215 protein-coding genes, 1 other RNA gene and 1 riboswitch (2 of these 217 only partly in view) are annotated in these 230,686 nt (G+C 39.9%); of the genes, 95 read left to right on the top strand and 121 right to left on the bottom strand.

Going from position 1 to position 230,686, the window contains the following annotated elements; translation table 11 throughout:
• The 4 genes from HW120_RS11365 to HW120_RS11350 all read right to left on the bottom strand — a co-directional run.
• Positions 1–1,080 carry the beginning of a cation:proton antiporter gene (locus HW120_RS11365; protein ID WP_177734216.1) on the bottom strand. Its footprint begins 1,191 nt before the window's first position, so the window shows 1,080 of its 2,271 coding nt (coding positions 1–1,080); it begins with the start codon at positions 1,078–1,080; the stop codon falls past the left edge of the window.
• Between the two features lie 124 nt (positions 1,081–1,204).
• A complete protein-coding gene (locus HW120_RS11360; protein WP_177734214.1) occupies positions 1,205–1,927 on the bottom strand; it encodes a LytR/AlgR family response regulator transcription factor in 723 nt (240 codons plus the stop codon).
• Entirely contained in the window at positions 1,896–2,633 is a 738-nt protein-coding gene (locus tag HW120_RS11355) for a sensor histidine kinase (RefSeq protein ID WP_246297062.1), read from the bottom strand. The genes HW120_RS11360 and HW120_RS11355 overlap by 32 nt, the downstream gene beginning before the upstream one ends.
• Before the next feature lie 15 nt (positions 2,634–2,648).
• The gene (locus tag HW120_RS11350; RefSeq protein WP_177734212.1) at positions 2,649–3,038 is read right to left on the bottom strand and encodes a rhodanese-like domain-containing protein; all 390 of its coding nucleotides are present in this window, start codon (positions 3,036–3,038) and stop codon (positions 2,649–2,651) included.
• A gap of 130 nt (positions 3,039–3,168) precedes the next feature.
• Here HW120_RS11350 and hemN point away from each other — a divergent pair, with 130 nt between their 5' ends.
• Positions 3,169–4,530 (top strand): oxygen-independent coproporphyrinogen III oxidase, encoded by a 1,362-nt coding sequence (hemN, locus tag HW120_RS11345; protein WP_177734210.1) that lies wholly within the window; start codon positions 3,169–3,171, stop codon positions 4,528–4,530.
• Here hemN and HW120_RS11340 read toward each other — a convergent pair whose 3' ends face one another.
• Entirely contained in the window at positions 4,531–4,980 is a 450-nt protein-coding gene (locus tag HW120_RS11340) for a hypothetical protein (RefSeq protein WP_177734208.1), read from the bottom strand.
• Between the two features lie 112 nt (positions 4,981–5,092).
• On the opposite strand from HW120_RS11340, the gene HW120_RS11335 reads away from it, so the two are divergent.
• Positions 5,093–5,386, top strand: a complete 294-nt coding sequence (locus tag HW120_RS11335) for a helix-turn-helix domain-containing protein (RefSeq protein ID WP_177734206.1) — start codon at positions 5,093–5,095, stop codon at positions 5,384–5,386.
• Positions 5,387–5,446: 60 nt separating this feature from the next.
• Positions 5,447–6,022: a uracil-DNA glycosylase family protein gene (locus HW120_RS11330; protein ID WP_177734204.1), complete on the top strand. Its 576-nt coding sequence runs from the start codon at positions 5,447–5,449 to the stop codon at positions 6,020–6,022.
• On the opposite strand, the gene HW120_RS11325 is transcribed toward HW120_RS11330, so the two are convergent.
• The 8 genes from HW120_RS11325 to HW120_RS11290 form a co-directional block, all read right to left on the bottom strand.
• The gene (locus HW120_RS11325; RefSeq protein ID WP_177734202.1) at positions 6,019–6,720 is read right to left on the bottom strand and encodes a sulfite exporter TauE/SafE family protein; all 702 of its coding nucleotides are present in this window, start codon (positions 6,718–6,720) and stop codon (positions 6,019–6,021) included. The two genes, HW120_RS11330 and HW120_RS11325, sit on opposite strands and share 4 nt — an antisense overlap.
• Before the next feature lie 93 nt (positions 6,721–6,813).
• The gene (locus tag HW120_RS11320) at positions 6,814–7,266 is read right to left on the bottom strand and encodes a FixH family protein (RefSeq protein WP_177734200.1); all 453 of its coding nucleotides are present in this window, start codon (positions 7,264–7,266) and stop codon (positions 6,814–6,816) included.
• A gap of 57 nt (positions 7,267–7,323) precedes the next feature.
• The gene (gene ccoG / locus HW120_RS11315) at positions 7,324–8,742 is read right to left on the bottom strand and encodes a cytochrome c oxidase accessory protein CcoG (protein WP_177734198.1); all 1,419 of its coding nucleotides are present in this window, start codon (positions 8,740–8,742) and stop codon (positions 7,324–7,326) included.
• A gap of 55 nt (positions 8,743–8,797) precedes the next feature.
• Positions 8,798–9,745 carry a cbb3-type cytochrome c oxidase N-terminal domain-containing protein gene (locus tag HW120_RS11310; RefSeq protein WP_177734196.1) on the bottom strand — a complete coding sequence of 316 codons (948 nt, stop codon included), beginning with the start codon at positions 9,743–9,745 and terminating at the stop codon, positions 8,798–8,800.
• Between the two features lie 11 nt (positions 9,746–9,756).
• Entirely contained in the window at positions 9,757–9,945 is a 189-nt protein-coding gene (locus tag HW120_RS11305) for a CcoQ/FixQ family Cbb3-type cytochrome c oxidase assembly chaperone (protein ID WP_177734194.1), read from the bottom strand.
• 6 nt (positions 9,946–9,951) lie between these two features.
• A complete protein-coding gene (ccoN, locus tag HW120_RS11300; RefSeq protein ID WP_177734192.1) occupies positions 9,952–12,147 on the bottom strand; it encodes a cytochrome-c oxidase, cbb3-type subunit I in 2,196 nt (731 codons plus the stop codon).
• Between the two features lie 2 nt (positions 12,148–12,149).
• Positions 12,150–12,341, bottom strand: coding sequence for a cbb3-type cytochrome oxidase assembly protein CcoS (ccoS, locus tag HW120_RS11295; RefSeq protein WP_177734190.1), 192 nt, complete (start codon positions 12,339–12,341; stop codon positions 12,150–12,152).
• Between the two features lie 131 nt (positions 12,342–12,472).
• Positions 12,473–14,848, bottom strand: coding sequence for a heavy metal translocating P-type ATPase (locus HW120_RS11290; protein ID WP_177734188.1), 2,376 nt, complete (start codon positions 14,846–14,848; stop codon positions 12,473–12,475).
• A 109-nt stretch (positions 14,849–14,957) separates the two neighbouring features.
• Here HW120_RS11290 and HW120_RS11285 point away from each other — a divergent pair, with 109 nt between their 5' ends.
• On the top strand, positions 14,958–15,638 hold the full coding sequence (locus HW120_RS11285) for a Crp/Fnr family transcriptional regulator (RefSeq protein ID WP_177734186.1): 681 nt from the start codon (positions 14,958–14,960) through the stop codon (positions 15,636–15,638).
• A gap of 55 nt (positions 15,639–15,693) precedes the next feature.
• Here HW120_RS11285 and HW120_RS11280 read toward each other — a convergent pair whose 3' ends face one another.
• The 13 genes from HW120_RS11280 to HW120_RS11220 form a co-directional block, all read right to left on the bottom strand.
• Entirely contained in the window at positions 15,694–16,632 is a 939-nt protein-coding gene (locus HW120_RS11280; protein ID WP_177734184.1) for an NAD(P)H-dependent flavin oxidoreductase, read from the bottom strand.
• Positions 16,633–16,645: 13 nt separating this feature from the next.
• Positions 16,646–18,256, bottom strand: a complete 1,611-nt coding sequence (locus HW120_RS11275) for a S8 family serine peptidase (protein ID WP_177734181.1) — start codon at positions 18,254–18,256, stop codon at positions 16,646–16,648.
• Positions 18,257–18,281: 25 nt separating this feature from the next.
• Positions 18,282–19,469 (bottom strand): tRNA 2-thiouridine(34) synthase MnmA, encoded by a 1,188-nt coding sequence (mnmA, locus tag HW120_RS11270; protein ID WP_177734179.1) that lies wholly within the window; start codon positions 19,467–19,469, stop codon positions 18,282–18,284.
• A gap of 55 nt (positions 19,470–19,524) precedes the next feature.
• The gene (locus tag HW120_RS11265) at positions 19,525–20,271 is read right to left on the bottom strand and encodes a toxin-antitoxin system YwqK family antitoxin (protein ID WP_177734177.1); all 747 of its coding nucleotides are present in this window, start codon (positions 20,269–20,271) and stop codon (positions 19,525–19,527) included.
• A 124-nt stretch (positions 20,272–20,395) separates the two neighbouring features.
• A complete protein-coding gene (gene yidC, locus HW120_RS11260) occupies positions 20,396–22,291 on the bottom strand; it encodes a membrane protein insertase YidC (protein WP_177734176.1) in 1,896 nt (631 codons plus the stop codon).
• Positions 22,292–22,329: 38 nt separating this feature from the next.
• The gene (locus HW120_RS11255; protein WP_177734174.1) at positions 22,330–23,946 is read right to left on the bottom strand and encodes a CTP synthase; all 1,617 of its coding nucleotides are present in this window, start codon (positions 23,944–23,946) and stop codon (positions 22,330–22,332) included.
• 102 nt (positions 23,947–24,048) lie between these two features.
• Positions 24,049–24,279 (bottom strand): DUF3820 family protein, encoded by a 231-nt coding sequence (locus HW120_RS11250; protein WP_177734172.1) that lies wholly within the window; start codon positions 24,277–24,279, stop codon positions 24,049–24,051.
• Between the two features lie 4 nt (positions 24,280–24,283).
• A complete protein-coding gene (locus tag HW120_RS11245) occupies positions 24,284–24,724 on the bottom strand; it encodes a DUF805 domain-containing protein (RefSeq protein WP_177734170.1) in 441 nt (146 codons plus the stop codon).
• 3 nt (positions 24,725–24,727) lie between these two features.
• On the bottom strand, positions 24,728–25,129 hold the full coding sequence (locus HW120_RS11240) for an OsmC family protein (RefSeq protein ID WP_177734168.1): 402 nt from the start codon (positions 25,127–25,129) through the stop codon (positions 24,728–24,730).
• Positions 25,129–27,153, bottom strand: a complete 2,025-nt coding sequence (locus tag HW120_RS11235; RefSeq protein WP_177734166.1) for a LysM peptidoglycan-binding domain-containing protein — start codon at positions 27,151–27,153, stop codon at positions 25,129–25,131. The genes HW120_RS11240 and HW120_RS11235 overlap by 1 nt, the downstream gene beginning before the upstream one ends.
• 76 nt (positions 27,154–27,229) lie before the next feature.
• On the bottom strand, positions 27,230–28,759 hold the full coding sequence (gene guaA, locus HW120_RS11230; RefSeq protein WP_177734164.1) for a glutamine-hydrolyzing GMP synthase: 1,530 nt from the start codon (positions 28,757–28,759) through the stop codon (positions 27,230–27,232).
• Between the two features lie 135 nt (positions 28,760–28,894).
• Positions 28,895–29,581 carry an SIMPL domain-containing protein gene (locus tag HW120_RS11225; protein ID WP_177734162.1) on the bottom strand — a complete coding sequence of 229 codons (687 nt, stop codon included), beginning with the start codon at positions 29,579–29,581 and terminating at the stop codon, positions 28,895–28,897.
• Positions 29,582–29,630: 49 nt separating this feature from the next.
• On the bottom strand, positions 29,631–30,269 hold the full coding sequence (locus tag HW120_RS11220; protein WP_177734160.1) for a rhomboid family intramembrane serine protease: 639 nt from the start codon (positions 30,267–30,269) through the stop codon (positions 29,631–29,633).
• Between the two features lie 105 nt (positions 30,270–30,374).
• Between HW120_RS11220 and HW120_RS11215 the strand changes: the two genes are divergently transcribed.
• Positions 30,375–31,286: a lysophospholipid acyltransferase family protein gene (locus tag HW120_RS11215; RefSeq protein WP_177734158.1), complete on the top strand. Its 912-nt coding sequence runs from the start codon at positions 30,375–30,377 to the stop codon at positions 31,284–31,286.
• A gap of 16 nt (positions 31,287–31,302) precedes the next feature.
• Here HW120_RS11215 and HW120_RS11210 read toward each other — a convergent pair whose 3' ends face one another.
• The 7 genes from HW120_RS11210 to def form a co-directional block, all read right to left on the bottom strand.
• On the bottom strand, positions 31,303–32,799 hold the full coding sequence (locus HW120_RS11210; protein WP_177734156.1) for an aminotransferase class V-fold PLP-dependent enzyme: 1,497 nt from the start codon (positions 32,797–32,799) through the stop codon (positions 31,303–31,305).
• 158 nt (positions 32,800–32,957) lie between these two features.
• Complete coding sequence (locus HW120_RS11205; RefSeq protein ID WP_177734154.1) at positions 32,958–33,704, bottom strand: succinate dehydrogenase/fumarate reductase iron-sulfur subunit; 747 nt, start codon at positions 33,702–33,704, stop codon at positions 32,958–32,960.
• A 16-nt stretch (positions 33,705–33,720) separates the two neighbouring features.
• The gene (locus HW120_RS11200; protein ID WP_177734152.1) at positions 33,721–35,637 is read right to left on the bottom strand and encodes a fumarate reductase/succinate dehydrogenase flavoprotein subunit; all 1,917 of its coding nucleotides are present in this window, start codon (positions 35,635–35,637) and stop codon (positions 33,721–33,723) included.
• A 37-nt stretch (positions 35,638–35,674) separates the two neighbouring features.
• Entirely contained in the window at positions 35,675–36,331 is a 657-nt protein-coding gene (locus HW120_RS11195) for a succinate dehydrogenase cytochrome b subunit (protein ID WP_177734150.1), read from the bottom strand.
• Positions 36,332–36,347: 16 nt separating this feature from the next.
• Positions 36,348–37,778, bottom strand: coding sequence for an anion permease (locus HW120_RS11190; RefSeq protein WP_177734148.1), 1,431 nt, complete (start codon positions 37,776–37,778; stop codon positions 36,348–36,350).
• A gap of 26 nt (positions 37,779–37,804) precedes the next feature.
• Positions 37,805–38,899, bottom strand: a complete 1,095-nt coding sequence (locus HW120_RS11185) for a porin (RefSeq protein WP_246297061.1) — start codon at positions 38,897–38,899, stop codon at positions 37,805–37,807.
• Positions 38,900–39,336: 437 nt separating this feature from the next.
• Positions 39,337–39,987: a peptide deformylase gene (gene def, locus HW120_RS11180; RefSeq protein ID WP_177734144.1), complete on the bottom strand. Its 651-nt coding sequence runs from the start codon at positions 39,985–39,987 to the stop codon at positions 39,337–39,339.
• Between def and HW120_RS11175 the strand changes: the two genes are divergently transcribed.
• The 8 genes from HW120_RS11175 to HW120_RS11140 all read left to right on the top strand — a co-directional run bounded on the left by HW120_RS11175 (position 39,970) and on the right by HW120_RS11140 (position 46,395).
• Positions 39,970–40,881 (top strand): AraC family transcriptional regulator, encoded by a 912-nt coding sequence (locus HW120_RS11175; protein ID WP_177734142.1) that lies wholly within the window; start codon positions 39,970–39,972, stop codon positions 40,879–40,881. The two genes, def and HW120_RS11175, sit on opposite strands and share 18 nt — an antisense overlap.
• A 76-nt stretch (positions 40,882–40,957) precedes the next feature.
• Positions 40,958–41,338, top strand: a complete 381-nt coding sequence (locus HW120_RS11170) for a VOC family protein (protein WP_177734140.1) — start codon at positions 40,958–40,960, stop codon at positions 41,336–41,338.
• A gap of 45 nt (positions 41,339–41,383) precedes the next feature.
• Positions 41,384–42,634, top strand: coding sequence for an agmatine deiminase family protein (locus tag HW120_RS11165; protein ID WP_177734138.1), 1,251 nt, complete (start codon positions 41,384–41,386; stop codon positions 42,632–42,634).
• Between the two features lie 183 nt (positions 42,635–42,817).
• Positions 42,818–43,249: a GNAT family N-acetyltransferase gene (locus HW120_RS11160; protein WP_177734136.1), complete on the top strand. Its 432-nt coding sequence runs from the start codon at positions 42,818–42,820 to the stop codon at positions 43,247–43,249.
• Entirely contained in the window at positions 43,246–43,764 is a 519-nt protein-coding gene (locus HW120_RS11155; RefSeq protein ID WP_177734134.1) for a 5' nucleotidase, NT5C type, read from the top strand. The genes HW120_RS11160 and HW120_RS11155 overlap by 4 nt, the downstream gene beginning before the upstream one ends.
• Positions 43,765–43,862: 98 nt before the next feature.
• On the top strand, positions 43,863–44,621 hold the full coding sequence (locus HW120_RS11150; RefSeq protein ID WP_177734132.1) for an SDR family NAD(P)-dependent oxidoreductase: 759 nt from the start codon (positions 43,863–43,865) through the stop codon (positions 44,619–44,621).
• 96 nt (positions 44,622–44,717) lie between these two features.
• Positions 44,718–45,245 (top strand): GNAT family N-acetyltransferase, encoded by a 528-nt coding sequence (locus HW120_RS11145; RefSeq protein ID WP_177734130.1) that lies wholly within the window; start codon positions 44,718–44,720, stop codon positions 45,243–45,245.
• 22 nt (positions 45,246–45,267) lie between these two features.
• Positions 45,268–46,395 carry a hypothetical protein gene (locus tag HW120_RS11140; protein ID WP_177734128.1) on the top strand — a complete coding sequence of 376 codons (1,128 nt, stop codon included), beginning with the start codon at positions 45,268–45,270 and terminating at the stop codon, positions 46,393–46,395.
• 56 nt (positions 46,396–46,451) lie between these two features.
• Here the strand turns inward: HW120_RS11140 and glmM are convergent, their stop codons facing one another.
• Positions 46,452–47,840: a phosphoglucosamine mutase gene (gene glmM / locus HW120_RS11135; RefSeq protein WP_177734126.1), complete on the bottom strand. Its 1,389-nt coding sequence runs from the start codon at positions 47,838–47,840 to the stop codon at positions 46,452–46,454.
• Between the two features lie 87 nt (positions 47,841–47,927).
• Positions 47,928–48,995: an acyltransferase family protein gene (locus HW120_RS11130; protein ID WP_177734124.1), complete on the bottom strand. Its 1,068-nt coding sequence runs from the start codon at positions 48,993–48,995 to the stop codon at positions 47,928–47,930.
• A gap of 54 nt (positions 48,996–49,049) precedes the next feature.
• Here HW120_RS11130 and HW120_RS11125 point away from each other — a divergent pair, with 54 nt between their 5' ends.
• The 4 genes from HW120_RS11125 (at position 49,050) to HW120_RS11110 (ending at position 53,214) form a co-directional block, all read left to right on the top strand.
• Positions 49,050–49,652, top strand: coding sequence for an acyl carrier protein phosphodiesterase (locus HW120_RS11125; RefSeq protein ID WP_177734122.1), 603 nt, complete (start codon positions 49,050–49,052; stop codon positions 49,650–49,652).
• Complete coding sequence (locus HW120_RS11120) at positions 49,636–50,301, top strand: DNA alkylation repair protein (RefSeq protein ID WP_218618717.1); 666 nt, start codon at positions 49,636–49,638, stop codon at positions 50,299–50,301. Before HW120_RS11125 ends, HW120_RS11120 begins: the two co-directional genes overlap by 17 nt.
• 83 nt (positions 50,302–50,384) lie before the next feature.
• Positions 50,385–52,205, top strand: coding sequence for a chloride channel protein (locus HW120_RS11115; RefSeq protein WP_177734120.1), 1,821 nt, complete (start codon positions 50,385–50,387; stop codon positions 52,203–52,205).
• A gap of 55 nt (positions 52,206–52,260) precedes the next feature.
• The gene (locus HW120_RS11110; RefSeq protein WP_177734118.1) at positions 52,261–53,214 is read left to right on the top strand and encodes a Fic family protein; all 954 of its coding nucleotides are present in this window, start codon (positions 52,261–52,263) and stop codon (positions 53,212–53,214) included.
• Between the two features lie 51 nt (positions 53,215–53,265).
• Here the strand turns inward: HW120_RS11110 and HW120_RS11105 are convergent, their stop codons facing one another.
• From HW120_RS11105 to HW120_RS11085, 5 genes are all read right to left on the bottom strand, one after another.
• Complete coding sequence (locus HW120_RS11105; protein ID WP_177734116.1) at positions 53,266–54,615, bottom strand: MATE family efflux transporter; 1,350 nt, start codon at positions 54,613–54,615, stop codon at positions 53,266–53,268.
• 11 nt (positions 54,616–54,626) lie between these two features.
• Positions 54,627–55,919, bottom strand: coding sequence for a lysine N(6)-hydroxylase/L-ornithine N(5)-oxygenase family protein (locus HW120_RS11100; protein ID WP_177734114.1), 1,293 nt, complete (start codon positions 55,917–55,919; stop codon positions 54,627–54,629).
• A gap of 11 nt (positions 55,920–55,930) precedes the next feature.
• A complete protein-coding gene (locus tag HW120_RS11095; RefSeq protein WP_177734112.1) occupies positions 55,931–58,366 on the bottom strand; it encodes a GNAT family N-acetyltransferase in 2,436 nt (811 codons plus the stop codon).
• Positions 58,344–59,858: a pyridoxal phosphate-dependent decarboxylase family protein gene (locus tag HW120_RS11090; RefSeq protein ID WP_177734111.1), complete on the bottom strand. Its 1,515-nt coding sequence runs from the start codon at positions 59,856–59,858 to the stop codon at positions 58,344–58,346. Before HW120_RS11090 ends, HW120_RS11095 begins: the two co-directional genes overlap by 23 nt.
• A 65-nt stretch (positions 59,859–59,923) precedes the next feature.
• The gene (locus HW120_RS11085) at positions 59,924–62,155 is read right to left on the bottom strand and encodes a TonB-dependent receptor (protein ID WP_177734109.1); all 2,232 of its coding nucleotides are present in this window, start codon (positions 62,153–62,155) and stop codon (positions 59,924–59,926) included.
• Positions 62,156–62,293: 138 nt separating this feature from the next.
• On the opposite strand from HW120_RS11085, the gene HW120_RS11080 reads away from it, so the two are divergent.
• From HW120_RS11080 to HW120_RS11045, 8 genes are all read left to right on the top strand, one after another.
• Entirely contained in the window at positions 62,294–63,271 is a 978-nt protein-coding gene (locus HW120_RS11080; protein WP_177734107.1) for a helix-turn-helix domain-containing protein, read from the top strand.
• 182 nt (positions 63,272–63,453) lie between these two features.
• Positions 63,454–66,288 (top strand): excinuclease ABC subunit UvrA, encoded by a 2,835-nt coding sequence (gene uvrA, locus HW120_RS11075; protein ID WP_177734105.1) that lies wholly within the window; start codon positions 63,454–63,456, stop codon positions 66,286–66,288.
• A gap of 116 nt (positions 66,289–66,404) precedes the next feature.
• The gene (locus HW120_RS11070; RefSeq protein WP_177734103.1) at positions 66,405–67,166 is read left to right on the top strand and encodes a DUF2185 domain-containing protein; all 762 of its coding nucleotides are present in this window, start codon (positions 66,405–66,407) and stop codon (positions 67,164–67,166) included.
• A 43-nt stretch (positions 67,167–67,209) separates the two neighbouring features.
• Entirely contained in the window at positions 67,210–67,788 is a 579-nt protein-coding gene (locus HW120_RS11065; protein WP_177734101.1) for a Crp/Fnr family transcriptional regulator, read from the top strand.
• A 143-nt stretch (positions 67,789–67,931) separates the two neighbouring features.
• On the top strand, positions 67,932–68,771 hold the full coding sequence (locus HW120_RS11060; protein ID WP_177734099.1) for an MBL fold metallo-hydrolase: 840 nt from the start codon (positions 67,932–67,934) through the stop codon (positions 68,769–68,771).
• Positions 68,772–68,794: 23 nt separating this feature from the next.
• A complete protein-coding gene (locus HW120_RS11055) occupies positions 68,795–69,214 on the top strand; it encodes a MoaF-related domain-containing protein (RefSeq protein ID WP_218618716.1) in 420 nt (139 codons plus the stop codon).
• 68 nt (positions 69,215–69,282) lie between these two features.
• The gene (locus HW120_RS11050) at positions 69,283–69,672 is read left to right on the top strand and encodes a nuclear transport factor 2 family protein (RefSeq protein WP_177734098.1); all 390 of its coding nucleotides are present in this window, start codon (positions 69,283–69,285) and stop codon (positions 69,670–69,672) included.
• Between the two features lie 433 nt (positions 69,673–70,105).
• The gene (locus tag HW120_RS11045; protein WP_394353044.1) at positions 70,106–70,828 is read left to right on the top strand and encodes an LOG family protein; all 723 of its coding nucleotides are present in this window, start codon (positions 70,106–70,108) and stop codon (positions 70,826–70,828) included.
• Positions 70,829–70,885: 57 nt separating this feature from the next.
• Here HW120_RS11045 and HW120_RS11040 read toward each other — a convergent pair whose 3' ends face one another.
• The 3 genes from HW120_RS11040 to HW120_RS11030 form a co-directional block, all read right to left on the bottom strand.
• The gene (locus HW120_RS11040; RefSeq protein WP_177734094.1) at positions 70,886–71,203 is read right to left on the bottom strand and encodes a rhodanese-like domain-containing protein; all 318 of its coding nucleotides are present in this window, start codon (positions 71,201–71,203) and stop codon (positions 70,886–70,888) included.
• 70 nt (positions 71,204–71,273) lie between these two features.
• Complete coding sequence (locus tag HW120_RS11035; RefSeq protein ID WP_177734092.1) at positions 71,274–71,885, bottom strand: thioredoxin family protein; 612 nt, start codon at positions 71,883–71,885, stop codon at positions 71,274–71,276.
• Between the two features lie 22 nt (positions 71,886–71,907).
• Positions 71,908–72,462 (bottom strand): TlpA family protein disulfide reductase, encoded by a 555-nt coding sequence (locus tag HW120_RS11030; protein ID WP_177734090.1) that lies wholly within the window; start codon positions 72,460–72,462, stop codon positions 71,908–71,910.
• 135 nt (positions 72,463–72,597) lie between these two features.
• On the opposite strand from HW120_RS11030, the gene HW120_RS11025 reads away from it, so the two are divergent.
• The 3 genes from HW120_RS11025 to HW120_RS11015 are packed head-to-tail and all read left to right on the top strand — an operon-like array spanning position 72,598 to position 74,299.
• A complete protein-coding gene (locus HW120_RS11025; RefSeq protein WP_177734088.1) occupies positions 72,598–73,059 on the top strand; it encodes a MarR family winged helix-turn-helix transcriptional regulator in 462 nt (153 codons plus the stop codon).
• 11 nt (positions 73,060–73,070) lie between these two features.
• A complete protein-coding gene (locus HW120_RS11020) occupies positions 73,071–73,703 on the top strand; it encodes an NAD(P)H-dependent oxidoreductase (protein WP_177734086.1) in 633 nt (210 codons plus the stop codon).
• A gap of 29 nt (positions 73,704–73,732) precedes the next feature.
• Positions 73,733–74,299 (top strand): YceI family protein, encoded by a 567-nt coding sequence (locus HW120_RS11015; RefSeq protein ID WP_177734084.1) that lies wholly within the window; start codon positions 73,733–73,735, stop codon positions 74,297–74,299.
• Between the two features lie 79 nt (positions 74,300–74,378).
• Here HW120_RS11015 and HW120_RS11010 read toward each other — a convergent pair whose 3' ends face one another.
• The 11 genes from HW120_RS11010 to HW120_RS10960 form a co-directional block, all read right to left on the bottom strand.
• Entirely contained in the window at positions 74,379–75,833 is a 1,455-nt protein-coding gene (locus HW120_RS11010) for a TSUP family transporter (RefSeq protein WP_177734082.1), read from the bottom strand.
• Positions 75,834–75,835: 2 nt separating this feature from the next.
• Positions 75,836–76,588 (bottom strand): DUF2490 domain-containing protein, encoded by a 753-nt coding sequence (locus HW120_RS11005; RefSeq protein WP_177734080.1) that lies wholly within the window; start codon positions 76,586–76,588, stop codon positions 75,836–75,838.
• Entirely contained in the window at positions 76,575–78,224 is a 1,650-nt protein-coding gene (locus tag HW120_RS11000) for an NADPH-dependent assimilatory sulfite reductase hemoprotein subunit (RefSeq protein WP_177734079.1), read from the bottom strand. Before HW120_RS11000 ends, HW120_RS11005 begins: the two co-directional genes overlap by 14 nt.
• A gap of 21 nt (positions 78,225–78,245) precedes the next feature.
• A complete protein-coding gene (locus HW120_RS10995) occupies positions 78,246–79,904 on the bottom strand; it encodes a diflavin oxidoreductase (RefSeq protein ID WP_177734077.1) in 1,659 nt (552 codons plus the stop codon).
• Positions 79,894–80,709: a uroporphyrinogen-III C-methyltransferase gene (cobA, locus tag HW120_RS10990; RefSeq protein WP_177734075.1), complete on the bottom strand. Its 816-nt coding sequence runs from the start codon at positions 80,707–80,709 to the stop codon at positions 79,894–79,896. The genes HW120_RS10995 and cobA overlap by 11 nt, the downstream gene beginning before the upstream one ends.
• 22 nt (positions 80,710–80,731) lie before the next feature.
• Positions 80,732–81,643: a cysteine synthase A gene (gene cysK / locus HW120_RS10985; RefSeq protein ID WP_177734073.1), complete on the bottom strand. Its 912-nt coding sequence runs from the start codon at positions 81,641–81,643 to the stop codon at positions 80,732–80,734.
• A gap of 21 nt (positions 81,644–81,664) precedes the next feature.
• A complete protein-coding gene (gene epsC, locus HW120_RS10980; protein ID WP_177734071.1) occupies positions 81,665–82,477 on the bottom strand; it encodes a serine O-acetyltransferase EpsC in 813 nt (270 codons plus the stop codon).
• A gap of 3 nt (positions 82,478–82,480) precedes the next feature.
• Complete coding sequence (locus HW120_RS10975) at positions 82,481–83,716, bottom strand: sulfate adenylyltransferase subunit 1 (RefSeq protein WP_177734069.1); 1,236 nt, start codon at positions 83,714–83,716, stop codon at positions 82,481–82,483.
• A gap of 69 nt (positions 83,717–83,785) precedes the next feature.
• Complete coding sequence (gene cysD, locus HW120_RS10970) at positions 83,786–84,691, bottom strand: sulfate adenylyltransferase subunit CysD (RefSeq protein WP_177734067.1); 906 nt, start codon at positions 84,689–84,691, stop codon at positions 83,786–83,788.
• Between the two features lie 25 nt (positions 84,692–84,716).
• Positions 84,717–85,412: a phosphoadenylyl-sulfate reductase gene (locus tag HW120_RS10965; RefSeq protein ID WP_177734065.1), complete on the bottom strand. Its 696-nt coding sequence runs from the start codon at positions 85,410–85,412 to the stop codon at positions 84,717–84,719.
• A 550-nt stretch (positions 85,413–85,962) separates the two neighbouring features.
• Positions 85,963–86,274: a hypothetical protein gene (locus HW120_RS10960; protein ID WP_177734063.1), complete on the bottom strand. Its 312-nt coding sequence runs from the start codon at positions 86,272–86,274 to the stop codon at positions 85,963–85,965.
• Between the two features lie 39 nt (positions 86,275–86,313).
• Positions 86,314–86,376, top strand: a riboswitch (Fluoride riboswitch).
• A gap of 37 nt (positions 86,377–86,413) precedes the next feature.
• On the opposite strand from HW120_RS10960, the gene HW120_RS10955 reads away from it, so the two are divergent.
• From HW120_RS10955 to HW120_RS10895, 13 genes are all read left to right on the top strand, one after another.
• Positions 86,414–87,709 carry a voltage-gated chloride channel family protein gene (locus HW120_RS10955; protein WP_177734061.1) on the top strand — a complete coding sequence of 432 codons (1,296 nt, stop codon included), beginning with the start codon at positions 86,414–86,416 and terminating at the stop codon, positions 87,707–87,709.
• 258 nt (positions 87,710–87,967) lie between these two features.
• Entirely contained in the window at positions 87,968–89,368 is a 1,401-nt protein-coding gene (locus HW120_RS10950) for an anthranilate synthase component I family protein (RefSeq protein WP_177734059.1), read from the top strand.
• Between the two features lie 54 nt (positions 89,369–89,422).
• Positions 89,423–89,992: an anthranilate synthase component II gene (locus tag HW120_RS10945; protein ID WP_177734057.1), complete on the top strand. Its 570-nt coding sequence runs from the start codon at positions 89,423–89,425 to the stop codon at positions 89,990–89,992.
• A gap of 82 nt (positions 89,993–90,074) precedes the next feature.
• Positions 90,075–91,070 (top strand): anthranilate phosphoribosyltransferase, encoded by a 996-nt coding sequence (gene trpD, locus HW120_RS10940; RefSeq protein WP_177734055.1) that lies wholly within the window; start codon positions 90,075–90,077, stop codon positions 91,068–91,070.
• A 7-nt stretch (positions 91,071–91,077) separates the two neighbouring features.
• Positions 91,078–91,869: an indole-3-glycerol phosphate synthase TrpC gene (gene trpC / locus HW120_RS10935; protein WP_177734053.1), complete on the top strand. Its 792-nt coding sequence runs from the start codon at positions 91,078–91,080 to the stop codon at positions 91,867–91,869.
• Positions 91,866–92,504: a phosphoribosylanthranilate isomerase gene (locus HW120_RS10930; protein WP_246296979.1), complete on the top strand. Its 639-nt coding sequence runs from the start codon at positions 91,866–91,868 to the stop codon at positions 92,502–92,504. The genes trpC and HW120_RS10930 overlap by 4 nt, the downstream gene beginning before the upstream one ends.
• Positions 92,501–93,688 (top strand): tryptophan synthase subunit beta, encoded by a 1,188-nt coding sequence (trpB, locus tag HW120_RS10925; RefSeq protein WP_177734051.1) that lies wholly within the window; start codon positions 92,501–92,503, stop codon positions 93,686–93,688. Before HW120_RS10930 ends, trpB begins: the two co-directional genes overlap by 4 nt.
• A 171-nt stretch (positions 93,689–93,859) precedes the next feature.
• Positions 93,860–94,621, top strand: a complete 762-nt coding sequence (gene trpA / locus HW120_RS10920; RefSeq protein WP_177734049.1) for a tryptophan synthase subunit alpha — start codon at positions 93,860–93,862, stop codon at positions 94,619–94,621.
• Between the two features lie 382 nt (positions 94,622–95,003).
• Positions 95,004–95,630, top strand: coding sequence for a TetR/AcrR family transcriptional regulator (locus tag HW120_RS10915; RefSeq protein ID WP_317168370.1), 627 nt, complete (start codon positions 95,004–95,006; stop codon positions 95,628–95,630).
• Positions 95,620–96,942, top strand: coding sequence for a TolC family protein (locus HW120_RS10910; RefSeq protein WP_177734047.1), 1,323 nt, complete (start codon positions 95,620–95,622; stop codon positions 96,940–96,942). Before HW120_RS10915 ends, HW120_RS10910 begins: the two co-directional genes overlap by 11 nt.
• 19 nt (positions 96,943–96,961) lie before the next feature.
• Positions 96,962–98,041 carry an HlyD family secretion protein gene (locus tag HW120_RS10905; protein ID WP_177734045.1) on the top strand — a complete coding sequence of 360 codons (1,080 nt, stop codon included), beginning with the start codon at positions 96,962–96,964 and terminating at the stop codon, positions 98,039–98,041.
• 1 nt (position 98,042) lies between these two features.
• Positions 98,043–99,623: an MDR family MFS transporter gene (locus HW120_RS10900; protein ID WP_177734043.1), complete on the top strand. Its 1,581-nt coding sequence runs from the start codon at positions 98,043–98,045 to the stop codon at positions 99,621–99,623.
• 185 nt (positions 99,624–99,808) lie between these two features.
• Positions 99,809–100,159 (top strand): hypothetical protein, encoded by a 351-nt coding sequence (locus HW120_RS10895; protein ID WP_177734041.1) that lies wholly within the window; start codon positions 99,809–99,811, stop codon positions 100,157–100,159.
• 51 nt (positions 100,160–100,210) lie between these two features.
• On the opposite strand, the gene HW120_RS10890 is transcribed toward HW120_RS10895, so the two are convergent.
• The 7 genes from HW120_RS10890 to HW120_RS10860 form a co-directional block, all read right to left on the bottom strand.
• Entirely contained in the window at positions 100,211–100,675 is a 465-nt protein-coding gene (locus tag HW120_RS10890) for a hypothetical protein (RefSeq protein ID WP_177734040.1), read from the bottom strand.
• 18 nt (positions 100,676–100,693) lie between these two features.
• A complete protein-coding gene (locus tag HW120_RS10885; protein WP_177734038.1) occupies positions 100,694–101,131 on the bottom strand; it encodes an META domain-containing protein in 438 nt (145 codons plus the stop codon).
• Positions 101,132–101,212: 81 nt separating this feature from the next.
• Complete coding sequence (gene yaaA, locus HW120_RS10880; protein WP_177734036.1) at positions 101,213–101,971, bottom strand: peroxide stress protein YaaA; 759 nt, start codon at positions 101,969–101,971, stop codon at positions 101,213–101,215.
• Between the two features lie 109 nt (positions 101,972–102,080).
• Positions 102,081–102,476, bottom strand: coding sequence for a hypothetical protein (locus tag HW120_RS10875; protein ID WP_177734034.1), 396 nt, complete (start codon positions 102,474–102,476; stop codon positions 102,081–102,083).
• 133 nt (positions 102,477–102,609) lie between these two features.
• Complete coding sequence (locus HW120_RS10870; protein ID WP_177734033.1) at positions 102,610–103,578, bottom strand: helix-turn-helix domain-containing protein; 969 nt, start codon at positions 103,576–103,578, stop codon at positions 102,610–102,612.
• Positions 103,575–104,561: a helix-turn-helix domain-containing protein gene (locus HW120_RS10865; RefSeq protein ID WP_177734031.1), complete on the bottom strand. Its 987-nt coding sequence runs from the start codon at positions 104,559–104,561 to the stop codon at positions 103,575–103,577. Before HW120_RS10865 ends, HW120_RS10870 begins: the two co-directional genes overlap by 4 nt.
• A gap of 57 nt (positions 104,562–104,618) precedes the next feature.
• Complete coding sequence (locus HW120_RS10860; RefSeq protein ID WP_177734029.1) at positions 104,619–105,620, bottom strand: metal-dependent hydrolase; 1,002 nt, start codon at positions 105,618–105,620, stop codon at positions 104,619–104,621.
• A 109-nt stretch (positions 105,621–105,729) separates the two neighbouring features.
• On the opposite strand from HW120_RS10860, the gene HW120_RS10855 reads away from it, so the two are divergent.
• A complete protein-coding gene (locus tag HW120_RS10855) occupies positions 105,730–106,758 on the top strand; it encodes a proline iminopeptidase-family hydrolase (RefSeq protein ID WP_177734027.1) in 1,029 nt (342 codons plus the stop codon).
• Between the two features lie 112 nt (positions 106,759–106,870).
• On the opposite strand, the gene HW120_RS10850 is transcribed toward HW120_RS10855, so the two are convergent.
• Positions 106,871–108,082: an NAD(P)-dependent oxidoreductase gene (locus tag HW120_RS10850; RefSeq protein WP_177734025.1), complete on the bottom strand. Its 1,212-nt coding sequence runs from the start codon at positions 108,080–108,082 to the stop codon at positions 106,871–106,873.
• 216 nt (positions 108,083–108,298) lie between these two features.
• Here HW120_RS10850 and ssrA point away from each other — a divergent pair.
• Positions 108,299–108,695, top strand: a transfer-messenger RNA (tmRNA) gene (gene ssrA / locus HW120_RS10845).
• Positions 108,696–109,041: 346 nt separating this feature from the next.
• On the opposite strand, the gene HW120_RS10840 is transcribed toward ssrA, so the two are convergent.
• Positions 109,042–110,520, bottom strand: a complete 1,479-nt coding sequence (locus HW120_RS10840) for a recombinase family protein (protein ID WP_177734023.1) — start codon at positions 110,518–110,520, stop codon at positions 109,042–109,044.
• 396 nt (positions 110,521–110,916) lie between these two features.
• On the opposite strand from HW120_RS10840, the gene HW120_RS10835 reads away from it, so the two are divergent.
• The 4 genes from HW120_RS10835 (at position 110,917) to HW120_RS10820 (ending at position 117,663) form a co-directional block, all read left to right on the top strand.
• Complete coding sequence (locus HW120_RS10835) at positions 110,917–112,509, top strand: DUF6119 family protein (RefSeq protein ID WP_177734021.1); 1,593 nt, start codon at positions 110,917–110,919, stop codon at positions 112,507–112,509.
• A gap of 222 nt (positions 112,510–112,731) precedes the next feature.
• Entirely contained in the window at positions 112,732–114,327 is a 1,596-nt protein-coding gene (locus tag HW120_RS10830) for a hypothetical protein (protein WP_177734019.1), read from the top strand.
• A gap of 520 nt (positions 114,328–114,847) precedes the next feature.
• Positions 114,848–116,698: an AAA family ATPase gene (locus HW120_RS10825; protein ID WP_177734017.1), complete on the top strand. Its 1,851-nt coding sequence runs from the start codon at positions 114,848–114,850 to the stop codon at positions 116,696–116,698.
• A gap of 17 nt (positions 116,699–116,715) precedes the next feature.
• Positions 116,716–117,663 carry a hypothetical protein gene (locus HW120_RS10820; protein ID WP_177734015.1) on the top strand — a complete coding sequence of 316 codons (948 nt, stop codon included), beginning with the start codon at positions 116,716–116,718 and terminating at the stop codon, positions 117,661–117,663.
• Positions 117,664–118,058: 395 nt separating this feature from the next.
• Here HW120_RS10820 and HW120_RS10815 read toward each other — a convergent pair whose 3' ends face one another.
• Genes HW120_RS10815 through HW120_RS10800 form a run of 4 tightly spaced genes read right to left on the bottom strand, consistent with a single transcriptional unit; the run spans position 118,059 to position 120,648 of the window.
• A complete protein-coding gene (locus HW120_RS10815; protein WP_177734013.1) occupies positions 118,059–118,802 on the bottom strand; it encodes a restriction endonuclease in 744 nt (247 codons plus the stop codon).
• 53 nt (positions 118,803–118,855) lie between these two features.
• The gene (locus tag HW120_RS10810) at positions 118,856–119,665 is read right to left on the bottom strand and encodes an ImmA/IrrE family metallo-endopeptidase (RefSeq protein WP_177734011.1); all 810 of its coding nucleotides are present in this window, start codon (positions 119,663–119,665) and stop codon (positions 118,856–118,858) included.
• Positions 119,652–120,056 carry a hypothetical protein gene (locus HW120_RS10805; RefSeq protein ID WP_177734009.1) on the bottom strand — a complete coding sequence of 135 codons (405 nt, stop codon included), beginning with the start codon at positions 120,054–120,056 and terminating at the stop codon, positions 119,652–119,654. Before HW120_RS10805 ends, HW120_RS10810 begins: the two co-directional genes overlap by 14 nt.
• Positions 120,046–120,648, bottom strand: a complete 603-nt coding sequence (locus tag HW120_RS10800; protein ID WP_177734007.1) for a hypothetical protein — start codon at positions 120,646–120,648, stop codon at positions 120,046–120,048. The genes HW120_RS10805 and HW120_RS10800 overlap by 11 nt, the downstream gene beginning before the upstream one ends.
• Positions 120,649–120,755: 107 nt before the next feature.
• Here HW120_RS10800 and HW120_RS10795 point away from each other — a divergent pair, with 107 nt between their 5' ends.
• From HW120_RS10795 to HW120_RS10775, 5 genes are read left to right on the top strand one after another with little or no spacing between them, the layout of a single operon-like run.
• Complete coding sequence (locus HW120_RS10795) at positions 120,756–121,070, top strand: DUF3892 domain-containing protein (protein ID WP_177734005.1); 315 nt, start codon at positions 120,756–120,758, stop codon at positions 121,068–121,070.
• A 7-nt stretch (positions 121,071–121,077) separates the two neighbouring features.
• Positions 121,078–122,058, top strand: a complete 981-nt coding sequence (locus tag HW120_RS10790; RefSeq protein ID WP_177734003.1) for a nucleotidyltransferase family protein — start codon at positions 121,078–121,080, stop codon at positions 122,056–122,058.
• A gap of 2 nt (positions 122,059–122,060) precedes the next feature.
• Positions 122,061–123,722 carry a ThiF family adenylyltransferase gene (locus tag HW120_RS10785; protein ID WP_177734001.1) on the top strand — a complete coding sequence of 554 codons (1,662 nt, stop codon included), beginning with the start codon at positions 122,061–122,063 and terminating at the stop codon, positions 123,720–123,722.
• A complete protein-coding gene (locus HW120_RS10780) occupies positions 123,722–124,183 on the top strand; it encodes a Mov34/MPN/PAD-1 family protein (protein ID WP_177733999.1) in 462 nt (153 codons plus the stop codon). The genes HW120_RS10785 and HW120_RS10780 overlap by 1 nt, the downstream gene beginning before the upstream one ends.
• Positions 124,176–125,006 (top strand): DUF6602 domain-containing protein, encoded by an 831-nt coding sequence (locus tag HW120_RS10775; RefSeq protein WP_177733997.1) that lies wholly within the window; start codon positions 124,176–124,178, stop codon positions 125,004–125,006. The genes HW120_RS10780 and HW120_RS10775 overlap by 8 nt, the downstream gene beginning before the upstream one ends.
• Before the next feature lie 493 nt (positions 125,007–125,499).
• Here HW120_RS10775 and HW120_RS10770 read toward each other — a convergent pair whose 3' ends face one another.
• The 3 genes from HW120_RS10770 to HW120_RS10760 all read right to left on the bottom strand — a co-directional run bounded on the left by HW120_RS10770 (position 125,500) and on the right by HW120_RS10760 (position 131,666).
• Positions 125,500–126,510: a tetratricopeptide repeat protein gene (locus HW120_RS10770; protein ID WP_177733995.1), complete on the bottom strand. Its 1,011-nt coding sequence runs from the start codon at positions 126,508–126,510 to the stop codon at positions 125,500–125,502.
• A gap of 70 nt (positions 126,511–126,580) precedes the next feature.
• Entirely contained in the window at positions 126,581–130,801 is a 4,221-nt protein-coding gene (locus tag HW120_RS10765; RefSeq protein ID WP_177733993.1) for a hypothetical protein, read from the bottom strand.
• Between the two features lie 64 nt (positions 130,802–130,865).
• Positions 130,866–131,666, bottom strand: a complete 801-nt coding sequence (locus HW120_RS10760; protein WP_177733991.1) for a hypothetical protein — start codon at positions 131,664–131,666, stop codon at positions 130,866–130,868.
• Between the two features lie 987 nt (positions 131,667–132,653).
• Here HW120_RS10760 and HW120_RS10755 point away from each other — a divergent pair.
• The 9 genes from HW120_RS10755 (at position 132,654) to HW120_RS10715 (ending at position 142,871) form a co-directional block, all read left to right on the top strand.
• The gene (locus tag HW120_RS10755; RefSeq protein ID WP_177733989.1) at positions 132,654–133,502 is read left to right on the top strand and encodes a DUF5694 domain-containing protein; all 849 of its coding nucleotides are present in this window, start codon (positions 132,654–132,656) and stop codon (positions 133,500–133,502) included.
• Between the two features lie 786 nt (positions 133,503–134,288).
• Positions 134,289–135,146: a tetratricopeptide repeat protein gene (locus HW120_RS10750; protein ID WP_177733988.1), complete on the top strand. Its 858-nt coding sequence runs from the start codon at positions 134,289–134,291 to the stop codon at positions 135,144–135,146.
• A gap of 173 nt (positions 135,147–135,319) precedes the next feature.
• Positions 135,320–135,973 carry a tetratricopeptide repeat protein gene (locus HW120_RS10745; protein WP_177733986.1) on the top strand — a complete coding sequence of 218 codons (654 nt, stop codon included), beginning with the start codon at positions 135,320–135,322 and terminating at the stop codon, positions 135,971–135,973.
• 98 nt (positions 135,974–136,071) lie between these two features.
• A complete protein-coding gene (locus tag HW120_RS17690; RefSeq protein WP_218618715.1) occupies positions 136,072–136,890 on the top strand; it encodes a WGR domain-containing protein in 819 nt (272 codons plus the stop codon).
• 16 nt (positions 136,891–136,906) lie between these two features.
• Complete coding sequence (locus HW120_RS10735; RefSeq protein ID WP_177733984.1) at positions 136,907–137,584, top strand: hypothetical protein; 678 nt, start codon at positions 136,907–136,909, stop codon at positions 137,582–137,584.
• A gap of 127 nt (positions 137,585–137,711) precedes the next feature.
• Entirely contained in the window at positions 137,712–139,481 is a 1,770-nt protein-coding gene (locus tag HW120_RS10730; protein ID WP_177733981.1) for a tetratricopeptide repeat-containing sensor histidine kinase, read from the top strand.
• Positions 139,478–141,250 carry a histidine kinase gene (locus HW120_RS10725; protein ID WP_177733979.1) on the top strand — a complete coding sequence of 591 codons (1,773 nt, stop codon included), beginning with the start codon at positions 139,478–139,480 and terminating at the stop codon, positions 141,248–141,250. The genes HW120_RS10730 and HW120_RS10725 overlap by 4 nt, the downstream gene beginning before the upstream one ends.
• A 371-nt stretch (positions 141,251–141,621) precedes the next feature.
• Positions 141,622–141,939, top strand: coding sequence for a hypothetical protein (locus HW120_RS10720; RefSeq protein ID WP_177733978.1), 318 nt, complete (start codon positions 141,622–141,624; stop codon positions 141,937–141,939).
• 2 nt (positions 141,940–141,941) lie between these two features.
• A complete protein-coding gene (locus tag HW120_RS10715) occupies positions 141,942–142,871 on the top strand; it encodes a hypothetical protein (RefSeq protein ID WP_177733976.1) in 930 nt (309 codons plus the stop codon).
• Positions 142,872–143,069: 198 nt separating this feature from the next.
• Here the strand turns inward: HW120_RS10715 and HW120_RS10710 are convergent, their stop codons facing one another.
• The 8 genes from HW120_RS10710 to HW120_RS17685 form a co-directional block, all read right to left on the bottom strand.
• Positions 143,070–144,578 carry a hypothetical protein gene (locus tag HW120_RS10710; protein WP_177733974.1) on the bottom strand — a complete coding sequence of 503 codons (1,509 nt, stop codon included), beginning with the start codon at positions 144,576–144,578 and terminating at the stop codon, positions 143,070–143,072.
• A gap of 19 nt (positions 144,579–144,597) precedes the next feature.
• Positions 144,598–145,224, bottom strand: a complete 627-nt coding sequence (locus HW120_RS10705) for a hypothetical protein (RefSeq protein WP_177733972.1) — start codon at positions 145,222–145,224, stop codon at positions 144,598–144,600.
• Positions 145,225–145,255: 31 nt separating this feature from the next.
• Complete coding sequence (locus HW120_RS10700; protein ID WP_177733970.1) at positions 145,256–145,618, bottom strand: hypothetical protein; 363 nt, start codon at positions 145,616–145,618, stop codon at positions 145,256–145,258.
• 27 nt (positions 145,619–145,645) lie between these two features.
• Positions 145,646–146,869: a hypothetical protein gene (locus HW120_RS10695; protein WP_177733969.1), complete on the bottom strand. Its 1,224-nt coding sequence runs from the start codon at positions 146,867–146,869 to the stop codon at positions 145,646–145,648.
• Between the two features lie 136 nt (positions 146,870–147,005).
• A complete protein-coding gene (locus tag HW120_RS10690) occupies positions 147,006–147,917 on the bottom strand; it encodes a hypothetical protein (protein ID WP_177733967.1) in 912 nt (303 codons plus the stop codon).
• A gap of 13 nt (positions 147,918–147,930) precedes the next feature.
• Complete coding sequence (locus HW120_RS10685; protein ID WP_177733965.1) at positions 147,931–148,338, bottom strand: 5-fold beta-flower protein; 408 nt, start codon at positions 148,336–148,338, stop codon at positions 147,931–147,933.
• Positions 148,339–148,376: 38 nt separating this feature from the next.
• Positions 148,377–149,483 (bottom strand): hypothetical protein, encoded by a 1,107-nt coding sequence (locus tag HW120_RS10680; protein ID WP_177733963.1) that lies wholly within the window; start codon positions 149,481–149,483, stop codon positions 148,377–148,379.
• Positions 149,484–149,614: 131 nt separating this feature from the next.
• Positions 149,615–149,806 carry a hypothetical protein gene (locus HW120_RS17685; protein ID WP_218618714.1) on the bottom strand — a complete coding sequence of 64 codons (192 nt, stop codon included), beginning with the start codon at positions 149,804–149,806 and terminating at the stop codon, positions 149,615–149,617.
• Positions 149,807–150,285: 479 nt separating this feature from the next.
• Here HW120_RS17685 and HW120_RS10675 point away from each other — a divergent pair, with 479 nt between their 5' ends.
• The 5 genes from HW120_RS10675 to HW120_RS10655 all read left to right on the top strand — a co-directional run bounded on the left by HW120_RS10675 (position 150,286) and on the right by HW120_RS10655 (position 156,571).
• A complete protein-coding gene (locus tag HW120_RS10675; protein WP_177733961.1) occupies positions 150,286–152,433 on the top strand; it encodes a tetratricopeptide repeat-containing sensor histidine kinase in 2,148 nt (715 codons plus the stop codon).
• Positions 152,434–152,439: 6 nt separating this feature from the next.
• On the top strand, positions 152,440–153,195 hold the full coding sequence (locus HW120_RS10670) for a LytR/AlgR family response regulator transcription factor (protein ID WP_177733959.1): 756 nt from the start codon (positions 152,440–152,442) through the stop codon (positions 153,193–153,195).
• 153 nt (positions 153,196–153,348) lie between these two features.
• On the top strand, positions 153,349–154,494 hold the full coding sequence (locus tag HW120_RS10665; protein ID WP_177733957.1) for a hypothetical protein: 1,146 nt from the start codon (positions 153,349–153,351) through the stop codon (positions 154,492–154,494).
• 123 nt (positions 154,495–154,617) lie between these two features.
• Positions 154,618–155,784: a right-handed parallel beta-helix repeat-containing protein gene (locus tag HW120_RS10660; RefSeq protein ID WP_177733955.1), complete on the top strand. Its 1,167-nt coding sequence runs from the start codon at positions 154,618–154,620 to the stop codon at positions 155,782–155,784.
• A 19-nt stretch (positions 155,785–155,803) separates the two neighbouring features.
• On the top strand, positions 155,804–156,571 hold the full coding sequence (locus HW120_RS10655; protein WP_177733953.1) for a T9SS type A sorting domain-containing protein: 768 nt from the start codon (positions 155,804–155,806) through the stop codon (positions 156,569–156,571).
• Between the two features lie 66 nt (positions 156,572–156,637).
• Here HW120_RS10655 and HW120_RS10650 read toward each other — a convergent pair whose 3' ends face one another.
• The 11 genes from HW120_RS10650 to HW120_RS10600 all read right to left on the bottom strand — a co-directional run bounded on the left by HW120_RS10650 (position 156,638) and on the right by HW120_RS10600 (position 170,752).
• Positions 156,638–157,027 (bottom strand): hypothetical protein, encoded by a 390-nt coding sequence (locus tag HW120_RS10650; RefSeq protein WP_177733952.1) that lies wholly within the window; start codon positions 157,025–157,027, stop codon positions 156,638–156,640.
• Between the two features lie 3 nt (positions 157,028–157,030).
• A complete protein-coding gene (locus tag HW120_RS10645) occupies positions 157,031–158,563 on the bottom strand; it encodes a hypothetical protein (RefSeq protein ID WP_177733950.1) in 1,533 nt (510 codons plus the stop codon).
• Positions 158,564–158,581: 18 nt separating this feature from the next.
• The gene (locus HW120_RS10640) at positions 158,582–161,026 is read right to left on the bottom strand and encodes an ankyrin repeat domain-containing protein (protein WP_177733948.1); all 2,445 of its coding nucleotides are present in this window, start codon (positions 161,024–161,026) and stop codon (positions 158,582–158,584) included.
• Positions 161,027–161,151: 125 nt separating this feature from the next.
• Positions 161,152–161,910: a hypothetical protein gene (locus HW120_RS10635; protein WP_177733946.1), complete on the bottom strand. Its 759-nt coding sequence runs from the start codon at positions 161,908–161,910 to the stop codon at positions 161,152–161,154.
• A 5-nt stretch (positions 161,911–161,915) separates the two neighbouring features.
• Positions 161,916–163,499, bottom strand: a complete 1,584-nt coding sequence (locus tag HW120_RS10630) for a hypothetical protein (protein ID WP_177733945.1) — start codon at positions 163,497–163,499, stop codon at positions 161,916–161,918.
• A gap of 6 nt (positions 163,500–163,505) precedes the next feature.
• Positions 163,506–165,092, bottom strand: a complete 1,587-nt coding sequence (locus HW120_RS10625) for a hypothetical protein (protein WP_177733943.1) — start codon at positions 165,090–165,092, stop codon at positions 163,506–163,508.
• 60 nt (positions 165,093–165,152) lie between these two features.
• Entirely contained in the window at positions 165,153–166,592 is a 1,440-nt protein-coding gene (locus HW120_RS10620; protein WP_177733941.1) for a hypothetical protein, read from the bottom strand.
• A gap of 736 nt (positions 166,593–167,328) precedes the next feature.
• Entirely contained in the window at positions 167,329–167,733 is a 405-nt protein-coding gene (locus HW120_RS10615) for a hypothetical protein (protein ID WP_177733939.1), read from the bottom strand.
• Between the two features lie 25 nt (positions 167,734–167,758).
• Positions 167,759–169,150, bottom strand: a complete 1,392-nt coding sequence (locus tag HW120_RS10610) for an HsdM family class I SAM-dependent methyltransferase (RefSeq protein WP_177733937.1) — start codon at positions 169,148–169,150, stop codon at positions 167,759–167,761.
• Between the two features lies 1 nt (position 169,151).
• Positions 169,152–169,724 (bottom strand): restriction endonuclease subunit S, encoded by a 573-nt coding sequence (locus HW120_RS10605; protein WP_177733935.1) that lies wholly within the window; start codon positions 169,722–169,724, stop codon positions 169,152–169,154.
• A 500-nt stretch (positions 169,725–170,224) separates the two neighbouring features.
• Positions 170,225–170,752: a GNAT family N-acetyltransferase gene (locus HW120_RS10600; RefSeq protein ID WP_177733933.1), complete on the bottom strand. Its 528-nt coding sequence runs from the start codon at positions 170,750–170,752 to the stop codon at positions 170,225–170,227.
• 239 nt (positions 170,753–170,991) lie between these two features.
• Between HW120_RS10600 and HW120_RS10595 the strand changes: the two genes are divergently transcribed.
• The 4 genes from HW120_RS10595 to HW120_RS10580 all read left to right on the top strand — a co-directional run bounded on the left by HW120_RS10595 (position 170,992) and on the right by HW120_RS10580 (position 173,423).
• On the top strand, positions 170,992–171,519 hold the full coding sequence (locus HW120_RS10595; RefSeq protein WP_177733931.1) for an ATP/GTP-binding protein: 528 nt from the start codon (positions 170,992–170,994) through the stop codon (positions 171,517–171,519).
• A 114-nt stretch (positions 171,520–171,633) separates the two neighbouring features.
• Positions 171,634–171,834 carry a hypothetical protein gene (locus tag HW120_RS10590; protein WP_177733929.1) on the top strand — a complete coding sequence of 67 codons (201 nt, stop codon included), beginning with the start codon at positions 171,634–171,636 and terminating at the stop codon, positions 171,832–171,834.
• Positions 171,835–172,024: 190 nt separating this feature from the next.
• Complete coding sequence (locus HW120_RS10585) at positions 172,025–172,750, top strand: CPBP family intramembrane glutamic endopeptidase (protein WP_177733927.1); 726 nt, start codon at positions 172,025–172,027, stop codon at positions 172,748–172,750.
• Between the two features lie 43 nt (positions 172,751–172,793).
• Complete coding sequence (locus HW120_RS10580) at positions 172,794–173,423, top strand: class I SAM-dependent methyltransferase (RefSeq protein WP_246296978.1); 630 nt, start codon at positions 172,794–172,796, stop codon at positions 173,421–173,423.
• 17 nt (positions 173,424–173,440) lie between these two features.
• Here HW120_RS10580 and HW120_RS10575 read toward each other — a convergent pair whose 3' ends face one another.
• The 4 genes from HW120_RS10575 to HW120_RS10560 form a co-directional block, all read right to left on the bottom strand.
• Positions 173,441–174,025: a 5'-methylthioadenosine/S-adenosylhomocysteine nucleosidase family protein gene (locus HW120_RS10575; RefSeq protein WP_177733925.1), complete on the bottom strand. Its 585-nt coding sequence runs from the start codon at positions 174,023–174,025 to the stop codon at positions 173,441–173,443.
• Positions 174,026–174,228: 203 nt separating this feature from the next.
• Complete coding sequence (locus tag HW120_RS10570; protein WP_177733923.1) at positions 174,229–175,548, bottom strand: serine hydrolase domain-containing protein; 1,320 nt, start codon at positions 175,546–175,548, stop codon at positions 174,229–174,231.
• A gap of 1 nt (position 175,549) precedes the next feature.
• Entirely contained in the window at positions 175,550–176,155 is a 606-nt protein-coding gene (locus tag HW120_RS10565) for an HAAS signaling domain-containing protein (protein ID WP_177733921.1), read from the bottom strand.
• A complete protein-coding gene (locus HW120_RS10560) occupies positions 176,152–176,484 on the bottom strand; it encodes a PadR family transcriptional regulator (protein ID WP_177733919.1) in 333 nt (110 codons plus the stop codon). Before HW120_RS10560 ends, HW120_RS10565 begins: the two co-directional genes overlap by 4 nt.
• Positions 176,485–176,876: 392 nt before the next feature.
• Here HW120_RS10560 and HW120_RS10555 point away from each other — a divergent pair, with 392 nt between their 5' ends.
• Positions 176,877–177,266: a DUF1398 domain-containing protein gene (locus HW120_RS10555; RefSeq protein WP_177733917.1), complete on the top strand. Its 390-nt coding sequence runs from the start codon at positions 176,877–176,879 to the stop codon at positions 177,264–177,266.
• A 76-nt stretch (positions 177,267–177,342) separates the two neighbouring features.
• Complete coding sequence (locus tag HW120_RS10550) at positions 177,343–179,031, top strand: RluA family pseudouridine synthase (RefSeq protein WP_177733915.1); 1,689 nt, start codon at positions 177,343–177,345, stop codon at positions 179,029–179,031.
• A gap of 15 nt (positions 179,032–179,046) precedes the next feature.
• Here HW120_RS10550 and HW120_RS10545 read toward each other — a convergent pair whose 3' ends face one another.
• From HW120_RS10545 to HW120_RS10525, 5 genes are all read right to left on the bottom strand, one after another.
• A complete protein-coding gene (locus HW120_RS10545; RefSeq protein WP_177733913.1) occupies positions 179,047–179,430 on the bottom strand; it encodes a VOC family protein in 384 nt (127 codons plus the stop codon).
• Between the two features lie 97 nt (positions 179,431–179,527).
• A complete protein-coding gene (locus tag HW120_RS10540) occupies positions 179,528–181,114 on the bottom strand; it encodes an ABC-F family ATP-binding cassette domain-containing protein (protein WP_177733911.1) in 1,587 nt (528 codons plus the stop codon).
• Between the two features lie 260 nt (positions 181,115–181,374).
• Positions 181,375–181,563: a cold-shock protein gene (locus tag HW120_RS10535; RefSeq protein WP_177733909.1), complete on the bottom strand. Its 189-nt coding sequence runs from the start codon at positions 181,561–181,563 to the stop codon at positions 181,375–181,377.
• A gap of 173 nt (positions 181,564–181,736) precedes the next feature.
• Positions 181,737–182,213, bottom strand: a complete 477-nt coding sequence (locus HW120_RS10530) for a hypothetical protein (RefSeq protein ID WP_246296977.1) — start codon at positions 182,211–182,213, stop codon at positions 181,737–181,739.
• A gap of 64 nt (positions 182,214–182,277) precedes the next feature.
• Positions 182,278–183,258, bottom strand: a complete 981-nt coding sequence (locus HW120_RS10525; protein ID WP_177733907.1) for a GlxA family transcriptional regulator — start codon at positions 183,256–183,258, stop codon at positions 182,278–182,280.
• A gap of 138 nt (positions 183,259–183,396) precedes the next feature.
• Between HW120_RS10525 and HW120_RS10520 the strand changes: the two genes are divergently transcribed.
• Genes HW120_RS10520 through HW120_RS10500 form a run of 5 tightly spaced genes read left to right on the top strand, consistent with a single transcriptional unit; the run spans position 183,397 to position 185,319 of the window.
• Complete coding sequence (locus HW120_RS10520) at positions 183,397–183,834, top strand: VOC family protein (protein WP_177733905.1); 438 nt, start codon at positions 183,397–183,399, stop codon at positions 183,832–183,834.
• Positions 183,835–183,842: 8 nt separating this feature from the next.
• Positions 183,843–184,262, top strand: coding sequence for a VOC family protein (locus HW120_RS10515; protein ID WP_177733903.1), 420 nt, complete (start codon positions 183,843–183,845; stop codon positions 184,260–184,262).
• A gap of 10 nt (positions 184,263–184,272) precedes the next feature.
• Positions 184,273–184,695 (top strand): VOC family protein, encoded by a 423-nt coding sequence (locus tag HW120_RS10510; protein WP_177733900.1) that lies wholly within the window; start codon positions 184,273–184,275, stop codon positions 184,693–184,695.
• A gap of 10 nt (positions 184,696–184,705) precedes the next feature.
• The gene (locus tag HW120_RS10505; protein WP_177733898.1) at positions 184,706–185,098 is read left to right on the top strand and encodes a DoxX family protein; all 393 of its coding nucleotides are present in this window, start codon (positions 184,706–184,708) and stop codon (positions 185,096–185,098) included.
• 2 nt (positions 185,099–185,100) lie between these two features.
• Positions 185,101–185,319, top strand: a complete 219-nt coding sequence (locus HW120_RS10500) for a DUF4287 domain-containing protein (RefSeq protein ID WP_177733896.1) — start codon at positions 185,101–185,103, stop codon at positions 185,317–185,319.
• Between the two features lie 46 nt (positions 185,320–185,365).
• Here the strand turns inward: HW120_RS10500 and HW120_RS10495 are convergent, their stop codons facing one another.
• From HW120_RS10495 to HW120_RS10485, 3 genes are all read right to left on the bottom strand, one after another.
• Positions 185,366–185,776, bottom strand: a complete 411-nt coding sequence (locus HW120_RS10495) for a hypothetical protein (protein WP_177733894.1) — start codon at positions 185,774–185,776, stop codon at positions 185,366–185,368.
• 141 nt (positions 185,777–185,917) lie between these two features.
• Complete coding sequence (locus HW120_RS10490; RefSeq protein ID WP_177733892.1) at positions 185,918–186,883, bottom strand: bifunctional helix-turn-helix transcriptional regulator/GNAT family N-acetyltransferase; 966 nt, start codon at positions 186,881–186,883, stop codon at positions 185,918–185,920.
• A 358-nt stretch (positions 186,884–187,241) separates the two neighbouring features.
• Entirely contained in the window at positions 187,242–187,787 is a 546-nt protein-coding gene (locus HW120_RS10485) for a sugar O-acetyltransferase (RefSeq protein ID WP_177733890.1), read from the bottom strand.
• Between the two features lie 356 nt (positions 187,788–188,143).
• On the opposite strand from HW120_RS10485, the gene HW120_RS10480 reads away from it, so the two are divergent.
• Positions 188,144–188,863 carry a YoaK family protein gene (locus tag HW120_RS10480; RefSeq protein ID WP_177733888.1) on the top strand — a complete coding sequence of 240 codons (720 nt, stop codon included), beginning with the start codon at positions 188,144–188,146 and terminating at the stop codon, positions 188,861–188,863.
• A 46-nt stretch (positions 188,864–188,909) separates the two neighbouring features.
• A complete protein-coding gene (locus tag HW120_RS10475) occupies positions 188,910–189,251 on the top strand; it encodes a zinc ribbon domain-containing protein YjdM (RefSeq protein ID WP_177733886.1) in 342 nt (113 codons plus the stop codon).
• Positions 189,252–189,531: 280 nt separating this feature from the next.
• Here the strand turns inward: HW120_RS10475 and HW120_RS10470 are convergent, their stop codons facing one another.
• Complete coding sequence (locus HW120_RS10470) at positions 189,532–191,106, bottom strand: Na+/H+ antiporter (protein ID WP_177733884.1); 1,575 nt, start codon at positions 191,104–191,106, stop codon at positions 189,532–189,534.
• 184 nt (positions 191,107–191,290) lie between these two features.
• On the bottom strand, positions 191,291–191,659 hold the full coding sequence (locus HW120_RS10465; RefSeq protein WP_177733882.1) for a winged helix-turn-helix transcriptional regulator: 369 nt from the start codon (positions 191,657–191,659) through the stop codon (positions 191,291–191,293).
• Between the two features lie 80 nt (positions 191,660–191,739).
• Here HW120_RS10465 and HW120_RS10460 point away from each other — a divergent pair, with 80 nt between their 5' ends.
• Positions 191,740–192,618, top strand: coding sequence for an NmrA family NAD(P)-binding protein (locus HW120_RS10460; protein WP_177733880.1), 879 nt, complete (start codon positions 191,740–191,742; stop codon positions 192,616–192,618).
• A 71-nt stretch (positions 192,619–192,689) separates the two neighbouring features.
• Here the strand turns inward: HW120_RS10460 and HW120_RS10455 are convergent, their stop codons facing one another.
• Positions 192,690–193,748 carry an NAD(P)-dependent alcohol dehydrogenase gene (locus HW120_RS10455; protein ID WP_177733879.1) on the bottom strand — a complete coding sequence of 353 codons (1,059 nt, stop codon included), beginning with the start codon at positions 193,746–193,748 and terminating at the stop codon, positions 192,690–192,692.
• Positions 193,749–193,784: 36 nt separating this feature from the next.
• Positions 193,785–194,198: a (R)-mandelonitrile lyase gene (locus HW120_RS10450; RefSeq protein ID WP_177733878.1), complete on the bottom strand. Its 414-nt coding sequence runs from the start codon at positions 194,196–194,198 to the stop codon at positions 193,785–193,787.
• A gap of 320 nt (positions 194,199–194,518) precedes the next feature.
• On the opposite strand from HW120_RS10450, the gene HW120_RS10445 reads away from it, so the two are divergent.
• Positions 194,519–195,418, top strand: a complete 900-nt coding sequence (locus HW120_RS10445; protein ID WP_177733877.1) for a helix-turn-helix domain-containing protein — start codon at positions 194,519–194,521, stop codon at positions 195,416–195,418.
• A gap of 432 nt (positions 195,419–195,850) precedes the next feature.
• On the opposite strand, the gene HW120_RS10440 is transcribed toward HW120_RS10445, so the two are convergent.
• Positions 195,851–196,762 (bottom strand): hypothetical protein, encoded by a 912-nt coding sequence (locus HW120_RS10440; RefSeq protein WP_177733876.1) that lies wholly within the window; start codon positions 196,760–196,762, stop codon positions 195,851–195,853.
• Between the two features lie 343 nt (positions 196,763–197,105).
• On the opposite strand from HW120_RS10440, the gene HW120_RS10435 reads away from it, so the two are divergent.
• From HW120_RS10435 to HW120_RS10425, 3 genes are all read left to right on the top strand, one after another.
• Entirely contained in the window at positions 197,106–197,675 is a 570-nt protein-coding gene (locus tag HW120_RS10435) for a hypothetical protein (RefSeq protein WP_177733875.1), read from the top strand.
• A 191-nt stretch (positions 197,676–197,866) separates the two neighbouring features.
• On the top strand, positions 197,867–198,634 hold the full coding sequence (locus HW120_RS10430; protein WP_177733874.1) for an MBL fold metallo-hydrolase: 768 nt from the start codon (positions 197,867–197,869) through the stop codon (positions 198,632–198,634).
• 24 nt (positions 198,635–198,658) lie between these two features.
• Positions 198,659–199,099 carry a DUF1801 domain-containing protein gene (locus tag HW120_RS10425; RefSeq protein WP_177733873.1) on the top strand — a complete coding sequence of 147 codons (441 nt, stop codon included), beginning with the start codon at positions 198,659–198,661 and terminating at the stop codon, positions 199,097–199,099.
• 9 nt (positions 199,100–199,108) lie between these two features.
• Here the strand turns inward: HW120_RS10425 and HW120_RS10420 are convergent, their stop codons facing one another.
• The 8 genes from HW120_RS10420 to HW120_RS10385 form a co-directional block, all read right to left on the bottom strand.
• Positions 199,109–199,558, bottom strand: a complete 450-nt coding sequence (locus HW120_RS10420) for a GNAT family N-acetyltransferase (RefSeq protein WP_177733872.1) — start codon at positions 199,556–199,558, stop codon at positions 199,109–199,111.
• A 122-nt stretch (positions 199,559–199,680) separates the two neighbouring features.
• Complete coding sequence (locus tag HW120_RS10415) at positions 199,681–201,090, bottom strand: TolC family protein (RefSeq protein WP_177733870.1); 1,410 nt, start codon at positions 201,088–201,090, stop codon at positions 199,681–199,683.
• The gene (locus HW120_RS10410) at positions 201,090–204,245 is read right to left on the bottom strand and encodes an efflux RND transporter permease subunit (RefSeq protein WP_177733868.1); all 3,156 of its coding nucleotides are present in this window, start codon (positions 204,243–204,245) and stop codon (positions 201,090–201,092) included. Before HW120_RS10410 ends, HW120_RS10415 begins: the two co-directional genes overlap by 1 nt.
• Positions 204,246–204,279: 34 nt before the next feature.
• Positions 204,280–205,380: an efflux RND transporter periplasmic adaptor subunit gene (locus tag HW120_RS10405; protein ID WP_246296976.1), complete on the bottom strand. Its 1,101-nt coding sequence runs from the start codon at positions 205,378–205,380 to the stop codon at positions 204,280–204,282.
• A 205-nt stretch (positions 205,381–205,585) separates the two neighbouring features.
• The gene (locus HW120_RS10400) at positions 205,586–206,335 is read right to left on the bottom strand and encodes a LytR/AlgR family response regulator transcription factor (RefSeq protein WP_218618713.1); all 750 of its coding nucleotides are present in this window, start codon (positions 206,333–206,335) and stop codon (positions 205,586–205,588) included.
• The gene (locus HW120_RS10395) at positions 206,310–207,434 is read right to left on the bottom strand and encodes a sensor histidine kinase (RefSeq protein ID WP_177733862.1); all 1,125 of its coding nucleotides are present in this window, start codon (positions 207,432–207,434) and stop codon (positions 206,310–206,312) included. The genes HW120_RS10400 and HW120_RS10395 overlap by 26 nt, the downstream gene beginning before the upstream one ends.
• Before the next feature lie 153 nt (positions 207,435–207,587).
• On the bottom strand, positions 207,588–208,430 hold the full coding sequence (locus tag HW120_RS10390) for a universal stress protein (RefSeq protein WP_246296975.1): 843 nt from the start codon (positions 208,428–208,430) through the stop codon (positions 207,588–207,590).
• Between the two features lie 350 nt (positions 208,431–208,780).
• Positions 208,781–209,398: a hypothetical protein gene (locus tag HW120_RS10385; protein WP_177733860.1), complete on the bottom strand. Its 618-nt coding sequence runs from the start codon at positions 209,396–209,398 to the stop codon at positions 208,781–208,783.
• A 400-nt stretch (positions 209,399–209,798) separates the two neighbouring features.
• Between HW120_RS10385 and HW120_RS10380 the strand changes: the two genes are divergently transcribed.
• The 5 genes from HW120_RS10380 (at position 209,799) to HW120_RS10360 (ending at position 217,597) form a co-directional block, all read left to right on the top strand.
• Positions 209,799–210,224 carry a hypothetical protein gene (locus HW120_RS10380; RefSeq protein WP_177733859.1) on the top strand — a complete coding sequence of 142 codons (426 nt, stop codon included), beginning with the start codon at positions 209,799–209,801 and terminating at the stop codon, positions 210,222–210,224.
• A 297-nt stretch (positions 210,225–210,521) separates the two neighbouring features.
• A complete protein-coding gene (locus HW120_RS10375) occupies positions 210,522–210,932 on the top strand; it encodes a hypothetical protein (RefSeq protein ID WP_177733857.1) in 411 nt (136 codons plus the stop codon).
• 54 nt (positions 210,933–210,986) lie between these two features.
• On the top strand, positions 210,987–212,402 hold the full coding sequence (locus HW120_RS10370) for an aminotransferase-like domain-containing protein (RefSeq protein ID WP_177733855.1): 1,416 nt from the start codon (positions 210,987–210,989) through the stop codon (positions 212,400–212,402).
• A gap of 217 nt (positions 212,403–212,619) precedes the next feature.
• Positions 212,620–213,858 carry an exonuclease SbcCD subunit D C-terminal domain-containing protein gene (locus HW120_RS10365; protein ID WP_177733853.1) on the top strand — a complete coding sequence of 413 codons (1,239 nt, stop codon included), beginning with the start codon at positions 212,620–212,622 and terminating at the stop codon, positions 213,856–213,858.
• A 1-nt stretch (position 213,859) separates the two neighbouring features.
• On the top strand, positions 213,860–217,597 hold the full coding sequence (locus HW120_RS10360) for an AAA family ATPase (RefSeq protein WP_177733851.1): 3,738 nt from the start codon (positions 213,860–213,862) through the stop codon (positions 217,595–217,597).
• A gap of 238 nt (positions 217,598–217,835) precedes the next feature.
• On the opposite strand, the gene HW120_RS10355 is transcribed toward HW120_RS10360, so the two are convergent.
• Positions 217,836–218,003 carry a hypothetical protein gene (locus HW120_RS10355; RefSeq protein WP_177733849.1) on the bottom strand — a complete coding sequence of 56 codons (168 nt, stop codon included), beginning with the start codon at positions 218,001–218,003 and terminating at the stop codon, positions 217,836–217,838.
• 300 nt (positions 218,004–218,303) lie between these two features.
• On the opposite strand from HW120_RS10355, the gene HW120_RS10350 reads away from it, so the two are divergent.
• Complete coding sequence (locus HW120_RS10350) at positions 218,304–218,666, top strand: DUF1622 domain-containing protein (RefSeq protein WP_177733847.1); 363 nt, start codon at positions 218,304–218,306, stop codon at positions 218,664–218,666.
• A 26-nt stretch (positions 218,667–218,692) separates the two neighbouring features.
• Positions 218,693–219,022: a hypothetical protein gene (locus tag HW120_RS10345; RefSeq protein WP_177733845.1), complete on the top strand. Its 330-nt coding sequence runs from the start codon at positions 218,693–218,695 to the stop codon at positions 219,020–219,022.
• Positions 219,023–219,129: 107 nt separating this feature from the next.
• On the opposite strand, the gene HW120_RS10340 is transcribed toward HW120_RS10345, so the two are convergent.
• Genes HW120_RS10340 through HW120_RS10330 form a run of 3 tightly spaced genes read right to left on the bottom strand, consistent with a single transcriptional unit; the run spans position 219,130 to position 220,506 of the window.
• Positions 219,130–219,501: a DoxX family membrane protein gene (locus HW120_RS10340; RefSeq protein WP_177733843.1), complete on the bottom strand. Its 372-nt coding sequence runs from the start codon at positions 219,499–219,501 to the stop codon at positions 219,130–219,132.
• A gap of 26 nt (positions 219,502–219,527) precedes the next feature.
• Positions 219,528–219,968 (bottom strand): SRPBCC family protein, encoded by a 441-nt coding sequence (locus HW120_RS10335; protein ID WP_177733841.1) that lies wholly within the window; start codon positions 219,966–219,968, stop codon positions 219,528–219,530.
• A gap of 34 nt (positions 219,969–220,002) precedes the next feature.
• A complete protein-coding gene (locus HW120_RS10330; RefSeq protein WP_177733839.1) occupies positions 220,003–220,506 on the bottom strand; it encodes a DUF4199 domain-containing protein in 504 nt (167 codons plus the stop codon).
• A 483-nt stretch (positions 220,507–220,989) separates the two neighbouring features.
• Between HW120_RS10330 and HW120_RS10325 the strand changes: the two genes are divergently transcribed.
• Entirely contained in the window at positions 220,990–221,325 is a 336-nt protein-coding gene (locus HW120_RS10325) for a hypothetical protein (protein WP_177733837.1), read from the top strand.
• A 170-nt stretch (positions 221,326–221,495) separates the two neighbouring features.
• On the opposite strand, the gene HW120_RS10320 is transcribed toward HW120_RS10325, so the two are convergent.
• Both HW120_RS10320 and HW120_RS10315 read right to left on the bottom strand, forming a co-directional pair.
• On the bottom strand, positions 221,496–222,020 hold the full coding sequence (locus HW120_RS10320) for a GNAT family N-acetyltransferase (protein WP_177733835.1): 525 nt from the start codon (positions 222,018–222,020) through the stop codon (positions 221,496–221,498).
• 4 nt (positions 222,021–222,024) lie between these two features.
• Positions 222,025–222,654: a chloramphenicol acetyltransferase gene (locus HW120_RS10315; RefSeq protein ID WP_177733833.1), complete on the bottom strand. Its 630-nt coding sequence runs from the start codon at positions 222,652–222,654 to the stop codon at positions 222,025–222,027.
• A gap of 277 nt (positions 222,655–222,931) precedes the next feature.
• On the opposite strand from HW120_RS10315, the gene HW120_RS10310 reads away from it, so the two are divergent.
• A complete protein-coding gene (locus HW120_RS10310; protein ID WP_177733831.1) occupies positions 222,932–223,492 on the top strand; it encodes a Crp/Fnr family transcriptional regulator in 561 nt (186 codons plus the stop codon).
• A 185-nt stretch (positions 223,493–223,677) separates the two neighbouring features.
• Here the strand turns inward: HW120_RS10310 and HW120_RS10305 are convergent, their stop codons facing one another.
• The gene (locus tag HW120_RS10305) at positions 223,678–224,100 is read right to left on the bottom strand and encodes a hypothetical protein (protein WP_177733828.1); all 423 of its coding nucleotides are present in this window, start codon (positions 224,098–224,100) and stop codon (positions 223,678–223,680) included.
• Positions 224,101–224,532: 432 nt separating this feature from the next.
• On the opposite strand from HW120_RS10305, the gene HW120_RS10300 reads away from it, so the two are divergent.
• The gene (locus HW120_RS10300; protein ID WP_177733826.1) at positions 224,533–228,939 is read left to right on the top strand and encodes a beta strand repeat-containing protein; all 4,407 of its coding nucleotides are present in this window, start codon (positions 224,533–224,535) and stop codon (positions 228,937–228,939) included.
• Between the two features lie 216 nt (positions 228,940–229,155).
• On the top strand, positions 229,156–230,686 hold the 5' portion of the coding sequence (locus HW120_RS10295) for a beta strand repeat-containing protein (protein WP_177733824.1). The gene runs 1,352 nt beyond the window's last position; the window shows 1,531 of its 2,883 coding nt (coding positions 1–1,531); its start codon is at positions 229,156–229,158; its stop codon lies off the right edge, out of view.

Raw genomic sequence — 230,686 nt, 5'->3', positions numbered from 1 at the left:
ACCGGTAAATACAAAGAACAGCGGCAATAACATTACCTGGGAAACATCTTCTACTTTTTCGATGAAAATGTTACGGAATCGCATGTTTTCCGGCATAATGGCTCCCGCCATAAAAGCGCCGAATAACGCGTGAATCCCGATTACTTCGGTAGCATAAGACGAAATCAGCAAGGTTAAAAAGAAAATTGCGACTACCGATTTGGTGATGCTTTCTTTACTGGTATATAAATCGCCGATTCTTTTCAGGAACGGGCGTACTACTTTTAACATCAGGATCACATACACGATGGCCAGCCCAATGATGTACAGGGAACTTAAAAAAGAACCTGCTTTTACAATCGCGATTACCGCTGCCAGGATACACCATGCCGTAATATCATCGGCTGCGGCACAGGTAATTACCATTGCACCCAGTTTGGTGCGGTGCAATCCTCTTTCCTGTACAATTCTGGCTAAAACCGGAAAGGCGGTAATACTCATTGCAATCCCGATAAACAGTCCGAAAGAAAGGAATTCAACACCGTCCGGTGCAAATTGTGTATAGATAAAATAGGCTAAAACCAGTCCTAAGGTAAACGGGATCACGATACTGGCGTGACTGATTACCACCGCTTCTTTAGCTTTGTTTTGCAGTACTTTCAGGTCCAGTTCCATCCCTACTACAAACATGAACAAGATTAGTCCTATCTGGCTCAGGAATTGTAAGTTCCCCAGCGAGGCTTCCGGGAACAAGGCGGCCGAAAATTCCGGGAAATAGGTTCCTACCAAAGAGGGACCAAGGACAATACCGGCGATGATTTCACCAATCACCATTGGCTGTCCTATTTTTTTGCACAGTTCCCCGAACAAGCGGGCAACAAATATAATGGTTACGATTTGTGCCAGTAATATAGCCAGCGGATGCGTTAAGTTATGCGTTAAAGAGCTGAGAAATTCCTGCCATTGGCTGTTTCCGGAATTAGCGACTACGATATGGCGGCCGGCTTCTAATCCTTTTCCGTTTTGTACAATCCAATACATCAAAGCTGATGTTACACCGATTATTCCAATGTAGAAGAAACTGTTTTTGAAGTTTTTCATGATGTTATCTTTTTGGCTTACACTTATTTTAGCGCAAAGGTGCTATATAATGAATTGAAAAAAAACAAATTGACACTATTTGAAACGCGACTTGTAACAAGACGGTAAAAAAATGTAATGAAATTTAAATCTTAACTTTTTCCAGAAACTCCGAACGGTAGCTTTCACTCAAACTAAAGCTGAACGGTTTTCCGTTTGATGCCGTCAGGGATGCCGTAATTTCATCGTGGGAATAGAACTGGATGTTTTTAATAGCCAGCGCTTCTTTTTTATTGACGCGGCAAAACTCTTCGGCCGGAAGCTGTTTCAGCAATTTATCGAACGAATAGTTCTTAGCAACCAGTTTGGTAAGATCCTGTAAATAAATGATTTTATCCCTGCTGTCGGTTTCTGCCGATTTGATAAAGAATATCTGTTCTATCGGTAATATGGCTTTGCCTTTATCGGTATTGAGCTGTAAGTGTTTTTTAACGGTTTTGGCAGAACTTTCCACGCGTTTGAGTACTTTTTGTACTGCCTGCTGCAAACGTTCTTTTTTAATGGGTTTCACGACATAGTCCACCGCATCAAGCTCGTAGGCTTCCACTGCAAAATCTTTATAGGCTGTTGTAAAAATGACTGCTTTGTCCTGCAGCAGATTCGCTACCTGCAGACCGTTCATTCCTGGCATTTCAATATCGGAAATCAACACGTCAAATTCATATTCCCGGCATTCCGCCAGAAAGGTTTCGGGATTATTAAAGGCGCGTACCACTTCCAGTTCCGGAATTTGCTCACAGAGCATTTTGAGATAGGTTAATCCCGGTAATTCGTCGTCAAGAAGCAAGCATTTGAGTTTTGTGCTCACGTAAGTTAATTTTTAAATGGGCAAAATAGACATCTCCTTCAACGAATTTGTCCAGTTTGTAATGGTTTTTATAAATAATTTTCAGACGTTGCTCCAGCGTTTCGGAACCCAAACCGCTGTTTTCTTTTTTAAACGTCATTTTATTGGAAATCTTATTGGAGACCGTCAGGGAAAAAACATTGGCTTTTAATTCGATCACAACGGTAATAAACGCATCCGAACTTTGCAGATCGGCATGTTTAAACGCATTTTCGATTAAATCGATCGAAATTAAAGGCGCCAGTAACCGCTGGTGGTACATGCTGTCGTTTTCGTCAATTTTCTTTTTGATTGTCAGCGCAAACAACGGACTGATTTTGATTTTATTGATTTCAATCAGGTTCAGGGCAAAGTCAATTTCTTCTTTCGGACTCACAAAACGCTGCCGGCTTTCATACAGTATGTAATCCAGTACGTTCGATAATTTATCCATTGCAAAATAGGTCTGGTAGGCATGCGACTGTATGGAATTCAGTATGTTTTTAAACAAATGCGGATTTAACTTGGATTCCAGTGTTTCCAGTTGCAGGTGATTAAAGCGTTCTTCAAAATCGACATACTTGACCTGCATGTATTTCTTTTCTTTTTCCAAACGTTTCAAACGGTACAGCAAATAGCCCACGAAACACAAGGTAAGCAGGCATAACAGTAACAATATGTAATCCAGTTTTGTCACGCTAGTTTATTTCTGAACCGGTTTTTTGCTGTCATTCCAGGCATCCATACCACCGTCCAGTTCTACGATTTTCTGAAATCCTTTCTGCTGTAAAATTTCAACAGCTTCGGCACTTCTGCCACCCGCTTTGCAATATACATATACCGGTTGTTTTTTGTCCAGTTTGTCAACACGCTGGCTAAAGTCCTGGTCGTAAAGGTGCAGGTTTTTTGCTCCTTTCAAATGTCCGGAATTGTATTCTTTAGGCGTACGCACATCGATTAGCTGTCCTTTGTTTTCCGTGATTGTTTTTTCAAAAGCATCCGGAGCAACCAGCTGCGTTCCTTTTTTTACCTGCGCCTGGCAAGCTGTTAAAAAGAAGACAAAGAATAGCAGACTAAAAATTTTTGTTTTCATGAGGGTAATTTTCAAGGTCTAAAAGTACAAAAAAAGTGAGTAGCCCTTTGTTAATGTTTTCGGTATGATAAATATCATTTTTTCGCGAAGCTGCCCGGCGTAATTTTGAATTTGAAAAATCACATCAACTATGGCAATCTCATTGGTTCAAAAATACAACGTCCCCGGACCCCGATATACCAGTTACCCGACCGTTCCTTACTGGGATGAGCAAAGTTTCAGTACAGCCAAATGGAAGGAAAGTTTTGTAAAATCGTTTACCGAAAGTAATGCAACAGAAGGAATCAGCCTGTACATTCATTTACCTTTTTGCGAGAGTTTGTGTACCTTTTGCGGCTGTCATAAGCGTATTACAAAACGTCATGATGTGGAAGACAAGTACATCCAGGCCGTTTTAAAGGAATGGGATCTGTATTGTGATGCCTTGCCGGAAACACCGCTCATCAAGGAAATTCACCTGGGTGGCGGTACGCCTACTTTTTTCTCACCGGCCAACTTAGAATTGTTATTGCTGGGTATTTTTAAAAGAGCCCAAAGAGCCGATAATTACGAATTCAGCTTTGAAGGACATCCTAACAATACCACACGGGCACATTTGCAAAAGTTATACGATCTGGGTTTCCGCAGAGTAAGTTTCGGCGTTCAGGATTATAACGAACGGGTTCAGAAAGCCATCCACAGGGAACAGCCTTTCCACAATGTGGCCAAAGTTACTTTCTGGGCAAAAGAGATCGGTTATACTTCTATCTCGCACGACCTGGTTTTCGGTTTACCGTTCCAAAGACTGAAAGATGTGGTTGATACTATTGAAAAAACAAAATCGCTGGCGCCACACCGGCTTGCTTTTTACAGCTATGCACACGTGCCGTGGATTAAAGGAAACGGACAGCGGGGATTTAAGGACGAAGATGTTCCGAAAGATCAGAAAAAACGCCAGTTGTATGAAGTGGGGAAAATGATCCTGCAAAAAAACGGTTTCCACGAAATCGGGATGGATCATTTTGCTATTGAAAGCGACAGCATGTACGAGTCTTTTAAACAGGGAAAACTGCATCGCAATTTTATGGGCTATACGTCTTCTAAAACGCAGCTGATGATCGGGCTTGGTGTTTCTTCCATCAGCGACAGCTGGTATGCTTTTGCGCAGAATGAAAAAACACTGGAGGATTATTATGCCCGCCTGGACAATAACGAGCTTCCGGTATTTAAAGGGCATCTTTTAACCGAAGAAGATCTTATTATCCGCCGCCATATCCTGAACCTAATGTGCCGTTTTGAAACGTCATGGACGCCGGAAACCAATTTTCCGGAAATCGAACAGGTAATTGACCAGTTACAGGAAATGGAAAATGATGATTTGGTAAAAATTGAGAACAATACCATTTTTGTAACCGAAAAAGGAAAACCCTTTGTCCGCAATATCTGTATGGCTTTCGATTTGCGTCTAAAAAGAAAAGCACCGCAAACGCAGTTGTTTTCCATGACCATATAATTATTCTATTATTTCGGCATCAATGATAACAATACTGTTAAAAAGGTATTGTTTGTAGGTTCCGCAAACCGTTACAACATCACCAACCGATGCCGGTTTTTCTGCCGGATGGGTGCGACTGATCAGATAGCACCCTATATTTTCTATTTTACCTGCCTTTAATACGATATAGGAAGTGTTGTCGATGTCGCGGCCTTCCTCCAGTATCGTACCGCTCACAATAACTTTTCTATTGCGGAAACGGCAGTCCCCTATTATCGAATCATTACAAATGAGCCATAATAATTCCGGTGTGAGCCGAAAGCCTACATCGGATCCACCGGCATGAGCCGTCCCGTTATCAAGCTTCTTTTTTATACCGCTTTTGCTGATGGTACCGGTATGTTCCGAATACAGCAGCCAAATATTGGTTATGATAAACAAGGTCACTACCGCTATAAAAGATGCCATTCCGATATATTTTATTTTCTTTTTGAGCATACCTGTTTTCTTAGCAATTTAACAAATTACTACTTATAAGTAGTGAATATTGTAATATTTATTTAGTAAAATTTGTTGACCTATGAAGCAACAAATCAAACATCCTACTTTACTAAAAGCGCTTGCGAAAAGACTGAAATACATTCGTAACATCAGGAATATCCGGCAGGAAGACGTCGATATGGATACCGGGATCAATATCTCCAGAATTGAGATGGGTATTCAAAACTTAACGCTCTCTACCCTTTACACTTTGTGTGAATATTATTCTGTTTCCTTAGCCGATTTTTTTTCGGAAGGTTTTGTTCCGGAAGATCTTGTTTTTCCGGCTGAAGATCCAAAACCGGATTCTTTATCCAGGAACGATCCGGAGTAAACAGGCAATAGTATTGCAATCCCGATTCGTTATCTTTGTGTAGGTCAAAACGATTTCAACATGGATATTTTACTGGAAAAGATAAGTGCCTGCACGATATGCAGCGATTTTTTGCCGTATGCCCCCAAGCCGATACTTTCGTTCAGCAAACAGTCTAAAATACTGATTGTGGGTCAGGCTCCGGGGCAGAAAGCGCACGACAGCGGAATTCCGTGGAATGATGCCAGCGGCGATGAATTGCGGCGATGGCTGAATGTGGACAAAGCACAGTTTTATGATACGGAGATTTTCGGGATTGTTCCGATGGGATTTTGTTTTCCGGGACGTGGAAAATCGGGCGATTTACCACCAAGACCGGAATGTGCGCCGAAATGGCATGCGGAAATTATCACGGCATTGCCGGATATAAGACTTATATTACTGATCGGGGCGTATGCACAGCAGTATTACCTGAAAGAGCGTTCTTTCGCTACGCTAACGGAGAATGTGTCGCATTACCAGACGTTTTTACCGAAGTTTCTGCCGCTGGTACATCCGTCACCAAGAAACAGGATATGGCAGAAAAAGAATCCCTGGTTTGAAGCAGAAATCATACCCGAATTACGGGCAATTGTCCGTAAAGCGCTTGCCGGTTAGCCGCAATGTGCCTCTCCGCGTACAAACAGGCTCATATTGCTCGGGGAAACAAAAGGAATATCCAATCCTAATCCTCTCATGATAAACAGCATTCCGATACAAACGGCTACATAAGGTATGGCTTTTTGAATTTTATTGCGAACGGGCATACTCACCAGGTTGGAAAGATAAACTACCGCACTCATCATCGGGATGGTTCCCAGTCCGTACAGAAGCATATAGGTAACGCTCAGTACTTCATGCTGCATGGCAATCGCACCAAAAAGTGCTACATAGACCAAACCACATGGCAGGAATCCGTTTAAGAGGCCTATTGTAAATAAGGCTTTATAGCTTTTTTTTCGGAACTGGCTGCCCAGACTTGTTTTTACTTTGGAGATGACCCGGTACACGGGTTTTGAAAAATTGTAACGGGCGAAGATTTTTTCCGGTATGAGTACGACTGTAATCATTAAAATACCGGCAATAATAGATATTTGCTGTTGTATTCCGGCAAGAAAAAGACCCTTACCGACAATTCCGAATAGTAGTCCGAGTGTTCCGTAGGCCGTTAAGCGTCCGATATGATAGAGCATAATCTGAAGCACTTTTTTAGCCTGATTATTTCGATCCACCGGCAGCATCATGGCAATCGGACCGCACATTCCAATGCAGTGCAGACTACTGATCAATCCGAAAATGAAAGCTGAAAACAACATAACTAATTCTTAGTTTTATCATTTTTAAGCTTGTAGCCAAGAGGAGACAACCTAAAAACCTATTTAAAAACCTCCTGACTACAAGCGCAAAAACTACAAATTGACATTGACTACTTGCTTGTTCAAATATGCTTTTCCGTCATATTCCCAATCGATTGTAATGTCCCAGCGACCGTCTACCAAATTTGTTTTAGGTATGAGCAAATTTGAAGAAGACAACGAAATCGGAGTTTCGAAATCTAATTTCTGGTTAGACGGTCTGTACAGGGACACTTTCCCTTTAATATTGGCACTATTAAAGCTTTTCGGAAAAGTAACTACAATACCTTCCTGCTCCACATTAACCGATAATTTATCGGCTAATCCGGCTGCGTTCTGTTCTTTATCCAGCTGCTGCTGAAAGATCATTTCTTTTTTATAATATTCTTCCGTAACCATTTCATGGTCATAATCCTTATCTGACTGTACTTTGAAAACAAAGTATAAAATAAAGGTCATGAACAATCCGAATGCAATTACGATACTTGTTCCCCAGTTTATTTTCATAATAGTTCTTTTAAATAAAAATCCGTTATTTGAAACTCCTGCTATAGCCGCTTTTGATTAATTGAAACTTCTAGGTCCTAAAAAGTTGGTTGTAGTGGTTTCAATCAGCAAATCACCATCATATACTTCAATTATTGCTTTTGTTTTATCGTCTTTTAAAAAGGCCGGATTTATTTCAATAAATAAAGTTCCCTGAGCCAGTCCTTCTTTTTTAATGGTGAAATTTTGTTTTCCCACCATGATGATTTTTCCTTTCGGACTTACCAGTTTAAAATGGACATCTTTAAAATCCCGGACCGTTTTGTTAACTATTTTAAAAGTAAACACATTACTGATGTTTTCTCCTTTGCGTTCATAGAGCTGTCCCGGTAAACGTAAAACGGTTGCTTCCACATCGTTTCGCAGGAACAGCATTCCTACCAAAGCAGTGATCAGGATAACCAATACGGACACATATCCTTTCATTCTTGCGGTAAAGACGAATTTTTCTTTTTTGACGATCTCATCTTCGGAAGCATATCGGATCAGGCCTTTTGGCAGGTTCACGCTTTCCATGATGTGGTCGCATTCGTCAATACAGGCGGTACAGTTAATACATTCCAGCTGGGTTCCGTTACGGATGTCAATTCCGGTAGGACATACATTTACACATTGCCGGCAATCAATACAGTCCCCTTTTCCCTGTTGCAAACGGTCTTCATTTTTTTTGAATTTGGCCCGCCCGGTTTCGCGTTCTCCTCTAACGTGGTCGTAAGCCACTACTATCGATTTGTTATCCAGTAATACGCCCTGTAATCGTCCGTACGGACAGGCAATGATACAAACCTGTTCTCTGAAAGAGGCAAAAACGAAATAGAAAACCGCGGTAAAAACCAATAAGGCAATCAGCGTACTGGTATTGTGAAACGGTCCTTCTTTTACCATTCCCAATACATGCTCACTTCCCACCAGATAGGCTAAAAACACATTGGCAATTAAAAACGAAAAGATAAAGAACACCAGCCACTTGAGGACTCTTTTTCTTATTTTTTCGGCATTCCACTCCTGTTTGGCCAGTCGCATCTGCGCTCCTCTGTCGCCTTCAATCCAGAATTCTATTCTGCGGAATACCATTTCCATGAATATGGTCTGCGGACAGATCCACCCACAGAAAATACGCCCGAAGGCTACTGTAAAAAGTGTTACGAAAACAACTCCTACAATCATTGAGATTACCACTAAGTGGAAATCCTGGGGCCAGAAAGGGAATCCGAAAAAGTTGAATTTTCTTTCCAGTACATTGAACAGCAAAAACTGGTTGCCGTTAATTTTTATAAAGGGTGCTGAAAACAGGAAGGCTAACAGAAAGTAACTGACCCATTTTCTTTTTTCATAGAATTTTCCTTTCGGTATTTTTGGGAAAACCCAAGCTCTTTTTCCTTCTTTATCAATAGTTCCTATACTATCTCTAAAACTCTCATCAGGGATATTAGACATGGTCTTTCTTTTTTAATTGCAGGATCCGGATGCGAATCCTGCAATATTTTGTTTTTTATTTTAAAGCAACTGTCGCCACTTTTGCGCTGTCTGCCGGTTTTGCAGCAGCATCCGAAGCCGGAGCACTATCGTCTTTCCATACATCTCCTTCGGCTGCTTTACCGTCTTTAGGATTTGTACCCTGCAGACTCAGTACATAACTCGCTACTTTCTGGATATCGGAAGGTTTGATTATCGGTTTCCAGGAAACCATTCCTTTTCCGTCACGTCCACCTTCCATAATGGTATTGAAAACGTTTTTGATGCCGCCTCCTAAAATCCAGTGGTCATCGGTTAAATTCGGTCCGATTCCTCCACCTCCGTCAGCACGGTGGCACGCTACACAGTTGGTTTCAAAAATTGCTTTCCCTGCGGCTAAAGAAGCACCATCTGTTAATAAGGTCACTTTTTCTTTATCCATTAAATCCGGAGCTGTTTTTTTGTATTCTTCAACTGCAATTTTTGCTTCTGCCATTTCTTTTTCATATTCCGCTTTCTGATCGTCGTGTCCTAAAACATGGAACTTGATAAGGTAAATAAAGGCAAAGGCAATACAGGCATAGAAAAGATACACCCACCATGGCGGTAAAACGTTGTCCAATTCTTTGATTCCGTCATAATCATGATCCATCATTAACTCACCTTCTTCTTCCATTTTTCGGGAGCGGGTTAATTTTTGCATTATCCCTTTGTAAAATGCGGATTCTGTAAATGGCTGATTTTCTTCAATTTCTTTTTGCTTACGTTGTTCTTCCGTCAGCAAAGTGTTTAATATATTATTTGTCGCTTTTAAAACCATTTCCATTGCAATCAATACAAATAAGAACAGTAATAAAATCACCGATACCATAGGGTACTTTATAAAGGCAGGTCTGTCGCCGGAGTCGATACAGAATTCCACAGCCATAAAAAAGATGGCAAACAAAACCGGAACTCTAACATATACTGGAAAAAATTTTTTCATACTTCTTACAATTATTGATTGTTTGCTGTGTTTTGGTCCTCAAAAGGGAGATTACTCATTTCTGTAATTTTCTCTTTTTTATAGGTTAATACCCAAATATATAATCCTACGAAAAACAGGAAGAAAATAAGTAATGAGATTATCGGATAAATTTCAATTCCTGAAATAGTCTCCATATTGTGTTTAATAAACTTTAGCATAACAAATTATTTTTGATTTTCAGCTACGTTTTTTACTTTGATATCCGTACCCAAACGTTGCAAATAAGCAATCAAGGCTACAATTTCTCTATCGTGCATCGGTACAAATGTTTCCCCTCTTGTAGCAGCATTTTTCTTACTTTCCTCATAACTTTTCACGAAGTCAGGGTCCGCATGTAAGTTCTTCTCAATTTTCTGGGTTTGTTCTTTGATACTTTTTGAAGCATTTGTTATTTCTTCTTGCGTATACGGAACGCCCAGTTTAACCATTGCACGCATTTTGTCCTGCGTTTTAGAGTAATCCATCGGTTTGTTGTCAAACAGCCATTTATAGCCCGGCATGATTGATCCTGACGATGTACTTTGCGGATCCCACATGTGGTTAAAATGCCAGTTATCTGAATATTTACCACCAACACGCATCAAATCGGGTCCTGTTCTTTTTGATCCCCATAAGAACGGGTGATCGTATACATATTCACCGGATTTGGAATATTCTCCGTAACGTTCCACTTCAGAACGGAATGGTCTTACCATTTGGGAGTGACATCCCACACAACCTTCTCTGATATATAGATCACGTCCTTCCAGTTCAAGCGGTGAATATGGTTTCACACTGCTGATGGTCGGGATATTCGATTTTACAACCAGGGTCGGGATAATCTGTACGATACCACCAATCAGGATGGCAACGGTTGCCAGAATGGTTAATTGGATCGGTTTTCTTTCCAGCCAGCCGTGGAATTTTTCTCCTTTTAATCGGCTGCTTGCTATTTTTTGTAAAGCCGGAGCTTCTGCTAATTCGTCTTCAATTTTCTGACCTACTTTGATGGTCATGATGATGTTGTATACCAATACCAGAGTTCCGATTACAAACAGGGTTCCTCCTATGGCTCTCATGGCATACATTGGCATGATTTCTTTTACTGTTTCCAGGAAGTTACCATAAACCAGGGAACCGTCCGGATTAAATTGTTTCCACATTTGTGCCTGAACAAATCCGGCTACATAAAGCGGTAAAGCATACAATATGATTCCCAATGTACCAATCCAGAAGTGGAAATTAGCCAGTTTTGTAGAGTATAATTGTGTTTTGGTCATTCTCGGGATCAACCAGTAAATCATACCGAATGTCAGGAATCCGTTCCAGGCTAAAGCTCCCACGTGAACGTGTGCTACGATCCAGTCGGTAAAGTGTGCAATTGCATTTACATTTTTTAAGGATAGCATTGGTCCTTCAAAAGTTGCCATACCATATCCGGTAATCGCTACTACGAAGAATTTCAATACCGGTTCTGTTCGCACTTTATCCCAAACACCTCTAAGTGTCAGTAATCCGTTAATCATACCACCCCAGGACGGTGCGATCAGCATTACAGAGAAAACAACTCCTAAATTTTGTGCCCAGTCCGGTAAAGCGGTGTATAACAAGTGGTGCGGTCCTGCCCAGATGTACAGGAAAATTAAAGACCAAAAGTGAATGATGGATAATCGGTATGAATATACCGGGCGATTAGCCGCTTTCGGAACGAAGTAATACATCAGTCCTAAAAACGGTGTGGTCAGGAAGAAGGCCACTGCATTGTGTCCGTACCACCATTGTACCAAAGCATCCTGAACACCAGCGTAAACAGAATAACTTTTCAACGCACTAATTGGTAATTCCAAGCTATTAAAGATATGCAGTACTGCAACAGTCACAAATGTTGCCAAATAAAACCAGATTGCTACATATAAATGACGTTCTCTACGTCGCAAAATGGTCATAATCATATTAATACCAAATACTACCCAAATAAGTGCTATGGCAATATCTATAGGCCATTCCAGCTCTGCATATTCTTTAGATGTTGTATATCCCAGCGGTAACGTTATGACGGCGGCAACAATAATTAACTGCCAACCCCAGAAGTTAATATTACTCAGAATATCACTATACATTCTGGCTTTTAATAAACGTTGTAAAGAGTAGTACACCCCTGCGAAAATGGCATTACCTACAAAGGCAAAAATTACCGCATTCGTATGCAATGGTCTTAGACGCCCGTAACTCAACCAGGAAATTCCATCGGTTAAATTAGGGAATAAGTACATCGTAGCCACAAGGAGCCCGACTAACATTCCCACTACTCCAAAAAGTATTGAAGCATAAAGGAATTTCTTTACAATTTTGTTGTCGTAATAAAATTGTTGCACTTCCATAATTAGTTCTGTTTTTCTATTTTTGTTTCTGTTTTATTCTTTTTTTTCTTCGCAAGCTCATCATCAAAGAGCATTCTTACCGATGGCGTGTAATCGTCGTCAAATTGCCCGCTTCGTACCGCTTTAATAAAAGCATACAAAAAGACCGCAGCAACGATAATACTGATGGAGATTAATATATAAATGACACTCATACCTTAAAATTGTGTTAAACAAAATTACTTTACCCGTTTTTCAAAAAATATGATATTTATCATACTTCTTATTTATTTCGATTCTACCAAAACACTATAAACCAACACCTTACTCTATTCCTCAAAAACTATTATGCTTTCCGGGAGTACAGATTACTCATAACGGTCACAAAGCTTACGATGGTAATGGTGCTTAATGGCATGATAATGGCAGCAACCAGCGGCGACAGGTTCCCGGTTACAGCAAAACTCAGCCCGACCACATTGTACAATAAGGACAAGCCAAAGCTCATCATAATGGTTTTCATGGCGTTTTTGGAATAGTTCAGGAAGTAGCCTATCTTAGAGAACTGCCCGGCATCGAGAATACCGTCGCAGGCGGGTGAAAAGACATTCACATTTTCTGAAATGGAGATCCCGACATTACTCTGCGCCAGGGCTCCGGCATCATTCAATCCGTCACCGATCATCATGACATTTCCGCCTTTGTCCTGCAAGGTTTTGATGAAGGCCAGTTTCTGTTCCGGTTTCTGGTTAAAAATCAGTTCCGTATTTTTGGGCAGTAATCCCGCGAGCGTTTCTTTTTCTCCTTCATTATCTCCGGAAAGTACCTTGATCTTATAGGTTTTATTCAGCTTGCGGAACAGTTGTTCCAATCCGTCCCGGTATTGGTTGTCAAAGGTGAATTTTCCTTTATAAATACCATCAATACTGATATTTACCGACGTTTGTTTTACTTCGTTCTCTTCCTGTTTTCCAACGAAGGAAGCCGAACCGATCTTTATTGCCGCTTCTTTTATTGTTGCCTGTATGCCTTTTCCGGTAATTTCTTCAAAATCGGAAACAACCACTCTTTCTGCATCGGGTAAAAAATCATACAGCCTTCTGCTTAGCGGGTGATTGGAACCACGCAGTACATTTTTGATCAGCATGATTTCTTTTTCATTCAATGACTGTCCGGTATAGGCTATCGAGGACTTTTTATTGGAGGTAATGGTTCCGGTTTTATCGAACACTATCGTGTCCACTTTTGCCATCTGCTCGATCACCGTTGCATTTTTTAAGTAGAGTTTTTTATTCCCCATTATCCGGAGTACATTCCCTAAGGTAAACGGAGCCGTCAGTGCCAGCGCACACGGGCAGGCAACAATCAGTATGGCTGTGAAAACATTAAAAGCGGTGTTGACATCTATGAATATCCAGTAACCAAAGGAAAGGAAAGCCAGCAATAACAGCGCCGGTGTAAAATAACGGCTCACCGTATCGGTAATGGTTTTGTATTTTAAATCGGCTTTTTTCTGGAACACATCATTGCTCCACAACTGTGTCAGGTAACTTTGGGAAACCGTATAGAGCACTTCCATTTCGATAACCCTTCCGATCTGTTTTCCGCCGGCAAAAATTTTATCTCCAGATTTCTTTTCAATCGGGATTTCCTCACCGGTCACAAAACTATAATCAATATAGGCCTTCCCGGATATTAAAATACCGTCAACCGGAATTAATTCCTGGTTCCGGATCAGCAGGCGGTCGCCTTTTTTGATTTCATAAACCTGGGTTGCTTCTTCCGAACCGTCTGTATTGATTTTGGTTACCGCAATCGGGAAATAGGATTTATAATCCCTTTCGAACGAAAGGAAGTTGTAGGTTTTTTGCTGGAACAGTTTCCCTAAAAGCATGAAGAAAATCAGTCCGCACATGCTGTCGAAAAATCCCTGGCCGTAGTCGAAAACAATATCGACCGTACTTCTCACGAACATTACGATAATCCCCAAAGCAATCGGGATGTCAATACTGAGCATTCTGGATTTAATGCTTTTCCAGGCGGATATATAATAGCCCCATCCGGAATAAAAGAAAGCCGGTAATGACAGTCCGAAAATCAGCCATCTGAAAAAGTCTTTGTACTGGTCTATCCAGTACTCGCCTACTTCAAAGTATTCAGGAAAAGACAGGAGCATTATATTTCCAAAGCAAAAAAATGCTACCCCTATTTTGTAAATTAAGCTCCTGTCCACCGTTTTCCTGACACCTTCATAATTTTCCAGGCTTATATACGGTTCATAGCCTATTGAACTTAACAAAAGGACTATTTCTTTAAGATTCGTTTGTTGCGGATCATACGTGATTCTGACTTTCTTCTGCGAAAAGTTCACCTGCGACAGGCTGATCCCTTTTTGAAGTTTTTGCAGATTCTCTAAGATCCAGATACACGAACTACAGTGTATGTGGGGAATATACAACGAAGCGATATGTATTGTGTTTTCTTCAAACTCCAGAAGTTTGGTTACAATACTTTCATTTTCTAAAAAATCATATTTCCCTTTTATGTCTTGTGGTGTCGCTCCGGGCGCCTTTTCGAAATCATAATAGCAGGTCAGGTCGTTCTGGCTGAAAATCTCGTAAACGGTTTTACATCCCAGACAACAAAAAGATTTATCATCAAAAATGATTTCTTCTGCTTTTATAATATCATTACCACAATGGAAACAATTTTGCGTATCCATAAATTTGCTCATTTTACCTGAGACAAAGGTTGTAATTAGGGTAGCAATAAAATATGATATTTGTCATACTTTTGGTATATTTGTATGAACCATTTTAAGGAGAATGTATATGGGGAAATGTGAACAATGTATCGTTAGAGAGTTTAGCTCTTTAAAAGCTTTAAGTAAAGAGGAGCTTTTAAAGATTGCCAGCTGTAAAACGTCTTATATTATTAAAAAAGGGGAACCCATTTTTGAAGAAGGTGATGTTACCAATGGTATCTATTGTGTCAAAGATGGTGTTTGTAAGTTATCCAAACTCAGCCAGAACGGTAAAGACCAGATCGTAAAACTGGTGAAACCGGGTGAGCTTTTAGGGCAACGCTCTATGATTAGTGATGAACCGGCAAACCTGAGCGCTATTGCATTGGAAGACATGCAGGTTTGTTTTATTCCCAAAACCGAGATCCTTTCTTTTTTTAACAACAACAATCAGTTTTCCATGAATGTGATGAAAACGATTTGCGGTGATTTAAAAGAAGCCGATGACCACATGGTGTCTATGGCGCAGAAAAATGTAAAAGAACGCCTTGCCGAGACCTTACTGTATCTGAGCGATACTTTTGGCACTAATGCAGATGGCACCTTAAAAATTCAGCTTTCGCGTGAGGAGTTGAGCAGTATTATCGGTACCGCTACCGAAAGTTGTATTCGTTTGCTGTCTGATTTCAATAAATCCGGGTTAATTGAACTGACCGGAAAGAAAATCAGCATCAAAAACAAGAATCAGCTGCGCAAAATGGCCGAATAGTAACCTATTATATTGTATATAAAAAAAACCGGCAACAGGCCGGTTTTTTGTTTTATCAGAAAGTTGCGGCTTCCTGTTTTGCTTTTTCAAATTCTGCGATAACATTGGCTACAATTACCGAAACGGGTTGTATGTCGTGGATCAATCCGGCTATCTGACCGATCTCCAGTTCTCCTTCCACCAAATCACCTTCAAACATTCCGCGTTTTGCACGGGCTCTGCCTAAGAGTTCTTTCAGCTCTTCCGGCGTCGGGCATTTGGTATATAATGTTTGTACGTCTTCATAAAATTTGTTTTTTATCAAACGAACCGGCGCCAGTTCTTTCAGTGTTAAATGGGTATCGCCTTCTTTTACATTTAAGATCGTTTGCTTGAAGTTTTCGTGTGACGAGCTTTCTTCCGATGCTGCAAAACGGGATCCCATCTGTACACCGTCGGCACCTAAAACCATTGCCGCCAGCATTCCTCTTCCGGTAGCGATACCACCGGCAGCGATTAAAGGAATATTGATTTGTTCCTTTACCATCGGGATCAGCGTTAGCGTTGTGGTTTCTTCTCTTCCGTTGTGTCCTCCTGCTTCAAAGCCTTCGGCTACAACAGCATCCACTCCTGCTTCCTGTGCTTTTAAGGCAAATTTGGAACTGCTCACCACGTGTACAACCGTAATGCCTTTTTCTTTTAGAAAAGCGGTCCATGTTTTCGGATTTCCGGCTGAGGTAAAAACGATCTTTACGCCTTCTTCGACAATAATGTTCATTATTTCTTCAATGTTGGGATACAGCATCGGAACGTTTATTCCAAAAGGTTTATCTGTTGCTTTTTTACATTTCTGAATGTGCTCGCGCAGTACTTCCGGATACATCGATCCGGCTCCGATTAAACCCAGTCCGCCGGCGTTACTTACGGCACTTGCTAATTTATATCCGCTATTCCATATCATCCCACCCTGAATTATCGGGTATTGGATATTGAAAAGTTTTGTGATTCTGTTCATGCTGTTAGATATACTATTTTTTGATTAGTTTTCCTGAAAAGGTGGCTTCACCCGAAACAATGGTGTAGCAATAAATTCCGGAAGTAAACGATTCCAGGGAAATGGTTTCTTCCTGAAGGCTGCTGATATTTTTTTTCATGATTTCCTGACCCAGGCTGTTGTATAGCACAAAACGGGCAACGGTGTTGTCTGGTGACGTAATGGTTATCGTTCCCGCTGTTGGGTTGGGATAAAGGTTAAAGCCGTTTACTGCAAACGAAGCGGTCGATAAGGCTGTATTTAAGGCCTGTTGGAAATCCGGTATTCCGTATCCGTAAAAGTTATCCGGATTGGTATAGCGGTCTGCCGATTCTTTTATGATCTGCACCAGCTGAGCATTTGTTTTATTCGGTAATGCCTGCCATAAGCACGCTACCAGTCCGGCTAATGTGGGTGCCGAAAAAGAAGTCCCGTTATTATAGCCTATTTCTCCGGTTTGTGTTGTAACAACCGAAGCAGCACCCATTGCCATTACATCCGGTTTGATCCTTCCGTCGGCTGTTGGTCCCTGTGAACTAAATCCGGCTCTGACTTCTGAAGCGCTCACCGCTCCTACCGTCAGAACATTGGTAGCATCTGCAGGAGCCGTTATAAATTTCCACGGTTTGGCACCTTCATTTCCGGCGGAAACCACTACAATCATCCCCCGGGTAAACGCGATATTAGCGCCTCTGGTTATAAAGGTGGTATTCCCGTCCATATCCTGATAGGTATGGTTATAGGCCGCATTGGTAAACAGGTTATAGCCCAGTGAAGAGTTGATCACATCAACACCCAGGCTGTCGGCAGTTTCGGCAGCTTCTACCCAAAGGCTTTCTTCTAACGGACTTTCGCTGTTGATGTCTTCCGTAACAAATAAATAATAGGAAGCATCCGGTGCAGTGCCCACCAACTGATTGTCTACATAAGCAGCCATATTGGACAATACCTGCGTACCGTGCTGGAAGCCGGTATAGAAATTGGCATTTCGGTTCACGAAATTATAGCCGCCTTTAATCTGGTTATTGGTTCTTAATCTTAAAAACGGATCGGTGGTATCCACTCCCGGGAAACCGGCATCCATTACCGCAATGATCTTTCCGGTTCCGGTAAAATCCTGCTGGTGCAGTAAATGTCCGTTGAGCATCTGAATCTGTGCTGCGGAAGCACCATAAGGAAAGTTTGTCTGTACATCCAGCGTTTTATTAAACAATCCGGAAGCGGCAGTATTTGTATTTTTATTGGTATTTAAAGTTTTGTTGGCAAAATCGACATGATGAACAAAGGAAAGTGTTGTCAGTCCGTTAATCACCGACTGTGTTCCTCTGATGTGTAAGGCATTCATCCATTTGGATTTTGCCATCACGCTGATTCCGGGAACGGCTGTAATCTGGTCGATATAGTTTTGGTGGATGGGTACATCCTGAATGTCGACCGCAATATTTTGAGCAGCTCTCCTGTCTAACGCTCTTTGTGAAAGCATGGAAAGAGGGTTGCTCAAATAGGTTTGTGCATTGGGCTTATCGTTAAAATAAACCCAGGCATCTTCTTGTGAAAATGTTACTGTGTGCAGTAATACGAATAGAAACGGGAGGATTTTTTTCATGCTTTCACAAATTAGAAAGCGCAATTTAAGAAATTACTCCCGAACCAACTAATTCATCTCCAATATGCCATGAAACAAATTGCCCTTCTGTTATTGCCGATTGCGGTTCTTCGAAAAGTACATACATACCGTCTTCAAACTGGTATAACGTTGCTTTTTGCAATGGCTGTCTGTAACGGATTCTCGCCATTACTCCCATTTTTTCGCCATTGGCTAAAGCCAGATCCTCACGAATCCAGTGTACTTCCGGTTTTTGAACAAATAAGGCTCTTTTGAACAATCCGGGATGGTTATGTCCCTGTCCGGTGTAAATGGTATTGGTCGTTACATCTGTAGCGATAATAAACAGCGGTTCTTTTGTTCCTCCTACATTCAGTCCTTTTCTTTGCCCGATCGTAAAATAGTGGGCACCCTGGTGTTTTCCGACAATTTTCCCCATTTCCGGAGTATAGTCGATATTCTTCGCCCGGTACGCCAGTTCTTCTTCCAGAGAGGCAAAACCGGTTTGGGTCTGGGTATATACGGCATGATTCGCATCCACTTCAAAAATCAAGCCTTCTTTAGGCTGTAACTGCTGTTGTAAAAATTCCGGCAGGCGTACTTTTCCGATAAAGCAAAGTCCTTGCGAATCTTTTTTTTCGGCTGTGATCAGTTCCATTTTTGCGGCAATTTCCCGAACCTGGGGCTTGGTCAGTTCCCCGATCGGGAATAATGATTTTGCCAATTGTTCCTGAGATAACTGGCACAGGAAATACGACTGGTCTTTATTACCGTCTACTCCGGCCAGTAACTGATATACGTTACCTTCTTCTTTTTCAATAATCCCTTTACGGCAATAGTGCCCTGTGGCTACATAATCGGCACCAAGGCTTAACGCTATTTTCATAAATACGTCAAACTTGATTTCACGGTTACACAACACATCCGGGTTGGGTGTTCTTCCTTTTTCGTATTCGTTAAACATATAGTCTACGATACGTTCTTTATATTGTTCGCTTAAATCTACTGTCTGAAAAGGGATCCCTAATTTTTCAGCCACTAAAAGCGCATCATTACTGTCTTCCAGCCATGGACATTCGTTCGAAATCGTAACCGAATCGTCATGCCAGTTTTTCATAAACAGTCCTATCACTTCATAGCCTTGTTCCTGTAAAAGATAGGCTGCCACACTCGAATCCACTCCACCGGAAAGACCAACAACTACACGTTTCATCTATTTCTATACCTTATATTTATGATTCTTCTATTTTTTTTGCAAAATTACATTATTAATTGGTTTTGCTTTTTAACTCGGTCGGTTTCTTTTTCCCGTCCGTATCGGTCTTGATCTTAAAGGTCACATCGTTTATTTTGGCAGCGTTTACTTCTTTAACCAGTTTGTTGTTTTCGTAAAACTTCCAGATTCCGGATTTCTGCCCTTTTTTAAATTGTCCTTTGGTAATTATTTCATTTTTGGAGTTGCGGTAAACAGAAGGTCCGTCAAACAGATTGTTCACATAGGTTGTTTCTTCAATTACCACTCCTTTATCGGAATATTTTTTATACATTCCCTGCTTAACGCCGTTTACATACTGAATTTCTTCGGCTACGGCTTTGTTCGGGTAAAATGCTTTTCGGGTTCCGTTTAGTTTTCCATTGGAATAGTATTCCAGCGTCATGATTTCTTTTCCGCCTTTATGGTAGTATTTCCATTCTCCTTCATATTCTCTGCCCACTATTTTTCCTTCACTGACTTTATTGCCTTTCTGGTCAAAAAACACCGTATAATTGGAACCGTCATTTGCCGAAAAATCACGGGTTGCAATAACAACCGTGGCTTTGGTATTGTCAAAATATTTAAACACGCCCACTTCCTTTCCGTGATCGAAGGTTCCTTCATATCGCGGGTATTTGGTATCGTCGTAAATTCCTTTCCACAATCCGTGACGCTGACCTTTATCGTCGTTCTTATTCGTTTCCTGTGAAAAAGCAATGGTGCTCAATAAGGTGAATATCGCTAAGAATGTTGTTCTCATATTTTTGTAATGGTTTAATTATACTAAACGTATCATCCTGAAAATAATTTTAATCCCTGATGATTAAACTGCTAAAGTAAATAAGGATTGTATAAAAAAAGCATCCCTGACGGATGCTTTTCAATTATTTTTTGTTTTGCTTGGCATTTTTCTGTGCTTCCGCCTGCTCCATCATTTCCTGCATCTTTCTTTGAAACTTACTCTGCTTCTGAGGTTTCGTCTTATTCTCCTGAATCTGAGCGTGAATTTTCTCTTCATTCACAATGTAGTTCTTGATAACCAGCATAATACCGATAGTGATCGTATTCGAAATAAAGTAATACAAACTCAATCCGGAAGCATAGTTATTAAAGAAGAATAACATCATAATTGGTGAAACATAAATCATGATTTTCATGATCTTACCCATATCCGGCATACCTTCCTGCGGAGGTGTGCTCATTGCCTGGTCGCCGGTTGTCATTTTCATATAGAAGAAAATAGCTACTGATGCCAATATCGGGAATAAACTCACGTGGTTACCATAGAACGGAATGTAGAACGGTAAGTGTAACACTGAATCGTATGACGATAAATCGTCTGCCCAAAGGAAGCTTTTCTGTCTTAAATCAAAATAAGACGGGAAGAACTGGAAGAGGGCATAGAAAACCGGAATCTGCATGACGGCTGGTAAACATCCTGCCATAGGATTCACACCGGCTTTATTGTACAGTTTCATTGTTTCCTGTTGTTTCTTCATCGGGTCTTTAGAGAATTTTTCATTCAATTCTGCAATTTCCGGACGCAACACTTTCATTTTTGCCTGAGACAAATATGATTTATAAGTTACCGGTGACATTACCAGACGCACTAAGATCGTGAAGATAATAATGGCGATACCGTGAGGAACAAATCCGCTTAAGAATCCGTAAACAGGGATAAATACATAACGGTTAATCCAACCGAAAATTCCCCATCCCAAAGGCATTACTTCATCCAGGTTCTTGTTGTATGAATTTAATGTTTTATAGTCTGACGGTCCGTAGTACCAGTTCATGTTATAGTTCAACTCTCCGTTTTTGAATTCTAACGGTAATTTTGCGACGAAGTTTTTAGTAAAAACCGTGTCAATTTTTTCATCGTGAACCAGGTTCTCCGATTTTAACTGAGCTGTTTTAAACGGCGTATCTGTTAATAAAATAGACGTAAAGAAATGTTGTTTGAAGGCTACATACGTAACGTTTTCTGCAGATTTCTCATCTAATTTACTGGTTGCGCTTAACGAGTTGTCTTTTCCGCTTTCATATTCGTAAACCAAATCCGTGTATCTGTTTTCATAGCTTACACTTTTTTCGTTGCGGAATGATTTTAACTGCCACTCCAGATCCAGCGGTTTAGCCGTGTTAATAACATTGCTAAGTCCCTGAGAACGGATTGCGAAATCCATCATGTATTCTTTTGGTTTCAATACATAACGGTACTCTAAAAACTGGTTGGCACCGGCTTTTAGTCTCATCGTTAAAACCTGATTGTCCCCTTCTTTTGTTACAGTAGGCTCAAAATAAAGGTCTTTAGTATTTAAAATACGATTGTCCTGAGTGTTGATCTGAAGGTTCAGATTGGCGTTGTTTTGTTTGATTAATTCAACATTTCTTTTTGAATTTTTGCTGAATTGCTCAAAACCGTTAACGGTAGCTTCTACGATATAACCACCTTTGTTAGCGATTTTTAACGTTAAAACTTCATTTTTAATTTCGGTAACGTTTTCTTTTGCAGAAGGCAATGAAGCACTGTATGCGAAAGCTCCCAAAGAACTTTGCAATGCTTTTACGCGAAGTGAATCCGGCTGAGTTGTATCGGCAATTGCTTTGGTAACTGCCGCTTCTTTAGCTTTCTCTACTTTTTCAACTTTAGCTTTTTGAGCATCTTCTGCAATGGATTGTTTCTCTTTGTCGATGTTGTTGTACATCATCCAGATCATCAATCCTGCAATCAAAACAAATCCTAAAATAGATTTTGTGTCTAATTTCTTTTCTTCCATTCTAATCGTTTATTGTTTATGGTGAGTTGCAAAAATTTTTAGCAACAAACTTTATTTTTCACAGCTGCTTCTACAAAATGTACAAACAACGGATGCGGATTAGCTACCGTACTTTTATATTCCGGATGGTATTGAACCCCAATGAAAAACGGGTGATCCGTTAATTCCACTACTTCCACTAAACCGGTATCAGGGTTTACTCCTGATGCTTTTAATCCTGCATTTTCCAAAGCTTCCAAATAGTCTCCGTTAAATTCATAACGGTGACGGTGACGCTCTAAAATATTGGTTTTACCATAAATAGAATGTGCCAGTGTATTTTCTTTTAAAGTACATTTCCAGGCACCCAAACGCATGGTTCCTCCTTTATCGGTAATATTTTTTTGTTCTTCCATGATGCTGATCACCGGGTAAGACGTGCTGTCGTTCATTTCTGTCGAATTGGCATCGGCATAACCCAGAACATTTCTGGAATATTCAATAACGGCCATCTGCATACCCAGACAGATTCCAAAGAATGGAATTTTGTTTTCTCTGGCATAGCGAACCGTTTCTATTTTTCCTTCAATTCCTCTTCCTCCAAATCCCGGAGCAACCAAAATACCATCCAAACCTTTCAGTTTATCGGCAACCGTTTTCTCATCCAGGTATTCCGAGTGAATACTGATTACATTTACTTTGGTTTCATTTGCCGCTCCCGCGTGAATGAATGCTTCTAAAATGGATTTATACGAATCCTGTAATTCTACATATTTCCCTACCAAACCAATGTTAACGGTGTGTTTCGGGTTTTTCAGTTTGTGCAGGAACTCATTCCATTGTGATAAATCCGGTGTTGCTTTTTCCGGTAAATCCAATTTTTTCAGGGCTACTCTGTCCAATCCTTCTTCCAACATTAAGTTTGGAACATCATAAATGGTTGAAGCATCGATAGACTGAATAACCGCTTCTTTTTTAACGTTACAGAATAACGCTAATTTCTGACGCAGGTCGCTTGAAATTTCATGCTCGGTTCTGCAAACCAGAATATCCGCTTTGATTCCGCTTTCCATTAAGGTTTTTACGGAATGCTGCGTTGGTTTTGTTTTTAATTCACCGGCTGCCGCCAAATAGGGCACTAATGTTAAATGAATAACGATACCGTTATTATCACCCAACTCCCACAATAGCTGACGTACCGATTCGATATACGGCAACGATTCGATATCACCAACCGTACCGCCTATTTCTGTAATCACAATGTCAAAATCACCCGACTTTCCAAGCAACTGCATACGTTCCTTGATCTCATTCGTAATGTGCGGAACTACCTGAACGGTTTTCCCTAAAAATTCACCACGACGCTCTTTTTCAATTACAGAAAGATATACTCTTCCTGTCGTAACATTATTGGCCTGTGACGTAGGAACATTTAAAAAACGCTCATAATGTCCTAAGTCCAAATCGGTTTCGGCTCCGTCATCTGTTACATAACACTCTCCATGTTCATACGGGTTCAATGTTCCCGGATCCACATTAATATACGGATCAAATTTCTGGATTGTCGTTCGGTAACCTCTTGCTTGTAATAATTTAGCTAAAGAAGCTGCGATAATTCCTTTTCCTAAAGAAGAAGTCACACCTCCTGTAACAAAAATATATTTCGTCTGATTCATTGTGTTGTTGTTTGTTGTAGTTGTGTAAAAAACTTGGCAAAAGTACAATTATAAATTGAGAATTAATAACTGTAGATTGACAATTATTCGTTAATAAAAGGTTTACGGTTTGGGGAAGTTCTTTTTTATATTCCGGATTAATTCTTCCAGTCCGTTTAATTTGAGTTCATAGACCAACTGCAGCTGTTCGCCAAGCTGCCCTTTTGGAAAACCTTTGTTGTGGTACCAGACAATATAGTGTTCGGGTAAATCGATAAGAAAACGCCCTTCAAATTTTCCGAAGGGCATTTTGGTATGAGCCAGCCTGATGAGTGCTTCTTTATTTTTATCCAAAATATTATTCTCTTCCTATGAAGTCAATTTCATTGTTCTGTGCCATCTTCGGATCATTGCCGTAATCATTTCTTCCATGGTCGCCATCCAGTACAAAATAATACAGGATAATCATGGAACCGATAAACGGTATCAATGCCAGCAGATAGGTCCAGCCGCTTTTATTGGTATCATGCAGTCTTCTTACGGCAACGGCAAACGACGGAATGATCGTTGCCAGTGCAAAAGCCACCAACAGGAAACCTGAAATTCCTATTAATGCTTCCGATCCTGTTACAATAGCAATAATAAATACGATATACAGCGGAACAATAATAATAAAATTACCCAATACATAATACCAATATTCCGAACGACGGGCACGCCCTGAAAAGTTGATGTAATTTTCAATAAACGCTTTTTTCCACCAATCGAAAAAATTATAGTCTTTTTCTGCTTTTACCATTATCTATTTCCAGTTAAATATTATTTCTTTTTTAATATCCGGGTTCAGGCTCAGATAAACCGGACAGGTCAAAGCCGTTCGTTCCAATATTGTTTTTGTTTTATCGTCTGCTTCGATATTCATGTTAAAAGTCACATGAATCTCAGCTATTTTTCGCGGTTCTGCCTGCATAACTTTGGTTACGTCTGCCGTTGCTCCGGAAAAGTCAACATCCATCGTAGCTGCTTTTATTCCCATAACGGTAAACATACAGCTTGCCAGTGCATTCGCCACGGTATCTGTGGGTGAAAAAGCTTCTCCCTTTCCGTTGTTGTCCACAGGCGCATCCGATATAATTTCACTTCCCGACTGCAAATGAATCGACGACGTTCTTAAATCTCCTAAATACGTTACTTTTGAGGTCATTATTTTGCTTCTTTTACAGTTAAATCATCACTATAGTTCATAATATAAACACCGGTATTGTAATAGCCTCCGTTTATATTTGCGTAGTCAAATTTGTTCTCCACCTGCTCCGATGCATTTTCGTTAACCGATTCCCGGAATCCGTTTTCCTGAAACATTCTCACAATAACATCAAAAGTTACATCAAAACCTCTTGTTGCAAAGCGGTTCGGGAAGATGTTGTTTTTCTTTTTAAATGTACCGGCAAAAATAGCCGCTTCCGGAGTTTCGTTATCTTTGGCTACCGAAGGGTACAATAATCTCAGTTTGGTTAAACGGCTCAACGGAATTTCTTCAAAATCCAGGGTTTCGTTTTTCTCCAGCGTTACCAGCTGTACCTGGAATTGCGATAAAGCACTCACCAGAATGTTCAGCGTACTCAGCACCATTACTTTACTTTCCGATTCCAGAATAACAAAATTGGTTTTATCGGCTTCCATCAGGCTTTTGATGTTTTCCAGCGTCACATTTCCTTTTTCGTTTAATTCCGCAAATTTTACCGACGGATAGTTATCTTTTAAATATTGTCTTGAAGAGCCTTTTTTAGGATCGACCACCGCAATGATGTTGCCGTTTTTAGACTTCATATAGTCAAACATTTTCTGCTTCACATCATTCGAATTCGGCATTGCCTGAAACAGGTTCGAATACGGTTTCCCTTTTTCATTCGATAAAGGCGAGATTACCGGAACATTATACTGGTTCAGCAAATTGGCAGCGGTTTCCACATTAGACTGAAAAAACGGACCGATAACGGCATCCGTATTCGCAAAGTTGTTTTTATCGATAATTGCCGCTACTGCCGATGCGTTTTTCGTTTCCTTAGAGTCATAAATCTTAACTTTTAACGGCAGACCTAAGGCTTTAGCCGAGTCGATTGCCACTAAAGCACCCGCATAAAAATCAAGGGTCATGTTCAGGAATTTATCCGTTTTTAAACGTTCCTGTGTAGAACGGATCGAGTCGGATGCAATTTTATCCAGGTTAAAAGGCATGAACAATACCAATTCTTTTTCTCCGTCTTTTTTAAGTGTTTTAACAATATCAACAGAAGCTTTGTTCGTTTTAACATCGTCAAATTTAGAAGTATTCGGCAGTTTTAAAACCATTCCCGCTTTAACACCGTCTTTTAATTCCGGGTTTAAAGAGATCAATTGCTCTTCACTCAATCCTGACGATTTGGTCAGACGATACATGGTTTCTTTAGGTTTTACCTGGTAGCTCAGGTATTTATTTTCTTCGGCAACCTTTTCAATTTCCTTTTCTACGGTTTTCTGTACCGAAGGAACATTTTTGTTCAGTCGTAAATTGTATCCGATTTCCAGGTTTTCTTTTATTCCGGGATTCAGGTCTTCTAATTCCGGAACCGTTAAACCGTATTTTTTAGCAATACCGAATTTGGTCTCTTTTGCTTCAACAATATGGTAAACCGCTTTACCGGAAGCTGTGCCCGATCCGGCAGCTGCCGCTTGTTTAAGCTCCTGCTTCAATTCTTTTTTCTCAGCTTTAAGCTGTTGTTTGTCTGCTTTCGGAGCGGTAAAAGTCAGCACCTGACCAATTTTCAATCCGTCTTTTTCTACAGCAGGATTGCTTTTGTAGATGGCTTCAACCGTGGTTCCGTATTTTTTAGCAATACCGTAAACGCCTTCTTTCGGTTCTACCGTATGTGTAATGGTTACCGTTCCTAAAGTTTCCTTTACTTTTTCTTTAAGGACTTCTTTAGTTGCGGTTTTCTTATCTTCTGTTTTTGCAGTAATTATTTTACCGGAAGCTGTCGGAACCAATATTTTCGAATTTTCCTTTAATCCGTTTTGCGAATCCGGGTTCATCCGATAAATATCGTAAGGCGTTACACTATACTTTTTTGCAATCTGTACTACTGTTTCTCCTTTTTCTACCTTATGTTCTATGTAATTTTTAGTTTGTCCAAAAACAACACCGGACATAAAAAGTCCTGAAATTACAACAGTTACAATATATTTCATACTACTATTTTTAAGCGAATAAGTCGTTATAAAGTTAGAATTTTATAACGACTTATCTCAAATTTACAATTTCTTTTTATTCCCACTCAATTGTGGCCGGCGGTTTGGAGCTGATGTCATAAACAACCCGGTTAACCCCTTTCACTTTATTGATAATTTCGTTCGATATTTTCATCAGGAAGTCATACGGTAAATGTACCCAGTCTGCAGTCATTCCGTCTGTAGATTCTACAGCTCTCAACGCAACTACTTTTTCATAGGTACGTTCATCTCCCATAACCCCAACGCTGTTTACCGGTAACAGGATTGCTCCTGCCTGCCAGACTTTGTCGTATAATCCGTGTGTTTTCAGTCCTTCAATAAAGATCGCATCTACATCCTGTAAGATACTAACTTTCTCCGGTGTAATATCCCCCAGGATACGGATGGATAATCCAGGTCCCGGGAACGGGTGTCTTCCCAATAAGTCCGGGCTGATTCCCAAAGTAGCTCCTACTCTTCTTACTTCGTCTTTAAAAAGCATTCGTAACGGTTCTACTACCTGTAATTTCATGAAATCCGGTAAACCACCCACATTGTGGTGCGATTTGATCGTTGCCGATGGTCCTTTTACCGATACCGATTCGATTACGTCCGGATAGATCGTTCCCTGAGCCAGCCATTTTACATCTTCAATAAGATGGGCTTCATCATCAAAAACTTCAATGAACACACGTCCGATTGTTTTTCTTTTCGTTTCCGGATCCTCAATACCTGCCAATTCATTCAAAAAACGTGCCGAAGCATCCACTCCTTTTACGTTTAAGCCCATTCCTTTGTATTGCTCCAAAACGTTCTGGAATTCATTTTTACGCAATAGTCCGTTGTTTACGAAAATACAGTACAGGTTTTCACCGATAGCTTTGTTTAACAATACTGCCGCTACCGTAGAATCTACTCCACCGGAAAGTCCTAAAACAACTTTATCATTTTTAATTTTACCTTTTAATTCGTCTACGATTTCTTCAACAAATGCTTTAGGGGTAAAGTTTTGAGGTACTTCTGCAATTTTTACTAAAAAGTTCTCCAGCATCTGTTTACCGTCTGTTGAATGGTAAACTTCCGGATGAAACTGAATAGCATAAGTGGTTTCTCCTTCAATTCTGTAAGCCGCATTTTCCACATCTTTAGTACTTGCCAGACGAACACCGTTTGTTGGCAATTGCTTGATGGTATCACTGTGGCTCATCCAAACCTGACTATTTAAAGCCACTTCATCGAAGAAGGCTTCGTCATCTTTTACATAAGACAGGTTCGCTCTTCCATATTCTCTGATATTGGAAGGGGCTACTTCTCCTCCGCTAAAATGTGCCAGGTATTGTGCTCCGTAGCAAACCGCCAGTAACGGCATTTTACCTCTGATCTGTGATAAGTCCGGATGCGGTGCATCTTCTGCTCTTACGGAGTATGGGCTACCGGAAAGGATAACCGCTTTATAACTTGATAAATCACTGGGAAAGTGATTGAAAGGAAAAATTTCGCAGAAAATATTTAATTCGCGAACTCTTCTCGCAATAAGCTGAGTGTATTGCGACCCGAAATCTAAAATAAGTACGTTGTGTTGCATGTGCAAAAATAGACAATTCTTGAAAATTGAAAAATTTAAACGATTGAAAAAATGTAAAGAAATTATTTTCAAATGTTTACGTAAAAAAAAACTGCCCTAACCGGGCAGTTTTATCAGTTTTTATAAAGAATTGGATTAATCCAATGCGAAATTTATCGTCACATTAGCGGTAACTTCAATCTCTCCGATCGCTAAAGTCTCTCTTGTCATTTCGGTATCGGCCGACATTTTCATGGCTGACATATACGGTCTCGGGTAGTATGTAGACGAATTATCGGCTACCAGGATTGCTTTCCCCATTTTCTGGTTTAAAGCAGCAGCATAATCCTGTGCTTTTGTTTTAGCATCCTGTACTGCTTTTACTCTTGCCTGTGATTCATACTCGGTAACTTTAGTCGATTTGAAATCCACACCGTTAATAACATTTACACCGGCATCTACCAGGCCTAACATCATCGTATCGTATTTTGACAGCTCTTTTAACGTGATTGAGATAGTCTGATTGGCTACGAAATAGTGTTTTTTCTTTTCATAATCGTATGTTTTGTTCAACTGAACCTGTTTGGTCTGGAAATCCGCTTCCGGCAGTTTTGATTTTTTTAAGTATTTGATAACAGCATCAATAGCAATATCATTTTTCTTTTTTACATCGGCTGCCACTTCTCCTGTGTTTTCCACGCCAACATTAATGATTACATAATCCGGAGTTACTTTTATTTTCCCTTCGCCGGAAACAACTATCTGTGGTTGTGTTTTCATTTCTTGTGCATTTGAAACTGTTGCCATGAACAGTGTTACTACGATTAAAATTGCTTTTTTCATTTTTGTGCTTTTTAAGTTATATACTACAAATCAAATCCAATGCCAAAAATTATAATTTTCCTGTTTTTGCTAAAAAAAACAAGATCACGATGGGAATTGCCAGCAGTATTACCATTAAAGTATTGTCCTGTAACATCGAAGGAACTTTGGCAATTGTAATAATATATCCGCCAATTGCCCCGCCAAAATGTGCCACATGCCCGATGTTGTCATTTTTGGCTTTCATTCCGTAAATGGAATACAGCAAATAGCCAATGCCAAAAAGATATGCCGGAACCGGAATGATGAAGTACAGTCCCAGGGTCATATCCGGACGCAGCAGGATAGCGGCATATAAAATCCCGGTTACCGCACCCGAAGCTCCTATAGCTCTATAGGAATAATCATCTTTGTGAAAGTAAAGCGTCAGCAAACTGCCGCACAGTAAACTTCCTATATATATGATCAGAAAAGAAGCGGTACCCAGATCCTGAATAACCACCGGTGCAAAAAAGAATAACGTCAGCATGTTAAAGGCCAGATGGGCAATATCGGCATGCAGAAAAGCAGACGAAAACATTCTGATTTGCTCACCTGCACGGATGCTTCCCACGTGAAATTCATATTTTCTAAAAAACGAAAGGTCATTAAAACCTTTAAAGCTTACAATTACCGTTATTGCAATAATAATTAATAGTACAGAATTCATTCCGGTTGGTTTTCTTTCTGTAAAAATACAGATTGTTTGTTTAGGTAATGTTAATTTGGGATGGTAAAAATATTTTTAAAAGTTATATTTGTAAAAAATATCGAAATGCAGTTTTTACTCTATATAATCGCCTACCCTTTTTTATGGTGTATTTCCATTCTTCCGTTTCCTCTTTTTTACTTTCTGTCTGATTGTACTTATGTTGTGGTATACCACCTTGTCGGTTACCGGAAAAAAACGGTTCGGGACAATATCGCATTAACGCTGCCACACCTTTCCAAAGAAGAACGCATCCGGATTGAAAAGAAGTTTTTCAAACACATGTGTGATATGTTTCTGGAAATGATCAAAACCATGACCATTTCGGAAGCAGAGATGAAAAAGCGTTTTGTTTTTACCAATATTGAAATGGTAAGGGAAATGGAGAAAAAGAACAAAAGTATCATTATGATGTGTGCGCATTATGCCAGTTGGGAATGGCTTATCATCCTTGACAAGTACATCGATTTCCGGACTTTTGCCGTTTATAAAAAAATCCAGAACAAATATTTTGACAAGTTAATCCGCGACATCCGTTCGCATTTTAACGCGACATTAATTGAAGCCAAAGAAACGGTAGATGTTATCCGCAAAAATGAGATTAACAATATCAAAGGTTTTTACGGTTTTGCAAGTGACCAATCGCCACAGCTGCACCGAACCAACTATTTCGACACTTTTATGGGCATTAATGTTCCCGTATTTACCGGAGCCGAAATGCTGGCCAAAAAAATGGATTTATCCTTAGTGTTTGTAAAAGTACAAAAAGTGAAACGGGGACATTATCAGGCTACCTTTGTGCCTTTGGTAGAAAACCCTAAAGAAGTTCCCAACTATCAAATTACAAGCATGTACCTGCGAATGGTTGAAGAGCAGATCCATGAAGCACCGGAATATTATTTATGGACCCATAAACGATGGAAACACCGCGACAAGCAATCGCTTAAATCGCCAAGAATAAAAAAAGCCCTGAATTAATTTCAGGGCTTTTGCTTTATAATTTAAACCAACTCTTTACCATTTCTTTTTCCAGGTTAAGCGCTGCTTTGTGTACAAACTCGTTTGAATTTTTGTTGTATTCATAATCATTCGCCCATGCAGTGTGATTGGCAGCCAGGGCTTTAATACTGTCACACACATACGCCACTTCTTCGCTGGTAGTGGTTGGATGTATTGACATTCTGATCCATCCCGGTTTTTCGATTAAATCACCCGAAGTAATTTTTCCGGTAAGATAATGGGAGGTTTCCTGATCCACATGCAGCAGGTAATGCCCGTAGGTACCGGCACAACTACAGCCGCCGCGGGTTTGAATTCCAAATCTGTCGTTCAGGATCTTTACACCCAGGTTAAAATGCAGGTCATTGATATAAAAAGAAATAACCCCCAAACGATCCTCATGCTGGCCTGCCAGTATGTTAATGTTGGACGCCTGTTTTAATTGTCCGAAAACATAATCGGTAATTTCATGTTCTCTTTTCAGGATATTATCAATACCCATCTGTTCTTTTAACTGAACGGCCAATGCGGTTTTGATAACCTGTAAAAAGCCCGGTGTACCACCGTCTTCTCTTTCTTCAATATTATCCAGGTATTTGTGTTCGCCCCACGGGTTGGTCCAGCTTACGGTTCCTCCGCCCGGACAATCCGGGATCATGTTGTTGTATAATTTTTTATTGAAAACCAGTACACCTGAAGTTCCGGGTCCGCCTAAAAATTTATGCGGAGACATAAAAATAGCATCCAGATAGCCTTCCGGATTATCTGCCGGGTGCATGTCTATTTTAACATAAGGTGCCGAACAGGCAAAATCCACAAAACAAACCCCGTTGTATTCATGTACTATTTTAGCGATATCGTGATATGCCGTACGGATTCCGGTTACATTAGAACAAGCCGTTACCGAAGCGATTTTTAAAGTGCGGTCTTTATATTTTTCCAATAATTCACGGAAGCTTTCCAAACAGATCAATCCCTGTTCGCAAGCCGGAATTACCTCAACTTTAGCAATTGTTTCCAGCCATGAAGTCTGGTTAGAATGGTGTTCCATGTGCGAAATAAAAACAACCGGTTTTTTCTCTTCCGGAATCTGCGTATACTTTTGCAGGTTTTCAGGTACTTTCAATCCTAAAATACGCTGGAATTTATTGACTACGCCTGTCATTCCGGAACCATCCACGATCAATACATCGTCTTCGTTGCTGTTCACATGTTTTTTAATGATATGGCGGGCTTCATGATAGGCCATTGTCATCGCAGTTCCGGAAACAGTGGTTTCCGTATGGGTATTGGCAACAAACGGACCAAATTCGTTAATTAGTTTTTCTTCAATGGGACGATACAAACGTCCGCTCGCGGTCCAGTCGGTATAGATAATTTTCTGCTTCCCAAAAGGAGATTCAAATTCCTGGTCAATACCAATAATATTTTTTCTGAATTGCTGGAAATACTGTTCTAATTCTGTTGTTGGTTTCGTGTCGGTCGTTGTCATTTTTTGTTGCTATTGAAATGCAAATTTATAATTTATAAACACGAAAACTGTTAAAAAGAATTTATAAATGTTATTTATTCCAAACGATAGTTATAAAAAAAGAGGACCGCTGTGGCTGTCCTCTTTTCTTCTGTTAAAAATATATAAAATTGGTGCGTTTATTGTTTTAAAATTTTTGCCCGGTTGTATTCATAATTCATTTGGGCAATATTGAGTACTGAAATACTTTGCGGGCATTCTACTTCGCAGGCTTCTGTATTGGAACAATGTCCGAAAGCTTCCGCATCCATTTGGTGTACCATGCTCAACACACGGTGGTCTCTTTCTTCTTTTCCCTGCGGCAGTTTGACCAAATGGGTAATCTTGGCCGAGGTGAACAAAGCGGCACTTCCGTTTTTGCAGGTAGCCACACAGGCCCCACAGCCAATGCAGGCCGCCGAGTCGAAAGCCGCTTCGGCTGTATTATGGTTCACCGGAATACCGTTTGCTTCCGGTGCCTGACCGGTATTTACCGATACGTATCCGCCGGAAGAGATAATCCGGTCGAACGCACTCCGGTCTACCTTTAAATCTTTCTTTACCGGAAATGCCTGGGAACGGAACGGTTCGATCACTACTGTTTCCCCATCTTTAAATTCCCGTAAATGCAGCTGGCAGGTGGTTGTATTTTTAAGCGGCCCGTGTGCCAGTCCGTTAATCATTACACCACATTGTCCGCAGATGCCTTCCCGGCAGTCATGGTCGAATTCTACCGGCTGGTCGTTTGCTAAAATGAGTTTTTCGTTCAGGGTATCCAGCATTTCCAAAAAAGACATGTGCGGATTGATATCTTCCAGTGAATAATCGACTAATTTTCCTTCGGTGTCTTTGTTTTCCTGTCTCCAAATTTTCAAATGTAACTTCATATTCTTTTTCATTAGGTTATTTGTAACTTCTGACAATTGGTTTCACATATTCAAAAACCAGATTTTCTTTATGCAGTTCCGGCATTGCATTTTTGCCTTTCCACTCCCATGCCGAAATAAACTGGTATTCGGCATCGTTTCGTAAGGCTTCGCCATCCGGTGTCTGATATTCTTCTCTAAAATGCGCGCCGCAGGATTCATTACGGGTTAAGGCATCATAACACATCAACTCGCCTATTTCCAAATAATCGGCTACACGTCCGGCTTTTTCCAGCTCATTGTTCATCGCTCCGGCTTCACCGGGAATGTGTACGTTCTGGTAAAATGCAGTCCGGAGTTTTTTGATTTCTTCAATGGCAAACTTTAAACCGGATTCGCTACGGGAAAGTCCGCAGTAGTCATACAGTATTTTGCCCAATGCCTTGTGGTAGTAATCCACCGTTTTATCGCCTTTGCAGTGTATCAAAAGATTCAGCTGTTCTTTAACCGTTTGTTCTGCTTCTTCAAAAGCCGGATGATTGGTATCGATCTTCCCGGTATGGATTTCTCCGGAAAGATAGTTTGCCATTGTATAGGGCGCTATAAAATAGCCGTCCACAGATGCCTGCAGCAGCGAATTGGCACCCAGGCGGTTTGCCCCGTGATCGGCAAAGTTCGCTTCACCCAATGCAAACAGTCCCGGAATTGTGGTCATCAGTTCATAGTCTACCCACAAACCTCCCATCGAAAAGTGGGCTGCCGGTGAAATCATCATCGGTTCCTTATAGGCATCAATCCCGGTTATTTTGCGATACATATCGAAAAGGTTTCCGTATTTTTCTTTGATCTTAGCAACGCCCTGTTCTTTTATCGCTTTGGAGAAATCGAGATAAACGGCATTTTTTAAGGCACCAATACCAAATCCGGCATCGATGCGTTCTTTTGCCGCCCGGGACGAAATATCCCTGGGTGCTAAATTTCCAAAAGCCGGGTATTTTCTTTCCAGGTAATAATCGCGTTCCGCTTCCGGAATATCATTTGCCGGCCGTTGTTCGTTTTCTTTTAACGGCACCCAGATACGGCCGTCATTTCGCAGGGATTCAGACATTAATGTCAGTTTGGACTGGTAGTCGCCGGATTGCGGTAACGAAGTCGGGTGTATTTGTGTCCAGCTCGGACTTGCCATTAAAGCGCCTTTTTTATGGGCTCTCCAAATTGCCGAACCATTACATCCCATCGCTAATGTGGATAAATAGTAAATTTTACCAAATCCTCCCGTTGCCAGCACTACCGCATGGGCAGCATGACGTTCGATAACGCCTGTATCCAAATTCCGGACGATAACGCCTCTTGCTTTTCCATCAATAACAACCAGATCCAGCATTTCATGCCGGGTAAACAATTGTACCGTTTTTTTGCTGACCTGCCGCATTAAGGCCTGATACGCTCCGATAAGCAATTGCTGCCCGGTTTGTCCTCTGGCATAGAACGTTCTGCTCACCTGAACACCGCCAAAAGAACGGTTGTTCAGATACCCGCCGTATTCCCTGCCAAACGGAACGCCCTGTGCAACCGCCTGGTCAATTAAATTCAGTGAACATTCCGCCATCCGGTACACATTGGCTTCCCTGGAACGGAAGTCGCCGCCTTTCAGGGTGTCCACAAACATCCGGTACACGCTATCGCCGTCATTTTTATAATTCTTTGCGGCATTCACACCGCCCTGTGCCGCAACGGAGTGCGCACGTCTGGCACTGTCCTGGAAGCAAAAAGATTTGACATTATAGCCCATTTCTCCCAGGGAGGCTGCAACAGAACTTCCGGCTAAACCGGTTCCTACGACAATGACCTCTATTTTTTTTCGGTTGGCAGGATTTACCAACTTCGCATTTTTTTTATAATTGGACCATTTTTCCTCTAAAGGTCCGGCTGGTATTTTAGCATCTATCTTCATACTACTACTTTTTTATGAATCCGGAAATTCCACCGGCTCATTTATTATTGATAAAATAGACATACACCGGGATTACCGCAAATCCGAAACTAATGGCTACCGAATAGGCTATGCCGAAATAGCGGAACCATTTTACGAATTTGGGATGAAAAACACCCAGTGTTCTTACCGCACTGAAAAAACCGTGCAGCAAATGATAGCCCAAAGCAATCATCGACAATACATAGATCACCACATACCACCATTCCTGATAGGTCGTAACAACCAGTGTGTATAAATCCCGGTTGCCATTAGCGTCCGAAGGCAGGCTGCCGAATTTGTATTCGTACCAGAAGTTTTTAAAATGGATGATTAAAAAGACCAGGATGATCGTTCCCAGGATGCCCATGTTCCTGCTGTACCATTTACTGGCTCTTCCCCTGTTGTCCTTTTTATAATCACCACCCGATTTTTTATTCTTTACCGTAATAACCAGCGCATATACGGCATGGAGAATAATGGAAGCATACAGCACATACGAAACAATCTTTATCAGCGGATTGCCCGATAAAAAATGGGAATATTCATTAAACTGCAGCTGTGCTTTTTCTGCCGGCAGAAACAATTGCAGGTTTCCTAAAAGGTGAATGACCAAAAAGAAACACAGAAACAATCCTGTCAGACACATTAATATTTTTCTTGAAAGTGATTGCATGCGATATTGTTTTTAATTAATAGTAACCTATGATTTTCATCCAGAGTCCGCCTATTGCCATATAAATAAACAACAGTATTAATCCGGTTTCCAGACCGCGGAGCCACCAGTTTTTCAGATCCACATATCCGCTTCCGAAAAATACCGGAGCCGGCCCGTGTCCGTAATGGGTTAACGTACCGTATAAAGACCCGATGAATCCCAGCATGAATGCCAATAGCAGTCCCGGAATTCCCAGGGATACTCCTACTCCCAGTAAAGCGGCATACATGGCGGCTACGTGGGCCGTGGCACTGGCAAACAGGTAATGGCTGAAGAAATACACCAGAACGATTACCGGAAAGGCAATCTGCCATCTTAAATCGCCAATCTGAACTTTTACCAAGTTACTAAACCAGCCGATAAAGCCCAATTCGTTCAGGGAGCTTGCCATCATGACCAAAACAGAGAACCAGACAATCGTGTCCCAGGCTCCTTTTTCGGATTTAATGTCTTCCCATGTTAATACCGATGTGAGCAACAGCATGATCAAACCGATAAAAGCAGTTGTGGTGGCATCAATAGAAAATAAATCGCCGGTGATCCACAAAAACAACAGCAGGAAGAAAGCGAACAGCATCAGCCATTCGTTACGGGAAATCGGTCCCATTTCTTTCAGTTTTTTTGCGGCTACCTGTGGCGCATCGCCGGTTTTCTTTAATTCCGGCGGATATAGTTTATACAGTACAAACGGAATAACAAAAAAGGATACCAGTCCGGGAACTATTGCTGCCAAAGCCCAGGACATCCATGAAATTTTAATCCCTAAATCGGCTGCAAATTTTTGACACATCGGATTACTCGCTGTTCCGGTTAAGAACATTGATGAAGCAATCAGGTTCATGTTATAGCTGTTTAGCGTCAGGAACGAACCTAATTTCCGATGGGTTTCCGGTTTATCGGGTTCGGAACCAAAACTGATCGCCATTGATTTCATGATTGGGTAGATAATCCCGCCGCCTCTTGCGGTATTACTCGGAATAGCCGGAGCAAGGCACAAATCGGCCAGTCCAAGACCATACGCCAGCCCCAATGAGCTTTTCCCGAAAATACGGATAAACAGGAAGGCAATACGGTTTCCCAATCCGGTTTTGATAAATCCTCTCGCAATAAAGAAAGAAATCCCAATGAGCCAGATAACCTTATCCCCAAATCCTCTTAATGCTAAAGTGATTGACTTCCCGGCTTCGCCCGGTGCCAATACCTGTGAAAATGCCGTAATCCCGATGGCAATCATACACATCGTACCCATTGGTGCTGCTTTGAGGATAATGCCCAGAATCGTGGCCACAAAAATGGCAAAAAGATGCCAGGCTTCGGGTTTTACGCCTTCCGGCTCGGGAATGAACCATAATAGCATTCCCACTGCCAAAGTAATCAATACTCTAGTGATGTTTACTTCTTTCATAAGTGCTGTTTTATATTAATAAACGTTTATAATCGGCTCTGAACCTGTAATATCAAAAGATTGTTATTGTGTGTGGTTGTATTGTCAACCGTGTGTTTGTAGCGGTCGATCTGCATTCCCAGCTGAATCCGGGCACCGTAATCTTTCAGGAATTCGAATCCTAACATTGGTACCAGTGACTGTCTTGGGTTGGAATTGATCCTGAAATTGGAATCCAGGTATTCGTAACGGCAGGAAAACTCAATCGCACTAAGTTTTTTGTATTTGATTTCGTAGCGGACATTCGGCAGGAAGTAGAATCCTCTCATCTGGTAGTTGCTTAAATAAGGAGTTCTCTCATCAACCGGCAGTGAGAAGTACAGGTTATGGTTAATGGCCTGTTTGGCTTCCATCTGCGTTTCAAAAAACAAGCGGTCCATGATTTGATAATCGGCGGTCAGGTCAAGTCCTACCGCATATACTTCTTTTTTAAACACTTCGCCTATTCCTCCATTCAGACCAAAGTTTATATTGTACTTTTTTGAGAGTTCCAATACTACTCTTGATAAATATTGTTTACCATTGTCTTTGTCCATTTCCTGGTTTCTGCCGTTGCCGTTTACTGCCGAAATTGCATACGTTACGGGTAGTTTACCAATGTCAAACTTTCCGCTCATCGAAGCGCCGATCTGGAAACTGGTCCAGCCGTTTTTCCCGAATTCGTAATACTGGTTCGAAAAATCCATCGATTTGATAATGTCTACCGGATAGGTTTCCTCGATCCCGAACCACGGCCGGAATTGTCCCAAAGTGAATGCAAAATGTTTGTTGAAGGTATATTTGATATACGCATTTTCCAAAACCTTATTTTTAGGATCGGATTTGAAATCGGCTAAATTTACCAGTGCCACTACTTCGGTATGGTCGCCAATAGCAGCCTTTACCTGAGTTCTCATTCTCTTAATGTCGAACGAGTTCCGGGTGACATCGCCTTCGGAATGATGCAGACCGTTAAGGTCTATATTCTCCGTGAGTCCGGTTAAATAACGTGCCTGAAAAAGTCCTTTAAACTGAAATACCGGGTATTTTACTTTGGCCGGAGCCACCGTTGCCGTAGAGTCTTTGCCGGTTTGTGCCTGCATTGCAGCAGTAACGAACAAAAGAAGAAATACTTTTTTTAAAGGGGATAATGTAAACGTAATTTCCATAGTGAAGAATTTTAGGCCTCGATAGATATTGGGTATCTATCTTAATAAGGGAAATTGTTATCACTATAAAATTAACAAAATTTTCGTAAAGAAATACTTTACAAAATAAAAATTATCGATAATTTCATCTCAAAGTTAAAAGATATAACAATTGGTTAATTTTATCACGCGGTATTATTATGTCAGTTTTTATTTCTTAAAATGTTTACTATATATTCAGTCAAACATTTCAAACCCGCAGTTTTTGTAAGGTTAAACCGGTTTGGCTCTATTGTAAAAAAGTCCGCACCGGCGCAGCATTATACTGGCTGATGCGGACTTTTACAAAACGATGTACAATCAGAAATCGTAAGCGACCTCAAACGTCCTGATTATTGTCTTCTGAGTTTGGTTTGCAAGAAAAGCGCTGTTTCATTATTAATACTGTGAAACTGCATATTATTTTGTTCCAGTAATCGGTCCGTAAACAAAATACCGTTCAGGTGATCTGTTTCATGCTGAAAGATAACTGCCGTAAATCCTTCAATGATTTCTTCCTGAGCCTTTCCTTCCCTGTCAAGGTATTTTAATCGTATTGTATAATTCCGATATACGTCACCGCTACTGTCCGGAATAGACAGGCAGCCTTCGTTTCCTTTGCGTAACAGTTCGGAGCGCCATACAATCTGCGGGTTGATATACACTTCAAACGGTTCATTCTGTTTGTCAAACCGCTGTACCCAGATCACGTTGCGATTGATGCCAACCTGCGGCGCTGCAATACCCACACCGCCTTCGGACGGATCGGTAACCGCTTTGAACATTCTCTCAATCAAAAGAGGTAAGTCTTTATCGTTTGGGCTGATATCCCGGGAAACGGTTTTTAGTATTTTTAATTCTGCCGGTTCCGTAATCTGAATCACTCTCAGTTTGCTTTTGGTATTTCCGGAATGGATTATTTCTTTTTCTGTTTTGGTAAAATTTTGTGCTGTGACCGTCATGCTAACTAAAATGAACAACGTTATATGATATATCTTTTTCATTTTCTAAAATTAAGACATTATTTTTACATTCGTTTGGGTAGGGACCGGCTTTGTTCCGGAATATTCAACGAACAAAAAAACAATATCAATTTGAGCGGCATCCTCACTATAAAAGACTTATACCAACCGATTCAGCCTACCATTACGGATACGGCAGAACAGGTTCGCTATCGGGAATTTCTGCCGGACAGCCGCCTGCAGCACTACATTCATTGCTACTGGCAGCTACAGACAACGGCTGAACTAACCGCACCATTTCATTACCGGGTGGTAGCCGATGGCTGTATTGATATTTACTTTGAATTACAGAATCCCGAAGAAAGCTATGTTATCAGGTTTAGCAAAACGTATACCGAATTCCCGCTGGATAATACGTTTAATTATATAGGTGTTCGTTTTTACCCGGCCATGTTTCCGCTGCTCTTTAGCATCAATGCCGCTGAACTTGCTAACAGGTATGAACTTTTAGCATTGGTCTTGCCGGATAATGCTACATTTTTAGCACAGCATTTTAATGAGAAACTGGATCTGCAGGCTATTAAAACGCTGTTGGATCATTATTATTTAAAGCATATCAGCACCGCTGCTTTCCAGCCGGACAACCGCTTTTTTAAGGCAATGACCCTCATTCTGGAAAACTCCGGCACACTGGCTGTCGAAAAAGATCTGGATACCGGCATCAGCTCCAGACAGCTGCGCCGTCTTTTTGAATTTTACATCGGCGATTCGGCTAAAACGTTTTCCAAGGTCGTTCGCTTTCAAAGTATCCTGAAAGAAAAGCCTTCCTTACGGGAGAATCCGTTATTTTTTGATGCGGGTTATTATGATCAGGCGCATTTTATCAAAGAGTTTAAAAATATGTATGGCGCTACTCCCGGAAATGTACTCAAATAAGATTGTCCGTTTTTTACAATCCGGTTCCGGTAACATCCCCGAAATTTGCCACAGATAAACCATTAAAACTACAATTATGAAACTAAATGCCGGTATCGTAACCGAAAAATTAGCCGAAAGCAAAGCCTTTTACACATCCGTCCTGGGGTTTGGAGTAACTTTTGAAAATGATTTTTACCTGTTGCTGCACGCTCCGGACAACAGCAGTGAACTTAGTTTTTTACTTCCCGATCATCCTTCGCAACAGCCTTTATTCCAAAAACCGTTTGCCGGACAGGGTATGTATCTCACCATAGAAGTTGACCATGTTGATGCCGTATATGAAATGATAACAAACAAAGGCATCGCCATTGCCATCGAATTGCGCGACGAACCCTGGGGCGACAGGCATTTTGCAATAGTGGACCCGAACGGTATTGGAATTGACATTGTTACCTATGCTCCGCCTACCAACTAAGCGATATATTCCGTAACTTTATAGGTTCCCTTTAAAGTTTGAAAAATGAAAGTACATGATTTTAAAACGGTTGGTGAATTTGAAGAACAGGAATCGGTTTTAATAATCTGGCCGGTCAATAAATATGCAACACAGTCGAAGGAATTTGATATTGAAGCGGTAAGCCTGGAATTGCTACAGTACTTAATCGACCATGTTGCGGTGATCATTAGTTGTTATGACGATGCGCAGAAAGAGTATGTGATAACTACTTTGGAAAACAACCGGATCGACGTCAGCAAAATCCGTTTTATGATCTTCCCAGCCGAGCTTATTTTTTCAAGGGATTTTGGGGCTGAAATTTTAGTCAACAATCATGGAGAGCGTGCCGTAGCCGATTTCAATTTTGACACTTACGGTATGTATCCGAACAATCATCCTGTTTCGAAAAAACTGGAGGAATTTGACCGTGTTCACGCGAAATTCGTGGCTGTTGAAAATTTAATATTTACCCGCTTAACCAGCGAAGGCGGAAACCGGGAGTTTAACGGCGATGGAATCCTGATGACCATTGAAGATACCGAAGTAAACAAACGCAACAAAGGCTGGACAAAAGAACAGGTTGAAGCGGAGTTTAAACGGGTTTTCAACCTGTCCCAAATAATCTGGCTGCCGTATGCCACTTATGACGATGAAGATATGTACAGCGGTCCTATCCCTGATGAAAACGGTGATCTTATTGCTTATCGTTCAGGATCGGCAAACGGGCATATCGATGAGATGTGCCGTTTTGTCAACCGCAATACCATCCTTATTGCCGATGTTACAGAAGAAGAAGCCCTGAGTAATCCAATCCATGCTTATAATAAGGAACGTCTGGATATCGCTTATTTACATTTAAAAGGTGAAACCGACAATCACGGCGATCCGTTTACCATTATAAAAATGCCGGTTCCGGAACCCATATATGTAAACATTCAGGAAGGCGATCCTGTTTTTGACGATTATCAGCAGGCACACGACATGCTTCATGGGAAATTGCGCGACGGAAGTCCGTTTCCGAAAGAAAAAATGAAAGTGATGCCGGCTTTGAGTTACTGCAACTTTTTAATTACCAATAATCTGGTTATTGCCCAGAAATATTACCGGGAAGGAATGCCGTATAAGGTAAAGGAAAAAGACGAGGAAGCGTTGCGCATCCTGCAAAGCGTGTTTCCGGAAAGAAAGGTGGTGGCAATGGCTACCATTGCCTTAAATCTATATGGCGGCGGGATCCATTGCTATACCCGGAATGTGCCTAAAGGCCATACTCCTTAACTCTACAGACCGGAAAGTGCGCTCAATATCCAGGAAACAATTTTGGCAAAGCCGATAAAAGCTGCATTGCTGCAAAGTCCTGAATGCCTGTATTTCTTTATCAAAAATTATAGTAAAATTAACAGGCGGATCCATTGTTACTCCTTGATAAAAAATTAGCTTTGAGTATAATACTCTTACCTTATGTCGATACGTAAAGCTACCTTAGCCGATAGTGACCGCATCTGCGATTTACTGGCACAAATGGATTATCCCGGTACTGCTGCTTTTCTCAGCGAAAAGATAGCTTTATTACTGAAGCATCCGGATGAAGCATTACTGGTTTATGAAGAAAACAAACAGGTACTGGCTTTTATTTCCATTCATTTTATTCCGCAACTGGCTTTAAAAGGCGATTTCGCAAGAATCAGCTATTTTGCCGTAGACCACGATGCCCGGAGTAAAGGTATCGGAAAGCAGCTGGAAGAATACAGTGTGGCTTTGGCAAAACAGCACAATTGTGACCGTATCGAACTGCATTCGCATTCCAGAAGAACGGAAGCACATAAATTCTATTACAGACAAGGATATACCGAAGTACCCAAATATTTAGTAAAATCATTACAAGAACTATGAAGCAACGATTATTAGTAGACATGGATGGTGTTTTAGCCGACATATATGCCCAACTTATTCAGTATGAAACTGTCGAGATGGGTATAACCCAGCGTATTGAAAATTTAAATGGCAAACCGGAAGCTACCGTGTTTAAAAATGCCTATGAATACATAAACACTGCCGGTTTTTTCAGAACACTTCCGGTTATGGAAGGCAGTATTAAAGCTTTGGAACTCTTAAATGAAAAATACGATTTGTTTATTGTTTCTGCCGCCATGGAATTTCCAAACAGCCTGGAAGAAAAGTTCTACTGGCTTGAGGAGCACTTCCCGTTCATTACCTGGAAACAAATTGTTTTCTGCGGTTCCAAAACAGCTGTTAAAGGCGACATCATGATTGACGATCATTTTAAAAATCTGGACTATTTTGAAGGCAGGGCTTTACTGTTCTCGCAGCCGCACAATAATAACAATCACGACCATCCGCATACCAGGGTTAATAACTGGCAGGAAATACTGCATTTACTAACCTAAAAAACTTAAACTATCACCATTAATACTTAAGCTGTCACCATAACGGAACGGCAGGACTGCTTTAAATTTGCCTTTGTAAAACATTAAAATTCAGAACAATGTCACAAAAAATAGCTTTAGTAACAGGAGGAAGCCGCGGACTTGGTAAAAACATGGTCTTAAGTCTTGCTCAAAAAGGAATCAATATTATTCTGACGTACAACAGTAAAAAAGAGGAAGCTCTTGAAGTCGTGCGACAAGTTGAAGCATACGGTTTAAAAGCGGCTGCCATCCAACTGAATGTAGCGGAAAGTAAAAGCTTTGATGCTTTCTGGCAGGAAACAGCCCAAACGTTACAAACACATTTCAAGACCGCTACCCTGGATTATCTGGTTAACAATGCCGGTATTGGTATTCACGCTTCTTTTGCAGAAACTACCGAAGAGCAATTCGACACCTTAATGAACATTCAGTTTAAAGGAACTTTTTTCCTGACGCAGAAGGCTTTGCCAATTCTTGCCAATGGCGGTGGAATTGTTAATATTTCTACCGGATTAGCCCGTTTTTCTTTTCCGGGATATGCCGCTTATGCTTCGATGAAAGGGGCTATAGAGACCTTAACAAAATACCAGGCAAAAGAACTTGGTTCAAGAGGTATCCGTGTTAATGTGGTGGCACCGGGAGCCATTGAAACAGATTTTGGCGGCGGCGCTGTTCGTGACAATTCCGATTTGAATAAACAGATTGCTTCCGTAACGGCTTTAGGCCGTGTGGGACTTCCGGACGATATTGGCAGTGTTGTTGCCTTTTTATGTACCGATGATGCCAAATGGGTCAATGCCCAGCGTATTGAGGTATCCGGCGGGATGATGCTGTAAACAATCGAAAAACAATATATAAAACCCTGGGAAATTCTCAGGGTTTCTTATTTATTTACTATTTTTCAGCTTTTAAACACTAATCATTACTGTTTGATGACCACTGAAAAAATTACCACAGAACGGCTGTTTTTAATTCCTTTTACCCGCAGCGTTGCGATGGATGTCCTTGAAGGCAATTGTACCGAATTGCACAATCTCGGGATTCATATTGCCGACGGCTGGCCGGATGACGATGTAATGGAAACCCTGCCGAAAATAATCAACAATCTGCAATTGTCAGGTTATCCTACCGGATTTGAGTCTTGGATGATCATTAAACAGGACGATATGTGTATCATTGGCGATGTGGGCTTTAAAGGAATACCGAATGCCCAGGGCGAAATAGATCTGGGATATGGTATTATCCGGCAGCAGCGCAAAAAAGGATATGCGTTTGAAGCGGCTAAAAACCTGGTAGACCGGGCATTTTCCGATCCAAAAGTGGTGACCATAACCGCCAGAAGTTTAATTAGCAATGTCGATTCTGCAAAAATACTAACGAAAATAAATTTTACGGAATGGTCCCGAAGCCACGACATGATACACTGGATCCTGGACCGGGAACGTTTTTATACCCTATAATTAACACTGATTGGTTTTTAAAATGAAAAAGATCCTGCTATTTGTTTTTATCGCACTGCATATCGGTTGTTTTTCCCAAAAACAAAAGGAGCCGTCCATCCATCTGACGATATCCCCGGTAATTGACCGTGAAAAAGAAATCAACAAAAAGATCATCACGGCGCTGACCGGATTTCTGGCTACAAAAAATCAATCGTCACAGGAAAATAAATACTGGCTGAAAAGTGATTTTGAAAAATATAAAACACCTTATACAGACCTTGTTAATATCGAAAACAGCAAATTCGGGACGGACTTCTATAAGCCTACGCTTATGGAGATCATCGATACAAAAACTGCCGATTGTAAGATCGTAAAAATTGCGTACATCGGTTATAATACCCAAACAAAGGACAATACGATACGGTGTATTTACAATATTGTGGCCAATCACATCCACAACGACATCCTATTTAGTCATTATCTGGACTATGCCACCCGGGATTATACTCCTGTGACAATTGAAAGTATTCATTATTTTATCTCGCCTTTAAAGAAATTAAACAGCGTTGAGGCCAATCAGCAAAAGCTTGATATTGTAAAAATCTGCAAGTTCTTTAATTGCAGCCCGATTCCGGTCCATTATTACTCCTGCACCAGTCCGCAGGAACTGTTCCGGATAAAAGGTTTTGATTATAATCCGCTGATGTATGTTTCGGAAACCGGCGGCCTGGCAGAATCCAACAATACCGTTTTTTCAGGCAATAACGCCGATTGCTATACACATGAAATTGTCCATATCTATGTAAACAAACTCTTTCCCAATGTGGCTGCAATATTGAATGAAGGTATTGCAACCTATTTGGGCGGCAGCGGATTGTACAGTTATGACTGGCATAAAAACAATCTTAAAAAGTTCCTCCAAAAAGGCAATACGATCGATTTTCAGCGTTATATCGATAATCCGTTTGAAAGGTTCTATATTGACAATGAAACTTCCGTTCCTTATATGATCGGGGCTTTAATTTGTGAAAGAGCCTTAAAACGATACGACCGGGAAAAATTGCTGCAATTACTGCAAAACAAAAACAATAGCGACATCCGGGTACTGCTCCGGGAAATCGGAATCACTCCGGAAAATATGAATGCAGTGCTGCTTCAGGAACTATAAGCTATTCGTTTCGGAAATTGTATAAAAAAACCCTGAGAAATCTCAGGGTTTTATTTTTATATTCCGGCTATCGCTTTGATCTCGTCAATAATTCTCAGGGCAAGACTGTCTGCCTGTTCCTGCGTTGGCGCTTCTGTATAAATACGGATAATCGGTTCGGTATTGGATTTTCTCAAATGTACCCAATCGGTTGCGAAGTCTATTTTGACACCGTCAACAGTTGAAATATTCTCATTTTTATATTTTTCCGTCATTGCTTTTAAGATGGCATCAACATCGATCTGCGGTGTTAATTCAATCTTGTTTTTGCTCATAAAATATTGCGGATATCCGGCTCTTAATTCTGCTACGGTTTTCTCCTGGTTGGCTAAATACGTCAGGAACAAAGCAACACCAACTAAAGCATCACGCCCGTAATGTAATTCCGGATAAATGATTCCGCCGTTACCTTCGCCACCCAACACAGCATTATTTTTTTTCATCAGTTCCACTACATTCACTTCACCAACCGCACTCGCTTCGTAGTTTCCGTTGTGTTTGTTTGTGATGTCGCGCAATGCTCTTGAAGAAGACATATTGGAAACGGTATTTCCGGGTGTTTTACTCAATACATAATCGGCTACCGCTACAAGCGTGTATTCTTCTCCAAACATTTCTCCGTCGTTTGAAATAAATGCCAGACGGTCAACATCCGGGTCAACTACGATACCGAAATCTGCTTTTTCTTTAACCACCAATTCGCAGATATCGCCCAAATGTTCTTTTAAAGGCTCCGGATTGTGCGGGAAATGTCCGTTTGGTTCACAGTAAAGTTCTACAACCTCTACGCCCATTTGTTCCAATAGCTTCGGAATAATGATTCCGCCTGAGGAATTCACACCGTCTACGACAACTTTAAATCCGGCTTTCTTAACGATTTCCGCATCCACTAAAGGTAAGTCCAGCACTTCGTCAATATGGATATCCATATAGGCATCGTTCTCGGTAATTACACCTAAGCTATCCACATCGGAAAAATCGAAAGCTTCCTGTTCGGCAATTTCTAAAATTTTGGCACCATCGGCTCCGCTTAAAAATTCGCCTTTTTCATTCAATAGTTTTAAGGCATTCCATTGTTTCGGGTTATGCGAAGCTGTCAGGATAATTCCGCCATCCGCTTTTTCCAATGGCACCGCTACTTCAACTGTAGGCGTTGTTGACAGGCCTAAATCGATAACATCAATTCCCAAACCAATTAACGTATTGACAACCAGATTGTGAATCATCGGACCCGAAATCCGGGCATCACGACCAATTACAACCGTCAGTTTTTCTTTTGTACTGTTTTGTTTCAGAAAAGTCCCGTAAGCCGATGCAAATTTAACCGCATCAACCGGTGTCAGGTTATCACCTACTTTTCCGCCAATAGTTCCTCTAATTCCGGAAATTGATTTTATTAATGTCATATAAATTCAGGGTTTCAATGTTTATTTTTAAAATGTTTACAAATATAAAAAAGTTGTGGCTTGCCACGAGGTTACCGGCTCCGGTTTTTATCGAAAATTCTTTTTTAATCTGAGAAAATACGATTCGTAATAACGATAGGATATGCCGGCAAATAAAATAGTCAGCACAATTACCAGCGTGTTAAAAAGTAAAATCTGTATGATATCCGGTAATCCCATATTAGAGATAAGCTTAATAAACACCAATCCGACAAGCTGCATTGCTATGGCATGGAACATATAAATGCCATAGGAAATGGTTCCTAAATATTTCATGATGCGGTGCTCCAGAAACGTAAACGGAACCTGACAAATTGCAGACAGAAATACGGCAAACAGTATCATGCTGAACAAATGATATCCCATTTCTGATAAATTATCGATAAAGACATTGGTGGTAAAATAGACTGTCATCATCACGAGCAACAGCAGCGCTGCCGCCTTTACTCCTTTTCCGTTCACCTTTTTATCCAGCATTAAAACGGATGCCAGACCGCTTGACGAGAAATAAAAAAAGTACATTTTAAACTGATACAGCTGCGGTAATAGATCCGAAAAGAAAACCGCAAAATAAACAATCGTAAAACCGGCTAAAACCGGCAGTATGTAGTTTCTTTTTACCCATAACATAACCGGTGCAATAAATAAGTAAAACTGTTCTTCTATACCGATAGACCAAAGTATTTCGATGATTCCACCCGGATGATACAAACTGCCGAATACATTGGGCAAAAAGAATACGGAAAGCAATATCCCTTCCAAAAGGTTATAATTGCTTTCAAAATCATAACCTAACTGCGGCAATAAAAAACGGTAATAAAAGAAGCCTGTAAACAGGATCAGGTAATACAATGGAAAAATCCTTAAAATTCGCTTCATGTAAAATTTCGGAAGTGAAATGTAACCGGTTTCTTTTTTTTCGATATATACCTGCCTGATGATCAAAAATCCGCTTAAAGAAAAGAAAACATATACCGCTTCTTTACCTTTATGAAATATGGATAAAGCGTCAAAAAAAGGAATTTCCTGGTTTCTGCAAAATTGCGGGATATGAAAAAGAACTACAAATAGTGCTAAAAAAAATCGAAGAGCGGTTAAGTTTGGCAATGCCTTCATTAAAAATATCTTTTTCCAAAAGTAATTATTACATTTACATAAACCCGATTACAGATGAATTTTTTAGCGCACATATACTTGTCCGGAAATAACGATTTGATCAAAATTGGCAACTTTATGGCCGATGGTATTCGCGGCAACGAATACAAAAATTTCAACCCGGAGATCCAGAAAGGCATCTTATTGCATCGCGCTATCGATACTTTTACTGATGCCCACCCGGTTTTCAGAAAAAGTAAGCATCGTCTTCATGAAGCTTACGGTCATTATTCGGGCGTGATAATCGATGTTTTTTACGATCATTTTCTCGCTAAGAACTGGCAAGTGTATGCTGATATTGAACTGGAAAAGTATGTTGCGGCTTTTTATAATTCCCTTGAAGTACATTATGATGAGCTAACGGAAAAAACAAAAGGGCTGATGCCTTATATGATTGGCCGGAACTGGCTGGTTAGCTATGCTACCATCGAAGGTATCGGGACTATCCTTTTCCAGATGGACCACCGCACAAAAAACCGTTCCGGTATGCAAAACTCCGTAAAAGAATTACAGGAATTTTATACTGATTTTGAAGAAGAGTTTACGCTTTTCTTTGAAGAATTACGCCATTTTGCCGCCACCAAATTAACCCAGATAAACCATGACTTTCATAACTGATTTAGAAAAATCATTTTCCGGGAATGCCGCTGCTGAAATTGCCCTGCCAATGGAAGCGTATATGAAAAACCTTTTTAGCTATTATGGCATAAAAGCTACGTCCAGAAAAGCCATTACCAAAGAAATCTGGAAACAGCACAAAGAAGAAGTAGCCTTAAAAGCACGGGAAATCGGTTGGGAACTATTCAATAAAGATAAAAGGGAACTGCATTATGTTGCGATAGAAATCCTGGAAAAAGAGCTTAAAAACAAGTATCTGAAAGAGGACATTGCGTTAATCGAAAAGGTGATCACAACTAATTCCTGGTGGGATACCGTTGACTTCCTTGCCAAATATTTGCTGGGCAATTATCTTATACAATACCCGGAAGCAATCCCGGCTGTTACTACCGCTTTTTCCGATTCGGAAAACATGTGGCTCAACCGTTCTGCAATTCTTTTCCAATTGGGTTATAAGTCAAAAACTGATGCCGCTTTACTCTTTTCTTTGTGCCGGAAACATGCTGAATCAAAAGAGTTCTTTATACAAAAAGCGATCGGATGGGCATTGCGGGAATATGCCAAAACGAATCCCGAAGCCGTGAAAACATTTGTGGCGGCAACCACACTAAAACCATTAAGCAAAAGAGAAGCACTGAAAAATTTATGAAGTTTTTAAAAACAGAGTTATTCAAAAGGCGTATTTTAGCGTTTCAAAGTTTTTATAACAAATTCACCTAAATTTTCTCTAAAATGCCAACTAAAAAAGTTTCTCCTATAACCTTGTTTTTCCGAAAAAACTTCAAGCGTTTAGAAGCCACTTTGTTCTTTTTAAAATCCATCTTAAACAACCGTCAGTTTATTTATTTATCCTGTGTTTTAGTGGGTATTTCATCGGCATTAGCGGTAATTGTTTTAAAGACCTTTTCGCATTCCGTTTTTCGTTTTGCCAATTATATTGACGGAATTTTACATTTACCGTATAGTAACAGTATCCTTCCCATTGCCGGGATTTTACTGACGGCATTTGTTATTAAAAAATTCCTTGACGGCAGTATCGAAAAAGGGACTTCACAAATCATGATTGCTGTGGCAAAAAAGTCGGGAATCATGCCCCGCAAGCAAATGTATGCCCAGATCATTACAAGTTCCCTTACGGTAGGTATGGGTGGTTCTGCAGGACTGGAATCCCCGATTACGATTACCGGAGCGGCTTTTGGTTCCAATTATGCCCAGAAATACCGCCTGAGCTATAAAGACCGGACGTTATTGCTTGCCTGTGGTGTTGCCGCCGGTATTGCTGCGGCTTTTAACGCTCCTATAGCCGGCGTTTTGTTTGCCATCGAGGTGATTTTAGCCGACATGAGTGTGACGGCTTTTATCCCGATCATGATTTCTGCCGCAACGGGTGCTTTGGTGACCAATGTGCTTTTAAAAGAGGATATTCTGCTGTCGTTTCACCAACAGCTTAGCTTTGATTATCACAATATCCCTTACTATATTATCATCGGTATTTTTGCAGGACTCGTTTCGGTTTACCATGCCCGTACGTTCCGGAAAGTGGAACACTTTTTTGACCGGTATAAAAACAAAACCTATAAAAAAGCGATCGTTGGTGCTTCGGCATTGGCAATACTGATCTTCTTTTTCCCGACACTATTCGGGGAAGGATATGAAAGTATTAAAGCACTTTCCAACGGGAATCCGGAGAAATTACTCGAAAATACCCTCCTGAATCCGTTTAAGGATAACGAATGGGTTTTGGTACTTTTTGTTGGTGCAACCATGATGATTAAGGTTTTTGCTACGGGATTAACGCTTGGAAGCGGCGGTAATGGCGGTAATTTTGCGCCTTCCTTATTTGTTGGTTCCTATCTGGGTTTTTTCGTTGCAAAATTGTTTAACCTTATCGGTTTATCCCATAATCTGCCCATCAGCAATTTTACAATTGTTGGTATGGCCGGTGTATTGAGCGGCTTGTTTCATGCGCCGTTAACCGCTATTTTCCTTATTGCGGAAATTACCGGCGGTTATGCCTTAATGGTTCCTTTGCTGATTGTTTCGTCCATTAGCTTTGCGATTACCAAAAAAATGGAAATCCACTCGATGGATATTAAAAATCTTGCCGACAAAGGGCAGGTTTTTACAAGTGATAAAGACAAAAATATTCTTTCCTCTATAGAATTGTCCAAACACATCCGGAATGATTTCAGAACCATCACCACGCATGCCAAACTGGAAGATGTTATCGAACTGCTTTCCACCACCAAACAAACGATCTTCCCGGTCCTGAATGAAAACGAGGAATTGCTTGGTATTGTGGATTTTGATAAAATCAGAAACATTGTCTTCAAACCTTTCCAGATAAAATATACCGCTTTAAGCGATGTTATCCTGAAAACGGAAGCAATCATCTGCTATGATGAAATCATGGAAACCGTAATGGATAAATTTGACAGTAACCATACCGATATACTTTTGGTACTGAAAGACAAAAAATATCTGGGTTATCTCTCCAAAATTGAAGTACTCGAAAGCTACAGAGAAAAACTAAAAGACATGCGGATAGAATAGCTTATTATCGGATAGGGTGTATTTTTTTACCATCCGATTTTTGTATATTTGTGGTATGTGGAAAATTGATGTGACATATAAGCCTGAATTTCAAGCTACTTTCGATAGATTGTATGAAAAAAAAGCAATTCTGAAAAACAGCAGACCATTGCCTGAAATTGCTTTGAAAAAAATCAAGGAAGCCTTATCCATCGAATGGATCTATAACTCCAATAGTATTGAAGGCAATACGCTAAGCCTGCGGGAAACACAAATGGTACTTCAGGAAGGAATCACCATTAAGGGAAAATCACTCCGGGAACATTTTGAAGCCAAAAACCATGAGAATGCCATTCATTATCTTTATGACATTGCCAAAAACGATTATACAATCAGCAGTAAAGATATACTGTCACTTCATCAGCTGGTCATGCGCTCCATTGAAGATGAATATGCCGGCCGGTTACGAAATGGCGGTGTCCGCATTTCCGGGGCAAATTTTGTTCCGCCAAATGCAAACAAAGTTTCCGATTTACTGGAAGAACTGATAACATTTGTGATACAAAATCCGTTAGGCCTCAACGATATTGAGCTGGCGGCTATTTTTCATCATAAATTTGTCTGGATACATCCTTTTTTTGACGGCAACGGAAGAACAGTGCGCCTGGTAATGAATTTATTACTGATGCGAAAGGGCTTTCCTCCTGCCATCATTCTGAAAAACGACCGAAAAAAATATTATGAAGCACTCAATCAGGCCAATAATGGCAATTATAAAAAGCTGATTTTACTGATGTGCCAGGCTGTGGAAAGAACTTTAAATATTTATATCGGTTCGCTGCCGGACAACGATTATGATTTTCAGGAAATCACAAATCTGGTTCAGGAACCCGGTGTTCCTTATGGCCAGGAATATATCAGCCTGTTAGCCCGTCAGGGAAAAATTGATGCTTATAAGGAAGGCCGTAACTGGTTAACGACCAAAAAAGCTATTGAGGATTATATTGAGAACAGGCAAAGAAAGCGCTGACAGCATAAGCCATCAGCGCTTTTTTATAGCAACAAAACAAAACAAAACCAATCAGCTAACTACCGGTTCTTTTCCTGCCTTGAAATCCAATCTGATAAAGTAGGCCGTAATCAGTACAACGGTTATTTCAATTGCCGCACTTCCCCAATAAATACTGGCTACCCCAAAATACATCGGCAGCAGGATCATCAACGGAATGTATAAAAACACCTGTCGTAAAAGTGCCAGCATACTTGCTTTTTTACTATTGTTAACCGCCGGAAAATAGGACAATGCCAAAACGGTAACCGGTAACAGCGGTAAGGTTGACAAATATATCCTGAAATGAAACAGCTGCTCGGTAGTAATTACCGTGTTTGGAAGCATCAATTCCAGTACAGCCTGAGGATAGACAATCGAAACGATAAAAAACGGTACTAAAATTGCCGCTCCAGCCAGTGTGTACAATACTAAGGAACGTTTGGCTCTCTGGTGCTGTCCTGCTCCGTGATTCATTCCCACAACCGGCTGCAGGCCTCTCATTAATCCAAATAACGGCGTCAGTAAAAATAGGAAAAACCGGTTGACAACTGTGTAGAACGAAATGTCGCTTGCCGTTCCATAATCGGCCAAAGCATTAAAAATAACCATACTCTGCAATACCCCCATCACGGATAGAATCATTTCCGGGAATCCGAGTTTCATTATTTTTTTGCCGATTGCCGCATCATACGTGAGCGATTTCCAATTGGTTGTAAAGGAATTTTTACCGCTATAGAAATAATATAATCCCAGTAATGAATAGACAATCATTCCCACATTTGTTGCCCAGGCTGCCCCGGACACGCCCATACCCAACACTTCAATGAAAACCGGTTTTAAGGCGATATCGATCAGTAATCCGATCGCGATCATTCCGGCGGCGGTTTTCATCTTCCCTTCGCCTCTTACCAGCATGTTTACAGCTAATCCGTGAACCCAGAACAGCGTACCGATAAGGGTGGTCCTGAAATAGTCCACTGCCATTATTTTAATAGTACCGGAAGCTCCCATTAATGCCAGCAATTCGTTGGCAAAAACATAGGCCGGAATCATAAACAGCAATGAAAACCCCAAACAAAGCATGTTGAAACTGCCGAACAGTTTATAGAGTTTTTCTTTTTCACCGGCGCCAAGCCACATGCTTAAAGCCGCACTGGCACCCACTCCGATAAGCCTGCCGAATCCCAACACGATTTGCGAGAGCGGATAGGCCATACCAACGGCTGCCAATGCCTCGGTACTTACCAGATGTCCTACAAAAATAGCATCCAGGAAGTTATTGACACCGTATAAAACAATGGCAACAACAGCCGGCCATGAGGTTTCCCACATTACTTTTTTTAAATCGCCATTAAGAATAAACTCTTTTTGGTCTTTCATATTTTCCAGGATTAGAGATCAAACTGCTGAAAAGCGATCCGCTTCTCAACTTTATATATTTCTTTACCGGTAAGTGCCTTGATGATAATCGCATTCCGGTAAGCCCCCATTCCTAAATCGGGCGTGACAAATCCATGCGTATGCAATTCGGCATTCTGTACAAAAATGCTTTCGTCTTTGGTATCGATAGTATAGTTTCGGCTCACATCGTATTGTCCGTTTTCGATTCTTTTAATCAGGTGGTCAATTCCTTCCAGAAATTCCGGTGCTTTGTATTTGTATCCGGTAGCCAGGATTACAAAATCGGAAATATGGGTAAACGACTGTTCTTGCTGCACATGCGTAAATTCCAGCGAATACGACGATTTATCATCCAGTTCCTGAATAGTGTCCAGCTGGCAGTTCGGTCGTAATTCGACGTTTAGAGGAGCATCATCAACACTCATTTCATATAGCGTATCGAAAATAGCGTTGATCAGATCGAAGTTGATGCCTTTGTATAAAGGCGGTTGTTTTGCCAGCAGGTTTTTTCTTTTTTCCATGGACATGCCGTAGAAGTAATCCACATACTCCGGCGATGTCAGTTCTAAAGTCAGTTTGGAATATTCCATTGGAAAAAAGCGATCCGGACGCGTAAACCAACTCATATACAATCCGTTTTGCGTTTCGGGCAACAAATCCTGGAAAATCTCTGCCGCACTTTGCCCTGAACCAATGATTGCTATGGATTTACTGTTTAATATTTCCGGTTTATTGTTCAGGTATTCGGAAGTATGAATCACATTCGGAAATTGTTTTCCTTTCATAAATTCCGGTAAATAAGGCTGTGTTCCGGTTCCCAAAACGAGTTTCCGGGACCGGTAGCTTTCCTTTTTACGCGTCAGCTTGTCCAGTACTTCTATCTGGTAGAGTTCCTTTTCTTTGTTGAACGTGATGCTTTCCACCTTTTTTCCAAACTGGCAGTTTGGTAGTTGATTGGCTACCCATTGACAGTAAACATTGTATTCTTTTCTCAGGATAAAGAAGTCTTCCCTGATAAAAAATTTATAGAGCCGGTTTGTTTCCTTTAAAAAATTCAGAAAGGTGAAACGGCTTTTAGGATCGGCCATCGTTACCAGATCGGCCATAAAAGGCACCTGTAATGTAGCATTATCGAGCATTAATCCCGGATGCCAGTCGAAACTTTCCGACTGATCCAGAAACAAAGCCGAAACTTCTTCTACCGGTTCTAAAAGTGCTGCCAGACCAAGATTAAAAGGACCGATTCCAATCCCGATTACATCATATATATTTTGATTTCCCAATTTTAATCGTTTTATAATTTTATTTGAATGTTTTTAGATTGCGGGCATTTTTCCCAGTAGGACGCTCTGGTGCAAAAAGTTAATTGTGCCGTTTTATGCGGCATTAAAATCACTTCTTCTCTTTTATATCCAAGTTTTGCAATTAGTTTATCCATTGCAATGGCATCAACGGAGGCTTCACCAATGCATTTTCCTACTTCGGGCTGTGCAAAAATCCAGTCCAGAGCAACCTGAAAAGACTGGAAAGAGAACTTTTTCTCTTTCGCTGTAGGCGCTACAAAAAAGTGTGTTCCGTAATCGGTTACCTGGGAATCGTAATAGGCTCCCACAAGGTCACGCATCGGCCAGTAAGGCTCAAAGCAAAAGTTAGGTTCGCCATTCACTTCCCCTATAAAACTGTGGGTTTCATCACCTGGAAGAATCGTCCGGAACCATAATTCCAGGTTTCTTTTTGGCCCGTCCATTTTCCAGATCGGTTTGGCATGTTCGCGGTTAAACCATTCGTGTATCATTTCAAAATCGCGGTCGAAATCGAAAGGACGGATATTAATTGTTATATTTTCTTCTTCAAAGTGACGGGAATAAACCGTTTGCCTGGTGTCCGGTTTTATCAGATTTTCACAGAAAAAGAATTTGTTTAACGGGTTCGGACAATCCAGAAATACCGCAGGATATTCCAATGATTCATCGGCCTCATTAATATTCTGCAGGCTGGTAATCAGGTTGGCTTTTGTGTACCAGTCGCGGCTGTTGAGGATATATGCTACCAGTCCGGTTTCGTCTTCCTGCTCTACATTTTTAAATTCTTTGTATACCAGGTTAATCAGTTTTCGCTCTTCGATTAATCCGTTAGTTCCAAAGGCATTGATGACGCCCATGATGTTATTGGTCACCAGATAATAGGTATATTTCGGGGCTAACGATACCTCATCAATAATGGACTGGCTTTCTTCGGCAATTCCCGGAAGTTCTTTAGCAACACTGTCTTTCCTTCCTTCTCTAAAAAAGAATCCCTGATTGTCCCTGAAATAAATTTTAGCCGGAAAACCGTTCTTATCCAGTTCCACCATTACATTTTGCTGATGGAATTCGCAGGCAAGACCGTATTGGTTTAATATGCCCACAATCGGGCGGACGCAAATGTGCAAGTATTGTTTGAACCAGTCGTGTGCCGTTTGCTTGATGCTTTTGTTGAGTTTAACCGAAGCATCAACTATAATATTGCTTAATCGCGACGGCTGCCCTAAAATCCCGTCCTGGCACAAAGCCGCCAGCAGGGTTACATTTTTGTTTTTATTTTCTCCCTGAAAAGGGTTTCTCCGGATACTGATATTGAATCCGTTGATTATTTTACCATTAAACGAAACGGCTATAAAGGCAGGATCAACGATAAAGTCAATTTCCGGAAAGTCCTGCTGCAGGTTGATTCCCCAATCGGTTTTTAGTAAACGGCTGATGTCATACCCTCTATGCAGCTCCGGATACAGGTTGATGCGTTCCGAATTGGTGATTTTAACGTGTAATGAGAATTTAAACATCCATTTGCTGTCTTCATTATAAACGGTTCTCACCGATGAGGTTGCCGTATAATAATCGCCATACAGTCCGAGGCTGAACAGTTTTTCTTCCTGAATCATTTGTTTAACCTCCGCTTGCTGCAGCAAATATTCCGCTTCCCAGGGATGCATCGGCACGATACAGTATTCCGGATACTGGTTGATTAAGTGCAGCAGGTCCATATCGTCAGCGGTGGCCTGCTGTAATAATTTTTCTTTTAGTTCTGCCGTGACCAATTCGCCGTCTGCATTTTTCTCTTTGATGTTTACGGCATCAATTAAAAAGTAATGCAGCTGGAATTTCCCTTCCGTTTCCGGAGAATATTTTAATAAATCTTCTTCGTTGAATCCCTGTTTCGATTTGGGAACCGGATGTACAATATGTCCCAGGATCAAAGATTGCTCGGCATCAATAAAAGACATCACCGGATCGTTTACCACTTTATTATTTGCTTCGAAATAGTCGAGGTATTTTTCCAGGTTTTCAATACTGTTTTCCAGGCGTTTTAATACGGTAGTGGCATCAATATTCGGGTAAATGGTTTGTGCATAGGCTACCGTAAGCTGCATAAAGTCAACCGGGTCTATTGCTGTGATTGTATCGGTTGCCAGTTCTCTTTTTATTACCGGGAAATGAAACAAGTGCCTTCCGCTTTCTGAAAAATACTGGATGGGTACATAAACATCATAACCGATATCGGAAAAATCAATCCGAATGTGCAGTTTATGGCCGGTTGCCGTAAATTGTTTCCCTATGGCTTCATCATATTTCGGGATTCCCAGGTAACGGCTCCAATTGCCGAATTCTCTGAAATAGCAATTCAATAACGCCGTGTAGTTAACCTCAATTGCCGCTTGTGATGTCTTGCTAGTTAAAATCGATGTACTCATTTCCGTGTTGTTTAATTAAATTTAAAATGTCCTGTATATCCGTTGTTGTCGTTAGTGGATTTAGTATTGTGAATTTGAGGTAAAACTGTCCGTTCACTTTTGTTCCGGCAACGAGTCCGAATCCGTTCTTATAAAGCTGGGCTTTAATGTGCAGGTTGATGTTATTGAGATCAAACGATTTGAAAGGGCAGGCGGAATACCGGAATACCAGTGCAGACAGATCGGAATGATTGAGCAGTTCGAAATGGCTGTCGTTTTCAATTACTTTTACCGCTTCTTTGGTTGTTTCTATTATGCGTTCGATATAATTCCCCAGGCCTTCTTTCCCCATTATCCGCAGCGTAAACCACAATTTCAGGGCATCAAAACGGCGTGTGGTCTGTATGGATTTGTTCACCTGATTCGGTATACCATTATCATCGTGATCCTTCGGATTCAGGTAATCGGCATAATGGGTTACCAGACCGAAATAGCGTTTGTCGTTCACCAGGAAAGCACTGCTGCTTACCGGCTGGAAAAAGGCTTTATGATAATCGACAGTAACCGAATTGGCTTTTTCAATTCCGTCAATCAGGTACCTGTATTTTTCGGTCAGCAGGGCACCGCAGCCGTAAGCGGCATCCACATGAAGCCATAATCTGTATTTTGCCGCCAGGTTTGCCACAGCCGTTAACGGATCGACATTTCCAAAATCGGTGGTTCCTGCCGTAGCAACAATCGCAATGGGTATGTTTCCGTTGCCAATTTCTCTTTTTATGGCATCTTCCAGTAAAACGGTATTCATACGGAAAGAGCGATCGGTTTTTACTTTTACGACAGCCTGTTCGCCTAACCCCAGTATTGCGGCACTTTTTTGCAGGCTGAAATGGGCTGCTTCCGAAACAAAAATTCTAAAACGGGACGCTTCCGCAGGCAATCCTTCTTTTTTAATATTGTGATTCAGGTATTCCACGGCATAATGGTCTCTTGCCAGCAGCAAGCCCATTAAATTACTCTGCGAGCCGCCGCTTGTAAAAACACCATCGGCTTTGCTGCCAAATCCGATTTCGTCGCAGGTCCAGCGAATCAGTTTTTGTTCGATAAGTGTTCCTCCGGCACTCTGATCCCAGGTGTCAAGGGAAGAGTTAATCGCACTGATCAGTACTTCTGCGGCAATAGCCGGAATAACAACCGGGCAATTTAAATGGGCTACATACCCGGGCTGATGAAACGCAATTGCATGTTGGGTGTACAGTTCTTTTGCTTCCTGAAAGACTTTTTCATATCCGGCTAACGGAATATTCAGGTTTAGCGATTCGAATTGTTTTTTTAATGTTTCAGGAGCAATACCGCTAAACGGTTTTTTGTTTTCTTCCAGAAAGGCTACGACACAGTCACGTGCCATATCCATTGCTTGCTGATACTCTTTTGTGTTGGTGGCACAAAACAAACTTTTGCTGTAAAATGCAGTTTGCTGCTGAGTAGGCGTTTGTAGGTTAGATAAAGGGTTCATAGTTGTAGTTGTGTTATAGTTAATACAAGACAGTCGGACATGATATCCGACTGTGCTTATTATTTTTAAAATTTAATGGTATAACCAAGAGAGAATGTTCGTCCTCTTCCCAGGTACCCAAAGGCTTTTTGAGGTGTCTGGTAGAAAAATACCGAACGCTGCCCCCAAATCGTTACGTAGTCTCTGTTTAAAAGGTTCTGAACACCAAAGTTCACAGTACCTTTCAGGAATTTCACATCACCAATCAGGTCAAATAACGTGAATCCTGTGATCTTTGCGCCCGTCAAATCGGTATAGTTCATTGAGTGCTGTGCCTGTAAACGCAGTGAGAAAGCTTTATCGTTCCATCCTGTAAATGCCATGAATTTTGAAGGGTTGGTGGTATAAACCGACTGGTTTTGCCAACCGTCGTTTGCCGTTTCTGTTTCGGAAGCCATTAATAAAATGTTTCCTCCTGCTTCCAATCCTCTTTCAAAACGGTAGCCCAATGCTCCTTCAAAACCATAGTTTCGCAATTTCTGGTCTAATAAAGAAATGGTAAATGCCGTGTTATCAATTTTCAAGGTTTTATTGGATAAGGCATAAAATAAAGATCCCTGCGCATAAAAACCATACGCTGAATGATGTCTCCATCCCACTTCGAACTGGTTTGTTTTCACTCCGCTAAGCGGTTTTTCACTTACAGCAATACTGTTTAACAGGTTCCAGTGGTTATTGACAAGTTCGTATTTACCAAATCCGTATGATTTAGCAGCATCCGGTACCGCAAATCCCTGCGAAAAGGTAAACCATGCCTGTTGTTTTTCATTGAATTTATAAAGGGCGCTACCGTTAACCAGCGTTACGTTGTAGTCGTTCTTCCCTCCTTTTACCATATCTGCCGAAGCACCATAGCCAAAATGCATGTAAATCTGTTCTTTGAAGCCTACAAAATCATCAACTTTTACGTTAGTATGCTGCTGACGGATACCTCCGGAAAGGGTGAGTTTACCCAAAACATTCCAGTCGGCCTGGGCAAAGCCAGAAATACCGGTAATCTGCGTATCGGGATATCTTCCTACCATGGCATCGGTCCTGTTGATTAAACCGCCACTGGCACTGCTGGTTTCCGGGTTAAAAATGGACTGGTCCCCATCAAATTTATCCCTGTCGGCATCCATTCCGTAAGTCACCGAAAGCTTGTCCCATTTTTTATACAGCACCGCTTTTAAACCGTAAACATCCGTATTTCCTCTTGCTGAGGATAAGAATCTCGGGATCGTAATTCCGGTTGGAGCTTTGGGTACTTCTGCAAATGAAGCTCCGAAATCGATATTTTCCGTTCTTGCAAAAGCCTGAAACAATAAGTTCTGTCCGCCCAAAATGTTGCGTAAGCTGTATTGCAGGTTTAGCATGCGTCGGGTGGTGCTTGGAACAATATCCGAATGGGCTCCTCCCAATACCCGGATCAGATCCGGATTGTTGGTGGTAATTCCGGAATAATCGGTTCCGAATGACAGCCATTTATCGTTTCTTACTTTTGATACATAATGCTGAAAATCAAAACTTAAATCCTGGTTACCGGCTAATTTAAAATCAAGGCTTCCCAATACATCTACAGAACGGTTGTATTGAAAATCCGACTGCTTTACATCGGTAATGACCTGATTGCCATTCGCATCAAAAGCACCGGCATTCTGGGTATATGCCGCACCCAAACGGAATTTCATGAATTTATTTCCGCCTTCAATAGCCTGTGCTATCCTGGTATCGTGATCATTTTTATTGCGCAATCCGCTTTTGGCTCCCAGACTGGTTTCAAATCCCAGTTTGTTTGAAGCTGCTTTTTTCGTTATGATATTAATGACACCACCCGTCGCATCCCCTCCATAAACGGCACTTGCTCCGGAAAGCACTTCAATTCTTTCAATATTAAAAGGATCAATCGCATCAAACTGACGGCTCACGGCTCTCGCACTGTTTAACGAAACACCGTTTAGCATGACCAATACGTTTCTGCCTCTCATATTCTGGGCATAATTGGTTCTGCCCTGGTTACCGATGTCTAAGCTTGGAATCAACGCTCCTAAAACTTCTTTTATTCCGGCACCGCCTTTAATTTGCTGCTGAATCTGTTTCTGATCGATGATCCAGACCGTTCCCGGAATATCACTGATCTGTTTTGGAGCACGCGAAGAAACCACTATAACTTCGTCCAGCGATTTCGATTTTAAGGAGTCTTGAGCCGTTTGTGCTTTCAGGGTTTGTCCTCCCAAAATCATAGCAATTATTACGATTGCCAATTCGTTTTTGTTCATGGTAATTTTTCTTTAATTTAAAGATTGTATTATTTGTATTTATTCTAAATAGGATTATTTTTGTACAAAATTACCAACCTGAAAATCACAAAACGGACGTAAAAAGGAATAATTATAACGCCAAACGGAATAATTGCTATGCATATTACAGTTGAGTATGGAAATGAAGTTTTTAGAAAGAAATACTCCCCAACTATCAGCCGGGACAATAAAACCGACTACTATTCGCATCCGCTGGCATTGGACAAATCGAAGTGTGAAGGAGAATTCAAAGATTTCTTTTTTAAGAATATTTATGTGAGCTATGCCAATTTCCGTTTTAATGATGTTTCCAGGGTACATTTTGAAAACGATACCGATACCATTAAGATGCATTTCCTGCTTTACGGGCAGAGTCAGGTAAAGGAAGCGGAAGGTTCGCTGCACCGGTTTGAAACCTTACAGCACAATCTGATTTACTGCAATAAGGAAAAGAGCAAATGGAACTGGTATACTCCCGATCATTTCAAGCTTTTTGAAGTACACATCCATCCTGATTTTTTTAAAAAATATGTTTGTGAAGAGGAACCGCATATCAAACAGTTCCTGACTTCCATCAAGCAAAAGCACAATTGTACGCTGGCCAAAAAGAATTTAACCATCACGCCGGAGATTATTGCCATAATTGAGAATATTACCGGCTGTAAGCGAAAAGGAATCTACAAACGGCTGTATATCGAATCGCAGATCGTACAGCTGCTATTATCGCAGTTAGAGCAGATGAGCTGCAAAAATTGCCCGCTCCAATGTTCGTTAAAGGAAGCCGATGTGAATAAGATGTACCAGGTGCGGGATTTACTGCTTGCCGACATGCATTATCCTTTTACCTTATCGGAACTGGCTTATAAAGTCGGAACCAATGAATTTACGCTGAAAAAAGGTTTTAAAATCCTTTTCGGGACTACTGTTTTCGGTTATCTGAATGACCTGAAAATGGAAAAGGCACAGAAAATGCTGGCCGAAAAAAATACGACGGTAACCCAGGTAGCGGAATTTATCGGTTATAAAAATGCAACCCATTTTACCACGGCATTTAAAAAGAAATACGGCGTGGTTCCAAGTGCTTTAAAGCAATAATAAATACTTTTTGTAAACCTATTCGGATGTAATACCGATGTCATGCAGATCACAGCAATACATTGGCTGTACGGGTCATGATTAGCAATGCTATTTATTAACTTTTTAAACAAAATTTCTTCTTACTCTCCGTATCAAATTAAATTTCAAAACAGTACCTTTGCGTTTTGCACAACTTTTATATGCTGAACACAGAAGAAACCATTGAAGTATTAGGCGCCAGAGCGCATAATTTAAAGAATATAGATGTTATTATTCCCCGTGAAAAACTGGTGGTTGTTACCGGTCTTTCCGGTTCCGGAAAATCGTCATTGGCTTTCGATACGATCTATGCAGAAGGACAACGCCGTTATATCGAAACTTTTTCAGCCTATGCCCGTCAGTTTTTGGGTGGTCTGGAACGTCCTGATGTGGATAAGATCGACGGTTTATCTCCTGTAATTGCTATCGAGCAAAAAACAACCAGTAAAAGTCCGCGTTCCACGGTAGGGACAATTACGGAAATTTACGATTTTCTTCGTCTGCTTTATGCCCGTGCCGGTGAGGCATACAGTTATAATACCGGCGAAAAAATGGTGAGCTACAGCGATGAGCAGATCAAACAGCTTATTCATGAAAACTTCGAAGGAAAGCGCATCAATATTTTAGCACCGATTATCCGTTCCCGTAAAGGACATTATCGCGAGTTGTTTGAGCAGATCTCCAAACAGGGTTTTGTAAAAGTGCGTGTTGACGGTGAAATCCGCGACCTGGAGTTCGGTATGAAAGTGGACCGCTACAAAACACACGATATTGAAATTGTGATTGACCGTATGGCCATTGAAAATACGGAAGACAATGACAAACGTTTAACCGAAAGCATCAAAACAGCGATGTATCACGGTGAAGACGTCATGATGATTATTGAGCAAGAAAGTCAGGAAGTACGCTATTTCAGCCGAAACTTAATGTGTCCTACTTCCGGTATCTCCTACCCGAATCCGGAGCCAAACAATTTCTCATTCAACTCTCCAAAAGGAGCCTGTGACCATTGTAACGGTTTGGGAACGGTAAATGAGGTAAACCTGAACAAGATTATCCCGAATCCGAAATTATCCATTAAAAACGGTGGTTTTGCCCCTTTAGGTGAGCAAAAAAACTCCTGGATATTCAAACAGCTGGAAGTTATTGGTGAAAAATACGGTTTTAAATTAACCGACCCGATAGAGAAAATTCCGCAGGAAGCCATGGATATGATTTTAAACGGCGGAAACGAAAAGTTCTCCGTTGTTTCCAAAGTGATGGGAATCACCAAAGATTATAAAATTGACTTTGAAGGTATTTCCAATTTTATCAAAAATCAGTTTGACGAAAGCGATTCGGCTTCTATAAAACGCTGGGCAAAGGAATTCATGGACGAGGTTAATTGTCCGGAATGCCAGGGGACCCGACTTAAAAAGGAAGCCCTTTATTTTAAAATCAATGAAAAGAACATTGGGGAACTTTCTTCAATGGATATAGACGAGTTGAGTGACTGGTTTGAAAACCTGACTCCTCACCTGAACGAAAAACAAAAAGCAATCGCTGTTGAGATTGTCAAAGAAATAAAAGCCCGTCTGAGCTTTTTAGTCGACGTGGGTTTAAATTACCTGTCGCTGAACAGAAGTTCCAAATCGCTTTCCGGCGGTGAGGCACAGCGTATCCGTTTAGCAACACAAATTGGTTCACAGCTTGTCGGTGTCCTGTATATTCTGGATGAGCCGAGTATCGGACTGCACCAAAGGGATAATGAGCGTTTAATCCGTTCGCTGGAGCAATTGCGCGATATCGGAAATTCCGTTATTGTTGTGGAGCACGACAAGGATATGATTGAACGTGCCGATTATGTGATTGATATCGGTCCGAAAGCCGGTCGCTTTGGCGGTGAAATTATCAGCAAAGGTACGCCAAAGGAATTGCTGAAAGAAAAGACACTAACGGCTATGTATATGAATGGTGAAATGGAAATTGCCGTTCCGAAAGTACGCCGTGAAGGTAATGGCAAGGTTTTAAAATTAACCGGAGCAACCGGAAACAATCTTAAAAATGTTTCCATAGAACTGCCATTGGGTAAAATGATCTGCGTGACCGGAGTTTCCGGAAGCGGAAAATCGACCTTGATTAATGAAACGCTCTACCCTATTTTGAATGCGCACTTTTTTAATGCGGTTAAAAAACCACAGCCGTATAAAAAAATTGAAGGTTTGGAGCATATTGATAAAGTAATCGATATCGACCAAAGTCCGATCGGGCGTACACCACGTTCGAATCCGGCAACCTATACTGATGTTTTTTCAGAAATCAGAACCCTGTTTACCCAAACACCGGAAGCAATGATCCGCGGTTACAAACCGGGACGTTTCAGCTTTAATGTGTCCGGCGGGCGTTGCGAAACCTGTGAAGGATCGGGTGTGAGAACTATTGAAATGAGTTTCCTTCCGGATGTATATGTGGAATGTGAAACCTGCCAGGGAAAACGTTTTAATCGGGAAACGCTTGAAATACGCTATAAAGGAAAATCTATTTCCGATATATTAGCGATGACCGTTGATGAAGCAGTGCCTTTCTTTGAGAACATTCCGAAAATATACCGTAAGATCAAAACCATACAGGATGTTGGTTTGGGATATATCACTTTAGGACAGCAGAGCACAACCCTTTCGGGTGGGGAAGCACAACGTATCAAACTGGCTACGGAATTGTCTAAAAAAGATACCGGGAATACTTTTTATATCCTGGATGAACCCACTACAGGTTTGCATTTTGAAGACATCCGGGTCTTAATGGAAGTTATTAACAAACTGGTCGATAAAGGCAATACTGTGCTTATTATTGAGCATAATATGGACGTTATCAAACTGGCCGATTATATTATTGATATCGGTTATGAAGGCGGAAAAGGCGGCGGACAGCTGATCGCTAAAGGTACTCCGGAAGAAGTCGTTAAAAACAAAAAGAGTTATACCGCTCAGTTCCTTAAAAAGGAATTGCATCTATAACAACCGTACTATATATTTTTAAAGCAGCGTGATACGCTGCTTTTTTTATGGAGTGCTGGCTAAATTTGTACATTTACGTCAATAAGAAATTACATAACCCTAAAAAACGCTCACAAATGAAATTTTTTGAAAAAAAGCAGGAAGAAGAAAACTTTGACAGCTTCCCTCCTATAGGCGGATTAATGGTTTCAAAAATGGTTACCGATCAAAATATAAAACCAAGGTTTATGTACCGGGAAAAAAGAACCCGGCCGGAAGATAGCGGCTGGAGGATTTTTACAGGTTTTGAAACAGACGATTATATAAACGATCCGAATAATACAGGAATATACAATCCTTCCAGTATTCTCAAAGTCGATCCTTCGCTGCAATCCATTTTATTAAAAGGAATAGGTGCTGTTTATGAGAGAACAGATGATGATTCGGAATGGTACAGGGTTACCGATTTTGAGTTAGAAGACGATTATCCCGTTATGCACAAACTCACCAATGAATGGACGCTTACAATCAACAACCTGTTTGAGCGCAGTATCGAAGATAACGGCGACCTATTTTATACTACTGGTGACAAATCTGTCCGGCTTGCCATTTGGAATGAAAAGGGAAAAAGTAAAGAGGAAATTTACCATACTCACAAACAGCTTATTGCAAATAGAGATCAAAATTTTGATAAGACACTGGAAACTTTTGAGTTTTCCGACAATCGTGTTTTAAGAACAGGCTATCTGGTTTCCGAAAAAGACGGTGAAAAAGAATATGGCGTTGTTTACGGTTTTTCTATAATTGATAATCAGGTTATACAGCTTGCCTTGTATTTTGATGAACCTGAAGATATCGATTGGGCATTAGAAACCTGGAAAATGATAGAACCGGAATAATCAATGCTATTTTTCTGTAACTTTATATACAATCTTTCTGTCTATGTACGACCTGCTTAAAAACAACATTAAAAGCCATATTACAATCTCCGATACGGAACTGTTCCAGTTCTGTAAACCGTTTAACTTAAAAAAGATTCCAAAAAAGGAATTTTTGTTACGCCAGGGTGAGATCTGCAAATTTGAAGGATTCGTCAATAAAGGCTGTTTCAGAGTATATCATATTAACAATGAAGGTGTGGAACATGTTCTTTATTTTGCCATTGAAGGCTGGTGGATTACCGATATTGACAGTTTTACCAATGAAAAACCGGCTTCCCTGTTTATCGAAGCACTGGAAGACAGCGAAGTACTCTTAATTTCAAAAAGAGAGAAAGAACTGCTATATGAGCAATTTCCGAAAACGGAAAAACTGTTCCGGATCATGACACAGAAAACACATGTGGCATTACAGCGCAGAATGATCAGTAACCTGAGTAAAACCGCCGATGAACGTTATCTGGATTTTATAGAAAAATACCCGCACTTAGCCCAACGATTATCTAACTTGCAAATAGCCGCCTATTTAGGGATCTCGCATGAGTTCCTCAGTAAAATCCGAAAGAAGATTTCAAAATTATAATACTGTATTTTCATTTATTGAACTTGTTCAATTTTTTGGTTATAGGATGAATGTAGCTTTGTATTGTAATTTTTAAGGACCAATACATGAACTCAAAACACCTCTTTACATTCTTATTTTTAATAACCAATATTTTCAATATTATGGAAACACAAGCACAAAGCGTTAAAACTATTGACGCCAAAACGTTACAATTTAAAGTGTACAATGCCTCCGAAAATAGTTTTGGAGTAGCCTCTGTAATTATAAGCGGTAAAACCGATGCGGTTTTAATTGATGCCCAATTCACACTTGCCGATGCAGAAATCGTTGCCAAAGAGATAAAAGCCAGTGGCAAAAAACTAACCACTATTTATGTTAGCCACGGCGATCCGGACTTTTATTTCGGATTGGAAGTTTTCAAAAAATACTTCCCGGAAGTAACCGTTTACGCCACACCGCTTACTGTTGAGCATATCCAAAAAACAGCGCAGAAAAAACTGGATGTCTGGGGCGAACGATTGGGAGCGGCTTTAACTTCAAATATAGTACTGCCACAGGTTTTAAAAGGTAACAGCATTACCCTGGAAGGCCACCAACTGGAAATATACGGATTGGAAGCATTTCCGGAACGTACTTTTGTCTGGATTCCTTCTGTTAAAGCCGTTGTGGGCGGAATCAATGTGTTTGGAAACACTTTTCACCTATGGACAGCTGATTCACAAACCAAAGAAGCCCGTGCCAACTGGATCTCCGTTCTGAAAAAAATAGAAGCCCTTCATCCGGCAATTGTGATTCCTGCCCATGCAAAAAACGGAGCGGCTTTTTCGGTAGCCTCTGTAGAATATGACATTGCCTATTTAAAAACCTATGAAGCAGAAGTTGCCCAAACAAAATCATCGGAAGAACTGATTAGTGCCATGAAAAAACACTATCCTGAGGCTACTTTTGACATTGCCCTTCAAATTGGTGCCAAAGTGAACAAAGGCGAAATGAAATGGTAATCCTGAATTTTAAAGCTAATCGTATGAAAAAACTAATTCTGTTTATATGCGCTACACTGCTGCTTTGCTCCTGTACTAAAAAGGCAGAACCTGTAACAACAGTCATTCCAACGGCAGATTATACATTGATCGGTCATAAAGGAAAAATTACCTTCCCGGAAATGACTGCCGAAGTATACTATGAAAACGATTCGATACTGCATTGGAAAACGACCGATACAGCCGGGAAAACAGCCGAAGGCGATGAAAAAATGCATTATCAGAAATTAACCGACAACCTTCACTTCCTGAACTGGATTGAAAAAGACGGTTTTACGGTTAGCCAGCTTATTGATACACAAAACGGAACCGTAAAGGCATTCTGGTCATTCCATGATCCGAAAAGTGACAAAGCCGGACGTTCTTCCCTTTTCGTGGACGGAAAATTTGAATTTATTAAGTAATGTTATTCCCTTTTAAAACCGGTCTGATACTTCTTTTACTGACGGCCGGTTGCCAAAATCACAATACGATGACAAATCTCGAAATAATAAAAAGCACCTATGAAGGCGGAAGTTCGGAACAAAACGGAAAAAATACGGCCTTAGCCTTGGCTCCGGATGCCCGATGGACAGAAGCGGCCGGTTTTCCCTATGCCGGAACCTATATCGGTTTTGAAGCCGTCAAAAAAAATGTGTTCGACAGGCTTGCATCCGAATGGATCGACTACAAGCTAACCATTGAGGATTATATTGCCGATGGTGACCAGGTTGCCGCTTACGGTACCTATTCCGGAGTGAATAAAAAAACCGGAAAACCTTTTACGGCACGGGTAACACACATCTGGAAGCTCCACAATAAAAAGGTTATTGCATTCGAACAATTTGTCGACAGCAAGTCGGTAACCGATGCAATGGAATAATACCAGTCCCATATAAAGCTCCTCATAAACCGGAAAAACTGTTATAAAACATTTAACAGTTTTTCCGGTTTTTACCGTTTTACACGAAAAACACAATCGTTTCCTAACCGGTTTGAATACCGCCTCAAACAACTACATACCAATCCGTTACCAAAACAAAATCCTTTTTTTACAATTTATAGTAAAAAAAACAAGCTCCAAATTTGTTTACATTCCAAAAAGATAATAGTTTTAGCATATTATTCCTGAAAGCTGTTAAAAGTTTTAAGAAATAGAACACCAACAACACTTCTACTTACAGTAACTGACACATCCAATAAATAGTGGGTATTATTTATTCAAATGGTTATACCAGCTGAACCGCTATCGGATTGCCATTTTAGCACACTATAGAAACGATTATATAATTTTTTAAAAGATAAAAGAGAACATGATGAAAGATCAATTTGAAAATGAAGACGACAGAATACAGGATAAATTCAAACAAAAAACCTGGAACGAAATAAGAACCAATGACTCTTGGGCAATCTTTAAAATTATGTCCGAGTTTGTAAACGGATACGAAGCGATGGGTCGTATGGGACCTTGTGTATCTATTTTTGGTTCTGCCCGAACAAAGCCGGAAGACAAATATTATCTATTAGCGGAACGCATCGCCTATAAAATCAGTAAAGCCGGATATGGCGTTATTACCGGTGGTGGTCCCGGAATTATGGAAGCCGGAAATAAAGGTGCTCATTTTGGCGGCGGAACTTCTGTGGGTTTAAACATTGAACTGCCTTTTGAACAACATTTCAACCCGTATATTGACAGAGATAAGAACTTACAGTTTGATTATTTCTTTGTACGTAAAGTTATGTTTGTAAAATACTCACAGGGATTTGTAGTAATGCCGGGAGGTTTTGGAACCTTGGACGAACTGTTTGAAGCGATCACGCTTATCCAGACCAAAAAAATCGGAAAGTTCCCGATCATCCTGGTTGGTAAAGATTTCTGGTCCGGTTTATTTGAATGGATTAAAAATGTAATTGTTGAAAAACATGCCAATGCCAATCCGGCCGATTTGGATCTTATCAAGATTGTGGACAACGAAGATGAGGTACTTGATGTACTGGACAACTTCTACAAGAAATATAACCTGAGCCCTAATTTTTAATTAGCGGCTGCAACATAAAAAAAGGGACTTTATATTAAAGTCCCTTTTTTGTTTTTGTTATTCTTCCGGCATGACTACCGGTCCGGCCCAGTCCATAATACCGCCAATAAGGTTATACGTATTGGTAAAACCCAATTGCTGCATTAAACTGCAGGCCTGGCTGCTACGTCCGCCCGAGCGGCAGTAGATATAATAGTTTTTGGATTTATCCAATTCATCAACCTGATAAATAAAGCCTTGTCCTTTGTAAATATCGATGTTAACAGCTCCGGGAATAATTCCCTGATTCCATTCATCTACGGTGCGAACGTCCAGGATAACTGCATTTTCATCCTGTTGTGCTTCAGACCACCATTTTTCTTGTGTAATGTCCATATAGTTTGTTCGAGGTTTAAAGTTCAAATGTATTGAAAAAACATTTAACATTAAATCATCAAAGCTATTATTACGCTTTTATTGAACATCCGATCGCTTTGGTCTCTTTTACCGCTACTTCTTTGTTTTTTAGTAACGCATCCACAGCATTTTCAACATATTTTACTTTTACTGCTTTTTCATCACCATAATTATCATCAATTGCTCCGATGTATTTTACCTGATTTCCGGCTTTTGTTTTTTGTAAAATATAAACATGAGGTGTTTTGGTAGCGCCATACTGCGGATAGATCTTTTGTCCTTCATCCAATAAATACGGGAAGGTGAAGTTTTTCTCTTTGGCTCTCACCTGCATTAATTCGAAACTGTCGTCTTTTTGTTTTGCAGGGTTGTTCGGATTGATGGCAATTACCGGATATCCCAGTTTTTTGTATTTTTTGTCCAGAGCAACAATCCGGTCTTCATAGGCCTGTGCATAAGGACAATGGTTACACGTAAACACTACGATAAAACCTTTTGCAGCCGAAAAGTCTTTTAACGAGACTTTCTTGTTGTCTACATTTTTCAGGCTGAAATCGGTAGCGATATCCCCTACTTTATAGCCTTCAGCCGGCTTTATTAATGTAAATGCACTCATAACTCCGATGACAAGTGCTAATCCTAAAAATTTAATTGCTTTCATATAAATGTATAAATCTGGTTAATTAATTCATGATGGATTGTAATTCTTTCTGTAAAGCTTCATACGTAAACGATTGCTCGAAAAACTTACGTTTGTCCCCTTTATAAATCACTGTTGCCGGAATTGCTCCGGACCAGGCGGTATCAACTTTGGAAATCCAGGCATTCGCATCCGGATCGTTTAAGTACACGATTTCCGATTGCATATTCTTTTTTTTGATAAAAGGCAAAAGGTTGCTTTCCACTTTTTGCGGCATGTCAAGGCTTACCAGCAGTACTTTTACTTTTTTATCTTTATAATCGGCATTCAGCTTTTCAAAATGCGGCAGTTCTGCTACACAGGGTACACACCAGGTTGCCCAAAAGTTAACCACATAGGTAGTATCGTTATCTTTTTTTAATAAAGGCTCCAGTCCGTTAAAGTCAAACGATTTTACTTTAACCCCGTCTTTTTCATATATTTTTAATGGTTTTGGCGTAGCTGCTGCTGTTTCTGTGACTGCTTTTTCTTCTGTTTTGACTTCTTTTTTACAGGAAATAAAACTGAAAACAGCCAGCATAATGATTATTTTTTTCATTTAGAATATTGGTTTAGGTCACTAAAATTAAGCATTATAACAGCCTTCGAAATAAATTTAACAAAAAATTAAACAAACATTTGTATATACAATTAAAAACATTACTACATTTGTACCAACAAATTTAATAACGCAATGAAAATCGAAGACATCATCAAATCTACAAAAGCTTTATCACTGGGCAAAAGAACAGTGCTGAATATTTTGTACACTCAAAACTTGGTTTCAGAGAAATTCGCTGAGGTATTAAAACCTTATGAATTATCAAGTGAACAATATAATGTATTGCGAATTTTGAGAGGTCAGAAGGCCAAACCAACCAATATGTGTGTAATACAGGAACGCATGCTTGCGAAAACCAGTAACACCACCCGTCTTGTTGACAAACTATTACTGAAAGACCTGGTTACCCGCGAAGTTTGTCCGGATAACCGACGAAAAATGGAAGTGACCATTACGCCAAAAGGAATGGATTTACTAGAAGAACTGGATCCGAAAGTGGAACAGCATGAAGCTGCTTTTTCAGAGAATCTCACAACAGACGAATTGGAACAATTAAATGATTTATTAGAAAAATACAGAACCGTTAATTTTTGAAACATACTTATATGAGTAATTTAATAGACACGCTGAAATGGCGTTATGCAACAAAGAAATTTGATGCAGCAAAAAAAATTTCTAACGAAGATTTAGAAACAATCAAAGAAGCGATCCGCCTGAGTGCTTCGTCTTATGGTTTACAGCCATACAAAATATTTATCGTTGAAGATCCGGAATTAAGAGCCAAAATACAACCGGCTGCCTGGGGACAATCACAAATTGTTGACGCTTCTCATTTAGTAGTATTTGCAAACATTACTAATTTTGGTACCGAGCAAATCGACGCTTTTATGGATAATATCGTAGCGACAAGAAACATTCCTATGGAAAGCATTCAGGGTTATGGTGATTTTATGAAAACCACCCTTACCGCTTTATCAGAAGAAGCCAGAAATACCTGGACTTCAAAACAAACCTACCTTGCTTTAGGCAACCTTTTAACTGCTGCTGCTTCTTTAAAAATTGATGCAACGCCAATGGAAGGTTTTGAGCCGGCAAAAGTGAACGAAATTCTTGGACTAACCGAAAAAGGATTAAACGCTTCCCTTATTGCAACTTTAGGATACCGTCATGAAGAAGATGCTACACAGCATTATGCAAAAGTGAGAAAATCAAACGAAGAATTATTTATCAATTTATAATCAATTAATTAAAACCATTTTAAAATCAAATGAAAAATTTAAAATCAATTGCGTTAGCATTAGTAGTAGCTTTAGGTACATTATCAGCTTCAGCTCAAACAAAAAAAGTAGATGCTTCTAAAAGTACTATCAACTGGGTTGGTAAAAAAGTAACCGGTCAGCACGAAGGAACAATCAACTTAAAAGAAGGCGCTTTAGTTTTCAAAGGAAAAAAATTAAAAGGTGGTAACTTCACTGTAGACATGACTACCATTAGTGCAACAGACGTAACCGGAAAATCTAAAGCTGGTTTAGACGGTCACTTAAAAGCAGATGATTTCTTTGGTGTTGAAAAATTCCCAACTTCTAAATTGGTTTTCAAAACTATCGCTGAAAAAGGAAACGATACTTATACTGTAACTGCTGATTTAACAATTAAAGATAAAACAAACCCTGTAACTTTTGATATCGTTGTAAAAGGAAACACGGCTACAACAAGCTTCAAAATTGACAGAACTAAATACGGAATTGAGTACAACTCTGGTTCTATCTTCAGTTCTATCGGAGATAAAGCGATCAACGATGAGTTTGATTTAACTGTAAGCTTACAGTTCTAATATCCGAACAAAACTTTGCTATGAAAAAGAAAAGAGGCTGTCAGATGACAGCCTCTTTTTTATTGGATTTATTTTGTGTTTAAAAAATCTTAAACAGCATTCGGATACTGAATACAATCACTAAAAAGGCAACTGCCAGTATTGCTGTTTTTTGCGGCAACTTACCGGCTAATCGTGCCGCTAACGGTGCGGCTATGGAACCGCCCACAATTAAACCGATCACTATATACCAGTGGCTTACGCCCAAAGAAGCAAAAAAAGTAATGGAAGCCGCCAGCGTTACAAAAAACTCAGCCAGACTAACGGTACCTACCACATAGCTGGATTTTCGTCCTTTTGCCAATAAGGTAGAGGTCACAATAGGTCCCCAGCCGCCGCCGCCAAATGCATCAAAAAGTCCGCCGGAAAAACCTAATAATCCCGTGTGTTTCACTTTCTTTCGGACAATCTTTTTGCGAAAAGCAATAATAATAAGCCGTATCCCGATAATCATCGTATAGGATGCTAAAATAGCATAAGTAACCGTTTCGTATTTGTTCCCGAGATAAATGAGCAGTAAAGCGCCGCTCACGGCACCAACAACACCCGGAATAGCCAGCCATAACAATAGTTTTTTGTTGACATTCCCGAATTTATAATGGGAAAAACCACTGATTCCGCTGGAAAACATTTCGGCGGTGTGAATACTGCCGCTAATGGCCGGAAGCTTAATTCCAAACAGCATCATACTGGTCGCACAGGTCACGCCATAGCCCAGTCCGACAGCACCATCAACCAGCTGTGCAAAGAAACCAACCAATACCATCCCGTAAAAAGCCGGCGGAATTTCCCGGATATAACCATTCAGGTCATGAACCGAAATTACCGAGGACAATCCGTATCCAAAGAAAACAGCCAAAAAAACAACTGCTATTTCAAAAGTCAGCTCTTTGTACTGCTTCCCTTCTTTTTTACTGTTATCCCGGCTAACCAGCAATGCCGTTGCCTGATTCAGGGAAGCCAGCTTTGTTTGTATATCTCCTTTGTGCCTCGCCCGGAAAGCATTCAGATTTTCAATGCTGTCGTGAATATTTTCCGGAATGGCTTCCTGAAAATGTTCCCGCAAACGACGGGCTAAAACCGGTGACTTTCCATTGGTGGAAATTGCAATTTTTAAATGGCCCTTATTCACTATCGAACCCAGATAAAAGTCGCACAGATCGGGCTGATCGGCGGCATTTACCAGGATTCCTTTCTCATTGGCCCGTTCCTTGATTTCGCGGTTCAATCCGGTATTGTCCGTAGCAATGATCAGGAAATCGGCAGCTGCCAGATCTCCATCGGCAAAAGCACGTTCCTCCCATTCGATATGCGGATATTCTCTTAGCAATTCCCATAAATCATTGCTGATTTCCCGGGCAATAATCCGGATGGCAGCCAGCGGATTCTGCCTTAATAGTGTTTCTGCTTTTTCCAGACCAATTTTCCCACCGCCTACGATCAGGAAACGGAAGGTATCGGTTTTTAAAAATATTGGAAATAATGTATTTTCCATGTTTATTTATTTTTTAAAGATATCGTGTGAAACAAGGATATTCTGAGAATATCACGGTCATAATATTCCGTTCCGGAAGTGCGCTGCTGGTACCAGTTCATATAGCCAACCTCCACGGCAAAGGCAGGATTCAGCCGGTAATTGACTGCGGCATAAATCCGGTTCTGGTCAAAAACATTCTTTACAATGGTACTGCCAGCATTAAACATCACCTCATCTTTTACCTTAACTGTTATCATCTCTTCTCTGGTGTGTTTTTTTCGGATAACCGGAATATCAAAGCCCAGCTGATAGCGGAACCGGAAATTTGAAAAGCGGTAACCGCCGCTCAGTTCATTATTTTCCGTATCGTGAAAAAAACGGGCTTCGGCTTTATAGCGGTGCGAGATCGTCATAAAAGAGAACTTCTGCTTATTGTCAAAACCAATATCCGGACGCAATTCGGGAACGATCAGGCTGCTCTCCGCTTCCGGATCCTGCGGACTTTGCAAAAAGAGCGTCATTCCGGCCGAAGCATTCCAGTTATCAATCAGCTTCCGCTGAACATTACTCCTGAAAACCAGCTGATGCTGTGCGGTGGGATTGTAAAACTGCCTTTCCTGAACCTCGCTTAACACGTTCCAGTTTTTATTTATCTTTAAAGTATTATAATACCCATACCAAAGCAATTGCTGATGCGTAACCGATTTTTGAGCCAGTAGCGAACAGGATACAAACAGGACGATGACCGAACCGGATCGTTTAGTGAACCGCAAAAAATTTCCTGTGTGTAAAATCTCCGAATGTTTCATGCTGTATACGCTCTTTTGTGTACTGGTCAAAAAGACCATCCAGTTCCGTCAATATTTCTGTTTCTGTAAGCTGCTTTTTATAAACCTGATTCAGGCGGTTTCCTAAACGGTCGCCGCCAAGCATTAAATTATATTGCCCCGGTCCGGTGCCCACAAAGCCAATTTCGGCCAAATAAGGCCGGCCGCAGCCATTCGGGCATCCTGTCATCCGGATACTGATCTCGTCCTGCTCCAGATCATACTTTTTAAGGAACGGTTCGATTTTAGTGACCAATTCGGGTAAGTAGCGCTGTGCTTCGGCTAAGGCTAACGGACAGGTAGGCATCGCCACACAGGCCATCGAGCTTTTTCGCATCGCACTATCCTGCTCTTCAATTTTATATTTCGCGATCAGTGCCGTAACTTTTTCTTTATTGGCTGCGGAAATCTCTCCCAAAATCAGGTTTTGGTTACAGGTAAAGCGGAAATCGGAAATTTGCAATTGCGCCAGTTCATACAGAAATTGTTTCTGATACGGCTTTATCACACCATGCTCTACAAACAAGGTATAAAACCATTTGTTCTCATAGTTTTCCTGCCATCCGTAACGGTCATTTCTTTCCGTAAACGCATAACTTTCTTCCGGAAGCAGCACAAATCCGATTCTTTTTTCCAGTTCTTTTTTAAAATTATCGACTCCTAATTTATCGACCGTATATTTTAAACGGGATAATTTCCGGTCGCTGCGGTTGCCATAATCCCGCTGAATGGTCAACACTTCATAAACGGCTTTCAGTGTTTTGGCTTCGGTATCGGTAAATCCAATGATGGTTGCCAGGCGCGAATAGGTATTCGGGTTACCGTGTGTGGTTGCCAAACCGCCTCCAATGGCAATATTGAATCCTTTTAACTGACCGTCTTTAATGATGGCAATCAATCCGATATCGTTCGAAAACACATCCACATCGTTCGATGGCGGAATCGCGATCGCAATCTTGAATTTCCTCGGCAGATAGCGATCCTGATACAGCGGATCGGCTTCGCTGGAGCGTTCGTATATCTTTTCACCGTCTATCCACACTTCATAATACGATTGTGTTTTGGGCAGCAGCAATGTCGAGATCTTATCGGCATAATCATATATCTGCTGAAACAAAGGCGAAACCTGCGGATGTGAGCTACAAGTCACATTCCGGTTTACATCGCCACAGGCAGCAATGGAATCCAGTTTTGCCAGCAGGAATCCCTGGATAGTAGACTGTAACTGGTGTTTTAGCAATCCGTGCAGCTGAATGGTCTGCCGGGTTGTAATTTTTAAAGTTCCGGTTCCGTATTCTTCCGAAATTTCATGGGTAGCCAGCCATTGGTCGGCAGTGATCACACCTCCCGGAATACGTAGCCGGATCATAAAAGAATACAGCTTATCCAGTTTTTTCGCTGCTCTTTCCGCTCTTCTGTCCCGGTCATCCTGAACATACATTCCGTGGAATTTCACCAGTGCTTCATCGTCCGGACGGACATTACCGGTATGGTTGTCTGTTAAACTCTCTTTTAATGTGCCTCGAAGTCCGTCACTCTTTACTTTTATGGCTTCAATCGGGGATAATTTATCGTTACTCATTTTATTATTTTATACGTTGTTCTAATACACATCTTTCTGATAGCGTCCTTCTGTTTCCAGGTTTTCCAATATATGCTTCGCTTCCGGAATGCTGATGTTTTCTGCTGTTGCTATAATTTCCAGTATGGTGTTTTCCACATCGGTACTCATCGGGTCTTTTTGTCCGCACACATATATATAGGCACCGTTGGACAGCCATTCGTAAAATTCTTTTGCCTGCTGCTTTAACCGGTCCTGAACATAGATCTTATGTTTCTGATCCCGGGAAAAAGCCGTGTCCAGTTTTGTCAGTACGCCGGTAGCCAGCCATTCCTGTATTTCCGTCTGATAATAGAAATCGGAAACAAAATGCTGTTCTCCGAAAATCAGCCAGTTTTTACCTTCCGCACCGGTAGCATCGCGGTGTGCCAGAAAGCTTCGGAATGGGGCAATCCCCGTTCCCGGTCCTATCATAATAATGTCCTTGTCTTCTTCCGGCAATCTGAAATTCTGGTTCTTATGAATGTAAAAGCTTATTGGGGTGTCTTTTTCATAATCGGCTAAAAACTGGGAACATAAGCCTGTTTTCTGATTTCCGTCAACGGTAAACGTATTCCGGTTCACAGTAACGTGTACTTCTCCTTCATGGGCTTCCAATGCAGAAGAAATGGAATACAAACGCGGAGCTATCGGGTGCAGCAGCGCAATCAAAGCATCCCATGAAATCGCTTCCTGAGCAGGATATTTTTCCAGGATATCCAGTAAATCGGCTTTATCTTCTGTAATAGCCACATTCAACAACCGCCCTATAGCATCCAATGATTTTTTAGACAATCCCCTGATATTTTTATCAGTAAGCTCCCGGCTTTGTTGTTCAGCTCCAAACAAAGCGGCTATTGCGGCTATTTCATTCGGGTTGTTTTTAGGGTAAAACCCTATGGCATCGCCGGGTTCATAGGCAATTTCTGCTTCGGATACAATCTCAATATGATAGGTTTCCTTATTTGAATACCGGTCGTTTAAAATAACTTTATGCGTTATAATCCCTTCATACGTTTTTTTATGGGAAGCTGCATTGGCGGTACTCTTTTTCGGTTCGGAAGCTGTTGCTGTTCCCGTATGCTGAAGCACTTTCAGGATTTCGGCAAACCAGCTTTCGGCAACCGGAGCATAATCCACATCGGCTTTCCGGAAGGCAATCACACGCTGTGCTCCCAAGCGTTCAAACTGTCCGTCTATAACTTCACCCGCCTTACAGAATAACGGATAAGAAGAATCGCCTAATCCTAAAACGGCAAATCTGGTTTTGGAAAGGTTTGCAGCAGTATTGCTCAGGTTATCAAAAAATTTGATCGCATTCTGTGGCGGATCTCCTTCTCCCTGAGTACTCATGATCACAATCACAAAGTCTTCTTTTTCAATTTTCTCAACCGGATACTGAAAGGCATCCACTACTTTGGACTGTATCTTGTTTTTCTTTAATACCGCCTGTAATTGTGATGCCAGTTTTTTAGAATTCCCGGTTTCCGTTCCATAAATAATGGTTGGTTTGACCACAACTTCCGCTATGATTTCCGGTTGCTGCTGTGGTTCATGCTGCGCTAGAATACCGGCGAGATAACCGCTTGTCCAGATGATTTCTTCCCGGGAATACTGTTTTACCAGATCTTTTAATACTACTAATTTATTTTCAGCCAGCATGTTGTAAGTTTATTATATGGTTATCGAAATAAGAGCTTGCTTTGGATTGTTCCTTAAACCAGGCATAATGACGGTGCAGGTTGACCACATTTCCTACTATTAATAAAGTAGGGACATATTCAAATGCCGGCAATTCTTTTGTTTTTAGTTCTTCAAAGGAAAAAACCCTGGTTTTCTGAAAAGGGGTTGTCGCCTGCTGGACAACAGCTATTCCTTTGTTTACATCAATATTGTTTGTCAGTAAATAGTTCGCCAGCTGGTGCAACCGCTGTCCACTCATATAGAAAACAAGGGTATCATCTGTCGTTGCCCAATCGGTCCATTGCAGCGCGGTAACCGTACTCAGGTCGAACAGGGTTAAAAAGCGTACTCCTCTGGCGTGTTCCCTTGCTGTTAAAGGGATTCCCGTATAGGCAGCAGCACCAAAAGCAGCCGATATTCCGGGAACAATCTCATACGGAATGTGATTTGCTTTCAACACTTCAAGTTCATCCAAAACATTCGAAAAAAGCGAAGCATCTCCACCTTTTAGTCGCAATACCAGTTTGTTTTGCTTCGCAAATTCCACCATTAATGTATTGATGTCACTTTGTGGCGTGTGTATTCCTTTCGAACATTGTTTTCCTACATATATAATTATCGCGGCTTTCTTTGCATTATCGGCTATCATTTGCGGCGAAACCAATCTGTCGGTCAGAATGACATCGGCTGTTTGTAAATATTTCAGTGCTTTTACGCTTATTAAATCGGGATCGCCCGGACCGGCTCCGGCCAATATTACTTTCCCTTTGTTTTCTATACTCATTGGTTTTTCTTTTGTTTACGGATTAATACAATCCTTCGATGGACAGGTAACGTTCCCCGGTGTCGTAATTAAAGGTCAGTACGGTCGCGCCATCGGGAATTTCATCCAGCTTTTTAGCCACGGCAGCTAAAGAGGCTCCGGTAGAAATCCCTACCAGTATTCCTTCTTTTTTAGCAATGGCACGGGCATATTCGAAGGCTTCGTCCTTACCGATCTGAATCACTTCATCTATTAATTCTTTTTGGAAGACAGCCGGTACAAATCCGGCTCCGATTCCCTGCAACGGGTGCGGTCCCGGCACTCCTCCGCTTAGTACCGGAGACAATTCCGGTTCTACCGCGATAACTTTTATATGCGGATATTTTGCCTTTAAAACTTTCGCAACCCCGGTAATATGTCCTCCGGTTCCAACGCCGGTTATCAGGTAATCCACTCCTTCCGGAAAATCACTGATGATTTCCTGAGCAGTTGTTTTTTCGTGGATTGCTACATTCGCCGGATTGTCAAATTGCTGCGGCGACCAGGCATTCGGAATTTGGGAAACCAGTTCGTTCGCTTTTTCAATCGCACCTTTCATTCCTTTTTCTCTTGGCGTGAGTTCAAATTCCGCTCCGTAGATTTCCATTAGTTTTCGTCGCTCTACACTCATCGATTCCGGCATGACCAAAATCACACGGTATCCTTTTACGGCGCCCACCAATGCCAGTCCGATACCGGTATTTCCGGAAGTAGGTTCGATAATCACACTGTCCGGTTTTAACAGCCCTTTCTGTTCGGCATCTTCAATCATTGCCAGGGCAATACGGTCTTTGATACTGTTTCCCGGATTGTTTTTTTCCAGTTTAATCCATACATTTTTGTTCCCTTCAAATAGTTTCTGAAGTTGTACAACGGGTGTATTCCCTATCGTTTCTAAAATATTATGTGCTTTCATTTTTATTGTTTTGTTGTTGTTTTATATGACAAAATTCAATGGCTCCGGAAACGGTGCTTTGTTTTTAATTACGATTTCACTTTTATGGTATACCAGTGATTGCTTAGGAATGGAATTGGTTATCCAGACATTTCCTCCTATAATGGCATCATTCCCTATTTCGGTATTGCCGCCCAAAATGGTAGCATTGGCATAAATAATCACCTTGTTGCCAATAGTGGGATGCCTTTTTTCTTCGGCTTTAGCCTTACTGACATGTAAGGCTCCCAGTGTTACCCCCTGGTAGATCTTCACATCATTCCCGATTACCGTGGTTTCGCCTATAACAATACCGGTTCCGTGGTCGATAAAGAACCGCTCTCCAATTTTCGCTCCGGGATGAATGTCAATTCCTGTTTTGCTGTGTACGTATTCCGAGATCAGCCGGGGTACTACCGGAACCTTGCTTTTCCAGAGCTGGTGTGCCAACCGGTAAATGGCAATGGCAAAAAAACCGGGATAGGCCACCAATACTTCACTACGGGATTTCGCTGCCGGGTCAAAGTTGAAAACAGCTTCCAGATCGGCTTCCAGCCAGCTGTGAATTGTTTCCAGAGCGTTAAAAAAGTCTTTTACGACTGTTTTTGTTTCATGATCCGTCAAAACGCTGTTCAATATTTTTTCCAGTTCCGTTTTTAACACTGCTTCGCGGGCGGTAAAAAAATCGGCATCGGAATAGTCTTCTCCTATCGAAAACAGCCATTGGAAGATGTGTTCCACCCAGGCTTCCGTTTCGGCTTTATCCGGTAACTTCCGGATTTTCTGCCTGTTCTTATTGTAAATCGGATGTGCCATACTTTATGCTAAAAACATCAGGGCGCCCACTGTATTAAAAGTGGTTTCATCAACTAAAATGGCATTACCGCTTTTGGAATTTTCTTCAAAAGCATCGAAGAATAACGGTTGGTTTGCCCGTAATGAAATTTGCCCGATATCGTTAAGTTTCACTTCTGCTGTGTCGTTAAACTGCCATTCGTTAACATTCCATTTCCGGTCTACAGCCTGAATTTTTACCCGAACGGTTCTGAAACGATGCTGCAGCAGATAGGTTTTTCCAATTTGCAGCGGCGTATTATCCAGCCAGCATACCCAGGTTTTAAGTTCGTTGGAAGTTGTTGGCAATTCGGTTGTTTTGACAATACTGTCCCCGCGGCTGATGTCTATATTGTCTGCCAGGTGCAAAACCACATTGTCACCCGCCTTAGCGCTGTCAATGCTTTGCTGGTGTTTTTCAATCTTTACGATAGTCGTTTCAATTCCGGATGGCAGTACTTTTACCGTATCTCCGGTTGTGTAGCTTCCGCTTAATATCTGCCCGGCGTATCCTCTGTAGTCATGATTTTCTTCGTCTTTGGGACGAATAACCCATTGTACCTGAAAACGGGTCGCTAAATTTTCTTTGGACGGTATTTCGATATGCTCCAGCGTACTCAATAAAGTATCGCCTTCAAACCATGGGGTTTTCTCCGATTTTGCGACGATATTATCCCCAACCAAAGCGCTAACCGGAATATAGGCCACCTCATCATAGTTCAGGTTTCCTTTTATGCTTTCGAAACCGGCTTTAATCGTGTTAAAAACCGTTTCGGAATAATCCACCAGGTCAATTTTGTTGATGGCAATAATAGCTTTTTTAATGCCCATTAAGGATCCCACACTGGCATGTCGTTTGGTTTGGGTCGTAATTCCCTTGCGGGCATCGACCAGAATAATAATCAAATCGGAGTTTGAAGCTCCGGTAATCATGTTTCGGGTATATTGCTCGTGGCCGGGCGCATCGGCTATAATGAATTTCCTTTTTCTGGTGGAAAAGTATTTATAGGCTACGTCTATCGTGATTCCCTGTTCTCTTTCGGCACGCAGTCCGTCGGTAATTAACGACAAATCGATAGTGACTCCCTCCTGTTTTGTCTGTTGCTGCAATACTCCCAGCTGGTCGGTATGTATACTGTCGGAATCATAAAGCAACCGGCCTATCAAAGTACTTTTACCGTCGTCTACATTTCCTGCTGTTATAAATTTTAAGGTGTTCATGCTGTTTCTTTTTTGCGGATTTACAAATCCTTATTGCTTATATTTTAGTTCGTTAGCTGCAAGACCATTTTAGAAATAGCCTTGTTTTTTACGGTCCTCCATTGCGGCTTCCGAAAGCTGGTCGTCCAGTCGGGTTTGCCCGCGTTCGCTGATCCTTGTCTGAATAATGTCTTCAATAATATCCTGTACTGTGGCGGCTTCAGAAGGAACCGCTGCGGTACAGGTCATGTCGCCTACCGTTCTGTAGCGCACTTTTTCAATCACCACGGTATCCGTTGGCAACGGCTGAATAAAGGCTGAAGTAGCGACCAGTTTATCCTGGTGAACGATACATTCCCTGTCATGCGCAAAATACAGCTCCGGCAGTTCGATGTTGTATTTCTGGATGTAGTTCCAGACATCCAGTTCTGTCCAGTTGCTAATCGGGAACACACGTACATTATGTCCTTTGGCTACTTTTCCGTTGAGAATATCCCACAATTCGGGGCGCTGCAGTTTGGGATCCCATTGTCCGAAATCGTCCCGAACGGAAAAAATACGCTCTTTCGCTCTGGCTTTTTCTTCATCACGCCGCGCACCGCCAATGCAGGCATCAAATTCATTTTCCTGAATGGTATCCAGCAAAGCATAGGTTTGTAAAGCATTCCGGGAAGGAAAACGTCCCTGGGTTTCTTTCAGATTGTATTTTTTGATACTGTCTTCAACCGAGCCTACAATCAGTTTTTCACCAATCTGATTCACCAGATAATCTCTGAAAGCGATGGCTTCGGGAAAATTATGCCCGGTATCGATATGGACTAACGGAAACGGGAATTTCCCCGGACGGAAGGCTTTCAGAGCCAAATGAACCAAAACGATTGAGTCTTTTCCGCCGGAAAACAATAAAGCCGGTTTTTCAAACTGTGCCGCTGTTTCGCGAAGAATGTAAATGGCTTCGTCTTCTAATTGGTTTAAATATTCTTTTGAGTTACTCATATTCAATTTGTTTATCTGTTTTATTTTAACTGTGTAATCCGCATTCTTTTTTAGAAGTATCTTCCCACCACCATCTTCCGGCTCTGAAATCGTCTCCTTCTTTAATCGCTCTGGTACAGGGAGCACAACCAATGCTTACAAATCCTTTGTCGTGTAGCACATTATACGGGATGCCGTTTTTGGTGACATATTCCTTTACTTCCTCCGTGGTCCAGTGCAGTAACGGATTGAATTTATACAGCTGGTATTGTTCGTCCCACTGTACTATTTCCAGGCTGTTCCGGTTTGGGGAATGTTCGGCTCTCAATCCGGTGATCCAGACTTCCGCATCTTTCAAGGCTCTTTTTAAGGGTTCCACTTTCCGGATGTGGCAGCATTGCTTCCGGAGTTCGATACTTTCATAAAAAGGGTTGATCCCTTTTTCGGTTACAAATGTTTCCAGGTTGGCAGCATCCGGGTAATAGGTTTTTATTTTTTTACCGTATTGCAATATTGTCTTATCCCAGGTGGCATAGGTTTCCTGAAACAGTCTGCCCGTATCCAGCGTGAAAACCGTTATGTTGGGCAATTGCTGTGAAAAGATAGCATCGGTGATTAGCTGGTCTTCAATACCGAAACTGGTAGAAAAAACAATCTTTCCGGTGATGTTTTCAGACAGGAATTTCAGGCTTTCGGCAATATCCTTTCCTTGTTTTAGCGTATTAATTATCGTTTCGTTCATTGTTTGTTTTGTTTGCAATCGTGATAAATGGGTATAAAAAAAGCCTCTTGAATTCAAGAGGCTTCTATTACGGGATACTATTTTTTACAGCAAATAGTATGACAGACGACCTCTTGCGAAATTTCGCATACAACACATCATCATCATACAAGCTGCAGATGCTGTTCGTAATGTTGTTATAGCCGTTGTCGTGTTCATCTTTATTTTATTTTGTGTTTTTAGAAAAATTAAGCGTAAAAAAAACTCCTCAATTGCCTGAGGAGTTTTACTGATATTGGAAATGTTTTATTGACATTAACGAATAGCAGGTACCTCCTCATAAACTGAGCAGCACATACACATCGCCATACATAAAACCTGATTTTTCATTTTTTTATTCTGTTTTGAACACTGCAAACTTATAACATTTTTTAATTACGCTCCAAATAAAAAATATTTTTTGAAATAAATTTTTCTCAAAAGGAATCTCAAAAACAGTCTTTTTCATTTGAAAAACGTATAAAAATCAGCTTTTAGCGTCTATTTTCATAAATTTTCCTTTAACAAAATTTTAATCGATTTCTTTCCGGTTGTCTTCGTTAAAAGTATCAATATTCTTTACATCCGGATCGATTTCCAATACCGCCGGCTGTTTCGAAACGATTATTTTACCCTGAACTTTATCCTTTTTGAGCGCAAAAGGATAAACGGTGAGTACTCCGGCTGTGTCATTGCATGCATGTAAATGTTCCTCTTTCCGGCATAAAGCTGAACCGCAATAATGTTCATCTTTTCTTTGTATAACGGTAGTTCGTTTTGGACTTAGGCTAAAATTTTGGGATATATACCGAATTCCTTTGCTCAGAATAAAAAAACAGACCATAAAAAAATACCATTCTTGTTTTTATTTTTACATTTGTAGTACAAATACGGCAATGATGTCTGCCTTGAACCGCCTTAAAAAGCTGATGACGTCTATTGAATGGCTTATGCCACTATAGATGCATGTAATCAAGACAATTATGGATAAACACTCTTTTAACCGACACTTTGCCAATTTTCCGCTACTACCTTTACTGGCTTTTTTATTTCGCTGGCTTTTGCTTGCGGCGATTATCGGTACAATCATCGGTTCCGTCTCGGCTTTTTTCTTGCTTTCATTAGACCGGGTTACCAATTACCGCGAAAATCATGTCTGGATCATTTGTCTGCTGCCCGTAGCCGGATTGCTTATCGGGCTGAGTTATCATTATCTGGGCGAAAGTGTTGTTAAGGGCAATAACCTGCTATTGGAAGAGTTTCATTCCCCTAAAAAGATCATCCCGTTCCGGATGGCGCCTTTGGTTTTGTTCGGCACTTTAATGACCCATCTTTTTGGCGGTTCTGCCGGCCGTGAAGGAACAGCTGTACAAATGGGCGGTGCCATTGCCGACCAGTTTTCCCGTTGGTTTTCACTGAATAACGATGACCGGAAAATCATCCTCATTATGGGAATCAGTGCCGGATTTGCCTCCGTTTTCGGGACACCGCTTGCCGGGGCTGTTTTTGCTTTGGAAGTAATGGTTCTGGGACGCATCCGCTATGAAGCGATTTTGCCAAGTGTATTGGTGGCTGTCATTGCACATTACAGCTGCCTGGCCTGGCATGTGAATCATACGCATTACAGTATTCCCAGCATACCGGAAATGACCGCTTTAAACCTGTTATGGTCGTTATTCGCCGGAATCTTGTTCGGACTGACCGCAATGTTTTTTTCAAAAGCTACTCATTTTTGGGGTACAATTTTTAAAAAGAATATCCCTTTCCCACCGTTACGTCCGCTGATTGGTGGTCTTGTTATTGCTTTGGCAGTTTACGGTATGGGAACCACAAAATATATTGGTTTGGGTATTCCGACTATCGTTGACACATTTGACCAGCAGCTGGATTCCTATGATTTTTTATTAAAAATACTGTTTACTTCTTTTACATTAGGTGCCGGGTTTAAAGGCGGTGAAGTCACGCCATTGTTCTTTATCGGCGCTGCTTTGGGCAATGCGCTCTTTTGGTTTGTACCGCTTCCTATAGCGTTATTGGCCGGAATGGGATTTGTTGCAGTGTTTTCCGGAGCAACCAATACACCTATTGCCTGTACCATCATGGGCATAGAGCTTTTTGGTGTTGACAGCGGTATCTATATTGCCATTGCCTGTGTGGTGGCCTATTTTTTCTCGGGTCATACCGGTATTTACACTTCCCAGATTATTGGCAGTCCCAAACATTTGTACTACCAAAAGCTAAAAGGAAAGCCTTTGTCTGACGTCAAGGACAAGCTTTAAAATGTTATAAAACACACTATAAATAGTATTTTTGTTATTTTATTTAAAATTCTCTTGCATAAATGAAAATCATTTTTATACCTTTGTAGCACAAATAAAAAACATGAACACAATTTTAAACAATACTTGGTGGTGGAGTAACTTACGTCGAATATCGTGAGCGAAACCTCCTATCTGTATTTTTAAAACCAAAATAGATATAAGGCTTGTCATCACGACAAGCCTTTTTTGTTTTCCAATATTTCTTATTCAAAAATCATGAAAAAATATAAACTACATACTTCATACAAACAAATCCTTGCCGATACGATAACTCCGGTGAGCGTTTACCTGAAAATACGCGATAAGTTTCCCAACAGCCTGCTGCTGGAAAGCAGTGACTATCATGCCAATAACAACAGTTTTTCCTATATCTGCTGTAATCCTGTTGCAAGTATTAAAATTCAGCAGGAAAACATTGTCAAATCCTATCCGGACGGAAGCCTTACAACGGAAGCCATTCAGAAAGAAACCAGTATACCGGAAGCTATTCAAGCTTTTGCCGCACAGTTTCAAACAGAAAAAAATGCCTTTAAGTTTATCAACAACGGTTTGTTTGGCTATATAGCCTATGATGCCGTTCGTTATTTTGAAGCCGTGGACATCACCAAAAAGCAAGGTGATTTACAGATTCCGGACATTTATTATGCGATATACCAGAACATCATTGCGATCAACCACTTTAACAATGAAGCCTATATTTTCTGCCACAGCACTGAAAACCAGAACAACATATCCGAAATAGAACAGCTGTTGCAGGCTAAAAATTTTGCCAGTTATTCTTTTGCCAAAGAAGGAGAAACCATTTCCAATCTTACCGACGAAGCATTCCAACAAAACGTTGCCATTGCCAAAAAACACTGTTATCGCGGCGATGTGTTCCAGCTGGTATTGTCCCGACGGTTTTCACAGTCCTTCAAAGGCGATGAATTTAATGTATACAGAGCTTTGCGAAACATCAATCCTTCGCCTTATCTTTTCTTTTTTGACTATGGTGATTTCAAAATCATGGGTTCGTCACCGGAAGCGCAGCTGGTTGTTAAGAACAGAAAGGCAGAGATCCATCCCATTGCCGGAACCTTTAAACGGAGCGGAAATGACGAACATGATGCGTTGCTCGCCAAGCAATTATCGGAAGATCCGAAAGAAAACAGTGAGCACGTAATGCTGGTTGATCTTGCCCGAAACGATCTGAGCCGGAACGGACACGGCGTTAAAGTGGAAAAATATAAAGAGATCCAGTTCTTTTCCCATGTGATACACCTGGTTTCCAAAGTAACCGGTAACCTGCGGGACAATGCCACAACGATGCAAACGGTTGCCGATACTTTTCCTGCCGGAACGTTAAGCGGCGCTCCAAAGCACAAAGCCATGCAGCTGATTGAAGAAATTGAAAATATATCCAGAAATTTCTATGGCGGAGCTATTGGTTTTATGGATTTTGACGGTAATTTTAATCACGCAATTATGATCCGTACTTTTTTAAGCAAAAATCATACATTACACTACCAGGCCGGTGCCGGAATTGTATCCGGTTCCGTTGCAGAAAATGAGATGCAGGAAGTGTACAACAAACTGGGAGCACTCAACAAGGCACTTGATGTAGCGGAAACGATTTAATTAAAAAAGCAATAGAAAAAGGCAAACAGCAACATTTATCAAAAAGACAACCTCATGAAAAAGATATTAGTTATAGACAATTACGATAGTTTTACCTACAATCTGGTACATTATCTGGAAGATTTAGACTGTGAAGTAACGGTTTATCGCAACGATGCGTTTCTTATTGAGGAGATCAAAAACTTTGACAAGATCTTACTTTCTCCCGGTCCCGGAATTCCCGATGAAGCAGGTTTGTTAAAAGAAGTGATCCGCACCTATGCGTCTACCAAAAGTATTTTGGGTGTCTGCCTCGGTCAGCAGGCTATCGGAGAAGTCTTTGGCGGAAGCCTGATAAACCTGGAAAAAGTGTATCACGGTGTGGCGACACCGGTGACGATAACGGTTGGCGACGAATCCCTCTTTAACGGTTTACCGGAAAATATTGAAGTGGGCCGTTACCACTCCTGGGTTGTTAATCCTGATGATTTCCCGGAAGTACTGGAAATCACCTCTGTGGACGATAGCGGTCAGATCATGTCGCTGCGCCATAAAACATTCGATGTCCGGGGCGTGCAATACCATCCGGAAAGTGTTCTCACCCCGGAAGGAAAAACCATCCTTAAAAACTGGGTAAATAACTAAATAACAAACACATACTACATCAAAAACGATTTGGTTTTAAATTGAAAAATTTGAAGCCCGGCACAACTTATACCTAAAAATCATGAAACAAATATTAAACAGATTAATTAATCAGGAGCTGCTTTCGAAAGAAGAAGCAAAAAACGTACTGGTCAATATCTCAAACGGTTTATACAACCCGAGCCAGATTGCCAGTTTTTTAACGGTCTATATGATGCGCAACATCAGTATTGACGAGTTGGCCGGATTTCGGGAAGCCTTATTGGAGCTTTGCATCCCGGTAGATTTCTCCGCATACAACACTATTGATCTGTGCGGAACCGGCGGTGACGGAAAAGATACTTTTAATATTTCCACCCTGGCTTCTTTTATTGTAGCCGGAACGGGAATAAAAGTCGCCAAACACGGAAACTATGGGGTTTCTTCCATTTCCGGTTCCAGCAATGTCATGGAAAGCCTTGGCATCCGTTTTAGTAACGATACCGGTTTTTTACAGCACTGTATGGAAGAAGCAAACATCAGCATCCTGCATGCACCGCTGTTTCATCCGGCTATGAAAAACGTAGCCCCCATTCGCAAGGAACTGGCCGTAAAAACATTTTTTAACATGCTGGGACCAATGGTTAATCCTTCTTTTCCGAAGAATCAGCTGGTTGGGGTCTTTAACCTGGAATTAGCCCGTATGTATGCCTATTTATACCAGAATACCACGATCAATTTTACCATCCTGAACAGCCTCGACGGCTATGATGAGATATCGTTAACCGGTAATACCAAAGTGATTTCCAAACAGCGGGAGCAGATTTTAAAACCGGAAGATTTCCGCTTACAGCCGTTAAAGGCTGCCGACATTAAAGGCGGAACGACTATTGCAGCATCGGCTCAACTGTTTATGGATATTATTTCCGGAAAAGGAACCGTGGCCCAGAATAATGTGGTCTGTGCCAATGCCGGTCTGGCCATTGCAACGGTTAACAATCTTACACTACAGGATGGTTATGAACTGGCTAAGGAAAGCTTAAACAGCAGAAAAGCATTGGATAGCCTGAAAAAATTACAACGTATCAGCAATAATTAAAAGAAAGATGAACATTTTAGATGCTATTATCAGCGACAAACGCCGCGAAGTGACCTTAAAGAAAACAATAATCCCGGTTTCCCAACTGGAAGCTGCCGCCTTGTTTGAACGCACGCCCCTTTCTTTGAGCCATAATTTAAAAAACAGTACTTCAGGGATAATTGCCGAACACAAGCGGCGGTCGCCTTCAAAGTCGGTTATCAATAACAGCTTTAGTGTTGAAGAAGTCGTTAAAGGTTATGAAAATGCCGGTGCCTGTGGTATTTCCGTTTTGACAGACGGGAAATATTTTGGAGGTTCTTTAGAAGATCTGCTGCTGGCAAGGGCTTCGGTAAACCTTCCTTTATTGCGAAAAGAGTTTATTATTGACGAATATCAGATACTGGAAGCGAAAGCTTATGGCGCCGATCTTATTTTATTGATCGCTGCTGTTTTGTCCAGAGCCGAAATCAAAAAGCTCTCCGAATTTGCCCAGTGTTTAGGATTGGAAGTACTGCTGGAAGTACACAACCGGGAAGAATTGGAAAAAGCGGTGATGCCGAGCCTGAACATGATTGGGGTGAACAACCGTAACCTGAAAACATTTGAGGTGAGCCTGGATTACAGCTGGCAGCTGGCAGCCTTCATTCCGGATGATTTTGTAAAAGTTTCCGAAAGCGGGATCAGTACCGTTCAAGCCGTTCAAGCCCTGCAACCGTATGGTTATAAAGGCTATCTGATTGGTGAAAAATTTATGAAAAGTAATGATTCAGGTAAAGCCTGCAAAGATTTTATAAATCAAATAAATATAACGGTATGAAAAACAGGATTCAGGTAAAGATCTGCGGCATGAAATATTCCGAAAACATACAGGCAATTGCAGCGTTACAACCGGACTATCTGGGCTTTATTTTCTATGAAAAATCAGCGCGGTATTTCGATGCCGTTGTTCCGGAAATTGCTGGTACAGTTAAAAAAACCGGTGTATTTGTAAATGCATCAATAGCCGTAATAACGGCAAAAGTGAAGCAATATGATTTACAGGCGGTACAATTGCACGGGGAAGAATCTCCCGACTTCTGTCTGGCACTAAAAGCACTTCCGGGTATTGAAATCATCAAAACATTTTCAATGGATTCCTCTTTTGATTTCAATGTACTCGAAGCTTATGATATGGCATGCGATTACTATTTATTTGATACCAAAGGAAAATTACCCGGCGGAAACGGCTTTGCTTTTGACTGGAACATCCTGCAGCAGTATCCGTCTTCAAAACCATTCTTCCTTAGCGGCGGTATAGGCGTAGCGGATTGGGAAAACATCTCCCTTTTACTGGAAACCGGATTACCGGTTTATGCGATAGATTTCAACAGCAAATTAGAAACGGCACCCGGACTAAAAAACGAAACGCTTTGTGAAGAAGCAATTTTAACGATTAACAATATTACCACATGAAAACAACATATCAGGCAGACGAACAGGGTTATTATGGTGAATTTGGCGGAGCTTTCATACCGGAAATGCTATACCCGAATGTAGCCGAATTACGGGAAAAATACCTGTCGATTATTCAGGAATCTTCTTTTCGCGAAGAATTACAGCAATTACTGAGTGACTATGTAGGCCGTCCTACGCCTTTGTATTTTGCCGAACGGTTATCACAGCAATACAAAACAAAGGTATATTTGAAAAGAGAGGATTTATGCCATACCGGTGCACATAAAATAAACAATACGATCGGGCAGATTTTATTAGCCAAACGATTGGGCAAAACCAGGATCATAGCCGAAACCGGAGCCGGACAGCATGGTGTTGCCACCGCTACCGTTTGTGCTTTAATGGGACTGGAATGTATTGTTTATATGGGAGAAATCGACATTGAACGCCAGGCACCGAATGTAGCACGGATGAAAATGCTCGGTGCCGAAGTACGTCCGGCTAAATCCGGTTCCAGGACCCTTAAAGATGCTACTAATGAAGCGATCCGTGACTGGATCAATAATCCTGTTGACACTTATTATATCATCGGTTCGGTTGTGGGGCCACATCCGTATCCGGACATGGTTGCCCGTTTTCAGAGCATTATTTCGGCGGAAATCAAAAAGCAGTTATTCGAAAAGGAAGGCACGGAAAACCCGGATTATGTAATTGCCTGCGTTGGCGGCGGCAGTAATGCAGCCGGTGCTTTTTATCACTTTTTAGCCGATGAAAAGGTTAAATTAATTGCTGTGGAAGCGGCCGGAAAAGGGATCAACTCCGGAGAAAGTGCTGCAACTTCCGCTTTAGGTAAAACCGGTATTATACACGGTAGCAAAACGTTACTGATGCAATCTGAAGACGGACAAATCACGGAACCCTATTCTATTTCAGCCGGGTTGGATTATCCCGGCGTCGGTCCGTTGCATGCCCATTTGTTTAAAAGCGGCCGCGCAGCATTTGTCGCGGTAACCGATGATGAAGCCATGCAATCCGGATTGAATTTGTGTAAAACGGAAGGTATTATTCCGGCAATTGAAAGTGCCCACGCCCTTGCCGTTTTGGAACAGCAACAGTTTAAAGAAGACGATATCGTTGTGATTAACCTGTCCGGTCGCGGCGATAAGGACCTAAACACCTATATAGGGTATTTTGGATATTAGAGAATATTTAGAGGTAGGATTTTAGATATATGATATTGGAAGTATGAAATTTGATTTATAGAAAAACCCCTTGCCTCTTGCTTCTTGCCTCTTGCTTCTTGCCTCTTGCTTCTTGCTTCTTGCTTCAAACCTCACATAACAACCCTCAAAAATCAAAAACCGTATCTAACAATGAATCGCATCAATATAAAACTTCAGGAAGACAAAAAAATATTGTCTATATACTTTACAGCGGGTTATCCGAATCGCAACGACACTGTTTCCATTATTGAAAATCTGGAAAAAAGTGGTGTTGACATGATTGAAATCGGATTGCCTTTTAGTGATCCCTTAGCCGACGGGCCAACAATTCAAGCCAGTTCCACACAGGCACTGGAAAACGGCATGACAACCAATTTACTGTTTGAACAGCTAAAAGACATTCGGAAAACAGTACATATTCCGTTATTGATTATGGGCTATTTCAATCCTATTCTGCAATATGGCGTTGAAAAATTCTGTGAAAAATGTGCCGAAATCGGCATTGACGGTTTGATCATTCCGGATCTTCCGGTGACCGTTTTTGATCAGGATTACAAAGCCGTTTTCGAGAAAAACGGACTGATCAATATTTTTTTAATAACACCTCAAACGTCGGTTGAACGCATCGAATACATCGACAGTATTTCAAACGGATTTATTTATATGGTGAGCAGTGCCAGTGTAACCGGAAGCCAGAATGCTTTTGGCACGGAACAAAAAGATTACTTTGAAAGGATTGCCAGAATGAAGTTGAAAAATCCGCAGATTGTCGGTTTCGGAATCAGTAATTCAGAAACGTTTTCGGAGGCTGTCAGGCATCAAAAAGGTGCCATTATAGGCAGTGCTTTCGTCAATTACCTTAACCATAATAAAATAGACAGCATTGAAAGTTTTATTAAAAGTATCATTTAACTAATGCAGTACAAAATACTGAATTAAAACAAATTAGCGAATAGCTATCGATTTTATTTATGATTCCGGATAGTCTTTTATCCGGTTGTAAAAGAGCAGTTTTTCGTTTGAAAAGCTGTTCTTGCTTTTAGCGCAGTTGCGGTGGGTAAAAGTATAAAAAAGTTGGAATATGTGCAGCACTTAAAACAAATTATTTCTGTTATTCTGCCCTGCCCTTTTTGTTTTATTTTCAAGGCTATAGCCTGTAATTTCTTTCTATAATCATAGGAACAGCGTAGCATCAGCCTCTTTTTAATTTAGTTAAAATAACGTTAAATTAAAACTAAACAAACGTTTAATTTAAACAAGTGTTTAATTTTGCAGTCTCATTTTAACAATGTAAATGATGTCAGATTTTAACGATAAACAACAGGAGATTCTGTCGGTAGCAGAACGGTTGTTTTCCGAACATGGTTTTGACGGCACTTCCGTCAGAGACATTGCCAAAGAAGCGAACATTAACGTTGCCATGATATCTTACTATTTTGGCTCCAAAGAAAAACTACTGGAAGCTTTAATCATTGGAAGAATAGCAGGCCTGCGTCTGCAAATCGAAAACCTGTATAAAGAAGCACTTACTCCTTTTGAAAAGATTGACAAGCTGATCGAGCTATACATTACCCGCATCAATAAAAATAAAGGGATGTATCAGATCATTCACTTTGAGATCAGCTCGAAGAAACGGGAAATTAACTGCGAATCCTTTAATGAGGTTAAACGATACAATCTTGAAGCGCTAAAAGACATTATCAGAGAAGGTCAGGATTTAGGACAGTTTAAAAAGGATATTAATGTTACCCTGATTCCTCCAACCATCATGGGTGCCTATTTTCATTTCCAGATGAATAAAACTTTTTATGCCGAACTATTAGGCCTTGACACCGATGATAAATACGACCACTACATCAAAAATGATTTAACAAAACACATTCAGAAAACAATTAAAGCACTTTTAACCTATGAAGAATAGTTCCATCTGGTTGGGAGCCTTCTTCCTTTTTGGCGTTTTCACTTCTGAAGCTCAGGAGAAAAAGAAAATGTCATTGGATGAAGCGATACAACTGGCTATGACACAAAGTACCGAAGCAAAATTAGCCGACACCAAAGTCGCTACAAAGGAATTTGAAATGCAAACGGTCAAAAATCGTCAGTACCCTGATTTAAAAATCAGCGGTCAATACCAACGATTAACGAACGCCGACGTCAAGCTAAAACTTGGAGGAAGCGGAGAAGAATCGGGAGCTGCACCAAAAGTGAATCAGTTAATGTTAGGACAAGCTAGTGCTTCCCTACCCCTTTTTGCCGGATTTAAAATCCAGAACAACATCAAAGCTGCAGAAAACCTTTATCAGGCGGAGCAATATACTGCTAAGAATACAAAAGAGCAGCTGGCACTGGATGTTGTAAAATTGTATGTAAACCTTTTTAAAGCGCAGGAAAGCACATCTTTAATTGCCGAAAACATTAAAAGTGCCGAGCAACGTGTAAAAGATTTTACAGCAATGGAACAAAACGGACTGATTGCCCGTAATGATTTATTAAAAGCACAATTACAGGTTTCGAACTACAAAATTGCCCTGGAAGAAGCGAAAAAGAATGTCAGCACAGTGAATTATCAGCTGATCACACTTTTAAAATTGGCCGAAGGCACACAAGTTGTTCCGAATGAAGCGGTTTTTGAAAAAAATGCTTCTTTTAACGCGAGTGTGGACGAAGCTTTAGCCGGAAGAAATGACCTTGAAGCCATGCGTTCGCAACACAAAGCTGCCGAAACGAATGTTAAGGTTGCCAAAGGGAGCTACTACCCTTCTATTTCACTGATGGGCGGCTATATTGCTTTGGATCTGCAAAATGTGATGACGGTAACCAATGCGATGAATTTTGGTGTTGGTGTTTCCTATGACTTGTCTTCTATTTTCAAAAACGGAAAAGAAGTAAAAGCCGCCAAAAGCAAAGCGCATGAGGCAGAACAGGCTGTAGAGATCATGACCGACCGCGTAAAAGTGGAAACACAACAGGCAAATGAAAACTACCAGCTGGCAATCAAACAAAACAAAGTATACCAGGAAGCCGTAGAACAGGCTACCGAAAATTACCGTATTGTAAAAGACAAATACGACAACGGTCTTTCGGATACCAATGATTTGCTGGAAGCCGATGTAGAACAGCTGCAATCCAAAATAAACCTGGCCTTTTCGAAAGCCAACAGTATTGAAAAATACTATGATGCTTTAGCAGCCAGCGGAAAATTAACAGCAACAGCAACCCTTACCAAAAACTAATACTAATTTCTTTAAGATCATGGAAAAGAAACCATCTAATAAAAAATTCATAATCATTCTGGGTTCCTTAGTTGTTTTAGGAACAGTTTACGGAATCTTTAAATATATGCATGCACAGGCTCACGAAGAAACTGATGATGCTCAAATTGAAAAAAACATGAACCCTATTATACCAAGAGTATCGGGTTATGTAGCCAAAGTTTATGTAAAAGACAATGACTTTGTAAAAAAAGGAGATACTTTATTTGTAATTGACAATAAAGATTATTTAGTAAAAGTGGAAGAAGCCAAAGCGGCATTAACGAGTGCTGAAAGTTCTTTGGAAGTAAGCAAAGCCGATGTTAGTGCTTCTGCTGCCAATATTTCTATTTCCGATGCGACAATCCAGTCGAATGTAGGAAACATTGATGCTGCTAAAATCCGTTACGGAAGAGCGAAAAACGATTTCGAGCGTTACGAGAATCTTTACAAAAATCATTCGATAACAAAACAACAGTATGAGCAGGCTTTAGCGGCCAAACAAGAGGCCGAAAAAGAAGTTGAAGTTTTACAACAGCAACGTAATGCCAGCGCACACCAACGTGATGCTGTGGTTTCTAAAACAACTGTTGCCAACAAACAGACTTCTGTTGCCGCAGCCAACATTAAAAGAGCACAGGCGGTTCTTGATGCTGCAGCCTTAAATTTAGGTTACACTGTAGTTACAGCAGCTATTGACGGACAGGTTTCAAGCATTGATATCCAGCCGGGACAAATGGTACAACCGGGACAGGCATTGTTCTATATCATTAACAACCAGGAAACCTGGGTTGTGGCTAATTTTAAAGAAACACAGCTTAACAAAATGAGAGCCGGACAAAAAGTAATCATTGAAGTAGATGCCTACCCTGATTATAAATTTGAAGGGGAAATCAATTCATTTTCACCGGCTACCGGAGCCCGTTTTTCAATCCTGCCTCCGGATAATGCTACCGGAAACTTTGTAAAAACCATTCAGCGTTTACCTGTAAAAATCAAATTAACAGGAAATAACGATGCCGAAAAAGTAAAATTATTACGTCCGGGAATGAACGTAGAAGTGGACGTACATATAAAATAATATGGAAGCAGCAGGAGAAGATAATTTAGTAGAATATGGCTTTAGAAGAGTCATTATCACAATCACTGCCGTACTTTGTGCGCTGCTGGAGATTGTCGATACTACTATCGTAAACGTAGCCCTAAACGACATGAGAGGAAGTTTAGGGGCAACTCTGACCGATGTTGCCTGGGTAATTACCGCTTATGCCATTGCTAACGTAATCGTTATTCCAATGACCAGCTGGTTGTCCCAGCAATTCGGACGCAGAAACTATTTCGCCGCATCCATTATTATCTTTACCGTTTCCTCTTTCCTTTGTGGTAATGCGACTAATATCTGGGAGCTTGTTGCTTTCCGTTTCATCCAGGGTATGGGTGGTGGTGCGCTGCTAGTAACAGCACAAACCATTATTACGGAGAGTTATCCCGTTGCAAAACGAGGAATGGCACAGGCTATTTATGGAATGGGTGTGATTGTAGGGCCAACATTAGGTCCGCCGTTAGGAGGTTATTTAGTGGATAATTTTTCATGGCCGTATATTTTCTATATCAATATTCCGTTGGGAATCATTGCTACCGTATTGACCCTTTCATTCGTGAAAAGCCCTAAATATGGTGAGAAACTAAAAGCCAGCCAGGTAGACTGGTGGGGAATTGTATTTCTGGCCTCTTTTATCGGTTCGCTTCAGTTTGTACTAGAACACGGACAACAGGATGACTGGTTTGCCGATAATCTGATTGTTACATTAAGTATTGTATCGTTCTTTGGATTGCTTTTATTTATCTGGCGACAGTTAACCTACAAACATCCTATTGTTAATTTAAGAGTACTGCAGGATCGTAATTTGCGTGTGGGAACCATCATGTGTTTTATATTAGGTTTCGGATTATACGGTTCCACCTTTATCATTCCGATCTATACCCAGTCTGTACTGGGATGGACGGCAACCGATGCCGGATTATTACTGATTCCGAGTTCGATCATGACCGGGATTATGATGCCGATTATCGGTAAGCTGATTCAGCGTGGTGTACCGCAATCCTATATGGTTGCTGTTGGTTTTATGTTATTCTTTGGTTTTACCTTCTGGATGCATAATGTTATCACTCCCGATACCGGAACGGAACACATGTTCTGGCCATTGATATTGCGTGGTGTTGGTTTAGGTTTACTGTTTGTTCCGATTACCACTCTGGCACTTTCCACACTTAAAGGGAAAAGCATTGGTGAAGGAGCCGCTTTTACCGGAATGATGCGACAATTGGGCGGTTCATTCGGTATTGCCATTATAACCACTTTTATTGCCCGCTTTACACAAGGACACCGCGTGGATTTAATTGCCAACCTGGATGGTGCCAAATTTGAAGTACAGCAACGTATTCAGCAATTACAGGCCGGATTCATGTCCAAAGGATTCAGCAGCAGTGAAGCGCTTAACAAAGCACATCAGGCTATTGATTATTCCGTTATGAAACAGGCGACTGTATTATCCTATATGGACGTATTTATGTATCTGGGCATCCTGTTTCTGGTTTGTGTACCCTTTGTACTCTTAATCCGAAAAGGTTCCGGAAAAGTAGACATGTCAAATGTTCACTAATTTTAATTAAGGTTATTTAATTTGTTATAGAAAACGCTGGAGTATATTTCCAGCGTTTTTTATTGGCATATTATCATTGCGTTATAAAATAAATTTCCCTTTTTATTTTCAAAAAAACACCGTACCTTTATATCACATCAAATCATTGATTTTAAAATAGTTATACACAACAAAAAACTATTACTATGGGATTATTTAGCAACTCAGAAAAAAAGATTCTTGAAGAATTCAGCAAAAAGAGTGAAGATCGTTGTAATGATATTGAGAAAGAGATAAATGAACTATTAGACGATTTAAAATCCGATTATGAACAAAATCGCGAGGTTGTTTATGAATTCAAAAACTATATTGAGGAACTGAAGCAGAAGTTAAGCCCTGACGATGTTTCCAGACTGATGGATTTTTCGATCCGGCTAACGGGAATAAAGCGTTGTGCTAAAAAAGGTGTCGAAGCTTTGCGGGAATTATCACGCGACCAGCGCAAAATGACCCGTGAAACACTCCGCGATTATGAGGAGTATTTTTATATGCATTAATCCAGAATGAACATTTATAAAAAAAGAACCCCGTTTTAAAACGGGGTTCTTTTATTTCTTACAGTCCACTTTTGTGAGCGGCATATTCGAATTGAATACTAATTTAGACCTGTTTTTAAAAGCTACAGCGCTGTCATGCTCTTCCACTTCTCCATATCCTTCAATTAAGGTTTTATCCTTTATCAGAAAAGCGACTTCTCTTTTACTTTCCACACCTTCCGAAGTGAAGGTATACATGGCAATTAAGGTATCGCCTTTAACGGTTCCTACAAAAGTTCCTTTATTGGCATCTTTTTCACTAAATGCATATTCCAGATCGCCTTTAACTGTAGTTGTATTGTCTTTTTTAAGGCGCATATAAATTGTATTGCCGTCTTTTTTATAGGCATAACAATCTTCCTGGACAGTCGGAACCATTGAAATATCTTTATCTTCAATTTTTTCTCTGGTTGCCTCTTTTTTACAGCCTGTTGCTGCTATCGCTACTAATGCTAAGAGGATTAATCTGCTTTTCATACCTGCTCTCCTTTACAATTAGTCTATTTTTTTTATAAATCGCATCGCTACAATATCATCCATCAGTAAAACCAGTTTTCCGTCTGGTGTGACATCGTATTTGTTTATTTTTTGCAGCATGTCCAAAAAGCGTTTTTCTCCTTCTCCTTCACAGAAACGCATGGTCATCGCTTTGGGTGCTTCAATTTTAATAAAATCAGGATCTTTAGCCGTATAGTTTGTCGAAAACGGGTTACAGCTAGTATTTCCGTTTACTTCCTGTGTTTTTTGATTAAATGAAAGCTGCGGCTTTTGTTCCGGATACAGGCCTTCAAAAGCAATTCTGACGCCGGTTATATATTCCAGCTGCCAGCTGTTACCGGTCATTTTATCGTAAGCAGTCGCCTTTTTCGTTGCGGTACACGCTCCAAGTACTAAAACCAAGGCCATAGCCAGGGTAAATGATAGTTTTTTCATAGGGACATAGTTTTGGTTGACTAAATTTACGAAAATTCTGTTTAAATCACTTACAAGTACCTAATTTATACCGATTTAATATTAACGTGTAAAAACCAGGGTATGCCCTTTGCTCAGGTTCGCATCATATTGATATCCTTCATAATTAAAGCCTTTCAGGTCTTCAATGGTTTCGGCATTGGTTTCAATAATATAACGCACCATCATTCCTCTCGCCTTTTTGGCAAAGAAGCTGATCATTTTAAGTTTGCCGTCTTTATAGTCTTTAAACTCCGGAGTGATCACCGGTACTTTCAAGGCTTTTTTGTCGATGGCAGAAAAGTATTCGTTACTCGCCAGATTGATGAATAATTCGTCTTTTTTCAGCTCGGCATTCAAGGCTTTGGTAAGCTTTGTTTTCCAGAATTCATACAAATCTTTGCTTTTTCCTATTGGCAGTCTGGTTCCCATTTCCAGTCGGTATGGCTGGATCAGGTCCAATGGTTTCAATAAACCGTATAAGCCGGACAGAATCCTGAGTTTGTCCTGCAATACTTCCAGTTTTTCCTCCGGAAGCGAATAAGCATCCAGTCCGATATAAACATCACCATTAAAAGCATATACCGCCGGACGGGCATTTTCGGGTGTAAACGGGGTTGCCCATTCCTGATTGCGCTGCCAGTTTAAATCGGCTAATTTTTCAGAAATAGCCATCAATTCCGAAAGTTCTTTCGGTTTCTTTTTCTTCAGTACTTTATGAACCGTATTGGCTTCTTTTAAAAAATTTCCTTCGGTATATTGTTTTGTGGGTAACTGCGTTTCAAAATCTAATGATTTGGCTGGTGATATTACAATTTTCATGGCTTACTTTTTAGGATGCTCAAAAATACAAATTCCGGTGCTAAAACGCTATACGATAAAATGGATTGTTTCGATTTCAGTATTGGTAAAATCGATTTTAGTTCCGGAATCAGCTATCCCTCTCAAACATAACATCTATCCATTGATACCGGTTTATATAGGGGTGGTTGAGCCTTACCATGACCACGATAAGTAATAAGAAAGGAACTTCTGTAATGGCTTCCCAGAGATTTTCTTCCAGCAGGTTAAAACAGATGATCAGAAAGGTCATCGAAGCCGTTATCAGGTTCCCGATTATATAGGTTTGCGGTATCAGTATTAAACCGGCACAGGCAACCGCCAGCATCCCTAACATCATAATCCCATCATTCGAAAAGCCCAATTCCAGAAAAAATGATGCTGTGGCAGTATCTTCCGTCATTATTGCCATACCAGACCACAGGTTTTTCAGTACAACAAATAAAACCATCACTATATGCAGTCCTTTTAATACCGTGTGTTTCATATACTTTCTTTTTAACGTCAGTTATCGACGCTGCAAAATTGGTACAAACACCTGGCAAAAACTGCACTAAAAAGTTATAAAAATCACACAATAAGACAAAATACCGTTTTAAAATAACAAAATATCTTTACTCTTATTCTTTTTTAAGATCATCAGACGGATGATTACCGGTATAACGGTGGTATTGTGCAGCAAAATAATTCAGTCGGTTGTAGCCTAATGTGAGCATCACCGCCGATAAAGTAGTATGAGCGCCGCTTTTCAGTAATTCCTGTGCCAGCAGCATTTTTTCCCGGATATAAAACTTATTCGGAGCATCAAGATAGACTTCTTTAAATAGCGCTTTATATTTTGAGACGGACATTCCTGCCATATCCGATAAAAAATCAAGCCCCGGAAATGGTTCGAGTACATTATTCATTAAATATTCTTTGGTTACCGACAGGGCTTTTATATCACTTTCCGTTATCCGGTTAATCGTTTTCAGATTGGCATAACGGTCCATAAACTTGGCCAGCAATTTAAAGGCCACTCCTCTCAGGTACAGATCGTAAGCCGGATCGGAAAAGGTTTTATTTTTGATGCGGTGCATGATGACTTTGCTTTTACTGTCTACATGGTCGTAAAAATACAGGGTCTTTTCCGGATTCTTTTTTCCTTTACCGGTTCCGCTTTTCATTGGAAAATCCAATATTTTTTTAGCCACCAGCAAACGAATTGCAAAAACGCGTTCTCCGACAACCGGTTCAAAAACATTGCTGATCCTGTTATCAATAACTCCCAGTCCCAAAATAGACCGGTACCCGATTTTATGTTTTTCGTCGTTGATTTTCATCACATTCATTTCATCGCTAAAGTCGTAATGAATGATATAAAAGTCTTCTTCCGAACGATCCCTCCGAATCCGGACCGGCTGGTTGAATACCAGATCCAGTACCACTACCGATAAACCCGGAGCCACTTCCAGGAAATAGCTTCCGCCTGCTCCTAAATTTTCCGGCTGTACAATCCATTTATTGTCAATTAACGGCGCGCCTATTTGTGCCGCAATAGCGAACTGCCAATCCGGTTTCAGGGAATAGGTATGGTTAATTTCTTTCATGAATAGAGTTGTTTCGAATATTCTTTGGGCGACATTCCGAAAAAGTCCCTGAATTTTGAGATAAAATAGGAACTGTTGGCAAAATGCAGCGCATCGGCAATCTGCGCAATTGTCAGTTCCTTTTCCTGCAGCAGTGCTCTTGATTTTAAAAGCTTATTATTCAGGAAAAACGTATTGGGCGGAATCCCGGTTATCTTTTTAAAAAGGTTCTTGTATTTGGATTCCGACATGTTAACCTGTGCTGCCAGCAGTTCAATTCCCGGAAATACACTGTCTAAATTTTCAATCAGGAAAGACTGTGATTTTATAATACCGTTCAGGTCGTCCTCATTTACTTTTTCGATCACAATATCGCTGATGGTCATTTTCTCAATATAATCGGCCAAAAGGCTTTGAATGGTTCCCTGCAGATAATACGGAAACGAAAGGCTTTCGAGCTGCTGATTGCGCAAGTCGTTCAGAAGGTGGTAACTTTCACTGCTCATTCGGGTAAACCGGATAATGGTATTTTTTTCGGTATCCATTATTGTATCGACATGTTCCCGCAAAGAAGGATTGTCTTTAATGTATTCTTTTATCAGGCTCTTTTTAATAAAAATACAAAGGGCAAAAGTATGGCTGTTTTCTTTTACAATATAATCGGAATAGAGCGCTCCGTCAACGATGGCCAGGTTGTAATTCCAACGCCCGATAGGATTGGCAATATCATCGGAAAGCAGTACAGCTTCACCTTCCGTAAGGTTGTAATACATCCCGATAAAATCATCGGTCAGGTTTTGTTGGCGGAAATGGATTTCCGTATGGTACACCACATCAATATAGAGTGCTGTTATTCCGGGACCGCAATTCAGGAAGTAACGCTGTCCCGTGTGAATATGCTCCGGAATTATCATAAAATTGCCTTCTACTTTCCCTTCCAGCTGCTTCGCAAGCGATTCCACCCAGTCCAATCCAATACCGTAATGATGTGTGATTTTTTTCATCGGCTGTTTCTTTCCTGACTATTTACAGAAAACAAGTTAAGAAAAAATAGGATATCTTTAATTGCCTCCTATCCTATTCCATAACTTTTGCAGTAAAAGCATACCGTCTTTTTTACTTTTGGGCACTTCCCTAACGGTTAATGCTCCGTTTTCCGGTAACAGTTCGTAACTAAAGGCAAATTGCGGATTGTTTTCATCCGGATTCAGTAGTCCGAAACGCAGGTCGTTAAAGTAAAGCTTTCCCTCTTTTTCACTAATGGTGTACCAGCCTTCCGAAATGGCAATCAGCCGGTTTACTGTTGTAGTACCGGAAAGACTTCCTAAAAGCTGATGGTTTTTAGGATAGGCTTTAAAGGTGATGGGCTGGCTGTCAAAAAAAGAATAGTCCCCTATTAAATAGGCATCTGCAGTTTCCACATTGGCAGTCCATAATATGGTATTGAACGGTGACGGTTTGGTTTCCATTTGTGCATATTCAATTTTAGCATCCAATAATGCCTGTCGGAATTTATAATAGGTAATCCCTTTTAGCAGCAGCGTAATTAAAAGATAGCCGGTACTGATCTTTAGTCCTAAAATATTCCATTGGGTACGCTTGTAATCGGTTCTTTCTTTCCGCATTGCGGCAATCAGGCAGATGATAAACGGAACAGTATATAACGGATCAATGACAAAAATTGATTTAAAAGCAAATTTATAAGCCGACGGCCATAGCAGCTGCGTTCCCCAGGTGGTGAAGGCATCCAGTAAAGCATGGGTGAACAAGGCCCAAAAGACCAGACCAGCTCCGTTCATTACGGAAACTTTACTGTCTTTTTCTCTTTTGGATATCAGCCAGCCTAATAAGGGCGACAGCAATAAAAAGAAGAGTATCGAATGACTGAATCCGCGGTGTATGGCTACCGCTGTGACCGGATCGAACAGTTTGCCGACCAGGACATCCAGATCGGGAATTGTTCCGGCAATAGCGCCATACAGCATGGCTCTGTTTCCGATTTTTCTTCCCAGAATCTTTTCGCCAACGGCTGCTCCCAATACTATCTGTGTGAGTGAATCCATAGGGTAAAGATACTGTTAATGGATTTTCTTTACAAACGGAAGCGGGTTATAACGCGTAAAATCTGATTCTTTTTTAATAACTTTATAATCCTTTCTAAATCATATCATCATGCGAAAAACAACAATAATCACCTTTATATCCTTGTTACTGATAGGTTTTACGTCCTGCAATAAAATGGAAAAATCAGCAGCCGGTACTGTTGCATTGGATTATTTTGAAGATACCGGCAGCGGTATAAAAAACGGCGGTGTACAGGTTATTCCGATAACAACACCTAAAGGGACGTTTAATATCTGGACAAAACGAATCGGAAATAATCCGAAGATTAAAGTACTATTGTTAAATGGCGGTCCGGGAGCGACCCATGAATATTTTGAGTGTTTTGAGAGTTTCCTCCCAAAAGAAGGAATTGAGTTTATTTATTACGATCAGTTAGGCTGCGGAAATTCCAGCGCTACCCAGGACACTACGCTTTGGGATCTTCCCCGTTATGTAGAGGAAGTCGAACAGGTTCGGCAGGCATTGCAGCTCAACAAGGATAATTTTTATGTGCTGGGACATTCCTGGGGCGGAATTCTGGCCATGGAATATGCGTTAAAATACCAGAACAATCTGAAAGGTCTTATTATTTCCAATATGATGTCGAGTGCTCCGGAATATGATCTGTATGCCAAAAATGTACTGGCTAAAGAGATGGATCCGAAAGTATTGCAGGAAATCCGCAGTATTGAAGCCAAAGGAGATTTTAATAATCCGCGTTATATGGAGCTGCTGCTGCCTAATTTCTATACGAAACACGTTTGCAGATTACCGGTAAATGACTGGCCGGAACCAATGAACCGTTCTTTCTCCAAAATAAATCAGTCGTTATATGTAACGATGCAAGGACCCAGTGAGTTTGGAATATCCGGAAAACTGGCAAAATGGGATCGTAAAAAGGATTTGAAAAACATCAGCGTTCCGACTTTGGTTATCGGCGCTCAATATGATACGATGGATCCGAAACACATGGAAGAAATGTCGAAATTATTGCCAAAAGGCAGCTACCTGTTTTGTTCCAACGGGGCACACATGAGTATGTATGATGACCAGAATACTTATTTTAAAGGTTTGGTGGATTTTTTGAAAAAGGGGTGAGTAATTGGTAAAAGGCAAAGGGCAAAGGGCAAAAGGCAATGTCGTGCTGATAAATAAAAAAGCCTTTCATAGTCATGAAAGGCTTTTTATTATAATCACTGTCTTATATTTATTAGCTTACTTTTTCGCCATCTACATAATCCTGTAAATAACTGAATCGTTCGGTTAGTTTTCCGTTTTCGGTAATTTTAGCGCGGTGTAAGATTCCGTCTTTGTCATTATTATAGAAAGCCGGGATAACGTGTTCCAAAAACATTTCACCAAATCCTTCGCTGGCATCTTTTGGCAATTCACAAGGTAAATTATCAACCGCCATTACTACAATAGCACCCGGATGTGTGATCTCTACTTCTTTGTCTTCACTCGGGTAATAACCGTATAAAGGTTCTGCAATAGTGGATGCTCTTAAGGTACAGGCAATCGGCCCTTCCACATCACAGGAAATATCGGCCACGATTTTAATTCTGTTGTCCGGTGCATTCAGCATTTCCCGTGACAAAATTACCGGTGCGCCGTTTCCATAAAAATGTCCGGCCATAAAAATGTCCGATACTTTTGTGAAACGTTCAAAATCGGATACATAATCCTGAGGGTTGTGATAAAAATCCTGGTTGTCCAGTTGCTGACCGTCTTTGCGTTTGTTATAATCCAAAACGTCAATTTGTGTATAAACCGGTTCCGAGTAATTCTTTGTTAAATAGTCCTCAATGGAAACCTGTTTTATTTTCATACCGTCCAGAATTTCCTTGGCTCCCATTCCTACTTTTCCGTGACCGGTCAAGACAATCTTAATAGGCGGTAAAAAAGGTCTTCTTAAACGTTCAATCAAAGCGGCCTTATCTGCCAGGGTTTCTGCTTTGGGTAAGTTGAATAGTTCGTATTTGATTCCGAATGCTCTAAAACCATTGTAAGCTCCCACAATTCCGGCATATCTTCCGAAACCGATCAGGCGGTGGTTGGTTTCGTTTACAATTGTTTCATGATCGATCAAACGGATATTTTTTTCAAGGCAGGCCACTAATAATTTTCGGTTATACGGCTGCTTTTTAATGGTGTGCGAAAAGAAAAAATATTTTTTATCCGGAATCAAGGCATCAACAGGTACTTCCTTTACACCTATTAATACATCACAATCATTCATATCTTCCGTTACTTCGAAGCCTAATGCTGCATATTGGGCATCGGTAAAGATTCTGATATCGGATGATTCTACTTTAATTTCTGTCTGCGGATAAAGTTCTTTTAATTTCAGTAATTCTGCAGGAGAAAAAACAACGCGTCTGTCGGGCGGGGTTTTTCGTTCCTTGATAAGTCCAATTTTCATTTTTATCGTAAGTAGCTTTTGAAAAATTAACATTTAAACAGGTCAAAAACTGTTAATAATGTAACTTCTCAGGGATTGTTTAGTTTGTTTTTAATAAATAGTTCCCAAATGTAACATTTAAAGAATAGTGTTGCAATTATTTTTAATTGAAAATTTAATGATTTATATTTGCGGTCTGGTTTTTGCTATATTCATTATAGTATTTTCCTACTACTTGGGGTCGACTGGTTTTGACAGCGAGTGGAATTGGACAGTAAGCACGTCGAGCGCCGGGACACAGCTCGTAAATATCATGTTTCAAACTTATAAACGGCGAAAATAATTACGCTTTAGCTGCTTAATCCGAATTATAGTACGATTTGCCTAGTTCTCGTTAGACGAGAAAGCTGGATTCCTCTAAAAAGCCTTGGTTTATGGCGTTTTGTTCAGGGGAACCGTAAAAGTAAACCTAGGAACGGTAATGCTTTAAATCCGTTCTGACATTCATAAAGCTAAGCAAAAAGTGGCGGTTTCCGGCCTTGCTTTTTGTCGAAAATTTAATCGGAAACTAAACGTGTAGAAAGCTCTTCGATTGCTTGTTTGGACGAGAGTTCGATTCTCTCCGACTCCACTTAAGGAGACAACTAGTTAATAGTTGTCTCTTTTTTTATAGCCAAAAGTCCCCATTTATCTAGCTTTACAGCCAGATATTTTAGGTTCGATTTTTTCACGAGGAATCCTTAGTCTGTTTAAGATAAACAGTCTTGAAGCAATTTTATTAGAGATATAATCGGGGCTGAATAGTGGTTCGAAGTCCCGTTAAGGATATAGTATTTTCTTCTCTTTGGGTTTATGGTAGTTTTTCGACACTAAATATAACAATTCCAATATAATTTTGGCTTCATCTTCGTTTATCTGAATGCCGCTCTTAGAAAGAATGGCAATTGCTTTTTCTACTGAAACATTCTTCTCAATAAAGTTCATCTTTTTTCAGTTTTTCGGTTATCTTTTTTTGATAGTATTTTTAAAAATGCTTGATTCAAATCTAAAGATAGATCTCCAGTTTTATAATCAACATTAGTCGGTGGAATAAGATTTACAAGATGTCTTTTATCTGAGACCTCAAATTCAGAAAATCTTTGAAAGATTGCGACTAACGCTTTCTCTTCTATTTGACTTTTCTTATCAATAGCTTTTAATTTAATTAAAATATCACGTACTTCCTTTTTAAGATTTTTCGTGTTGACTTGATTCTCTTTTTTTAATTCGTTGTAGTCATCGAGTTTTAATATTCCGGAAATAAATAATTTTCTGCCTTGAGAAAGTGTTAAACTCTCGTCAATTATTTTTCTCACTAATACTTTCTTCGCATATAAATAACTTCCTTTCTGTGTCTTTATATTCTGGTCTTCCAAAATATTTTTAAATAATTCAATTATATTATTTGAGAGCATTAACTGTTGAAGCTTCTTTTGATAGCAATCATTAAGAAAAATTGCATTTATCCTTGTTCTGCAGCGATTGCGACAATGGTAGTATGGATATTTTTTTAATCTCCCCGCTGAAAAACTTCCGAGAAGTTTTCGATCACAAACTGGACAGATAATAAACCCCTTAAGAAAAAACATTGATTGCAAATCATAATTTTTAGAAGTGGTTTTTCTTTTTGGATTAATAACAGACTGGACCTGATTAAATAAAGCCTCAGATATCAATGGTTCATGTAATCCTTTTATCACTTGCTCTTCACCAGAGTCAAGCTTGACTGGTATAAGCCCGCAATAAACTGAATTATGCAAAATCCTGAAAAAGTGTGATCTTGAACATACCAATCCTTTATCTTTAGCTATTTTCATGATTTCAGATATTTTATGATCGTTTTTGGCAACCTGACAAAAAATCCATTTTATAATTTCGGCTTCAGGCTCTTTAGGAGCGATACCTTTTTTGCCGTCCATTGATGTCAAATTGATAAATCCTAAAGGTGCCTTACTAGGATATCTTCCCATCAGCTTTGCTCGACGAATACCGTTCGAAGTATTTTGCGCTCTCCTTGCATTTTCTGCTTCTGGAACAGCTAAATATACAGCCAGCATAACTGTGCTTTCCGGCACAGAGAAATCAATTGGCTGATCAATAGCTTTTGCAATTGTTTTATATTTCCGAAGTTTTCCAATCATTTCGTAAGCGTATTCAATATTACGGCTGAATCTATCCCATTTGATAAATAGAATATTTTTATCTTCTCCTGATGATTTCTTTTTAATTTCTGAAAATAATCGGTTCCATTCCGGTCTATTGAAATTCTTTGCAGAGTAATCTTCGCGATAAATTCCTTTGACTTCGATATCATAATGTTTACAATATTTTAATAGCCTGTCCTCCTGCTCTGGCAGGGAGTAACCTTTTCTCTTTTGCTCGTCCGTACTTACACGAACGTATAAATAAGCTGACTTCATATTACTTAATGTATTTGATTGATTTATTTACTACTGAATACTCTTAAGCACATGAAACACTTAATTGAAAAAATATTCCATGTGTTATCAAGTACAACGTAACAAAGAGTAAAAGATTTGAATATAATTGCCTTAAGTAAACATCAAATTCTTTCTTAACTTGTATCACTACTACTCTTCCAGAGTTCTTTAATAATTAACGACTTATCGTAATTCAAAATAAAAACTTCAACTTAGAGTAAACAGGTATTTTTACTCGATGTATAGTATAATTTAATCGATATTCTTGAAACAAGACTTTAAATTGTCATTATGGATTTCCGTAATGAAATAGTAAATTAAACACCAATATTTGATGCAATTATTACCAGTCTAATAAAATAATCTAAATTCAAAATGGCAAAAAGTAGAGGTTTCTCAATTTATCTATTAAAAGATACATTTACTCCAGAAAATGCGTTGAAAGATGGTCACAATCTACAGTTATTAGAGGAAGAGAATACAAATCTCCCTGATAATTCCATCATGTATTTATCTGATACTCCAGGAAGTCCTCCATGGTGGAAAAATTACTGGGGAATACATAAAAACTTATATCAAATGCAAAAAGGAAGTCTAATCTTTCTTCCTGTCGATAATAGTTGGATAGTACTGACATTTGGCATTACTTATCATCAACTAAAAGATAATAGTTATCATTATGATTTTGGATTAAAAACAACATTAAACGCACTGGATCCAGAAAAAATTAAATCTACTGATATATTACAACCCGAGAATGCAAAAAGGCAAAGAGTACAAAGTCCTACAGAATCGAGTCTAAACTTTTTTGATATTAGACATGATGAAAACATAATAAAAAAATTAACTGGTGCTGTAAAATCAGAATACATTGACTTATTTAGAAATGTTACTGGTGCAAGTAGCCTAAGAATTTCTTCAAATTTACCAGCAGATGAGATCACAAATTTATGTAGAGAGATAATTGAAATATATAACAAAACCGATTTTATTCAATCTTTTCCAGATATTCAAAATATAGTTCCAGTTAGAGATCCAGACAAAATCAGAGAACTTAACCAAAACTTATTATTAGCTTTTGAAAGTGCGCCGGTAGAGTTAGTACTATCAATTCCAGAAATCATGGATTATTCAACATCTTTTAAAATTAAATTCAATGGTGCAGGCAGAACAAATTTTGAATATTATGATGTATATATAGCCGACTATAGAGCATATTTGGAAGAAAGGAATATAACTCAAATTAATGATGTTAATGTCTTTTTTAATCATCACATGGCAATTATAGATGAAAATGGCAATCAAATAAAACAATTTAGTATATATAAATGTTTTTTATATGATTGTGAAATCAACGGCCTAACTTATCATTTAACTGAGGGAGAATGGTATTTAATTGATAAAGAATATATCACAAAATTAGAAAATGCACTTAACCCTCACTTTATAAATTCACACACATTCTTACATCCCTGCGATTCTCAAAGGGAAGATGAGTATAATGAATCCGTAAAAAGTACTAATGCAAATGTAATCTGTTTAGACAAAAAAAACATTTCGGTTAATGGACAAACCCAAATAGAACCATGCGATTTAATCACTATCCTTGAAAATAAAGTTAACCTAATTCATATAAAAATTTCAACACGTTCTGCAAGTCTCAGCCATTTGTTCAACCAAGGAGTAAATTCAATTGAATTGCTTAGAATGGAAGAAGAATCAAAAGAAAAATTAAAAACACTTGTTAACAATAACAGTTTTAATAATTTAATAGACAAAGGTGAATTCAGTGTGACTTATGGAATTATCACTAAGAAAGATGCCACAGGCAAATCAAGTAAGTTACCTATATTTTCAAGAATTAGTTTACTTAGAGCAGTAAATACATTAAGAATGTTAAACATTCCTTGTTCAATCTATTTTATTTATGACAATGTCGATCGCAAAAAAAATAATTTTTATTTATAATATTATATATTTTTCTTACATCGAATAATTTGAAATTATTTCACAAAAGTTAGTTTCTATTTCAATCAAAATCAGGTGTAATTACTTGTCTTGTTGCTTAAAATAAAGACGATTTTTGCATTATTTAGGAAATACAAAAAAATAAGTTTTATTAGATTTCATCATAAATTAACAAAACGCATATTATAAATCAAACAGATAACCAATAATTAAGATTGTGAAATGTCTAAAGTTAATCCAAAAGAAGAAAATGAATATGCCAAAAACATCAAAGATGAAGTTGTTTATATTGGTGATGCAATAAGCGGAAGAAAAGGTTATTGGTGCTTAGGATGTAATGAAGAAATGGATGCCGTAAAGAAAAAAAACATCTATCATAAATCTTATTTTAGACACTCGGCCAAAGGAGTTGACAATGAAAGAAAATGTACTTTTAGCAACCAAGAATACAGACATAAACTTGCAATAGAAGTACTTCAATTTACAAAACGCATAAAAGTTCCCAATCTTTACTCCTATTCCCCTGACGGAAAGAAAGCTGTTCTTTTGGAAGAAGCACAATTTATTGAAGCTCATCACGTAAGAGCTGAACTGACTTTTTATGAAGATGATGAAGGAAACGTAATTCACGGGAAAAATCCAGATGTAGAAAATAAAAATCTTTTGATACGACCTGACTTAACTTTCTTTAATTCTAAGGATGAGCCTATTCTACTAATTGAAATTGTAGTTTCTCATAAATTAGATGATGAAAAAAAAGTTAAACTGAAAAGACTAGGAATAGATACAATTCAAATTATTATTCCTAAAGATTCAGAAGAAAATATTGCTAAAAGCTTACTAACATCAAATAATACTAAATGGGTTTACAATTATGTCCAAGAACGCACTGACTACATTCAAGTTTCCAAAGCAGATAGAGAGGAATTATCATCATTTGATGAACTCCAAAGAAAGTTTTTTGCAGAATCTGTCGTCTGCCGAACAAACCAAATTAGCAATCTTATACGGTCAATTAAAAGCAGTTTGGGAACTCAACTATACAGAAGAATTGAACAACAATTTGAATCTGAATTATCAAGAGTTATGGCAAACACAAAAAGAAATAGAGAAAGACTGGAGGAGCTGGAAAGAGAATTTGAGGACGAAGTATATTCAAGTATTAGACACGAAGCAGAAGAAGTTGAACGAAGATCAAGAGACCTTGAACAACAACAAATTGCATTTGAGGAAAACCACTCAGATTTGGAAAGAAGATATATTAAACGCAGAGCGGATATTATTAAAGAAGAAGCAAACACTGAGCGGGAAATTAAGTTCAGATACCGAGTTGGAGAATCTGAAGAGGACATTAGAAGAGAATTTGGACTTGAAGAAAGTAGAATTGACAACGAGCAAAGTAAAATTAGAAGAGAAGAAAGATACATTGAAGTCAATTTTCGAGAAGAATCAAGATTTGCGCTTAATTTTGAAAGAGAAAACAGAAAGATTGAACGAGAATTTGAGGAACTTGAAAAAAGAGAACGAGAAGACTTTGAAAAACTTAGAAAAGGACTTCAATCAAAAGATGGAGAGTATAGAAAACTCAAAGCCGAAGTGGAGAATGGACTACGAAGCGAATTTGAAAGGGAATACGAACAAATTGTTGACAGAGTTAACCAAAGAGATATACAGTCAAACGACGAATTGTCCGAAAGAATTAAAATCATACTTGAAATACGGGGATTACTTGACAATTACGAAAATGAAATATCAACCATCGGACAGTATCAAAAATACCTTGAATTTGTTAAATCAGGAGCTTGGAAAGAATGGTAAATCCTTTGAATGGTTTTTAGAAAACTACAATTTAAACATCAAAAAATAGTTGTTGCGCTCTAAAAAGTGTTATTCTTTACGCTGTGCAATTATCTCTGGCTTTGTATTATTTAAAACAAGTATAATTGAAAAACAGAGACTTCATAAAGTTTCTGACTTTAAAAACTAGTCTTCTTAAAATATTGTAATGAATGTAGAGAAAGCGAGAGAATAAAAAGAACTAACCATCAAAATTCGAGAGACTTCTATCAGGTTAATAATTTCTAAGAAAAAAAATGCAGGAAGTCAGAGATATTTAGATAGCTTTTCATGAGATCACTTCGTAAAACGTGGACATAATTCTCTTTACTGCCTTTATTGTTTCCTTATTATAAAAAACATAAGAAAAACTGATAGGAAAATCAATATTTGATTATAAAAAAAAATTGAAAATTAGAGGTTTAACTGATATTAACCCAGTTCAATTCTCAGCACACACTTTAGAAGATTTTAGACTGTAAATAAATTTAAATAATAAAAAATGAGACTACTAGCCATGTGGGTTGAAGATTTTCTGAAAATCAAAAATCAAAGCTTTAATTTTGGAGGACAATATACTTATTCTTTTGATTTTAATGAGGAGAGCAGAGAATTAACAATAAGCAACCAGCAAACGCCAGATTACTACAACCTATTGACAGGCTCCAATATAGTAAATATTTCAGGAATAATAGGTATTAACGGCTCTGGAAAAAGTTCATTGTTAAATTTAATAAACGTAATTTCTGCCGGTAAACCACTAATAAATAATGTCGTAGTTATAATCGAAAATGACGGCGTAATTGAAATTACCTGTTATGTAAGCACATTCCCATTATATGGAAAAAAAAACACAATAAAAATGGTGCTTCTTGAAGGTGGAAGTTTTACACACGGTATAGAAGTGAATACGTTCAAAAACAAAAATCCATTCAAGGAACTTGATCTGATTTTTTACTCAAATCTAACTTCTAATCGAAATGTAAATTACCTTGGGCTGGACAATCCTATGAACCGATCAGTTGATTATCAGCTAAGACAATCCCTTACTCCGGAAAAAGTTGCTGGTTATCTAGCTGATTACAATACTAAAAAAGAAGCCAATTCAGCCTATTTACTTCTGGAAGAAAGCTTTAATCTGCAGTCTATTTATCAAAATGACCGAGAAGAAAGAATGATTAACTTTCTCTCGGACAACATAGAAAATAAATTTTCAATTATTGGTGATATTCGTTTTTCAGAGACAATATCAGTTTGGTTCAATGAAAATATTTTTTCACAGATTCAAAAAATGACTGAAGGAGAATCTTCATTATTTGAAACACTTGAGAAAATTTATAGCCATTGCTATAAATTATTAAACACAGAATCTAACACTAAAAATAAATTCAAATATACAATTATATATAAATATTTCTTTTTTGCCCTTTACAATGATTTCTTTAAACAGACAGGCATACTTGACTATGCGGTTCATTTAAAAAGTTACCTTAAATCACTTCCATTAGATCAAAATATTTTCAAATCACTTAGTGAGTATTTATCACGTTACAAAGCTTACAAGGAAGGAGTTGAATTAGATAAAATTAGTACTTTACTTAATAATTTAGATTCATTATTAGAAAATATTGAAATAGCAGAATCTGCTCAATTCTTTTCAAATGGTTATTTTGATTTATCAATAAATAAACATTTATGGGATTTTTTAAAAGAAATTCTTTCTATAACCGATTTTAATGCAGAGCCTTTAATGCAATACAACATAACGCCTTTCAGTTCAGGAGAAGAAGCAATTTTGTATCAGTTATCTGAATTTCACGAAGCATTAAAAAATTCCACTAATGAATATGTAATTGTCAGCATTGATGAGGGAGAACTCTACTTACATCCTGAGTGGCAGCGAAAATATATTAATACACTTTATCAATTTTTCGAACACCACAGCAGGAGCTACAATAAGAAATTTCAAATCATTATTACATCCCACTCCCCATTTATTATCTCAGATATTCCCAAACAAAATTTAATATTCTTAAAAAAGGATAGTTTGGGCAACTGTAAAGTATCCCAATCAGAGGGTCATTTACCAACACTGGGCGGAAATATTTTCGAGCTGTTTAGCGACGGCTTTTTTCTGAAGGAGTTTATTAGTGAATATGCATTTGAAAAAATCAATCAAGCCATAAAATTTCTTAATGGGGAGCAATCCGAATTTAAAGAACTTGCTGAAGTTGAAAATTTTAACAAACTAGTTGGAGAAGCACTCATTCGTGATGAAATTCAGAAAATGATTGATTTCAGCAAAATGAAGAACTTTGATCAATATTTTGAGCAAATTAAACCTAAAGACTAAAATAAATTTTAAGAAAAATGATCAGTGTACACTATTCAAATTATAAATCATTTTCAGAAACCCACTGTGAATCAATTCTGGAATACTGCAATACAAGGGCTAGAGCCTACTCAAAGTCAAAAATAGATGCTAAAATTAAATTATATTTCGGACCACTCATAAAGGATTTTGAAGAATTACTCACTGCCCCCCCTCTTAAACTTGAAAAAATCAAATTATACTTCGACAGTCTTTCTGCTACAAAACGTGAAGATATTCAAAAAAATTTCAAACTTATCGGACTGTATAATCATTTTATTAAGCACGGTTTTGACAACGCTCAAAAACAAATCACATATGGCTCGGAATATCTGGCTGATAATCTTGACATTTTTTCATGCCCGTATTGTAATGAAAACTTCACATATTCATTTAGATATAAAGCAGGTGTAAATCCAGTACGAAGAACATTTGACTGGGATCATATTTATTCCAAAACTGATTATCCTTTCCTTTCAATTTCATTTTTTAATCTAACCCCTTGCTGTAAGGTCTGCAACTTTATTAAGTCAAGCCAGAATGTTAATTTTTTTAATCCTCACCTTAACGTTAATGTCAACGATTCATATTTCTTTCTACTCAATCCGACCGGAGCAGGTTTTATTACAGACACAAGCCAACTGAACTTAAACCTGGTTTTGATTAAAGGTAAATATATACAAGAATTTAAAGATTCGATTACAACTATTGGTCTTCTTGACCGCTATCGATTACATAAAGAAGTTATTAAAGATATACTCAATAAGCAGAGAATGTATCCGCTGAGTTATCTCACAGCAGTCCAAAATCAGTTGTCTCCTGTTCTCACCCCCAAACATAGCCAGTTAAGAGCGGTTCTTTACGGAACAAATTTCAGCCATAACAGTTTCTACAAAAGACCTTTTTCAAAATTAACATTCGATATCCTAAACAATAGTAATTATTAATTTAAATTTTACAAATTCACTGGCTTTGAGAAAGCATCTTACAAATATTCATTTTGGAAGGCAGTATAATCCGTTTTACAATCTTTAATCCATTACAAATACTTAACAATATAACCTATTAATAAACAACACTTAAACATATTTACACAACTTAATAAACAACACTTAAACATATTTACAAAACCCTTTTTTAATAAAAAAAATATAGGTGTTACAAAGGCTCTTTCTCCGAAACTAATTCTAGTCAAAAATTAGATAGAAAAGAACTGTAGAGTTTATGACATGATTGTGGAAAATTTAAAAGGTAATCCACTATTATATAACCCATTGCTTACTACCAAAAATGTGTTTTAAAAAAAACTTACAACTATGCTGATTTTAAGGAGTCTTAATAATTATCGACGCAATTGTTCTTTAAATAAGATGTCAAAATCAATCAATCCTTCGGCACAAATTTTTTCTAAATTAAGAAAATAGCTTTCATATGAAGTACAATTAATATTTAATTCTCTAATATAATGAGGTAGAAAATTATCAAACATTTCAATGTCAAATTCTTTTGTTTCTTCATTTTTGTAATCAATATTTGCTGAGGCAAAAACTGGATTAAAATATTTTGCCGTCAAGTAGTGATATTTTTCAAGTTCATCTTGAGAAAGTTTAGAAAGCTGTTCTTTAAAAAATACCATAAAACCAACACTTACATAATCGTATAAAGGTTTTGTTGTCTTAGAAATGGCAATTAATTTTTTTCTGATCCATTCCGCCCTAAAGGTATTTTCAAACTCAGGCCAATTAACTAATTGAATGTTGGTGCTTTTAATTGCGTCAAATGCCCCGCTCTGAAAACCCATCTTTGAAATTATAAGTCCGTAATTGGCTCCGTAGTCGTTTACTACTGTACGGAAAGAGTGTACAACATGTTTTGGAACTTTTTTTTTCCAGAATTTACATTCACAGATGATTATGCTTCTAGATATCTGGCTGTTCATTTCTGCATATACATCTACATTAACTTTTTCCCTTACTGTAATTATCTCTTTTTCTGTTTCACAAAGATAGCCGCAGACTGTTAAAATCTCCGCAGCTTTGTTTTGTAAATCTTTCCATGTTTTTGGTTCATTTTCGCAGATAGTCATTTTTAGGATTTAATATTTTAAATTTTACAATAAAACGTAGATAGTCAATGCAATTATTCTTCCCAAACGACACTTATTATTGTTTTCAGCTGTTTGTATGGAATGCAGTATTCGAAGAAATCACAATCATCTTCATCGTCCCTTAATTCAAACCATGTTGATTTATAGATGGATTGGGCCTTTTCTTTTCCCGAATACAAAAACTCATATTTACCATCAATGTATTCCTGGGCAACTGAATCTTCAGGCGGAGGTAATTTCGTAATTTCTTTAATTTTTATCCAATAACCATCTGATTTACTCCAATATCTAACTTGTCCATTATTAATAAAAACTACAAACAGAGGATAGATATTTAATGATAGTAATCTATAAATAATGGAGGTTAAACTGGTTTTAAATCTTACGGATAGTTCCTTCACTAAATCAGGTGAGAATTTTTTTCTATATACTGCTTTTCTTATTACAGCTTCAGGCATTAAGAGTTCTGATGCAAAATCATTGGCTTCCCATTCTTGAATTCCTTTTTTCGCTTGGTTCTCAGCAGTATTAAACCAATTCAGGGTATTGGATGTTTCATTATGAACTTCCAAATCTAGTTTGTCATGAAGCAGATAATGTCCAATTTCATGCGCAGCTGTAAAACGCTTTCTTTCTTCGAACTCAATATCCGAGTTCACTTTAATCAATGTTTTAGAATTGCCTCTAATGATTTTACCGTCCGAGTTTGGTAATTTTTCTTCTATTAAAGTTGCTCCAAGACCGGCAGCAAAAATATCCATAGGAATATCAGTAATCTCATCGAAACCAATTTCTTCCAGAAGAGCTTTAGCTCTATTGGAACCGCGTCTATTTTTGATCATTTTCCAATTGCTCCAGAAGTTCTAATAAATTCTGGTCTTTAATTATTTCTTTAATCTCATCAATTCCCAAGCTGTCTAAATTTCTATATTGAACCTGAAACTGATTATTTGCAATTAAAGATTTTAAATAACTAATCGGCTTATCAATATTTTTCGAGATTGCATTTTGCAATAATGCAGAAGCTTTTTCTAATAAATCAGTATCTCTCTGTTTATTTATATGTGCTTTTAACAGAAATGAGTGCTTGCGAAAATTCTTTAGAGCATAAGTTTCAATCTCTTTTATGTCAAAACCTTCCTCTTTAAGGATTTCATCATAAGTACTAGAATCACCTTCAATAATTTGGGAGATAATTGCCTTGTCTATCTTTTTGATGAAGTTATTTTTCATAATTCAACACTTTCAGTTTTTCTTTTATATATGGTAATTTGCGATCAAGCCGCTTTTTTATATTTGTCAGTTCTTCGTTGCTGATTCCGAAGAGTTCAGACAAATCATTTCTTTTCATGCCATTGATTATGTATGGTTCGAACAGTAATATTTCGTAATCTGTTGCACCCATAGCGGTTAATTCATCGTGGCATATAGATAGTAATGATTGATAGTCGGAATCGTCAAAAGACATTTCAATATCATTCTCTAAAATTTCAAATGTTTCGTTCGCCTTGTCAAGCTCAGCATTTAATGTATTTGAAATTACACTATCTAAGGCACTTATTATCTGCATTCGGAAATCAGGGAATTTCTCTGGATACCAATTTCTGCCACCATCTTTAAAGAAGGCTTCAATAGTATCATTGATCATATCCTCAACCATAATGCCTCTAAATCCCTTATCATGGTTGTACTTGATTCCAAAAACAGTTTTAAGTCTTATTATAGCGTGCTTGAAAAGATCAGCATAAAATTCAGGAGTGTAAATCTCCTGAATTGCTTTGCATTTCTCATCAAATGATGCAACAATTCTATTATCTGACTTCATTTATACTGTAATGCTTAAAATTTTTTAAAAATTTCCATATCAGTGGCAATTTATGAAATTTATGTAGCATTACAATGTATAAGAACGTTTTAACTAAAATATATATTATGAGTAAATCAGCAAATTATGTAATATCTGGTGTTTGGAAAGATTCAAAAGATAATATTACGCACGTAATGTTACATCCAGTAAATGATGGTGATTCATGGAATATGGGTGAAAAAAATACTGAAGCCAATACAATTGAATTATTGAAAAAGGGATACATTATTAGAACTGTAGTTTGGAATTATCCAGGTTGGTCTATTAGATCAAGAGTAACATATATAAAAGGAATAGGAAAAGAATATTTAAGAAGTGAAGCAAATGCTACACCAAAAGATAATTTGGATAATTTAATATCAATGAAAGCAATAAAATAAAAATATTATGGATAAGAGTTTACATTTAGATTCGGTAATTAAAACACATCAAATTACCAAAGAAGAACAGCTTTTAAAAAAGCATAAAGAAAAAAATAAAGAAGTTAAGGAAGCTTTGGAAAAGAAATACGAAGAGAGTATTTATTCACCTTTTAATTCGGGTTCCTATGCAAAAAATACGGCAGTGAATATCAAGTTTGATTTTGATATGGTTTGTCCTTTCAAGAGAAATGCATTTGGTTCAAATGGCACATTAAAGGAGATGTACGAAGACGTCTTTGATTTTTTATATGATAAATATAAGGATGAAGCAAGTGTCAGAAAACAAAAAGTTTCCATTGGTATTGAGTTTTTTGCAGATGAAGACGGTGATGTTGTAAAGATTGATGTTGTGCCTGGACGTGAACTAAGCCAGGATAAATACAAAGATGATGAAAATCTTAATCTGTACGTTTATTACAAATATGGAAATTTTGATCAGGGAAGTGAGAGAATTAAAACCAATGTGGAGGCTCAAATCAAAAACATTAAAGATAGAGCAACTAAAGAAAAAGATTCCATTAGGAAAATTATTCGTCTGCTAAAAGTTTGGAAAAATACCAAATACAATTATCCTACGAAATCTTTCTTTTTAGAATTGATTACTATTAAAGCTTTTGATAATAAGGATGTATCTGGGAATTTGTGGAGTAAATTAGAAACAGTATTAGAATATATCCGTGACGAAGTTACCGGCGAAAGTTTTTCATTGAAGGATCCTGGAAACAGCTCTAATGATTTAATTGATACTCTGACTGTTTCTGAGAGACACACTCTCTCTAATGATATGAAGAATATGCTTGAAAGAATTGAAGATAACGATGAAAATATCAAAACTTACTTCCCAGAAAACCCAAAATTTATTGAGGAAGAAGAAAGTGATAACAAATATGAAAACAAAGGAAACGGGTTTTATTCTACTCCTCCTAAAACTGAACGTTTTGGATAATTATGGAAGATAAGTTGAAGAAAGTTCAGAGCATTATTAGCAGTCTCGATCAGGTTCTTATTGAAGAGCCTTTTGTTGTTGACCAGGATTTAAATGCTATTGGAAAGGTCAAAGTTATTTACAATGAAATTGGAGATGCTTTGAGCTTTGCTGTAAAAGTTCTTCCTGAATATCCTCTGAAAAGATTAAACGCAGAAGCTATTACTTTTTATAATAAAGAATTAATAGAATATGGTCATGTTATGGGGGATGGTTCAATCTGCATCCACACCGCACATAGTTTTGATGTAAAAAAGAAACTCGAAATAGACTTTTCCTCACTGAAGAGATGGATTCAGCGGTATTTTGTGAATAAAGAGCATGATGAGCATTATGAGCATATAATTATGCAGCCTGTAAAATATAAAGATGAGCATCACTCATTTATCTTTACTGATACAGAGCATAAATTCCAAGATGGTGATTTTGGTTTTTTTGATTTTGCTCAAATTCATTCAGGATTATTTTACGATACAAAAATTAATAACCATATCATCCTGAATTTTAAGGACAAGTACAGCAAAATAATAGCATCTTCAAAGTGGAGTTCAACTTATGCTAATTTACCTTCAGCTAATACCCAATTTGGTGTATACGTATTTATGGAAAAGCCTCCCGTGGTTCAAACCCGTTTTATCATAAATAACTGGAAGGATCTGCAAGATAAAGTTCCTGCAGGATTTTTTACATTTCTTCACGGATTGGAGCGAAATAATCAAAAGGCAATTGGTGCGCCAATTCCATTAATTATTGGATATAAAATTTCTGGGACTGAAATACATTGGCAGGCAGCAATGCTTGAATTTGGCAGATTCCCAATCGGGTATGAAAAAATAAATCAGATGTGGGGAGGTTTTTTTATAGATCAGAAAATTGATTGGATGATGACGAGGAATAGCTCCTACGAATATTTTTTTGGAAGAGGGAAATTCACTGATGAGATAGCAAATGCCAAAATATTGATAATTGGAACCGGAGCAATCGGCAGTATGGTCGCAACAACGCTGATAAGGGGAGGATGCAAAAATATTCACCTAATTGATCATGACGTTAAAGAGCCTGAAAATGTATGCCGTTCGGAGTATGCTTTCTCCAATGGGATAACAAATAAAGTGAACGAGCTGAACGAAATTCTCACTTCAATTTCTCCATTTGTAGAAGTACAGATTATGGATAATCAATTTTTTCATGTGCGTACTAAGGTTTTTAACCGCCCACATCATTTAAAGGGTCTGGAGAAAGCACTGGATGAATATGATTTAATTTTCGATTGTTCTACTGATAATGACTTAATGCATATATTAAGCCAGCTGATCCTTCGCCAATTGATAACGTTGTCAATTACAAATAATGCACAGGAATTAGTATGCGGTACTGAACCCAACCACTATTCATGGGTAATGAATCAATATGAAAATGTTCTGCATAATGACATTGAGGATGTTTATAATCCAACGGGATGCTGGAGTCCAACATTTAAAGCTTCTTATAACGATATTGCGGTTTTAGTGCAGTATGCTTTAAAAAATATTAATGTAAAGATGGGACAGGGAAAGGAGCTGAGGAATTTTGTTTTACAAACTAATGAAAATGACGCGTTTTCAATAAAATTGGAAGAATTTTGATGTATAGAATTAAAGAATTAGGTTTAATGCTGGATATTGATGACGATTTAATAAGCAATTTAGTAGATATTGGAAAAAAACATTATCCAAATGAAATTGGAGGTTTTTTAATTGGTTATTATTCAGAAAGTCAAAATCATCTTAGAATAACAGATACAATTTTACCAAATAAATACAAAGGCACTCCCTATATGTTTGAGAGAGATGCAATAGGCGTTGAGAGTAAATTAAAGCAGTTCTACACTGAAGATCCCAAAAAATATTATGTCGGAGAGTGGCATACTCATCCAAATAATTTAGCAATTCCCAGTGCTGTAGATATAAAAGCTGTTAAGTCAATTGCGGCTGATCCTGAAGTATCAATCAAAAACCCTGCATTGCTGATTATAGGTTACGCTAATAATAAAATAGAACTTGGTTTCTATGTTCACTTTAAAAATAAAATTTATAGATATGAATAATAAAATTAATATAGGAGATTTATTTAGTGGGTTGCAAAAACAAATGGTTGCCCAATTAAATACCAACAGAGAATTTATTTTACATCCAGGATCAAAAGGAGATTCATTAGAAAATGTTTGGATAGAATGGCTTAGAAAATACCTCCCTAATAGATATTGTGTTGATAAAGCAATAGTAATTGACAGTACAGGAAGTTTAAGTCATCAATTAGATTTAGTTATTTATGATCAGCAGTACACTCCTTTTGTTTTTACCCAGAATGGAATTCATTATATTCCCGCAGAAGGAGTATACGCTGTTTTTGAAGTAAAGCCTGACTTACAGGGAAAAGTAGGGGATGATAATTTTTTTGAATATGCAGGTAAAAAAATTGAGAGTGTCAGAAGTTTAAAAAGAACATCTGTCAAAATTATTAATGCCGGAGTTGAAGTGCCCGCTCGTCCATTAACAAAAATTGTTGGTGGAATACTGACAAGCACAAATTCGTTTACTCATGCGAATAACAATACGATTGAAAATCATCTGAAAAATTTAGAAAAATTGCAAACAATTGAAATGGGCTGCGCCGTTGATTATGGCAGTTTCTATGTTAATTATACTGGCTCCGAAGATACAAGCAGTAAAGATTTTGATAAAAGAATCAATGATTACTATTTGACCAGAAAATTTGAGAGTATTACATTTAGTGACAAAGAAAATTCATTAGTTACATTTTTCCTTCAGCTTACAAGGTACTTACAGCAATCAATTGGAACGGTTGCAGCGATCGACTTAAATGCATATGCAAAAACTATCGGCTTCGAAGTAGATCAAAAAATTTAATAAAGTTAAACTACGGTTTCTTTCAAATTTGCCGCAAAAATTAAGGAAGTACTTTAACATTATGGGCAGATCCTTTAGTCATGTATAAAATTGAAAAATTAAATGTGCCTTTTTTGTTAAAGAATAGAATGTAAACATTGGCATGTGTCATTTACTGTTATAAAAATTATAATCTTACTTTAATGGTGCCCCGCTTAGAGAGCCATAAAACTTTTTAAAAAATGCTATATTTCAATACAGTCAAGGTGTGAGATGCTCCTGAAATTTTAATAACCTTTTAAAACAGATAATATCAAATTAACTATGTTTAGTATCCTACTAGTCCTAATCTTATCGCGTTGTTTTTTTGAGGACGAGTTTCTTCCAGACTCTAAAACTGACTAGAGTTTCTTTAAAACGTCAAGCTTTATTGGGACTACCCATTCGACAGGGCAATCCCAGCAAGAGATTTTCGGTCATTATCTATCCTATTTACGTTCTGGTTTGTCATAGATTACGAACCCAAATAACTTTCCAGTATTTCTGCCGCTTCTTGCAAAGCTTCTTGGGAGCTTACTGCCTGAAGACATTTAACCTGCTTTAGCCTGATGATAATGTAGCCATTTTTATCTGATATTTTCTGAAGGTATCCTGCTGAAATACCGTAATAACGTGCTGCTAATAGTTGGGCACCGCTTTGGGCACTGAGTTGTTCTTCGGTCGCTACCTGGGCAAGTACCTGATAGGAGGTAGCTAGTGCCGCCATGTCAGATTTATCAAGCTGTTCTTCTGGTTTGTCTTGAAGTTGAGCGATTACTTTTTTGGCCTCTGTGATCGCTATACGGAACTGCCCACTTTCTACATAAGTTAGTGCTAGTGATGAGCGGATTGCTGTGTTATTGGGTGACTTGATTAATAAGTATTCATAAAGGTCCTGACTAATTTTAGAGAGGATTTCTGGCTGGTCATTCTTGTAAAAGTTTACCAATGCGGTAGCCAGTTCATTGGGATGTTGGCGAAGTACGTTTCCCAGTTCTAGATGAGGCAAGATAGTGGCGAAAGATTGGGGTTTTTCCTTCCTTAGAAGTTTGATAAGATAATCTATCCGTCCTTTGGTCTCAATGTCTACAGTCAGTTTCAGCTGAGACCAGCCTAGATAAGGGTTTTTTCCTGCCTCATTAATGAATGCGGCTATTGCAAACTCTTTTTTTATTTCAAGTAGTTCTTCAGTTCCAGGGTTTAATTGGCTGTCGTCGAAAATAAATGTTCGCTGCAGTCCATTGCTACTTGTCAGCCTCGTTCCCGGAAGCGAAACTACTGTTGTAAATTTATCGGCACTCTGTTCATTGTCGTGCCGTTCTTTATATCTTTTACTGCCGATTCCCAGGAAACCACCTTTTTTCTTTTCTACTTCATAAGGCCTTAGGTTTACTGTTCCTGACAATTTGATTGTTACCACATCGCCAAGAGTTATACCAGGTTTAAAAGAACCCGTAAGCAATACGGGAGCTGGACTGGATGCCATATAATTTACGATACCCTCCTGTGTCTGGCAGAATGAGATTGTTGGTAGGGTGATGGCTAGTATAAGTAGCCTAATTGATGAGTACATCTTTAGTATGGTTAAGGTTAAATATCAGTTCAATTTTTCCTTTGGTTATTTTTTTTGTATCAATAGCCCTTTTCAGGCTCTCCATCATCGAGACATATTTCTCTTGGCTAAGATCCATGCGAAAATCCTGTTTTAGACCATTGTTATGTTCGATCTGTACGCGGTAGGAAGAAAGGGGATTTGTCTTGTCCCTAGGATCACGGTCGCGATACTGGTAGGATATTTGTAGAATGATGTTTTCAATATCTACTGCGGCTGGGTTTGGTTTTACCTTTATTTTCCACTTGCTGTTAAGGTCATAGCCTTCAAATGTCTTCGGTCTATAATTGGTTGGTTCCCATCGTTCGTGTAGACTTTTGGTAACTTCAGATATGATTATTGTCTGATCAGTTTTCAGTTCGAGCTTTATGGCGGTACTATTGCTTTTTCGCTCTTCTAAAACAACTATACTTCCGTCTTTTTTTACGGTTATTCCAGGATGGAATACCTCAAAATTTGGTACGGGAGAATTTACAAGCCCACTTTTGTTATTTATACCTGCGATGGCAACATCTATAACTTTCGGATCCATATCTGTTTTATCGTAATCTTTAACATTTTCCTGCATATAACTTTCCATGTCTAAATCAAACTCAAAATCCTTTGATTCGTTTTTGTCTTTTACTCGTTGCCGCCATAAAAGGAACTTATTCCAATTTGCAGTCAGTGGAGAGCTGTTTTTGTCTAATGTAAAACTATGGGAGAGGATTTCTAGGCTACCATATTTTATCTTTTCCTCAGTCTCTGGATCGGTTATTAAGGTGTACTGGGTATCCCAGTAACTCTCAATCTTATCCACGTCCTGTCTCATGCTGGAAATATCTGGTTGTCTGATCCATTTGTATAGGTTGATGGATTGGTCAAGTGCCAGACGGATGTTCGATTGATCTGCTTCTATGATATCTGCCAGTGTGTTTTTTTCTCCGTACCAAAATGTGCTTGCCCGGAACAGCCTGTTATAATAGTATCGAAGGCGTTCCGCGTAATAATAAAATATTGGAAGCTGATAGGCCAGTTTATTACGTTTTTCAATTTGTTTGTCGGCAATCATCTCGAATTGCATTTTGGAAAATTCTTCTTTTTGTCTTTTTGCCAGTTGAAGGTTTAGCTCTGCTATATCTTTTTCAAAGTAGGCAAGTTTTTGGTTGAAGCTGTTGGCTTTTAGTTTCTCCAGTTGCTCGAGGAGTTCTTGGTTGAGCACCTTCTGTTCATTATAGAGTTCTTTGAGCTGATCGATCAAGTCATAGCTATCTAGAATGTTACCGGCAATCTCTAATGCTTTGTTTGCTACTGTTCCGTATCCCGGGAAAGCCATATCGATAGCGCTCGCCGCCGCCGCCCTTGCAGCTGCCCCGCTGGCATCACTAGTATTTTCTGCACTGTAGAACTCTACAGGATCAAGCGGAGGTATATCTTTGTGGATTGTTTTATCTTCTTGGTAAGACTGGAATACATTGGCGCCGAGGTAAGCCTGGAATCCATCTTCTTTTATTGCGATTATCGTTGGCTTTGCCTTTCTACCTTCGAGATTTTTAAGGACACGATCATAAATGAGCTCCGGATTGGAAATATTCTTGGGACCAAGAAAGTTGTACCATTCTGCTGTGCCCAAGCTTTTAAAAATACCCTCTCTTAACGATTTCTCGCTCAAGAGGTTATTTAGGACCGTTAAATGATCAAAGCTTCGTGTCTCTAGACCGTTAAAAACAAAAACAAAAGTTTTATCACCTACCAGAATCGAATCTCTTCTGATACTGAAGATCTCTACTGCTCCAGACCTGATACTCATAAATTTTTGCTCGGCATCTACTGTGATAGATGCCTGCTTGAGCTCTGCTATAAGAGCAGTATCATCACGGATATCGTGGAGCAGTTTGATATCTTCCTTGGCTTTTGGTGGAATGAAATTGAGGCAGATATCCGGCGTCTTTTTCAGGAGTGCATCCATTAGCTTTCTCCTGATTTCCATATCCTCTGAAACGGCAAGGCAGTTACTGATTGCTGTCATTAAAAACCGCTGGATCTTAAAGTCTTTGATCTCTGGCCAGAAATCCTTATTTAGCAGTACGTCTGCCAGAGATGAGGTAATGACCTTTAAGGAATCTTTTTCTATTTGCTCTATAATCGAGACAATAGGCTTCATCTTATCGTATTTCGTTTTCATGTTACTGATGTTAGCTTTGAATTCAGATGCGGCCTCAGATTTGAGCAGAAGGCTTCCGCCAAGATCAAAAAATGATTCGTATTTTTTTCTTCTCAGATTCTCGCTGACCTGTGTATACAATCCGCTATACCTTCTTCCTTCGGGAAAATAGTCTGTGTTTGAAGCCCATTCCATGAACTGCGAGATGTTGTTCAAATTTGGTTTTTTTTCAAAATTTGCAAGTTGGATTAGTTTCTTGGCATCGTTTTCAAGGTTTTTGACCTGCGCTATATTGCCTTTCACCTTCTGATATTTATCCTGCAAATTTTTCCAGTCGCTTTGTGGAATGATTTCCAGATCAGCCATTGTATTACCAATAGAGAGCAAGTTGTCAGTAGAAAGGTCTCCTTTTACCGCATCTTGTACAGCCTTAATTGCCTGTTTGGACTTATTGTAATAGTCTATGGACACGTTTGTCAGATTTACAAGGTCGTTTTGGCTCCCCAAAAGAGAATTCCTCAGCTCGGGATTAGCGCTGATTAATGTAGTCCCTAGTACTTTTAGGTTGTTGCCAACACTATTACTGGGATCAATGGGAACCCCAGTTACAGATTGAGTAATCATTGAGGTTACTGCACTGGTTATTTTAGACTCATTGGCATCAAGTTCCTTATTTTTGCTCTTTACCTCATTTTCTATCTGTTTGTTCCGGAAGCTGATTGCTGACATCCTGCCGGTTATGGATTTTTCCTGATCCTGATAAAAATCTATTTTATAATTTTTCTCAAGTGCTTGTGTCGTGGCGATATCTGCCTCATAGGTCTTGGTAAGTTTTGAGATATTTTCCTTCATTTGCTGCTCATTCAGTCCGTATATCTTATCTAGAGATGTTTCTATACTGCTGTACGTCTTCTGAAAATTTTCAAATGTCTTTTTGAAGTCCCTAAGTTCATTGACAGGGAATAAAGGTTTGCTTGAAAAATCCTGCCCCCAGAAAGAGTATCCTTGTTGGATAAGCGACTGCCTATACTGAATATCCTTCTCTAAGAGTTTATAATAGGTTTCATATATTGGATTGATTTCTTGAAGATTTTCCAGAATGATTGTTTTCAATGGCTTCCCGTCGAACATTTCCCAGGCTTTTCCATAATTGATTTTAGCCTGCTCCAGGTTATTAGCGATAAAGTATTCATCCGCTAGTTTTTTATACGTATAAGCCAGTTCGTATTTGGCTATCTCTAAGTAATTGTCCGTAGTATAACTGGCCAAGCGTCGATAGTCAATTTCTTCTAGGATGCGATCATAGAATCTTAGGTCGTTGATGGAGATAGAAGAGCCTTTGGCAGCGCTCAAGTTTAAAAAAAGCTGTGGGATGCTTGGCAGGGCTTTAAGCAAAGTGGAAAAAGCATTTACATTCTTAAGTGCATCTTCTGAAAAGTTTGCATCTTTGAATGAAAACATCTTGATCTGGTAGTTTTTATCGACATAGCTCAATGGCAAGGAGAGCATATACCATCTACCGGTTTCTAAAGCTGCCAAGTTTGTTCTTTCTACCTTGGCAGAGTCAATTCGTTTTTCCATTATCAAGGACAGCTTTCCATTGGTTTCTGCTGTATGGATGGCGAGAGATTTATCTAATGAGAAATAACATTCTAGATTTCTGAATTTTTCATTTATTTTGGTCGAGTCTGGTTTGGTCTCATCAATCTTGAACCAGAACACGAGATTCCGTTTCTCCTGCTCTTCTGCAAAATCAAGCAGGTTGATAAATGATTGCGCTTCACTTCCGACTATCAGTCCCTTGTCACTGGGGTAGTTTAGATTTCCGCTTGAGAATATCGGTGGCTTTTTTTCATCCTGTGAAAAGACTATTCTTTTTAGCGTTACTGTGGGCGAGCTACTGTCGTCCATTGGAGAATAAAAAATCAATCCGTTTTCCAGTCTTCCGGTTTTGGCAATCTGTGCCATGAGCTGAGATGATAGCATTAAAAATGCGATCATAAGTTTTAAGTTCTTTATCATTGTCCTTTAAGTTTTTTGAAAAAACAATCATTTATTTTGCGATGTTAGGAACGCCAGAATGTGATTATGGGATTTTGACCTTTTCCAAAATTACCACTGTTGTCTTGCACAGCTGCTCGAAATATCCGATGGCAATCTTAAGATCGGGGCTTTCTGAAAGTGCCTTTAGTGATTTGAATAAGAGACTACAGTTGTTGTTAACGATGGCGCCGATCTGGCCCAGTGCAAATGCAGCAATTAAGATATTATACTCTTTTTCTGAGAGATATTGCTTGTCTTTCATGTCAACAAGATATCCTTTCATCATTTCAAGTCCAAGTTTTTTAAGGTTTGATACTGAAAGCGATCTGCATATTACAAAGACTGCTGGCTGTCCTGATACAGTTGTGATACAGAAGCTAGCGTTAAGGATTAGTCCTACTGCGTTTTCGGTCCCAAATTTTTTGACAGATCGCTGGCTTACATCTAAAAGGTTGTTTTTCTCGATGTGGAAGTAGTCAAACATTTTTGTGATTGTATTTCCTTGGATCGATGCCGCGGGATTTGTAACTTCTAGCACATAAGATTCTGTTGCAGGAGTTGCTGGTGGCAGGATACCTAAAAGATAACTTTTTGTAATGTTGTTCTTAAACTTAAAGTCCACCCGGCTAAAGCCCGGGGTTTGGCTGCTACCAAGATCAAGATTACCGGCACTTGCAGAATATGAGCTTTTTTTGATGTCGCTTTCTATCCCTAAAAGGTCACCAGTTACTAAGGCCTTAATGTTTTCGCCTGTTGAATATGCGCTTTTGTTGAAAGCCACGGTTTGACCAAAGGCAAATTGGCCCGATAGCACAAGAAGCGAGATGGAGAGGGAAATTTTCATGAGAGTCTGTTTAAATTAATCTAATGTTATTAATTAGTTTTTTTACACAACTTATGAGAAAATCTTTTTAATTTAATTCGTTTGAAATAAAAAAGATTTGTATTAAGCAATAAAATGTAAGGCTAATCAAAAGCCTGCATATGTTCTTATTAAGTTAACTTGCTTGAAAGCAATAAAGTAACGTTTTTAATAAAAACAAAAAAACAGTATAAACACCTGTTTTACAGATAAGTACAAAAAAAATTAACATTTAAGGAGATACACTAGTTGTGTAAGAGCTCGGAAATCAACTTCGCAAATTAAAAACACTTAACAGAGTTTAGAAAAGTTTCTAACCTATTAGGTGACCCTTGCTTAAATAATATATTGTAACAATTGTATTTAATAGGTAACATTTGAAAATTATTACTTTCTACCTTGTGTTCAACTGTCGAACACCTTGATCCGATCATTTGTGCATTTTTAAACAAAAAAAAGTAAGTATTTTGAAAAAAAAGTAAAAACCGAAAAAGATAACTAAGACTTTTATAAAAGATCAAAATTACAAAAGCCTTTATTTAAAGGAATTCAAGGCTTTTTTTCAAGCTTATCTATGAACATTAATATAGGAATTAGGTGTTCGATTGTAATCCCATCAAGTCCACATCAAAAAAGCGCAATCCTTATATAATATAGGGGTTGCGTTTTTTTATAAAAAATCCAGCCAACATTTAGCCGATATGACTTTTTTAATTATGGTAAATTCGCCATAATTTAGCTTTTACCTTATCAATATTTATTATTTGACTGTTACCACAATCATCGTAAACTTTAGCTTGTGAATAGATGAGGTAAGAGAAGCATATAAAAGGATAGAAAAAAGGGACATGGTTGGTAAAATCGTTATTTCTATTTAACTGTTTACTTTTGAAAAAGTAAGTTATTTTTTAATAAAATAACAAACGATTACATAGTTTTGCAAATTATTAGTGAACTCAAATTAAACGTATGAAAAAACAGAACTTTAGTAAAATTACCCTGGCCTTCTTTCTATTCCTTTTTCAAATTTCATTTACTTCGGCTCAAGAAAAAGTAAAGGTTATTTTATTAGGAACTTATCATTTTAATAATCCTGGAAATGATATGATTAAATCAGAGGACAGAAATATCTTATCTAAAGAAAATCAAAAAGATTTAGATGAAATAGTTAACAAAATTAATGGATCCGTTTATAAACCTGATCAAATATTTGTAGAAAGCAATTTCAATAAGAAGAAAGAACTGAATTCAAATTACCAATTGTACCTAAAAAATCAATTTAATAAGTTTACAGATACCATAAAAAAAGAACGATTGAAAAGATTTTATACTGAAGGCGAAACTTTTCAATTAGGATTTCGGTTAGCAAAAAAATTAAAACATCAGGAATTGTATCCTATTGATAGTTTAATAGAAATGAGATTTGACATTTTGTTAAAAGAAGTAAATGCCAATCCTGGCTTAGAAAAGAAATTTAATGAAATAAAAATGTCTTTATCTGATGATTGCTTGAAAAAAAATAATTTGAGCAATATTTTTCTATGTATAAATGAAAAATCAAAATTGGATAATAATATTGGCTTCTATATTTCATTTGCTAACAAAATAATGATAGATAAAGATTATTTCGGTTCAAATCTTGTTACCGATTGGTATAAACGAAATTTAATTATGTATTCCAATATTCAAAATCAAATAAAGCCTGATACAAAAAGTATTTTTATTTTGGTTGGTAGTGGACACGCTGCCATATTTAGAAATTTCTTTGAGGTTGATAAAAACTTTGAGTTCGTTGATTTAACAAAAATCCTGAATTGAAATTAAAAAATCAGACGCACGAATTTTGGTAATTCCCTAAAACAAAAACCCTGCTAATCTTGCGATTGCAGGGTTTTATACGTTTAGAGGGTCTGTTAGTCTGATCCCACTGGAATAATATAATGACTTTTCATATTAACCTATACAAACCTCATTTTTATTTTTTTCCTCTCTATTGGATACTCCATTAATATTTGATTTATACACAGCTTTTCTGGTTTTATGTGCACACAAGTATAAGACGACAAAAGAAAAAAGAAGAAGAAAAAGAGAAGCTTTTTTTGGTACCCCGCTGTGAGCAAATCGGTTCTAACTATAACCGCAGCAAATCCAGAAACCAATCCAGCGGATATATCCGTTTTTGGTTTCGTTGTATCCAGGTATTGGTATGAAATAATCGATTCAATCCGGTTTAGTTTAATACCGCCTTTTTCGGTTTATTTTTTAGATCGTTATTTTGATATGGCAAAGACTCTTTAATCTCTTTGTCAGGTAAAATTTGTTTTACAAAACGTAAACTAGCTGATATACAAGACTAACGTGCGTTTTCTGCTGGTCGGGTATTTTCCTTTGGCACCGCTTATCCCGAAAGTACACCCAAAGAACCCGGTGAAGGCTTTTTTCCTGCCTGTTTCTTTAAACCTTTCCTTAATGTGAAATTTTTATGATTTTTTTTGTAAGCATTTGGTTATATAAATAATAATTCTATTTTTGTGAGGTTCATCGTTTTAACCTGATGACGTTTAAGAACCATCTAATTAACCATCTGACTTAAATCCAAAAATTATGAATTATTTTTACATCGGAGGAGGTGCCGTCGCACTCTTCATTATTTATTCGCTATTTTCTGCAAAAAAGAACATGAAGAAAGCACCGGAAAAACTGATTGAAGCAAAGGAAAAACTTGATGCGGGCGAAATCAATGCTGCCTTAAGGACTTTGGGAGAAGCATTTGTAATTCCCTTTAACGATCAGGTAAATGCCGAGCAAAAAGCCCACCTTATCGCGGTACTGGATTTGTTGAGAAAAATATTTGCCGAAATGAATATTTCTGGCAATAAGCTTATCGATCCGCTTTATGACAAGCTTAGCAATTCAACTCTTGTTAGTGTGCCGCTTAACGAAGGGAACTACAAGCCGCTACAGAATTTCTTTGATGAAACCGACTCTGACCAAAAACTGGTTAACTACCTGAAGAATTCTGTTTTTAACGGAGAGATTGGCGTGGCTGATTCTGCTTCTTCAGACAATTCGTCATTTCCTGAAACCAGCAGCAGAACAACACCTTATATCAATAATGCCGGAAAGCTTATTATGAAAGGCAAATACCAAGACGCTATCGATGTGTATAAGAATGCACTTAACGAGCAATGGGATGATACCGACAAAGCGTTCCTGCATGACCAGCTGGCTTCATGCTACCTTATGAATAAAGACCTGACCAATGCTGACGCCAATTACAAAGAAAGCATTGCTATTAAATCCTATTTCCTTAACAACTGGAACTACGGTGACTTCCTGGTTTACCACAAGCGTAAAGCAGATGCTGAAGTACAGCTTCCGAAGGTTGAAGCACTGGTAGCTTCCCCATCGGACAGAAAAGAATACAACAAACTGCAGAAAAATTTCGAAGCGTTAAAGTAATCGTTTTTACAGAAAATTAAAAAGCCCGTAAGGTGGTTACCTGCCGGGCTTTTTACATTTATTATCTCCTGTTCTATCATTAGTCAAAGCCTTATCCTTCCCGGGCGATTATCAGGCAGCGCTATGGAGAAAAAAATTGTATGTTTATAACATTAGTACCTAAATCAAAAAACATGGAACGTATTGATCACGACGAACTGAAAGCGGTAATCAGCAATGATGCTTTTGACAAATACACCAGCGAACAACTATTTAGCGATACAAAATACTATTTTGAGTCGATGAAATCGGCACCTTTCTTTGGGGAGGAAACCCTCGGGATATATGTCGACATTTATAAAAAACTTGGCGAAAAAGGCTATAGTCCTGCGCTGTACGAACTGGGATTGCTGTATTACAATGGCGAATTCTGGCTGCCTTCGGATTATGCATTATCCCTGGACTACCACCAAAAAGCCGCTGCATCGGGCAACGCCGATGCTATGTTTGAACTGTACGTATATTACGCCACCGGCATCGGGACCGAAATAGATTCAGAAACAGCTACAGACTGGAACCTGAAAGCGGCCAATGCTGGCAGCGACAGGGCATGCTACAATATGGGTACTTTTTATGCCACAGGAAACAATATGCCACAGGATATGGAAAAAGCGGTAAACTGGTACGATAAAGCTTCGCAGCTTGGAAATGTACGGGCTACAGAAACCCTTGGCCTGATGTATCGCTATGGTGAGGGTGTACCGCAGGACGAAGCGAAAGCCGATACCTACGAAAAACTGGAAAACGAACAGCGTGAGGCGTTTTTACGCCGTATGGACGAAATGTAATTTTTTAAAATCGAATATACATTTACTCCCGCCGAACTTTCATTAAGAAACTGTAGGACAGGTTCTTTTTATACCTTAGCAATATAAATAATTACAAAATGGCAACACTATACACGATCACAATAAAGAGCATAAAAGATACCAAAGTAATAGCCGAAGTTCGCGTAGACCACCCCGATGCGGGGAGCAATATCGGTTCCAAAGACTTTGCTTTGCAAATACTGCTTGAAACAGGGGACATTGAAAGACCTTATTTCAATAAACTTCCGATTCCTAAAGAGGAATGGAAAAAACTGGTTACGGAACATCCGCGAAAGGAGGAATATGATTTAATGCATCAGTATAATAACGGTGTGAAGCTTGAAATCACCCCTGAAGAAGGAAAAAAAAGAAATGACCGTGACTATTGGCAAAAACACAACGAGGAACTTGCGTTGCAATATGGCAGGAAAGTTTCAAGCAGCGGAATGTCGGATGGGCAGTATTATGTTCACTTTGATAATGAACCCTTGAAAGTAATCGATGCTGCCAACAAAGTAATCCTATCAAAACCTATCAAGAGGAAGCTTGAAAAGAACCGGTACACCCTGGAGTTTGAAGTTGCCGATGTGGAATACCTGCACCACCTTCGGGAAAAGATGATCTATGAGTCGGCAGCATGGAACCTTTCCTCATATTATAAGCCTGAAATAAACGTTGCACAAGGCGAAGCGGTATTACTACACTATAAAGATGCTAAAAGCGATAAGTTCTGGCAGGTTGTACAGGATGGTGCCTCATTAAATATTACCTACGGAAAAACAGGAACTGCCGGACAGAAAAATATAAAAGAATTGGATTCCGTACAAAAAGCCGAAAAAGAGCGCGACAAACTGATAAACGAAAAACTGGGTAAAGGATATACAAGAACAAACTAATTCAAAATTTACAATTATGAGCTTATTTAATTTTTTCAAAAAAAATAAACCAACCGACCAGGCAGCAGAAAAAATTACTACCGGAAATCCTCCAGCTGTTATATCGCGTGAGCAAATGCATAATGAGTTAACATCAGCGATAGACGACCGGAATTTTAATGAAATAAAGGAACTGATGAATGCGGTTACTAAGGATAATGCACCCTCAATTTATCTGGCGCTTAATTTTGAAGATTCATGGTTTCCCGAAAAGGGCTATGACAGGATAGTAGACATTATGGCAAATAACGGATTGGTAGACCTTAATGAAACGAAAGACGGCAAGACACCACTTACCGTAATTGCGGAAGCCTGCCATAACGCTACAGCTATCTATGCACGAATCGTTGAATCGCTGCTTAATGGTGGTGCGGATGCTAATAAAACAGACAGCCTGGGATGGAGCGCACTTGCGTATACAATAAACAAACACGGGGTATCCCCCACTATTATCCAAAAGCTCATTGATGCCGGATCAGACCTGAACCTTGTTGTTGAGAGTGACGATTTTATAGGTCTGAACAAAAGAAGCATACTGGGAATGGCCTATTACAACAATAAAGACTTCTTTGCCCAACTGAAAGAGAAAGGAGCCACAATGACCGACGCAGAAGTTGAAGAACTTCAGGAAAGAGGTTATTCATTGGAACCGTAAAACTACAATATGCCGCAAGCCATTGTTATAGCCGATGTTGATAAAAACATTGTTGCCATGAAACAGTACTGTCTGGGTGTGTCCGTAATTGCCAGGGCCGTAAAAAAGCCAAGGAACGCCTGAAATAATGAAAAGCCTTAAAATCAAGTGGCTATATCTGTTTTACTGCAGCCTTTTCGGTGCGGGCAGCCTGCTTCATGCTCAGGATTATAAACACATCGACTCGTTACAATACGTAGCCGATGCCTACAGCAGAGCCGGACAGAACTACAAGGCCGCCGTGGCCCAAATTGATGTGGATGTCGCCTTTATGATCGCCAACAGGCCGCTTCGGGACAGGTCGGCATACCGCACCGCACAAGCCTATGTAAGATCCCGGCAATATGACGAAGCCTTTTATCATATCACCAGAGCATTTGAAGGAATGTGCCAGTCTAACGATTCCATTGGCATTGCATATTGCTATAGCGTAATGGGTCAGCTCTTCGGATTTAAAAAAGATTACACCAAAGCTGCCGATTACCACCATAAAGCGCTGAATATTCTCAAAAGAAACGCACCTCAAAAAGAAAACACTGCTACGGCCAAGGTACTTTATGCCGACTTTTTTATCCGTCAAAAGAAATATGCCGCAGCATTAAAACCACTATCCGAAGCCCTTGCCGTAACATCCGGCAAAGGCTTTTATAATACAAAGGCCTACATAAAGGACAAGCTAGGTTTTTGCCATGCCATGCTTGGCAATCCCCGGCAAGCAGAACGGTATTACCGCGAGGCAATGGCTCATGAAAAAACAAATCGGTATGTGGACATCCGGATGAGTATTTTAAAACATTTGGGGGAACTTTACCTTTCCTGTAACGACATTCCAAAAGCGAAGTCCTTTTTGGAACAATGCATTGCCCTAAAGCCATTAAACGAGGAAAGCGAAAATTATGTTCTGGCTAACCGGCTGCTGGCAGAATTATATGGGAAACTGGGCAACTATGAACAGGCATATACTTATAGAATAGAAGCCGTACAAGCCAAAATGGGACTAATGAACGAGGCAATGCTCACCAATACCGAAGCCCGTTCGGTAAAATTCGATACCGAACAGCTGACACTGCAAAACAGCCTCCTCCAGGCTACCGCCGAAATACAAAAAGTCGAAGCACAACAGGCGAACGTAAAGAAAAACGTATTCCTGCTCGGTTTTATATTTACCATTATCGTGTTGGTCACTCTTCTGGTATTCCTCCATTTTTACTTCAGACAGAAAAGAGCCATCACAGCCAACAGAAACAACGAACTGAAGCAGCAATTACTGCTTACACAAATGAACCCGCACTTTATCTTCAACTCCGTAGATACCATACAAAACCTTATTTACGAAGATAAAAATGACGAAGCTGTCAATTACCTTTCGAAACTCTCACAGCTTACCCTCCAGATACTGGAGAACTCTTCGCTGCAATACATCAGTCTCAGAGAAGAATTCAACATGACGGTCAACTACCTCGCTATACAGCAACTGCTCTATAATAATTTCAATTATGAAATCGTCGCAGAAGATGGGATTGACACCGAAACAACCTTCATTCCCCCGATGCTCACCCAGCCATTTATCGAAAACGCTGTAAAGCACGGAATCGCCGGAAAAAAATCAGATGGCTGGATACAGGTCCGATTCTACAAAAAGCGCAACAAACTTTACTTTGAGGTAACAGATAACGGAAAAGGGCTTACCGGAAAAACACGAGAAGGACATCGGTCTATGGCTACAAAAATTACATCCGAAAGGCTCAATGCCATGCAGGGAACCATTGAAATAGCCAACATAGTCGATAACGGCATTGTAAAAGGCACTGTAAGCCGTTTCCCGATTCCGTACAAAATAAAAAATAACCTTGCATGAAGCAATTCTGTATCTTATACTTCGTTACCTGTTTCCTGTTGCTTTTGCCGCAGGCAGTGATTGCGCAGCATAATCACGGAAAAACTTCGCCTGAAGCGCAGATCGACATCCTGAATCGTTTGGGTGCGACCTACCATGAAAAAGGGAATTTTGAACAGGCCGAATCGCTGTTCCAGAAAGCCATAGCCCTTTGCCGGATGCACAGGCTCGACAAAAAACTAGGTCAGAGCCTCTACAACCTTTCGTCACTGTATACCGAAACCGCCAATTATGAAACCGCGATAAAACTTGGCGAAGAATGTGTGGAAGTACTCCAAAAACACGACGATAAGGAAACCATTGCCAAAGGCCTGATGAACCTTGAAACATGCTGGCGGAAGCGTGGAATAGTAATCAACGTCATGATCTATGCCGACAGTGCCGTGAAGGCTTTAAGACCTTTAAAAAAAGATACACTCTTGGAACTGGCCCTTTGGCGACAAGGAGAAGTATACCGGAAAATAAATACCTTACTGGCGATACCCATGCTCAAAGAGGCGCTGGTTCTGGCACAAAGAATACCCGAGCTACACAACCTGGATAACATTTACAATTCGCTGGGGCAATGCTATATCGAGCCTTATACGACAGTATATGACGCTGCCATTGCTGAACGTTATTTCCAGATGGCTTTGCAGGCTGCGCTAAAGTATGACAAAAAGGAAGTGAACGATAGCCGCATACAGTATGGCAAAATGTGTATCGTCAACAAAAAGTACAAAGAAGCAGAACATCAGTTAAAGCTAGTGTACCACGATGCCGCTGCCACCAATAACAACGATCAGCTGTCGGTTGCCGCCTTTTGCCTTAGTGAGATGTACTTTGCCAGGAACAATTTTCAAACGGCTTACCATTACCTGAAGGAACACGAAGCGCTCGAAGAACAGTACAATACCGCGCAGAAAAAAAGCACGGCAGATATGATGGCCTTTAACTTTAAAACCGGAAGGGTAGAAACGCAAAACAAGCTCCTTAAACAACAGCGCGAACTACAACGGGTAAAACAGGAACAGGTGAGTTTCCGCAATAACGTAAAAATAGGCGTTTCGGTAGCTGTAGCCCTTTTTCTGGTTACAATTACACTGGTACTGTACCGATTCAACAAAAAGAAAAACCTGCTGCTATCCAAAAAGAGCACCACGCTACGCCAGCAATTGCTGCTCACGCAAATGAGTCCCCATTTTATAACATCATCCATCGAAAGCATACAAAACCTCATCAGGGAAGACAAGCCGGAGGTTGCTGCTACCTATCTTTCCAAATTCACCCGTCTGACCCGCCAGATACTGGAAAGCAGTACAAGCGACTATATTTCGCTGGATGAAGAGATCGCCATGATAACCAACTACCTCACGGTTCAGCAGCTGCTCCATCCAGGTGGCTTTAGCTTTACCGTTGACGACGATGGCATGGATACCGAAGCCATTTACATCCCCCCTATGCTCACGCAGCCATTGCTTGCCAATGCCGTAAATAGAGTATTGGCCGGTACCAGCCAACATTCTGTTACCGTACAATTGCTGCTCAAAAACAACAAGCTACTGATTGGGGTAAGCGACTCCGGCGGACCATTAAAGCCGGGTGAGCAACAACATATTTTGGAATCGTGGGCTATAAACATAACCGCCGAAAGACTTGCGGCACCTGTAACGGTAAAAAATGTCATCCTCGAAGAGGGTACTACCGGTGTAAGGACACAGTTGGAAATACACTACATTACCGATGACTAACATGACGATTTTATTACAATTAACTACGAACTTTCAATAAACGCCAACGAATAATCATTTACAAATATAAGCTGCACATTAAGTGGTAATTTGCTGTCAGAATATCCAGCTATTAGGATTACAGCAACTATCCGGCAATGAAGAACCTGACTGCTGACATTCCTGAGCAGGAAATTATTGAAAGGGTAACATGCCGTTGTTTGCACAGTATCTTTACATCAAGAGCCATAGCATACGGGATATGATTCTTTTTAATAAATTAAGAAATAATGAATAAGTTTTTGTAGCGGTGTTGTAGGAATAGTTTTTATTATTACTTTAGTTCCTTTGACTTAAACAACCCCGTCTATAACCTTAAAAAACAAAGCAATATGAACACATTTAAAAAAATTTCAGCCACAGTACTGCTGGCCGTAATGGTATCACAGGCGGTAACTGCCGCGACCAGAGAAACCTCGGTGGTCATAGAAACTGTTGGCGGCTACTTCGACGTGTATCTGGTAAACAACTGCACGAAAGAGATCGAGGTGCGCGTGCGTGCGGAGGGCTCTTCCTCAACATCAAAATACAAAGCAGGTGAAAAAATAAAAGCACCTGTAAAGGCTGGATATGAAGTATATGTGGACGGTAAGTTGTACAAAAAATTTGAAGATTCAGATAGCGGAAAAGAAATTAAACTTTGTAAATAATTATGGGACTTTTTGACAAGATTAAAAGCATGGTGGGTGTCACCGGTGTGAAACTGGAATATACATGGATTGAGAATCCATGGCCGTACTTCGACCCGATGATTAAGGCCACTATAAATGTGAAAGCCGGTAAAGATGCCGTGACCATCCTGGGCACGAAAGGTACTTTTTATGCCAAGCGTACCGTAAACAATGTAGAAGAGAAGATCGTATTGGGAACTGACATCAGTAACGTAGAAAAATGTGGCCGTACAGAACGCAACGGTGAGTTCGTAAAAGAATTTCCATGTGCGCTGCAAGGCGACGGCGAGGTTTCTTTCGGCTTTTTCATTATGGATATGGACGTTCCTGCCGCATTGGCCGAATGGGGTGGCGAAACGCCTGCCAGTGCGAAAGCAAATGGTATCACCTTTTTCCTTGAAGGAGAAGTGGATGTGAAGGAAACATTAGACTTGTTCGACCCTACCCTTACACAGGAAATAGAAGTGTACCACAATGAACGCAGACAGGAACCGGAATACGAAGAGGAAAACAACCCGAGCATTTATAATGACAGCATAGCATTAGAAGGCGAAGATGACGAAATCAGCTTTACACCAGAGCAACGGAAACTAATCCTTTCGGATGACCACGAGGTGGAGTTTGAGCTGGAAGGTATGGAGGTGCTTGCCCTATACAGTCTGGGTCAAATGCATAAAAAAGTAGTGCGTATGACGGATGACATTTTTGGCCAGACAAAAGTGGGTGTATTCACAATCAATCACATTAACGGACACAGGGATCTTGACTTCAGCAGTCCGGACAATTGGACCAACATCTCCATTGATGCTATTTCTTTTACCTTCTCCAGACCGAACGAATGGGGACATGAAGCTTCTAAGTACGAAAGCCTTTTTCACATCAAGGATATTGCCCTGCTAAAGCAAAATTAAAACTACCAATAGAAACGCCCGTATTTAACGGGCGTTTTTTTATAAAATCAAAATCAACAAAGGTTTTTCCGTTAATAACCGCTACAGGCTAAAATGTATTGCGGTGTTTCCCGGAACTTCTCTGCATTGCAATTCCGGGCTCCAGGTAAACAATTCCTGTACAGCTCCAGGAGCTGTACAGGAATTGTTTTTTATTCATTATGTACACTGGAATACCTGCGATACAAGCTGGTGTTTTTCTGAATAAAACAGGTACAGCGTCCCGAACATGTTACTGTGGTCCAGCTGCGCTACAAATGCCATCTTTTGCCCGTCGGGGTCGCGTGGGGTTTCATTGCTCTGTTGCCAGTACGGCTTGCCCAATCTCAGCTTTCCTTCGGTCCTGTTTTCCTTAATTTCTACCTCCTGTAAAACACGCTCTATACCATTTTCGACTTTAGTATATATAAAATTGAACTCCATAGGAATAGCACAGTTCATACTCATAAGCATGTCGAAAATCTTATCCTGTTCAAAATCATACCACCACAAATAGCTTTGAAGCCGTATCATCATTACAACTTGTTGCAATGTATATTGTCCTGAAAGCGTAAAACGTACAGTGCCATACTGATTTTCTTTGGTTACCTGTATCTCATGGCCCAGATGCTCAAACGTATATTTGCCCGCCCATTGCAATTGCATCACAACTTTTGTATCGCTTTTTTCGGGATATTGCAACACCTCTTCGTCGCTTGCCTCAGGGCAACTGAAGGTATATTCAATGGTATCCGGAAACCCATCGATTTCATTGACTTTTACAGCTATATCTTTTTGATTTTCAATATTACAGGTATATTCAAGGAATCCGGAATTCAGATCATAGAAATGGTTAAATGCATGCAGGTGTATGAGTCTTCCCTGATCGGTACTGTAATTCTCGTCTTTTTTACCACCAATATACCAGCCATTTGTACTAAAGTTAACATTCCAATCGGTTTCATCCTCTTTAAAGACAGCGGAGAAAGGTACCTTTGTGTAGGTAACGCCAAGTTTCTCATCTGTTGCCGGAAGAAGGTGTGGTGCCAGTTCCTTGTATGCCGTGAAACCCTTACGGGTCTTTTTATACCGTATTTTTTCAGTCATCTTTATTTCCCGTGCCGGTTGGTGCATGGTAATTTTTTCCAAAAAGCCAGCAGCATCATAATGGTACGTATATAGTTCCGAGTCCAGCCACTCGCCATTGCCCAGATAATACTGTATCGTCTTGGTAACCGGCATAGACGTCCCGTTAATTTCAGCATAATCATATACCAGACGCTTGTTGGGATTATAACTAAACGACCCGGATTGCAGCAGCACTCCGTCGTTACTATATTGGTCTACCTGCCTGTAACTAATCTCTTCGATCTTGTCTACCGTAGTCTGCAGGTACTCGCGTTTTACATCCGATTCGTCATATGCTTCCAGTTTCCTCAGCTTAAGCGGAGCCAGTAGCTGGTATTTGCCGGCTACCAGCTGGAAATCCATACGGCTTACATCCACATTCTGGACAATAAAGGTAAACGGAATGCCTTCCCATTTTTCGTTAACCACACCGCCGTCGAGCCTTACAATAGGCAGCAGCACTTTGTTAAAACCCTTTATATCGGTCATACAGCTTTTTAGACTGGGAAAACCTTCTATTTTAGATTTCTTTTTTGATGGCGATAGTATAAGTTCTTTCATCTTTTAAAATTCAGAGGAATTATTTTTTAATGCCCACCCAGTTCCTGTCCAGGTCGCTGTAAGGGTAAATTTTTATCATTTTCAGCATTTCGAGAAATCCTTTATGTCCAAAGTTTGCTACGGTAGCCAGCTCTTCTTCGAATATCTCCATACAAAGCAGCAAGTGGTGCTTGTGGTCTTCTACCTCAAATTCCGCATACACATCAAACATAATATATCTTGGCTTGCCGTCGTTTCCGGATATCTGGCATATCTCATACGGATTAAAAGCCTTTTCCTGTGCCGCAGCTGCGATTTGTGTAAAGTTTTCGCAAATGTGTCTTTCCATTATGTTGAATGGAGTTGGCGGATCCTGGTCAATGTCATTGAACGGCTGCTTTGTAAAAGCTATCAATTCATAGGTTCCGTTTTTATTGGGCACTGGACCGGTACCATCTGTCCGGATAAGTTCCATTGTGGTAAATCCGGTTCCTTCCAGATGATTGGGGAAATAGTGCATGCCCACAGATCCCAGTGTCATGCCTGCAATGACCCTGAAGGGAATAGTGGCATGACCGATCACTTCTGCCGAAGGTCCCAGAATATTTTCAATTGCCTGCTGTTTCAGGTTGTAATGCGCAATGTATTGTTCGTCGTTATAACTCATGTTTTATTTTTTAGCTGTAAGTCTATCGTATTTATGCTATCACCAGTTTCACACGGGTAACGCCATCATTATCATCATATTCTTCATTGTATACGCGCTTTCCGATGATCGAATCGATAGTCTCTTTGATATCATCGAGGTCACCGCCCAGTTCAAGGGTAACTTCCCTGTTAGTATAGTAACTGTCCTCGTCGATAAAATTGGACACATGCAGCAGGAATTTATCCAGTATGTCTTCCAGCGGGTATTGTGAGTCTTCTTCGCCTTCAAGCTCGTAGCTAAGGGCAAAAACGTAATGATCTTCTTCAATATCTTTGTATATGTTGCCGTCAATAAGCTCATAATTTGGATTGTCCTTATATTTATCGAGCTTTGCAAGTTGTATATTTTTCATAATCTCTGTTTGCAATATAATTTAACGTTATTCCGCATACGCAGCGAGAAACTTCGTTAGCTCTTCCGAACCGGCGAATTCCTCAAACTCGTCAAGCTTCTTTTCAAGGTCGTCCGCGTCCATCCACTCGGGGCTGAATTCATATTTTAGTACGAAGTAATTGTCTACATACACAAAATCCCCGGCACCATCGGCAAATTCCGTAAGTTCGCACATCGCTTCCCATACCTTATCCTCGTCAGCATCATAATCTACGGCTCCAAAGTAGCGGTACAATACAATGACCTCATCTTTCCAGCCATATTGAAAGCGTGCATCGTCTTTCCTCCAGGCCCACCAGCCCGACTGCCCTTCTATTTTCAGCTCGGCAATGTCTTCACCGTATTTTCTTTGAAATACCTCAGCCAGTGCTTCGCGTGCAATCTGTTTTTCGGATTGTATCCCTTCATAATACGGGTTTGGCAATTGTACCGATACCTTTCGCCTGTGTTTTTTATCCGCTGCGTCGGTTATTTCCAGTTCAAAGAAGTAATCAAATTTTTCGTTTTCGCCATGGCTGAAGGTACCCAGATCCTTTACCTGGTCGAGTAGATTGGCAGAAAGGTTTACCGTAATCTCATGGGCTTTGTCCATGGGGTTTACTGCTACCGTCAATTTTTCTTTTTGCCATTCCTGCATCAATTGCGCGGTGACGTCACACTTTTTAAGTGCTATGCCGGTCAGGATCATTATTACAAAATGTCCCGTACCATCAAGGAAATCCCAACTATCGCCCCCGGTATATTGCGGGGAAACGCTGATAACGAAATCATCCTGTTGCGGCACTTTATCCAGCATTTCAGGCAGGTCAAACTGCGGTTCATTCCACTCCGGCCATGCTTCTCTTTTTACTCCTGACAGCGGGTTTTTGATACAGACAGTATGCTTTTCCTCCAACATTCTTTTCGGGGTACCGGCTGTCCTGAATTGAATAGTGAGGTGAAACTTTAAATACTCCTGTTCTTCGCCGGGAGATCCGGTTAAAGCCTCTTTCATCACTTCATAAAATGAAGAACCTATGGGAATGTCCCAGCTAAGGGAAGGCGTTCCAGAGGTCTTATCGGTTTGTTCGGCAGGATAGTTATCCAGTGTAACGTGGCAACTCACCTCATCACCCAAACAGCCTGCGCTTACTTCCATGAATAGCTGTTCCTCGTCGAACAATGCCTCTTTATAAAAACGTATTTCAAAGGGTTTTTCTGTAGTTTCCATTGGGTATCTTTTTTATCATTGTGACAATTTTAAGGCCCGGAACATATAGATCCGGGCCTTCAATTATCTGATTGCATTTCTTAAGGGAACGGTTACTTTGAATACCTTCCGTTAAATTCAAAATCAGGTACTGTTGCTATAATTCGTCTTCCAGCGTTACATCCAGCAGTTCTTTTATCTTTTCATAAATAGCTTCCGATTTTTCCTGCAGGAAGTCAAGGTCACCAAATTTTTCAAGAAGTTCCTCGTCCTGTACATGATATTTTAGTACATCGTCAATGGATGCATATTGGTTTTCCGAAGCTATTTTTTTCGCGATATCTTCATAATCATTATCCCGGAAGGCCGCAACAGCATCTGTATCGTAGAAAGCATTGCTTCGCAAAAACACAGAAAAATAGTTGGCCAGCAGGTTTTCCATATAAATTACAAAGTCAGAAACCTTATAGTCGTTGTAACAGGCGCTATGGTCTTCACCCGAATAAAGAAAATTGTTTTGCGTATTCCCCTTAGGATCAAGAGCGATACAGGTATCGTAATAGAAATTATAAAAGTCAAGATAGGTAAAGTGCCTGCCGCTGTTGCTCATTTCTCTTCCAAGTCTCGTTTCCCGCGGGTCTCCGTAGATGTCCAGATCAGCATAAGATATGAGGTTTTTCAGGGGCAGCAATGACAGGAATCCTTCCGCCTGCAACAGGTCATTATTAGCCACTGCAAAATCATCCTGATCTGCGTCGGTAATTACCCTGCTATCATCCAGGGACGACTGCACGATGTGCGAATCCCATGCAATGTTCAGTCCGTTACTGATGTTATAAAAAGCCTTCATATAAGCATCGAACTTAAATGACGGTACTTCACTACCCTGATCCATATTGGAATACACCTCCTCCGAAAGTCCGGCCTCAATAGCTGTTATCTCCTCATCCGAAATCCCTTTGAAACGGATATAACTTAGATGGTCAATTAAAGGGTGTTTTTTTAGTTCCTCAATTATACTATCCAGACGCTGAAAATACGATTCAGCCCATATTTTTGCTTTACTCATGTTTTACCGATAACTAAAGTTTAAAAAAGAAGAATGCTACGGCTGCCCATTCTTTTTTTACGCCGCTTGCACGACCAATAGTGCCATGGCTGGAGTTCTCCACGGTACCGTCGTCCTTCACATAGCCTATAGTGCCATGGCTGCTGTTCTCTACTGTACCGTCTTTTTTTACATAGCCCACGGTAGAGTGGCTTTTATTTTCAATGGTGCCATCACTTTTGATGTAGCCTATCGTGTTGTGGCTCTTGTCTTCAATGGTACCGCTGCTCTTGATATAACCCACCGTTGAATGGCTGCTGTTCTCTATTGTCCCATCACTTTTAATATAACCTGCCGTGCTGCGGCTGCCGGATTCTATGGTTTGTGCCTGTAAAAATGCTGTGCCGCCAAGTACGGCAAGAAGTACTACTAATTTTTTCATGTTTGGTTATTTTTTATAGTTTTAAATACTTAAGATTGTTATCGGTAGGAAACCGGTATGGTATTAAACGACCCGTCCTCCTCAAAGCCTTTTATCATAGCCATACGGGCAGCTGTTTTTACAGCTTCATCAGGATGGGAAAGCTTATCGCTGCTAAACCACTCTTTCCCGAATGGCTTCACGCTTACCAGTACTATATTTTCAATGTTCAGTCCAATGCTTTTAGGCAGGTTTTTCGACCCCATTGTTAACAACGTCCCAAATGGCTCATTGGCATCATACTGCGAGCTGTTAAAAAATGTAGACGCCTCATCATTCGAATCATTATCCTTTATCACCCACGTCTCCACATTGTCGCTGTTGAACTGCAGTGTGAGCGACTCAAATTTTTCTATCAGCCCTTTAAATTCACCGTGCCCCAAAGCCACCTGTGTTACACTGTTCAGCAAAGCCAGCATGTAATGGTCTTTTACTTTACGGAATGGCACTATGCTGTCAAATTCAATATAGTATTCCGCCCCTGTTCCATTGTAAACCAATTCCTTATCCTGTTGCTCTTTGGCATAAATATCCGAAAGACCGTCGGTGATTACAATGGTTGTATTTTCGGTATAAATGACACGGAATTTTGCCGCAATTGTTCCCGAAGTATATCCCGGCCAGTTGTGGTCACGGAAACCACCAATGTTCAGGTACAGTATTTCGTCATGCAATGTACCCACCGACCTGAAAAACTCATGACGCAGGCGTATGGCTTCGGTAATCGCTTCTTTCCTTTTGGCATAAGCCGGATCAAGGTTTACTGAGGCATCCTCAATAGGGTGCAGCCCATGCTCGGGAAATGCCGGTTCGGTTTGTACGGTAAGCTTATCTTGCTCCAGGCGGAACCAGATGCGTTGCAGCTGCTCGTCTAACGCGGTGTTCAGCAGGTCCATTCCTAACCCGTAAAAAGAATTAAGCGAAAACGTTTTGTTTTCAAATTCAAGACTGTAATCGCCCGCTATATTGATCTTGTTTGCCTGCTTTACAAAAGCACCCATGCCCACAGCTTTCTTAAAAGCGCCCTGATCCGTAACCTGTATGCAATTTTCAAGGAGTTCTTCCTTTAGCCCCGAAATAAGCTCAGGCACGCCATACACCTGCATGGCTACAGGCTCATCTTTAATAAAAGTAAACCGTACCTGTGTATTTCCAGGCAGGTCGTTATAAAGCTCTCCAAGGTCGGCAATGCCGCGCAGCTCATTTATATTATTGCTTAATTCGCGTAGCTCTTTATTTAGTTCCTTTCTTTTGCAGGGAGATTTGTGTTATGATTATATTTTATACCATTTTTTGTATAAAATATGCCGCTACTTTGAGAACCATAAGTACTCTTGATCACATCTTTATGATAAATTTTACCGGTTTCAAGGTAGGGACTATAGGCTTCGCCTATGGTATTCTTTAGTTCCTGTTTTTTAGCGTCCATTACAGTAGATATGTTAAATAGATAAGATTTTTATTATTATTTGAGCTAAAGATAAAATTTAATCCCACAATTCTAAGGATAAATGAATATTTGTAGCTGTTTGAAACAATTTAGTAACATCATAATGAAAGTTCGTAGCGCCAAAAATATTTTTACAGTAGCAAACAATAAAAAACCGGAATAACTGCCGTTAAATAATTACATGACATGAGCACACCCATATTAGCCATTATCATTGCCTCATACTGCACATAATGTGCTAAATGGATATCCTCACTCCTCTTTTCCAAAACTTCACACAAACAGTAATTTTATTTTTTACCTCCATTGAATTTATACAGTGGAAGAAACGGTATTACTTTAAATTTTATACCAAAAAACTTAACTTTAAAACATTGAATTTGTCAGTATATTTCTAAAAAAGTTATTTTTTTATTACTTACATTTAGCCTCGAATTTATAACCTCCAAAATTCTGTTATGTTTAAAACTACTTGGCTGGCCACCGTAATTGTATTTTTATTTATTTCTTCAGCTTGTTATTCTCAGGATAAGACTATTGATTCCTTAAAAACCATTCTCGCCAATCCTAAAATCAGCGATACGGTACGAATAAACACTATTCTTACGGCAATGGATAATTCTGTTGGCTGGAGCAAACAGCACATTGCTTTTTACAACCAATTGCTTCCTGTTTTTTCGAAAGGACTTAAATCAAGCAATCTTAATAAGAAGGTAAAGCAACAATATTTGAATGCTGCCGGAGTTTATTACTACAATACCGCCAAAAAAGAAATCATTGACGGCAATGATAAAGCACCGGAACATTTTGATCAGGCCATAAAATACTGGAAAGAATCCAAAAATCATAAAGAAATGGCCATGGCCATGACTGGCAAAGGTACCTACTATCGAAAGATGGCCGATTGGCCCAAAACATTTGAAAACTTTTTTGAAGCGCTTAAATATTATGAAAGCATCAAAAGCGAAATGGGTATATCATATGTGAACATGGAGATCGGAACAACCTGCTTAGCGCAACACGATTGGGAAAAAGCAATTGTTTACTTAAAAAAATCCCTGATTTATTATGAGGTCCCTGCCTCAAAATTGAGTATAGGCGACCGGCATGAAATTGCTGTCACCAATAATAATTTAGGAGTTGCCTACACACGGCTTAAAAGGTTTCCTGAAGCACATAAAAGCTACCTCAAAGCTTATGACGCTATAAAGCCTAACAAAGATCCGCAGGGAGAATCCTTAGTGCTGGTACAGCTGGCCAGTTCCAGTAATGATTTGGGAAATAGTGCAGAATCACAAACTTTTCTGGAGAAAGCACTGGCTTTGTGTAAAGATGACGTTTCCAGACAGGGCGTATATGGCAATGCTGCCCGAATCTATTACAAATCAAAAAATTATGAAAAAGCGGCAGAATATGGCGAATTGTGTTATGCCTTAGCAGTAAAGTTAAAAAATCTGAACTCCAGAACGGGCATGAGCAGCTTATTGTATAAAATCTACAAAGAAAGCGGACAATATGACAAAGCCCTTAAAATGCACGAAGCTTCGGTCATTATAAAAGATTCGAGCAATGTTGAAGCTTCAAAAAACCAGCTGGCGCAACAACAGCTCAAATATGATTTCGAGAGAAAAGAACTGCAGCAAAAAATAATGCAGCAAAAGAAATTGACGGAAGTTAAATTAGAACAGCAAAATAAATTATCAGCCATCAAGCTGGAAAATGAAAAGAAATCGGCGCTGGAAACATCCCGGAATAAATTGGCGCAACAACAGCTCCAATATAATTTTGAGAAAAAAGCGCTCAACCAAAAATTAATTCAGGGCAAAAAAGTAGCGGCAATCAAATTAGAGGGCGAAAAGAAAACGGCAGTTAAAAACAACTGGCTTATCGGACTTTCGGGAGTACTTTTATTGTTTCTCTTGGGCGGCTATTTTTATTACCGAAATACCAAACAAAAACAAGCAATTACGCTGCTCGAAAAAGACCAGATCAAACAGAAACTGTTGGTTACACAGATGAATCCGCATTTTATTTTTAACTCTATCGATAACATTCAGGGATTGATCCAGGATAAACAAGACAAGGAAGCGGTAGATTACCTGAGTAAATTTTCAAAACTGACGCGCCAGATTCTTGAAAACTCCAACGAAAATTATATTTCGCTGTCGGAAGAAGTTGAAATGACTCAGAATTATTTAGCGATCCAGCAACTTTTATACAACAATAAATTCAGTTTTTCCATTTCTATCGAAGATGCTATTGATGCCGAAACCATCTTTTTACCGCCAATGCTAACGCAGCCTTTCATCGAAAATGCCATCAAGCACGGTTTAAGCAACAAGTCCGAAAATGGTATGATTGCCATTCATTTTTATCTTAAGGAAGCTAAATTATTCTTTGAAGTCACTGATAACGGAAAAGGATTTGAAACCGACAAAAAATTAACCAACCACAAATCACTGGCAATGACAATTACCAAAGAACGCCTGATCAGCTATACCAAAAACCAGGATTTCCTGGTACAAACCGATAATATCCTGGATCAGCATACCAATATTGTCGGAGCCAAAGTTATTTTTGAAATCCCTTACATTTACGAAAATTAATTACCTATGTTAAGAGCTGTTGTCATTGACGATATTGAAACAATCCGAAAGAAGAATATTACCACCATAAAATCAAACTGCCCTAATATTGCCATTATTGGCCAGGCAGATTCGGTAACATCCGGAATAAATCTGATCAGGCAGGTATCGCCGGATCTTGTTTTTCTCGACGTAGAAATGCCCGACGGAACCGGTTTTGATTTGCTTCAAAAGCTACAACCAATTAATTTTAAAGTAATTTTCATTACGGGTTATGAAGACTTTGCCATCAGGGCTTTTCGTTTTTCGGCCATAGATTACCTGCTGAAACCTTTGGATTCGGTCGATTTGGTAGAAGCCGTTAAAAAGGCGGAAGTGTCGCTAAGCAGTGAAATTTTTGACATGAAGCTCAATAATTTGTTTAGCAATCTTGAAAGGCCAAAAAATTTGCAAAAGCTGGTGCTTAAAACTGCCGATAGAATTTATTCGGTCAATATTCAGGATATCGTGCACTGCGAATCCGATAAAAATTATACTACCTTTAATTTTATAAATGCGCCAAAACTCATTGTTTCCACCAATCTTAAAGAATATGAAACGATGCTGGCGCCTCACAATTTCTTTAGAACGCACCAATCGCACCTGATCAATATGGCTTATTTCGACCATTTCATTAAATCGGATGGCGGTAATACGGTTGTCATGAAAAACAAAACGACCATTCCGCTTTCTGTGCGAAAAAAAGAAGAGTTCCTGGTTTTACTTGAAAACCTTCATGTATAAATTTTACTAAAAACGAATATCTCTCCAATTCCAACGAATATCTTCCCAAAGCAAACGGATATACATTCGTAAAAATTCGCATTTTTCTTTGATTTATTATTGCATTGTAATTCCGGAAAATGGTTTTGCATTCAACCAATAAACAGAAAAAAAATGAAACAAAAATTAGTAATCATCGGGCTGATGTTATGCGCGTATACCAACTCCAATGCGCAGCTTTTAAACAAGATTCAAAAAACTGCAAATCAGGCTAATAATGCCGTTGAAACCGTAAAAACAGCCGAAGAAGTTGTTAATACAGGTGAAAAAGTTGCCAAAAAGGTAAAAAATAAAGGTGGTGCTTCCAGCGGAACATCTTCCTTAAAACTGGACTGGAATATGTACAAACAAACACCGGCAGTTACTTTTAATTCCTTATTGTATGCGACTAATATAGGAACTGGTGGACTAACTCAGTTTACAGGTTACACCGCAACTTTTGTTCCAAACAAAACTGCTGCTGGTGCTACCGTAAACACCGTTCATGACCAGGCCGAATTTCTAAAAATTAAAGTGTATAAAGGGGACCAATACATCACTTACTTCGAATATGACGGATTCCAACAATTTGACGACGGGAAAAAAATAAAATACAATACACCAACCAGCCGATACAAACGTGATGGCGAATGGGTTGGCGGAACTGAAATTGATGTAAAAAAATGGGGTACCGGCGAATACCGACTTGACTTTATCGCGGGGGATAAAATGTTCTATTCGTTTAATTTCGAAATTCAGAAGCTAACAAACACCGACGCCTACGCTGCTATGAACGAAATGTATGTAACACGCGGTCCGTGGAATAATTATGCTTATATGAATTATGATGAGTCCGGTAACCTGGTTTTCGGATATTATCTTAACCATGAAGAATTCCAACCGAATCCGGCCAATAACAGAAAAACCAATAAAAGTGTAAAATGGAGCGTGAAAGTGCTAAAAGACAACAAGCCATTTGCACAACAATACGGAACAGGTGCTCCGAATGTGGCTCAGGTAGAACAAGCCAAATGGAATGAATACCGATGTGCTTTAAAATTAGTAGACAAACCGGGAGAATTCAAATTTGCCAACCTTACGGACGGAGCTTACAAAGTGGAACTGACCATTGAAGGAGAAGCAAAACCGAGAAAATACAGCTTTTCTGTAAAAGATAAAAGAATCGTACAGATTCCGGAGCAGGACAGAACTAAAAATACCGATCCGACAAGACTAATAGAAGGCTGGAATGACTATTTCTGGATGAAACTGGAGAAATAACAGCGCTATTCTTTACCATTATTTTTTTCACTTTTTAATGCTTGTTGTGAAAAAGATAATGGTAATTTTTTTAAAAAAACCTATCATCTTTCAATCCGAATTCAATCAATTTAAAAAAAAACAATGAAAAAAAGACTACTTTTTATTGCCATCGCAGGTCTGTTTACTTCAATGGCTTCAGCAGCCGATTTATATGTTAGAGAAAATGGAGCCAATGGCGCTTATGCAACCGTGAGTGCCGCCATTACGGCAGCAACAAACGGAGACCGGATCATTATCAAGCCAAAAAATGCAGGAGCCGCTTATATTGAAAACCTGACGATCAACAAGTCTTTGACTTTTGTCTCTGAAACTAATTATCAAAAATACAAATTGCAGGGAACCGTGGTCGTAACACCACTTGCAGGAAGAGTGATTACCATTCACAATGCAAATGCAGGCAGTGTTACTATTTCCGGTGCAACAACCGGTGGCAGAACCACTTTAAACGTCTTCAATTCTTTAATAGGCTTTTTTGATGCCGGTCAAATAAATGCAACTGCCAATCTCTCCGGATGTACTATAGATAGTGAAACGATTATAGCGCATGGAAAATGTACCGGTAATTTTTTGGGATCGCTGTTTGTAACGCATACCGAAGATACCAGTTTAGCTACAGATGACGTAGAAATCATCGCCAATAGTGTTAATTACGGTATTACCAATTATCAAAGAAACTATACGTTTAAAATATTAAACAACTTCCTTCCGCAAAGTTCAATCAGCATTTGGGGTGTAAAAAACGGAAGTACAAATGAAATCACCAATAATGTAGCCGACACACGAACCAATGGCGGCGGTCAGTATGGCGAATGTATCACCATCAATCTAACCACCGGAAATACCGGAACGATTTCGATATACAATAATGTATTGGCGCTTGGAGGTGATTTTCTGATCTACAATTACAACTCCAATGCAACGGTTTCGGCTTTCTACAACATGTCACAAACTTCTTTTGTTTTGAATAATGTTGCCAATCAGGGATCGAATACCTCGGGAAATTTTACCATCAACGCCAACAATCAAAGTGTTAGCGGTGCCAATGTAAACGCAGGTTCTCCGGCAGTGGAATACACCGATCTGGATTTGACAAGAAATGATGCCGGAAACGGAGGCGGTTCGAACAGCTGGAGCAATTATTGGCCGGCTGACGGAGGCAACAGAGCGCAAATAAATTATTTAAACGTACCCCGAAGAATTACAACCGGTGCAACATTAAATGTTTCAGGTTCTGGTTTTTCCAAATAATTTATATCGAAACAAAGAGATGAAAAAACAACTTTATATATTGGTCGCTTTATTTATGGCAAGCTTTGTTCAGGGACAAGTATCCATAACGCAAGCCGAATATTTTTGGGATACCGATCCGGGCTATGGCAATGGTATCGCAATTGCAGCCGCCGATGGCAGCTTTAGCAGTGCTTTCGAAAAAATTGCCGCTTCAGGCATCAATCTGCCGGGTGTTGGTTTGCATAAATTCAACATCCGTTTTAAAGACAACCAGAACCTATGGGGATCCACTTTTACAAGTATTGTTAATGTAGAAGCTACAGTAACATCAGAACCTGTTAGAATTGTACAGGCGGAATATTTTTGGGACACCGATCCGGGCTATGGCAACGGAACGCCTATACTGGCTGCCGACGGTAATTTTAATAGTGCCTACGAAAAATTGCTGGCTAATGGAATTCCTGTTCCAAATGTAATCGGACTGCACGTTTTTAACATTCGCTTAAAAGATAACCAGGGACTTTGGGGATCTACTTTCAGGAATGTCGTTAGTGTGGAAAACACTTTAAGTGTTAATGATCCAACGGTTTCTAATTTCTACTTCTACCCTAACCCGGCTACTTCAACTGTACATTTCAATAAAGAAATAACACAAGTAACGGTATTGGATCTGAACGGAAGACTTATCAAAACATCCGGCGACAGCCATCAATTAAATATTGCTGATTTAGCTGCCGGAACTTACGTTTTAAAAATAACCACTCCTGATGGTCATTCTTTTACTAAGAAAATGATTAAAAGCTAACAACCCGAAAAATGAAGTCGAATAAAAGCCTGTAATAGTATTACAGGCTTTTTCTTTATCCATAGCTTACGGTGTGTCTTCCCAACGATTCACATACATTTCCCAAACGCCTTCACAATACAGCTGGTAACGTGCCGGTTGGGTTTCGCCAAATGAAAAAACAAATAGCATATGCAGGTACGTCACATAATACAAAGGCAATCCGTTTTGGGAACGATACTGTACTTCCCCGGTTTCTTCCAAATGCTTAAAAAACGAGCTTACACTTGTAAATCCGGCATCCGAAATAATTTTCTCGTAGGCTTCGTTTTCAATTTTTCTTTTGAGTCTGGCAAATTCGTATCGCAAAATGTCTTTTATCTCAAAACTGTTCCCGAAAAAGTAATGGCTTTCGCCATAAAGCGATTCGCCTTCTGTTCCGTCATAAAGCAATTCGCGGGTTTTTAGCTGTTTCATATATCAGAATTTATCAAGACGGATGCGTTCGTCTGTAGGTTTTGTTTCTGTATCCGAAATCACCGATTCACAGTAATTGAACGGATCTTCACCGTATTCGGAAGCAGAAACAATGTATTCCACCGTTTTGTCGAAAGTGTCCGTAAGTATCGGTGCTTTCGAAATCCCGCAAACTCTCAGTTTTTCGGCAACCGGCGAACGCAGCACGGCTTTGGTAATTGCCGTGAACAACAAATCATTGATGCGTGTTTCTATGTCTTCAAAATCATCCGAACTCGCCTGGATTTCAAAAAACAATTGAAACAACCTTTTCGAAAACACCTTAAATTTCTCCGACTTACAATTGCTGTACTCTAACAAACTGTAGTTTTCCCAATCGGCCGGACTGTATCTTTCCTCGTCTTCGGTAGTCCGGAATGAAATGGCCGCATAGCGTTCGTGTGGTAGGATATCGTATGAAATGCCATCCACAGAACCGGCTATTTCCGCAATTTCGTCTTTGTGTAATTCGAAAAGCTCCAGTAAAGCGTCTTCAAGATCATCCGAAACTTTTGCAAGTGCTTCCGGCAGGAATTTCTCGTCCTGTTCCATTGTAGCGGGTTCCGTAAACGTATCCATATCCCATTGATAACGTCCAGCAAACGGATTGCCGATCGCAAACGTTTTGGTAAAACTCTTGTCCTGCGTGTTTTGGGATTCCAGATAACACGTCACGTCAATGTGAAACTCCCGTTCGTACACCCGTTCGCTTTCGGGTGCTTCCCGAATGATGTCGAGCAGGTTTTTCGTACCGGTTACGTATGATCGGATAGGAACGGATACAGCAAAACGCATCGGTTTGTCTGCCACAAAAGGAAGTTCGATTTGCGCTGCGATACTGGCCTGCTGACCGAATTGATCGTTGCGTTCCATAAGGCAAACCTCGAACATCACTGCCGGATCGTAAATCGATATCGCGAACGCAACATTATCGACTGTTCTGGGTTTGTCCAGATCCAGCGCAATTTCAAGATCAAACGTTTCGGTTGTGTAGCCTTCCGGATTTCTGCGATCAAAATGATTTTTGATTGTGATTTCGATTTCTTTGCGCGAAGCAAAATTCTCCGTTTGCACAAGATTTTCAAACCTATCGATCTTATGTAAATTCGGAGCATAGATCACCTTCAAATCGTCGTTTCCGTAACATTCGATTTCGACTGCGCTGTCAAGCCGCAATTCGGTCAATTGGTTGATATAACATTTCACAACAGTAGCTTTTGGCGCATATAATTCCGTGAGTTTGTTCTCACCGCAATGCACGTTTTCGGCATTTTCGAGATGCAGCGACGTGAGTTTGTTTTTGTTACATCCAACCGAAACCGCGTTTGGCGCAATAAGCGTCTGAAGTTCATTATTGCGGCAAAAAACCTTGCGTGCATTTGTTTCGAGCGATTTTATTTTGAGCACGCTCGATATCTGAACCGTTCCGTCTTCGGTTACCGGAATGTCAAATTGCATTCCGGATAAGTCGACGGCTTTGGCGTAATAGTTTTCCATTTGAATCATTTTCATAGGTTAGTTCAATGCGGCTTGAATGTCGGTAATATACTGTCCGCATTTTTCGATCATCGGCTTACAATCTACTTTTGTGACGTATTCGTATAGTTTGTTGAGCTGATCCAGACGTCTTGGTGCGCAATCCATTTCCCAAAGATCAAGCAGGGCTTTTTCTTCCCATTTGGTAATTTTCTTGCGCTTTTTAAGATTTTTGTCAACAAGCCGCTCAATTGGATTGCCATCCGTAATCGAAATCAACGAATATCCCAGTTTATGCAACAATCGCATCTTTTCGATTTGTTCCTCGATCGTGGATTGACTGTTTCTGTCCAGCGGTTCATAAAGACGATCCAGAACACGGTGCATTTCGTCCATTCCTCCTAATTTCAGGAAGGTGTCAAACATTTTTACGGAACCTCTTTTTGCAATGGTCAGAATAGCCGGATAATCACTGTGATGCGTCGGCATGTTGATGTCAAATCCTAAATCGACAAGCTTATACACAACTTCAGGAGTTTCGGCATATTCAAACATATTTTCGGAATAGTAAAACGTATTCAGATCGTTTTTGTCTGCTCCGTTCTTAAGCAGCAAATCGATGGTTTCAACCGCATTGCGTTCCGCTCTCACGGCATAATTCAAGGCAGAAAGGCCGTTCACATCTTTGTAATGCACATCGGCACCTTTTTCCAGAAGGTGTTCAATGTACCACAACATACCACCCTGGCAAGCGGCTTGCAGGTTTGAAGTATATTGGTACATTTCAGACCCGACGGTCGAAATATCCGCTCCGGCATCAAGTAATACACGTACCATTTCATCCGCTAATTCATTTTTTGCATGTCGGCACACTTTCTGCAACAAGGGTTCGTGTTCATACAACTCATGATTCGGATCGGCTCCGTTTTCGAGCATCAGTTTGAGCATGTCAAGATGGGCTTGCTGCGGAATATACTCGTTAGCGATGCGTTCGAGCGCGAGTTTTCCATATTCTTCTTTCAGCGTATCCGGATGAACACCTTTTTTCAGAATTTCCGCAAGCCTGGCCACGTCTTTGCTTTTAATCGCTTTAATGGCATCTTCACTATAATCCTGATTTTTGTTTTCGTTGATTTTGACTTCCCGCGCGGCTTCCTCAATTCCTTCTTCGAGGTTATAAGCCGTATCAAAATTTTTGTAGACTAACGCAAAACCTTCCTCTAATTTTTTAAAGACAAACGCTTCCGCCCTATTGTTCTGTTCTTTGTAGTAACCTTTGCTAATACCTCCAATAACTTTTCCTTTTGCTTCCGTACCGATTGTACCTTCTTTTGCCATCCATCTGCCACCGTCGCTCATATAAAAAAAGTAATACTGAGCAGTTGCCTTATTTTCGAGATACCACAGCGGTGCAACGTTAAACTCCGGGATTTTAGCCCTACTCCCAACTTCGATCGTTTTGAGCATTTCCGGTTCGTTTACGGTGATTGTCATCGTAGCCTGTTGCAATTTTCCGCGCCTTTCTTCAGATATCTCATCGAAAGCCATAAATCCACTTTCTTCCCAAAGATCGGCATGAAAAGTTAATTCGAAATCCGAAACAATATGCGATTTGATATAGTGACGTGCTACGGCAACGTGATCTTTCCAGAAATCGAATATGGTAGCCGCATCTTTCCAGGCAGATGCTGTTTCCGAATGCTCCAGAAGCGAAAAAATGATGTTTAGCGAATTGGTATGCGTTCGCGGAAAATCGAGGTCGTACTGTTTGGTTCGGTACATTCTTACGGTAAGCGTATCGTTGGTCTTGTCAAGCACTTTTATCCCACGGAACGAACCGGGCGAATGATAAAAATGTGTATCCAGTTTTGGTATTTGTGGCGGCGGAATTATTTGTAATTCGATTGGACGCTCAACATAACCCGTTTGATGTTTCTTCAAAGCGAGTACCATCGGTTTCCGAAGTTTTATTTTTTCGCTGTCGATCAGGTCGTAAAGCGTTACTCCATCCTGGTTTGGCAGGTTCGGATCTGCACCGTTTTCGATCAGGAATTCAAGATTTTCAAGCGACACATAATAGCGGCTTGCAGCGTGTTGTAACAATGTATATCCCGATTCCGGATGCCATTGATTCAAATCGATTCCGGCTTTGATCATCGGTCGAAGGTAGCTGTAAACTCCTTTTTGCGGAGAAGCGATCTCGAAAATAATTGGTTCACGATTCTCAAACACACTCGAAGGTATATCCGGATTCGCACCATATTCCAGAAGCAATTTAAAGTTCGTATATTCTTTCCGACTATAAGCTAACGAAAGAATAGGAACATTAAAATAGGTATTAAAGTGATTCGCATCTGCGCCGGCGGCCAGAAGTGATTCGAATACTTCAATATTTCCAAAAGCATCAAAAAGGTGTTTTCCGTCGGCTTCGAGATTGTGTTTTTTAAGAATGGATCTGGCGTTTTCAAGCGTCATTTTTTCCATAGTATTTTATTTTTGGTTGGTCGGATTGTATAAAGTTTAGTACTACTATCAGCAAAATCCATTTATAAAATTTCCAATTTCATGGGGATCTTTAAATCCGCAAATTTTTATCAAGGAAGCGTGCTTTATTTTTTGTTTTTGAATTGACTTGCTGCGGTTTCGAAACGGGTCAAAATTTCCATCTGATCCTCAAATTTCGGCAAAAAATCTGCTTTTTTAAATGCTGAAATTGTTTCTTTGGCAACTTCAGAATCACTGGAAACCAATACGAAAATCAGTCCCCAAAACTCCAGATTCAGATAGTGGTACTGTTGCTCAGGATTTCTGTCCCAATAATGATCCTGAACAAATTCGAGCGTCAAAACGGTTTTTGAAATCCGGTTTACGACGTCCTGATCACGGGCGAATTCCGAAAATAAGTTCACTTTTGATAACATTCCGGGTATGCTCGAATACGAATTGATCTTTTCGAAAACGGTACGGTATCGGACATAATCGTCATAACCGTTATTTCGATCCAGTTCGAATTGATGATCAAATCCAAAAACAAACAAACCTTTGATCGAGGTCCAATAGGAAAAAAAAGTATCGTATTTTTTCTTGTCGAGGAAAATGGATTGCTTTCGGTAGGCCGTTTCCCAAAGCGCATAGGTTTTTTCGATTCCTTTTAACGGAAGTAAACCCCTTCGTATATAATGGAAATAAAACGGCTCCAATTTCTGCGGTTCCAGTAGTTTTACAGCCTTCGGAAATGCTTTGACCAGCGCCGAATAATTTTCACTTAGGAAGTTGTGGCCTTGTTCGCCCGAGCGGTTCGCCAGTTCCTTATTCAGTTCCTTTTCTTCCTCAACTATAAAAGTTCGCAATAATTCCTGTGTTTCCATAACTTTTATTTTCCGAAAGCGATTGCTGTTTTTAATTTCGATTCGAGTTCCTTTCTAGCGATTTTGTTAAGTGTTCGTCCGAAAAGTGAATACCACAAATTCCCATCCTGATCAAAAAAGAGATTACACCAACGGTACATATTCAGGTACTCACTCGAAAGATCCTGCTCGGTAAAATTAAACACATAACCTTTCTCAAAATTTTCATCGGTAAAAACCAAACGATCCATACCGGCGATAAACCAGATTCCGTTTAAAGCTTCGTCTTTTACAGCATTATAAAACAAGGCTTCCCCGGTGATTTCCTTAAGTTTTTCGTTGATTATTTTTGGTTTTTCGTCTTTTCCAAGTTCGAAAACCCCATTTTCGGTCAGTAGTAATTGTCTTTCCGCAGAAAGCATAACAAGCGCCTTTGTTTGGTAGTTTCCGTAATAATGCGGTGCGATTTCTTTTTTAAACAGACGCTCCAAATTCATGTTCGTCACGTTAAACGAAACATCAACAATCGAAAGCTGGTTTCGGTTTCCGTAAAAAATCACCGAACGGTTCGCATTTACATAAATTTTCAAACTGTCCGGATTGTTCGAATATGCCGAAGTCGTCAGTTTAAGTTCGCTATATTTAAAGCGTTTTTCGTCTCCCGATTCCTTTTTCGTCATCAAAACACCTTTGTTATCAAGCACCACTTTCCAGAAATCGTCTTCGAAAATATTGACAATTTTAGAAGTGGATTCCGAAATCACATTGAAATTCGCATCGGTGATCAACAATTTTTTCTCGGTATAAAAGCGATAACCGTCGGCCGAACTTTCAATAAATCCGTTCTCGCTATCTTTAAGAAAATTCTGCGTTGTATGTTCGGTTTTAAAATCGGATAAATCATAATAACGTAAGCCTTCAGCTCGCGATTCCTGTATAAGCACCCGATTTCTAAAGGTATCGAAATGAATATTATAGCTATTGAACGGAATCGTCGAACCGTTTTCACGCGCGATAAAATTTGGGGAATAACTCCCGATCCGGTTTCTCCAGTACATATTCTGATGCTGGTTTTTCCCAAAAGGTTCACCATACCACTTGTTCCATCTCGAATTTACGGTAAAATGACTATAGGCATACGATTCGCTTGTCATACGGGCATCTTTCCACCAAATCGCAGGCATAAAGAAAATCGCACTCGACTCATATTTTTCCTGACTTGTAACCTGGATAATCCAAAGCGGACAATCCGGAAAAGGCGCGAATGGCGGCGATCCTTCGTAGTTGTATTCAAATCTATTGTTGTTGAATCCGACGTAATTATGAAGTGCGAGTTCGGCTTCATCGGTAAAAAAAGTACCCGAAACGATGTTTAGATATTCCACCGCATCACTTCCTACTCGACCGCTTTTATCCACTCGTCCGTAGACGTAATCGACAAAAAGTTCCATGCAAACCCACTCGTCAAAGTCAAAACGCGTCAGGAATTCGTGCAGTTCTTTAGTATCTTGTCCGAAATGTCGCGCATAATCAACAATTTCCGGTTTTGAAAGTATCGGTTTTCCGGCAGGTGTATCGTTCCACTGAACGTCAAAAATTTGTGTAGCCATAACTTTTTAGAGCGTTTGAAGTTGTTTTGGAGAATAGGCAACCGCTGTTTTCAGTTTGTTTTCCAATTCCTCCCGGTTGATTTTATAAAGTTTATTGCGGTAGAACGAAGTCCATAGATTTTGTTCGTTATCGAAATAGAGTTGCGCATAATAATTATCGCTTCGATGCGGATCGGAAAACTGTTCGGTAAAGTTAAACACGTAACCTTTTTCGAAATTCTCATCCGTAAAAACAAGTCGGTCATTCGTTGTGACAAACCAGATTCCGCCTAACGCTTCGTCTTTAATACCATTGTAAAAAATCGCTTCGCCTGTAATTTCAGTAAGCTTCGGATTAAAATATTCGAGTGTTCCGTTGGCATTTACCATCAGGACACCTTCGTATGTAAAGAACAGCCGTCTGTTTTTGGAAAGTTCGAGTGATTTATTCCAAATGTAACAATCATAAAAATAGGCCGGGATTTCTTTTTTGAAATGTTTGCCCGGTGAAATGGTAGTGGCATTGAAGTCTTTGTCGATAGTAATAAAATTACGACTTTCGAAAAAACAAACGGTGTTATCGTCTGTCGTCCAAATCGAAAGTTCCGTGCTGTTGTTCCCGCCAATATTATTGCTTAAGTTGACTTCGCTGTATTTAAAGCGTCTTTCTTCATTCGTCTCTTTCCTGTTCATCACGATACCTTTTGTATCGAGAAAAACACTCCAGTAATCGTTTTCAAACGAATTATAGACGTTGGTTTTTGTCTTCGAAATTTTGTTGAATTGCTTGTCGGTGATCACCAGGCTGCCTTTTTGTCCGAAATGGTACTCCTCCGGTGTGATCAAAAAATAGCCATTATACGAATCAACCAGATAGCCTTTTGCTTCGTGTCGGATTTCCGGATTGGCAAGATCGTGGAAATACATGGTTTCAGAATCGCTGTTATCGTAATATACAATGCGGTTATGCCACTTGTCGAAAACAGGAAGTGCCTTTTCAAATTCGATGTTGGTTCCTTCGCGTTCGATAAAATTCGGTGCATACGAACCGATCCTTTTGCGCCAGTACTGAATCGGGCGCTGGTTTTTTGTAAAGTCGCCATACCATTTGTGATGCTCACCAACAGTGTATTTCTCATATCCATAGGAATCGTCACGCATCTGTGCGTCTTTCCAGAAAACGGCAGGCATAAAAAACAAACAGTCTGCATATTGTTTTTCCTTTTTCACGACCTGGATAATCCAAAGCGGACAATCGTCGAAAACCTGGAATGACGTGCGATTGTTTTCAGGGTACATAAAACGTTCCTTACCGACATATTCCTGTAGTTTCGCTTCACTTTCGCGCGAAAGGAAGGTTGTTGCAATAAGCCCGAGATAGGCTACGGCATCACTACCCACAGCACCGTCCTTGTCGGAATGTTTGCCGTAAACATAATCAAAAGCAATTCGCATGCATTTCCATTCGTCAAAATCGAAACGCGTCAGAAACTCATTAAGTTCTGGTGTCGCCTGCCCAAAATGACGGCAATAGGCGATTATTTCTTGTTTGGTCAATATCGGTTTTTCCGGGACAGCGTCGTTCCACTGTACCTCGTACATTTGTGTAGCCATAGGGTAATTCGATTGTTTAAGTTCTCCGAAAACAATTCGGAAATGTGGTTGGTTTATTGCTTATTCAACGCCAGCGGGTTTTGGGCTTTTTCGAAGCCATTCACCGTCATCGTTGATTCGGTAAAATGCTTTTCGTCTGAATTTCAGGGTGAATTCCGGTAATACAAAGTCGGTTTCGCCCCAGGCCGTTCTCGGTAAAGTTGGTGAGAACCAGAAGAATTCCGTAAGGTTGTAGAGATACGATTGGTAGATGTCGAAATAAATGCTGATTCCATTATTAAGATTCAGATAGAACATAAACGCCTTAAGCGCATCATTGTTTTCGAGTTTGAAATGTGTTTTTTCGAGCATGAGTTTTTCGACCTTATGATTCGCAAGCAGTGTGCTTATTTCTCCGAACCAACTGCCGCCATAAACATTCGCTTCGTCCAAAATTCCAGTTTTGACTTTTTGGGCGGCGGAATGATATACCTCCCGCAACTCCATTTCGTTTTCGGTAGCTTCCATTTGTTCTTTAAACTCGTGGATGTCCAGATAACTCATCACCAGACTTCCGATAAAATCGACAACAGTCCGGCATTCGTCTTCATCCATACGCGATAGCGAGATCACATTTTCGGCAAAATGCCAGTCGCTAAACAGTTCGACTTCCTTGCGCGACAATGCTGCTTTTTCGAAACTTTCGATACCTGCGTCTTGACCCACTCTTGTTTTGATCAATTGACCATAGCGTTTTTCGGCTTTTGCCTTAAACTCCGGATTTGCTTCAAGTGCTTCGATGCCTTTTTCGATTTTGGCTTCATTGAAAGACTCCAGGAATTCGTAAATATTCTCGATTTTGGATACGTCGAGCGTCAAGTCTTCGTTGAATTCATATAATTCCGTAACTCCGGGAATTGCAGGAGACGTTTTGATGATGGCATCGGTTTCAGTAACCAATGCATAAACGAGTTTGAGTTTTTCATCGAGCGCGTGGAAAGCGGCTCTCGCGAAATCGGAAATCGGTGCGCCCGTATATTCCTTTACTTCTCCGTTTTCATAATAGATTTTCTGTCTTCCTACGACGTCCGGTTTACCGGTTTTCTTATCCGGGGCGACTTCGGCAAAAATTTCCTTGCGCGTTCCGGGATCAACGAATTTTATTAGTTCTAATTTCGTGAGTTGTACCAATTCTTCCGGAGTGGCGATTCTATACGTATATCCGTTTTCTTTTGAAACCGAGAAAATGACAAATCGTCCCGGTTCCTGAGCAACGGTAATATCGAATTTGGCATCGTTGATACGTCGGTTTATCTCGATCCTGCGGTATTCGGAGCCGTCTTTCAATGCTTCAGGGATTGCATCTCTGTTCGCTTTTCCATCGACAAGGGTAAAGTAGGATTTACCGCTAGTACCGTGACCGGAATAGGATGGAATGCTGTAGGCAGTAAATTCCACGCCAGCGGGAAGCGTGTCTTTTATAATCTCAAAAATTTCGTTAAGTTCTTGTTGAAAATCCATATTTAGATGTTTGCTTGGCTGTATCAGTTATGTCATAAAAATACTCAAAGTTTTCAAATACAATTTACTTCTGTATATTTTTTCATGTTAAAATACCAATGCAATATTCTCTTTTATTGATTTCCACTTCCCGATACCAAATGCCACTACTTTAAAGCTTTGTAGTCTTTGACACTGGACAGGAAGACAAATAAAGTTTCGGTTGTAGTACGTAGGGCTTTGCCCCGTGTAGGCACTAGACTACCGATATGATTGTCGGGGTAGAGATTGGCATATTATGCTCCAATTGCTTATAGGTAAATCCATTAATTAATCACTAACCTCCTTTTTGGTAGCAAAATAGAAAAGTACAAGATTTCTTATATAATGTCTTTTTTAATGACAACAATATGGAAATAGATTTGGTAAGAACATTTTCAAGCTAGTTATAATCTTATTACCCAGTTTTTTAGACTTGATGTTCTGCAATTGAAGCCCAATATACCTACAAAATACTATAAATCAATAATTTACACCTAAATTTATAATCAATTATCAATAAAGGCTTTACGAGGGGCGATAACTAAAAAAACAATATCTCTTAAAAAATCATTAATATATTAAACAATTAGAAATTTATTTTTTTATAGTGAGAAAAAGATAGTTGAACACTTTTTAATTGTGTATGAACGTTGTCTTTTTAGTTTCAATAATTAGAATGAAGACAAATAAAATAACTTATTAAAACTGTTCGCCTTTATTCTTTATAGTACTTTAACACCGTTTCTTCTACTTTTTTCATAGCTTCCTCGGGCGTATATACATTCAACGTAATCAAGATAATTAGCAGCGTTCCTATAAAACATAAAACTGCTAATTGTAGATTTCTAAACTCTAGATATACACAAAAGACAATAATAATAGCGGAAACAATTAAACCGAGCATCAGTACTTTATTGATGGGAGTAAGAAATATATCTAACAAAAGCATACATGCTAATACAAAATGCAACACACCTGCTATCCATAACCATGTTTTAATACTTTTAGGTACTGATTTCTGAGCACCAATATAGCTAGATAAATCACAATTGTGTTTCTGTAAAAGTTCATCAATATCTTTCAGATTTCCTTCAAGATCTTTTATCTTCATTTTAGCCATAACAATGGTTATTAACTATACATAATCAGTTATTGTAGTTTTGTATTAATACAGCTATTTCCCGCTGAACCAAAACTAAATTATTTTGAATTTGTTCGCCTTCAACTAACAATTGTGCCACAGGTTTACGTTCCCCATTATCTTCTTTTTCCTGAAGATGTAATAATTTATAGAAGTTGTAGTCAGCTGTAACTACTTCATGGGGAGCAACCTTAATAATATTTTTTTCATTCGGTATACTTCCATCCTGGATTTGCTGTAACCAAGCCGTCAATGTCTTTTCGTTAAGATATAATTGTCTTCCTGATTTGAACATTTCATTGGTAGCATTAATTAAAATAATGTTTTTATCTTTCTTTCGCTTTTTGTTCAAACAAAACAATACAGGTGCAATGGCGGTACGCTCAAACAAGCCTTGCGGTAATTCAACAACAACATCAAGTATATTTCGATATAATATATATGCCATTAAACTTTTAACTGAAGAACTACCTGTTAAAAATACTGAAGGCAATAATATAGCTGCCCGTCCGTCATCGGACAACTTGTCCAACATATGACTTAGAAAAAGAACTTCTAAGCGTTTGGTTTTTTGGATTATTGTGGCTAAATGCTGATCCTTAACAGATATACTGATACTGTCCCGACTATCACCATAAGGAGGGTTGGAGAGAATCATATCAAATGTATCATTATTAACATCTATCTTACTCGAGTTACTTAAATGAATATTCGACTGAACACCTGTAAACAATAACCGTATAGTCGCCAATTTCCATGATAACCGTGTAGAAGACATACCTACTATTTCCTGTACTCCTGGCACAATATGCTGTGCTCCAGCTAGTAAATTACCTGTACGTGCATAGGGATCATATATTGATATATTTTTTTCCTCACCCCTTAAATATTGTGTCATAGTTGAAATAAGTGCGACTGGCGTAAGATAAGCATTCTCATTATTGTAAGCAGCTACAAAATATCTTTCTATATATTCCCAGAATTCACAAAGAATATCTCGGTTATCGGACGGAAATATACTGAAAAACTTCCCCCATAACTGAAGGATTAGCTTCCAACTGTTTCCTGGAAGATTTTCTGTTATAGCGTCATCCCATTTTAAGAGTGCTAATCCATATTTCTGTTGATTCTGCAGAAGATTGTTCCAATAGTGTAGTGCTTCATTAATAGTAGAATGAATGTTCACTGCGTTGTGACTTAATGTTTTCAATACCGACGTAAAGTTATATTTATCGGATGTTGTGTTTTTAAAATTAGGGGGGGATATACGAGCATCTGACAACAAATTCCAAGTAATAATAGATAAGGTAAAATCGCAAAAATCACGAAAACTTTCATTACCGGAAACGTAAATTTTACGAGTTTCATCTAATGTTTTTTCTAATCGGTTCTGCATATCAATAATTTCTAATTTGTTCCCATATATAGTTTTCTACATATGTTTTTCTGATTTTCTTCAATTCGCTCAACAACCGTTGCTCTTCTTTTGTCTTTTCTACTAATTCTACAATATGCTTTTGTAGTTTTAACGGGATATTAGGAACTGGTAATTCCATCAGAGATTTTTTATTAATACCCCTTATAGTAGTTCCGGTAGCATTTAAGTCAAAATAGTCTTTCACTTCTTGTTGACCTAAATACCAGTTAAAGAATTCAGGAAGTATTTTATCTGTATTAAGTGTAATGACATAGAATGCAGTCGTAACTACCATTTTTGCAGGAGTTCCGTTATACATCCAAGAGTTAAAACGTGTACCTCTGTTTACAAGAACAATATCTCCTTTTTGAAGTAAGTGTTTATTCAAATAAGGAATTTCGTATTCACTTATCATTAATATCTCTTTACTGGGTTCACCATCGGCTATATCTTTGGGCTGTAATACAATAATATCGCCTTTGTCATAATCGTTCCAAGAGCGTTTGAATGTTTGTCCTGATCTTATAGAGCATAAATTTTCCAACTTTAGCATATTTCTCCATTTAACTTGGAGACAAAATTACAAATAATCATGAATATAAAAAATTGTAACGTAAAAAAAATTAGTGTGCCAAATTAAATAATCCAAAGCTTGATTATTAGCTTTGGATAGAAGAAAATTATTTTTTAATCACTCATAAATACAACAATCTAACCCAACCTAAAGACTGTCATTTAAAAAAAAACGATGATTATGGATTAAATCTAACCAATTACCAGAATCCCTAAGATAATTTTTTTCCAATCGGGTTCTTTTGTGTAAGCCAATGGCTGTTACAATAGATGTGCGATCCTGTACATCTAATTTTATGATGAAGATATTTTCCGATTTTGTCAGGCCTTCGCTTTTGCTCGTGTCCCGAATGGTTGCTACGACGTTCCAACCTTTTGCTGCAAAATAATTGGCTGCTGTGCCAAAACAAGGGAATGATTAGCCGGAATGAGGGTTCGGTTAATTTTACAACAATCCCTCAGATTTATCCGGCAATATTATCAATCGGCTTTTAAAACTTTTTTCATCATTATATCGGTCTGTTCATCCCCTCCCAATTTGAAAATATGTTTGTCAAACGCAACAAAACCGTTCTTTTTATAAAAACCGATTGCCCGCAGGTTTTCTTCCCAAACTCCCAGCCAGACATAATCGGCATTTACCTGACCGGCTATCTGCAAAGCTTTTTCATACAGCACCTGCCCTACTTTTTTACCGTGAAATTCCTGTAATACATAAATACGCTCAATTTCGAGTGCTTTATTGTCTTGTAGTTCTGTTTGAGATTGTCCGAAGTTCAGTTTTAAATAACCGATTACCTTTTCGTCAAGCAGGGCAAAGTAAAAATCGGAGTGTTCATTGTTCAATTCATCGGTTAGCTTCTCCACAGAAAAGCTTTCCTCTAAATAATTGGTCATATTCTCTTCAGAATTGCTGGCGGAAAAGGTTTCCCAAAAAGTTTGTTTACTAACTTTCTGAAGCTGGCCGATATCCTCCGGCATTATCTTTTTAACGGTTATATTTTCCATATTTTCAAAACTTATATTCAATTAAAATTATACCATTCCGGGTTGAGCGTAAACCAGATCTTACTCTTGCTTATACTTTATCCAAAACGTTGTAAAGGTACGTATTCTACAGGACAGGAAAAGTGAAATTATTTTACGCACTATTAGAACCTGAGCGAAAAAAACGTCCGGATATTAACAGCGTTTATTTAAATTATTTTATGCTATTTTTAGGTCATCAGAATCTAAACAACAGGAAAATGAAAATAGCAATAGCAGGCGCCCATCGGGTCGGTAAAACAACATTGGCAGAAGAGCTCATAAAGCATCTTCCCGGTTATGTTCTTAAAAAAGAACCGTATCATGAACTGGAAGAATCCGGATATGACTTTTCGGAAATACCCGAAGCTGACGATTTTATAGCACAATTTGAATATGCTGTCGAGCAGATATCGGAAGATGACGATAAGGTAATCTTCGACAGGTGCCCGGTTGATCTTTTAGCCTATATTCACGCTATTGACCGAAGCAGGAATATTCAATCGCTCTTTGCAACCGCTCAGGAAATAATCGAAGAAATTGACCTTCTTGTTTTTGTTCCCATCGAAGAACCGGATGTAATATCCTGTGAAAAATCAGATTTTCCAAAGCTCAGGAACAACGTAAATGACATCCTGAATGAATGGATATGGGATTTTGATATCGAAACAATTGAAGTGCATGGAACCTTAGCTAACCGCAGGAATCAGATCCTTAACAAAATATCTAAAATACCAATAGGCAACTAAATGGGAAAACAACATTCAATCGTTAAAGAATTTTCTGAAAGAACCTGTTAAGATTACTATACTAAACGGTACCGAAAAGCGTTTATAGCATCATAATCTAAAAATCTAATATTTATGAAAAGAAAAATTTTAAATATCCTGGCGGTATCTTCAATTATTACGACAATCGGGTTCCTGATGGACGGTGATGCAAAAGACCCCAGTATGCTAATGCGGTTTACAGAGTTTTTTGGAATGGTTGGTATTGTCTTTATCCTGATTTCAACCTTTTATTTTGCTACTAACTTTGTTTACAGGAATATTCAAAGAGCATAATAGCCGTTAGCCTTTCCGGCAAATTTCACGATGGGTACATTATACTGTGATATTGTCCTTTATTCAATTCCAATTCAGTAGTATTAAACCTGCAATTTGTAAGTAATAATTCGTTACATTTGATTTTTTTCAAACAAAAACGACATCCAATAACACAAAGTACACTGTACCCTTCTAACAAAAAAACGGCATGAATTTAACAGCACAAATCAAAAATGTAAATTGGTTACGCATTGTATTGTTTTACGGAATTGTACTAACCGGGACATATTTTGCCCGGAAGCTTCCCAATTTATTAAACCTGATTTTAGTAAAATTAACCGACATCCCTTTTACCTTTAATTATAATCACGGCATCGTGACGATAGCAGCATCGCTCCTGTTCTATAAATTCAGCGGTGTAAAACAGGAAATCACCTTATTGGGAAATCATAAAATCAAAAGCCTGTTATTTCCGGCGATATTGTTTGTTTGCTATACGATATATGGCATCAATAACAGTCACGGTGTAGATAAGCATTTATGGGCATTGCTATTCTGTTCCTTTGCTTTTGTGTATAATATCATGGAAGAATATGCCTGGAGAGGCTATCTGATTGAAAGTTTCGGAAAAATAAACTTCGTCCTGAAAAGCATTCTCTCGGGTTCATTCTGGGCTGTCTGGCATCTTTTGATTTTTAACAACTTCGATCAGTACGGAGGTTTTTGGATTTTCTTTGCTTTCTGTATCGTCTTTTCTTTTATACTCACGTTTGCCGTTTTACGGACAAAATCGATAATAGCTCCCGCTGCTATTCACGCCTTTATCATTCAGACAAATATTGTTGCCTTGATCTGTTTTATATTGTTTATGTTACTGCTGCTAACCTGGAACAAAAAAATAAAGCCGGCAAAAACCGTTGCTATAGACCGTTAAAATTTTCCTGTAAATTGCATAACCGATAACATAAAGAGCACAGATGATGGCAAATGAAACCGAAAAACCGGAATTTTGGGAAGCAGCCTTTGGCGAAAAGCAGGAAATGTGGGGCTTTGAACCCGCAAAGTCTGCTGTATTGACAACGGAATTTTTTGTCCGGGAATCGGTAAAAAACGTCCTGATACCCGGAATTGGCTACGGCCGTAATGCGCAGATATTCAAAGAAAACGGAATGACCGTTACTGGAATTGAGATCTCCAAAACGGCAATTGCCATGGCGGAAAAACATTACGGAAATGATATGGTTATCCATCACGGGTCGGTAACGGATATGCCCTTTGACAAAAACCGCTATGACGGGATATTCTGTTATGCCCTGATTCACTTATTAGACAGCAGCGAAAGGGAAAAACTGATTCGTGACTGCTATAATCAGCTATCGGAGAATGGCTATATGGTCTTTACGGTCATTTCAAAAGAAGCGCCTACCTATGGGCAGGGTAACTGTATCAGTACCGATCGTTATGAGATCTTTGACGGTGTCAAAATGTTCTTTTATGACCGGGAATCCATCGCATCCGAGTTTGGCAAAGCCGGATTATCTGAGATAACGGCAATTCAGGAAAGTCAGCCTTTTTTTCTGATTAAATGTAAAAAAGGGGATATTTAAAATATCCCCCTGTAAGCTTATTTTGTAAAGAGTACTGTTTTAAATGCTGTTGCCGCTAAGTGTACCTGTATGGACCAGTCTTCTGCCGCATCACTCCCGGCATCATCGGAAATATACTTTAAGCAAAGAAACGGGATGTTTTCTTTCATGGCTACCAGCGCTAAAGGATAGGCTTCCATATCGACAATATTATACTCACGTTCCTGCTGATTCATTTCAAAACTATCGCCGCTTCCGCAAACTCCTTCCTTCAGGCTGTCAATTTTAAATCCATAATTTAATACTGTGGGGATACCCGAGAAAGGGGTTTCATATTGATCATATCCAAGCCCTCTTACATCCATGTCCCTCTGAATAAATTTAGTACAGCACACCACTTCCCCTTTACCAAAGGTATTGCTTCCTGCCGAGCCAAGATTTACTATTAATTTGGGTCTTCTTTTATGGATTTCCTTTACCAATGCCAAAGTTGCGTTTACTTTACCGATACCGGTAATTAATTTGTTTTTATCATCAAAAGCATCTCCTGCTTCCGAATCCAATGCGAAAACAAAAAGTGTATCTGAAATTTCGTAACTAATATTCTCTCCGATTTTAATCATTAACCTGTTCTTTTTTGTTTACAATATTACTATTTTAGGCAATATAAAACACTAAAAAGGCAATTAATCCGGTATGCATACATATCACAAAAAAAGTGCAGCCCTTTACAATATCAGGGCTGCACTTTTTTTGATCAAGCCGTTTTAAACGGAATTTTCAGGATAATTATATTGTTCCAACAGAGAACAAAGCTTTGCCGTTCTTAAGCTTTTGTAAATACAAACTCCTTTCCTCCCTGTTTTAAGATCACCGTATTTTCCGCCGGATTAAACTCCAGGGCAATACCCGTTTTATAATATTTAAACTTGTCTTTTTCCGTGGCTTCCAATGGATACGGCGATTGCTCTCCGGGCTGTGCGATAAGCGTTTTGTTATCTTTGGATATGGTTATTTTAACCGGAATCTGGCTGGAAGCATACGTTCCCAGGTATTGGTCCAAGTCTTCCGAACGAACGGCATACGTTTTAAACTCCGGAAGATCAAAAGGCTTGTTGTAAACAGCACTCAGAATAGCCAGAGGAATCTCATTATTGTTATAATTGCTTCCGTTTGAGACCAGGGCGATAGCAATATTACCTTCGGAAGAATGGGAAAAAACAGCTGTAAATTTATCTATTCCGCCTCTATGTCCGTAACTTATGTTTTCATAAAACGGTATTTTAAACAATCCCAGTCCGTAGTTGTCTTTTACCGTTTTCATTAATTCAAGGTTTTCCGCTTTCAGCAGCTTTCCGCCAAAAAGGGCATTGCTGAATTTTACCAGGTCGGTAGGTGTAGACACAATTCCGCCCGCTCCCAGCGGAATGGAAATATCCGTTTCCGGTTCTGCCTGCCAGCCTGCTTCAAAACGGTATGATCTGCATTCATTCTTAGCCGTGTTTATCTTGCCACCTAAATAGGTATTGGTCAGTCCGAGCGGTTTGGTTATATTGCTCGTCAACAGTTCGGCATACGGTTTTTTAAAGGTTTTTTCCAGTATATACGTCAGCAGTACATAATTCGAATTACTGTATGCTGCTTCCGTGTCCGGTTCAAAATCGCTTCCTCCCTTAGTGATAACTGCTACCATTTCTTTTTCCGTTCTGGCTTTGGTATTCCAGGTCTCATAATCCTCATCATCGGTAAAATCGTGTACACCGCTTCGGTGGCCAAGCAGCTGTTTAATCGTGATCCTGTTTGCATTTGCGAGGGTTGGAAAAAACTTTTCAATGGTTTGATCCAAAGCTAATTTTTTGTTTTCAACAGCTTTCAAAATCAAAACAGCGGTGAATGTTTTTGAGATCGAACCTATCCTGTATTTTGAATTTTCGTTTGCTTTGAGGTTGTTTTCAACCGCAGCGAGTCCAATCGTTTTGGTATAAACTATTTTACCATTTTGGGAAATCGCCACACTGCCCATAAATTTGTTATTATCTTCCAATGATTTAAAATATAAATCCAGTTTCCGTGTGTCTATCTCTTGTGCCAGTACAAATGACGAAACGAAAAAGCCAAACAAACAGGCCAAATAATTCTTAATCATACTATTTTTTATTTAAGGTTCTTTTTAAGCGGAATAACAGGGTTATCAGTACATAGAAAATTACTGCCAACAGCAGCATAAGCGGTATAAACCAACTGCCTAATTGTTCATATTGGGTATAATCAACGCCCTTCTCTCTATAATATCCTAAAATAAAAACCACATCCTTCCGGTAAAAAAGCCCGACATTCTGAGGATCGGCAATTTTAGCGACAATTACGAACAGGAAACCAAATAGCAGCAAATACAAAACGGCAAAAATCACATAGGAAATACCGTTACCAATATTCAGTGCAAGGGCTTTTATTATTTTTACCGGATTAAACGTTCTGGTTGCTTCTTCTAATTTCTTTTCGGCAACCAAAGGTTTCAGGAAAACTTCCGGCTGCCCCAGTTTTTCCACGACATCCAGTAATTTCTCAACCTCCCCTTTTTCACCGGCGGCATTATCCATCAGACTTTCATAGATATGACTGTTGATTTCCAGTAAAATCTCCTGCTGATTTTCCTTATCCAGCACTTTTGTAGCCTGCTGGATTCTTGCGATATAATCCAGATATATCCTTTTTGAATTCTGATCCCGGAATACTATTTCTTTAAATTTCATATTGCGTTTATTATTGTATTGAGGTTGTCCCAATAGGCTTTCATTTCGTTTGTCGTATTTTGTCCCAATGGGGTAATGTTATAATACTTCCTCGGAATACCCGAGTCCTGTTCTACCCATTTTGACTCCACTAAATTTTCCTTTTTCAGCCGGTTCATCAAAGGATAAAGCGTTCCTTCGGCAATTTCAATTTTGGTCTTTTTCCGGATCTCATTAATCAGGTCATACCCATAGTATTCCTTGCCGTCTTTCAAAATACTCAGCACCAGGAAAGACAAAGTGCCTTTCTTGAGCTGTGATATCCATTTGGTTGTAAAATCTTCGTTCATAAGGCAAATATAAAACAAAATACATAGCATAACAATGTACTTTGTTTTATAATTTTAAAGATTAACCCAAAAACACAAACAAACCATTGGTTATCAGCATTTAAAAGCATAAAGAGTAATAAAAAAAAGCTTTTACACTGTAAAAAATGGCCTTGATGATACACGATGCTTACGCAAAATTCATCCGGTTCAAAGAGTAACAACAGGAATATGGCGGAAGAAAGTATGGAACTTCTGCAAAAAAAATTTAAGGAATTGATATCGAAAAAATGTCTTTTTACAATAAAACTAATTCCAATAATCCGACATTTGTATGACAATGACGATTCGAATATTCAGCAAAGAATTGTTATTCCTGGAAATTAAATGTATCACCCTAAAATCCTCAAACTATGTTTACAGTAGCGCAAATCAACGCAGTACACAGCAAGGTAAAATCCGGTGCCGATTTTCCGGCATATATCCGGGAAATAAAACAGCTTGGCGTTACCTTTTATGAAGTGTATGTAACCGACGGTCATACCGACTATTACGGAGCCGGTGATTATAAAACTTCAGGTGGTGCTAAATATGAAACTATTGCTATCGCCCCAATTGCTGATGCAGCCCGGTTTAAAGCCATATTAAAAGCCCATCAGCAGGGTAAAACCGATTATCCCGCATTTTGCAACAGCAGTGCAGCATCAGGGATTGAGAAATGGGCAATGTGTCTGGACAAAATGACCTGTACCTATTATGACAAAGCCGGTACAGTAATCCTTGTGGAGTCCATTCCGGAGTGAGACGCTAAATAAAATTGTTTTACATAGCCTTATCTCCGGAGAATAACGCTTATTTTCGCAGCTACAAAAAAATACCGTGCAGCACACAACTCAAAATAGCATTACTTACTTTTCCGATAGCTCGTTAAACGGGATCACCGTACCGGAACGGTTTACGTTTCCGTTCTATTATGAGCCGCACCCGTTAACCCAAATTGCCGCTGCCGAATTGCAGCACTATCTGGAAACCCAAACGGAGCTGGATCATAATTTCGGACTGACAGCAGACCAGCAGGGACTTGTTATCGGTAAGATGTTTGGCGTTTTGGTGGTTCAGGACAACAACGGGAAACTGGGTTATCTGGCTGCCTTTTCAGGAAAACTGGCCGGCACCAACAATCATCCGAAGTTTGTTCCGCCGGTTTTTGACATGCTGATTGAAAACAGCTTTTTCTTAAAAGAAGAGGAAATCCTCAACAGCATCAACCAGCAGATCAAAGCCATCGAGTCGGATGAACATTACAGCATCCTTAAAAGTAATTTTGAGCAGTTTACCGCCCAATCTGTCTTAGAGATGACCGCTTTTAAAAAACAATTAAAAAGCAATAAAGAAAACCGGAAAAAACACCGTGAAGCACAGCAACCGGTCTTAAGCGAACAGGAATACACTCATTTTGAAGCAGATCTGATCAAACAGAGTTTAAGCGATAAATGGGAACTGACAGTTTTATCGAACAGGTGGAAACAGCTTTTGGAAGCGACCCAATCTGAAATTACCCTATTCGAAAACAGCATTGAAGCCTTAAAGAAAGAACGCAAAGAAAAATCGGCAGCCTTACAGCAGCAGCTCTTTGAACAATATGCCTTCCTGAACCAGGACGGAAAGGAAAAAAGCCTGCAGGCGATTTTCAGCGAGACTGTTTTTGGAAAACCACCGGCCGCCGCAGGAGAATGTGCCACACCGAAATTGTTACAATATGCCTTTCTAAACGGCTATAAACCTATTGCTATGGCCGAATTCTGGTGGGGTGCTTCGCCAAAATCGGAAATCCGGAAACACAGGCAGTTTTATCCGGCCTGTACCGGAAAATGCAAACCCATTCTGAGCCACATGCTGGAAGGCGTTCCTATGGATGAAAATCCGCTTTTAAAAAATTCAGGTGAAGGAACCACACTAACCATTGTTTATGAGGATGACAGCCTTGTCGTGGTTAACAAACCCGCCGAACTGCTCTCTGTTCCGGGAATCCAAATCCAGGATTCCGTTTATACCCGGCTTCAGGCGGCTTTCGGAAACATTGAACCGCTCATCATTCATCGGCTGGACATGTCTACTTCCGGACTTCTGGTGGTGGCCAAAACCAAAGAAGCCCACAAACACATTCAAAGGCAGTTTTTAAAACGAACGGTTATCAAACGGTATACGGCACTGCTTTCCAAAGTGATTTCCGGGGAAGAAGGCGAAATAAAATTACCGTTACGGGGTGATCTGGACAACCGGCCAAGCCAGCTGGTTTGTTTCGAATTCGGAAAAAAAGCGCATACCCGATGGAAGGTTATCCAACGGAATGAAACGACAACCAAAGTCCATTTCTGGCCGCTTACCGGGCGTACCCACCAGCTGCGTATGCATGCCGCACACGAACTGGGACTGAATGCGCCCATAGTGGGTGATGATTTATACGGAACGGCTTCCAACAGGCTGCATCTTCATGCGGCTTACCTTGAATTTGTGCATCCCAGAACCAAAGAAATACTCTGCTTTGAAGCAGCCGAAGCTTTTTAACCGGCCGGAAGCCCGTTATATTTCTTCGGCGAAAGCAACGATATGCCCGTCAGGATCTGCAAAGTAACAAACCCGGTGTCCCCAATCCCGATCCATAGTATCACTTACCAATACCGCATCTAATGCTTTTGCTCTTTTGTAATAGGGTTCGATTGCAGCAACCTCAAGATAAAGTTCACAACGGGGAATCCCGTTTCCGTTTGCCGGATGTTGTGTTTTTTCTTCAATGATTTTTGCAATTCCGCTTTCCGGCATAATGCCCAGTTTACACGTTTCGGAAAATGCAAATTCGGTCATTCCGGGAACATGCAGTACCGGTTCCTTGTCCAAAAGATTCCGGTAAAATTCCATACTCTTATTCTGATCGGAAACGTATATAATAAATCCGAAATTTTTCATGTGTTTCTCTATTTTATGGTACAACGAAAGTCCTGACTGTAACTCCGCTATATATCCGCTATAAATATAAGTATTTGCCGTATCACAACAAAAATCATTACAACTGGATTGTCCGCTCGATATGTATCTGTTCTAAAAAGTATTCATCGTGTGAAACAACGATCAGGGTACCCTGGTATTCGTTAATGGCAGCCGTCAGGATCTCAATATTCTGAATATCCAGGTTGTTGGTTGGCTCATCCAGAACAATCATGTCCGGCGATTCATTACTGATGGTCAGACAGCAAAGGATCAGACGCATCTTTTCGCCGCCGCTCAGCATACCGGCGGGTTTGTCCCAATCGTCTTTGCCAAACAAAAAGCGGCTGAGCCTCATTTTTATATCATGTTCGGGCAAAGCCGAAACATTGAATCGCTGCGCCTGCTCGTAAATTTTCAGCTGATTGTCCAAAATAGAATAATCCTGGTCAATATATACCGTTGTATTGGCTGCCCTGTAAACCGTTCCCGTTTGTGGTGTCAATTTACCCAGAATGAGCTTTATCAGTGTTGTTTTACCGGAACCGTTCCCGCCTTTCAGCGCAATGCGCTCTCCGCTTGTGATCTGAACATTCAGGTTTGTATTCCAGACAGGCTGCTTGTGGTAAGCAAAATTGATCCCGGTAGCGGTAAACAGTATTTTTCCTTTGTGCAGTGCAGCGCTGTTAAGTCCGAATTTCATCTTGTCGCTATCCGGTAAAGCGGAACGCAGTTCCTGTAGTTCCTGCGAAATACCGCCAATCTTTTCGGCATGGACACTTTTCATTTTTGAAGTGCTGTTTTCAGCATTGTTCTTTAAGGTATTCAGCATTATCCGGGCAACACCGGCTTTTTCCTGTTTCTTTTTACCGCGGGAGTCTAATTTCTGCTGTCTTTCCTGCATTTCCCGTTCTTTTTCCCTGGCTTTGCGCAAGGCTTTTTCCTTGCTGTTAATGTCCTGATTCAACGCCTTGTTTTCCAACAGCTTTTGTCCGGCATAAAAATCATAATTACCGCCATAAACGGTTATGCCGCGTTTGCTCAACTCGCAAACCGTGCTTAAAAGATTCAATAGCTTCCGATCGTGGCTTATGACAATCAGGGTACTGGTTGTGGTTGTAATAAAGTCATACAAAAGCTGCCTGCCAGAACCGTCCAGATGGTTGCTTGGCTCGTCCAGTAAAACAATATCGGGTTGGTGGATTGCGATACCGGCAAGGAAAACTTTTGTCTTTTGTCCGCCGCTTAACGTTTCCATTTTCTGGGTCAGATCCAATCCGGTTAACTGCCAGTAGTTTAAAGCGTCATTACAACGTTCTTCAAGGGTCCAGTCATCGTCGAGCACTGCGTAGTTTTCTTCGGTAACAGTGCCGCTTACTATTTCTTTCAGCGCATTCAGCTTCGCCTCAATGCGCAATGCCTGAGCAATCGTCAGCTGATTATACTGCCCGAAAATCTGGGGTATATAATACGGTTCGGAATCCACTTTGAGCTGTCCTTCGGCCAGTGGCAATTCTTTTGCAATAATTTGCATCAGGGTGGATTTCCCCACTCCATTATTGCCAATTAAAGCTATTTTATCGTGATGATTAACGGTAAGACTGATGTTTGAAAACAACAGATTTTTATTGGGATGCACGTATGCAATGTGCTGTAAAACAATCATAATTTCTTTTTTTTAAAGTGTAGCGAATACGGTGAACCGTTGCGGGTTACCGTTTTGTAAGTGCCTTAAAAAGAAATTATTTTTTACATTTTATCTGTTCGTATTTCGTTTGCAAATATACAAAATGTTTTTCACCATACTTGTCCGGCAAGGGCATAATGCTCTTTTCTAAAACCGGAAAAGCTGAAAAATCAGATTATATAGTACCAATTAATTGGTTATTACTTTTCAATCAGTACTATATTTTTTTTAAGCAGTCATTAAGCCAGACGGACATTAATGGCATTTTTTCCTTTCTTTCCTTCAGCCTCTTCAAATATTACTGCGTCATTTTCCTTGATCTTGTCTTTTAAACCGGAAACATGAACAAAAATTTCCTGTCCTGTTTCATCCTTTATGAATCCAAATCCTTTTGTTTCATTGTAAAATTTTACCACTCCTGTTTTCATGTTTTTTGTACTTTTTTTATTGGTAAATGTAATCGAAAATAGCATCCCACAAACCGGATGCTTTATTTTTTATTAAAAAAACAGGCATTTATACCTGTTACCGCCTGTATTTATCCCGCAATTCGCAGCCATCGCCATAACGGAATATATAGCTCATTCCGGACTGGCAACCGTTATTTCTGGGCGGCTTCTTGGATCGTTTCAAAAGTAAATTTCGGGTCGGAGTATTCGATCGGTACTCCGGATGTATAGCGGGGAATGTTCATATAGGTAATCGTTACACCACGTCCTAACAGCAGTTTGTGATCTTTTTTTAGCAAAGCAATCGGCACCCGTTTCCATTTGCCGCCGCCATAAGGTTTATAATAGTAATCGCCCTGCAGCGTATCGCCCATAATCTTTCCTCTCACCTCACCGGAATCTTTCATCGTTCCTTCATATTGTATCTCATACCGTCCGTAAAAATGTGTTTTGTTCTCCGCGATGGCCAAAAGCGCAGTATCCTTACCGTTTACGGCGCGGTAAAAAGTGTAGTTTTCTTCAAATTTCTTTGTTTTAGAGTCGCAACCATAGCAAAGGAATGCCAGCAGTATGGTTAATAATGTAATCGTTCGGGCAGCGGTTTGCCTGTGCTTTTTTTCCGGATGCATGCTTTCTTTTTTAAGGGCTGTAATTACTGTTTTAACTGTTGTTTTCTTTATTTATTGCAGCACATCAGGAAACACTAATCCCTTTGTTGTATTTGTTCCGGTATTCTATCGGAGTCAGTCCGGTAATTTTTTTAAAAATGGTACGGAATCCTTTGGTATCCGTATAGCCAATATCATACATTACTTCGGTTACATTTCTCCGGTTGGTTTCAAAACTGCGTTTGGCAAATTCTATTTTTACCCGGTTGATATATTCCAGAACCGAATTGTTGGTTGCTTTTTTAAAGCGTCTTTCAAAGCTTCTCCGTCCTAATGCGACTAAATTAGCCAGTTCTTCAATGGTTATTTTCTCCTGTGTATTCGCCTCAATAAAAAGCTGTGCCTGTTTTACCGCTTCGTCATTGTGGTTTTTCTGTCCCTGAAACATCGCAAATGCCGACTGGCTTTCGCGGTCAATATCTACCGCAAAATATTTTGACGCCAGAATGGCCGTAGCCCGGTCGGTATATTTTTCTACTAAATGAAGTAACAGATTCCAATAGGAATTTGCACCGCCACTGGAATAGATCCGGGATTCTTCCGTTAAAATACTGCCGTCGACCACCTCAACATCAGGATACATTTCCCGAAATTCATTTTGAAATCCCCAATGTGTCGAGCATTTTTTTCCGTCTAACAAACCGGTAGCGGCCAGTAAAAAAGCGCCCACACAAAGGGAAGCCACTTCTGCCCCGTTTGCATACTGTTCTTTTATCCAGGGCACAACTTTTTCATTGGCTTCCACAGCCGTTTTCATATCTCCGAAAAGCGCCGGAATCACTATTAAGTCCGTTTTCCCGACGTCCTCCAGCAGCTGGGTAGTATTGACCGTATAAAGGCCGTTATTGAGTGTTATCGTCTTTTTTAAACCGACCAGCTGTACATTAAACAAAGGCTGCCGACCTAATGCCGTCATAAATTGGTTTACTGCCGAAAATAAATACTGCGGATCTGCTATTGCCTGCAAAACAGCGGTTTCCGGAACTAAAATACTAACGTTTTTCATTGTAACAGGATTTATGCTGTAACAAATATAGCCTACATTTTGTCGCAAATGCCCTTTTAGTTGTCATTTTTACACAGTTTCATTTTGCCCGTTTCTGCGGAACTTTGTAATGTTATTAATCCCTTAAAAAATAAAAAAATGGCAACCGTATCTATTTACCTGAATTTTGAAGGCACTACAGAAGAGGCCTTTACCTTTTACAAATCTGTTTTTAAAACCGAATTTAACGGCGGCATTATGTATAACAAAGATATACCTGCCCATGAAGGAATGCCGCCTTTACCGGATGATGAGCTTAACAAGGTAATGCATGTTTCCCTGCCTGTTTTAGGAGGAATCAACATTATGGGTACAGACATGTTAGCGTCTATGGGGCATCAATTAATTGTAGGGAACAACACCACGATCAATCTGGAACCGGACAGCCGGGCAGAAACGGAACGATTGTTTAACGCCCTATCCGAAGGTGCTACCGATATCATGCCTTTGCAGGATATGTTCTGGGGCGCTTACTGGGGTTGCTGCCTGGATCGTTTTGGCATTCGCTGGATGTTTAATCACACACCGCAACAATAAAAAACAATATGGCACAGCTTCATCCCTATCTTACTTTTAACGGCAATTGCAATGAAGCCATGTCCTTTTACCGGGAATGCCTGGGTGGAAAATTAATGCTCCAGCGCATTAACGATGCTCCTTTATCGGAAAAAATGCCCGAAAAAATGCGCCAGTGCATTTTACAGGCGGTTTTAATTACCAAAACCTTTGTTTTAATGGGTACTGATATCGTGACTGAAAACGGGCTGAATAAAGGCAATTCGGTTTCTTTAGCCCTGCATTGCAGCAGTGAGGAAGAGATCCGGCATTATGCTGAAAAACTCGCCGCCGGAGGGCATATCCACCAGCCTTTAGCACAAAACGACCGGGAGGTACTGATCAGCGATATTACCGATCCGTTCGGCAATCACTGGCTTCTCTATTTTGACAAAAAACAAATTCTTTAAAAACACAACTATGGCACAATTACTTTATCCTTGTTTATGGTTTGATGGTCAGGCCAAAGCAGCAGCAACTTATTATTGTTCCGTTTTTCCCAATTCTGAAATAACCAGTGAAAACCCGATGGTTGTCCGGTTTGAGCTGAACGGCTTTCCGTTTATGGGACTCAACGGAGGTCCGCAATATCAGTTCTCTCCTGCCAATTCCTATGTCCTGGAATGTGATACCCAGGAAGAAATTGATTACTACTGGGAAAAACTGGGAGCCGGCGGCGTTTACAATCAATGTGGATGGCTGAACGATCAGTTTGGTGTTTCCTGGCAAATCGTGCCGGCTGTTTTAGCGCAACTGATGGCTGATCCGGAAAAAGCTCCGAGAGTTATTGCCGCATTTATGCAGATGACAAAATTTGATATTGAGAAATTACAAACCGCTTAAACCATTTACTATGAATCTATCAAAAACGAACCGAATCCTTTTCTGGTCGGCAACAATTTTAATCTTCCTGTTCGAAGGCGTAATGCCGGCACTAACGTCACAAACAGCACTGGCAAAAGAAGGTATCCGGCATTTGGGTTATCCGGAATATTTTGGCAATGCCTTAGTGGCTTTTAAGATCCTGGGCGTTATCATACTTATCGTTCCAAAAGCACCGAAACGCCTGAAAGAATGGGCCTACGCCGGTTTTACATTTGATTTTCTATTTGCCTCCATCAGTCATTTTGCCGTAGACGGATTGCATTTTGAGACCTTTTTCCCATTAATCGTTTTAGCCGTTTTAATGGTATCCTATATTTTCTATCATAAGAGCAGCACTGTTACAAACCTTAAAAATAATTAACGATGTCCTTTCAAGCGTATTTAGACAATATCCGGGCGAAAACCGGTAAAACTACTGCCGATTTTCAGGCAATAGCCGAAGAAAAAAGATTTACCGAAAACGGGCAGATCAAAAAAGAGATAAAGGCAACACAAATTACAGACTGGCTTAAAGACGAATATGGCTTAGGCCATGGCCATGCTATGGCTGTCTATGCTTTTCTTAAAGGGAAAAGGGAATAAAACTATTATGGATTGATTCTTACGGAAAAAGCAGCGATAATCAGGCCTACTGGCATTTATTCAGCCAGCTTGCTATTTTACCAATACCGTTTTCAAGTTTAAATCCGGCATTTGGATCGCTTTCGTTCAGGGAACTTAAAACTTTCCGGGCATAGTCATTCAGTAAAATTTCGATTGCTGTTTGCTGATATCCCTGTTTAAAGTATAATTGTATTTGAGGTTGTTTCCCGGCATGTATTACAACAGCGGCATATCCGATTACTTCTTTGTTATATTCGGCTAAGGCTATAGGCAATCCAAAATCTTCCGTAAGCAGTAATCTGCTATTTTGAGGTGTCGTATTCGTATCCGAAACATTGGTGTGTTTTTCTTTGTAAAGGGATTGAATGTGGTGTAAATCGGACAGGTACACCCGCCTGATTTTTGTTTTTTCTATTATATCGTTTTGTGTATTCATGCCATTTTTATGAATATAAAAGTCTTTATAACTCTAATGCCCAGTTTTTGTATATGCTGTATGCCTGCAACAGTACTCCGGTACAACCGATAAAAACCGGCAGTACATCAAACCTTACAGCATATACGAAATAGAGGAATATTACTGTTTGTCATTTAGCAATAATTCCATCTGGATATTAGCTCTTTTATAGGGTGTTGGACGTCCCGATATTTTCTGAAAGCCCATTTTATAATACAGGTTGATCGCCGGTTTTAGAATGGTATTGCTTTCCAGGAATATTTTTGATGCCCCCAATTTTTCAGCTTCCCTAATAATGGCCTGCCCCAATAGCCATCCAATATTTTTCCCCTGAGCTTTGGGCGATACTGCCATTTTTGCCATTTCAAAATCATAGTCCGGATCCTCCATTTTGATTAAAGCACAAACGCCTAATGGTTCACCGTCGTAAAGCGCGACAACAATTTTCCCGCCTTTGTTTAGTATATATTCCTCCGGATTGTCCAGTGCCTTATAATCGGCTTCTTCCATTTCAAAATAGGAGGAAATCCATTCTTCGTTAAGCGCTCTAAAAGCCGATTGGTATTGGGGCGCATATTCCACGACCTGTACCTTTTGGCTTTCGCGTAATTTTTTTTGCTCCTGTACTCTTTTAAAGATCGATTTTTGTTCCAGTAAAAATTCCCATTCTGCAAGCGCTTCCCAAAGGTTGTGTGTGGCTTCCGCAATAACACCGTCAATCGCAGCATCAATATCGGCCGATTGTACGTTTATTATTTTGTAGGCTACTTCTTTGCCTTTTTCGGTTAATCCTGCTAAATTCCTGCGTTTGTCTTCCGATTTCAGATTGTCCATCACCAAGCCGGCTTTTGCCATCTCCTTAATGATCTTTGTAACAGACGGCTGCGAATGCCCGATTTGTTCCGCTATTTCGGTAATGGTTCTTTCCCCGTCTTCCGACAAAATAAATAATACGGGAAACCACTTTGGCGAAAAGTCCACATCATACATCTCGTAAATTTTTGCGGCATCTTCGGTCACTTTTGCCGTTAGCAAACGCAGTCTGCTGCCCAACGCCATTTTTCCTGTTCTGTTAAATAATTCCATACTGTATTTTTTAATTTGCTTTTTATGTTTTTCCCCTTTCGTTTCCGTCCGGGAGATGCTTTGTTATAATATAACTGGGTCAAGGTTCTTCTTCTCTATTGATAGATTAAATTATGATAACCTCAACTATATATTTACTTATATAACCAGTTATGCAAATGTAAATAAAAAATTGAAATGTCCAAATAATGCAATTAAATTTGAAACAAAAGATCGTACTAAGGTATCTGTTTTTGAGTTTTTAAAGATCTTGAGTACCGTTGTGAAAGAGCAATTTAGGTATAGCTCAATACCAGAAATTCAGCCCTGTTAAATACGGCTGAATTTTAAATGGCACTGATCTCAAAGCAAACCTTTTCTATAAGTCAGAATCTGTTATGCTTCTAATTATCTTCGCCGGATTTCCACCCACTATGGTATTTGAAGGTACATTTTTCAGAACTACAGATCCGGCAGCTATGATGGAGTTATCTCCGATTTCAACACCACCAACTATTGCCACGTGTCCGCCAATCCATACATTATTTCCTATTATAATCGGACGGGCATTTCCCGACTTGTGTCTGTCTATAGGATGAATATTATGACCGGCTGTGTATATTCCCACGTTAGGAGCGATAAGACAATTGTCGCCGATCCGTACTTCGGCCATATCCAGAATCGTACAGTTAAATCCGGCATAAAAGTTTTTACCTACATGGATATTATATCCCAGATCGCAATGAAAATTATGCTCAATAGTAATTCCTTCTCCAACGGAGCCTAATAATTCCGTAAGTATCGATTTCTTTAATGTATCATTATCGTAATCGGCCGCGTTAAAACTCTGGATTAATTTGCCGGCTCTTTTAAAATCACCTGATAGTGATTGATCACCTCTTATATATTCAACTTTATCTTTCATTTTATCTGGAATTATTTTCTGCAAAGGTAAAATTTTGTATTTAATAAACTTTTCAGGATCAGGTTACGTTGTGGAAAAGGCGAACCATCATTCAATTTAGTTAAATAAAAACAAATTTGGACACCTAACGTAAATTCCCTTTCACAGTAATGAGATTAAAAAGTATTCCTGGTTGATGGCTGAGCTTCTTAATGATGATCGTATCGACCGGATCAAAACGCTAAATAAATCCGGATTGATAAATGGAAACATCTCATAAAAAGGATGAGGTATTTTTGTTTTTAACATAGATGGCATTAATCAAGGTAAGGGATGAATAATTGTATAAATTTGCATGGTTGTAATCTCTGTTGATTATGTTTAGACACTTAGGTAAAAACCGGACTTATTCCCATAATCTGAAATTAGCATCCATGCTATCTATTGTAGCAGGGATTGTGAATGTAACCGGAGTGATGTCAATCAAAGTACTTACTACCAATGTAACAGGTCATTTTGCTTATTTTTCAGAAGAAGTCGTGCTTCAAAATTATCCAACAGCTACTATTTTTCTATTATACATCCTGTTTTTTCTTTTGGGAGCTTTTTGTACGGGTGTACTTATTGAAATGTTTATGAGAAAGAATTTAGCCGTTTCTTATCTTATTCCAATGTTTATTGAGATGATAATCTTATTATTGGTATCGTTATTGGGATTTGATTTTTGGGGTTCACATGTTATAGCCTGCCTGCTGTTGTTTGCTATGGGACTTCAAAACGCACTTGTTACCAAGGTATCACATTCTGTGGTAAGGACAACACATCTGACCGGTCTGTTTACCGACTTGGGGATTGAACTATCACAATTGATCTTTTATCGGTCGGATATGTTCAGTTATAAGAAGATCAGGCAAAGCATCAACCTGAAGCTGATTATTATTTTTTGCTTCTTTTCGGGATGTCTTCTGGGTGGTGTATTGTATCACACCTTAGCACTGAAAACTTTGCTGATAGCAGTTTTGGTACTTCTGGCAGCATTATATTATGACTACGTGAGATTAAGGTATTACCACTTAAAAAGAAAGTTTAAACACTAACAATTGAGATAAAATATTTACTAATTTTTAATACAGAGAAATGATTATGTCTGAAGAAATGAAAGATTGCCCGCAATGTGGATCAGCTTATGGCTATTACCTGAATGATGAGCTATATGCCTGTCCAGAGTGTAGCCATGAGTGGAACCCAATAGCATTAGCAGAAGAAGGTAAGTTGGTTGTAAAAGATTCCAACGGGAACATTTTACAGGATGGCGATTCGGTGATCGTAATAAAAAACCTGCCGGTTAAAGGAGCTTCCGGGCCGGTCAAAGCGGGAACCAAGGTAAAGAACATTAGACTTGTGGACGGCGATCATAATATTGACTGCAAGATCGATGGTTTTGGAGCCATGGGATTAAAGTCTGAATTTGTTAGAAAAGCGTAGTAACAATATTACAATAGAACAGCTAGTAAATTTATGATAAACTGACAATGCTGATTCATCAATTTAATATTGAAGGTTGTGCTTATATAAAAAGGCAAGATATATTTTCTTGCCTTTTTATAGTTTTAGCTTTTACTGTTTTCTTCTGGCGATCAGCCCATTTTTAAGCTTTCTTCTTCTTTGAGTTTTCTTCTGCCTGCTTTTTCCGATTTTTATGCTCTGCATGAAATTACAATATACGGTAACCCATTCCACAAAACTACTTTTTCAGGGTAAGTAGTTACAGATACCGGAGTTTCATTTCTTCCATGTCCAGATACATCAAATGCTTGCGGATGATCTCTTCATTCAGGGTTGCTTCTGCCCTGTTCTTGTCATGCAGCCATTCCCGTTGCCGGTTAATGATATCCATATATACTGCCTTGCATTTTTCCGACATTTGATCATTATCGGCAATCAGGCTGTTATGTTCCCATTTAAGTGCCATTTGCTGCAGTACCGGCTCCGTGTTGAGCTGTTCGTTATAATTGGTTCGCAAATGCAAAAGCGCATGTTCTGCTAATTGCCTTTTGATCTGGTGTTCAATCTCCTCTTCCGGCAGATGCTGGTCCGGATCCGGCATGTTGATTTTCCGGATGAGATACGGCAAGGTCAGTCCCTGAACCAGTAACGTTAGCAGTATTACCACAAAGGTGATAAACAGGATCAGGTTACGCTGTGGAAAAGGTGAACCGTCGTCCAGTTTTAGCGGAATCGACAAAGCAGCTGCCAGCGAAACCACTCCGCGCATTCCCGTCCAGCCTATCAGCAGCGGCACTTTATACCCCGGACTTCGCCTGTCGGCCACTGTAATAAAATTACGGGCAATAAGCGTTACCACAACTGCACCATAGGACGCTATAATCCGGCCTACAATCAGCACCACGGTGATCAATACACCATACCCCACAGCTGTTGCAATACTCACACCTTCCAATCCGGCGGTAATCTCCGGCAAATCCAGTCCAATCAGGATAAACACCAGTCCGTTTAATATAAAACAAAAACTTTCCCACACATTAACGCCTCTTAGCCGTGAAGTGCCGCTAAGAAACAAATGCCGGTTATTCGACAACAGTAAACCGCCGCTCACAACCGCCAACACCCCCGAACTATGCACTTCCTCTGCTGCAAGATACATGATATACGGCGCTACCATCGTTAGCACTATATCCATATTTGCATCCGTTGGCAGATATTTATGGGCTTTCATAAAAATCCACCCGGTAAGCAATCCTACACCCAGTCCACCAATTACCATCCATCCGAAACTCAGGGCTGCTTCGTGCCAGACAAACTGACCGGTCGCTACGGCAACCATTGCAAAACGGAAAATAATTAAGGAGGACGCATCGTTTAGCAGGCTTTCGCCTTCCAATATTGACGATACCCGGCGCGGTACTTTTACAAACTTCAGAATGGCTCCGGCACTAACGGCATCGGGCGGTGATACAATTCCGCCCAGTAAAAAGCCCAAAGCCAGCGAAAAGCCGGGTATAAAATAATTAGCGACTAAAGCCACCGAAATAGCCGTCAGAAACACCACCACAAAGGCAAAGCTGACAATAATTCTGCGCCAGCGCCACATTTCTTTCCAGGAAACCGTCCAGGCAGCTTCGTATAACAACGGTGGTAAAAAGATAAAGAAAATCAGCTCCGGATTGATATGCAAAGCCGGTATGCCGGGAATAAAACTAATCGCCAGTCCCGCCACTACCAACAGCACCGGATAAGCAATCTTTACTTTATTGGCAAGCATAATGAGCAGTACAATCGCTACAAGCAAACTCAGGTAAAATGGTAAATGCGCTATCATGGGGATCAGGTGTTAGGTAATATAAAGATAAAAATTGTAGTTATTCTCCGGGCATTTTTTTATAGCACAAGCCATAGCCCCGCAAAAGTTAAATAGTCCAAATATATTTGCTTTTTGCTTTTTTGCTCCTTGCCTTTTGCTTTTTGTCTATTTGCTTTTTGCCTATTTGCCTCTTCACATCCCGCTACTCCCCTTCAAAAGCCCCTTTCATATCTTCAAATGCCCAGGCGGCCATTGCGCTGATAATCGGCTGTAAAGCATGTCCGGAATTGGTTAACCGATACGTTACAAAAGGCGGAACCACCGGCCTTGCTTCCCGGATGATCAGTTTATCGGCTTCAAGCTGTTTTAAATGCTGAATCAGCATTTTTTCAGTGATCGCCGGAATGGCGCGCTTCAGTTCACTATATCTTTTATCGCCGGAAGTAAGGTGATAGAGGATAATCGGTTTCCAGTAACCGCCTATTCTTTCCATTACATAAGTTACCGGACATTCCGCCAGGGCAAAACGCTTGTTTTCCTGTATGGTCGATGATTCTTTAATTGCTGTCATAATACATACTTTAGGGTAAGTACTTGTATAAAAGTAAGTACAAAGATACCTTTGTATAACAAATAAAAAAACAAAATATCATGAAAATTACAATTGCAGGTTCTCTTGGAAATATCGGTAAACCCTTAACCCAAAAACTGGTTGGCGAAGGCCATGCCGTAACGGTTATCACCAGCAGCGCAAACAGACAGGCGGAAATAGAAAACTTAGGAGCAAAAGCAGCCGTAGGTTCCGTTAGTGATGCCGCTTTTTTACAGCAGGCTTTTCACGGTGCCGATGCCGTTTTTTCGATGACACCTCCCAATATGGGCGGCAGCAACATCATTACAAACACGGTAAACGCCGGTAAAGCATTGGCTGCAGCCATAAAAGAATCGGGCGTAAAACGCGTAGTGATGCTGAGCAGTATTGGTGCCGATTTACCGGACGGAAACGGGCCGATCCAATCGCTATATCATATTGAGCAGCTGTTTAACGAACTGGATGCTGTAGCAATTACCTATCTGCGTGCCGGATATTTCTATACCAATTTTTACAATGATGTACCGATGATTAAAGGCATGAACATTATGGGCGGTAACATGGAAGCCAATACAACTTTACCGCTGGTACATCCAACGGATATTGCGGTGGCTGCGGCAGAAGCTTTACAGCAGGAATCTACCGGTAAAAACATCCGTTATGTTGTAAGCGATATAACAACTCCGGCGCAATTAGCCGCTACACTGGGAGCAGCCATAGCCAAACCGGCATTACCCTGGGTAACGTTTACAGACGAACAGGCACTGGAAGGTATGCAACAGGCCGGAGTACCGAAAGAAATTGCGGAACTGTATACCGAAATGGGTGCCGGATTGCGAAACGGAGCGATCCAGCATGACTTTATCCAACAGGGCAGCGTAATAACCGGAGCCATAAAACCGGAAGATTTCGCCAAAGAATTTGCTTCAAAATTCTAATTTCCGATTCCCGTTAAACAAAAAAGGAAAGCCTGTGACTTTCCTTTTTTTATTTATAATGTCCCGTCCTTTTAGTTTTTTAATGATGCCATATCAATCACAAAACGGTAACGCACATCGCTTTTCAGCATACGCTCATAAGCTTCGTTAATATCCTGCATTTTGATGATTTCAATATCCGAAACGATATTGTGCTCTCCGCAGAAATCCAGTAATTCCTGAGTTTCAGCGATGCCGGCAATAACAGAGCCGGCAACCGATTTTCTGCCTAAAATCATCGGAACGGTGTTCAGCATCGGGTTAAGATCCCCTAAATAACCTACCAATACGATTGTACCGTTAATGTTTAAGGTTGGGATATAATGGTTTACATCATGTACATAAGGAACGGTATCGATAATTAAGTCGAATTTACCGCTTACCTCAGCCATTTGTGCCTCACTTGTTGAAATAATCACCTGATCGGCGCCCAGTTCCAAAGCGTCTTTTTCTTTTTCCGGAGAACGGGAAAACAATGTTACATGAGCCCCAAGTCCTTTTGCCAATTTGATAGCCATGTGTCCCAGTCCGCCTAATCCCACTACAGCTACTTTACTGTCCTTTCCTACTTTCCAGTGTTTTAATGGCGACCAGGTGGTAATTCCGGCGCATAATAACGGTGCTGTCGCGGCCAGATCCAGGTTTTTAGGCACTTTTAATACAAAATGCTGGTCGACTACCACTTTTTCGGAATAACCGCCAAAAGTCTGCTGGTTCAGATGTTTGTCTTTACCGTTGTAGGTACCTGTGAATCCCGGAATACAGTATTGTTCCAGATCGTTTTTACATTGCTCGCATTCTCTGCAGGAATCGACCAAACAACCTACAGCAGCGATATCGCCTACTTTAAATTTGGTTACTCCGCTACCTACACTGCTCACTCTACCTACGATTTCATGTCCCGGAACAGCCGGATAAATCGTACCGCCCCAGTCGTTGCGCGCCGTGTGCAGATCGGAATGGCAAACGCCGCAATACAGGATTTCGATTTCCACATCGTTAGCCGTTACGGTTCTGCGGTCGATACTTAGTTGTGCTATTGCTGCATCGGGAGCCTGTGTCCCGTATGCTTTTACGGTGAATTTTTCCATTGTTTTTCTGTTTATTGCTTGTTGTTTTCTATAGAATTATTGTATGCTGTTGTATTCTTCATCGGTTACCGGTTCCAGCCAGACCACATTTTCTTCCCCTTTATAACTGGTAATTGCAATATGGGTAAAATGACTGCCGGATGCCGCTCCGTGCCAGTGCTCAACATTTGCCGGGATATTGACTGTATCACCTTTTGCAATAGCAATTGCCGGTTTCCCTTTTTCCTGGTAAAAACCGCTTCCTTCGGTTACCAGTAATACCTGCCCGGCAGGATGCGTGTGCCAGTTGGTTCTGGCAGCCGGTTCAAACTGTACATTGGCAATGGAATAGTTTACATCACCTCCTTTTTGGATTAATATTTTAACCCGGGTGGTACCCGAAAAATAAGCGGCAGAACCTCTTTCTCCTGTTGGAAAAATAGCCTTTTCATTAGTGCTGTTGGCATTCATATTAATATTTTTTGAGAGGTTACAGGATGGTAAAAAGGATACAAAGGCGGCGAAAAGTACAAACCGGATAAATTGTTTTTGCATACATGTTATTTTAGTGATTCTACCTGTTGTCCGCTTCTTTGGGACCCGCAGAAAATTGGTTTGAAACCAATCTCCGTATCGCGTTCCTTTTAACATCGGTACAAAATTCTTACCTATTTGCCAATCTTTTGTTATACCGATTACAGTATTGCATACCAATATTACTGATTGCGGTTTACCACTAAAAAACCTATCCTTAAATGTACTAATTTTGATTTGTTTAAAATGGTAAAGTGATGGACAAAGTTTTAAGATTGGATCATGTAGGCGATTATAATAAGCTTTTAGGACAGGAAACACTGCATCCGTTAGTCAGTGTGATTGATCTGTCTAAATCGGAACCGCGCCCGCATCAAAGGATGAATTTCGGTTTTTATACCATTTACTTAAAAGACATCCATTGCGGCGATATGCGCTACGGCTGTAATTATTATGACTACCAGGAAGGAACGCTGGTTTTTTTAGGTCCCGGACAGGTTATCGGTATTGAAAATAACGGCCAGCATTACCAGCCGCAGGGCTATGCGCTGACGTTTCATCCGGATCTGATTCACGGCACTTCACTGGGCCGCAATATCAACGATTATACCTTTTTTTCGTATGAAGTATTTGAAGCGCTTCATTTATCGGAAACGGAGCGAAAAGTGATTGTGGACTGCCTATCTAAAATCCAGTTTGAACTGGAACATGCCATTGACAAACACAGCAAAAAACTGATCGTCAGCAATATTGAACTGTTCCTGAATTACTGTGTTCGTTTTTATGACCGCCAATTCGTAACCCGTGACCATGTTCATAAAGGATTACTGGAACGTTTTGAAAATCTGCTTCACGATTATTTCCAATCCGATAAACCGCAGCGACTGGGTTTACCGTCTGTAGCCTATTGTGCGGCACAACTGCATCTATCTGCCAATTATTTTGGTGACCTGATCAAAAAGGAAACCGGTAAATCGGCTCAGGAGTATATTCAGCTAAAACTGATGGATCTGGCAAAAGAAAAGATCTTTGATACCAACAAATCTGTAAGTGAGATCGCCTATGAACTGGGGTTTAAATATCCGCAGCATTTTAGCCGGTTGTTTAAAAAACGTATGGGGTATTCGCCTAATGAATACCGGGTGATGAATAACTAACGGATTACCAATAGAAAAAATGCAATTATTTTAAACATGGCCTTCCCGATTTTTCAGCTCACTTAATTCTATTTTTTTATACAGCTGTAAATTTCAATTAAGCAATAAGAATCTTATTCGTAACCTTTTTTATATACAAGAGCTACTTATTGATTCCTTTTATTTTTCATCTTTATATAAATTACAATAACCTGAGAAATAATTATCAATACAGGCATAACATATAAGTTCATATAAAGCATATATACTATACACAACAGTATCATAATTAAGGGTATAATTAACCAAGTATGTTTCATCACATCAACAATTGATTTACGAAATTGTTCATTATTTTATACTGAAACAAATATTTAGCTACGCAAATCTACTCATGGTAAAAAAATCACTTTGATGCATCAGAAATAATGAAACCGGCTATCAAAATACCTTTCAAGTATCCGGAAATCTTTTCTTAAATGCCCACATTTGATAATCAACATTGGGTAAACCAATTGTTGTTCTTATGGAATCGAGTTTTTTAGGATATGCTAACCCCGGTTGTATAATTGTTCCGTAAATTGATTTTTTCTTTTCTAAATAAGTTCTATCCACTATTATAGCATACTCTTCCGGTGCTAATTTTCCATTAACCATATTGTCATACAACATTTTTAAGTATTTCTTCTTAAAACTGTCTTTTTGATGCATAAATATTATCATAAAATTAACCGGTAATTCTTCAAAGCTTCCCGTACTTCCTATTACCTGATAATCAGGATATCCATATTTAGCAATTATCTCTTCTATTTCTTTTTTATGCTTTTTCTGGTAAAACCTCATTTTTACATAATCCAATTCAGGCACTCTGGCCGCTTCATCTTCCTTAAACATTCTTTCTATTCTATTTCGTAAAACCGGGTCAAATTGTTTAAAATATTCTTTCCTTAGATTTCTTTTTTCTTCAATCGTTAACAGATTATATTTTATAAGTACTTTCCCAATACTATCTCTTTTAGGATGCGTAATTCCTATTCCGCCAAATTTAGAATACCCTTTTCTTATTTTTATTTCAATATTATCGATATTGCCCGTTAATACCGAGCATGCTATATAAGTAGAATATTCATTGATATTTTCAGTCTCATGCGGCTCGTACTTTTGAAACAAACTATCTAAAATATTATAGCTTTTCTGGAAATTATTAGTCAGAAACAAACTGTCTGCCTTATATACCTGTGAATAATAAGGAATGTAATTTACATCCGAAGCATTGTTCGTTTTGTTTATTGAGGTTTTACAGGATAACAGCGTTACAATAAAACCAACTATAAATAATTTTTTATTTTTTAAAGAGAAAAACATACTATTACCATTTAGAATATTTTATTGTTACATTTTAATATTTTAAGGAAAATTACACCCAACATAGTTAAATGGGACAATTCGCTCTATTTTTTTCATTATTATCAATACGTAAATAACAAAAATGCGTGTTATGTAATACTGAAACAAATATTTAACTACGCAAATCTACTCATGGTAAAAAAAACGTACTATTAAAGCGTAAAAAAGCCTGACTTTAAATAGTCAGGCTTTTTTACCGGTATAAATTTTACCTAAATAATCCTTATTTTAACTACGCATCAGAATTATATATTTAATTTTAATTCATAACCTTATCCTATTACAAACACCCCTTTAAACCTTGAAAAAACTATTCCCGATTTTATTCTTGATACTTCTGACGGGTTGTTTACAGACAACCATTCTTAAAAACGGCTATTCACAAGCTCCGGTTAATCCTAAAGTATTTCAGAATAAAGCCAGTTTTGACAAATCGATACTGGCGCAAATTGACACCACCGTAATCTATGAAGAGTTCCTTCCGGTTTATTACAATGGCAGTGTACAACAACAAAATATCTTAGCGCGAAACAATCATAACAACCGCAATACAATTTATGGCGTTTACCGGTTTTACGGAAACGGCAATTACAACCTGTTTCATTTGGACAGAAACGATACGATACTGACCCAAAACATGTTCGATCCTGCTTATACCGGGTGGAGAGGAGTCCTTTATCTAAAAAAAGGCAAAATTACCGGAGATTTGATTACCCAAACCGGACAGCTTGGCTGGCAAATTGGAAAACAGACACAGGAATTCACTGCTCATGGTGATACACTTTATGTTACCGCAAAAAACCGCTACCGATATGTCTATATCAAAAGATCCATAAACCCGGAGCTTTTAAAACAGCATTCCAATTGGTAAACGGCTAATTTCCCCGAAAGAGGTTTATGAAAAAAACGGTAACGGCCTTTCTCGATATACTGATCCGGCTGAACAAGGCATAAAATCAGCTACATACCCTTCCGGCCGGAAAAAGGTTTGCCAAAGACCGCTGCAATACCCCTGAACTTTTGTAACTTGACACTGAAATTACAACCCTTTATTTTAATCAAATGACGACGCTGCACCATTTAAACTGTTTAAAGATTGTTTCACCGGTTAACGATAATGTTATCGGACACTGTTTATTACTTGAAAATAATGCGGAACTGTATCTTGTTGATACCGGAATCGGGTTATTGGATACCCAAAAGCCGGACGAACGAATCGGACAGCCGTTGATTGATATTGTGGGTTTTCAGTTTAACGAAGCGCGTACGGCCATAAAACAGATCGAACAGCTCGGGCTCGATCCGGACAAGGTTACCCATTGCGTGATTACGCATCTGGATCCGGATCATATCGGCGGACTTGCCGATTTCCCGAATGCGGTCGTACATGTAGGAGTAGAAGAATATCAAAATTTTAAAAGCGGAAATCCGAGATATTTACCGCAGCAGCTGGATCATAACCCAACCATTGTAACCTATGCCGGAAGCACAGCAACATGGTTTGGATTTGAAGCCCGTAAAGTAAACCTGAATTCCGATACGGAGCTATACCTTATCCCGCTTTTCGGACATACCCTCGGGCATTGTGGTGTGGCGCTACAACACGAATCCGGATGGTTATTCTATATCGGGGATGCTTATTATATGAAAGTGGAACTGACCGATGCAGAACATCCGGTAAATGAGTTAGCCAGAATGAGAGCTGATAATGATGCCCTGCGAATCGAAACACTAAACCGCATTCGTGCCTTTGTTGCGGAACATCCGGAAATAACCGTTTTTGGCTATCATGATATCGCCGAATTCCAACCGGCCGGAATAGTACTATAACGGAAACTTTATCCCTTTGCCATTATGAAACATGCAAAGCCTGTACATCCTGATTTCCTGTATTTTCTGGAGTTAAAAGAAACAAACATACAGGAATTGTTTCACGATCTGAGAGCCTGTATACTGGAATTATATCCCGAAAGCAATGAATTGCTGTATCATACGCATGCGCTCACTACTGTATTTTCCGTTTCCGACACGCTTTCGGATGCTTTCTGCATGCTGCCCATCTATACCAGTCACCTGAATTTGGGTTTTAATAAAGGAACACTGCTACCCGATCCGGACAAATTATTAACCGGTACGGGGAAACTGATCCGGCATATTCCGGTGAGTACTGCCGAAGATTACCGAAACGAAAAGGTTAAGGCATTGCTGCTGTCGGCTATTGAACTGGCCATTCAGGACAGGACCAAACCGGCTTCCGTTACCGGTTCTTCCATTTCCAGAATCAGCAGAAAATAATACCGATGCTTATAAAGTAAGCTGGTAAACACGGGATTCTTCTTCCCAGGGATGATATCCCTGACCGATATAGCGAAAACCCATTTTTTCATAATACCCCACATGGTCGGTACTAAGGTTTAAGTATTTAAAACCAAATTTACGGGTGTCTTCTTTTGCTTTTTCAACCAGTAAGGCTCCATAGTTATTGCCGCGGTGTGCCGCTTCAATAAAAATAGCACAAACCCACGGGTACAGCTCTCCCCTGCTGATAAAATCATTGGTGATCAGTCCGGCACAGCCGATAATCACCGCATCCTTTTCCAGTAAATACCATTGCGGCAAATCCTGTTCGGCATGGATACAATGCGTGATGCAGTCTTCATATATAACAGGCGATACTTCCTGCCATGCCTGCTGTAAATAGTGTATTGCTTTATCTTTATATTCGGGATTTTCCCGGACGGATATTATTTTCATCTGTTTTTAATTGTTATGATGCTTAATGCTGATTTCTTATAAATATACAAAACCTGATCCGGACATACCCAGTAAGGAGCATTAACTGGATATGCCGGAAAAGGAATTTTGTGTTTCAGAGCCTAATTAACACCACCTCCAAGGGCTCTGTACAAATCGCCGGATGCATTTAGCTTTTCCAGTTTGAGGTTAATGACTTCCAGATCGTTTTGAAGGGCGTTATTCTGGGCTGTAATAACTTCCAGATAAGTTGCCATACCGCTTTTATAAAGCAGCATCGCTCCTTTTGTCGCTTTCTCCAAAGAAGCCGTTTTCTGATCTATCAGCTGTAGGCGCTCTTTGGCATATTTTATTTTTGACAAGGCGTCAGATACTTCCCCAACGGCAACCAGAAACGATTGTTTAAACTGTATCGCCGCTTTTTCCTGTTCCAGCTGAGCCACCTGATAGGCAGTGCGCAGCGTTCGTTTTTGGAAAATTGGCTGCACCAGATTGGCCGCTATATTTTTGGTAACCGAACCCGGAAAATCAAACCAGCTGTCAAATTCAAACGAATTGACACCTATTTGCGGGGTAATGCTCAGCCTCGGATACATGGCCGCTTTTGCCAGTCCGGTTTTTGCCGTAGCAGACATTACCGCAAATTCTGCTGCTTTTACATCCGGTCTCCGGCTTAAAAGTGCCGCCGGAACACCTGCGTCAAAAACATCATGCAGCGCATTCACATCCAGGCTGCCCGAACGCTGTATACTGTCCGGATAGTCGCCACACAAAATACGCAGGGCATTTTCCTGCACCGCTATATTTGTTTTCGCCAGCGGTACCAGCAATTCAGCTGTTTTTTTCTGTGCTTCGGTCTGATCGACTGCCAGCGAATTGATATTCCCGGATTTGTACTGCAATTGCATCATTGCTAAAGTATTGTCCGATAGTTCAATATTTTTCTCAGCAATTTTGAGCTGCTCGTCCAGTCCCAAAAGATTGTAATATGCCTGTGCCACCTGGACAATGATCCTGGTTTTTAATGCCGAAAGGTTTTCTTTCTGGGCAAAATAACCGGCTCTGGCATCTCTTTTCTGCAAAGCAGCCTTGCCCCAGATATCGGCTTCCCACGAAAGACTCAGGTTTGCACTATAATCATCCAGATAGTTTTTCCCGGTAAACTGCTCGCTTAACGAACCGTTTAAAGAGTTTCTGGACTGATAGGTCCGGTTTGCCCCGGTTGAAAATTCCAATGTGGGCATCAGTGAATGCTTCGCCTGTTTATAGGCCAGGTCCAGCTGTTCCATACTTTTAACAGCCGTAAGCACTTCGTTGTTTTTGGCCAGTGCCTTTTCGATAAGTTCTGCCAGCAAAGGATCTTTATAAAAGCTTTTCCACGGCAGTAAAAGGGTATCTCCCGTTACCGCAAGCTGTTCCCGGTATTGTTCCGGAGTGTTTAAATCCGTACGGGCATATTTTTTACCCACCACACAGGACGATGCAATCATGGCGGTACATAAGGCAATCGCTATATTGTTTACTATTTTCATTAGTTTCTGTTTATAGTCTGATTCATTTTGTTGTTACCGGAAATCTTTTCCTGTAAATACTGGAAGAATATAAAGAGCAACGGTATGACAAAAACACCTAATACCACTCCGCTTAACATTCCTATCGCAGCACTTATACTGATGGATTTATTTCCTACTGCAGTACCTCCTGTGGCAAACATCAGCGGTATCATTCCCACAATAAAAGCCAGTGAGGTCATGATAATCGGGCGCAGCCTGGATCTCGCCCCTTCAATTGCGGCTTCAATAATCGATAATCCCGATTTTCGCCTTTGCAATGCAAATTCCACAATCAGGATGGCATTTTTGGCCAACAGTCCTACCAGCATAATCAATCCTACCTGTACATAAATGTTGTTATCCAGTCCTACCGTTTTAATTCCGGCAAAAGCCCCCAATATTCCCGTTGGTATGGACAGTAATACCGCCAATGGCAGTAAATAGCTTTCATACTGTGCAGCCAGCAGGAAGAATACAAATAGCAGACACAATCCGAAGATCGCTACCGTCTGGTTACCTGCCGATTTTTCTTCTAAACTCAATCCGGTCCATTCATAAGTATAATCAGACGGAAGCGTGTCCAGTACTTTTTCCAGGTTGCCCATAATTTCTCCGTTACTGTATCCCGGTAAGGCTACAGCTGTAATACTAACGGAGTTGTACAGGTTATAGCGGTTCACCGATTCCGGTCCGTACACCTTTTTCAGGGTAACCAGGGCTTTAACCGGTACCATTTCCATTTTGGCATTGCGTACGAATATTTCATTAAAAGCGGCTTCATCGGTTCGGAAGATACCGTCTGCCTTAACATTCACACGGTAGAATTTCCCGAAACGGGTAAAGTCAGCCGACTGATCTCCTGCAAAATAGGTCTGAATATTGTTTAACAGATCCCGGACGCTTACGCCCATCTGCTTCGCTTTGTCTTCATCAACTTCCAGTTCCAGCTGCGGATAATCGGCACGGAAAGTGGTATAGGCAAATTGCACACCCGGTTGCTGCATGATCTGTCCGATTACTTTATCGGCCATCGCTTTCAGTACCGCCGGATCACGTGCCGTCCGGTCCTGTAACACGATTTCGGCACCACTGGTCACCCCGAATCCTTCTACCGGAGGCATACGCAGTACCATGATCGAGCCTTCTTTTATTGTGGACAATCTGGCGTTGACATCATTTAAAATGGCTTCAATATCTTTTACTGCTCCCCTGTCTTTTTTCGGTTTCAGTTTTAAGAATCCTAATCCGTAAGCCGGACTCGCACTGTTGCTCAGGATGTTAAATCCGGTAATACTGGTATGGTTGTCAAAGGCTTCCATTCCATCCAGAGTTTTTTCAATTTTCTTAACCACTTCGGTTGTACGGTCCAGGGCAGTTCCCGGCGGCATCGACAAGCTGTAGATCATAAATCCGTCGTCTTCCAGCGGTACAAAACTCTTTGGCGTACTCATCATCATCAGGAAAGCAACCGCACTCACAATTGTTACCAGACCGGCTGCCAGCCATTTTCTGTTAATCAGGAAACGAACACCTTTAATGTATTTCCCGGTCAGGTTGTTGAAACCGGTATTGAAACCGGTAAAAAAACGCTGCTTAAAGCTTGTTTCCGGCACCGCATCATGATGGTTTCCGCTATGCTTATTCTTTAACAATAAGGCACATAAAGCCGGCGTTAGCGTTAATGCATTTACTGCCGAAATGATAATGGCAATGGCTAAAGTATAGGCAAACTGCTTATAGAAAATCCCCGATGATCCGGTCATAAAACCAATAGGAATAAATACCGCAGCCATAACCAGTGTAATCGAGATTACCGCCCCGGTAATTTCCGACATGGCCGTATGGGTAGCCTCTTTAGCCGTAAGGCCGGCATCTTCTTCCATCTTACTGTGTACGGCTTCAACCACCACAATGGCATCATCCACCACAATACCGATGGCCAGTACCAATGCAAACAACGTCAGGATGTTGATCGTGAAACCGAATACCAGCAGGAAGAAAAATGTTCCTACAATCGCTACCGGAACAGCTATCGCCGGAATAATCGTAGAACGCAGATCCTGAAGGAAGATAAACACAACTATAAACACGAGCAGGAAAGCTTCGATCAAGGTCGATTTTACCTGTCCGGTGGCTTCATCCAACCGCTCTTTGGTACTCATTACACTTACGTATTTCACACCCGGCGGAAAGGATTTCGACAGTCTTTCGATTTCCCGGTTAACGCCTATTTCAATATCATTGGCATTCGAGCCAGAGGTTTGCAGGATCGCTACCGTAACGGCATTTTTACCGTTCGACATATTATCACCGCTATAGGAAATGGATCCGAATTCTACCCGCGCCACATCTTTAAGGCGCAGTATGTTCTGTCCGTCATTTTTAACAACAATATCTTCATATTGTTCCGGCTTGTTCTTTTTCCCTTTGTAACGGATAATGTATTCCAAAGCCGATTTTGATTCTTCTCCCAGTTTACCCGGAGCCGATTCCAGACTCTGGTCGGCTATTGCCTGCGTTACATCGGAAGGGATCAGTCCGGCATTTGCCATTTTACGCGGATCCAGCCAAACACGCATCGAATAGTCCTTAGCCCCGAAAATCTGTGCCTGTCCTACGCCCGGTACCCGTTTTATCTGTGGTACCAGATTGATATTCGCATAGTTTTGCAGGAACAATTCGTCGTATTTGCTGTTGTCGTCCGTATACAGGTTAAAGATAACGATCATACTGTTCTGCTGCTTGGAAGTGGTTAATCCCATACGGATTACCTCCTGCGGCAGTTTTGGTGTTGCCTGCTGTACCCTGTTTTGTACGTTTACAGCTGCCTGATCCGGGTCGACACCCTGTTTGAATACCACGTTGATGGAAAACGAACCGTCGTTACTGGCAGTTGATTTAATGTACTGCATGTTTTCCACCCCGTTGATCTGTTCTTCCAACGGTGTTACTACCGAACGGATAACGGTTTCGCTATTCCCTCCGGGATAGGAACCGCTCACCATTACTGTAGGCGGCGAAATATCGGGAAAGCGGGTTACCGACAATCTTGTAAGGCCAATGATTCCAAGTATTACCAATACAATGGAAATTACGGTAGCCAGTACCGGCCTGTCTATTATGTTTTTTAACATGGAAATGTTATTTATATTAAATCAATGGGTTTGTTTATTTTTTAGCCGCTAAAGCTGCTACTTTGGGTACTACAACCATTTCGTGGTTCAGGAGGTCAATGTTGTTCAGTGCGATCTTATCGCCCTGTTTTATGCCTTTGCTCACAAAGTAGTTATTGCCTGCACTTCCGGCTATTTCTATAGGGGTCATCGCAACTTTATCGTTTGCGGTCAGCGTAAATACAAAAAACTTGTCCTGTATGTCTTTTACACTTGCCATCGGAACGGTCAGTACAGCAGAAAGGCTGTTATTGAGCACCACTCTTGCCGAACCGCCGGCACGCAGGTATTTTTCCGGATTCGGGAAAATTGCTTTCAGAGCAATACTTCCGGTAGTACGGTCAATATTTCCGCTTGCCGTTTCCAGTTTCCCTTTGTGTTCATAGGTACTTCCGTCGGCTAAAATAAGGCTTACCGGTGTTTTGGACATACCTTCTCTCAATACTGCCAAATAGTCGGCTTCACTCATTGAGAAGTATACAAAAACGTTGTTTATTTCGGATAAAGTGGTTAACGGTGCAGCATCATTAGGCGTAACCAGGTTCCCGATACGGTTCGGAATACGGCTGATGTAACCGCTTACCGGTGCTTTTATCAGTGAGAAATCGGCGTTAAGCTTAGAAGAACCCAAGGCTGCTTTTGCCTGAGCTACCTGGGCTACCGCAGCTTCATAATTTGCCTGAGCGGTTTGCAGCTGAATTTCTGAAACTACTTTTCCGGCTACCAGCGGCTTTATTTTTTCAATTTCCAGTCTGGCGTTGGAAAGGTTTGCCAAAGCCGCTTTATAGGCAGCCTGACTATTGTTTACCTGTTCGGCAAAAACATCTCCCTTAATTTTAAACAGGGATTGTCCCTGCTGTACATACTCTCCTTCTTTAACATAAATCGCTTCAAGATAGCCGGACACCTGTGCTTTGATATCAACATTAACGCTTCCTTCAATGCTGCCGGGGTATTTTTTCTCGACTTCACCGGTTGTGGACTGGGCTATAAAAAAATCGACTTCCGGCTTGGGCATTTGCGGTGCCTCTCCGTTGCCTCCTTGTCCGCATGAGGTGAGGCTTATCATAATCATTACCACGAAAACCTTTATCAAGGTCCTGTTGTTTTGGAAAATTGGCTTTGTCATTTTATCGAATACTATAATTTTAGACGACAAAATAACAACGGGAAGACCCTGTAAAATATAAGAAATTAACCGAAACGTCGTTTTTTACTGCTGAAACGAAGAATAGCCGTTCTGAGTAAAAACGGGGGTTCACGACCGGTAATTACCGTCATTGTTCCGGTAAGGCAGCCGTTTAATAATCCATCCAGGATTTTAAGATCCCCGCTTTTTCACGGCTGATGATGATCTCGGTATCGCTGCTTTTTTTGAGTACGATTTTCAGTTTGGAGTTAAAGTGGTTGTACACATGCTGTATCGAATCGATGTGTATGATAAACTGGCGGTTTGCCCGGAAAAAGGTTTTCGGATCCAGCTGGTGTTCCAGTTCTTCCATGGTTTGCGGTACGACTTCTTCCGTACCGTTAAGCAGGCGCGCACGGGTGACTTTCAGCTCGGAATAAAAGTATTCCACATCACTGATCATTAAGGTTTTAAAGCCGTCGCGGTACGGGAGTAAAAACCGGGTACGGTAGTCTTTATGGGTTACAAAATTCAGCAGACTGTCCAGTCTGTTCTGAAGGTTGCTATGGGGCTGGTTTTCATGCTTTTCAAAAGCGGTTTCCAATTCTTCTTTTTCAACCGGTTTGAGCAGGTAATCGATGCTGTTGAATTTAAAAGCTCTCACGGCATATTCGTCATAAGCTGTGGTAAAAATTATCGGACACAGCAGTTTTATACCGGAGAAGATCTCAAAACTAAGTCCGTCGCTCAGGCGCACGTCCATCATAACCAGATCCGGGCTGCTGTTGTTTGAAAACCAGGCCACACTTTCGGCTATACTTTCCAGTACGCACAGCACTACCGCCTCCGGACGAATTTCTTTGATTAGTCGTTGCAGGCGATCCGCATTCGGTTTTTCATCTTCTATAATTACTATCTTCATCTTCATAGCCTATTAATGGGATTATCACTTTAAACGTATGGCTGTCCTTGATTATTTCGGGAGTTCTGTCTGTGAGCAGTTTGTACCGGCCCATGATGTTGCTCAGTCCTAATCCGGAGGACAATACAGCACTTTGTATCGGGATGCGTTCATTTTCAACCACTAAGGTGTCGGTTCCGCTGTTGTAGATCTTAATTTTCAGAGGATCGCTTTTGATCGTTTTGTTGTGCTTTAAGGCATTTTCAATGAGGAATTGCAGCGTTAACGGCGGTAAATATAAGTTTTGTGCCGTTTCGTCAATAGCAATCTCAAAGGACACACCACTTCCTACCCTGTTCTGAATCAGGAAAATATAGGATCGCAAGAATTTTAATTCGTCGGCCAGTTTTATGATGTCCTTTTTGGAGTTTACCAAAAGATAGCGGTAAACTTTGGAAAAGTTTTCGGAGTAATCATACCCCAGTTTCTGATCTACCAATATGAGTTCCGACAGTACACTCAGGTTGTTGAATACAAAGTGGGGATCGATCTGCAGTTTTAAGGCAAGCAGTTCGGCTTCGGCTGCAGCCCTTTTGTTTTCGGCTGCTTTCAAACGATGTTCCGCCGCATCAAGTGCCGTTTTCTTCCAGCTTTCAATAAAATAGTTACTGGTATTGATTGCGCTGATAATCAAAGCAATAATAATACTGGCACTCACCCAATTCCACAGTCCTTTAAAATCGCATAAGGGATCGTTCTCACAGTCCATATCATACACATAAAAGCTCACAATTACCTGAAAGGCAATGATCAGTACGATACACAAAATCTGTAAACCGGTCTGTATAACCGCCCGCTGCAGTGTTTTTTCGGTCCAGGGCAGCGATTCGTTCAGTTTGCTGTTAATGATAATGCTGATCCTTGAAATAATCAGGCAGAACAGCAATGATACGGTCACATCGATGATCTGATCGAGCAGCGGTTGTGTAAAAAAGAATTTCCAGTAGTAAGCATCGGGATGCAGAAAAAAGGATACCACATAATACATGATTAAGGAGAGCAGTGCAAAAACTACTTTCCTCCACCGGCTAATGAGGTATATATTTATTTTTTCAATCATGTACAGATGGTATAGTGACCTGCAAAAATATTCAAGATCGGATTTTATATGTGCTGTTTGCTGCCGTTTTTAGGGCTTAGTGCCAATATAGTTTTTTAAAATGAAATTACCATTCCTCAGTACCATATTTTACTGTTTTTCTCGCCTATCCGGCTAATAGTTGGGCAATGACAGCAGCGGTATGTTTAATCCGGAAGCCATGATTCCGGTTTTGCTGCGGTGGATCAGCGAGTCCCAGAAACCATATTTTTGAGGTATCATGACCAGTATATCGGCATCAAAATTCCGGATCTCTTTTTCAATCTCGGCTATAACCGCATTGGAACGAACGCTTTTATAAAGGTATCTGACATCCTGAAATTCGCTTTCGGCTATATTTTTTGCCAGTGCCGGTGCGTCGGATGCTTTTAAACTGTCTATTTTTTCGGTGACATTAAAGACTTCTATTTCGCCGTCTATCAGTTTTGTGGCTTCCCACAGCCAGGAGAGTTTTTTTAGGGGAACTTCCTTAAAGGTATCGCAGGCAAAGAGTATTTTCCGGGCGGCTTCAAAGTGTGCTTTCAGCGGTACTGCCAGTATCGGAATATTGATATTTTTGATTGCCGAAGTGGTAGAATTTCCAATCAGTGTCTGTTCGAGTGAACGTTCCGCCATGCCCATAACCAGCAACTGTGCGTTGGTTTCTTTCAGCAGCAATACCAGTTGTTCTTCCAGAAAGGAATAGCTGCAAAAAACGGTTGTTTCAATTCCAAACTGCTGTGCCAGTGTTTCCGCCTGTCGTTTCAGTTTGTTTGTTGTATTGTCGATCTGCTTTTGAATCCCGTCGGAAGTGATATGGGAATTCGCCGAATGAACCGGCAGCGAAAACGAGTTGAAAAGCAGCAGTTTTGCGCCTACGGTTTTGGCTAAACCGGCGGCATACAGTACGGCATTTTCCGCAATAGCGCTAAAATTGGTTGCCGCAATAATGGTTATGGTGTTGGCATTGTTCATCATAAGTAGATAGAAAGGTTACACTATGGCAAAGTTGTCCTTTTGTTGTGTATGTACTTATGGAAATATGACCCGAAAAGCAATTTTAGCTCCTGAAACGTAGGAAAGCTTTACTGAAGAAAAGAGAATAAAGAATTAGAAATGAAGAATTAGAAATGAAGAATTAGAAATGAAGAATTAGAAATGAAGAATTAGAAATGAAGAATTAGAAATGAAGAATTAGGGATTAGGAATTGGCCTTAGGTTATTGTTTGTTTGCCCTTTGCTTCTTGTCCTTTGCCCTTTGCTTCTTGCCCCTTACTCTTTGCCCCTTACTCTTTGCCTCTTCCTCTTTGCCTCTTCCTCCTCGCCCTCTACTTCTTAAACTTCATTGTTATTAAAAAATAATGCGGAATTTTAAAATGTGTCCCCAGATTTTCAGGCTTGATATCCGATTGCACAACTTCGCAATACGAACCGGAGCCGTCTTTATGGATTGTTGGCGTTATGATAGCAAACACCGGAATTTCCTGCTGGGAATTTATATCTAAAAACAGCTCCTCTTTACTGCCAAAAAAGTCTTTTAAAGCATATTTATCGGAATCATCCTGTAATTTAAAATACGATTTCTTACTTCCGAATTTCATTCCTCTTATATAGGTTTTTAACTTTCCGTCAGCCATTTTAAAGAAAAACTTTAGTGACTCTTTATCCGAATTGATCTTAAAGAAATCGGTTTCAGCACCATCAAAAAGTAATTCTTTATGCACTAATTTTCCTTTTACAAATTCCTGGATATTTATTTCATAATATTTCCCGTTAAGCTGTCCTCCTTCAAAATTCAGTCGTTCAATGTAAATATTTTCAAAATCAATTACATCCTGGATTTCCCGGTTTTCACTTCCATAATTGTTTGTGATTTTTACGGTATTTTGAGCAAAAGCAAAATTTGATATTAGGATTATAAACAGTAAAGTTCTTTTTAGTTTCATAGTATATTTAAACGTTAGGCCATCATCATTATTGAATGATTACAAATCTAATGATTTACCTGAAATTATGGTTAATTCCTGAAGTATGATATATGAGGTTAGAAGTACGATGTTAGATATATGAGGGTTGATATGCGAGATATGATATTAGAAGTTAAATATATGAAGGTTGAAAGTCGTACATCGGACCTCACACTTCTAATATCTAATATCTTACCTTTTGCCTTTTGCCTTTTGCCTCTTGCTTCTTACCCTTTACCTCTTCTTTTAACCACCCCAAAAACCTTATCATCCTGTCAACAAAAATTTCAAACTTTTAAATATTAATTATATTTTTACCCGTTGACACAAAAAAACCATATATCCACAATAAATTAACGCAATCAATACAAAAACAATCATGAAGAAAATTGCATTAACATCCCTGTTAATCTTTATTACCAGTTTATCTTATTCCCAAAAGATAAAATTCAAAAATGACAAGGTACTTGCTGACGACAAGGAACTATTTAAAACCGAAAGAACCGGCGTTTTCGGAGCTAATGGTTTTATTTTTATTCCTTTAAATTCCAATAAGCCATTATTTTCATTGATAGCCAATAATGGTGGTACCCACATGCATCTGGATGATGATTATACTCAGATAAAATTCCTGACCATTGGACAAAAAGCCGAAATCAGAGGTGGTAATTTAAAAGAAGCTATTAAGCTTTTACTTAAAAACGAAATCATTAAAGATGACGGTACACTAGACGAAGCAAAAATTGATCTTTTTATTAAAAATTATGACGAAAATATCTCTGAAAGAACAGTTATCACCCGATAGTTTCTTTCTATAATCAAGATTTTTCATAAAACGGAAGTGCCGGTAAGGTGCTTCCTTTTTTTATGAAATAAGGCAAAGGGCAAAAGGCAAAGGGCAAGAAGCAATAGGCAATGGGCAATGGGCAAAGGATAAAGGGCAAGAAGTAATAGAAGTATGAAGTACGATATTAGATTTTCAGTCCTCATCATCAACCCTCATATATCAAACCTCTCAAATCTGTACCCTTAAAAAAATACATTTTTGTATCTGTATAGTTCTGTAAAGGCGCTCTAATTTTGTCTTCTAAAGATGACAATTATGAACGTCGCAGCACAAGAACCAAAACCCATACAATTCCGGGAAGTGTATCTATCCGATTTGAATGCCATTGTACAATTATACCGTAAAAACCAATCGCTTAAAAAAGTCGGATCGGCGGTGAAGAACAAACTGGCTGCCGATTTCGGACTTCCGATTGGTGTAGCCGAACAGGACAAAAAGATTGTAGCCTATTCTGTTGTAAAACTGACCTCATCCGGTGAAGCGGTAATTACCGTTCAGGCAGATACCGATTTTGAAACTGCCGGCATTAACGAGCAGCTGAATTCTTTTTCAGCACACCTTCAGGCAAACAAAAGTTTACAAAACAATACTGTTGTTTCAGACAAGGCAGTTCAGCATGAAATAGACCGGTTTATCAACTGGCTGAACCAATGTTATCTGAATTAAACGGCATTTTTATTTCCGTTTATCGTACCTTTAAAGTTCTACTAAAAAATCAGCATGCCGAAAGAAGCCTTATATCAAAAAATTGCCCATACTGTTGAAGCCCAGATTGCTTCCGAAACATTAAAAATTGGCGATAAACTGCCTTCTATCCGCACGGTACAAAAAATTTACAATGTCAGTCTAAACACTGTAAAGCAGGCTTTTCTGGAACTGGAAAGCAAATCACTGATAGAATCCCGGCCAAAATCGGGTTATTATGTGAGCAATACCTTTAACCGGAAATTTTCCATTCCGGAAACCAGTAAACCCAGGCTGTTTGAAAAAGAGGATCATCCGGAAGATTTAATCAGCAAGGTTTTTAATACCCTGCATCACAAAGAAATTACCCAGTTTTCACTGGGTGTACCGGACAACAGTATGCTGCCCATTGCCAAGCTGAATAAAAGTGTCCTGAAAGCGATGCGAAGTCTGGACGACAGCGGAACCGGATATGATATTATTCCCGGCAATACAAACCTCCGGCGCAATATTTCGAAATGGTCTTTTGTGTGGGGCGGTTCGCTAACGGAAAACGATATTATAACCACTTCCGGCACGCTGAATGCCATTTACTTATGCCTGATGGCGGTTACCAAACCGGGAGATACGATTGCACTGGAAAGCCCGATCTATTTTGGCATACTGCAAATGATACAATCCCTCGGACTAAAAGTCATTGAGCTGCCTACCAATCCGGTAACCGGCATTGATGTGGATGCACTTAAAAAAGTGTTACCCAAAATACAGGCCTGCTGCCTGGTAAGCAATTTCAATAACCCGCTGGGCAGCTGTATGCCGGACGAGAACAAAAAAGCCGTAGTCAAAATGCTTACCGAATACAATATTCCGCTAATTGAGGATGATTTATACGGAGATTTGTTTTTTGGCACCAGCCGCCCTGCTCCCTGCAAACTGTATGACGAAGCGGGTATCGTTATGTGGTGCGGTTCTTTTTCGAAAACCCTGGCACCCGGCTACCGGGTTGGCTGGGTAGCCCCCGGAAAGTTTAAAGAAAAAGTGATGCGGAAAAAACTGTTGCAAACCATATCCACACCGCCTTTATTTCAGGAGGTTGTAGCCGATTTTATGGAACATGGCCGGTATGACCTTCACCTTCGCAACCTGAGGAATACGCTGCACACCAATTGCCTGCAATACCAGCGGGCTATTGAAACCTATTTCCCGGATAATACCAAAGCCGCACAGCCACAGGGTGGTTTTGTATTGTGGCTGGAACTGGACAAACGTATCGATACCGCTCTGCTGTATGAACAGGCAATGCAGCAGAATATCAGCTTTGCACCCGGCAGAATGTTTACGCAGCACAACCAGTTTAATAACTGTATGCGGCTGAATTTTGCCTTAAAATGGGATGAAAAACTGGAATATGATTTGAAACGCCTCGGGAATATCGTGAAGAAAGCATTGTAACCCGCTGTCCGGAAACAAACAACCCGTTCTTACCTTCCTTACGTATTTCGCTGTTTGTATTTTTATGGAATTCTGTAATAATACCGGATGCTTTGTCCTTTAAAAAGTTTAATTTTAGGACTTTTATTTTTGACAAACAGCAGAAAATAGCACTCTCATTTTAAGTATCTTACTAAAACAGCAGTTTTTATTTTCTGATAAAATACTTTGACCGGCAATGAGAATTCTCCATACAGCAGACTGGCATATTGGTCAGCTATTCCACGAATACGACCGCACAGACGAGCATCAGCAGTTCCTGAACTGGCTGATACAGACTTTACAACAGGAACAAATTGATGTTTTACTGGTGAGCGGCGACGTCTTCGATCTTTCCAATCCTGCTGCAGTATCGGTAAAAATGTTTTATACGTTTTTAAATCAGGCGACCAAAGCCTGTCCGGAATTACAGATTATCATTACAGCCGGCAATCATGATTCGGCATCGCGTTTAGAATCCCCGAAACCGCTGTTGGAGTCATCCAATATTCATATTATCGGACTGGTTGAAAAAAATCCGGATGGTACTATCAATTACGAAAAGCTTATTATTCCGATTCACGATACTTCCGGCAAAACAACAGCCTGGTGCCTTGCCATCCCGTTTTTGCGTATGGGCGATTATCCGGCTATTCCGGGCAGTGCCAATCCGTATACCGATGGTGTTACCGCCTTATACGAACAGGCGTATGCCCATGCACTGGAAAAGAAACAGGACGATCAGATCATTATTGCCATGGGCCATCTGCATACACATCATGCTGAAATAACGGAACTGGACAAAACCGAACGCCTGATCATGGGTGGTGTGGAATGTGTTCCGGCAACCGCTTTTCCGGAAGGAATACAGTATGTGGCTTTGGGACATATCCACAAGGCACAGAAAATTGGCGGAAAAGAACACATCCGCTATTCCGGCAGTCCGCTTCCAATGTCTTTTTCAGAACTTAACTACAGACACCAGGTAGTTGTTTTTGAATCAGGTAAAACACAGATCGATAATTTACATATTCTGGAAATTCCGCTGTTTGTACCGTTACAAAGGGTGCCAGCCACACACCAGCCTTTACAGGAAGTCTTAACGCTGTTAAAGCGGTTGCCGGATACTTCGCGTTCCGGCGAACCGGCTCCTTATCTGGAAGTACGTGTACTGCTGGATGGTCCCGAACCGGCATTGCGTCATAAAGTAGAAACAGCCCTGACCGGTAAAAATATACGGCTGGCAAAAATTGATGTACGCTATCCCGCCGCCACAAACAAAGCAACCGAATTTGTTACGCAGGAAAAGTTACAGGAATTACAGCCTGCCGATGTTTTCTCCAAAATATACCAGTCCAAATACAATATTCCGGTTCCCGAAACCATCATGCAGCTTTTCCAGCAGGCGGCACAGGAAGTAACCCAAAAAGAGAATTAACATGAAGATCATAGCCATACGAATCAAGAATTTAGCCTCTCTGGAAGGTACTACCGAAATCAACTTTACAGCAGAACCGCTCGCAACAGCTGGGATTTTTGCGATAACCGGAGCCACCGGAGCCGGTAAGTCGACCATACTGGATGCACTTTGTCTTTCCTTATACGGAAAAACACCCCGCTACCTGCAGGCAAGAGAAACCGGAGTCGAAATTCACGATGTACAGGGAAGTACCATCAGCCAGGGTGATGTGCGCGGTATTCTGAGAGACGGTACAGCCGATGGTTTTGCCGAAGTTGATTTTGCAGGTGTTGACGGTAATTATTACCGCGCCACATGGAGCGTTCGCAGAGCCCGGAATCAGGCCGACGGCAATATACAATCCGATGCCATTACGTTAAAAAACATTACGCTGCAAACCGATATTCCCGGAAAAAAAGCAGAAACCTATAAGGAAATAGAACGCCTGGTCGGACTGAACTTTGAGCAGTTTACCCGTTCCGTCCTATTAGCCCAGGGCGATTTTACCGCTTTTTTAAAAGCCAATAAGGATGAAAAATCCTCTTTACTGGAAAAACTGACCGGTACTCATATCTATTCTGAAATTTCAAGAATGGTATATGAAAAATGCAAACAGGAAGAAGTATTGCTGCGCGAGCTGAACCTGCAAAAAGAAGGTATTGCAACCTTTACGGAAGCAGAGCTCGCAACACTTCTTGAAGAACAGGCAGCATTACATTCCCGGATTAAAATTCTGGAAAAACAGGCCGAAACAGTACATGCCGAAATCAGCTGGCACCAGCAGTTAATAGAACTAAGTTCCCATCAGGCACTGGCAGATAGCGCTTTAATTGAAGCTGTTACAGCCCAAAAAAGTGCGGCCAACCGCGAACAAAAGCTACAGCAGGCAGAACAGGTACAGCAAACCAGAACCTGGGCAGATGCCTTGCAGCATGCCGAACAGCAGCAAAAACAAAAAACAGCCGAACTGGAAGCTTTAGCGCAAAAAATCACCGTGCTGGAAGCGCAAAAAACAGCTGTACATAAATCGGTTGCGGAGGCTGAAAAAAACCTGGCCGAAAAAAATAAGATCAGTACCGAAGTACTGCCACTATTGGAAGAAGCTAAAAAGCAAGATACCCTGCTGGCAGAAAAAAAGGAACAATTGGCTAAAGCCAAAGAAGAAGCTGAAAATACGGCTGAAAAAAGCAAGCAGCAACAGCTTAAAATAGCTGCCAAAAAAGCCGTCCTGACAGCACTTTCCACAGAAACGGAGCATATTGAAAACTGGAAAACAGAGCACAGCAGCCGAAAACCGATAGCCGAAAACAGCGCCATTATTGTTTCCAAACTACAGGAAACCCAAAAGTTGTATACGCTGTTGCAGACTGTTGCCCATGATCTTGAAACAGTACAGGAAAAAATCCGGGAGAAAGATGCCGAAAGAACTACGCTGAGTACTGATAACATCACGCAGCAAACCACTCTGGAAACCCTTCAGGAAACCTATAACAACAAGAAAAAGCAACTGTTGCTGCTACCTATAGAAAATATCGGACTGGAGAAAGACGATACGGATGCCGCTTTGGAAAATACCATTAAAGCGGAAGCACACTGGAAACTGTTCTATAGCACCCGGCTTGATTTTGATGCTTTACTTTTAAAACAAACTGCCGACGAGCAGGAATATCAAATAAAAGGAGCCGCCCTGCAACAACACAACCAGCGTGTTATCCATGAAGCGGCAAAAAAAGAGGCTTCTGCACAATTATTGCAGAAAGCGCGTCTGGCAGCCACAGAAAATGTGGAAACGCTCCGCGCCGGTCTTGTTCCTCACGAACCATGCCCCGTATGCGGTAGTGAAGAGCATCCTTATGCCGCACACGAACCGAAACTGGATCATGTACTGGCCACACTGGAACAGGCACACCGGGAAACGGAACAGCAATATCTTTCCTCTTTACAGGAACAAAGCAGTCTGCAGCAAACCTGTGAAAACCTGCAAAAGAGTATTACCGCTCTTGCAGCAACCATTAACAGTAAAAAGGGAATATTAGAAGCTTTACAACAAGATTGGGAAAACTTTGCCATTGCAGACGAATGCAGCAATATCCCTGACGAGCAGAAAACAGTATGGATAGCCGAAAAACGATCTGTCTTAAAAGAAAAACAGGCACAATTGCAAGCGCAGTTACTGGCACATGCCGCTGAAAAACAGCAATTGGAAAGCCAGAAAGTCCGAATTGATGTACTGGAAAAAGATTGTAACGAAGCTACCAACCGTATAAAAGATCTGGAACGGGAACTCGGGTCCCATACCGAACAGCAGGAACGCCTTGTACAGGAACACACTCAAACAACAGCTTCCATACTGGATGCAGAAGCCTTTTTGAGTCATTATATCACCGACCAGGGCTGGGTGGATAAATGGAAAAATGCTCCGGAATCTTTCCTGGAAAAAATGGAACATTTTACAAAGAAATGGAAAACACAAACCGAAAAACTGGAATACAACCTCAATCAGTATGGTATTCTTTCGGCAACAGTTACCGAATTAGAAAAACAGTTTGCCGGACTTACTGCTGACGCTCAGAAAAAAGCCGGAGTATTAATTGCTTCCGAAAGCGCTTATCAGGTCTTATATAAAGAACGGATGTCACTTTTTGAAGGTCAACCGGTAAAAACGATTGAAGCACAGTTACAGGAATCTGTAGCTTCAGCCAAGGAAGCACTGGAACGTGATCAGTTACAGCAGCAACAATTGCATATTGACAGTACCAAAGTGGTCACCCAACAGGAACAGCTGCTCAAAGAGCGGAGCGCTTTTGAAAGTACAGCTCACAAGGCCTCTCAACAACTCGAACAATGGCTGATAACTTATAACGAACAGCATGCCGTACCATTGCGTCCGGATGAGCTTAAAGAATTGCTTACCCTTACTCCCGACTGGATGCAGGCAGAACGAAAAATACTCCAGGCTATTGCGGAGGAAGTTACCCGGACACAGTCGGTATTAGCTGAAAGAACACAGCTGCTGGAAGCACACCAACAAAAGAAATTATCCGACAGGACATTACCTGAGCTCAACGAGCTATACCGTGTGGCACAATCGGATCTGGAAAAAAACAAGCAGTCCCATAGTGAAATCGGTTTCAGACTACAACAGGATGAAGCCAACAAAAACAAAATCGGTGATCTTTTAGACCGCATTAACCAACAGGCAGCTGTTACCGAAAACTGGAGTAAGCTGAATGAGATTATCGGTTCGTATGACGGTAAGAAATTCCGTCAGATTGCACAGGAATATACGCTTGATGTTTTATTGGGTTATGCCAATATTCATCTGGAAGTACTGACCAACCGTTACAAAATTGAGCGCATTCCGAATTCGCTTGGCTTACAGGTAATCGACCAGGATATGGGTGATGAAGTGCGTACTGTTTTCTCTCTTTCCGGAGGAGAATCCTTTCTGGTTTCGCTGGCACTGGCTTTAGGACTGGCTTCCCTATCTTCAAGCCGTATGAAAGTAGAATCCCTTTTTATTGATGAAGGTTTCGGTTCCCTGGATCCGAACACACTGAATATCGCCATGGATGCTTTGGAACGACTACACAATCAGGGCCGGAAAGTGGGTGTGATATCACACGTACAGGAAATGACGGAACGTATCCCAACGCAGATTAAAGTGAGTAAAATGGCCAGTGGAAAAAGTAAGGTGGAGATAGTGCAATACGCTTGACGAAGGACGAGGTATGAAGTTTGAGGTACGAGGTGTGAAATACGAGGTATAAAGTAAAAGGGTTGAAATACGAAGTACGAGATGTGAAGAATGAAGAATGTGATATATCAAACTTCATATATCTCCCCTTATATATCGTATATCATAAATCATACCTCCAGGTCTGCCTTTTGTCCTTTGCCTCTTGCTTTTTGCCCCTTGCCCCTTGCCCCTTGCCCTTCACCTTTTACACTTATCTTCAATACTGCCTTTCTCTTTTATACAGCATTTCTTTTAGCAGGTTTTCGTGTATTTCGTTGATAATTTCTTTTTTCAACTGCATCAGCAATTGTTCATTGGCAGACTGTCTGTTAAATCCAGCTTCTGCAATTGTTTTTCCCTGTTTTTTGAATATTGTTATCGGCATTTTTTGATGACCTTTAAGGTTTTTAACTGTAAATCCGTGTGATCCGAAAAATGTTTATTTGCAGTACTGATTGTGTTGTACATTTCGGCAGCAAAACATGTTCCTTATCCTGAACTTATACTTTAATTTCGGTTACCATATCTCAGGGCTAAATTACTGTATCCTTTTTTCCGGATACCGCGTAGAAATACCCCTTTTTAGGGTGTTTCCCGGACAAAATCCTTCCTAAATCACACTAAAACAACACTTTAAATAATCGCATTTTACGATATTTATGTATCTTTATATAAATATAATGCGATGAACGAACTGCTCCATACCCTATCAGACACGATCAGCTATATCAGTATTGCGATTATTTGCTATGGTGCCGCTATTGGACTGCTTAAATTTATTGTCAATGAAGCGGATCGTTTTAAACATACTTTTTTACTTGCCAGAACCATTGAAATTAAAATAGAAGTCGGTTACTATTTATTACTGGGACTGGAATTCCTGATTGCTTCCGACATTATTGATACCATACTCAATCCTACTTTTGAAGATTTAGGCATACTGGCCGGGACTGTGATCATCCGAACCGGATTGTCCTATTTTCTGAACAAGGAAATTGAAAATATCGCACAGAAAAAGTCTGCTGAAGACACCAATACATTACCCTAATTATTAATCATTTAACAACTATTATCATGAAAAAGACCACCATTTTTACAGGGTTGTTAACCCTTGGATTATTGATTACCGCTCCTTTAACCGTTCATGCACAGGAAAAAAAGGAAAAAGAATCTGTAGGTGATAAAATTGAAAAAACTGCCAAAGCCGTTGGTAACAAAACTGCCGAAGTGGCCGTAAAAGGTACTTCCAAGATTACCGATAAGGTCTGGAAAGGCAAAATGGCACCAGACGGAACCGATGTTTACATCAACAATAAAAACCGTAAGTATTATGTGAACAAACAGGGAAAGAAAGTGTATCTTAAAGCTTCCGAGATAAAAGACAGACCGGAGAAAAAAGATTAACCCGGTAAATATCCGGTTAAAATTTTCCGGCAGGGATAAATAATCGCATAAAAAAACACCTGGCCGTTTAAAATGCTGTCAGGTGTTTTTGATGTTATACAGTACGTTTAGGACATTAAAGGCTGGTATTTTTTCCAGTTATCCAGAATGATCCAAAGGTTAATAGCAAAAAGTACCAGTGCCATTTCAATTCCCGATGGTTCCATCAGGATGTTGTGCAGTACGATTCCAACCATAACCGGTAAAATGACTATGGCGCCCAATGCTCTGTATTTTGGGATAATAAACAGGATTCCACCTATAATTTCAATAATCCCTGCCAAAGGCAGCAGCCAGACTATTTTCATAAAAGCTTCCATGACCTTGAGCTGCTCTTCGCTCATATCGGGCATGGGCATATAATTAAAAAATTTGTTCAGTCCGGCATTGATGAACATCAGTCCGAAAAGAAGACAGACAATAAATTTAACAATCTTCATTATGTAGGGTTTTTGGGGTTACGGTTTTAGGGCACTTCGGTAAACTTGTCCAAATGTTTTTTTAAGGAGGTATTCAATATCGCTTCCCACCCCATCCTATAGTTTTCCACACTAAAATCGGGACCGGCATCGGCAAAGTTCTGTAAATCGGTATGGGTTAAAGTGAGCAGTGTTTTGCTGTCATTTAAGGGCAGTAACTCCCATTTTAGCTGGGAAATTCCTTTACTGTGGCCGGGACGCTCCCAGGTGTGTTCCAGCAGTTTGTATGGAATAATGTTTAAAAAACGGCATCGATGCAGGTATTTTTTACTTTTTTCACTTTCATAAAAAGTAAACGTATGTCCTACTTCCGGCAAGAAATCCTGAACGGGAAAGTACCATTCTTTTAATTGTTCTTCCTGTGTGAGGGCGTTCCAAAGTTCTTCTACGGTACATTGAAACGTCTGGGATACGGTTACAAAATCCATATTAAAGTATTAGCAGTACTATTTTTACGGTTACTTAAGACCTGTTTGCTTCAGGTCCGGATTTGCTTTTTACAAAAAAAGCGACAATCAGCGAAGTGACTGTTCCCATCATGATTGCGCCTATAGTACTCTGAATCATATAATTCTCCAGGTTAAAATAGGCTTCAGCTTCCGCTCTTGTTTTATGATATCCGGTTTTAAGCGAATATTCAATAACGTTCGGGAAATATTCCGGGGTAATAATAGTCGAGATTATCCATTGGGTAAGCGGACTAAAAATGGTTACTATCAGCGTGATAATCATACCGGACAGGAGTCCCTGCCTGAAATTCATCACACCGTTGTAATAATTTTTCTTTTTGTCTTTAAGCGCCAGGACGTAAATCCAGATGGCGGGTATCATAAACAACATGGTCAGATACTGATGCTTATCAATGTGTGTACTGTGAAGTCCGCATAATTTTTCGAGTACCATCCACAATAAGGAAACGATAAGGAATACAACCGCCCATTTAATTTCTATCCTGATCCTGTTCATCTTTACTACTTTTAAGTATTTATAAATTTTTCATGTTTTCACAATACCAAGCATTAAAAAATAAATATTCTTTATTTTTTTAGCTAAATTAATAAAAATAAAAACACAAAAACCATCATCCGCATAACGAAAACATATTGTTTTGTTGTATTTTTCGACTTAGCAGAATAGTCACCACCGGAAGGCAGCTGTTGTTTTATTTTATCCTATCTGATTGTCTATAAGCCAATGCCAAAAAAGGTACCGTAACTTTCAGGTTAAACCATCTACCGGCAGCAGTATTCTGTTAGCAAAATAGCTGCGAAGGCATCACGTTTTAAATTTCACATGTTTTTGTTATAAAAAAAAACTAATAATCAATAAATTAACTTATTAACAAAATAATAAATACATAAAAACAAGAATTACAAAATAAAAAATATTTTTAATTCTGGATTTTTATTAAATTTAAGTGCCAAAAATTTATTATAAATAAATAGACCTATGGAACTTAAAATCACTAAAGTTGAAGGTGGGGGCACATTGGATGAAAAAATTGTTTTAGACGTTATTTCCGATTGCGATCTGGCAGATTATATTCTTGCCGATACTGCTTATGACGAAAACAACGGCATGCGCTGCAAGCTAAGACACAAACACTGGTTTAAACATTTAAAAGTGAAGGCCGGTGACATTGTAGAGCTGTATACTAAAGCGGGAAGGGATTCCAGATCGACATTAAAAGAAAGAAAAAGCACTAAGCACCTGCTCCATTGGGGACTGAAAAGCAGTCTGTGGAACAGCAACGGTGAAGGATCGGTACTGTTTAAAATTTGTTAGCAGCCCGATTTCTTTAACGATGCCACACTGGTGTCGTTCCAACAAAGCCCTGGTATCCCCCCTATCAGGGTTTTTACATTATATTACTTTCGTTGACGACGATTATCACAATACATCAAAACCATTTTACGGGTTGTAAAATGGTTTTGATGTATTGTGGTCCGTACTTTTTATACCGCTTCAAATTCTTTCGGGTACTGCACGGTTCCGCTTTTATTTTGCAAAGCCTGGTCTTCCAGTTCAATGCCCATAAAAACGGCTGCCGGAACATCAAAAGGTGCTTTTATTTGCCATTTTTCTGTAGGCTCAAAACCAAATTTCGGATAGTAGTGTTCGTGTCCCAATACAATAACCGAAGTGAATCCTGATGCTTTTGCTTTTTGAAGTCCTGCCTGTATGAGCAGTCCTCCGATACCCTGCTTTTGAAATTCAGGGCTTACCGCCATGGGTGCCAGTGCCAGACTTTCAAATTCCTTACCATCGGCAGCTATAATTTTAATCATGGTAAACAATATATGCCCTACAACCGTATTACCGGATACGGCAACTAAAGAAAGTTCCGGGATAAAGACCTCGCTATTGCGGCGCAGCGCATCAACCAGCTTTGCTTCTCCATCCTGTGGGAAAGCGGCAACGTTGAGCTTGAATACTGCAGCAATGTCTTCTGGTTTTTCCTGCCTGATGCTTATTTCCATTTGTTTAATTTTTAATCGTGTTCATTAAGTGCTGGAATGCTTCAATAAAAAGCCCGATATGGTAACCATCCATCAAACCGTGATGTGCGTGAATGGAAACCGGCATTGTTTTAACGCCATTTTCTTCCGTCCATTTTCCAAAAGAAATTTTCGGACTGCTGTCCGGAAACGTAAAACTTCTGGCATGTGACAATGCTGTAAAATCCAGCCAGGGTGCTGCCGAACAGTGAATAACATTTTCACCGGAAACGGCCGGTACCAATCCGGTACTGTTTCGTACTGCATCCATTTCTTCTGACGCTTTTTCCTGAAATACTTTTTCATCCTCGTGATAATCCATATAGGAAAATCCGAAGGTTCCATCCGGACGGTTAATTGTTGCCGATGCAGTAACCGTATCAAACAGTACTACTTTTTTATCGACAATACGGTAACGGAATTCTTCAATACTGTTGGCTGCTTTTAAAGCACGATAAAGATACAATAAGAAAAACGACTGTTCCTGCTCTTTAGCAAAATCATAAGCCTGTGTACAATCGATCTTTAAGGTTACCCCAAAAAATGGTTCTTCAAATTGTGAGAAAAAAGCATAATGATCTTTGCGTTTCCAGTCTGATAAGTTTATTTCTTTCATATATGTGTTTTTTGTGAATTTATGGGTATGGGATTTATTTTTGTTTATTTGATAACTGCCCTTTCAATACTTTGCCTTTTATCTATATTGAAATAGCATACATTATAATTTGTAATTCTTTTTTGCCTCTTGCCCCTTGCTAATTACCTCTTGCCCTTTGCCCTTTGCTAATTACCTTTTATCAATCACTCTTTCTTCTTATTTTTGTATTTTTAAAGTGCAAAATTCGCGCATACCCACACCTTAAAAAAAGGACATTTGTCCCGGCACTAAAAATATGTTACGAACCAACCTTTCATTTTTATCTTTTACAGAAGCCCTCTATGAAAAGCATCCGCATTCGGAAGACATAGTACTAACTACCTTTTCAAAAGGAGAACTCCTGTTACATCAGGACGGAAAAGCATCGAAAGTTTTTATACTGAAAGAAGGTATTATCAAGTGTTTTTTCCGGGAAGAAAACGGTAAGGACTATATCCTGGAATTTATGAGTGAAGGGGAAATTGTTGGCGAAATTGAAGTGATCAAAAATAGCAACTGTCTTTGTAATGTAGAGGCCATTACGGCTGTAAAAGCCTATGCTATACCGGTGGCTCTTTTTAGAAATTTACTGAAACAGGATGCCAATTTTAACCGGCTAATACTGGAAGAATTAGCCGAACGGATCATCAATACCAGCAGCAGGGCTTCCTCACAACAATTGTATACAATAGAATACGGATTGCGGAAAATACTGGAACTGCAAGCCAAACAGGACATTATTATTTCAAAAGAAGATATGGCAGCCTACCTGGGCATTACCACGCGGAGTTTAAACCGTGCCTTAAAAGAACTTTAAATGTGTTTTATAAAACGAACACTACTATATAAGGTAGAAGTTACACAGTAGGAATCACAACAAAATACAATCGCCGGGTTTTGGCAATCCGGTATCGCAAATACTTTAATATTCACCCTATAAACAAAAATCCCGGAGCTGTGATTCAGATCCGGGATAAAGCGGTGCAAATGCCTGCCAAGCGATTATTTCACGTGACAGTCTGTTTCTTGTTTTACTTTTTTCAGTAAGACCTGAGCGGAATTTTCCGTTACTTCCTGGCAATAGAGTTTTGCAGATCCCATTCCGGTGGTTGTCGTTACCAATTCGACATAATTGGTTTTGCCTTCAACTACCGTGATCGTTAACGGATCCATTTTACCGGCGGGCAGTCCGCCGCTACGTGTGGTAAGCTGATGCTCCCCTACCGGAACGTCATGGGACGAAAACCGGTTATTCTTTAATTTACAGGTCAGCTTACCGTCAATATATACTTTGTCGTTCACTAAAGCGCCTTGTTCTCCGGTATAGCGGATAAAGACAACTTTCCCTGTTTTTTCCTGTGAAAAGGCACTAAATGACCCCACCACCAATAGCATAACAAATAAAAGCAGTTGTGTTTTTTTCATAAATCATGTTATTTAATCAGAAACTAAATATACTACATTATTCATTATCAAATATTTAAAAATACCGGCATTTCGTCATTTTTTACACTATTTCAAATCGTTTCGGTATTTATATGACAATTCTTTCAGGAGTATTTTCAGAATCCGTTACCAATACTTCTCAATTTGCAGTATCGAATTCTTAACATCCCAAAAACCATGTTAAGAATTACACAATCGACGGCAGCGCCTTTAAAACTTATTTACTTTTTGCTTGTCGTTCCATTTCAAACATTCGCAATTAACAAATATTTTAAATCGGTAACATTCTGTTTAATAAAGAATAACCTATAGCTTACTATAACACAATCTTGGAATCCGGAATTTTTAACACCGACCTTTTAAGTTTGTATAGCATTGATTATCAATGTTAGAACCAAAAAACTTTTAATTATGAAAAAACAATTACACAGGACATTCAGTAATGCATGTCTGCTTTTGACGACCTTACTGGTCGGCTCAGCGATGTGGGGTCAGGTTACGTTACCGGGCACTTCCCCTTATTCGGAAAATTTCAACACCACACCGGGTGCTTCCGGAACGGCTTATCCTACAGGATGGTCTTCCTATAACGGTACTGCTGTGGACAATGCGATGATTGTGGGTAATGCTGCTTCTACATCGGGTGCCAATTATAATTATGCATCAAAAATCGGGATCTTAGGATCCGGTAGTGCTTTTTCACCGGGTTCCATAGTATTGCGATTAACCAATACAGCCAGTAAAACGGGTTTAAAGATTTCGTATGACGTTATCAAAATAAGAGAACAGGCAAGAAGTAATTCTTTCAATCTTGAAATCAGTACGACCTCTGCAACCAGCGGTTTTACAGCTGTTAGCGGTGGTGCTTATGCTTCAGGAAACCTTGCAGAAGGTACAACTACTGCTTATACGAATATTAACCTTTCCGCTATTGACAATACCAGCGGTAACGTATGGATCCGTTGGAGCTACGACGAAATCAGCGGAACCGGCAGTCGTGACGGTATCGCATTGGATAACGTTGTGCTTTCCTGGGGAGCAGATGCGCCTATGGTAACTACTGTAGCGGCTAATGCTATTACGGCTTCATCGGCTACTTTAAACGGAACAATCAATGCAAACAACCAGACTGTTTCTGCCCTATTCAACTGGGGTGCTACTACTGCCTACGGAAACAGTATTGCGGCAACACCGGCTACAGTAAGCGGAACTTCTGTTACGGCTGTTAGTGCTGTGGTAAATTCGCTAGCACCAAATACTTTATACAACTTCAGAGCTGCCGGAACTGCTGCTACAACAACAAACGGAAACAATTCCAGTTTTTATACATTAGCAAATGTACCGGGATTACTGACTGTTGGCAATCCTGCTATCACTACTTTAGATATTACGATTACTGCCACTACACAAAACAGCAATCCTGCTGCCACTACCTATGCTATCCGTGAGGCTTCCGGAAGTTATATACAGGCAAACGGTACTTTAGGCGTAAACGCTGTATGGCAGACAGCTGCACAGTGGGGAACTGTAACCGTAACCGGTCTTACAGACAATACCGCATATACATTTATCACTAAAGCGAGAAACGCGGCTACTCCGGCTGTAGAAACAGCTTTTAGCGATGCTGTTTCCGGAACAACATTAGTAAATACATTACCAACGTTGGCTGTTGGTACCCTACGTCCGTTCGGATCCGTTTGTGTGCTTCAGTCCTCTGATGTACAATCATTTTCTGTGAGCGGAATCAACCTTACTACGGATGCTGTTGTAGTAGGTCCTTTGGCAGGTTATACTTTTTCTGAAACGGCTACCGGAACCTTTACACCGTCTTTATCACTTTCCCAGGCCGGAGGTACTTTTAACGCTACCGTATACGTTCGTTTTGAACCAACTGCTGCTATTGCCTATAGTGGAAACATTACCGTAATTGGTGGTGGTGCTTCAGCCCTTACTGTTGCCGCTTCCGGAACAGGGATCAATACCTTATCATCGGTTACTACTGTTGAAGCCGGTGCTTTAACACCATCAACTGCAAAAGTTACTGCGGAAGTTAGCGCCGAAGGATGTGCTGCCGTAACCGAAAGAGGAATTGTTTACAGTACTACTGCCAATCCGGTAATCGGAGGAACAAATGTTGTTAAAGTAAGCAATGCCGGAGCAGGAATTGGTAATTATACAACTACTTTATCCGGTTTGATCGGAGGAACACTTTATTATACTAAAGCATATAGTATTACAGCTGCCGGCGTGAGCTATGGTACTGTTTTAACGTTTACAACACTTCCTGTTATGGCTCCTGTAGCTACTGCTGCTACAGCAATTACACACAATAGCTTTACTGCTAACTGGGATGCTTCTGAAGGCGCTGTGGATTACCGTGTGGATGTAAGCCAGTCGCCTACATTCGGAACCTCATCAGCGGCTACCGATCTATTTTTCTCGGAATATGTAGAAGGTACTGCTTCCAATAAATATGTTGAAATTTACAATGGTACAGGTGCTGCTGTTAATCTATCCGATTACAGAGTACGTTTATATTCTAACGGTAGCACATCGGCTTCCGGCTCTGCAAATGATGTACAGTTATCCGGTACTTTAGCCAATGGTGCTACTATCGTATTGAAAAATGCTGCGGCTACTATTTATACCGGAACAGCTACTGTAGTGGCTTCTGTTAACTTTAACGGTAATGATGCCGTTGCTTTATATAAAATATCGGCTGCTTCAAACGTGGATATCATCGGAAGAATCGGTGAAAATCCGGGTACTGCCTGGACAACTGCTGCCAGTTCTACAGTTGACAAAACATTAGTACGTAAACCGGCTGTTGCCAGCGGTGTTACGGTAAATCCAGTTGCCGGTTTCCCTACATTGGAAACAGAATGGACTGTATTAAACACTAACGATGTGAGCGATTTAGGTTCGCATACTTTCGCCGGGTTAACACCTTCTTTTGTTGCCGGTTATGAAAATGTAACCGTTAACGGTACTTCTTTAGACGTTACTGGTCTTGTACCGGTTACGACTTACTATTACAGAGTCAGAGCCGTTGCCGGAAACACCAGCGACAACTCGAACACTATCGAAGTAGCGACTATTGTTAATACACAACCAACGCTTACGGTTACTGAATTAGCGCCTTTCGGCGATGTGTGCGCCAATGCTTTAAGCAGCATAAACACGATTACCATATCCGGTATCAACCTTACTACCGATGCTATCGTTGTAGGTCCTACAGATGGTTTTACCTATGCTACCTCGGCTACCGGTCCTTTTACCGCTTCTGTTAGCCTTACTCAGGCAGGTGGTACTTTTACACAGGATGTTTTTGTACGTTTTGAGCCTACAGACGCCCTTACTTATAACGGTGATGTAACCATCATTGGCGGTGGTACCGAAACATTTACATTAGCTTCCGGAAACGGAGTGAGCACTGTCGCAACGGTTAACACTACTGCTGCCGAAGTATTAAGCGCTTCAACGGCTAAAGTTACTGCGGAAGTTACCGTACAGGGTTGTTCTACAGTAACCGAAAGAGGAATTGTTTACAGCCTTACTGCTGATCCGGAAATTGACGGAATCGGTGTTACAAAAGTTACCGATGCCGGAACAGGTGCCGGAACGTATGTGCTTTCTATTTCCGGTTTAATCGGAGAAACACTTTACTATACCAGAGCATACAGCGTTAACAACGGTGGTATCAGCTACGGTGCTGCTTTAACGTTCACAACCGATCCGGTTATTGCTCCGGTGGCAACTGCCGCTACAGCTATTACCAACGTGAGCTTTACAGCAAACTGGGATGCTTCGGAAGGAGCTGTGGATTACCGTGTGGATGTAAGCCAGTCGCCTACATTCGGAACGGCTGCTCCTGCTTCAGATTTATTCTTCTCAGAATATGTGGAAGGAACAGGCACTAACAAATATGTGGAAATCTATAATGGTACCGGTGCTGCTGTTGATTTATCAGACTACAGAGTACGTTTGTATTCTAACGGAAGTACTTCGGCTGCCGGTTCTGCAAATGACGTACAGTTATCCGGTACTTTAGCCAATGGTGCTACTATCGTATTGAGAAATGCTGCGGCTACTATTTATACCGGAACAGCTACTGTAGTGGCTTCTGTTAACTTTAACGGTAACGATGCGGTTGCTTTATACAAAATATCGACTGCTTCAAACGTAGACATCATCGGAAGAATCGGTGAAAATCCGGGTACTGCCTGGACGGCAACCGGAATTACTACCGTTGACAAAACATTGGTTAGAAAAGCGTCAGTAACGGGAGGTGTTACCGTAAATCCTACAGCCGGTTTCCCAACTTTGGCTACAGAATGGACCGTATTGGACACAAATGATGTGAGCAATTTAGGTTCACACACCTACTCCGGATTAACGGCTTCTTTTGTTCCGGGATACGAAAATGTAACCGTTAACGGTACAAATCTTAACGTTACCGGATTAACAGCCAATACCAACTATTACTACAGAGTAAGAGCCGTTGCCGGTAATACCAGCGACAACTCGAATACTATTGCGGTAACTACTGCTGCTTTCAGCGCTAAAACAGCTGTTAATAACGAATTGGTTAACAAGGTGAATGCTTTCAACCAAAATGGTGTTTTAAACCTGACGTCATCTAATGATGCTATTCAGTCGGTTGTAGTATATGATATGTCCGGAAAAGTTTTATATGCTTCCGACAAATTCAACTCACAGGAAGTAATAATCACAAACCTGAACAGTTCCAACCAGGTAATCATCGTTAAAATCATTACAGCTGCTAATGAAACAGTGACGAAAAAAATGGTATACTAATCCTTTCTTTACCCCTTTATTTACAATGCCTCTTCTCCGGAAGAGGCATTTTTTTTGCTTTTTTCTCTTTACATAAAGTTTAAACAGTTAACCTTTAGTTAGGAAAGTTATAACAGTTAGCTTACAGTAATACAACCTTAATCCTTTGACAACTTGTTATTTAAACCCAACCTTTGTAATCAATGACACTTATATAAATGAAAACTAACTAAAAAAATGATGATGAAATTTTTCCCTCAAAAATTTTTACGTGACTTTCTGCTCTTTATGGTATTGATGACCATCGGTACTTCGCAAGGGCAATCGATCTGGACCAACACTATTGACGGTACCAATCCTGCCACTGCCAATCCGTTTACCAGCGGAGACGTGAACGATTCTGATATTACCGTAAGCGGTATCGGAAGAGGTTCCGGTATTAGTGCCAATGCCGGCGCAGACCGGTATAATGCGACGGGTTTCACGACCTCTGCAAGTATAGATGCCAACGATTATTTTTCGTTTACCTTAACACCGGTGGGCAGTGCTAAAATCAACTTTAGCAGTTTTGCCTTTACAACACAGCGTTCCAACACCGGACCGGTATCGGGGATTGTAAAATCCAGCTTGGACAATTATTCGGCAACCATCGGGGCGGTTTTTACAATCGGAACAGCTGCCAATACATCAACGATTACGTTAACCGATGCGGCTTACCAGAATATTGCTTCGGCCATCACTTTCCGTGTATACTATTATAAAGCCAATGGCGGAACAGGGACTGCCAGTATCAATGATTTTGTTTTCAGCGGTACAGTATCCTCCGCCGTAATCAATACCCCTTCTCCAACATCTTTAGCCTTCGGAAATGTGACTACCAATACCAATTCCGTTTCCAAAAGTTTTACAGTAAGCGGTACCGGTATCAGCGGTAGTATAGCTGTAACTGTTCCTGCTCCTTACCAGGTGAGTAACAATAGTACAACCGGCTTTGCTTCAAGCTTTAATTTAGCTGCTGCCGGCGGAACGGTTTATGTGCGCTTCAGCCCGACAGTAACCGGATCGCAGTCCGCTACAGTGACTTTGAGTGCTGCCGGAGCGACAAATAAAACCATTGCATTAACCGGTACGGGAGTATTGCCGCCAAGTCTGACAACAACTACCCATTCATACGGTCCTTTTTGCAACGGAATTGCCAATACTTTAAGCGTTGCTTTTACAACTCAGGGCACATTTGACAATACTGATTTTCATGTACAAATTTCAGATGCCAATGGTATCTTTACCAATACACAAACTAACATTATCGGAACAGGAACTTTAAGTCCTGTAACCGCTTCTTTTCCAGCCGGTTTAGCACCGGGTAATTATAAGGTTCGTATGCTTCAGGTATCGAACAGCAGTGTCCTGACATTCAGTGCAAACGACAACGGCAGTGCAATTAATGTGTCCAGCAATACCTGGACAGGCACCACCAATAGTGACTGGAATACTGCAGCCAACTGGTCCTGCGGTGTTGTTCCTACCGGAGCAATGGCAGCCGTTATTGCCCAGGTAGCCAATCCGGCAATTGTTTCCGGGAATATAACAGCCAATGCAGCCGCACTTACCGTTAATACCGGAGCCACACTGGTTGTAACCGGCGGTAGCAACCTGAATCTTACCGATGCCTTAACCGTGGCTAACGGCGGTACCGTTACGTTCGAAAACAACAGTAACCTGATACAGCAAAACAATGTTGTAAACCAGGGTACCGTAAACATACACC

Source organism: Flavobacterium inviolabile, assembly GCF_013389455.1.
Classification (GTDB): domain Bacteria; phylum Bacteroidota; class Bacteroidia; order Flavobacteriales; family Flavobacteriaceae; genus Flavobacterium; species Flavobacterium inviolabile.
Note: the sequence above shows the minus strand (reverse complement) of the source record. Positions and strands in the feature narration are given on the sequence as shown.

Coding starts and splice junctions, on each gene's coding strand:
- HW120_RS11350 (WP_177734212.1), bottom strand. CDS start 3,038: ATGAAAACAAAAATTTTTAGTCTGCTATTCTTTGTCTTCTTTTTAACA.
- hemN (WP_177734210.1), top strand. CDS start 3,169: ATGGCAATCTCATTGGTTCAAAAATACAACGTCCCCGGACCCCGATAT.
- HW120_RS11340 (WP_177734208.1), bottom strand. CDS start 4,980: ATGGCATCTTTTATAGCGGTAGTGACCTTGTTTATCATAACCAATATT.
- HW120_RS11335 (WP_177734206.1), top strand. CDS start 5,093: ATGAAGCAACAAATCAAACATCCTACTTTACTAAAAGCGCTTGCGAAA.
- HW120_RS11330 (WP_177734204.1), top strand. CDS start 5,447: ATGGATATTTTACTGGAAAAGATAAGTGCCTGCACGATATGCAGCGAT.
- HW120_RS11325 (WP_177734202.1), bottom strand. CDS start 6,720: ATGTTGTTTTCAGCTTTCATTTTCGGATTGATCAGTAGTCTGCACTGC.
- HW120_RS11320 (WP_177734200.1), bottom strand. CDS start 7,266: ATGAAAATAAACTGGGGAACAAGTATCGTAATTGCATTCGGATTGTTC.
- ccoG (WP_177734198.1), bottom strand. CDS start 8,742: ATGTCTAATATCCCTGATGAGAGTTTTAGAGATAGTATAGGAACTATT.
- HW120_RS11310 (WP_177734196.1), bottom strand. CDS start 9,745: ATGAAAAAATTTTTTCCAGTATATGTTAGAGTTCCGGTTTTGTTTGCC.
- HW120_RS11305 (WP_177734194.1), bottom strand. CDS start 9,945: ATGCTAAAGTTTATTAAACACAATATGGAGACTATTTCAGGAATTGAA.
- ccoN (WP_177734192.1), bottom strand. CDS start 12,147: ATGGAAGTGCAACAATTTTATTACGACAACAAAATTGTAAAGAAATTC.
- ccoS (WP_177734190.1), bottom strand. CDS start 12,341: ATGAGTGTCATTTATATATTAATCTCCATCAGTATTATCGTTGCTGCG.
- HW120_RS11290 (WP_177734188.1), bottom strand. CDS start 14,848: ATGGATACGCAAAATTGTTTCCATTGTGGTAATGATATTATAAAAGCA.
- HW120_RS11285 (WP_177734186.1), top strand. CDS start 14,958: ATGGGGAAATGTGAACAATGTATCGTTAGAGAGTTTAGCTCTTTAAAA.
- HW120_RS11280 (WP_177734184.1), bottom strand. CDS start 16,632: ATGAACAGAATCACAAAACTTTTCAATATCCAATACCCGATAATTCAG.
- HW120_RS11275 (WP_177734181.1), bottom strand. CDS start 18,256: ATGAAAAAAATCCTCCCGTTTCTATTCGTATTACTGCACACAGTAACA.
- mnmA (WP_177734179.1), bottom strand. CDS start 19,469: ATGAAACGTGTAGTTGTTGGTCTTTCCGGTGGAGTGGATTCGAGTGTG.
- HW120_RS11265 (WP_177734177.1), bottom strand. CDS start 20,271: ATGAGAACAACATTCTTAGCGATATTCACCTTATTGAGCACCATTGCT.
- yidC (WP_177734176.1), bottom strand. CDS start 22,291: ATGGAAGAAAAGAAATTAGACACAAAATCTATTTTAGGATTTGTTTTG.
- HW120_RS11255 (WP_177734174.1), bottom strand. CDS start 23,946: ATGAATCAGACGAAATATATTTTTGTTACAGGAGGTGTGACTTCTTCT.
- HW120_RS11245 (WP_177734170.1), bottom strand. CDS start 24,724: ATGGTAAAAGCAGAAAAAGACTATAATTTTTTCGATTGGTGGAAAAAA.
- HW120_RS11240 (WP_177734168.1), bottom strand. CDS start 25,129: ATGACCTCAAAAGTAACGTATTTAGGAGATTTAAGAACGTCGTCGATT.
- HW120_RS11235 (WP_177734166.1), bottom strand. CDS start 27,153: ATGAAATATATTGTAACTGTTGTAATTTCAGGACTTTTTATGTCCGGT.
- guaA (WP_177734164.1), bottom strand. CDS start 28,759: ATGCAACACAACGTACTTATTTTAGATTTCGGGTCGCAATACACTCAG.
- HW120_RS11225 (WP_177734162.1), bottom strand. CDS start 29,581: ATGAAAAAAGCAATTTTAATCGTAGTAACACTGTTCATGGCAACAGTT.
- HW120_RS11220 (WP_177734160.1), bottom strand. CDS start 30,269: ATGAATTCTGTACTATTAATTATTATTGCAATAACGGTAATTGTAAGC.
- HW120_RS11215 (WP_177734158.1), top strand. CDS start 30,375: ATGCAGTTTTTACTCTATATAATCGCCTACCCTTTTTTATGGTGTATT.
- HW120_RS11210 (WP_177734156.1), bottom strand. CDS start 32,799: ATGACAACGACCGACACGAAACCAACAACAGAATTAGAACAGTATTTC.
- HW120_RS11205 (WP_177734154.1), bottom strand. CDS start 33,704: ATGAAGTTACATTTGAAAATTTGGAGACAGGAAAACAAAGACACCGAA.
- HW120_RS11200 (WP_177734152.1), bottom strand. CDS start 35,637: ATGAAGATAGATGCTAAAATACCAGCCGGACCTTTAGAGGAAAAATGG.
- HW120_RS11195 (WP_177734150.1), bottom strand. CDS start 36,331: ATGCAATCACTTTCAAGAAAAATATTAATGTGTCTGACAGGATTGTTT.
- HW120_RS11190 (WP_177734148.1), bottom strand. CDS start 37,778: ATGAAAGAAGTAAACATCACTAGAGTATTGATTACTTTGGCAGTGGGA.
- HW120_RS11185 (WP_246297061.1), bottom strand. CDS start 38,899: ATGCAGGCACAAACCGGCAAAGACTCTACGGCAACGGTGGCTCCGGCC.
- HW120_RS11175 (WP_177734142.1), top strand. CDS start 39,970: ATGATATATCTTTTTCATTTTCTAAAATTAAGACATTATTTTTACATT.
- def (WP_177734144.1), bottom strand. CDS start 39,987: ATGAAAAAGATATATCATATAACGTTGTTCATTTTAGTTAGCATGACG.
- HW120_RS11170 (WP_177734140.1), top strand. CDS start 40,958: ATGAAACTAAATGCCGGTATCGTAACCGAAAAATTAGCCGAAAGCAAA.
- HW120_RS11165 (WP_177734138.1), top strand. CDS start 41,384: ATGAAAGTACATGATTTTAAAACGGTTGGTGAATTTGAAGAACAGGAA.
- HW120_RS11160 (WP_177734136.1), top strand. CDS start 42,818: ATGTCGATACGTAAAGCTACCTTAGCCGATAGTGACCGCATCTGCGAT.
- HW120_RS11155 (WP_177734134.1), top strand. CDS start 43,246: ATGAAGCAACGATTATTAGTAGACATGGATGGTGTTTTAGCCGACATA.
- HW120_RS11150 (WP_177734132.1), top strand. CDS start 43,863: ATGTCACAAAAAATAGCTTTAGTAACAGGAGGAAGCCGCGGACTTGGT.
- HW120_RS11145 (WP_177734130.1), top strand. CDS start 44,718: ATGACCACTGAAAAAATTACCACAGAACGGCTGTTTTTAATTCCTTTT.
- HW120_RS11140 (WP_177734128.1), top strand. CDS start 45,268: ATGAAAAAGATCCTGCTATTTGTTTTTATCGCACTGCATATCGGTTGT.
- glmM (WP_177734126.1), bottom strand. CDS start 47,840: ATGACATTAATAAAATCAATTTCCGGAATTAGAGGAACTATTGGCGGA.
- HW120_RS11130 (WP_177734124.1), bottom strand. CDS start 48,995: ATGAAGGCATTGCCAAACTTAACCGCTCTTCGATTTTTTTTAGCACTA.
- HW120_RS11125 (WP_177734122.1), top strand. CDS start 49,050: ATGAATTTTTTAGCGCACATATACTTGTCCGGAAATAACGATTTGATC.
- HW120_RS11120 (WP_218618717.1), top strand. CDS start 49,636: ATGACTTTCATAACTGATTTAGAAAAATCATTTTCCGGGAATGCCGCT.
- HW120_RS11115 (WP_177734120.1), top strand. CDS start 50,385: ATGCCAACTAAAAAAGTTTCTCCTATAACCTTGTTTTTCCGAAAAAAC.
- HW120_RS11110 (WP_177734118.1), top strand. CDS start 52,261: ATGTGGAAAATTGATGTGACATATAAGCCTGAATTTCAAGCTACTTTC.
- HW120_RS11105 (WP_177734116.1), bottom strand. CDS start 54,615: ATGAAAGACCAAAAAGAGTTTATTCTTAATGGCGATTTAAAAAAAGTA.
- HW120_RS11095 (WP_177734112.1), bottom strand. CDS start 58,366: ATGAGTACATCGATTTTAACTAGCAAGACATCACAAGCGGCAATTGAG.
- HW120_RS11090 (WP_177734111.1), bottom strand. CDS start 59,858: ATGAACCCTTTATCTAACCTACAAACGCCTACTCAGCAGCAAACTGCA.
- HW120_RS11085 (WP_177734109.1), bottom strand. CDS start 62,155: ATGAACAAAAACGAATTGGCAATCGTAATAATTGCTATGATTTTGGGA.
- HW120_RS11080 (WP_177734107.1), top strand. CDS start 62,294: ATGCATATTACAGTTGAGTATGGAAATGAAGTTTTTAGAAAGAAATAC.
- uvrA (WP_177734105.1), top strand. CDS start 63,454: ATGCTGAACACAGAAGAAACCATTGAAGTATTAGGCGCCAGAGCGCAT.
- HW120_RS11070 (WP_177734103.1), top strand. CDS start 66,405: ATGAAATTTTTTGAAAAAAAGCAGGAAGAAGAAAACTTTGACAGCTTC.
- HW120_RS11065 (WP_177734101.1), top strand. CDS start 67,210: ATGTACGACCTGCTTAAAAACAACATTAAAAGCCATATTACAATCTCC.
- HW120_RS11060 (WP_177734099.1), top strand. CDS start 67,932: ATGGAAACACAAGCACAAAGCGTTAAAACTATTGACGCCAAAACGTTA.
- HW120_RS11055 (WP_218618716.1), top strand. CDS start 68,795: ATGAAAAAACTAATTCTGTTTATATGCGCTACACTGCTGCTTTGCTCC.
- HW120_RS11050 (WP_177734098.1), top strand. CDS start 69,283: ATGACAAATCTCGAAATAATAAAAAGCACCTATGAAGGCGGAAGTTCG.
- HW120_RS11045 (WP_394353044.1), top strand. CDS start 70,106: ATGAAAGATCAATTTGAAAATGAAGACGACAGAATACAGGATAAATTC.
- HW120_RS11040 (WP_177734094.1), bottom strand. CDS start 71,203: ATGGACATTACACAAGAAAAATGGTGGTCTGAAGCACAACAGGATGAA.
- HW120_RS11035 (WP_177734092.1), bottom strand. CDS start 71,885: ATGAAAGCAATTAAATTTTTAGGATTAGCACTTGTCATCGGAGTTATG.
- HW120_RS11030 (WP_177734090.1), bottom strand. CDS start 72,462: ATGAAAAAAATAATCATTATGCTGGCTGTTTTCAGTTTTATTTCCTGT.
- HW120_RS11025 (WP_177734088.1), top strand. CDS start 72,598: ATGAAAATCGAAGACATCATCAAATCTACAAAAGCTTTATCACTGGGC.
- HW120_RS11020 (WP_177734086.1), top strand. CDS start 73,071: ATGAGTAATTTAATAGACACGCTGAAATGGCGTTATGCAACAAAGAAA.
- HW120_RS11015 (WP_177734084.1), top strand. CDS start 73,733: ATGAAAAATTTAAAATCAATTGCGTTAGCATTAGTAGTAGCTTTAGGT.
- HW120_RS11010 (WP_177734082.1), bottom strand. CDS start 75,833: ATGGAAAATACATTATTTCCAATATTTTTAAAAACCGATACCTTCCGT.
- HW120_RS11000 (WP_177734079.1), bottom strand. CDS start 78,224: ATGAGTAACGATAAATTATCCCCGATTGAAGCCATAAAAGTAAAGAGT.
- HW120_RS10995 (WP_177734077.1), bottom strand. CDS start 79,904: ATGCTGGCTGAAAATAAATTAGTAGTATTAAAAGATCTGGTAAAACAG.
- cobA (WP_177734075.1), bottom strand. CDS start 80,709: ATGAGTATAGAAAACAAAGGGAAAGTAATATTGGCCGGAGCCGGTCCG.
- cysK (WP_177734073.1), bottom strand. CDS start 81,643: ATGAAAGCACATAATATTTTAGAAACGATAGGGAATACACCCGTTGTA.
- epsC (WP_177734071.1), bottom strand. CDS start 82,477: ATGGCACATCCGATTTACAATAAGAACAGGCAGAAAATCCGGAAGTTA.
- HW120_RS10975 (WP_177734069.1), bottom strand. CDS start 83,716: ATGAACACCTTAAAATTTATAACAGCAGGAAATGTAGACGACGGTAAA.
- cysD (WP_177734067.1), bottom strand. CDS start 84,691: ATGAGTAACTCAAAAGAATATTTAAACCAATTAGAAGACGAAGCCATT.
- HW120_RS10965 (WP_177734065.1), bottom strand. CDS start 85,412: ATGAACGAAACGATAATTAATACGCTAAAACAAGGAAAGGATATTGCC.
- HW120_RS10960 (WP_177734063.1), bottom strand. CDS start 86,274: ATGGTCTGTTTTTTTATTCTGAGCAAAGGAATTCGGTATATATCCCAA.
- HW120_RS10955 (WP_177734061.1), top strand. CDS start 86,414: ATGGATAAACACTCTTTTAACCGACACTTTGCCAATTTTCCGCTACTA.
- HW120_RS10950 (WP_177734059.1), top strand. CDS start 87,968: ATGAAAAAATATAAACTACATACTTCATACAAACAAATCCTTGCCGAT.
- HW120_RS10945 (WP_177734057.1), top strand. CDS start 89,423: ATGAAAAAGATATTAGTTATAGACAATTACGATAGTTTTACCTACAAT.
- trpD (WP_177734055.1), top strand. CDS start 90,075: ATGAAACAAATATTAAACAGATTAATTAATCAGGAGCTGCTTTCGAAA.
- trpC (WP_177734053.1), top strand. CDS start 91,078: ATGAACATTTTAGATGCTATTATCAGCGACAAACGCCGCGAAGTGACC.
- HW120_RS10930 (WP_246296979.1), top strand. CDS start 91,866: ATGAAAAACAGGATTCAGGTAAAGATCTGCGGCATGAAATATTCCGAA.
- trpB (WP_177734051.1), top strand. CDS start 92,501: ATGAAAACAACATATCAGGCAGACGAACAGGGTTATTATGGTGAATTT.
- trpA (WP_177734049.1), top strand. CDS start 93,860: ATGAATCGCATCAATATAAAACTTCAGGAAGACAAAAAAATATTGTCT.
- HW120_RS10915 (WP_317168370.1), top strand. CDS start 95,004: ATGATGTCAGATTTTAACGATAAACAACAGGAGATTCTGTCGGTAGCA.
- HW120_RS10910 (WP_177734047.1), top strand. CDS start 95,620: ATGAAGAATAGTTCCATCTGGTTGGGAGCCTTCTTCCTTTTTGGCGTT.
- HW120_RS10905 (WP_177734045.1), top strand. CDS start 96,962: ATGGAAAAGAAACCATCTAATAAAAAATTCATAATCATTCTGGGTTCC.
- HW120_RS10900 (WP_177734043.1), top strand. CDS start 98,043: ATGGAAGCAGCAGGAGAAGATAATTTAGTAGAATATGGCTTTAGAAGA.
- HW120_RS10895 (WP_177734041.1), top strand. CDS start 99,809: ATGGGATTATTTAGCAACTCAGAAAAAAAGATTCTTGAAGAATTCAGC.
- HW120_RS10890 (WP_177734040.1), bottom strand. CDS start 100,675: ATGAAAAGCAGATTAATCCTCTTAGCATTAGTAGCGATAGCAGCAACA.
- HW120_RS10885 (WP_177734038.1), bottom strand. CDS start 101,131: ATGAAAAAACTATCATTTACCCTGGCTATGGCCTTGGTTTTAGTACTT.
- yaaA (WP_177734036.1), bottom strand. CDS start 101,971: ATGAAAATTGTAATATCACCAGCCAAATCATTAGATTTTGAAACGCAG.
- HW120_RS10875 (WP_177734034.1), bottom strand. CDS start 102,476: ATGAAACACACGGTATTAAAAGGACTGCATATAGTGATGGTTTTATTT.
- HW120_RS10870 (WP_177734033.1), bottom strand. CDS start 103,578: ATGAAAGAAATTAACCATACCTATTCCCTGAAACCGGATTGGCAGTTC.
- HW120_RS10865 (WP_177734031.1), bottom strand. CDS start 104,561: ATGAAAAAAATCACACATCATTACGGTATTGGATTGGACTGGGTGGAA.
- HW120_RS10860 (WP_177734029.1), bottom strand. CDS start 105,620: ATGGATTCACTCACACAGATAGTATTGGGAGCAGCCGTTGGCGAAAAG.
- HW120_RS10855 (WP_177734027.1), top strand. CDS start 105,730: ATGCGAAAAACAACAATAATCACCTTTATATCCTTGTTACTGATAGGT.
- HW120_RS10850 (WP_177734025.1), bottom strand. CDS start 108,082: ATGAAAATTGGACTTATCAAGGAACGAAAAACCCCGCCCGACAGACGC.
- HW120_RS10840 (WP_177734023.1), bottom strand. CDS start 110,520: ATGAAGTCAGCTTATTTATACGTTCGTGTAAGTACGGACGAGCAAAAG.
- HW120_RS10835 (WP_177734021.1), top strand. CDS start 110,917: ATGGCAAAAAGTAGAGGTTTCTCAATTTATCTATTAAAAGATACATTT.
- HW120_RS10830 (WP_177734019.1), top strand. CDS start 112,732: ATGTCTAAAGTTAATCCAAAAGAAGAAAATGAATATGCCAAAAACATC.
- HW120_RS10825 (WP_177734017.1), top strand. CDS start 114,848: ATGAGACTACTAGCCATGTGGGTTGAAGATTTTCTGAAAATCAAAAAT.
- HW120_RS10820 (WP_177734015.1), top strand. CDS start 116,716: ATGATCAGTGTACACTATTCAAATTATAAATCATTTTCAGAAACCCAC.
- HW120_RS10815 (WP_177734013.1), bottom strand. CDS start 118,802: ATGACTATCTGCGAAAATGAACCAAAAACATGGAAAGATTTACAAAAC.
- HW120_RS10810 (WP_177734011.1), bottom strand. CDS start 119,665: ATGATCAAAAATAGACGCGGTTCCAATAGAGCTAAAGCTCTTCTGGAA.
- HW120_RS10805 (WP_177734009.1), bottom strand. CDS start 120,056: ATGAAAAATAACTTCATCAAAAAGATAGACAAGGCAATTATCTCCCAA.
- HW120_RS10800 (WP_177734007.1), bottom strand. CDS start 120,648: ATGAAGTCAGATAATAGAATTGTTGCATCATTTGATGAGAAATGCAAA.
- HW120_RS10795 (WP_177734005.1), top strand. CDS start 120,756: ATGAGTAAATCAGCAAATTATGTAATATCTGGTGTTTGGAAAGATTCA.
- HW120_RS10790 (WP_177734003.1), top strand. CDS start 121,078: ATGGATAAGAGTTTACATTTAGATTCGGTAATTAAAACACATCAAATT.
- HW120_RS10785 (WP_177734001.1), top strand. CDS start 122,061: ATGGAAGATAAGTTGAAGAAAGTTCAGAGCATTATTAGCAGTCTCGAT.
- HW120_RS10780 (WP_177733999.1), top strand. CDS start 123,722: ATGTATAGAATTAAAGAATTAGGTTTAATGCTGGATATTGATGACGAT.
- HW120_RS10775 (WP_177733997.1), top strand. CDS start 124,176: ATGAATAATAAAATTAATATAGGAGATTTATTTAGTGGGTTGCAAAAA.
- HW120_RS10770 (WP_177733995.1), bottom strand. CDS start 126,510: ATGGCATCCAGTCCAGCTCCCGTATTGCTTACGGGTTCTTTTAAACCT.
- HW120_RS10765 (WP_177733993.1), bottom strand. CDS start 130,801: ATGATAAAGAACTTAAAACTTATGATCGCATTTTTAATGCTATCATCT.
- HW120_RS10760 (WP_177733991.1), bottom strand. CDS start 131,666: ATGAAAATTTCCCTCTCCATCTCGCTTCTTGTGCTATCGGGCCAATTT.
- HW120_RS10755 (WP_177733989.1), top strand. CDS start 132,654: ATGAAAAAACAGAACTTTAGTAAAATTACCCTGGCCTTCTTTCTATTC.
- HW120_RS10750 (WP_177733988.1), top strand. CDS start 134,289: ATGAATTATTTTTACATCGGAGGAGGTGCCGTCGCACTCTTCATTATT.
- HW120_RS10745 (WP_177733986.1), top strand. CDS start 135,320: ATGGAACGTATTGATCACGACGAACTGAAAGCGGTAATCAGCAATGAT.
- HW120_RS17690 (WP_218618715.1), top strand. CDS start 136,072: ATGGCAACACTATACACGATCACAATAAAGAGCATAAAAGATACCAAA.
- HW120_RS10735 (WP_177733984.1), top strand. CDS start 136,907: ATGAGCTTATTTAATTTTTTCAAAAAAAATAAACCAACCGACCAGGCA.
- HW120_RS10730 (WP_177733981.1), top strand. CDS start 137,712: ATGAAAAGCCTTAAAATCAAGTGGCTATATCTGTTTTACTGCAGCCTT.
- HW120_RS10725 (WP_177733979.1), top strand. CDS start 139,478: ATGAAGCAATTCTGTATCTTATACTTCGTTACCTGTTTCCTGTTGCTT.
- HW120_RS10720 (WP_177733978.1), top strand. CDS start 141,622: ATGAACACATTTAAAAAAATTTCAGCCACAGTACTGCTGGCCGTAATG.
- HW120_RS10715 (WP_177733976.1), top strand. CDS start 141,942: ATGGGACTTTTTGACAAGATTAAAAGCATGGTGGGTGTCACCGGTGTG.
- HW120_RS10710 (WP_177733974.1), bottom strand. CDS start 144,578: ATGAAAGAACTTATACTATCGCCATCAAAAAAGAAATCTAAAATAGAA.
- HW120_RS10705 (WP_177733972.1), bottom strand. CDS start 145,224: ATGAGTTATAACGACGAACAATACATTGCGCATTACAACCTGAAACAG.
- HW120_RS10700 (WP_177733970.1), bottom strand. CDS start 145,618: ATGAAAAATATACAACTTGCAAAGCTCGATAAATATAAGGACAATCCA.
- HW120_RS10695 (WP_177733969.1), bottom strand. CDS start 146,869: ATGGAAACTACAGAAAAACCCTTTGAAATACGTTTTTATAAAGAGGCA.
- HW120_RS10690 (WP_177733967.1), bottom strand. CDS start 147,917: ATGAGTAAAGCAAAAATATGGGCTGAATCGTATTTTCAGCGTCTGGAT.
- HW120_RS10685 (WP_177733965.1), bottom strand. CDS start 148,338: ATGAAAAAATTAGTAGTACTTCTTGCCGTACTTGGCGGCACAGCATTT.
- HW120_RS10680 (WP_177733963.1), bottom strand. CDS start 149,483: ATGCAGGTGTATGGCGTGCCTGAGCTTATTTCGGGGCTAAAGGAAGAA.
- HW120_RS17685 (WP_218618714.1), bottom strand. CDS start 149,806: ATGGACGCTAAAAAACAGGAACTAAAGAATACCATAGGCGAAGCCTAT.
- HW120_RS10675 (WP_177733961.1), top strand. CDS start 150,286: ATGTTTAAAACTACTTGGCTGGCCACCGTAATTGTATTTTTATTTATT.
- HW120_RS10670 (WP_177733959.1), top strand. CDS start 152,440: ATGTTAAGAGCTGTTGTCATTGACGATATTGAAACAATCCGAAAGAAG.
- HW120_RS10665 (WP_177733957.1), top strand. CDS start 153,349: ATGAAACAAAAATTAGTAATCATCGGGCTGATGTTATGCGCGTATACC.
- HW120_RS10660 (WP_177733955.1), top strand. CDS start 154,618: ATGAAAAAAAGACTACTTTTTATTGCCATCGCAGGTCTGTTTACTTCA.
- HW120_RS10655 (WP_177733953.1), top strand. CDS start 155,804: ATGAAAAAACAACTTTATATATTGGTCGCTTTATTTATGGCAAGCTTT.
- HW120_RS10650 (WP_177733952.1), bottom strand. CDS start 157,027: ATGAAACAGCTAAAAACCCGCGAATTGCTTTATGACGGAACAGAAGGC.
- HW120_RS10645 (WP_177733950.1), bottom strand. CDS start 158,563: ATGGAAAACTATTACGCCAAAGCCGTCGACTTATCCGGAATGCAATTT.
- HW120_RS10640 (WP_177733948.1), bottom strand. CDS start 161,026: ATGGAAAAAATGACGCTTGAAAACGCCAGATCCATTCTTAAAAAACAC.
- HW120_RS10635 (WP_177733946.1), bottom strand. CDS start 161,910: ATGGAAACACAGGAATTATTGCGAACTTTTATAGTTGAGGAAGAAAAG.
- HW120_RS10630 (WP_177733945.1), bottom strand. CDS start 163,499: ATGGCTACACAAATTTTTGACGTTCAGTGGAACGATACACCTGCCGGA.
- HW120_RS10625 (WP_177733943.1), bottom strand. CDS start 165,092: ATGGCTACACAAATGTACGAGGTACAGTGGAACGACGCTGTCCCGGAA.
- HW120_RS10620 (WP_177733941.1), bottom strand. CDS start 166,592: ATGGATTTTCAACAAGAACTTAACGAAATTTTTGAGATTATAAAAGAC.
- HW120_RS10615 (WP_177733939.1), bottom strand. CDS start 167,733: ATGGCTAAAATGAAGATAAAAGATCTTGAAGGAAATCTGAAAGATATT.
- HW120_RS10610 (WP_177733937.1), bottom strand. CDS start 169,150: ATGCAGAACCGATTAGAAAAAACATTAGATGAAACTCGTAAAATTTAC.
- HW120_RS10605 (WP_177733935.1), bottom strand. CDS start 169,724: ATGCTAAAGTTGGAAAATTTATGCTCTATAAGATCAGGACAAACATTC.
- HW120_RS10600 (WP_177733933.1), bottom strand. CDS start 170,752: ATGGAAAATATAACCGTTAAAAAGATAATGCCGGAGGATATCGGCCAG.
- HW120_RS10595 (WP_177733931.1), top strand. CDS start 170,992: ATGAAAATAGCAATAGCAGGCGCCCATCGGGTCGGTAAAACAACATTG.
- HW120_RS10590 (WP_177733929.1), top strand. CDS start 171,634: ATGAAAAGAAAAATTTTAAATATCCTGGCGGTATCTTCAATTATTACG.
- HW120_RS10585 (WP_177733927.1), top strand. CDS start 172,025: ATGAATTTAACAGCACAAATCAAAAATGTAAATTGGTTACGCATTGTA.
- HW120_RS10580 (WP_246296978.1), top strand. CDS start 172,794: ATGATGGCAAATGAAACCGAAAAACCGGAATTTTGGGAAGCAGCCTTT.
- HW120_RS10575 (WP_177733925.1), bottom strand. CDS start 174,025: ATGATTAAAATCGGAGAGAATATTAGTTACGAAATTTCAGATACACTT.
- HW120_RS10570 (WP_177733923.1), bottom strand. CDS start 175,548: ATGATTAAGAATTATTTGGCCTGTTTGTTTGGCTTTTTCGTTTCGTCA.
- HW120_RS10565 (WP_177733921.1), bottom strand. CDS start 176,155: ATGAAATTTAAAGAAATAGTATTCCGGGATCAGAATTCAAAAAGGATA.
- HW120_RS10560 (WP_177733919.1), bottom strand. CDS start 176,484: ATGAACGAAGATTTTACAACCAAATGGATATCACAGCTCAAGAAAGGC.
- HW120_RS10555 (WP_177733917.1), top strand. CDS start 176,877: ATGTTTACAGTAGCGCAAATCAACGCAGTACACAGCAAGGTAAAATCC.
- HW120_RS10545 (WP_177733913.1), bottom strand. CDS start 179,430: ATGAAAAATTTCGGATTTATTATATACGTTTCCGATCAGAATAAGAGT.
- HW120_RS10540 (WP_177733911.1), bottom strand. CDS start 181,114: ATGATTGTTTTACAGCACATTGCATACGTGCATCCCAATAAAAATCTG.
- HW120_RS10535 (WP_177733909.1), bottom strand. CDS start 181,563: ATGAAAACAGGAGTGGTAAAATTTTACAATGAAACAAAAGGATTTGGA.
- HW120_RS10530 (WP_246296977.1), bottom strand. CDS start 182,213: ATGCATCCGGAAAAAAAGCACAGGCAAACCGCTGCCCGAACGATTACA.
- HW120_RS10525 (WP_177733907.1), bottom strand. CDS start 183,258: ATGAAAAACGTTAGTATTTTAGTTCCGGAAACCGCTGTTTTGCAGGCA.
- HW120_RS10520 (WP_177733905.1), top strand. CDS start 183,397: ATGGCAACCGTATCTATTTACCTGAATTTTGAAGGCACTACAGAAGAG.
- HW120_RS10515 (WP_177733903.1), top strand. CDS start 183,843: ATGGCACAGCTTCATCCCTATCTTACTTTTAACGGCAATTGCAATGAA.
- HW120_RS10510 (WP_177733900.1), top strand. CDS start 184,273: ATGGCACAATTACTTTATCCTTGTTTATGGTTTGATGGTCAGGCCAAA.
- HW120_RS10505 (WP_177733898.1), top strand. CDS start 184,706: ATGAATCTATCAAAAACGAACCGAATCCTTTTCTGGTCGGCAACAATT.
- HW120_RS10500 (WP_177733896.1), top strand. CDS start 185,101: ATGTCCTTTCAAGCGTATTTAGACAATATCCGGGCGAAAACCGGTAAA.
- HW120_RS10495 (WP_177733894.1), bottom strand. CDS start 185,776: ATGAATACACAAAACGATATAATAGAAAAAACAAAAATCAGGCGGGTG.
- HW120_RS10490 (WP_177733892.1), bottom strand. CDS start 186,883: ATGGAATTATTTAACAGAACAGGAAAAATGGCGTTGGGCAGCAGACTG.
- HW120_RS10485 (WP_177733890.1), bottom strand. CDS start 187,787: ATGAAAGATAAAGTTGAATATATAAGAGGTGATCAATCACTATCAGGT.
- HW120_RS10480 (WP_177733888.1), top strand. CDS start 188,144: ATGTTTAGACACTTAGGTAAAAACCGGACTTATTCCCATAATCTGAAA.
- HW120_RS10475 (WP_177733886.1), top strand. CDS start 188,910: ATGTCTGAAGAAATGAAAGATTGCCCGCAATGTGGATCAGCTTATGGC.
- HW120_RS10470 (WP_177733884.1), bottom strand. CDS start 191,106: ATGATAGCGCATTTACCATTTTACCTGAGTTTGCTTGTAGCGATTGTA.
- HW120_RS10465 (WP_177733882.1), bottom strand. CDS start 191,659: ATGACAGCAATTAAAGAATCATCGACCATACAGGAAAACAAGCGTTTT.
- HW120_RS10460 (WP_177733880.1), top strand. CDS start 191,740: ATGAAAATTACAATTGCAGGTTCTCTTGGAAATATCGGTAAACCCTTA.
- HW120_RS10455 (WP_177733879.1), bottom strand. CDS start 193,748: ATGGAAAAATTCACCGTAAAAGCATACGGGACACAGGCTCCCGATGCA.
- HW120_RS10450 (WP_177733878.1), bottom strand. CDS start 194,198: ATGAATGCCAACAGCACTAATGAAAAGGCTATTTTTCCAACAGGAGAA.
- HW120_RS10445 (WP_177733877.1), top strand. CDS start 194,519: ATGGACAAAGTTTTAAGATTGGATCATGTAGGCGATTATAATAAGCTT.
- HW120_RS10440 (WP_177733876.1), bottom strand. CDS start 196,762: ATGTTTTTCTCTTTAAAAAATAAAAAATTATTTATAGTTGGTTTTATT.
- HW120_RS10430 (WP_177733874.1), top strand. CDS start 197,867: ATGACGACGCTGCACCATTTAAACTGTTTAAAGATTGTTTCACCGGTT.
- HW120_RS10425 (WP_177733873.1), top strand. CDS start 198,659: ATGAAACATGCAAAGCCTGTACATCCTGATTTCCTGTATTTTCTGGAG.
- HW120_RS10420 (WP_177733872.1), bottom strand. CDS start 199,558: ATGAAAATAATATCCGTCCGGGAAAATCCCGAATATAAAGATAAAGCA.
- HW120_RS10415 (WP_177733870.1), bottom strand. CDS start 201,090: ATGAAAATAGTAAACAATATAGCGATTGCCTTATGTACCGCCATGATT.
- HW120_RS10410 (WP_177733868.1), bottom strand. CDS start 204,245: ATGTTAAAAAACATAATAGACAGGCCGGTACTGGCTACCGTAATTTCC.
- HW120_RS10400 (WP_218618713.1), bottom strand. CDS start 206,335: ATGAAGATAGTAATTATAGAAGATGAAAAACCGAATGCGGATCGCCTG.
- HW120_RS10395 (WP_177733862.1), bottom strand. CDS start 207,434: ATGATTGAAAAAATAAATATATACCTCATTAGCCGGTGGAGGAAAGTA.
- HW120_RS10390 (WP_246296975.1), bottom strand. CDS start 208,430: ATGATGAACAATGCCAACACCATAACCATTATTGCGGCAACCAATTTT.
- HW120_RS10385 (WP_177733860.1), bottom strand. CDS start 209,398: ATGAAACTAAAAAGAACTTTACTGTTTATAATCCTAATATCAAATTTT.
- HW120_RS10380 (WP_177733859.1), top strand. CDS start 209,799: ATGAAGAAAATTGCATTAACATCCCTGTTAATCTTTATTACCAGTTTA.
- HW120_RS10375 (WP_177733857.1), top strand. CDS start 210,522: ATGAACGTCGCAGCACAAGAACCAAAACCCATACAATTCCGGGAAGTG.
- HW120_RS10370 (WP_177733855.1), top strand. CDS start 210,987: ATGCCGAAAGAAGCCTTATATCAAAAAATTGCCCATACTGTTGAAGCC.
- HW120_RS10365 (WP_177733853.1), top strand. CDS start 212,620: ATGAGAATTCTCCATACAGCAGACTGGCATATTGGTCAGCTATTCCAC.
- HW120_RS10360 (WP_177733851.1), top strand. CDS start 213,860: ATGAAGATCATAGCCATACGAATCAAGAATTTAGCCTCTCTGGAAGGT.
- HW120_RS10355 (WP_177733849.1), bottom strand. CDS start 218,003: ATGCCGATAACAATATTCAAAAAACAGGGAAAAACAATTGCAGAAGCT.
- HW120_RS10350 (WP_177733847.1), top strand. CDS start 218,304: ATGAACGAACTGCTCCATACCCTATCAGACACGATCAGCTATATCAGT.
- HW120_RS10345 (WP_177733845.1), top strand. CDS start 218,693: ATGAAAAAGACCACCATTTTTACAGGGTTGTTAACCCTTGGATTATTG.
- HW120_RS10340 (WP_177733843.1), bottom strand. CDS start 219,501: ATGAAGATTGTTAAATTTATTGTCTGTCTTCTTTTCGGACTGATGTTC.
- HW120_RS10335 (WP_177733841.1), bottom strand. CDS start 219,968: ATGGATTTTGTAACCGTATCCCAGACGTTTCAATGTACCGTAGAAGAA.
- HW120_RS10330 (WP_177733839.1), bottom strand. CDS start 220,506: ATGAACAGGATCAGGATAGAAATTAAATGGGCGGTTGTATTCCTTATC.
- HW120_RS10325 (WP_177733837.1), top strand. CDS start 220,990: ATGGAACTTAAAATCACTAAAGTTGAAGGTGGGGGCACATTGGATGAA.
- HW120_RS10320 (WP_177733835.1), bottom strand. CDS start 222,020: ATGGAAATAAGCATCAGGCAGGAAAAACCAGAAGACATTGCTGCAGTA.
- HW120_RS10315 (WP_177733833.1), bottom strand. CDS start 222,654: ATGAAAGAAATAAACTTATCAGACTGGAAACGCAAAGATCATTATGCT.
- HW120_RS10310 (WP_177733831.1), top strand. CDS start 222,932: ATGTTACGAACCAACCTTTCATTTTTATCTTTTACAGAAGCCCTCTAT.
- HW120_RS10305 (WP_177733828.1), bottom strand. CDS start 224,100: ATGAAAAAAACACAACTGCTTTTATTTGTTATGCTATTGGTGGTGGGG.
- HW120_RS10300 (WP_177733826.1), top strand. CDS start 224,533: ATGAAAAAACAATTACACAGGACATTCAGTAATGCATGTCTGCTTTTG.